The 230,686-nt window shown below is 42.2% G+C and carries 200 protein-coding genes, 1 tRNA gene and 1 pseudogene (2 of these 202 only partly in view); 120 read left to right on the top strand and 82 right to left on the bottom strand.

Going from position 1 to position 230,686, the window contains the following annotated elements:
• The 3 genes from aciT to serB all read right to left on the bottom strand — a co-directional run.
• Window positions 1-43, bottom strand: partial view of an AciT family ciprofloxacin tolerance protein gene (gene aciT / locus M0221_RS10810; RefSeq protein WP_020444294.1) — the 5' end (the start) only. Its footprint begins 347 nt before the window's first position; 43 of the gene's 390 nt are visible here — the first part of the coding sequence; it begins with the start codon at window positions 41-43; its stop codon lies beyond the left edge, outside the window.
• A gap of 372 nt (window positions 44-415) precedes the next feature.
• The gene (locus M0221_RS10805) at window positions 416-1,426 is read right to left on the bottom strand and encodes a DUF368 domain-containing protein (RefSeq protein WP_483283810.1); all 1,011 of its coding nucleotides are present in this window, start codon (window positions 1,424-1,426) and stop codon (window positions 416-418) included.
• 185 nt (window positions 1,427-1,611) lie between these two features.
• Window positions 1,612-2,814: a phosphoserine phosphatase SerB gene (serB, locus tag M0221_RS10800; RefSeq protein WP_483283809.1), complete on the bottom strand. Its 1,203-nt coding sequence runs from the start codon at window positions 2,812-2,814 to the stop codon at window positions 1,612-1,614.
• 439 nt (window positions 2,815-3,253) lie between these two features.
• Here serB and M0221_RS10795 point away from each other — a divergent pair, with 439 nt between their 5' ends.
• The 6 genes from M0221_RS10795 to M0221_RS10770 all read left to right on the top strand — a co-directional run bounded on the left by M0221_RS10795 (window position 3,254) and on the right by M0221_RS10770 (window position 8,617).
• A complete protein-coding gene (locus M0221_RS10795; RefSeq protein ID WP_483283808.1) occupies window positions 3,254-4,768 on the top strand; it encodes a hypothetical protein in 1,515 nt (504 codons plus the stop codon).
• Window positions 4,769-4,961: 193 nt separating this feature from the next.
• A complete protein-coding gene (locus M0221_RS10790; RefSeq protein WP_011281113.1) occupies window positions 4,962-5,198 on the top strand; it encodes a PA3496 family putative envelope integrity protein in 237 nt (78 codons plus the stop codon).
• A 325-nt stretch (window positions 5,199-5,523) separates the two neighbouring features.
• The gene (locus M0221_RS10785) at window positions 5,524-6,081 is read left to right on the top strand and encodes a UPF0149 family protein (protein WP_020444290.1); all 558 of its coding nucleotides are present in this window, start codon (window positions 5,524-5,526) and stop codon (window positions 6,079-6,081) included.
• A 155-nt stretch (window positions 6,082-6,236) separates the two neighbouring features.
• Window positions 6,237-6,701, top strand: coding sequence for a YbjQ family protein (locus tag M0221_RS10780; protein WP_020444289.1), 465 nt, complete (start codon window positions 6,237-6,239; stop codon window positions 6,699-6,701).
• 51 nt (window positions 6,702-6,752) lie between these two features.
• On the top strand, window positions 6,753-7,289 hold the full coding sequence (locus M0221_RS10775; RefSeq protein WP_483283807.1) for a YbjQ family protein: 537 nt from the start codon (window positions 6,753-6,755) through the stop codon (window positions 7,287-7,289).
• 404 nt (window positions 7,290-7,693) lie between these two features.
• Window positions 7,694-8,617: a bile acid:sodium symporter family protein gene (locus tag M0221_RS10770; RefSeq protein ID WP_483283806.1), complete on the top strand. Its 924-nt coding sequence runs from the start codon at window positions 7,694-7,696 to the stop codon at window positions 8,615-8,617.
• Between the two features lie 288 nt (window positions 8,618-8,905).
• Here the strand turns inward: M0221_RS10770 and M0221_RS10765 are convergent, their stop codons facing one another.
• The gene (locus M0221_RS10765) at window positions 8,906-9,985 is read right to left on the bottom strand and encodes a formate/nitrite transporter family protein (RefSeq protein WP_149409386.1); all 1,080 of its coding nucleotides are present in this window, start codon (window positions 9,983-9,985) and stop codon (window positions 8,906-8,908) included.
• A gap of 329 nt (window positions 9,986-10,314) precedes the next feature.
• Here M0221_RS10765 and M0221_RS10760 point away from each other — a divergent pair, with 329 nt between their 5' ends.
• From M0221_RS10760 to M0221_RS10735, 6 genes are all read left to right on the top strand, one after another.
• Entirely contained in the window at window positions 10,315-13,269 is a 2,955-nt protein-coding gene (locus M0221_RS10760; RefSeq protein WP_483283805.1) for a valine--tRNA ligase, read from the top strand.
• Between the two features lie 229 nt (window positions 13,270-13,498).
• Window positions 13,499-15,817 carry a tetratricopeptide repeat protein gene (locus M0221_RS10755; RefSeq protein ID WP_483283804.1) on the top strand — a complete coding sequence of 773 codons (2,319 nt, stop codon included), beginning with the start codon at window positions 13,499-13,501 and terminating at the stop codon, window positions 15,815-15,817.
• A 48-nt stretch (window positions 15,818-15,865) separates the two neighbouring features.
• Complete coding sequence (locus M0221_RS10750; RefSeq protein ID WP_483283803.1) at window positions 15,866-17,164, top strand: VWA domain-containing protein; 1,299 nt, start codon at window positions 15,866-15,868, stop codon at window positions 17,162-17,164.
• Between the two features lie 12 nt (window positions 17,165-17,176).
• A complete protein-coding gene (locus tag M0221_RS10745) occupies window positions 17,177-17,587 on the top strand; it encodes a hypothetical protein (RefSeq protein ID WP_483283802.1) in 411 nt (136 codons plus the stop codon).
• A 166-nt stretch (window positions 17,588-17,753) separates the two neighbouring features.
• The gene (locus tag M0221_RS10740; protein WP_483283801.1) at window positions 17,754-18,176 is read left to right on the top strand and encodes a YbaN family protein; all 423 of its coding nucleotides are present in this window, start codon (window positions 17,754-17,756) and stop codon (window positions 18,174-18,176) included.
• A gap of 245 nt (window positions 18,177-18,421) precedes the next feature.
• Window positions 18,422-18,631: a cold-shock protein gene (locus M0221_RS10735; RefSeq protein ID WP_010201661.1), complete on the top strand. Its 210-nt coding sequence runs from the start codon at window positions 18,422-18,424 to the stop codon at window positions 18,629-18,631.
• Between the two features lie 253 nt (window positions 18,632-18,884).
• Here M0221_RS10735 and M0221_RS10730 read toward each other — a convergent pair whose 3' ends face one another.
• Window positions 18,885-19,970, bottom strand: coding sequence for a YeiH family protein (locus M0221_RS10730; protein ID WP_483283800.1), 1,086 nt, complete (start codon window positions 19,968-19,970; stop codon window positions 18,885-18,887).
• 227 nt (window positions 19,971-20,197) lie between these two features.
• Between M0221_RS10730 and M0221_RS10725 the strand changes: the two genes are divergently transcribed.
• Window positions 20,198-21,139 (top strand): LysR substrate-binding domain-containing protein, encoded by a 942-nt coding sequence (locus M0221_RS10725; protein WP_483283799.1) that lies wholly within the window; start codon window positions 20,198-20,200, stop codon window positions 21,137-21,139.
• Between the two features lie 169 nt (window positions 21,140-21,308).
• Here M0221_RS10725 and M0221_RS10720 read toward each other — a convergent pair whose 3' ends face one another.
• Window positions 21,309-21,770, bottom strand: a complete 462-nt coding sequence (locus M0221_RS10720) for a universal stress protein (protein ID WP_011514445.1) — start codon at window positions 21,768-21,770, stop codon at window positions 21,309-21,311.
• 363 nt (window positions 21,771-22,133) lie between these two features.
• On the opposite strand from M0221_RS10720, the gene M0221_RS10715 reads away from it, so the two are divergent.
• A complete protein-coding gene (locus M0221_RS10715) occupies window positions 22,134-25,211 on the top strand; it encodes an insulinase family protein (RefSeq protein WP_181209642.1) in 3,078 nt (1,025 codons plus the stop codon).
• Between the two features lie 98 nt (window positions 25,212-25,309).
• Here the strand turns inward: M0221_RS10715 and M0221_RS10710 are convergent, their stop codons facing one another.
• From M0221_RS10710 to M0221_RS10700, 3 genes are all read right to left on the bottom strand, one after another.
• Window positions 25,310-26,629 carry a serine hydrolase domain-containing protein gene (locus M0221_RS10710; protein ID WP_483283798.1) on the bottom strand — a complete coding sequence of 440 codons (1,320 nt, stop codon included), beginning with the start codon at window positions 26,627-26,629 and terminating at the stop codon, window positions 25,310-25,312.
• Window positions 26,630-26,760: 131 nt separating this feature from the next.
• Window positions 26,761-27,324: an NUDIX hydrolase gene (locus tag M0221_RS10705; RefSeq protein WP_483283797.1), complete on the bottom strand. Its 564-nt coding sequence runs from the start codon at window positions 27,322-27,324 to the stop codon at window positions 26,761-26,763.
• A gap of 346 nt (window positions 27,325-27,670) precedes the next feature.
• A complete protein-coding gene (locus M0221_RS10700; RefSeq protein ID WP_133104776.1) occupies window positions 27,671-28,192 on the bottom strand; it encodes an HPP family protein in 522 nt (173 codons plus the stop codon).
• A gap of 159 nt (window positions 28,193-28,351) precedes the next feature.
• Between M0221_RS10700 and M0221_RS10695 the strand changes: the two genes are divergently transcribed.
• Window positions 28,352-29,089 carry an NUDIX hydrolase gene (locus M0221_RS10695; RefSeq protein WP_020444274.1) on the top strand — a complete coding sequence of 246 codons (738 nt, stop codon included), beginning with the start codon at window positions 28,352-28,354 and terminating at the stop codon, window positions 29,087-29,089.
• Between the two features lie 84 nt (window positions 29,090-29,173).
• Here the strand turns inward: M0221_RS10695 and M0221_RS10690 are convergent, their stop codons facing one another.
• Both M0221_RS10690 and nhaA read right to left on the bottom strand, forming a co-directional pair.
• A complete protein-coding gene (locus M0221_RS10690; RefSeq protein WP_483283796.1) occupies window positions 29,174-30,538 on the bottom strand; it encodes an oxygenase MpaB family protein in 1,365 nt (454 codons plus the stop codon).
• Between the two features lie 78 nt (window positions 30,539-30,616).
• Window positions 30,617-31,819, bottom strand: a complete 1,203-nt coding sequence (gene nhaA, locus M0221_RS10685; protein WP_011514438.1) for a Na+/H+ antiporter NhaA — start codon at window positions 31,817-31,819, stop codon at window positions 30,617-30,619.
• A gap of 566 nt (window positions 31,820-32,385) precedes the next feature.
• Here nhaA and M0221_RS10680 point away from each other — a divergent pair.
• Window positions 32,386-33,141 carry a TSUP family transporter gene (locus M0221_RS10680; RefSeq protein ID WP_483283795.1) on the top strand — a complete coding sequence of 252 codons (756 nt, stop codon included), beginning with the start codon at window positions 32,386-32,388 and terminating at the stop codon, window positions 33,139-33,141.
• Between the two features lie 126 nt (window positions 33,142-33,267).
• Here the strand turns inward: M0221_RS10680 and M0221_RS10675 are convergent, their stop codons facing one another.
• The 3 genes from M0221_RS10675 to radC all read right to left on the bottom strand — a co-directional run bounded on the left by M0221_RS10675 (window position 33,268) and on the right by radC (window position 38,971).
• Window positions 33,268-34,641, bottom strand: a complete 1,374-nt coding sequence (locus tag M0221_RS10675) for a dicarboxylate/amino acid:cation symporter (RefSeq protein WP_011514436.1) — start codon at window positions 34,639-34,641, stop codon at window positions 33,268-33,270.
• A 386-nt stretch (window positions 34,642-35,027) separates the two neighbouring features.
• On the bottom strand, window positions 35,028-37,967 hold the full coding sequence (locus tag M0221_RS10670) for an acyl-CoA dehydrogenase (RefSeq protein ID WP_483283794.1): 2,940 nt from the start codon (window positions 37,965-37,967) through the stop codon (window positions 35,028-35,030).
• Window positions 37,968-38,287: 320 nt separating this feature from the next.
• Complete coding sequence (gene radC / locus M0221_RS10665; protein WP_483283793.1) at window positions 38,288-38,971, bottom strand: RadC family protein; 684 nt, start codon at window positions 38,969-38,971, stop codon at window positions 38,288-38,290.
• A 118-nt stretch (window positions 38,972-39,089) separates the two neighbouring features.
• Here radC and coaBC point away from each other — a divergent pair, with 118 nt between their 5' ends.
• Window positions 39,090-40,481, top strand: a complete 1,392-nt coding sequence (gene coaBC / locus M0221_RS10660) for a bifunctional phosphopantothenoylcysteine decarboxylase/phosphopantothenate--cysteine ligase CoaBC (RefSeq protein ID WP_483283792.1) — start codon at window positions 39,090-39,092, stop codon at window positions 40,479-40,481.
• A gap of 126 nt (window positions 40,482-40,607) precedes the next feature.
• A complete protein-coding gene (locus tag M0221_RS10655) occupies window positions 40,608-41,384 on the top strand; it encodes a sulfite exporter TauE/SafE family protein (RefSeq protein WP_201532515.1) in 777 nt (258 codons plus the stop codon).
• A 30-nt stretch (window positions 41,385-41,414) separates the two neighbouring features.
• Here M0221_RS10655 and M0221_RS10650 read toward each other — a convergent pair whose 3' ends face one another.
• The 3 genes from M0221_RS10650 to M0221_RS10640 all read right to left on the bottom strand — a co-directional run bounded on the left by M0221_RS10650 (window position 41,415) and on the right by M0221_RS10640 (window position 44,442).
• A complete protein-coding gene (locus M0221_RS10650) occupies window positions 41,415-42,332 on the bottom strand; it encodes a histone deacetylase family protein (RefSeq protein ID WP_263241496.1) in 918 nt (305 codons plus the stop codon).
• A 95-nt stretch (window positions 42,333-42,427) separates the two neighbouring features.
• Window positions 42,428-43,318, bottom strand: coding sequence for a YbjN domain-containing protein (locus M0221_RS10645; RefSeq protein ID WP_483283791.1), 891 nt, complete (start codon window positions 43,316-43,318; stop codon window positions 42,428-42,430).
• Window positions 43,319-43,392: 74 nt separating this feature from the next.
• The gene (locus M0221_RS10640) at window positions 43,393-44,442 is read right to left on the bottom strand and encodes a hypothetical protein (protein WP_262498138.1); all 1,050 of its coding nucleotides are present in this window, start codon (window positions 44,440-44,442) and stop codon (window positions 43,393-43,395) included.
• Window positions 44,443-44,573: 131 nt separating this feature from the next.
• Between M0221_RS10640 and ccmA the strand changes: the two genes are divergently transcribed.
• The 5 genes from ccmA (at window position 44,574) to ccmE (ending at window position 47,989) form a co-directional block, all read left to right on the top strand.
• Window positions 44,574-45,203: a heme ABC exporter ATP-binding protein CcmA gene (gene ccmA, locus M0221_RS10635; protein ID WP_440825944.1), complete on the top strand. Its 630-nt coding sequence runs from the start codon at window positions 44,574-44,576 to the stop codon at window positions 45,201-45,203.
• A 115-nt stretch (window positions 45,204-45,318) separates the two neighbouring features.
• Window positions 45,319-45,975: a heme exporter protein CcmB gene (locus M0221_RS10630; protein WP_187289148.1), complete on the top strand. Its 657-nt coding sequence runs from the start codon at window positions 45,319-45,321 to the stop codon at window positions 45,973-45,975.
• A gap of 207 nt (window positions 45,976-46,182) precedes the next feature.
• Window positions 46,183-46,971: a heme ABC transporter permease CcmC gene (gene ccmC, locus M0221_RS10625; protein WP_011514426.1), complete on the top strand. Its 789-nt coding sequence runs from the start codon at window positions 46,183-46,185 to the stop codon at window positions 46,969-46,971.
• Window positions 46,972-47,015: 44 nt separating this feature from the next.
• Complete coding sequence (ccmD, locus tag M0221_RS10620; protein WP_011514425.1) at window positions 47,016-47,237, top strand: heme exporter protein CcmD; 222 nt, start codon at window positions 47,016-47,018, stop codon at window positions 47,235-47,237.
• A 251-nt stretch (window positions 47,238-47,488) separates the two neighbouring features.
• On the top strand, window positions 47,489-47,989 hold the full coding sequence (gene ccmE / locus M0221_RS10615) for a cytochrome c maturation protein CcmE (protein ID WP_133104766.1): 501 nt from the start codon (window positions 47,489-47,491) through the stop codon (window positions 47,987-47,989).
• A gap of 122 nt (window positions 47,990-48,111) precedes the next feature.
• Here ccmE and M0221_RS10610 read toward each other — a convergent pair whose 3' ends face one another.
• From M0221_RS10610 to M0221_RS10580, 7 genes are all read right to left on the bottom strand, one after another.
• Window positions 48,112-48,960, bottom strand: a complete 849-nt coding sequence (locus tag M0221_RS10610) for an aldo/keto reductase (protein WP_333954419.1) — start codon at window positions 48,958-48,960, stop codon at window positions 48,112-48,114.
• 343 nt (window positions 48,961-49,303) lie between these two features.
• On the bottom strand, window positions 49,304-50,254 hold the full coding sequence (locus M0221_RS10605) for a MetQ/NlpA family ABC transporter substrate-binding protein (protein WP_333954418.1): 951 nt from the start codon (window positions 50,252-50,254) through the stop codon (window positions 49,304-49,306).
• Between the two features lie 265 nt (window positions 50,255-50,519).
• Window positions 50,520-51,206 carry a methionine ABC transporter permease gene (locus M0221_RS10600; RefSeq protein ID WP_011514421.1) on the bottom strand — a complete coding sequence of 229 codons (687 nt, stop codon included), beginning with the start codon at window positions 51,204-51,206 and terminating at the stop codon, window positions 50,520-50,522.
• Between the two features lie 19 nt (window positions 51,207-51,225).
• Window positions 51,226-51,996: a methionine ABC transporter ATP-binding protein gene (locus tag M0221_RS10595; protein ID WP_188004083.1), complete on the bottom strand. Its 771-nt coding sequence runs from the start codon at window positions 51,994-51,996 to the stop codon at window positions 51,226-51,228.
• Between the two features lie 322 nt (window positions 51,997-52,318).
• The gene (locus M0221_RS10590) at window positions 52,319-54,421 is read right to left on the bottom strand and encodes an ATP-binding protein (RefSeq protein ID WP_333954417.1); all 2,103 of its coding nucleotides are present in this window, start codon (window positions 54,419-54,421) and stop codon (window positions 52,319-52,321) included.
• A gap of 137 nt (window positions 54,422-54,558) precedes the next feature.
• Entirely contained in the window at window positions 54,559-55,281 is a 723-nt protein-coding gene (locus tag M0221_RS10585) for a response regulator transcription factor (protein WP_011514418.1), read from the bottom strand.
• 273 nt (window positions 55,282-55,554) lie between these two features.
• Window positions 55,555-56,766, bottom strand: coding sequence for an efflux RND transporter periplasmic adaptor subunit (locus tag M0221_RS10580; RefSeq protein ID WP_483283790.1), 1,212 nt, complete (start codon window positions 56,764-56,766; stop codon window positions 55,555-55,557).
• 659 nt (window positions 56,767-57,425) lie between these two features.
• Here M0221_RS10580 and pilG point away from each other — a divergent pair.
• The 9 genes and pseudogenes from pilG (at window position 57,426) to M0221_RS10535 (ending at window position 70,601) form a co-directional block, all read left to right on the top strand.
• The gene (pilG, locus tag M0221_RS10575; protein ID WP_011514416.1) at window positions 57,426-57,803 is read left to right on the top strand and encodes a twitching motility response regulator PilG; all 378 of its coding nucleotides are present in this window, start codon (window positions 57,426-57,428) and stop codon (window positions 57,801-57,803) included.
• Window positions 57,804-57,966: 163 nt separating this feature from the next.
• The gene (locus tag M0221_RS10570) at window positions 57,967-58,329 is read left to right on the top strand and encodes a response regulator (protein WP_483283789.1); all 363 of its coding nucleotides are present in this window, start codon (window positions 57,967-57,969) and stop codon (window positions 58,327-58,329) included.
• 3 nt (window positions 58,330-58,332) lie between these two features.
• Window positions 58,333-58,863 (top strand): chemotaxis protein CheW, encoded by a 531-nt coding sequence (locus M0221_RS10565; protein WP_020444252.1) that lies wholly within the window; start codon window positions 58,333-58,335, stop codon window positions 58,861-58,863.
• A 526-nt stretch (window positions 58,864-59,389) separates the two neighbouring features.
• Window positions 59,390-60,394, top strand: a pseudogene (locus tag M0221_RS10560) (methyl-accepting chemotaxis protein); the annotation flags it as partial.
• Between the two features lie 189 nt (window positions 60,395-60,583).
• Entirely contained in the window at window positions 60,584-61,558 is a 975-nt protein-coding gene (locus tag M0221_RS10555) for a CheR family methyltransferase (protein WP_483283788.1), read from the top strand.
• A 30-nt stretch (window positions 61,559-61,588) separates the two neighbouring features.
• Entirely contained in the window at window positions 61,589-68,485 is a 6,897-nt protein-coding gene (locus M0221_RS10550) for a hybrid sensor histidine kinase/response regulator (protein WP_483283787.1), read from the top strand.
• Window positions 68,478-69,488 (top strand): chemotaxis protein CheB, encoded by a 1,011-nt coding sequence (locus tag M0221_RS10545; RefSeq protein ID WP_483283786.1) that lies wholly within the window; start codon window positions 68,478-68,480, stop codon window positions 69,486-69,488. Before M0221_RS10550 ends, M0221_RS10545 begins: the two co-directional genes overlap by 8 nt.
• Before the next feature lie 5 nt (window positions 69,489-69,493).
• Complete coding sequence (locus tag M0221_RS10540; protein ID WP_483283785.1) at window positions 69,494-69,988, top strand: hypothetical protein; 495 nt, start codon at window positions 69,494-69,496, stop codon at window positions 69,986-69,988.
• An 85-nt stretch (window positions 69,989-70,073) separates the two neighbouring features.
• Window positions 70,074-70,601 carry a cytochrome b gene (locus M0221_RS10535; protein ID WP_041772309.1) on the top strand — a complete coding sequence of 176 codons (528 nt, stop codon included), beginning with the start codon at window positions 70,074-70,076 and terminating at the stop codon, window positions 70,599-70,601.
• A 174-nt stretch (window positions 70,602-70,775) separates the two neighbouring features.
• Here M0221_RS10535 and minE read toward each other — a convergent pair whose 3' ends face one another.
• The 5 genes from minE to M0221_RS10510 all read right to left on the bottom strand — a co-directional run bounded on the left by minE (window position 70,776) and on the right by M0221_RS10510 (window position 75,441).
• Entirely contained in the window at window positions 70,776-71,063 is a 288-nt protein-coding gene (minE, locus tag M0221_RS10530; protein WP_011514407.1) for a cell division topological specificity factor MinE, read from the bottom strand.
• A 2-nt stretch (window positions 71,064-71,065) separates the two neighbouring features.
• On the bottom strand, window positions 71,066-71,878 hold the full coding sequence (gene minD / locus M0221_RS10525) for a septum site-determining protein MinD (protein ID WP_011514406.1): 813 nt from the start codon (window positions 71,876-71,878) through the stop codon (window positions 71,066-71,068).
• Between the two features lie 338 nt (window positions 71,879-72,216).
• The gene (gene minC / locus M0221_RS10520; protein ID WP_483283784.1) at window positions 72,217-73,089 is read right to left on the bottom strand and encodes a septum site-determining protein MinC; all 873 of its coding nucleotides are present in this window, start codon (window positions 73,087-73,089) and stop codon (window positions 72,217-72,219) included.
• 86 nt (window positions 73,090-73,175) lie between these two features.
• Window positions 73,176-74,291, bottom strand: coding sequence for a hypothetical protein (locus M0221_RS10515; protein ID WP_483283783.1), 1,116 nt, complete (start codon window positions 74,289-74,291; stop codon window positions 73,176-73,178).
• 202 nt (window positions 74,292-74,493) lie between these two features.
• Window positions 74,494-75,441, bottom strand: coding sequence for an acyltransferase (locus M0221_RS10510; protein WP_483283782.1), 948 nt, complete (start codon window positions 75,439-75,441; stop codon window positions 74,494-74,496).
• Window positions 75,442-76,047: 606 nt separating this feature from the next.
• On the opposite strand from M0221_RS10510, the gene M0221_RS10505 reads away from it, so the two are divergent.
• The 7 genes from M0221_RS10505 (at window position 76,048) to M0221_RS10475 (ending at window position 84,663) form a co-directional block, all read left to right on the top strand.
• On the top strand, window positions 76,048-76,701 hold the full coding sequence (locus tag M0221_RS10505) for a YiaD family glycine zipper/OmpA-like lipoprotein (protein WP_011514402.1): 654 nt from the start codon (window positions 76,048-76,050) through the stop codon (window positions 76,699-76,701).
• A gap of 313 nt (window positions 76,702-77,014) precedes the next feature.
• Window positions 77,015-78,463, top strand: a complete 1,449-nt coding sequence (locus M0221_RS10500; protein WP_483283781.1) for an imelysin family protein — start codon at window positions 77,015-77,017, stop codon at window positions 78,461-78,463.
• A 279-nt stretch (window positions 78,464-78,742) separates the two neighbouring features.
• Window positions 78,743-80,416, top strand: coding sequence for a di-heme oxidoreductase family protein (locus tag M0221_RS10495; RefSeq protein WP_483283780.1), 1,674 nt, complete (start codon window positions 78,743-78,745; stop codon window positions 80,414-80,416).
• A gap of 120 nt (window positions 80,417-80,536) precedes the next feature.
• Window positions 80,537-81,700 carry an imelysin family protein gene (locus M0221_RS10490; protein WP_149409353.1) on the top strand — a complete coding sequence of 388 codons (1,164 nt, stop codon included), beginning with the start codon at window positions 80,537-80,539 and terminating at the stop codon, window positions 81,698-81,700.
• 3 nt (window positions 81,701-81,703) lie between these two features.
• On the top strand, window positions 81,704-83,281 hold the full coding sequence (locus M0221_RS10485) for a DUF1513 domain-containing protein (RefSeq protein WP_483283779.1): 1,578 nt from the start codon (window positions 81,704-81,706) through the stop codon (window positions 83,279-83,281).
• Window position 83,282: 1 nt separating this feature from the next.
• On the top strand, window positions 83,283-83,951 hold the full coding sequence (locus M0221_RS10480) for a M48 family metallopeptidase (RefSeq protein WP_483283778.1): 669 nt from the start codon (window positions 83,283-83,285) through the stop codon (window positions 83,949-83,951).
• 106 nt (window positions 83,952-84,057) lie between these two features.
• Window positions 84,058-84,663: a methyltransferase domain-containing protein gene (locus M0221_RS10475; protein ID WP_483283777.1), complete on the top strand. Its 606-nt coding sequence runs from the start codon at window positions 84,058-84,060 to the stop codon at window positions 84,661-84,663.
• Here the strand turns inward: M0221_RS10475 and M0221_RS10470 are convergent.
• Both M0221_RS10470 and M0221_RS10465 read right to left on the bottom strand, forming a co-directional pair.
• Window positions 84,641-85,312: an HD domain-containing protein gene (locus tag M0221_RS10470; protein WP_483283776.1), complete on the bottom strand. Its 672-nt coding sequence runs from the start codon at window positions 85,310-85,312 to the stop codon at window positions 84,641-84,643. The two genes, M0221_RS10475 and M0221_RS10470, sit on opposite strands and share 23 nt — an antisense overlap.
• A gap of 45 nt (window positions 85,313-85,357) precedes the next feature.
• Entirely contained in the window at window positions 85,358-86,266 is a 909-nt protein-coding gene (locus M0221_RS10465; protein ID WP_440825981.1) for a hydrogen peroxide-inducible genes activator, read from the bottom strand.
• 277 nt (window positions 86,267-86,543) lie between these two features.
• Between M0221_RS10465 and ahpC the strand changes: the two genes are divergently transcribed.
• Window positions 86,544-87,110, top strand: coding sequence for an alkyl hydroperoxide reductase subunit C (gene ahpC / locus M0221_RS10460; RefSeq protein ID WP_483283775.1), 567 nt, complete (start codon window positions 86,544-86,546; stop codon window positions 87,108-87,110).
• A gap of 157 nt (window positions 87,111-87,267) precedes the next feature.
• On the opposite strand, the gene M0221_RS10455 is transcribed toward ahpC, so the two are convergent.
• The gene (locus M0221_RS10455) at window positions 87,268-87,516 is read right to left on the bottom strand and encodes an HP1242/YdcH family protein (protein ID WP_011514392.1); all 249 of its coding nucleotides are present in this window, start codon (window positions 87,514-87,516) and stop codon (window positions 87,268-87,270) included.
• Between the two features lie 524 nt (window positions 87,517-88,040).
• Here M0221_RS10455 and ahpF point away from each other — a divergent pair.
• The gene (gene ahpF, locus M0221_RS10450) at window positions 88,041-89,618 is read left to right on the top strand and encodes an alkyl hydroperoxide reductase subunit F (RefSeq protein WP_483283774.1); all 1,578 of its coding nucleotides are present in this window, start codon (window positions 88,041-88,043) and stop codon (window positions 89,616-89,618) included.
• A gap of 86 nt (window positions 89,619-89,704) precedes the next feature.
• Here ahpF and M0221_RS10445 read toward each other — a convergent pair whose 3' ends face one another.
• From M0221_RS10445 to M0221_RS10420, 6 genes are all read right to left on the bottom strand, one after another.
• Window positions 89,705-90,445 carry a glutathione S-transferase family protein gene (locus tag M0221_RS10445; protein WP_483283773.1) on the bottom strand — a complete coding sequence of 247 codons (741 nt, stop codon included), beginning with the start codon at window positions 90,443-90,445 and terminating at the stop codon, window positions 89,705-89,707.
• Between the two features lie 144 nt (window positions 90,446-90,589).
• Complete coding sequence (locus M0221_RS10440) at window positions 90,590-91,447, bottom strand: bile acid:sodium symporter family protein (protein WP_483283772.1); 858 nt, start codon at window positions 91,445-91,447, stop codon at window positions 90,590-90,592.
• A gap of 169 nt (window positions 91,448-91,616) precedes the next feature.
• Window positions 91,617-91,949 carry a protein tyrosine phosphatase family protein gene (locus M0221_RS10435; RefSeq protein WP_181209676.1) on the bottom strand — a complete coding sequence of 111 codons (333 nt, stop codon included), beginning with the start codon at window positions 91,947-91,949 and terminating at the stop codon, window positions 91,617-91,619.
• Window positions 91,950-92,072: 123 nt separating this feature from the next.
• On the bottom strand, window positions 92,073-92,399 hold the full coding sequence (locus M0221_RS10430; RefSeq protein ID WP_020444227.1) for a protein tyrosine phosphatase family protein: 327 nt from the start codon (window positions 92,397-92,399) through the stop codon (window positions 92,073-92,075).
• Window positions 92,400-92,577: 178 nt separating this feature from the next.
• Window positions 92,578-94,290 carry a SulP family inorganic anion transporter gene (locus M0221_RS10425; protein ID WP_011514386.1) on the bottom strand — a complete coding sequence of 571 codons (1,713 nt, stop codon included), beginning with the start codon at window positions 94,288-94,290 and terminating at the stop codon, window positions 92,578-92,580.
• A gap of 70 nt (window positions 94,291-94,360) precedes the next feature.
• On the bottom strand, window positions 94,361-94,651 hold the full coding sequence (locus tag M0221_RS10420) for an ArsR/SmtB family transcription factor (RefSeq protein WP_011514385.1): 291 nt from the start codon (window positions 94,649-94,651) through the stop codon (window positions 94,361-94,363).
• Window positions 94,652-95,002: 351 nt separating this feature from the next.
• Here M0221_RS10420 and M0221_RS10415 point away from each other — a divergent pair, with 351 nt between their 5' ends.
• Complete coding sequence (locus M0221_RS10415; RefSeq protein ID WP_483283771.1) at window positions 95,003-95,875, top strand: MBL fold metallo-hydrolase; 873 nt, start codon at window positions 95,003-95,005, stop codon at window positions 95,873-95,875.
• A 64-nt stretch (window positions 95,876-95,939) separates the two neighbouring features.
• On the top strand, window positions 95,940-96,374 hold the full coding sequence (gene trxA / locus M0221_RS10410; protein ID WP_483283770.1) for a thioredoxin: 435 nt from the start codon (window positions 95,940-95,942) through the stop codon (window positions 96,372-96,374).
• Between the two features lie 115 nt (window positions 96,375-96,489).
• On the opposite strand, the gene M0221_RS10405 is transcribed toward trxA, so the two are convergent.
• The 4 genes from M0221_RS10405 to M0221_RS10390 all read right to left on the bottom strand — a co-directional run bounded on the left by M0221_RS10405 (window position 96,490) and on the right by M0221_RS10390 (window position 98,824).
• A complete protein-coding gene (locus M0221_RS10405; protein ID WP_011514382.1) occupies window positions 96,490-96,891 on the bottom strand; it encodes a hypothetical protein in 402 nt (133 codons plus the stop codon).
• 133 nt (window positions 96,892-97,024) lie between these two features.
• Window positions 97,025-97,384 (bottom strand): SirB2 family protein, encoded by a 360-nt coding sequence (locus tag M0221_RS10400; RefSeq protein ID WP_149409339.1) that lies wholly within the window; start codon window positions 97,382-97,384, stop codon window positions 97,025-97,027.
• Between the two features lie 74 nt (window positions 97,385-97,458).
• Entirely contained in the window at window positions 97,459-97,803 is a 345-nt protein-coding gene (locus M0221_RS10395) for a BolA family protein (protein ID WP_149409338.1), read from the bottom strand.
• Window positions 97,804-98,011: 208 nt separating this feature from the next.
• Window positions 98,012-98,824 carry a M48 family metallopeptidase gene (locus M0221_RS10390; protein WP_011514379.1) on the bottom strand — a complete coding sequence of 271 codons (813 nt, stop codon included), beginning with the start codon at window positions 98,822-98,824 and terminating at the stop codon, window positions 98,012-98,014.
• 498 nt (window positions 98,825-99,322) lie between these two features.
• Here M0221_RS10390 and M0221_RS10385 point away from each other — a divergent pair.
• Both M0221_RS10385 and M0221_RS10380 read left to right on the top strand, forming a co-directional pair.
• Window positions 99,323-99,397 (top strand) — tRNA-Gly (locus M0221_RS10385).
• 369 nt (window positions 99,398-99,766) lie between these two features.
• Window positions 99,767-100,558 (top strand): glucose 1-dehydrogenase, encoded by a 792-nt coding sequence (locus M0221_RS10380; protein WP_483283769.1) that lies wholly within the window; start codon window positions 99,767-99,769, stop codon window positions 100,556-100,558.
• A gap of 254 nt (window positions 100,559-100,812) precedes the next feature.
• Here the strand turns inward: M0221_RS10380 and M0221_RS10375 are convergent, their stop codons facing one another.
• The 3 genes from M0221_RS10375 to nadR form a co-directional block, all read right to left on the bottom strand.
• Window positions 100,813-101,268 (bottom strand): Mpo1 family 2-hydroxy fatty acid dioxygenase, encoded by a 456-nt coding sequence (locus M0221_RS10375; RefSeq protein ID WP_483283768.1) that lies wholly within the window; start codon window positions 101,266-101,268, stop codon window positions 100,813-100,815.
• Window positions 101,269-101,471: 203 nt separating this feature from the next.
• Complete coding sequence (gene pnuC / locus M0221_RS10370; RefSeq protein ID WP_020444219.1) at window positions 101,472-102,233, bottom strand: nicotinamide riboside transporter PnuC; 762 nt, start codon at window positions 102,231-102,233, stop codon at window positions 101,472-101,474.
• 61 nt (window positions 102,234-102,294) lie between these two features.
• Window positions 102,295-103,341 (bottom strand): multifunctional transcriptional regulator/nicotinamide-nucleotide adenylyltransferase/ribosylnicotinamide kinase NadR, encoded by a 1,047-nt coding sequence (nadR, locus tag M0221_RS10365; RefSeq protein WP_483283767.1) that lies wholly within the window; start codon window positions 103,339-103,341, stop codon window positions 102,295-102,297.
• A gap of 548 nt (window positions 103,342-103,889) precedes the next feature.
• Between nadR and M0221_RS10360 the strand changes: the two genes are divergently transcribed.
• From M0221_RS10360 to M0221_RS10345, 4 genes are all read left to right on the top strand, one after another.
• Entirely contained in the window at window positions 103,890-104,102 is a 213-nt protein-coding gene (locus M0221_RS10360; protein WP_483283766.1) for a PspC domain-containing protein, read from the top strand.
• A gap of 453 nt (window positions 104,103-104,555) precedes the next feature.
• The gene (gene glyQ, locus M0221_RS10355) at window positions 104,556-105,536 is read left to right on the top strand and encodes a glycine--tRNA ligase subunit alpha (RefSeq protein WP_483284783.1); all 981 of its coding nucleotides are present in this window, start codon (window positions 104,556-104,558) and stop codon (window positions 105,534-105,536) included.
• A gap of 9 nt (window positions 105,537-105,545) precedes the next feature.
• The gene (gene glyS / locus M0221_RS10350; protein ID WP_483283765.1) at window positions 105,546-107,639 is read left to right on the top strand and encodes a glycine--tRNA ligase subunit beta; all 2,094 of its coding nucleotides are present in this window, start codon (window positions 105,546-105,548) and stop codon (window positions 107,637-107,639) included.
• A 146-nt stretch (window positions 107,640-107,785) separates the two neighbouring features.
• Window positions 107,786-108,112 carry a hypothetical protein gene (locus M0221_RS10345; RefSeq protein ID WP_413786622.1) on the top strand — a complete coding sequence of 109 codons (327 nt, stop codon included), beginning with the start codon at window positions 107,786-107,788 and terminating at the stop codon, window positions 108,110-108,112.
• 94 nt (window positions 108,113-108,206) lie between these two features.
• On the opposite strand, the gene M0221_RS10340 is transcribed toward M0221_RS10345, so the two are convergent.
• Window positions 108,207-108,665 carry a cell division protein ZapA gene (locus tag M0221_RS10340; RefSeq protein WP_483283764.1) on the bottom strand — a complete coding sequence of 153 codons (459 nt, stop codon included), beginning with the start codon at window positions 108,663-108,665 and terminating at the stop codon, window positions 108,207-108,209.
• Window positions 108,666-108,772: 107 nt separating this feature from the next.
• On the bottom strand, window positions 108,773-109,216 hold the full coding sequence (locus tag M0221_RS10335; protein ID WP_483283763.1) for a hypothetical protein: 444 nt from the start codon (window positions 109,214-109,216) through the stop codon (window positions 108,773-108,775).
• A 214-nt stretch (window positions 109,217-109,430) separates the two neighbouring features.
• Between M0221_RS10335 and M0221_RS10330 the strand changes: the two genes are divergently transcribed.
• From M0221_RS10330 to M0221_RS10315, 4 genes are all read left to right on the top strand, one after another.
• Window positions 109,431-110,096: a UPF0149 family protein gene (locus M0221_RS10330; protein WP_483283762.1), complete on the top strand. Its 666-nt coding sequence runs from the start codon at window positions 109,431-109,433 to the stop codon at window positions 110,094-110,096.
• Window positions 110,097-110,192: 96 nt separating this feature from the next.
• Window positions 110,193-110,690, top strand: a complete 498-nt coding sequence (locus M0221_RS10325) for a nucleoside deaminase (RefSeq protein ID WP_020444211.1) — start codon at window positions 110,193-110,195, stop codon at window positions 110,688-110,690.
• A 34-nt stretch (window positions 110,691-110,724) separates the two neighbouring features.
• Window positions 110,725-111,975: an acetylornithine deacetylase gene (gene argE / locus M0221_RS10320; protein WP_483283761.1), complete on the top strand. Its 1,251-nt coding sequence runs from the start codon at window positions 110,725-110,727 to the stop codon at window positions 111,973-111,975.
• Between the two features lie 102 nt (window positions 111,976-112,077).
• A complete protein-coding gene (locus tag M0221_RS10315; RefSeq protein WP_483283760.1) occupies window positions 112,078-112,827 on the top strand; it encodes a LysE family translocator in 750 nt (249 codons plus the stop codon).
• 248 nt (window positions 112,828-113,075) lie between these two features.
• Here the strand turns inward: M0221_RS10315 and miaB are convergent, their stop codons facing one another.
• Window positions 113,076-114,566 carry a tRNA (N6-isopentenyl adenosine(37)-C2)-methylthiotransferase MiaB gene (gene miaB / locus M0221_RS10310; protein ID WP_483283759.1) on the bottom strand — a complete coding sequence of 497 codons (1,491 nt, stop codon included), beginning with the start codon at window positions 114,564-114,566 and terminating at the stop codon, window positions 113,076-113,078.
• Window positions 114,567-115,029: 463 nt separating this feature from the next.
• On the opposite strand from miaB, the gene M0221_RS10305 reads away from it, so the two are divergent.
• The 4 genes from M0221_RS10305 (at window position 115,030) to M0221_RS10290 (ending at window position 120,170) form a co-directional block, all read left to right on the top strand.
• Entirely contained in the window at window positions 115,030-117,237 is a 2,208-nt protein-coding gene (locus M0221_RS10305; protein ID WP_483283758.1) for a lytic transglycosylase domain-containing protein, read from the top strand.
• Window positions 117,238-117,696: 459 nt separating this feature from the next.
• Window positions 117,697-118,356 carry a ribonuclease T2 gene (locus M0221_RS10300; RefSeq protein WP_133104726.1) on the top strand — a complete coding sequence of 220 codons (660 nt, stop codon included), beginning with the start codon at window positions 117,697-117,699 and terminating at the stop codon, window positions 118,354-118,356.
• Between the two features lie 291 nt (window positions 118,357-118,647).
• The gene (locus M0221_RS10295; RefSeq protein WP_011514361.1) at window positions 118,648-119,637 is read left to right on the top strand and encodes a malate dehydrogenase; all 990 of its coding nucleotides are present in this window, start codon (window positions 118,648-118,650) and stop codon (window positions 119,635-119,637) included.
• Between the two features lie 293 nt (window positions 119,638-119,930).
• Window positions 119,931-120,170 (top strand): DUF2789 domain-containing protein, encoded by a 240-nt coding sequence (locus tag M0221_RS10290; RefSeq protein ID WP_020444204.1) that lies wholly within the window; start codon window positions 119,931-119,933, stop codon window positions 120,168-120,170.
• Between the two features lie 114 nt (window positions 120,171-120,284).
• Here the strand turns inward: M0221_RS10290 and ribF are convergent, their stop codons facing one another.
• Complete coding sequence (ribF, locus tag M0221_RS10285) at window positions 120,285-121,328, bottom strand: bifunctional riboflavin kinase/FAD synthetase (RefSeq protein ID WP_483283757.1); 1,044 nt, start codon at window positions 121,326-121,328, stop codon at window positions 120,285-120,287.
• A gap of 255 nt (window positions 121,329-121,583) precedes the next feature.
• Here ribF and M0221_RS10280 point away from each other — a divergent pair, with 255 nt between their 5' ends.
• Entirely contained in the window at window positions 121,584-122,219 is a 636-nt protein-coding gene (locus M0221_RS10280; protein WP_020444202.1) for a GNAT family N-acetyltransferase, read from the top strand.
• 39 nt (window positions 122,220-122,258) lie between these two features.
• On the opposite strand, the gene M0221_RS10275 is transcribed toward M0221_RS10280, so the two are convergent.
• The 4 genes from M0221_RS10275 to ampD all read right to left on the bottom strand — a co-directional run bounded on the left by M0221_RS10275 (window position 122,259) and on the right by ampD (window position 125,878).
• Entirely contained in the window at window positions 122,259-122,873 is a 615-nt protein-coding gene (locus tag M0221_RS10275; protein ID WP_483283756.1) for a hypothetical protein, read from the bottom strand.
• 122 nt (window positions 122,874-122,995) lie between these two features.
• Window positions 122,996-124,546 carry a murein biosynthesis integral membrane protein MurJ gene (gene murJ, locus M0221_RS10270; protein WP_011514356.1) on the bottom strand — a complete coding sequence of 517 codons (1,551 nt, stop codon included), beginning with the start codon at window positions 124,544-124,546 and terminating at the stop codon, window positions 122,996-122,998.
• Window positions 124,547-124,726: 180 nt separating this feature from the next.
• Complete coding sequence (locus tag M0221_RS10265; protein ID WP_483283755.1) at window positions 124,727-125,245, bottom strand: hypothetical protein; 519 nt, start codon at window positions 125,243-125,245, stop codon at window positions 124,727-124,729.
• Window positions 125,246-125,290: 45 nt separating this feature from the next.
• Window positions 125,291-125,878: a 1,6-anhydro-N-acetylmuramyl-L-alanine amidase AmpD gene (ampD, locus tag M0221_RS10260; protein WP_483283754.1), complete on the bottom strand. Its 588-nt coding sequence runs from the start codon at window positions 125,876-125,878 to the stop codon at window positions 125,291-125,293.
• A 217-nt stretch (window positions 125,879-126,095) separates the two neighbouring features.
• On the opposite strand from ampD, the gene M0221_RS10255 reads away from it, so the two are divergent.
• The 12 genes from M0221_RS10255 (at window position 126,096) to lpxC (ending at window position 141,634) form a co-directional block, all read left to right on the top strand.
• Window positions 126,096-128,210 carry an Lnb N-terminal periplasmic domain-containing protein gene (locus M0221_RS10255; RefSeq protein WP_483283753.1) on the top strand — a complete coding sequence of 705 codons (2,115 nt, stop codon included), beginning with the start codon at window positions 126,096-126,098 and terminating at the stop codon, window positions 128,208-128,210.
• Window positions 128,211-128,236: 26 nt separating this feature from the next.
• On the top strand, window positions 128,237-129,079 hold the full coding sequence (locus M0221_RS10250; protein ID WP_483284782.1) for an SDR family oxidoreductase: 843 nt from the start codon (window positions 128,237-128,239) through the stop codon (window positions 129,077-129,079).
• Between the two features lie 81 nt (window positions 129,080-129,160).
• Window positions 129,161-130,156 carry a hypothetical protein gene (locus M0221_RS10245; RefSeq protein WP_263241568.1) on the top strand — a complete coding sequence of 332 codons (996 nt, stop codon included), beginning with the start codon at window positions 129,161-129,163 and terminating at the stop codon, window positions 130,154-130,156.
• A gap of 71 nt (window positions 130,157-130,227) precedes the next feature.
• Window positions 130,228-130,932: an orotate phosphoribosyltransferase gene (pyrE, locus tag M0221_RS10240; RefSeq protein WP_483283752.1), complete on the top strand. Its 705-nt coding sequence runs from the start codon at window positions 130,228-130,230 to the stop codon at window positions 130,930-130,932.
• A 102-nt stretch (window positions 130,933-131,034) separates the two neighbouring features.
• Window positions 131,035-132,006: a glutathione synthase gene (gene gshB, locus M0221_RS10235; protein WP_483283751.1), complete on the top strand. Its 972-nt coding sequence runs from the start codon at window positions 131,035-131,037 to the stop codon at window positions 132,004-132,006.
• A 338-nt stretch (window positions 132,007-132,344) separates the two neighbouring features.
• On the top strand, window positions 132,345-133,430 hold the full coding sequence (murG, locus tag M0221_RS10230; RefSeq protein ID WP_201551245.1) for an undecaprenyldiphospho-muramoylpentapeptide beta-N-acetylglucosaminyltransferase: 1,086 nt from the start codon (window positions 132,345-132,347) through the stop codon (window positions 133,428-133,430).
• Between the two features lie 69 nt (window positions 133,431-133,499).
• A complete protein-coding gene (gene murC / locus M0221_RS10225; RefSeq protein WP_011514348.1) occupies window positions 133,500-134,939 on the top strand; it encodes a UDP-N-acetylmuramate--L-alanine ligase in 1,440 nt (479 codons plus the stop codon).
• Window positions 134,940-134,989: 50 nt separating this feature from the next.
• Complete coding sequence (locus M0221_RS10220; RefSeq protein WP_483283750.1) at window positions 134,990-136,135, top strand: D-alanine--D-alanine ligase; 1,146 nt, start codon at window positions 134,990-134,992, stop codon at window positions 136,133-136,135.
• Window positions 136,136-136,643: 508 nt separating this feature from the next.
• Complete coding sequence (locus tag M0221_RS10215) at window positions 136,644-137,471, top strand: cell division protein FtsQ/DivIB (protein WP_263241576.1); 828 nt, start codon at window positions 136,644-136,646, stop codon at window positions 137,469-137,471.
• 152 nt (window positions 137,472-137,623) lie between these two features.
• Window positions 137,624-138,916: a cell division protein FtsA gene (gene ftsA / locus M0221_RS10210; protein WP_201551241.1), complete on the top strand. Its 1,293-nt coding sequence runs from the start codon at window positions 137,624-137,626 to the stop codon at window positions 138,914-138,916.
• Window positions 138,917-139,161: 245 nt separating this feature from the next.
• The gene (gene ftsZ / locus M0221_RS10205) at window positions 139,162-140,358 is read left to right on the top strand and encodes a cell division protein FtsZ (RefSeq protein ID WP_011514344.1); all 1,197 of its coding nucleotides are present in this window, start codon (window positions 139,162-139,164) and stop codon (window positions 140,356-140,358) included.
• Window positions 140,359-140,716: 358 nt separating this feature from the next.
• Complete coding sequence (gene lpxC / locus M0221_RS10200) at window positions 140,717-141,634, top strand: UDP-3-O-acyl-N-acetylglucosamine deacetylase (protein ID WP_263241580.1); 918 nt, start codon at window positions 140,717-140,719, stop codon at window positions 141,632-141,634.
• 298 nt (window positions 141,635-141,932) lie between these two features.
• On the opposite strand, the gene M0221_RS10195 is transcribed toward lpxC, so the two are convergent.
• Window positions 141,933-142,448 carry a DciA family protein gene (locus M0221_RS10195; RefSeq protein WP_149492059.1) on the bottom strand — a complete coding sequence of 172 codons (516 nt, stop codon included), beginning with the start codon at window positions 142,446-142,448 and terminating at the stop codon, window positions 141,933-141,935.
• A 267-nt stretch (window positions 142,449-142,715) separates the two neighbouring features.
• Here M0221_RS10195 and M0221_RS10190 point away from each other — a divergent pair, with 267 nt between their 5' ends.
• The gene (locus M0221_RS10190) at window positions 142,716-143,444 is read left to right on the top strand and encodes a CHAP domain-containing protein (RefSeq protein ID WP_011514341.1); all 729 of its coding nucleotides are present in this window, start codon (window positions 142,716-142,718) and stop codon (window positions 143,442-143,444) included.
• Between the two features lie 98 nt (window positions 143,445-143,542).
• Here the strand turns inward: M0221_RS10190 and M0221_RS10185 are convergent, their stop codons facing one another.
• Window positions 143,543-144,295: a DOMON-like domain-containing protein gene (locus M0221_RS10185; RefSeq protein WP_483283749.1), complete on the bottom strand. Its 753-nt coding sequence runs from the start codon at window positions 144,293-144,295 to the stop codon at window positions 143,543-143,545.
• A 222-nt stretch (window positions 144,296-144,517) separates the two neighbouring features.
• A complete protein-coding gene (locus tag M0221_RS10180; RefSeq protein ID WP_011514339.1) occupies window positions 144,518-144,826 on the bottom strand; it encodes a YhbY family RNA-binding protein in 309 nt (102 codons plus the stop codon).
• Window positions 144,827-145,196: 370 nt separating this feature from the next.
• On the opposite strand from M0221_RS10180, the gene M0221_RS10175 reads away from it, so the two are divergent.
• From M0221_RS10175 to M0221_RS10150, 6 genes are all read left to right on the top strand, one after another.
• Window positions 145,197-145,829, top strand: coding sequence for an RlmE family RNA methyltransferase (locus tag M0221_RS10175; RefSeq protein WP_020444183.1), 633 nt, complete (start codon window positions 145,197-145,199; stop codon window positions 145,827-145,829).
• A gap of 402 nt (window positions 145,830-146,231) precedes the next feature.
• Window positions 146,232-148,127 carry an ATP-dependent zinc metalloprotease FtsH gene (ftsH, locus tag M0221_RS10170; RefSeq protein ID WP_020444182.1) on the top strand — a complete coding sequence of 632 codons (1,896 nt, stop codon included), beginning with the start codon at window positions 146,232-146,234 and terminating at the stop codon, window positions 148,125-148,127.
• A 154-nt stretch (window positions 148,128-148,281) separates the two neighbouring features.
• Entirely contained in the window at window positions 148,282-149,178 is an 897-nt protein-coding gene (folP, locus tag M0221_RS10165) for a dihydropteroate synthase (RefSeq protein ID WP_263241584.1), read from the top strand.
• Window positions 149,179-149,309: 131 nt separating this feature from the next.
• Window positions 149,310-149,591 (top strand): FAD assembly factor SdhE, encoded by a 282-nt coding sequence (locus M0221_RS10160; RefSeq protein ID WP_201531096.1) that lies wholly within the window; start codon window positions 149,310-149,312, stop codon window positions 149,589-149,591.
• A gap of 87 nt (window positions 149,592-149,678) precedes the next feature.
• Window positions 149,679-150,137, top strand: a complete 459-nt coding sequence (locus M0221_RS10155; RefSeq protein WP_483283748.1) for a hypothetical protein — start codon at window positions 149,679-149,681, stop codon at window positions 150,135-150,137.
• A 223-nt stretch (window positions 150,138-150,360) separates the two neighbouring features.
• A complete protein-coding gene (locus M0221_RS10150; protein WP_483283747.1) occupies window positions 150,361-151,077 on the top strand; it encodes a YidB family protein in 717 nt (238 codons plus the stop codon).
• A gap of 118 nt (window positions 151,078-151,195) precedes the next feature.
• Here M0221_RS10150 and M0221_RS10145 read toward each other — a convergent pair whose 3' ends face one another.
• The 3 genes from M0221_RS10145 to trmB all read right to left on the bottom strand — a co-directional run bounded on the left by M0221_RS10145 (window position 151,196) and on the right by trmB (window position 155,258).
• Complete coding sequence (locus M0221_RS10145; RefSeq protein ID WP_483283746.1) at window positions 151,196-152,317, bottom strand: regulatory protein RecX; 1,122 nt, start codon at window positions 152,315-152,317, stop codon at window positions 151,196-151,198.
• 40 nt (window positions 152,318-152,357) lie between these two features.
• Window positions 152,358-153,416 carry a recombinase RecA gene (gene recA, locus M0221_RS10140; protein ID WP_020444176.1) on the bottom strand — a complete coding sequence of 353 codons (1,059 nt, stop codon included), beginning with the start codon at window positions 153,414-153,416 and terminating at the stop codon, window positions 152,358-152,360.
• A gap of 1,020 nt (window positions 153,417-154,436) precedes the next feature.
• Window positions 154,437-155,258, bottom strand: coding sequence for a tRNA (guanosine(46)-N7)-methyltransferase TrmB (gene trmB, locus M0221_RS10135; protein WP_483283745.1), 822 nt, complete (start codon window positions 155,256-155,258; stop codon window positions 154,437-154,439).
• Between the two features lie 219 nt (window positions 155,259-155,477).
• Between trmB and M0221_RS10130 the strand changes: the two genes are divergently transcribed.
• A complete protein-coding gene (locus M0221_RS10130) occupies window positions 155,478-156,407 on the top strand; it encodes a DUF2628 domain-containing protein (RefSeq protein WP_263241595.1) in 930 nt (309 codons plus the stop codon).
• A gap of 54 nt (window positions 156,408-156,461) precedes the next feature.
• Here M0221_RS10130 and M0221_RS10125 read toward each other — a convergent pair whose 3' ends face one another.
• Window positions 156,462-158,345 (bottom strand): monovalent cation:proton antiporter-2 (CPA2) family protein, encoded by a 1,884-nt coding sequence (locus tag M0221_RS10125; RefSeq protein ID WP_483283744.1) that lies wholly within the window; start codon window positions 158,343-158,345, stop codon window positions 156,462-156,464.
• Between the two features lie 74 nt (window positions 158,346-158,419).
• On the bottom strand, window positions 158,420-159,124 hold the full coding sequence (locus tag M0221_RS10120; protein WP_149492069.1) for a hypothetical protein: 705 nt from the start codon (window positions 159,122-159,124) through the stop codon (window positions 158,420-158,422).
• A 245-nt stretch (window positions 159,125-159,369) separates the two neighbouring features.
• On the opposite strand from M0221_RS10120, the gene M0221_RS10115 reads away from it, so the two are divergent.
• Window positions 159,370-159,666, top strand: a complete 297-nt coding sequence (locus tag M0221_RS10115) for a hypothetical protein (protein ID WP_149492070.1) — start codon at window positions 159,370-159,372, stop codon at window positions 159,664-159,666.
• Between the two features lie 83 nt (window positions 159,667-159,749).
• On the opposite strand, the gene M0221_RS10110 is transcribed toward M0221_RS10115, so the two are convergent.
• The 6 genes from M0221_RS10110 to gmk form a co-directional block, all read right to left on the bottom strand.
• Entirely contained in the window at window positions 159,750-160,940 is a 1,191-nt protein-coding gene (locus M0221_RS10110) for a cation diffusion facilitator family transporter (protein WP_263241597.1), read from the bottom strand.
• Window positions 160,941-161,136: 196 nt separating this feature from the next.
• Window positions 161,137-163,518 (bottom strand): primosomal protein N', encoded by a 2,382-nt coding sequence (locus M0221_RS10105; protein WP_483283743.1) that lies wholly within the window; start codon window positions 163,516-163,518, stop codon window positions 161,137-161,139.
• Between the two features lie 63 nt (window positions 163,519-163,581).
• A complete protein-coding gene (locus M0221_RS10100) occupies window positions 163,582-163,962 on the bottom strand; it encodes a RidA family protein (RefSeq protein ID WP_011514323.1) in 381 nt (126 codons plus the stop codon).
• A gap of 166 nt (window positions 163,963-164,128) precedes the next feature.
• A complete protein-coding gene (locus M0221_RS10095; protein ID WP_020444169.1) occupies window positions 164,129-166,315 on the bottom strand; it encodes a RelA/SpoT family protein in 2,187 nt (728 codons plus the stop codon).
• Window positions 166,316-166,660: 345 nt separating this feature from the next.
• Window positions 166,661-166,921, bottom strand: a complete 261-nt coding sequence (gene rpoZ, locus M0221_RS10090; protein WP_011280985.1) for a DNA-directed RNA polymerase subunit omega — start codon at window positions 166,919-166,921, stop codon at window positions 166,661-166,663.
• A gap of 186 nt (window positions 166,922-167,107) precedes the next feature.
• Window positions 167,108-167,734 carry a guanylate kinase gene (gene gmk / locus M0221_RS10085; RefSeq protein WP_020444168.1) on the bottom strand — a complete coding sequence of 209 codons (627 nt, stop codon included), beginning with the start codon at window positions 167,732-167,734 and terminating at the stop codon, window positions 167,108-167,110.
• A 254-nt stretch (window positions 167,735-167,988) separates the two neighbouring features.
• Between gmk and ispH the strand changes: the two genes are divergently transcribed.
• The 12 genes from ispH (at window position 167,989) to M0221_RS10025 (ending at window position 179,825) form a co-directional block, all read left to right on the top strand.
• Complete coding sequence (gene ispH, locus M0221_RS10080; RefSeq protein WP_181209717.1) at window positions 167,989-168,945, top strand: 4-hydroxy-3-methylbut-2-enyl diphosphate reductase; 957 nt, start codon at window positions 167,989-167,991, stop codon at window positions 168,943-168,945.
• Between the two features lie 42 nt (window positions 168,946-168,987).
• Window positions 168,988-169,233 carry a hypothetical protein gene (locus M0221_RS10075; RefSeq protein ID WP_011514319.1) on the top strand — a complete coding sequence of 82 codons (246 nt, stop codon included), beginning with the start codon at window positions 168,988-168,990 and terminating at the stop codon, window positions 169,231-169,233.
• Window positions 169,234-169,298: 65 nt separating this feature from the next.
• On the top strand, window positions 169,299-170,114 hold the full coding sequence (locus M0221_RS10070; protein ID WP_483283742.1) for a thioesterase family protein: 816 nt from the start codon (window positions 169,299-169,301) through the stop codon (window positions 170,112-170,114).
• 311 nt (window positions 170,115-170,425) lie between these two features.
• Entirely contained in the window at window positions 170,426-171,970 is a 1,545-nt protein-coding gene (locus M0221_RS10065) for a catalase (RefSeq protein WP_483283741.1), read from the top strand.
• A 258-nt stretch (window positions 171,971-172,228) separates the two neighbouring features.
• On the top strand, window positions 172,229-174,229 hold the full coding sequence (htpG, locus tag M0221_RS10060) for a molecular chaperone HtpG (RefSeq protein WP_263241609.1): 2,001 nt from the start codon (window positions 172,229-172,231) through the stop codon (window positions 174,227-174,229).
• Between the two features lie 337 nt (window positions 174,230-174,566).
• The gene (locus M0221_RS10055) at window positions 174,567-176,048 is read left to right on the top strand and encodes a C13 family peptidase (RefSeq protein WP_483283740.1); all 1,482 of its coding nucleotides are present in this window, start codon (window positions 174,567-174,569) and stop codon (window positions 176,046-176,048) included.
• Window positions 176,049-176,132: 84 nt separating this feature from the next.
• A complete protein-coding gene (fghA, locus tag M0221_RS10050; protein ID WP_483283739.1) occupies window positions 176,133-177,023 on the top strand; it encodes an S-formylglutathione hydrolase in 891 nt (296 codons plus the stop codon).
• Between the two features lie 275 nt (window positions 177,024-177,298).
• Window positions 177,299-177,559: a TIGR03643 family protein gene (locus M0221_RS10045; protein ID WP_327108135.1), complete on the top strand. Its 261-nt coding sequence runs from the start codon at window positions 177,299-177,301 to the stop codon at window positions 177,557-177,559.
• Between the two features lie 182 nt (window positions 177,560-177,741).
• Window positions 177,742-178,431 (top strand): ribulose-phosphate 3-epimerase, encoded by a 690-nt coding sequence (rpe, locus tag M0221_RS10040; RefSeq protein ID WP_011514312.1) that lies wholly within the window; start codon window positions 177,742-177,744, stop codon window positions 178,429-178,431.
• Window positions 178,432-178,534: 103 nt separating this feature from the next.
• Window positions 178,535-178,879 carry a hypothetical protein gene (locus M0221_RS10035; protein WP_483283738.1) on the top strand — a complete coding sequence of 115 codons (345 nt, stop codon included), beginning with the start codon at window positions 178,535-178,537 and terminating at the stop codon, window positions 178,877-178,879.
• Between the two features lie 121 nt (window positions 178,880-179,000).
• On the top strand, window positions 179,001-179,312 hold the full coding sequence (locus M0221_RS10030) for a hypothetical protein (protein WP_011514310.1): 312 nt from the start codon (window positions 179,001-179,003) through the stop codon (window positions 179,310-179,312).
• Window positions 179,313-179,513: 201 nt separating this feature from the next.
• Window positions 179,514-179,825 (top strand): hypothetical protein, encoded by a 312-nt coding sequence (locus M0221_RS10025; protein WP_011514309.1) that lies wholly within the window; start codon window positions 179,514-179,516, stop codon window positions 179,823-179,825.
• A gap of 122 nt (window positions 179,826-179,947) precedes the next feature.
• Here M0221_RS10025 and rpmG read toward each other — a convergent pair whose 3' ends face one another.
• Both rpmG and rpmB read right to left on the bottom strand, forming a co-directional pair.
• Window positions 179,948-180,103, bottom strand: coding sequence for a 50S ribosomal protein L33 (rpmG, locus tag M0221_RS10020; RefSeq protein ID WP_010201403.1), 156 nt, complete (start codon window positions 180,101-180,103; stop codon window positions 179,948-179,950).
• 165 nt (window positions 180,104-180,268) lie between these two features.
• Window positions 180,269-180,505 (bottom strand): 50S ribosomal protein L28, encoded by a 237-nt coding sequence (rpmB, locus tag M0221_RS10015; RefSeq protein WP_011280972.1) that lies wholly within the window; start codon window positions 180,503-180,505, stop codon window positions 180,269-180,271.
• Window positions 180,506-180,990: 485 nt separating this feature from the next.
• Between rpmB and M0221_RS10010 the strand changes: the two genes are divergently transcribed.
• Window positions 180,991-186,705 carry a hypothetical protein gene (locus M0221_RS10010; RefSeq protein WP_483283737.1) on the top strand — a complete coding sequence of 1,905 codons (5,715 nt, stop codon included), beginning with the start codon at window positions 180,991-180,993 and terminating at the stop codon, window positions 186,703-186,705.
• Between the two features lie 244 nt (window positions 186,706-186,949).
• A complete protein-coding gene (purU, locus tag M0221_RS10005; RefSeq protein ID WP_223145342.1) occupies window positions 186,950-187,828 on the top strand; it encodes a formyltetrahydrofolate deformylase in 879 nt (292 codons plus the stop codon).
• 121 nt (window positions 187,829-187,949) lie between these two features.
• Here purU and M0221_RS10000 read toward each other — a convergent pair whose 3' ends face one another.
• On the bottom strand, window positions 187,950-188,756 hold the full coding sequence (locus M0221_RS10000; protein ID WP_483283736.1) for a cytochrome C assembly family protein: 807 nt from the start codon (window positions 188,754-188,756) through the stop codon (window positions 187,950-187,952).
• A gap of 233 nt (window positions 188,757-188,989) precedes the next feature.
• On the opposite strand from M0221_RS10000, the gene ffh reads away from it, so the two are divergent.
• The 7 genes from ffh to M0221_RS09965 all read left to right on the top strand — a co-directional run bounded on the left by ffh (window position 188,990) and on the right by M0221_RS09965 (window position 195,447).
• Window positions 188,990-190,537 carry a signal recognition particle protein gene (gene ffh, locus M0221_RS09995; RefSeq protein WP_483283735.1) on the top strand — a complete coding sequence of 516 codons (1,548 nt, stop codon included), beginning with the start codon at window positions 188,990-188,992 and terminating at the stop codon, window positions 190,535-190,537.
• A gap of 198 nt (window positions 190,538-190,735) precedes the next feature.
• The gene (gene tsaB / locus M0221_RS09990; protein ID WP_483284781.1) at window positions 190,736-191,419 is read left to right on the top strand and encodes a tRNA (adenosine(37)-N6)-threonylcarbamoyltransferase complex dimerization subunit type 1 TsaB; all 684 of its coding nucleotides are present in this window, start codon (window positions 190,736-190,738) and stop codon (window positions 191,417-191,419) included.
• Between the two features lie 103 nt (window positions 191,420-191,522).
• Window positions 191,523-192,365: an undecaprenyl-diphosphate phosphatase gene (locus M0221_RS09985; protein WP_263241619.1), complete on the top strand. Its 843-nt coding sequence runs from the start codon at window positions 191,523-191,525 to the stop codon at window positions 192,363-192,365.
• 67 nt (window positions 192,366-192,432) lie between these two features.
• Window positions 192,433-193,323 carry a class I SAM-dependent methyltransferase gene (locus M0221_RS09980; protein ID WP_483283734.1) on the top strand — a complete coding sequence of 297 codons (891 nt, stop codon included), beginning with the start codon at window positions 192,433-192,435 and terminating at the stop codon, window positions 193,321-193,323.
• Between the two features lie 40 nt (window positions 193,324-193,363).
• Window positions 193,364-193,603, top strand: coding sequence for a hypothetical protein (locus M0221_RS09975; RefSeq protein ID WP_011514301.1), 240 nt, complete (start codon window positions 193,364-193,366; stop codon window positions 193,601-193,603).
• Window positions 193,604-193,856: 253 nt separating this feature from the next.
• Window positions 193,857-194,780: a 4-hydroxybenzoate octaprenyltransferase gene (gene ubiA, locus M0221_RS09970; protein ID WP_263241621.1), complete on the top strand. Its 924-nt coding sequence runs from the start codon at window positions 193,857-193,859 to the stop codon at window positions 194,778-194,780.
• Window positions 194,773-195,447, top strand: a complete 675-nt coding sequence (locus M0221_RS09965; protein ID WP_440826387.1) for a DUF4112 domain-containing protein — start codon at window positions 194,773-194,775, stop codon at window positions 195,445-195,447. The genes ubiA and M0221_RS09965 overlap by 8 nt, the downstream gene beginning before the upstream one ends.
• Window positions 195,448-195,563: 116 nt before the next feature.
• Here the strand turns inward: M0221_RS09965 and M0221_RS09960 are convergent, their stop codons facing one another.
• From M0221_RS09960 to ispZ, 5 genes are all read right to left on the bottom strand, one after another.
• A complete protein-coding gene (locus M0221_RS09960) occupies window positions 195,564-196,184 on the bottom strand; it encodes a hypothetical protein (RefSeq protein ID WP_483283733.1) in 621 nt (206 codons plus the stop codon).
• Window positions 196,185-196,243: 59 nt separating this feature from the next.
• A complete protein-coding gene (mnmC1, locus tag M0221_RS09955; RefSeq protein ID WP_483283732.1) occupies window positions 196,244-198,337 on the bottom strand; it encodes an FAD-dependent 5-carboxymethylaminomethyl-2-thiouridine(34) oxidoreductase MnmC1 in 2,094 nt (697 codons plus the stop codon).
• A gap of 99 nt (window positions 198,338-198,436) precedes the next feature.
• Entirely contained in the window at window positions 198,437-198,931 is a 495-nt protein-coding gene (locus M0221_RS09950; protein ID WP_020444145.1) for an SH3 domain-containing protein, read from the bottom strand.
• Window positions 198,928-199,257, bottom strand: a complete 330-nt coding sequence (locus M0221_RS09945; protein ID WP_011514295.1) for a YciI family protein — start codon at window positions 199,255-199,257, stop codon at window positions 198,928-198,930. Before M0221_RS09945 ends, M0221_RS09950 begins: the two co-directional genes overlap by 4 nt.
• Window positions 199,258-199,412: 155 nt before the next feature.
• Window positions 199,413-199,964 (bottom strand): septation protein IspZ, encoded by a 552-nt coding sequence (gene ispZ, locus M0221_RS09940; protein ID WP_011514294.1) that lies wholly within the window; start codon window positions 199,962-199,964, stop codon window positions 199,413-199,415.
• Window positions 199,965-200,118: 154 nt separating this feature from the next.
• Here ispZ and M0221_RS09935 point away from each other — a divergent pair, with 154 nt between their 5' ends.
• Window positions 200,119-201,000, top strand: a complete 882-nt coding sequence (locus tag M0221_RS09935) for a PHP domain-containing protein (protein ID WP_049751816.1) — start codon at window positions 200,119-200,121, stop codon at window positions 200,998-201,000.
• Between the two features lie 166 nt (window positions 201,001-201,166).
• A complete protein-coding gene (locus M0221_RS09930; protein ID WP_483283731.1) occupies window positions 201,167-202,687 on the top strand; it encodes a GGDEF domain-containing protein in 1,521 nt (506 codons plus the stop codon).
• Window positions 202,688-202,738: 51 nt separating this feature from the next.
• On the opposite strand, the gene truD is transcribed toward M0221_RS09930, so the two are convergent.
• A complete protein-coding gene (gene truD / locus M0221_RS09925; RefSeq protein WP_263241630.1) occupies window positions 202,739-203,920 on the bottom strand; it encodes a tRNA pseudouridine(13) synthase TruD in 1,182 nt (393 codons plus the stop codon).
• A 171-nt stretch (window positions 203,921-204,091) separates the two neighbouring features.
• On the opposite strand from truD, the gene M0221_RS09920 reads away from it, so the two are divergent.
• Entirely contained in the window at window positions 204,092-205,732 is a 1,641-nt protein-coding gene (locus M0221_RS09920) for an FAD-dependent oxidoreductase (protein WP_263241631.1), read from the top strand.
• A gap of 233 nt (window positions 205,733-205,965) precedes the next feature.
• On the top strand, window positions 205,966-206,619 hold the full coding sequence (locus M0221_RS09915) for a GNAT family N-acetyltransferase (RefSeq protein ID WP_483283730.1): 654 nt from the start codon (window positions 205,966-205,968) through the stop codon (window positions 206,617-206,619).
• Between the two features lie 20 nt (window positions 206,620-206,639).
• On the opposite strand, the gene M0221_RS09910 is transcribed toward M0221_RS09915, so the two are convergent.
• Window positions 206,640-206,849, bottom strand: coding sequence for a hypothetical protein (locus M0221_RS09910; RefSeq protein WP_149409416.1), 210 nt, complete (start codon window positions 206,847-206,849; stop codon window positions 206,640-206,642).
• A gap of 104 nt (window positions 206,850-206,953) precedes the next feature.
• Here M0221_RS09910 and M0221_RS09905 point away from each other — a divergent pair, with 104 nt between their 5' ends.
• Window positions 206,954-207,322 (top strand): hypothetical protein, encoded by a 369-nt coding sequence (locus M0221_RS09905; RefSeq protein WP_483283729.1) that lies wholly within the window; start codon window positions 206,954-206,956, stop codon window positions 207,320-207,322.
• Between the two features lie 150 nt (window positions 207,323-207,472).
• On the opposite strand, the gene gorA is transcribed toward M0221_RS09905, so the two are convergent.
• The 3 genes from gorA to M0221_RS09890 form a co-directional block, all read right to left on the bottom strand.
• Window positions 207,473-208,828: a glutathione-disulfide reductase gene (gene gorA, locus M0221_RS09900; protein WP_483283728.1), complete on the bottom strand. Its 1,356-nt coding sequence runs from the start codon at window positions 208,826-208,828 to the stop codon at window positions 207,473-207,475.
• An 82-nt stretch (window positions 208,829-208,910) separates the two neighbouring features.
• On the bottom strand, window positions 208,911-209,363 hold the full coding sequence (locus M0221_RS09895; RefSeq protein WP_010201359.1) for a threonine/serine exporter family protein: 453 nt from the start codon (window positions 209,361-209,363) through the stop codon (window positions 208,911-208,913).
• A gap of 1 nt (window position 209,364) precedes the next feature.
• Complete coding sequence (locus M0221_RS09890; RefSeq protein WP_483284780.1) at window positions 209,365-210,171, bottom strand: threonine/serine exporter family protein; 807 nt, start codon at window positions 210,169-210,171, stop codon at window positions 209,365-209,367.
• 139 nt (window positions 210,172-210,310) lie between these two features.
• Here M0221_RS09890 and M0221_RS09885 point away from each other — a divergent pair, with 139 nt between their 5' ends.
• The 3 genes from M0221_RS09885 to M0221_RS09875 all read left to right on the top strand — a co-directional run bounded on the left by M0221_RS09885 (window position 210,311) and on the right by M0221_RS09875 (window position 212,340).
• Window positions 210,311-210,592, top strand: coding sequence for a DUF503 domain-containing protein (locus tag M0221_RS09885; RefSeq protein ID WP_483283727.1), 282 nt, complete (start codon window positions 210,311-210,313; stop codon window positions 210,590-210,592).
• Window positions 210,593-210,887: 295 nt separating this feature from the next.
• A complete protein-coding gene (locus M0221_RS09880; protein ID WP_149409278.1) occupies window positions 210,888-211,301 on the top strand; it encodes a hypothetical protein in 414 nt (137 codons plus the stop codon).
• Between the two features lie 76 nt (window positions 211,302-211,377).
• Entirely contained in the window at window positions 211,378-212,340 is a 963-nt protein-coding gene (locus M0221_RS09875; protein WP_483283726.1) for a lysozyme inhibitor LprI family protein, read from the top strand.
• A 173-nt stretch (window positions 212,341-212,513) separates the two neighbouring features.
• On the opposite strand, the gene uvrA is transcribed toward M0221_RS09875, so the two are convergent.
• Window positions 212,514-215,420, bottom strand: a complete 2,907-nt coding sequence (uvrA, locus tag M0221_RS09870) for an excinuclease ABC subunit UvrA (protein WP_483283725.1) — start codon at window positions 215,418-215,420, stop codon at window positions 212,514-212,516.
• A 584-nt stretch (window positions 215,421-216,004) separates the two neighbouring features.
• Between uvrA and M0221_RS09865 the strand changes: the two genes are divergently transcribed.
• The 10 genes from M0221_RS09865 (at window position 216,005) to M0221_RS09820 (ending at window position 227,720) form a co-directional block, all read left to right on the top strand.
• Window positions 216,005-217,369: an MFS transporter gene (locus tag M0221_RS09865; RefSeq protein ID WP_133105127.1), complete on the top strand. Its 1,365-nt coding sequence runs from the start codon at window positions 216,005-216,007 to the stop codon at window positions 217,367-217,369.
• A 108-nt stretch (window positions 217,370-217,477) separates the two neighbouring features.
• Window positions 217,478-218,137, top strand: coding sequence for a single-stranded DNA-binding protein (gene ssb, locus M0221_RS09860; RefSeq protein WP_483283724.1), 660 nt, complete (start codon window positions 217,478-217,480; stop codon window positions 218,135-218,137).
• A 497-nt stretch (window positions 218,138-218,634) separates the two neighbouring features.
• On the top strand, window positions 218,635-218,958 hold the full coding sequence (locus tag M0221_RS09855; RefSeq protein ID WP_020444129.1) for an H-NS histone family protein: 324 nt from the start codon (window positions 218,635-218,637) through the stop codon (window positions 218,956-218,958).
• 216 nt (window positions 218,959-219,174) lie between these two features.
• Window positions 219,175-220,005 (top strand): type II secretion system protein N, encoded by an 831-nt coding sequence (gene gspN / locus M0221_RS09850; protein WP_483283723.1) that lies wholly within the window; start codon window positions 219,175-219,177, stop codon window positions 220,003-220,005.
• Entirely contained in the window at window positions 220,006-220,908 is a 903-nt protein-coding gene (locus tag M0221_RS09845; protein WP_483283722.1) for a type II secretion system protein N, read from the top strand.
• A 212-nt stretch (window positions 220,909-221,120) separates the two neighbouring features.
• Complete coding sequence (gene gspD / locus M0221_RS09840) at window positions 221,121-223,373, top strand: type II secretion system secretin GspD (RefSeq protein WP_483283721.1); 2,253 nt, start codon at window positions 221,121-221,123, stop codon at window positions 223,371-223,373.
• Between the two features lie 319 nt (window positions 223,374-223,692).
• Window positions 223,693-223,848, top strand: a complete 156-nt coding sequence (locus M0221_RS09835; RefSeq protein WP_020444125.1) for a hypothetical protein — start codon at window positions 223,693-223,695, stop codon at window positions 223,846-223,848.
• Between the two features lie 71 nt (window positions 223,849-223,919).
• Window positions 223,920-224,930 (top strand): TatD family hydrolase, encoded by a 1,011-nt coding sequence (locus tag M0221_RS09830; RefSeq protein WP_483284779.1) that lies wholly within the window; start codon window positions 223,920-223,922, stop codon window positions 224,928-224,930.
• Between the two features lie 72 nt (window positions 224,931-225,002).
• Complete coding sequence (locus M0221_RS09825) at window positions 225,003-225,899, top strand: tRNA threonylcarbamoyladenosine dehydratase (protein WP_483283720.1); 897 nt, start codon at window positions 225,003-225,005, stop codon at window positions 225,897-225,899.
• 21 nt (window positions 225,900-225,920) lie between these two features.
• The gene (locus M0221_RS09820) at window positions 225,921-227,720 is read left to right on the top strand and encodes a GAF domain-containing hybrid sensor histidine kinase/response regulator (RefSeq protein ID WP_483283719.1); all 1,800 of its coding nucleotides are present in this window, start codon (window positions 225,921-225,923) and stop codon (window positions 227,718-227,720) included.
• 127 nt (window positions 227,721-227,847) lie between these two features.
• On the opposite strand, the gene efp is transcribed toward M0221_RS09820, so the two are convergent.
• The gene (gene efp, locus M0221_RS09815; protein WP_011514270.1) at window positions 227,848-228,420 is read right to left on the bottom strand and encodes an elongation factor P; all 573 of its coding nucleotides are present in this window, start codon (window positions 228,418-228,420) and stop codon (window positions 227,848-227,850) included.
• Between the two features lie 193 nt (window positions 228,421-228,613).
• Between efp and epmB the strand changes: the two genes are divergently transcribed.
• Together epmB and M0221_RS09805 are read left to right on the top strand one after the other, a co-directional pair.
• Window positions 228,614-229,621: an EF-P beta-lysylation protein EpmB gene (epmB, locus tag M0221_RS09810; RefSeq protein ID WP_483283718.1), complete on the top strand. Its 1,008-nt coding sequence runs from the start codon at window positions 228,614-228,616 to the stop codon at window positions 229,619-229,621.
• 175 nt (window positions 229,622-229,796) lie between these two features.
• Window positions 229,797-230,686 carry the 5' portion of a hypothetical protein gene (locus M0221_RS09805; protein ID WP_483283717.1) on the top strand. Its footprint extends 817 nt past the window's final position, so only the first 890 of its 1,707 coding nucleotides appear in the window; it begins with the start codon at window positions 229,797-229,799; its stop codon lies beyond the right edge, outside the window.

Below are 230,686 nucleotides of genomic sequence, written 5' to 3'. Positions count from 1 at the left end.
TCAACGCCTCGCTACCAAATGTAGAAAATATTGTTAATAACATTGTTCATCTCGCTCTTCATAAGGTGAATTCCAACAAGGCTATTATGGAAGTTTGTAGCAGAAAGCTAAAGCCTCTGAAGGCGACTTTGCGACAACAGCTGACGTTTGATTTTTTAAAAGTATTTAGCAAAATAAATGGCAAATCTTACAGTTTTAGACAACAAAAAAACGCCTTAATCTGGGCGCTTTTTTTTAATGGTAAGATTTAATATAGTGGGTTAAATATAGAAGAGTTATGTTAAGAATAGCATTATGCTGGTATAAATTTCTCTCGCTTGCTGTGCGCTTTGCACTCCAGAGGCTTCGCAAAATTTATCCCAGCAGTACTGTATTCTTTTTAAATTGAATCGACTATAGCAAGAGTAGACAGGTATTAAGGGCGAGGGCTACGGCGACCCCAAAGCGATAAGGCAGTCACTAGAATGGCACCTAATAGCATCAAGCTCAAGGTCGTTAACCACTCTGCGCCAGTAGGGTAATGCCATGGCATGACGTTATAAATTGCTTCACTATTTAATGTCCCTAGGGCATCTGTTTTCCAAGGCCAGACTTTGACTAACGAGCCTGCGATAAAGCCGATAAGTAGCGCTAAAGTAGCTTGATAATAACGGGACAATAACCATTTAAGCATACGGGTAAAGAGCAATAATCCCGTTGCCATACCAGCCACCAATGTAAAGATAATAGCAAAGTTTAAAGTATGAACCGCTTCGAGTACCGTGTCATAAGCACCCATCAACAATAAAATAAAAGATCCTGAGATGCCTGGTAATATCATCGCGCAAATAGCGATAGCACCGGCAACAAACAAATACGGCAAACTTGGCGTCGTATTCATCAGAGGCAAGCTGCTAATGATAACGGCGCTGGCTACTCCAAGCAGGAACAAGAGCGCCCGTCCGATATTCCAGCGCTTAATCTCACTTAATAACAGAAAAACAGTTGCAATGACCAAACCAAAAAAGAAAGACCAAATCATTAAAGGCTGATTGTCTAATAAATGCTTAATAACACTGGCAAGCGTTGCAAGGCTGGTGGCAATACCCATCAACAAAAACAATAAAAAAGTGGCATCGACTTGTCGCCATACTGCGATTAAACCTTTGATACCACCCTCTTGGCGAAAGACCTGCCAAAGATTGGGACCCACACTGCTCAAAGCGTTAATTAAGCGCTCATAAATACCTGCAATCAATGCAATCGTACCACCAGAGACGCCCGGTACAATGTCAGCCGCGCCCATTGCCAACCCTCGCACATAGACACCCAGTAATTCCTTGGGGCTATTTTTATAAATCGGGCTGCTTTCGTCAGCCGCAGGTTGGTTATCTAACTGGGTGGAAGATGACTGGGCATCTGGCCGTGGTGATTGTGATGCCGTCATGGACAATCCTTTTTATTGGACAAGATAAAGTTACTGGATAAGATAAAAGTGGCAATATGAAATGACAATCGCGTATGGCAGTATAGTAGCGCCAAAAAACACTGTAAAGCAGAGAATAAACCATAAAAGCTGGACCAATTAAAATGTATCAGCCCAGCTTTTGGTTCGATATCTTTTATAATTAGCTAAACTTTGCTGCGTTCACTGCTGAGTACAAATGCAGGATAGCCTAGCGCATAGAGCACCCCTTCAAGCCCTGTGACATTCACAGCGGCATCGGCGCGAGCTTGTACGATAGGTTTGGCATTAAAAGCCACGCCCAAATCGGCCAGTGCCATCATCGGTAAATCATTGGCGCCGTCACCGACACAAACCACTTGAGACATTGTAATACCTAGGCGCTCAGCCGTATGGGCGACGATAGCCGCTTTTTTAGCACCATTAACGATAGGCAACTGTATATGACCAGTGACTTCACCTTCTTCGATATCCAATGAGTTGGCGTGTACTTCATCAATACCCAATTGCTCGGCGATATAGCGAGCGAAGTACGTAAAGCCACCGGATACAAGTACCGTATGATAGCCCAAAGCTTTTAAAGCGCTAATGGTAGCCAAGGCACCTGTCGATAATGTTAAGCGATTGCAAATTTCATCAAGCACGCTGGTTGGAATACCTTGCAATAACGCCACGCGCTGCGCGAAAGATTCATCAAAATCCATCTCGCCCCGCATGGCGGCTTCAGTGATGGCTTCTACTTGCTCGCCAATACCTGCCGTTTTTGCCAGCTCAACGATGACTTCTTGTTCAATCAACGTAGAGTCCATATCAAAGCAGGCAAGCTTATGAGTGCGCAGCATATGACCGACCGATAAGATATGACAATCGACGACATCCAAATGATCGCTTACGACGGCGTTTTGAGCGTTGTTATAAGCTTCAGTCAAGTCGCGACGCAAACGCGTGGTCAATTGGTCATCAATGATATGTGCGGCGGCAGTTTTTTTGGCAGGATGCATCAGGGTATCAGTCACTGGCACCAATAAATAACGGAATACTTGCACATCGATAAATGAACGTTTGGCAAAAGGTTGCACCGTGTCTACATCAGCAATTTCAACATCTACAAAATTGGCATCAGCATCTTCTGCAACCGTGACCAGATGCCAATTTGGCTGCTCATCAACCCATGATTGTACATACTGGTGGATATCAAGTGAAGATACATGCGTCGGCAATACCACAATCAAAGCAAAAATAGGCAAGGATTGTAGTGCATCAAAATCCTGTAAATTGGTACCCTCTGGTAATAACGAGGCCACGGAATCAACCGCCTGTTGCCATGCTTTGCTGTCTTTTGGTAACGAGTAAGAGGTATTGTTTGGCATCGCTCAATTGTCCCTTGTATGCTGATATAAGATTAGGAATAATAACAGCTTTAGTAAGCAGCGACTATAGATGAGACGCAAAGTATCAGTAGCAAATAAAACGGCGACTGTTGCAAAAAAATCTCAGTAAAATTGAAATGACTCATTACAAAAAAATTATGATACTCGCTAACGCCATAACCCTTACTATGGTGATATAGTAGATGTCAATGAGTGAGTAAGCGAGTCGTAAATACTGCTTAAATGATTGCGCCACACATAATTGCACAACATAACTACTGTATGCTGGCAGCGTTAAATAATCAGTCTTATAAAAAAAGATTATTTAGACAATGCGGTATTGAATTGAACAAATATAGCTGCATACTCTTGCAAAAATGAGCGAATGAGCAATAGCCTCGTTTTTTAACTCCATTTATCCAAAAAAGTTTCCCATATCATGACCTATTTAGCGCCGCGGCAAGGGTTGTTTGCCATCATTCTTCTGGTTAGTTTTTGTTTGCAAACCCTATTATTGGTCATCAGTACCGATCAACAGCTGAGCAACAGTCGTGCGCAAAAAGGCGAGCAAATGGTTGCTCAGCTCATTGATGAAGCGCGCCTGTCTTTAGAAAATAAAGACCGCGTCAGCTTAAGCGTTATTGCCAATCGCTATACCAGCGAACAAGACGTGACTCGCATCCTGATTAAAGACAATAATGGCGATATCTTGGTGCCTGTCGGCAATGCGCCGATGCAGCAGGGTGATACCATTAGCCAAATTGCAACCAAAGGCGATGCAGTCATCGGTAGTGTGGCATTGACTCTAAAGGATATTAGCAAGGGTGAAATCATCGCCATGCAATGGCCATTTGTGATTGGTTCGATGGTGCTGCATTTATTGCTGTGGCTGATTTACAGCTATATCGCTCGTCCAACCAGAGAGCAAATCAACGCCATCAGCCGCGATGTTCAAGACTTGCATCGTGAGCAATATACGCAGCTCGATCAGCGCGGTTATGCTCGTGAGCGAGAACGTCGTCAATCAATGTCTGCTGCTGATGGTGATAGTGGTGAGAAAGGTACTAGCCAAAGTGATGGCTTGGTCCATGATGGTCAATCTAATGGTCAAGCAGCTGCCAGTACAGCGTATAACCAGCAACCTAATACACGTAAATTAGATATTCATAGTGCTGTCAATCAGTATGTCAGAACCCAGCAGAATCAAGATTCGACGCTTGATGATAATACTAACGGTACAACTGCGGATGCTGCCAGTAATATGACAGACAGTGATGTCAATGATCATACTGCTTATAAAGCTGAAGACAGTAGCCAGCACGCTAACAATCATGTCTCTCGATTGTCTGCCACCAGAGCATTTGATAGTGTCAGCGTCCAGATTGTCTTTCATGATGAGTTTAATATGCTTGAGCGCTTGGCACCTTCTCAACGTCTGCCGTATTTGGCACTCTGTACGCAGCTACTAAACCAAGCGGTGACTGAATTACTGAAACAGCCATTGTTGTTGGGTGTAAGCGCACTCAATGAACCACACTTTGATGAAAGTGGTGCTTATGTAATGCTTAAAGCAGAAAATAGCCATGCAAAAGTTGCATTGGCAGGCGTGATGCTAGCCAAGCTATACTTGATGCTGAATAAAATTATTCATGATAAGCATATTGAGCTGTCACGATTTGCCTTGCCAGCCAAAGCTGGTGTGAGTGACAATGCCCAAGTCGATGCCATGACGCATCTGCTAGATAGCGTCGGCAAAAAAGAGCAGATGCTGATTTTATTGCCAAATGGTGGTCTTAAACAAATCAGTCATCATGTACAAGTACAAAGCGTCATGCGTCCAACGACAGTTTATGAGCGTGAGTGTGCAATATTCGATGGTGGCAATGATGCGATGATTCAGCGTTTGGCCGATGTGCGTAATGCGGTATTGATGATCGATGACTCAGAAGAGTAGGATTAGATACTCTATTTAACTTGCAGAAATTGTCTACAATTGCCTGCGCGATAATGACCAATAGTGTCTTGTTGTTGACTTGTAAATGCGTCATAGTAATAAAAAGCATTGACAAGGCTTAATAGAGACTTTATAAGGCATATATATATTGATAACTTTTCAGTAATTTTGCCAAAAAAGATAGGAGTTGGTCATGAGTGATGCTGATATTGATGACGATTTTGATGATGATTTCGTTGATGATGATGATGCAAAGATGGTTGAAGAAGCAGAGACGAGTGTACGTACACGCTTAAGTAGCCTTGAGAAGCGTCGTCTAATTGATAATCTGCTAGAAGAAAAACGTTTGGCTAAAGAGCTAAAGGATGATCTAGACGATATCGATAATTTTGATGAAGATGGCGATGATTGGGATGATGACGAACTTTAATTCGTCATCGCTATAATAAGGCTATCACGCAAATATTTTGCGAATAATTTTTAAGTGTTGATTTGCACTCTTATGGCTATTAGCTAACCATCGTTAACTAATTATCCTAAGTGTGCTGTGCTAAGCTGGTTGGGTTCTGATTTTGATAGTATCAATAGTGAACAGCAGCTATTTCTCACAGCTGTACTTTAGCAATGATTGATTTAAAAAATCTTTGGGTAGATTGACTTATTCAAGATAATCGTCATCTTTATACCTCTCGTTATTTTATATAACTCTTATTTATTGCGCATGGCGCAATCCATCTTTTAAGGACAACGACACCATGACCAACCAACTTAGTTTCGATGAACTACTCGATTATTTAGACAACGAAGAAAGCGCATTTGTACTTGATAGTGTTGCGACTCATGGTTTTTTGACTGCGACGGTTATTGGGCGTCCACTGCCTAATTGGTTAGAAGCACTGTTTGAAGATAATGTGAGCGAGATTCCAGCAAACGTGATTGATGGTATTCAGCGCTGGCGCGAGTCGATCATCGCTGAGCTAAAAAACGAGACGCCTATTGAGCTACCATTTGGTGAAGATGCGGGCAATGAAGAAGTGGCGGTCGATTTTTCTGATGATTCAGACATCGTTGCTTGGTCGATTGGCTTTGTGGATGCAATGTATGGTGATGAAGCCAGTGATTGGATGGAAAACGAAGAGACCGCAGAAGATGTGGCCGTTTTGACCTTGCCGATGATTGTGCTGAGTGGTATCGATGATGAAGATCCTGAGCTTGCTGAGATGCGTAAAGATCAAGATAAAATGGTACAAATGGTAAACAGCATCGAAGGCAACTTAACTGAGCTGTTTTTGTTGTTCCATACTAACGACTAAAGAGTTTGCTCAATATAAATTATTTGAGCAATGTGCTTTTTAATGCGTTTTAAAGTATCGTGCTTTTATCTTGAACGGGCGATACGTTTTTATCATTCTGTAAGTCACTAATTCTTTAAGTCACTAATTCTGTAGGTTACCAATAAGGCTGTACTATGACTGTCCAACTCTCCAATCTTGAGCACTTGCCCAACTATCAGATTACTGAGCGCTTGGATGTGGTATACGGCAGTACCGTGCGCTCAAAGCATGTTGGTAAAGATTTATTTGCGGGTCTAAAAAATATTGTAGGCGGTGAGCTCACTGCCTATACGGAGCTGTTAGAAGAATCGCGTCAAGAGGCGATTGATCGTATGATCGTCAAAGCTGAGGCGTTGGGCGCTGATGCAGTGGTTGGACTGCGTTTCTCGACCTCTAGTATTGCACAAGGTGCCTCTGAGCTATTTGTTTACGGTACAGCGGTCAAAGCCGTACGGATGCCACAACAGCCTGTCTATCAATCAACGAATCAGTCATCAAATCATCATTCTCAATATGAAGAGCCTGTGGCGTCAGTTGCTCAGCCTTCAACAGTAAAGTCACCTGATGATTTACCACGCTTTAATCCTTTTGGTGAATAAGACTACGCTCAAGTACTGACAGGTAGCTTTTTTGATGATAAGAGACGTTCCATGAATCAATCGTTCAGCCAAATGTTGATGAACTATGCGCCGCTGCTGGTCTTATTTATAGTTGGCTGGTTTTTTGGTGCGCGTCATGAGCGTCAGCATTTGGCAAGATTGACTATTGCCGAAGCTGAGTTGAGCCATATTATTGTCTCAAGTGAGCGTTTTTATGTATCAAAACTAGTGTCGCAGTCTGAGGGTGAGTTGGTGCTTGGTAGCGTCGTTATTGCGCAAGATTATTTTAAAATGGTAATTGCCAAAGTGCTGAGTTTCTTTGGTAAAAATCTCACAACCTATGAGACCTTGCTTGATCGTGCCCGCCGTGAAGCTCTAGTACGTATGCGCACCCAAGCGCAGGCGAAAGGCTATAATCATATTTATGGTTTGCGTCTTGAAGTCAGTAACATCAATCAATTGGGTAGTATGGTCGAAGCGATCGCTTACGGTACGGCAGTGCTTAGTACTGAAAATTCTACTAAAGCGTCCAATAACGCTTTCAGCAATACTCCTGCCAAAACCTCAATCAATACTTCCAAAATATAACTTCTTATACCGTCATAGCTATTTAACTAAAAGTATTTAACGCCAATTATCAAAATCCAAATTATCCAAAAGCTCACGTTAAACACTCTCATTTAATCTCGTTACAATCCCTTCTACTCCTACTCAATCTCTATATTCTGCATTTGACTGGCGAGTTGTTGAATAAAACAGCTAAACCTAACTTTTGCCCTATATACTCCCCTTATCAATTCTTAATTATTGTTGATAGTTAGCAATAGCATGCTATGAGATATGCTATAAAAGAATGGTTTAAAACGGGTGATGTCCGTTATCTATAAGCATTAGCAGGTAGTGACAATCGTATTAGCAAGGATTGCTAATCAGGCATCATTTAATCATTATAAATTGACCTAGTATTAGGTCTCATCTACAGGGATGTAGTTATGGAAAGTCTGGCTCTAGTCACCTTAGTAAATACCGTTGTTATTCCTATTTGCTTGTTTTTAATCATGATGGGTATGGGTTTGACCCTGATTACCAATGATTTTAAACGGGTATTAAAATACCCAAAAGCCGTTGGTATTGGCTTGACCAATCAGCTGATACTGTTGCCAATTATTGGCTTTGCCCTAGCTAATATCATGCCATTACGCCCAGAATACGCCGTCGGAGTTATGCTCCTCGTTCTGTGTCCGGGCGGCACTACCTCAAACTTATTTACCTATTTGGCTAAAGGCGATGTGGCGCTGTCGGTGACGATGACAGCGATTGCCAGCGTTATTACGGTATTTACCATTCCCATTGTACTGAGTTTTTCATTGATTTATTTTATGGGCAGCGGTAGTGAGTTTGAATTGCCGGTAGTAAAAACCGTGCTTACCTTAGTGGTGCTGACCATTGTACCTATTAGCATTGGGATGCTGATTAAACGCTACGCACCAAAAGTCGCCGATCGCTCACAAGTCTATGTGTCTCGATTTGGGGTGATATTTTTAACGTTGTTAGTGCTGTTTTTGTGTTATGTACAACGCGATATCATTGTCGACGCCTTTATCGCTACTGGCCCTGTATCGGTATTATTAAACGTCTCAACCATGGCGCTCGGTTATTATAGTAGCAAATGGTTCGGTCTTAACTTAGCGCAAAGGACTTCGGTGACGCTAGAAGTCGGTCTACAAAACAGTACCTTGTCGATATTTATGGCATTAACGCTATTATCTAACTACGATATGTCGATGATGCCAGCTATTTATACCTTGGTAATGTTCCTAACGGCAGGCATTTTGGTGCGTATATTTAGCGCTCGGCACAATAAGTTAAGAAAGTCTGAGATAGAAAGTAGTGTGTTGGCAGCGCGTATGCTGTAAATAGGGATGAGTTATTTGTATAATTACTCAGGCATAATTGCTCGATTATAATTTTTTAGTTATAAAGCTGCATAACCGCTTTCGATATAGTCAGTGCTAAATAAAATAAGTACAAATGTTATAAAAGGCTACTGTGGTAAATTTTCCTTGCTTGCTGTGTGCTTTGCACGCCAGAGGCTGCGTAAAACTTATCCCAGCAGCCTTGTACTGTTTTTCAATGGAATTATTATAGTTAAAAGCGGTTGTGGAATTTACGCGCCCGATTTAAAAATACCGTACTAATTATCTCTAGTAAGGTCCACGGATATTGTTTTGTGCTTCTAACTTATCCTTAGCTGTTTCTTCCTTTACTTTGGCTAATTCAAATAGGAAGGTACGGTTTTTAAGTATCGCGACAAATACCACGCCGCCGACGGTATTGCCGACCAACACCACGGCTAAAAACAGCAAATAACGCCCCAAGCTGACGGTATTGCCATAGAGCAAGGCTGAGAATACTTCGATATTACCCACGATACTATGATGTAAACCCAAAAAGCCGATACTGCCAGTAATAAGCGTCACCAAGACGATGCGGCTAAGGGTATCGCGCGCTGAGGTCACAAGCCACGCGGTGACGCCCATCATCCAGCCTGCCAAGATGGCACTGCCAAATATTACCCACCATCTAAACCCTAAGATATGCTCGGCGTAAATATCAATGTCGCTGACGCTAAATAGCTGCATATTTAAACCTAAACCTATCATTAATGCCGCAAATAAACAGCCACCAACGACGTTGCCAGCGATGACAATGCCCCACAGGCGTAACAGCTTATTGAGCGGTTCGATTTTATTAAGCACAGGTAGGCTTAAGAGTGAGGTTTGTTCGGTGAATAATAGCGACTGACCGATGACGACGATGATAAAACCAATCGGGTAAAGTAGGGAGGCGAGTACAACCGCATAATGGCTCGGTAGCACGCCACTCAATAGCGCAAAAGCCGCTAAAATCATAAAGAAGCTGATGCCAATCTCAAGGCCAGCGGTAAAAGCACTGGTAAATAGTGAGCCAAGTGAGCGCTCAAAAGTTTCTCTGGCATCCATCACTTGCTCAACTAAGATACTGGCATAGCTTTTTGCTTGACTTAAATTGTCATCATTAGCGACTTTTTTGATGGTTTCTTGGTCTTCTTTGCTAATATCCTCAGAGAAGTCTTCGTATTCCAAGTTTTCTTTTGCATTAGTGTCGTCTGGCGTATCCGCATCGCTAATATCTTTATTTTTAGTACTAGATAGATGATTAGCGCTCTCATCTATCAAGCGCTGATCATCTATCTTGTCAGCTTTAGAGTGGCTGTTATTGTTGTGCTCAGTATCTTGGGACACAGTTGGCTCGCTATTTATCAGGCTATCATTTTAGGATAAAAACGCCATTTATTATGCTATACGATAACTATATAAGTTCTCGCATCACCTGTATTTTATAACACGACTAGGATTTATTTTGTGGGAAGTTCAGCCGATTGGAGTTGTTTATTGGTATTTTCTGCTATTTGCTGGTGTTAGGGGCGCAATGACGCGCTGTAAGGCTGATAAATTACCTTAGCATCTAACAAAATCTGCCTATCTGCGTTAAAATCACTCTATTCATTATTTTCCTAATTTTTAACGTATTTATTTGACCACATTCATTATTCACAAAAGACCTTTTTATTATGAGCACTTCTGATATTCAAAGCAGCAAAACTAACCTGACCCAATCTATCCAAGCGGCACTTAGCCAACTTGAAAACGCCTATAATCCTGCGGAAGTCGAAGCAGGCATGTATCAGGGCTGGGAAGAAAGCGGCTATTTTCAGCCGACGTTTGACAAAGACGAGTCATTTTCTATCGCACTTCCACCGCCGAACGTCACTGGCTCGCTGCACATGGGTCATGGTTTTAACAATGCAATCATGGATGCGCTTACCCGTTATCACCGCATGGATGGTGACAATACGCTTTGGCAGCCAGGTACGGATCATGCGGGTATTGCCACCCAGATGGTCGTTGAACGTCGCCTAGAAGCACAAGGTATCAAGCGCCGTGATATGACGCGTGAAGACTTCATCGATAAAGTATGGGAATGGAAAGAAGAGTCGGGCGGCAATATCACTAGCCAAATTCGCCGTTTGGGCAGCTCGGTTGACTGGTCGCGTGAGCGCTTTACCATGGATGATGGTCTATCTAACGCGGTAAAAGAAGTGTTCGTACGCCTGTTTGATGATGGCCTTATCTATCGTGGTAAGCGTTTAGTCAACTGGGATCCTAAGTTCCAAACCGCGCTATCTGATTTAGAAGTAGAAAACCATGACGAAAAAGGCAGCTTGTGGCATTTCCGCTATCATTTCACGGATAAAGACCTAACCACTCAAGATGGTAAAAACTATCTGGTCGTCGCCACCACACGTCCTGAGACGCTACTTGGTGATACGGCTGTCGCCGTCAATCCTAGCGATGAGCGTTACGCGCATTTGGTCGGCAAAACCATTACTCTGCCAATTACTGGTCGCGTCGTGCCTATCGTTGCAGATGATTATGTCGATATCGATTTTGGTACTGGCTGTGTTAAAATCACCCCAGCGCATGATTTTAACGATTATGAATTGGGTCGTCGTCACAGCTTGCCATTGATTAACATCCTCGATGAGCGCGCCAATATCTTAGCATCGATGGAAGTTTATCCTGACTTGCAAACACGTGAGCCAGAGTTAGAAACCACGCCAAGCGAGTATGCAGGACTTGAGCGTTTTGCCGCGCGTAAGTTCCTTGTCGAGCAAGCAGGCGAGCAAGGTTGGCTAGAAGATATCGAAGACTACGCACTAAAAGCCCCGCGTGCTGAGCGTGGCGGTACAATCGTTGAGCCATGGTTGACCGATCAGTGGTATGTCGCTGTCAAAGAGCTAGCCAAGCCTGCGATTGATGCAGTAGAAGACGGTAGCATCGAGTTCGTCCCTGCGCAGTACAAAAACATGTATATGTCGTGGATGACCGATCTGCAAGACTGGTGCATCAGCCGTCAGTTGTGGTGGGGACATCGTATCCCTGCATGGTATGACGATGCGACGGGTGAAATCTATGTCGCCCGTGACGAAGCCGAAGTACGTAGCAAGTACAATCTCAGTGATGATGTCGTATTGCGCCAAGATAACGACGTGCTCGATACGTGGTTCAGCTCTGGTCTTTGGACGTTCAGTACGCTTGACTGGGCAGACGTCAACGCTGATCCACGCGTGATGGACACCTTCCACCCAACCAGCGTGCTCGTGACAGGTTTTGACATTATCTTCTTTTGGGTTGCCCGCATGATCATGATGACCATGCACTTCGTGAAAAACGAAGATGGCACGCCGCAAGTACCGTTTAAGACTGTCTATGTACATGGTCTGGTACGTGATGGCAATGGTCAGAAAATGTCAAAATCGAAAGGTAACGTCTTAGATCCGATTGACCTAATCGATGGTATTGATCTAGAAGCGTTGGTAGAAAAACGCACCAGCAATATGATGAATCCAAAAGATGCGGCCAAAATCGAAAAGCAAACGCGTAAAGAGTTCCCAGAAGGCATCCCAGCGTTTGGTACGGATGCACTGCGCTTTACCTTTACCTCTCTTGCCAGTACCGGTCGCGATATCAACTTTGATCTAAAGCGTGTCGAAGGCTATCGCAACTTCTGTAATAAAATCTGGAACGCCAGCCGTTTTGTACTCATGAACTGTGTCGATAGCGAAGGCGCTGCCAAGCCTATCGACCAAGCGGCGAATCCTGACGTTTGGGAATTGCCAGAAAAATGGATCATGAGTCGTCTGAACTCTACTATTGCCGATATTCATCATCATTTCGCCCAGTATCGTCTCGATATGGTCAGCCAAGATATCTATGAGTTTATCTGGAATGAGTACTGTGATTGGTACGTTGAGCTTGCCAAAGCCAGCCTAAATGATGACTCGGTGTCTGACGAGCGCAAAGCGCAAATCCGCTATGTATTGCTGCATGTGCTAGAGACGGCGCTACGCTTTAGCCATCCAATCATGCCGTATCTGACCGAGCAAATCTGGCAGACGGTCGCACCGCTACTGAATCGCAAAAACACTGACAGCATCGTAGTCGCTGACTATCCAAAAACGGATGATGCACAAATCAGTGAGCAGGTTGAGGCGGATATGGCGTGGCTACAGGAGCTAATCGCTAGCGTCCGTAACATCCGTGGTGAGATGAAACTGGGCAATGCCGTACGTTTGCCAGTGCTACTACAAAATATATCTGCTGATGAAGATGCGCGTCTATCACGTATCAAAAACCAGTTCAAAGCGCTTGCCAAAGTCGAGAGCTTAGAGATCGTTAAAGAAGGTGATGAAGTGCCATTGTCATCATCAAGTATGGTCGGTCAGCTACGTGTACTCGTACCGATGAAAGGGCTGATTGACCCAACAGCTGAGCTGGCTCGTTTGGGTAAGTCATATGATAAGTTGAAAGGTCAAGCCGAAGGCATCGCACGTAAGCTAGGTAATGAAGGCTTTGTCAGCAAAGCCCCTGCAGAAGTGGTCGATGCTGAGAAGGCTAAACTGGCTGAGCTAGAAGGGCAGTTGACCGCGATGACAGCGCAGATGGAGCAGTTAAAGAACCTGTAATTGTTACAACAATAGCTGTATAAATAAAAAACGCTGTCACATTTGTGATGGCGTTTTTTATTGTCTACTGGTTAGTTCTTTAATTAACTCTTATTTTTTCATATAACTGAATATTTGTGTGCTAATATTGTTTTTTATTTTTAAGATATTCCTGTTTTTACGCGAAAAGAAGTAATAATTTTAATAAATGTAGTATTTTAAATAAAATATAAATTTGGAAGGGCCGAATATGAGTTTTAATATTACTAGAATGACAGCTTATGCTTTAATTTCTGCAATAGAAACCGATTTAAGAGTCTTGATAAAAGACTATATACAAGACGAAAGTAATATAAATGAAACTATACGTAGTAAAGCAATAGAAAGAATTGAAAAGGATGTTGGGGTTTTATTTGATGATATTGTATTCCTAGAGTTGATTGATTATTTTGATTTAGGCGATACGTTTCAAACTATAAATAAAAACAAAGATATTTTTCCATCTCATGTAATATCAACCATAAAAAAGTTAAATAAAGATTTTGAAAATCTCATACCTATTAGAAATAGAGTTATGCATATACGCCCTTTGAACTTTGACGATTTACCTATAATTTCAGGTTTTTGTGATAGATTATTGAAAGAAGACAGTTCAATTGCTTGGGATAATATTTCAGAAACAATGCAAAAAATTGATAGAAATCCAAGTTTCGTTCTATCTTTGAATTTTAAAAACTATGATGAGAGTAGCGGTATTAGTCATAACTTACCAATACCTGATTTCGATGAGACAGGATTAATTGGTCGTGACTCGGAAATTAAGAAAATCAAGAAGCAATGTTTTGGTGGATATCCTGTTATATCAATTTTAGGTGAAGGAGGTGTAGGTAAGTCTGCTTTAGCATTGAAAGTTGCGTATGAATTAATAGACCATGATAGCCCATTTGATGCCGTAGTTTGGGTTACGTCAAAAACTACACAAATAACATTACATGAAATTCATGATATTAAAAATGCAATTAAAACTTCACTTGGAGTAATTGAAGAAATTGGAAATCAACTAATTGGAGATAGCTTTGATGGTAATACTTTTGATGAAGTTATCGAATATCTAGATACATTTAAAATAGCATTGTTTATTGATAATCTTGAAACTATTTTAGATGAAAATATTAGAAACTTTGTAGAAGCGCTACCGTTTGGCAGTAAAATTATCATAACTTCACGAATAGGACTAGGTGCATACGAATATCCTATAAAATTACAAGGTATTGAAGAGTCTTATGCTTCTACATTACTACGAACAGTTGCTAAAATTAGAGGGGTTGATTCGATAAGTAAATTGCCAGAGCCGATATTGAGAAAATATGTTAATCGGATGCATAGAAACCCAAGTTATATAAAATGGTTTGTTAGCTCGGTTCAAACAGGGCAAAGTATTGAGTCAGTACTACAAAATTCTGGAAATTTTTTGGATTTTTGTATGTCAAACGTATATCAGTACCTCTCAGAAGATGCCCAAAAAGTAACTACTTCTATGCAGTGCTCAAATGGATACAAAGATTTACCTGAATTAGCTCATTTGAACGATTTTGATGCGCTACAAACACAAAAAGCAATTCAAGAGCTAATGTCTACTAATATGCTTTCTCAAATTTCTGATACAAAAGCCTCTAGCGTTAAAACAATGTACCAATTATCAGAGTTAGCTTCATCATATCTCGGAAAGCACCACAAGCCATCTCAATCTTTTCAAAAAAGAATTCGTGATAAACGAAATAAACTTAATGCTTTGTTTGAAAAGCAAATGCGCGATTATATTGCTAATAAATATAATCCGATCCATGTACAATTTAGAGAGCGATCAGATAGAGTTATCGTAAAAAAACTTCAAGATGTCCAAAAAAATATAAATAATTCAGAGTATGACCAAGCTTATGAGGAGCTAAAAGAAGCTCATAGCTTAGCTCCAGATTATTTTGAAGTTGCAAGATTTAAAGCTTATTTCTATCAAAAAACAGGCAAATACTCTGATGCTAGGGAGCAATATAGACTAGCAATAGTTCTGTCACCTGATACACCCCAGTTGCATTTTTGGTATGGAAAGTTTTTACTGATTCAAGAAGAAAGTATTGAAGAAGCAGTTGAACAATTTGAGACAGCTTATAAGTTGGATGAAAGTTCAGCGGAGTTGGCAGTAGCTTTAGCGCGAGGATATTTACTTCAACAAAGGTTTGAGGAGTCTCAAAATATTTTAGACAGTATTTCCAGTACAATTGATAAAGCTGATCAGTTTCCACAAAAGATGTTTTACGATGTTAATGTTCAGATTAAGTATAGGACTGCCGATAAACTAGCGAAGAGCAATCCTATTGATTCTTTATTGGCATTAGAGCAAATGAAAGATAGGTTTGACAGCGTTCCAGACAGTTGCAAAGATAAACATATGAGAAGAAAGTTAAGTAAGTGCGACTATGTTACTAAGCGACTTGATAAGGAACTTGACTCAGAATATCAGCAAAGATTAAGGGTTTTACAAGTATGGTTAGATGAGGAATCAATTAGCTAATATCATACTATCACTATCAAAAGATTCCACTCAAGGTTAAGGAACACCATGAACCATCTCACCGTCGGACAACGCGCGCTTCTAAGTAACCTTGCTATTGATGACACCGCACCAATCACGCTTAAGTTCACTCGCCAAAGCCCGATAGAGATGGACATCAGCTGCTTTGCGTTAGATGCAGCGGGCAAGCTGATCAATGATGATTACATGGTGTTTTACAATCAGCCAACCTCACCATGCGGACAAATCAAGCTTACCCATTACGAGTCGCAGCCAACGACGAATAAAGGCATCCAAGCCGAGTTTGAAGTCAATCTATCCAAACTGGCTGCGAATATAGACAGCTTGTTTTTTGTGTTATCAGCCGACACGCCGCTCAATCAAATTCAATCGTTAGAGATTGGCATTTGGCAGCAATCACAAAAGGTGCAGGCAGCGTATCAAGCAGCAGACTTTGCTCAGCAGCAAGCCAGTATGTTGATGCAGCTGTATCGTAAGAGTGGCGTTTGGCGAGTATCCAACGTCGCGCAAGGCTTTAATGGTGGACTTGCCGCTATCGTGCAGCATTTCGGTGGTGACGTAGAAGAGAGTAGCCCGCAAGTACTCGAGCCGACCGTAACGCCAGTTCAAGCAAAACCGTCGTTAGAGAAAGTCATGCTAGACAAAGCGCCAAAGCTGGTCAATCTGGCCAAAAAAGCCACGATATCGCTTGAGAAACGCCAATTGCAGCAATTAACCGCAAAGGTAGCATTGGTGTTAGATGCCTCAGGCTCAATGAACAGACAGTACAAAAAAGGCCGCGTGCAAGAGGTAGTCAATCGCATATTACCATTGGCAGTGAGCTTCGATGACGACCAAGCGCTAGACTGCTGGGCGTTTGCCCGAGATCCGCAGTATTTGGGCGAGATTGGACTGAGCAATTATGACGGTTTTATCAGTAATGCTCATGGCGGCTGGCGCAAATGGGCACTTGGCCCACGTGTCAATAACGAAGCAGAAGTCATGAAAGCGGTGACGGAGTTTTATCAAAAAGATGGCTTGGATGTGCCTATCTACGTGCTATTTATCAGTGATGGCGGGGTGAATGACAATCGCGGTATCACGAGAGTCATGACGGAAGCGGCGAAACTACCGATATTTTGGCAGTTCGTGGGTTTGGGTGGTCGTGGTTATGGCATCCTAAAAAAATTAGACGATATGGAAGGGCGCGTGATTGATAATTGCGACTTTTTTGAACTCGATGATTTGGATGATATCAGCGAAGAAGCCTTGTATGAAAACATGCTAGAAGAGTTCCCAAGCTGGCTAAAAGAAGCGCGTAAGATTGGATTGATACATCATAACTGAGGAGTAACCGCCATGTTTACTGTGAAAACAACATTAACTACAAAAGCCCTCACTTTAAGTGCTTTGTTTTTAAGTCTAAGCGCTTGCGTCTCTTTACCTACCAATGAAAACACCTTAACAGATGCTGATCTAATTCGAGCTGCCCAGCAAAAAGAATCAGCACCAACCGAAGGCGCGCAGCAGAGAATCATTGGCGTGCATAACGGTATTGCAGTGGTCAAATCATTCCAGTGCTCAGACCTATGTCCGCAGAATACCTTGCGCGTGATTTATTATGACGTACCTACCGATGCCACTTGTGACAGTATCGGCGGTGTGACCAAATCCATATTAGTACCCATCGCCATTACTGTGATGCCAAAAGGATACTGTTTTCCAAAGGCAATCGCAGACTACTGGGAAAGCTATCCTGCCAAACCGTAGTGAATAACGACCGATATTTACCTAACTGCTAAACAAGCTACGTATCGGTAGCAAAACCGTGCAAAATCAGTCTTGAACCTAGGTTTCAATTTCTTTATCTTTGATAACTTATATAGGTAGTCCATACCTGATGACCTAATGTCTCACACTGACTGATAAAACTATCATGACTCAATTAAAAAAATCTTTTTATTACCGACCTAAGACCAATCAACATAACAATCCAACGGTGCGTTGGATGTTTTTGATATTTGGTTGGTTGTTTTTTGCCTTGGGTATCATTGGCGTATTATTACCTGTCATGCCGACCGCACCTTTTATCTTACTAGCGGCAGGGTGTTGGGCGCGTAGCTCACGACGCTTTCATTTTTGGCTGATTAATCATAAATATTTTGGTAAATTCGTCCGAGATTGGGAAGACCGCCATGCTGTACCTTTATATGGCAAGTGGCTAGCGACGATAATGATGGCAATTTCAACAACAATGTTATTTTTTAACATTCCTGCAGATATAATGTGGGTAGCTTGGCTGGTAGCCACGGTCTGTACTGGGGTAGCGGTCTATTTGTTCCGTTTGCCAAATGCCTAAAATGTGTTGATGTTAGGGCGAAAAACAGCCAAAAAGCGGCTTTGGTTACATGAAACCTAAGATAATACTTGCGAAAATGGGATCTTGCCCTTATAATACTTCCAAGCTTAAGAGCAGTTCTGCACCAAATCATTACCTCGTAGTATTAGTTATAATCCTTCGTTTTAATATTTATCGTTCAGTAGCTATTTGCAAGCGTTACCGGTCACTAGACCATTAATAAATTTAAAAGTAGGATTATCAATATGTCAGATACTCAAAAAGGTACAGTTAAGTGGTTCAACGAAGCTAAAGGCTTTGGTTTTATCGCTCCAGAAACTGGCGCAGACGTTTTTGCTCATTACAGCGAAATCACTGGTTCAGGCTTCAAAACTTTAGCTGAAGGCCAAGAAGTTGAGTTCACTGTAACTCAAGGTCAAAAAGGCCCACAAGCCCATAACATCGTTGCTATCTAATCTGTCTTTATAGACACTTAGAGCAAGATGAAAAAAAAGCGAACCTTCGGGTTCGTTTTTTTTCGTCTACACTTTAGTATAAGCTATTTGCAATTAATAGCTTAATACCTATAACGTGCGCTTTATGTTGATTGGCTTTTAAATCAGACAATGAACCAAAAATGCCGATGACTACGCTGGTCGTCGGCATTTTTGATCTATATAACTCACAGCAATAATGATAACGAGCGGCAAGGATGTTTGGTAGTTTACTTTAGCCAATCAAGCTAATACCAATATTAATCAATCCACCTCCAACGATCAGCCAAGCAAACATAATCGCCCCAAGTATTAAAGGTTTAACGCCAGCTTGTTTAATAGCGCTCAGATGCGTAGTTAAGCCCAGCGCAAACATCGCCATCGTGAGCAGCACATCGTCTAGCATGACCATACTACGCTCAAAGCTTGCGGTCATCGGCACCCAAGTGTGCAGTAAGACGATGGCAATAAATATAAAGGCAAACCAAGGGACTTTGACTTCTTTAATACGGCTCATAAATGAAGCACTTTCACCATTTTCACTACAGCCTTTGGTCAGAGAAAAAGACAATACCAGTAAGAAAGGGGCAAGCATCATTACCCGAATCATCTTGGTGACAACAGCTGTATTACCCACTTCGGGACTGACTGCGTTACCAGCGACGACGACTTGCGCCACTTCATGAATGGTTGAACCCGTATAAACTCCGTACTGCTGAGCACTTAACCAAGGTTGCAACCAACCAAGATGATAAAGAAAGGGGTAGAGCAGCATCGCAATGGTGCCAAATACTACGACCGTTGCGACTGCAATAGTGACTTTATGCGCTTCTGCTTTAACGATTGGGTCGGCGGCGATGACGGCGGCAGCACCGCAAATACTGGCACCTGAGCCTATCAATAGCACGGTTTGTTTATCGACTTTTAATAATTTGGTACCTATCCAATAGGTCAATAAAAAAGTCGATGTTAGTACCAGTGCATCCGTCATAACTGCTGGCATACCCACGCTAGCAACTTGGGTCACTGTTAGTTTAAAACCATAAAACATAATGGCGAGTCTTAAAATCTGCCCTTTAGCAAAACAAACTCCTTCATTTAAACGCTCAGCAAAATTGGTATAGACCGTATTGCCAAGTATCATCCCGATCAAAATCGCTAGCGTCAGTGATGACAGTCCTACGATGCGCCCATTTGTCCATGTGTTTACACTAGTATTGAGCCATAAACAAAATAAACTGCCAATCAGCACGACGATGAGCCCTGCTAGATGGCCGCTGCGTGGAAAATAGTTGTTCACTGATTGGGTCAAGGCGTACATGACTGACTGTCCTATTATCTATAATCGAAATAAGCATAAGCTTATGAATAGACATTATAAGATAGACCAATCTATAATAAAAACAGATTAATTAGATACAAATTATCGATTTTATAGGTTGATAGAAAGTCTTAGGGTTAAAAAGATAGTTTTTTAGATAATAGAGGGTTTTTAAAATAACAGATGGTTTTTAGATTGTATCAATAAGATAGGATGTCAGAGAAATTATGAAAAAAGCCATGCAGGGATTACCAAAGATTACCCTCAAGCAATTATCGGTGTTTGTCAGTATTTATCAAACCGGTAGTACCAGTCGTGCCAGTGAAGCGCTGCATTTATCGCAGTCGGCGGTCAGTAGTGCGTTGACAGAATTAGAAGCAAGGCTGCAAATGCCATTGTTTGAGCGCGTTGGGCGTAGGCTCAATCAGCACCCTAATGCCCATCCTATTTATATACAAGCTCAAGCTATCCTAGGGCAGTCGTTGACACTAGAGCATTATCATAAGCACCAAGCAGGGCAGATCCATATTGGTGCTAGTACCACCATTGGCAATTACGTACTGCCGCCGCTGCTTGCTAAGCTCTATGAGGCGCTGCCAGATGCAGATGTTGATATGTATATTGCCAATACTCAAGAGGTAGTAGCAGAGGTTAAGCAACTAAATATTGATATTGCTTTAGTCGAAGGTATGCCGCGCCCAGTAGATATGAAGGTGATTGAGCAGCGCGTGTGGCGCACTGATACATTGATGATTTTTGCTAAGCACAACAGCAAATGGTTGACCGATGTGGGTTATTATAACGATGCAAATAATTGCTATGAGCTGAGTATTGAGCAACTATCAACGCTACCACTATTGGTACGAGAAGCGGGGTCTGGTACGCGGCAGATCATCGATGAGCAATTATTGCAGCATTTGCCCAATGCTGAGGTAATTATGGCAATACAGCAGTCGGAGGCGATTAAGCATATGGTGAGCGCTGATATTGGACTCGGGTGCCTGTCACAGCACGTCATTGAAGCAGAGCTTGCAACAGGGAAGCTGGTACAAGTACAGGTTGCAGGAATTGATTTGTCACGTACATGGTGGCTGGTATGGCATAAAGCGCGCCATCAAAGCCCGATTTGGCAAAGCTTTATTGATATTATTCAAGAGGATCGTGTTTAAAGGTAGCTATAGTCAATTCCGTATTAAAAAATATAGCGAAACTGGAATAAATTTTTGTAGCCTCTGTCGGCGCAGCCACAGCACGCAAGAAAAATTTGTACCAGTTTTGCCCTATAATAAAGTGCATTCACCTTATTTAGTATCGACTGTATTAATTCTATGCTTATACTTATTTATTGACCGGCTTATCAAGTCTCACAACTAAGCTGTCACAAGGTACATTTGGCAAGATATTATCTGCCGTTGCGCCACTAAGCCAAGCTGCTATCCCATGACGTTCATGACGACCAATAACCAATAAATCAACGTCATTCTTATGGCAATAGTTGACGATGCCTTCACTATTTGAGATGGCAGTTGTCACTTCAGAGTTGACCACATGTAAGTCATTACGATCCAAAAACTGCGCCAGTTTTGCACGCGCTTCTTGGCAACGCTCATCATCAATCTCATCATATAAGCTTGAGGCAGGCACCAGCTCGTAGCCAAAGCCAACCATGGTATCTTTTACGATATGTAATACCGATAATTTGGAGTCAGGACGATTATCAACGATACGCTTGGCTTTTTGAGCAACCAAGTCAGCGTCGGATAGTAAGTCGGTGACCAATAAAATATGTTGGTAACTCATGAGCGGCTCCTTCCTTGTGGCAGATGATTTTAACTATAGCACTACTAATGACTGCTGTTAAGTAGGCTTTGTTAAATCGGGCGCTATCTTTATCCATTATTCTTGATGACTTAGTGTTTTTCTCCACCCACTGTCTTGACTTACTAGCGTATTAGCCCCATCTACTGTCGTTAGGCAAATTCTTTTTAGCTGATAAATGCCATTCAATTCGAAGATGACCTATGAGGCTTTGATAACTTTAATTGTTTATTCAAAGCGATCTTTTTATAAATATAAATTTTACTATTTTAATTGCTGATATCGATTTCATACCTTGGTTATTGGCTAAGATGATACTGAAGTAATTAATGCATAAGGATAACCATGACCGACACGCTATTTACCGCTGATTTAACCCTGCATCCTGCCTTTGAGCTGATTGAGCACCGCCATATCGATGCATTATCGATGGATGTGCTGATCAGTCAGCATATCAAAACCGGAGCGATGCATTATCACTTGGCGCATCCGAGTGATGAAAATGCCTTTTTGGTTGGCTTTCGTACCCAGCCGATGGATTCAAAAGGTGAGGCGCATATTCTAGAGCACGTGGCTTTATGTGGTTCTGAAAAGTTCCCCGTACGCGACCCGTTTTTCTCAATGATTAAGCGTTCGTTAAATACCTTTATGAATGCGATGACAGCGGCTGATTGGACAGCATATCCATATGCCACGCAAAATAAAAACGACTACTTTAATTTGCTTGCCGTTTATCTTGATGCGTCATTTTTCCCCAATATTCACCCGCTTGATTTTGCCCAAGAAGGCATCCGTGTTGAGTTAGACGAAAATGACAAGCCGCAATTTAAGGGTATCGTTTTTAATGAAATGAAAGGCGCAATGAGTGGCGAGATTGACCAGTTGTATCATACGGTCGCCCATCATCTGTTCCCAACAACGACCTATCACTATAATTCGGGCGGTGATCCTGCTGATATCCCAGACTTGACTCATAATGAGCTGGTTGAATTCCATCAGAGCCATTATCATCCGTCAAACAGTGTGATTATGAGCTTTGGTAATATTCCAGTCGCTGAAACGCAAGCAAAAATCCATGACGATGCTTTGATTCAGTTTGAAGCAGGTAAAAAACATGTTTCGCGTCCAGAGCAGCGTCTGTCTGCACCGATTAGTGCGGTCGATACTTATACTGCTGACGAAGCCGGTCCTGACCAAACCCATCATGTGGTTGCGTGGTTATTACCATCGATTACTGATCCGAAGCAGCGTTTAGCACTGCGTCTCTTAGAAGGCGTATTGATTGAACATGCTGGCTCGCCGTTACGTGCCTATTTAGATAGCCACCCACTAGGCAAAGCGCCAAGTCCGCTACTAGGTCTGGATGACAGTCATTATGAGATGGTCTTTTATACCGGTCTGCGCGGTTCAAACCCTGAACATGCTGAAGCAGTAGAGCAGGGTATTATTGATTTGCTTAAGGAGGTTGCTAGCAAACCGATTGATGATGAAACCATTGAAACTATCTTGCATCAAATCGAGATTGATCAGCGTCATATCGGCGGCGATAGCATGCCTTATGGTCTAAATCTGATGCTAGAAGGATTTAGTACCGCGATTCATGATGGTAATCCTATCGATGTCTGGGAAGTTGATGAGCATTTGCAGTGGCTACGTGAGCAAGTAAAAGATGCGCAGTGGCTGCCAAATTTAATCAAAATCCATTTGCTTGATAATCAGCATCGTGTGCGCGTGACCATGACGCCTGATAGTGAAAAAACAGCCCGTTTGGCAGCAGCCGAGCAAACCCGTCTTGATACGATTGCGATGGATTTGACCGCTGATGATAAAGCTATCTTAAAGCAACAGGCTTTAGATTTGGCAGCGCGCCAAGCAGCACCTGATGATTTAAGTTTATTGCCAAAAGTTGGCTTAGAAGATGTCCCGACCGATATCAGCTTTAAGCAAGGCACGCAAAAACAAGTGAATTTAAGCGGCAAAGAAAGTACGTTATTTGAATATGAAGCGGGCACTAACGGCTTGTATTATTATCAAATCATCGTACCGTTAACCGATGAGATTGGTAATCAGGATACAAGCGAGCTACCGGTTAATGAAGTGATTAATCATCCATTATTGCCTATTTATTTAAGCTTGTTATCAGAGCTAGGTACAGATTCTCTTAGTGCCCATGAAATGCAGGCCAAACAAGCGGCGCATTCATCAGGTGTGACGGCTCGTATCAGCCAACGTACCAATGTCGATGACAGCCAAGCGATTAGCAGCTACTTTGTGGTGGCAACGCGCGCGCTGAATCGTAAACCTGAAGCGATTGATTTGCTGAAAGAAGTCATGGAACATAGCGTATTCACTGAACATGACCGTATCAAAGAAATCTTGCAGCAGCGTCAAGCAGGTTGGCAATCAAACCTTGCTGGTTCAGGGCATTCTTATGCCATGCAAACGGCTAGTCGCGGCATGAGTCGTCAAGCGCAGTTAGAATATGTACGCAGTGGTCTACCAGCATTGAATGCGCTAAAAGACTTCTTAACCCATGCCAGTAGCGATGATGCACAGTGGGATAAGCTTGCGACGAGTTTGATGGACTTACATCAGCGTTTGATTAGTTTGCCTAAGCACGCGGTTATTATTTGCGAAGCCGAACAAACTGAACGCTTGAGTAATTTAATCGTTGAGAGTTGGAAAGACAGCCAAGCGCCAAAAATTGCAGCGCAGTTAAAAAATGTTGATGCGAGTATCGAAGCCAATATTCCAAGTGAGTTTGCCGAATTGCAACTTGATACAGCGTTAAATGGGGAGAAAGACGCGGTCAAAGCTCTAGAAAGTGATGTGGCGCTCGATGTTGAAGACTTGGCATGGCTGGTTCCAACCAATGTCTATCATAATGCCAGTGCTTATACCGTTCCTACGGCTGATCATCCTGATACGGTAGCCCTGATGGTATTAGCGCCTTACCTGCGCAATGGCTATCTGCATAGCGCCATTCGTGAGCGCGGCGGTGCTTATGGCGGTGGTGCGGGCTACGATGCCAATGCTTGTGCCTTTAAGTTCTTTAGCTATCGCGATCCACAGTGTGCTGAAACTTTTGCCCATTTCGATGCCAGTATCGAATGGCTGTTGAATGAACCGCAAACCGATGAGCAGTTAGAAGAAGCTATCTTAGGTATTATCTCAGGAATGGATAAGCCAGGCTCTCCAGCAGGTGAGGCAATTAAAGCCTGCTTCGCTGATTTGCATCATCGCGGTGTTGACTGGCAACGTAAAATGCGTGCAGCAATTTTGGCTGTAACAGTAGCTGACTTGCAACGTGTTGCTAAGCAATACCTGCAAGGGCAAAAGCATGTCCGCGCGGTATTAGCGCCTTATGATAAAGAAGCAGCAGTACAAGAGCTTGGCTTTAAAGTCTGTAAAATTAAAAGCTAGCTTTTAACTTGTAAAAAATCAGTATCTATATAAAAAACCGCCGCTTTCACTAAAATGAAAGCGGCGGTTTTTATCTTTAGGCATTATTTTTAAAAGGCTTACTTTTTAATTAAGTAATTAGCGACTGCTTTATAGGCAGGTAGCGAAGTTGGGTCGATTTTACCATTACTGGCTTCAGGGTATGAGGAAAAGCGAACGATGACCATATCGGCTGCTGGATCAACATAGACCGTTTGACCGTGGACGCCACGTGCTGCATAAATAGGCGTGGGATTATTAAACAGCCACCACATACTTTTATAGCTGCCATTATTGAGCTGTTTATAGCCCGCTTTTGCAAATGCGCCTTTGTCACCGCCAGCTTCGATATTATCGACTACCGCTGTTGGGAATAAACGCTCACCATTCATCTCACCTTTATTGAGCATCAAGCTGCCAATACGTGCCATATCATGCAAACCTGCACTGATGCCACCGCCAGCAAACGGCGTACCCTTAGCATCTACCGTCATATAGGCGCTTTGTTCGGCACCGATTTTCTGCCAGATACGTTCAGAGAGCAAATCATCGATTGCCTTGCCAGTGGTGCGTGAAATAATCCAGCCGAGCGCATCACTATTGATGGTTCGATAGTTAAACTCTACACCATGTTCGCCTTTTTTCTCAACCGTTTGCAGATATTCGAAATAGCCATTGGGTCCGCTATAGCCTTTGGGTTTTGGTAACGGGCTTGCCGCTTCTGAATACTTCCAGATGTCTGCGTCAGGATCGGCATAGTCTTCACTATAATCGAGCGCCGTGGTCATATCCATCACTTGGCGTACGGTGGCATCGCCAAAGCCACTTTTTGCCAGCTCAGGAATAATAGAGGCAACCAATGCCTTATCATCAAGCTTACCTTCGGTGACGAGGATTTCTGCTAGCAGTCCTGTCATCGACTTGGTCATCGACATTGCGGCGTGATTACCCAGCTCATTGAGGCAACCATTTTGACGCTCATAGACGACCTTGCCATGATGCATGATCATAATGCCGTCTGTATAGTTAGCATCAAGTGACTGCCGCCATGTCATAGGACGTTTGCTATTGGTTGGGGTAAAGGTAATGGCATCAATATTTTTATCGAGTGCATAGTTAAGTTTGGATGGTGCACCGATACCGCGACTGACTTCGGTAGTGGGCATTAGCTCTCGAATATAACAGACTGTCCAACGCAGTTTGGGAAAACTAAAAAAGTCAGACTGTGGCTGAGTGATTAGCTTGTCTTTTGGAGGCGGGAAACCTTGCATCCAGCCGAGCGTTTGCGGGTCTGATTCTTTGGCGGTTAAAGGGGTGCTTTCAGCATGACCGCTTACACTCGTCAGCCCTAGGGCCAAAGTTAGCGGTAATAGGGCAAAAGAATGTTGTAGTGTCAGCATGGTATCCTCGCGACTTAGCTTAAGCGGTTAACATTAGGCAATAAAAAACCGTTGATAAGATTTGAGCTTAATTCTTATTAACGGTCTTTACTACTTGCTTTTGTAAGTCAGCTTTTTAGCGAGCTTCGTTATTAATAGCGCTTAATGGCTTGGTCTTTGCCAATGATCTCTTGATGAATTGGGAATTGATCATAATTGTCGTAATGTTGACGGTCTGCAAAATAGCTTTTTAGGGTACGGCGTACCGCTTCAAATGCAAGCTTATCCCAAGGAATGTCTTCTTCTGTGAATAACGCACAATCAAGACTTTCAGAGCCGATACCATAAGCACCGTCTTTTAGTTCGGTGATATAGATGCTATAGATTTGACCAATATCTGGAATGTCATACAAGCAATATAAATGTGGATTGATCACGACCGCGTCAGCCTCTTCAAAGCTCTCACGCGCGGCACCTTCGGCCATGGTTTCGCCGTTTTCCATAAAGCCTGCAGGCAACGTCCATAAGCCATACTGCGGCTCGATTGCGCGTCGACAGAGCAGCACCCGATGTTTATGGACGACCAGTGAACCACAAATTATCTTTGGGTTTTCATAATGAATATAATGACAGTTTGGGCATACCAAACGCGGTATATTATCCGTAGCTGGTATTTTGCGTTCTGCTTCACAACCGCATTGTAGACAATAGCGCATATCGACTGCCTTATATAATGAAATGAGAGAGATAAGGTTACTTTAAGACGTATAGCTTTAAGACGTATAGCTTTAAGATTTATAATTGTTGTTGTATCAGGTTGTTGTATCAGATACTAGGGCTATCGAATATCAGATGATTATCTGACAATCGCCCTTTATATTAAGATAACACAAATCTTCCTCATACTGGCAATGATAATAACAGCGTATTTTGTGAGTTGAATCACCGTTGGAACTCCTTGTGTGCTAACAGAATAGACCAAGCCTATCAGTCACACAAAAGGTATGCAGTTATTATCAGATTGCGCTAGGCTATAAGGGACTCTACTTTAAATTGACTATGTTACCAATAGCGCGGGTAGTGTCTGCCACGACCAATGTTATTGTAAATCAGCGCTACCACTACTAAGGCAAGGGCACCTACTAGCGTCGGAGTGAGCAAAAAATGCCACTTTACGCCGCCGAGCATCACAATCAATGGATTGGAGCCTGCAGGTGGATGCGGTACGCGCAGCAGTAACATGAGAGCAATTGCCGTACCAACGGCAAGGGACAAGCTCCACCACTCAACCCCAAATAAAGACATAAAAGCTAAGCCAGTAAAGGTAGTAATAAGATGACCACCGACAATGTTTCTTGGCTGAGCAAAAGGGCTTTCTGGATAAGCAAAAATAAGCAGGCAGCTGGCGCCAAATGAGCCCAAAATCATCGCGATATTTTGCCAATTTCCCAGTAATGCCAATACAGCAGTGGCAAATGTCCCGCCAGCCCAAGCAATGGCAATGATGACTAATGGCAACCTTTGCGGGCAATCATCAGTTTTGCCCTGCATTTTATGTAATGAAAAAATCTTATCCACGAGCATTTCCTAAATAATATATTAATGACACCCTTGATCCATGAGGACCAATTGTAGTCGTACAATGATAAAAGACCAAGTCTGTCTGACGGTTGTCGCAATCTGCTTGCTGCAACTATTCAACGTTTTGATGGCTAATACTGATAAAAATACAGGGCAATTATAATGCTAAATCCCTCACAGTCCGTACGTTTTGATGAAATGACAGTCGCTGTACCAGATTTTATACGTTATCCCACGATCAGAAAGTTGGCTGAACGGGTGCAGCACGAGACCTTAAAGGCTATTGCTAGTCCCGCGCTTTATGACTCTCACGACCATTCGCGCAGTGCCCGTATTTTAAATAGTCTTTATCAAACCCCAATCGCCGATGCCTCTATCTTGGTCGCTATCACTCATGAGCGCCATCCTAAGCTGCTGCTGACTCGCCGCGCTGCTCATATGAACAGTCATGCTGGCGAGGTATCCTGTGCTGGTGGCAAACATGAAGTAGGCGATGGTAACAATGTCGTTACCGCCCTACGTGAGGCTTGCGAGGAAACCGCGCTACCGCCTAATAAAGTTCAGCTGCTTGGTCAACTGCCTATCCAAACCTCTAAAAGTGGTATGAGTGTACGTCCTATTGTGGCGCTGATTGCGCCAGATCTGCTTTTGGTGCCAGAGCTTGGGGAGATATCACGCATTTTTTGGGCAGATTTTGAGACTTTATTAACTCAGCCGACAGTCGAATATTCTATAGAATATACATTGCAAGATCAGGCAGCAACGCTTCTGACACCGAGCTGGCAAGTAGATGGCGAAACGGTGTGGGGTCTGACGGGACGAGTCATTGCCAGTTTATTAGAAACAGGCTTTGATCGGCAGCTAGAGTGGTATTACCGCATACAAGATACTCGATCATAGAAGTGTTAGATACTCGCTAATAATCATGTTTTTGGCGAAGGAGGATCGTTATTATAAACGTTAGTGATAATGAATGAATGCATTCTATTTATAATAATCATCATTCTTCTTTAACCACCAGTTCATATTGTCTTGGCGTTTAGCACGAAATGCTTCTAGCTTGTTGGCGACTCTGCTATTGTGTTGACGGGCAGTATCGAGGGCAAATAGAATCGGCACGGATGACAATACGCCAAAGCGTATTTTTGATTTTGGTAGGTTTAGCCCATCGCCAATATCATCACCAACCAAGGTACGGGTCACGCTGGCATTGACCATCTCAACGAAACGCCCACGGCGATTGTCCTCACCCATCAGCTGACGTGGCAAATCATGCAGGGCTTTTGCCAGTGGTCGTCCCATTTTAAAATCAAGCTGCTGAATCGACAAATAGGTATAGAGCCATTCCCAACAGGCGGCTTCATCTTTTGGCAGTCGCTGCAAATCAACTCCCATCCAATAACTGGCAAGATTCCATAAATGCAAAATGCCTTCTGCTTCCTCAGTGCTAATACGGGCGCCAAGCAATCTTAAGCCGCGCATAATCAATAGTGAAAACTGCAAATGAGTAGCAATCATATCGGTTTGATTGATAGGAATACCCCAATATGCAGTATTCCAGCTGCCATCTGGGTTGTGATGTTGGTTGGCATCTGGTATGACGCCTTTAGCAGCATTGCCTTTACCTTTGAGCAAGTTCTGTCGTACTGAGGTATGTATTTGACGTACTTTAATGGATTGCTGCCAACCTTCAGAGCCGATAGCCAATACTCGTTCAATATTAGGTTTGCTATGCTCTGAATCTAAATGCAATTGAGGGTGCTCAGAGACCGCCAAGATATAGGCGTAGGTACGCATCAATCTTGGTAAAGCGTCATGCATCAGTGCGCCAGTCTGAATCAGCGGTAGCGATAAGGCAGGGATACTATAGCCTGCCATGAGGGCCACATTACGCAACAACCAAATCAGCATCAGTGGATAACGGCGATAGGCAACCGCGCCGATTTGGGCAAGCTTAGGATCAAACCAATCGGGATGGCGACTAAATTGTTCAGTTAATGCGTTGAATGAGGAATTATTCTTGAGGTTAGAGTCCGCTTTCTCATCAATAATAAACTGCTGTAATGGCTTGGCAAAACGAATGCCATCAGAGGCTAGATCATCTGCTATTGGATCGCCAATATCGTAGCCTGCAACTATTTCCTCTAACAAATCTTGCGATATGACAAAGTCTTTTGGCAGTAGATAGCGCTTAATGCGTTTTAATACTTGCAGATCACTATGGTCATCAATGGCAGTGGTGCGTCCATGACGCTGATAAGAAACAGGCGCTTGATGACAGCCTGCACCTTGCCGAGCACTGGCGGTACTTGTTTTAGCGATTTTTTTAGAGATGTCGATGGAATCCATATTTATGAGCAACTCTGTATCAACTGCTTTTTATTAAGTTGATTGAACTACTTTGGGATAAAGTAGCTCAATCTTTTATTAAGAATGGCGCGTTAAGTCTACAGAGGTTACATTAACCTCATCTTTTAAAGTGGCTTTGAGCATCATATAACCTGCGATACCAGAGACGATTGAACCCATAATGATACCCAAACGCTCATCAAATAATGGCGTCTCACCGGCAAATGCAAGCCCACCGATAAACAAACTCATGGTAAAGCCCACACCACATAACAATGCTGCGCCGTAGATTTGCTTAAAATTCATGCCTTTTGGCATAGTAGAAATGCCCAGTTTAAAGATTAACCAGCACATCAGCATGACGCCTACTTGTTTACCGATGAACAGTCCGGCGGCAATACCAAGCGGCACAGAATGAAACAGCTCACCAAACCCTGCGCCCTTAAGCGAAATGCCCGCATTGGCAAAAGCAAACAATGGCAGGATACCGTAAGAAACGGTGTTTTGTAGGTCGTGCTCAAGCTCTTCAAGCGGGGAATGCTCAGGGTCAGTGCGATCAAATAAAGGAATAAATAGCGCCAATACAACCCCAGCTAATGTTGCATGGATACCGGATTTGAGTACGGCAACCCACATGATAACGCCAATTAGCAAATAAGGAGTTATGCTAGTAACGTTACGGCGATTAAGCAGATATAAAAACGGCAGACATAAGCCCGCGATAGCCAGTGAACCAAGCGATAAATCATTGGTATAAAATAAAGCAATGATAATAATCGCGCCGATATCATCAAAAATAGCAATCGAGACTAAGAATACTTTTAATGAGTTGGGTACGCGATTACCAAGTAAACTCAAAATACCAAGAGCAAAGGCGATATCGGTTGCGGCAGGAATCGCCCAACCTCGCCAAAACTCAGGTTCATTATAGTTAAAAAACAGATAGACGATGGCTGGCATGATCATGCCGCCAAGAGCCGCCCCTGCTGGCAAGATAATTTGCTTTACATTGGACAGCTCGCCGATTAACACTTCACGCTTAAGCTCAAGTCCCACTAAAAAGAAGAACACTGCCATCAAGCCATCATTAATCCAATGATGCGCATCTTTAGCGATTGAGAAGCTGCCAATTTGAATAGCGACAGGTGCATGAATAAAGGATTCGTACCACGTATTTAGAGAAGTATTAGCAATAATCATTGCTGCGATAGCTGCCAGCGCTAGGACGATGCCGCCCGAAGCCTCGAGATTAAAAAACGCTCTGATTTTATGTATTGCCATATTGTCCTCATTAACTAAATAAAACGTGCGAAAGTATTCAAAAGCTCAAGTATTTTTGTATGTCTGTAATGGCTCCGCCTTAAGTACGCGACCACATATGGGGACAAGTCTTTGTTAGCACTGATGTTTATAATACCAGTGTAATAGACGTATATCCCTAGTTTCTCATATTCTTATTCATATAAACAAATGAAATAGGTTACTGGGTTTACCTTTTAACTTGAAAGCTTCATGACGAAAAAAGCTGTTTTTAAAGTACCTTGTGCGATAAATCTAGCAGACTTTGCTAGGGTTATGGCTTTTTTCGCAGTTTTATCTTTATAATAAGCCGCTTTACGTAACGGTTAGCATCGAATTTGACTCTTATAGCATTAGCCGTTATCAAAATAATATACACATTATCTATCCATATTTTTTGCCTGATATTCATTCAACTATTTTTAAATGAGCGTTTTTAAAAACATACTATCAAAAAGTTTTGCTAAAAAAATGCTGCTAAAAAGTAGAATTGGTTGAATCTTTTAAGGCTTGTGTCTCTTATATCATAAATTTTGCAGGTCAGTGTCATGGACGTATCCCTTTCTATTGAAGTTATTCTAATGTTGACCGCTGTAGCCGCGTTGGCAGGTTTTATCGATGCTATTGCTGGTGGCGGTGGTTTGTTGACTATTCCTGCCATGCTACTTGCCAATATTCCGCCTGTATTGACATTGGGTACCAATAAGCTACAAGCAGCATCAGGGGCACTAGCAGCGTCTATTACCATGATTAGAAAGGGTGTGGTTAAACCCAAGAACATTAAAACAGCGATTATTGCGGCTTTTATTGGCTCTATCTTTGGCTCAATCGCGGTGCAGTTATCGCCACCTGACTTGTTAGAAAAGCTGATTCCATTTTTGATTGCAGCCATTGGTATCTATACTTTGTTTGCCCCCAAACTTGGTGAAGTGGAAGCTGCCCCTCGTATCTCAGAAGGTGCTTGGCAAAAAATTGCCGCCCCTTTAATTGGTTTTTATGACGGCTATATGGGACCTGGGACAGGTATGTTTTTTGCGCTTGGCAATGTGGCATTACGTGGTCGAAAAATTATCCAAGCAACTGGTGCGGCAAAGGTACTGAATTTATCGACCAATATTGGCTCATTAATCTTCTTTATATTGGGCGGTAATGTATTGTGGACAGTAGGGCTGGCGATGATGGTAGGGCAAACTATAGGGGCGTATTTTGGCTCGCATATGGTAGTAAAAGGCGGCAGTAGACTCATTCGTCCCATGATTGTATTGGTTTGTCTTGTGATGGTGACTAAATATGTACTTGGTTAGTGGAGGGTAGATTGATCAAGAAGAATGCAACTCTTGGTCTAAAAACGTACTTGCTGCATAAAAAAACCTCAGACCAATCGGCTGAGGTTTTTTTATGACTTATTTATAGGCAATCACTGATCACGATTAGCCGCGCTTAACATCATCATACTCGCTGCCCATAATGCCATCGCTAAAGACTTCAGAGAATTCGCGTTCGCTGTTCTCATCGATATGACCGTCAAAGACATCTTTTGAGCCAGCATCAGGATCGTTATAAATCGCTAAATCCATTTTACCTTCTGATTTTGCGACGATAGCGGTCACCGCAGCATCACCGCCGACATTGACTGCTGTACGTAACATATCAAGGATACGGTCGACCCCTAAAATAAGACCAATACCTTCAATCGGTAGACCGACTTGGGCAAATACCATTGACAGCATGATTAGACCAACACCCGGAACACCTGCCGTACCGACAGAGGCGAGCACTGACATCAAAATAACGGTCAAATACTCAGTTATACCCAAGTCAATACCATAAATATTGGCAATAAAAATGGTCGCTGTGCCTTGCATGATGGCTGTACCATCCATGTTGATCGTCGCGCCAAAAGGGATAGTGAATGAAGCAACTGAGTTATTAACACCCATGCGCTTGGTGACCGTACGCAAGGTAATTGGAATCGTTGCATTCGAGCTTGAAGTACTAAAAGCAAAAATCTGTACTTCGCGCATTTTTGCCAAAAACGTTCTGACTGACAAGCCTGAAGACAGCTTGAGGACAATCATCATGGTCACAAAGAAATGGAATGCCAGTGAACCAACCAGTACCGCAACATAACCAAGTAATGACCAAATCAGGTCTAAGCCAAGCTCTGCCATGGCTTTGGTCAATAGCGCAAAGACACCATATGGTGCAAGATTCATAATGATAGTCACCATTTTTAAGATGACTTCATTGATTAGCTCTAAACTTTGAACCAAGCCTTTAGCGGGTTTTCCTACCATCAAAATACTAATACCAATCAAAACGGCAAAGAAGATAATTGATAGCATGTCGCCATTTGCCATCGCACTGATAGGGTTAGAGGGAATAATATTGGAAAATACATCGAGTAGTGGTGGCGCTTTCTCAGCTTCAAACGCCGCCTCTGTTGCTATATTCATGCCTTTGCCGATACCAAACAGCACGCCAAGCCCAATAGCAGTTGCAATCGCCAGTGCTGTCGTCACCATATAGATGAAAAAGGTTTTGGTACCAATACGTCCTAATAGACGAATATCACCGATACCGCATACGCCGCAGATCAGTGAAATCAAGACCAGTGGCACGACGAGCATTTTTAGCGAGTTAACAAACAGCTTACCGACAATGGCAAGAAAACCGTTGGTGACATAATTATTAACAAAGCTGCCTTCCGTGTTCAAGCCAGAGTAGTTTATAAATAGACCCAGTATAATACCGAGCACCATGGCAACAATAATTTTGCCGGTCAAACCCATATTTTTCCACATAAACGCTATCCTTGGTGTCCGTTACGCACAGCAATAGACACAATAGCGCGCTCAATATGAGTGCAAGATTGCTGTCATGACTGTTACTGTGACGTCTATAAATATATGAACTGACCTTTAAGTCAGATTTTGGGGGACAATATAAAAGAATAGCTAGGGATACTGCAAGATTTTTTTATGACTTAAATAACGTGACATTACAATATTAGTATGTTCGGATTTTTCATCTGTCAAAAATTCATATGAATTTGACTGAATGAAGCGTTGTTGAAGGAGCATAAAAAAATAATATGAGCGGTAAAATAAAAAAGCGAGATGACTCTGATGAGACCATCTCACTTGCTTCAATCAATATAGATAAATGGCGATAGGTAGATCAATCTTAGTTAGACATTGTCGTTTTCGTCACGGCGCAAACCATCTTGCCATGTAGGGTCACTGGTTTCTGTTTGCTGCTCGTGATTGTCTTGCTCGCTACTTGTGCTAGCAAATTTATCTTTGTTTAATCTATGGTTATAACTCATACGTTCATTTAGATGCGATGCTGCATCACGGTGACGCGAGCCAAGGGCTTCTATTTCAGGATGTGAATCCTGAAAATCAGTCTGTGCATTAATTTCCTTGGCAGTATCTTGTTCATTGACCATTTTTACATCACCATCACTCTCATAGCCATGATCAGGGTTAGTATCTCCTGTTGGTTGGTTATTGTCTGGCATTGAATCAACTGATGCGATATTCTCAGAGGTCTGCTGCAGATTATCAGGGTTTAATGCCTCATTTAACTGAGCATTGTTTTTTAACTGAGCCTCGCTTTTTAGTTCAGCATAGTCAGTTAGCCTATGTACAGCGTTCTCTAAACTGTGTGGGTTAGCACGTTCTTGCACTTTTGATAAATGCTTATCAAATGTATCGGTCAATAAGGAATCATAGCGTATCGAATTATAGGTTATTAACTGTTCAGCTTCTTCTTCAGTAATGTCACCATTTTGACTGGCATAGACCACATGATCTTCAAAAGTTAAACCTTCAAAACTGTCTTTATGCTCTGCTTTTTTAAATTTCTGCCATAAAGGTTCGACTTCGAGCAGTATTTGATAAGCATGCTCCATACGCCCTGTGACATCATCCGGCTCAGTATTATAATAAACCATGGTTTTAAGATAGTCGCGGAAGGGATTTGCTTCAAAATCATCCATAAACGTATCACCCAGTTGGCGTTTTAATTCATCACTCACTGGGGCAAAGATACGACCACTGGGAAAAGTCACAAAGCTCACTAATTTGGCTGCAAACTGATTTGGAAAATTGGCAAATAAAGATAGGAATGCTTCTTGGATAGTATAAAGGCTATTTTTTAACGCCACTTCAGCATGCAAGCGCTCAGCGACTGATTTGCTGCCATATTCATAAAACTGCAAAATAGCTGTACAGATAAATAGATGAGAGTGGATGTCTGCTAAGCGCCCAGATAGCATCTCTTTGCGTTTTAAATCGCCAGCCAATAACCCTAAAGACATGTCAGCAGTTAAAGCAAAGCCTGCGCTTAAGCGGTTAATGTCTTTGTAATAGGGACGGGTAAAATTATCTGCAAAATTTGGCGCATCATTGCTGCCACCAACATAGCCTGCGACGAACGCTTTCGCACCGCGATTAAAAGTATAGCCCAAATGCTTAAAGAATAAATTATCGAACTGCTTGAGCGCGCCTTCTTTATCTTCGCTTTGTAGTAGTTGCAGTTCATCGAATAGATAAGGGTGACAGCGCATCGCCCCTTGACCAAAAATCATCAATGAGCGCGTCAATATGTTGGCGCCCTCAACGGTGATTGATACTGGGATCGCTTGATAAGGAATGGCTAAAAAGTTACGCGGTCCCATTTGTACTGCGCGACCACCAACGACATCCATACCATCATTAATCACTGAACGCATGGTCTCAGTGGCATAGTATTTTGCCATTGCTGTCATCACTGATGGCGTACCACCTTGGTTTAGACCACAAGTCACCAGATGCCTAAAAGCTTCTAACATATAAGTATTACTGGCAATGCGGCTGGTGGCATCTTGCACGCCTTCAAATTTTCCGACGGAGATTTTAAACTGCTCACGAACCTTTGCAAAGGCACCAACCGACAAATAACTCATTTCACTGGCAGAAGTCGATAGGGCAGGCAATGAGATCCCGCGACCGACACCCAAGCACTCCATCAGCATACGCCAGCCGCGTCCTGCATTTTCCACTCCACCAATAATATAATCTAGCGGTATAAAGACATCTTGACCATCGACTGTCCCATTCATAAATGGCGAACCGATTGGATTGTGGCGCGGACCGATAATAACCCCTTTGTGGCTGGCTGGAACCAGCGCACAAGTAATACCGTAATCGGTTTTTTCAAGATCACCAAGTAAACCTTCGGGGTCGTGCATTTTAAATGCTAAACCTACTACTGTTGCGATAGGGGCTAAAGTAATCCAACGCTTAGAGAAATTCATGCGTAGACCAAGCACTTGCTCACCTTCATGCATGCCATAACAAACTACCCCAGTATCCGGAATCGCACCGGCATCAGAGCCCGCTTCTGGACCTGTCAAGCCAAAGCACGGAACCTCTTCACCTTTCGCTAGACCCGGTAGCCAGCGCTGCTTTTGCTCATCGGTACCGTAATGCATCAATAGCTCACCAGGACCGAGTGAGTTTGGTACCATACAGGTCACTGCAGCAGTCGGCGAGCGTGAGGCAATCTTACTCATCACGCGACTTTGGGCATATGAGCTAAATTCTAATCCACCATATTCTTTGGGAATAATTAAACCCAAAAAGCCATTGGCTTTGATAAATCGCCACGCCTCTGGTGACAGCTCTTTATCTTCATGATGAATTTGCCACTCATCAAGCATTGCACAGAGCACTTCTACTTCATTATCTATAAAGCTTTGCTCTTCTTCTGACAATTCTGGATAGGGGTATTTTGCAAACGTATCCCAATCAGGCGCGCCCATAAACAGCTCTTTTTCCCACCAGCTAGTACCTGCATCAAGTGCCTCACGCTCTGTGTCACTCATACTTGGCATGGCACCGCCCAAGGCTTTATAGACAGGCTTGGTAAGCAGGCTTTGACGAATAGGGGTAATAAGCAGCACTAGGCAAAGTAGCGCAATGGGTAGACCTAGGATAAGCGACCATGGACTGATGAAAGCAGTAACGAGGACAGTGATTAAGGCAACGATACTGCCTGTGACACGCGATAATGACAACAAAAAGATGGCCAAGACCATGGCTAATTGAATGATGACTGCCAAAATAAATAAGCCAATGGCCATAACTGCCTCCTTTGCAACGCTTAATAAAAAAGCGTCAAAATATAAGTGAATAAGAAAGTTTGAAATAACTATGATTGTTGTTTTATATTCCAAGCTTCCTTCTTTATAGTGAAAAATAGTTTTAGTTGTTTGACATTAGTGATTTCAAATAGAGCTGATATAAAATAAAAACTTCGCATCGGGAATAAAGGCTCTCCCAAAAATGAAGTTAACTACCAATATGAAACAGTTGTTTATAACTATCAAGAGCGAAAACGCTACGCTGTGTCGATAATATGTATCAAGATTTGTGTATATAACCAAATGCGAGTCATTAAACGTTAGTTAAAAGGCGCTAAACCGTTTTCAGCATAAGATAAAGTCTCATTGCGCCCAACGATGACATGGTCAATCAAAGACAAATCTATTAGGTCACAAGCTTTTTTGAGCTCATAGGTTAACAAGTTATCCGCCGTTGATGGCTTGGCATCGGTATGCGGATGGTTGTGAGCAATAATGAGCTGGCTTGCAGCATGGCTTAACGCATGACGTAGCACATGCTTTATACAGACGGAGCAAGAAGAGATGCCGCCTGTAAACAATATCTCAAAATTGATTAGATTCAAGGCATTGTCCAAACATAGCACGGCGAACACTTCTCGCGGCTCACCGCGCAACTGAGTGCTGATATAGTCTTTGACCATTTGCGAGCGTCCAAGTCCTTGACCCGTTTTAAGCTGACTGTCCAAATAGCGTCTGCCCATCTCAAGTGAGGCGAGTATCTGCGCGTATTTGGCAGGACCGATGCCGTGACAAGCAAGGACAGTTTCTTGCGGCGCGGCTAACAGCTCTGCTAGGCTACCAAATTGCTCAATCAAATGACGAGCCAGCTCAATGGCTGACTGCGACTGTGTGCCCGTGCGCAGAAATATCGCCAATATCTCAGCGTCGGATAAGTGCGCGACGCCAAATTTTAATAGCTTCTCACGCGGTCTATCATCCTCATGCCAGTCTTTGATTGCCATGCTTATTCCTTAAGATGCACTTGCGACGAGATAAATTTAGAAAACTTTCCCTAACTTATCGCATAATTGCTACTATAAGCGCAATTTTATCTTTCAATTTTTTGCTGATGCCACGCTTATGTCAAATATCCTGCTTGCTATCACTGGCGGTATTGCCGCTTATAAATCTGCTGTATTTGCCCGTCTATTAATCAAGGCAGGCTTTGAGGTGCGCGTCGTTATGACGTCAGGTGCACAGGCTTTTATCACTCCACTAACCCTACAAGCTTTGACGGGTAATGAGGTGCATATCTCGTTACTCGATGAAAAAGCGGAAGCGGGCATGGGTCATATTGAGCTTGCAAGATGGGCAGACCTTATGGTCATCGCGCCGGCATCTGCCAATACGTTAGCGCGGCTGGCAATGGGTATGGCAGATGATTTACTGACCACGGTCTGTCTTGCAACGACAGCGCCAGTCATTATCGCGCCTGCGATGAATCAACAGATGTGGGCGCATCCTGCCGTTCACTTAAATGTGCAAACCCTGCGTGATATGAATTATCAAATCATTGCGCCTGCTAGTGGTGAGCAAGCTTGTGGTGATGTGGGTGCAGGACGCTTACCTGAGCCTGAACAGTTATTAGAAGAAATTTTACTGTTTCAAGCAATGCAGACGACGCCTCAGTTATTGGTAGGTAAAAGAGTCGTGATTACCGCAGGACCGACCGTTGAAGCCATTGACCCGGTGCGTTATTTGTCTAATCATTCTACGGGGAAAATGGGTTTTGCTTTGGCGCGTGCCTGTGTTGCTGCTGGTGCAGACGTTATCTTGATTGCGGGTGGCAAAGTGGCACTGCCGACACCGCTCAATGTCACGCGCATTGATGTGTTGTCGGCTAAAGAGATGCTGATAGCAGCCCAGCAGTGCGTGGATGGTACGCACAGTGCGCTACAGTATGTGCCTGAAGATGAGCACGACCATTCTCACGATCACGATCATAGCCATCAACATGAACATCATGGCGAGTGTGATTGCGGCGATGGTCATAACCACAGCCATGAGATTGATGATAAGGAGCATGCTCATAGCGAGAATCAAAATGTAATGGCGGATATCTTTATTGCCACTGCGGCGGTTGCTGATTATCGTACTGAAGAAGCGGCCCCGCAAAAAATTAAAAAAACCCAAGATGCCATGACGCTGAGTTTGGTTAAAAACCCCGACATTTTAGCCACTATCTCGCTTGCTCATCCTGAGTTGTTTGTCGTTGGCTTTGCAGCAGAAACTCAAGATGTTGAACGTTATGCTCGTGGTAAGCTGCTTTCTAAAGATTTAGATTTGATTGCTTGCAATGACGTCTCACGTGCTGATATTGGCTTTGCCAGTGATGACAATGCAATGGAAGTTTTTTTCTCAACACATTATGAGCACGATAGCATCATACTTGATAAAGCAAGTAAGGATAAAATTGCTGAGCAGCTAACGACGATCATTGGTGAGGCGATTTGGCAACGTCACAGTATTTAGTAATGTTTAGTGGTACTCAATGCTGCTCATTACAGCACGCATTGTAGTGACGATTAGTATGATTACTTGTTGCATAAGCATAATACATATCGAAGAAGATATGAAGTTTTGACTAGTAGGGCTAACATGATAGATGGCGATAGTACTCAAACGTTATTGCTTATTGCGATTTTTGCTCTGGCATCCTTACTACACGGCATTAGTGGCCTAGGTATCACCTTGGTGACTACTACCGCGCTTGCCAGTATGTATCCTTTACCACATGCTATTGTATTAGTCATTTTTCCATCGTTATTACTCAATGCGATGACTTGGCTGGCAGGTGGTGGTCGCACGATTTGGCAAAATTTCATCTATTATGGCAGGCGCTATTGGTTACTGGCATTGACCAGCTTACTCGGTAGTATTCTAGGCGCGAAGCTCTTACTATGGGTCGATAGCGCATATATTTTATTGTTATTGGCAGCCGTTATTGGCTTTTACGTCATAAGCAGCTTGCTTGGTAAGCAACTTCGTCTACCTGCGACCAAGCCTGTGTTAATCATCGTTGGCTTTAGTGCAGGCGTGATTGGCGGCGCGACCAATGCTATGTCGACCATATTGATGATGTATTTATTGTCTGCAAGCAACGATAAGCATACTATCGCTAAAGTCGGCAATATGTGCTATTTCTTGGGTAAAATTGCCCAAATCATTGTATTACGTGAGCCTATCATGGCACTAAGCAGTGGTGAATGGCAACTGATTGCTTTACTTAGTGTTATGTCAATCACCGCGCTCTTAGTCGGTATCCGCTTGCGACGTTATTTACCACAAGCACGCTTTCGTCAGCTTATCTTAGTGATCCTCACAGTACTTGGTATACGTATCGGCTGGCAGGGAATTATGTCGTTTATGGCTTAGCAGAAGCCAGAATAGAATTGATGCTAAATTTTAGTCAGTCGCCTCATCAAAGAATATCTGCTGCGCCAGTCGAAAGGTATTGCAATGCGCTTCAACCACATCATTAATATCTTCTGAATAACCGCCGCCCATGACGATAGCGATTGGAATATTGGCAGTTTTGGCTTGGCGTAGGACATATTCATCACGCGCCTTGCAGCCTTCTATGGTTAAACCTAGCTTGCCTAATTTATCCGTCGCTAGTACATCAACCGCCGACTGATAAAAGATCATATCAGGTGCAAAATCCGTTATCAGTCTGGGCAAGGTCTGCGCTAAAATCTGCAAATATTGCTCATCACCAGTATCGTTATCTAGCTCAATATCTAAGTCTGATACTTGCTTGCGAAACGGATAATTCTTTGCGCCATGCATACTAAAGATAAAAACGCGTGGCTCATCTGCCATGATACTGGCATTGCCATTGCCTTGATGGACGTCTAAATCAACGACCAATATCCTTTGTGCTTGTCCGCGATTTAATAGTAAATTGCTCGCGACACAGACATCATTAAAGACGCAAAATCCCTCACCATGATCGGCAAAGGCATGATGGGTACCACCCGCGACATTCATCGCGACGCCGTATTGCTGTGCAAAAAGTGCGCATTCATAAGTCGCGTGAGCAATATAGCGCCCACGCTCTACTAACTCAGGCGTCATCTCAAAGCCGATCGCTCGTGCTTCTTTTCTTGGTAGCGTTTGGGTCTTAAGTTGATACCAATAGTCAGCAGTATGCGTCGTTAAGATTTCATCTTCGCTTAAGCGTGTGGGCGCAAAAAAGTTATTTGCACTAATAGTCTTTTCCGCTAATAAGTGCTCAGGAATCATGGTGTATTTTTGCATCGGAAAACGATGTTTTTCGGGTACTGAATAACGAAAAATATCAGAGTAGGCAATTTTTAACATAGGATTTTTAATATCGTATTGAAGGCTTTCTGGGTAGAGTGTTTTCTAACATAGTAAGTTTGAGCTGATGGTTTCACTGGAAAAACAATCCAGTCTCACTGTACAAATTGAGTGGGCAAAAAGAAGGTTCTTGAATCGGATTGTTGACGTAGCTGCAACAGAAGGTCTGGTAATTCTTCAGCAGGGTATTGGTTATTGACCAAATCACTAAATATCTCATGAGCAACCGTCGTCATTGCAATGATACTTTGCAGTAAATGCTCAAGGATATCGTCGTCAAGTCCGACCGCTTCAACATCAATGGCGTTTTTATAGCGTATTTCACCATCATTGATATCCATCTCTAAATTGCCAATCATCATGTCATAGTTGATTTGAGTAATGAGTAGCATAGCGGCGCTTTGATGACTCTCTGGTATCAAAAATGGCAAAATACCATAGATTGCCAGCAGTTTATTTTTTTCTTGTACTCGAAACAGATAACCACAATCAAGCTGCTTATTGCGCATTCTTAAAGACAAATAATGAGATTTTTGGCTGTCTTTTGCTTTGGGCTGATAATGATTATAATGCCATCCTTTATCGTCGAAGTATTGCTTTAGATAATCGACAATGGATAAGTCGCTCTCACTTTTTTGCTCCGCACTATTTTCGAAATCTTTGCCAATATCTGTATCAATATCGATAGGTTTATTCGTAGTATCGATGTTATCGGTGACATTTGCGTCTGTACTAGGGGCATTTTTATCGCTGACAGTGCTGTCAACATTGTTAGAGTCAGTTTCTTTATGATTAGTATCAACATTATCCGTACTAACATTGTCAGTAGCTACTTGTGAAGCACTCACCTGACTATCAATCTCATCAAAGTCAGCGCTTGTCAAATCCTTCGACGATTTGATCTTCTCAATAACAGAGCGCACAGTGGATGTGGTTAGCAGCTGCTTCATTTTTTGCCATAAGCTGAGTTTATTACGTTGACTCATAAATAGTGTGCTAACCAACAAATGAAATATAAAGATTAAGAAAAAATACACATAAAAAAGCAGGCAAAAATAAATTACTGGTTGCTGAAACTCAAACTGTCTTTGATATTGGGCTGGCTATAAAACGCTTGTAGCATTTCACGCAGATGCGCGGTCAACCATTCGCTCTCAAACGCATCATTGATGATAGGCATTAGGGTAGTGGACAGCTGCATCATTGCTGCCTCATTAATATGTAAGCTTTCTGCCACCTGTGCTATGGTATCGGACTGATGGTTGCGATACCAAGTATCAACGCTCGCTGCTACAAGGCTATGTAAATAAGGGGAGATGCGTAAGCGGTTATAACTCTGCTGAATACTGGCTTCAATATGATCGATACTGCTATCATTAGGCTCATCACGTAAATAGGTTTGGAGATGGCTAATCGGCTGCGCTTTAATGCGCGCCCAACCAGTGACCAATAATCGAGCCACCTCTTCATTGGATAAATGTTCTTGAGCATTGGCTTCTGCGCGATGCGCCAAATCTTTAATATTACGATGCAGGTACGTCTGCAATTTTTCATCAAGATTTCTGTTGGTTGCCTTTTCAAATGAGCTACGCCCAAGCTTCATCAGTTTGCCAACACCGCCCGCTTTTTCTAGCGTATTTTCCATAAAGTCGTTGATGGCGTGGTATAGCGTTTGGGTCAACAAATCTGCAAATGTATCGTTGCCAACCAAGGTATGAATCAAGATATTACGCTGCTGCTCATGGCTGCCGACATAGTTCGCTAGCGTTTCAACTTGTGTATCATCGATAAGCTCTGATAACGGCACATTGTCATTGGCTGGATGATAAATAATGCTATGCAAGATATCACGGATATCGGCACGCATCATCTCGCTTAAAGGATGGTCTAGTAGCCAATCATTAAGTAGGCGCTGTAAATCATCGCTACTGATATATTTGTCCAATGGCTGCGCACCAAGCCACTGCCAAGCTTCCATGCTCAGCGGTTCAGCTTGCTTACGTAACCATTGCTGCATAAACGTAACTTGTGCATCAATTAAGCTGTTTATCGTTAGCATAGGCATGTCTGATTTTTGAGCTGGGGTTTGAATATCTTTTGAAGTCTGCATAGGTTTTGAGGTCATAGTAATCGACAATTTGTTATACTGTATGGTTATGGGGCATAAAGTATTATGCCACGAACATCGTCTTGGTTTGTGATGAATATTGACTGCGGGTCAATAAATAATAAGAGGTTGTAATGACGGCTCTGAATACCGCCTTACTTGCGCTTGATGAGCTGACCGTTCAGCGTGGTGAAATCCCTCTATGTGAAGGGGTGTCACTCAAGTTGTCTGCAGGCAGCATTTGCCATCTAATTGGTGCCAATGGTACTGGCAAGACCACGTTGCTTATGCAGCTGGCTGGATTATTGCCAGTGCTAACAGGTGAGACTTATTATCAAGGGGCTGTTAGCTTACCGATTCAGCCTTTGTATGTATCGCACCAATTGGGCATTCATCCCAATCTCACCGTTGCTCAAAACCTCACCTTTTTGCTGAATTTATATGGTATCACACCAAGCGCTGCTGATATTGATGACGCCCTCACTTGGGTAGGATTACAAGGGTTTGAAACCATCAGCTCAAGTCATTTATCCGCGGGTCAAACTCGAAGAATTACCCTTGCGCGGTTATACTTACTGACGCCTGAAGTGACGCCATTATGGTTACTTGATGAGCCATTCACCGCACTCGATGTTGATATGGTAGCGCGCATGGAAGATCGATTGCGCGATTTTGCTCATGAAGGCGGGGCGATATTAATGACCAGTCACCAAGCAGTCGGCGTTGCCAATCAAGTGCTTGATTTATCCGATTACATAGTATGAATACTATCAATATCAGTGCGATAAGCATCAGTGGAAGAGCGTATAAATGATAGAAACAGACAGTTCATTATCAATCATAAATGCTCATACAGCTGATGTGCGCAGTATCAGTTTTATGCAGCTGTGGCGTCGTGAGTGGCAAGTAAAGCAGCAGGGAGCGGTACAGTGGTTATATCCGTTAGTGCTGTTTTTGGTGATTATTACCTTGTTTCCGCTAGCAGTTGGAAGCGAGCCTGCACTATTACAACGCCTTGGGGTGTCGGCAGTGTGGATTGCCGCTTTATTGTCATTGGTGATGGGTGTTGATGGTTTGTTTAAGCCGGCGCTTGATAATGGCACACTTGCGCAATTGGTTGTCGCCAAAGCGTCGCTGCCGTTATGGGTGCTTATCCGTTTGGTGATTCACTGGATTTTTAGCAGTGGTATTGTGGCCGCATTAAGTTTGCTTGCTGTGCCTCTATTTCAGCTGAGTTGGTTTGAAGCATGGATATTGATGGCATCAATTGTTGCGGGTAGTCCGATGCTGTTAATGCTGTCAGCGGTTGCTAGTAGTTTGACGTTATCATTGAAGAATGGCGCTGTGCTAGTGCCTTTAATCGCTTTGCCGATGCAGTTGCCGGTATTGATTTTTGCCACCGGTGCGGTTGATTTATTTGCTACGGGTCTTAACGGTCTGCCTATTTTGGCGTTGTTGCTGGCAGGTAGTATTATCTCAGTGCTAGTGATGCCATGGGTGATTGCTATGACGTTAAAAATGTCGTGGTTGAATTAAAGTTTATACTGGTATGGTGTTCATTCTCTTATTAAAGCCTTTTATATTAACAACATGATGAAAACTGGCAACTTTGCTATAATAGTCTATTAAACACATACTCACGTGTAGATTCTATCCAGCGTTTAACGCCAGCAGGTTAGCGGATAATTGTATGAATCATGCGTTTAACTTGATAATCACTAGCTGCGTAATAGGTTTATTTCCATGCCCAACCTAAATAATGTCTCATCTCCTAGCCTGTGGCAACGCATTTGGCAAGTTTTCCTGACCACGGTGGGTACCAAGGAATTCTTTCGCATCTTTTCGCCTTGGGTCAAGTGGTTGGCGATACTAGCAAGTCTTTGCCTACTCATCGGTAGTATCTGGGGGCTGGCTTTTGCGCCGCCTGATTACTTACAAGGCAATAGCTATCGTATTATCTTTATCCACGTACCGGCAGCAAGCCTTGCTATTTCAATTTATTTTTCCTTAGCGGTACTTGGGGTGATTTACTTAGTCTGGAAAATCAAGACCGCCAGCCTTGTGGCGCAGGCACTTGCTCCTCTGGGGTTTTTATTGTGTGTGATTAGTTTGCTGACGGGTTCTATTTGGGCAAAACCTACGTGGGGAACCTACTGGGTTTGGGATGCGCGGCTGACATCGATGCTGATCTTGGCATTTTTATATGCCGGTGTGATGGCATTGTTTGCCGCCTTTGAACATACGGCGAATCGCGGTAAAGCTGCCGCTATTTTGTCTATCGTTGGCGCAGTGAATCTGCCGATTATTAAGTATTCAGTAGAGTGGTGGAATACGTTACACCAAGGCTCGACCTTTACCTTGACTGCGGCACCTAAGATGTCAGCAGATATGTGGCTGCCATTACTACTGATGATTATTGGTAGTTACCTGTTGGTCGCAACTTTAGCGATTTACCGTACCAACACTTTAATCTTGCATCGTGATCAAGGTAAAGCGTGGGTGAAAGAATACATCCGTGGACAAGCCAAATGACTGTAATGACTGTCGACCAACTAAATAACGGCTAGGGAAATATGATGCAGCCTTACTTTTATAGTTTTTCTGAGTTTATTGCAATGGGTAAGCATGGCGTTTTTGTCTGGTCATGCTGGGCGATTACCGTTGGCATGATGCTGGCTTTTGTATTTTATAGCCGTCGTCAAAGACAAGCCCTTATCAAGCAGCTGGCGATTCAACAAGCCCGTCAGGCACAGCGCACGACCAAAACGCCAACACCGGTGACTAAAAATACTCACTAGAAATCATTTTATCTCATACCCTTAATATCTGGATTTGATACATTGCGCTGATACATAAATGAGCAGATAAAGGATTTCTATAAAGGCGGGTAACCTTATTGAGTTATGCATAAAATGCTACCATATAGTTATTAGAAGAGTACGATTAGAAAGACATTTTTAGGACGTTTTTCTAATGGTAGTTTCTTTAATATTTTCTGTTTTATAGATGGATAATGTCTAAAACAGCGACTCATCAATGAGGTAGTAGTATGAACGCAGTTCGTCGTAAAAAACTGATGTGGGTTATGTTTACGCTTGCAGGGGCAGCCATAGCCGTAGTGTTGGTGATTTATGCTATAGGGCAACAGACCGACTACTACTTTGACGCGACCGCCATTGCGCAAGGTGAAGCGCCACAAGACAAACGTATTCGTGCTGGTGGTATGGTGGTTGCTGGTAGTGTACAGCGTGCGCCAAACGACCCATTGAGCGTTGAATTTGCCATCACAGACTTTCAATCGACCGTCCCCGTGACTTATCAAGGTATTTTGCCAGATTTGTTTGCTGAGAACTCAGGTGTTGTCGCGACGGGTAAAATGCAAGGTGATACCTTTGTCGCAGGTGAAGTGCTGGCAAAACACGATGAGAACTATATGCCGCCAGAAGTTGCTAAATCGATGAAAGAAAATAATCGCAATGGTGCAGTCCCTTCTTCTGAGCAATACAATCCTGCTGAAAAAATTCATGAGACCAAGACTTTACAGCAGTAATTGCGCTGGCAACAATAAATGATAATTATCGTAAAAAGCGTTAAACATAAAAAAAGCCAGCGATATCTTATCACTGGCTTTTTTTTGACGAAACTCATACTTAAATAAGTATGAGTTATTTATTAATCATCCCATTCTGGCGAATAATCTGGATGCTTAATTTTACGCCCGTCGCTACGCGCTAAGCTGCCGATTTTCTCAAGTTCATCCGCACTCAACTCTACTTTGATGGCATCTAAGTTGCTTTGTAAGTGCCCAGGATTAGACGTTTTTGGAATCGCAATACGGTGCTTATCGGATAGAATCCACGCCAGCGACACTTGTGCGGCGGTGATACCGTGTTTATCAGCGATGTCTTTAATGATTTTATGATCAAAAACATCTCCGCGGGCAAGCGGCGAATACGCTTCTAATAAAATATGGTGATTATTTAAAAAGGTCTGCAACGTTTTTTGCTTAATAAAAGGATGAAACTCAACCTGATTGACCGCAATCGGCACGTCAGCATATCTCTTGGCTTCGATGATATTAGCGATATTAAAGTTAGACACGCCAATATTGCGAGTCAGCCCTTGTTTTTGCAGCTCACAAAGCGCGGGGATAGTCTCAGATAAGGGCACGCGATCATCAGGCCAATGTAGTAGCAGTAAATCAACGTAATCGGTATCTAGATTTTCCAATGAGCGCTTAGCAGCGGCAACGAGTTTTTCTGGCTCAAACTTCATGTCATCAGGGAATATTTTGGTCGTTAAAAAGAACTTATCGCGAGCGACACCTGATTGCTTAATACCTTTACCAACCTCGACTTCATTGCCATATGCTTGGGCCGTATCAATGTGTTCATAGCCCATTTTTAGACCTTGGCTGACGACATCGATACAGTCTTGACCGGTTGATTGCCAAGTACCCAGTCCTAGTACCGGAATGTTTGCTTGTCCAGCGGTGCGAATATTATAAGTTTTAGCACGCATGTTATTGTCCTTGTTATTCATGTATTTATTAATAGCCCGTGTATATATTAATAGAGGGTTTAATCAGAAATATAGTGTTCTCAATCTCTATTAAGCCTCAATCTCTATCAAGCTTAACCACTATAAAAAGAAATGGCGGTAAGTGAAAGAGTAGGTGACGCTTTCCTACAAACGACAAACAGGCTGTAACGTCATTTAAATTATTTCTTGCTTATCATTACTAAAATACAGATCAAAAAAAGCCCATTATTTATCAATAATGGGCTTTTTGTTATTACTTAAAACGGAATCATTTGAATAGATGAGTCGTATTAAATCTATTAACTATTCATGACTGTTTTCACTATTTAGCAGCTTCTACAGGTGCGGTACTTGTAGTGTCAGCACCCCAAATCTTTGGATATTTATAGCCAGGGAAGCTGTCGTGAGCATATTTTTTAAAGGCATCTGAGTTATAAGCGTTAGTGACGTCTTTTACCCATTTCTTGTCTTTATCCGCAGTTTTGATAGCAGACCAGTTTACATAAGCAAAGCTTGGCTCTTGGAATAGCGCTTCAGTCAGCTTGATACCTGAATCGGTCGCGTAGTTACCGTTAATGATAGCAAAGTCTACTTCGTCACGCGCACGAGGCAACTGCGCCGCTTCTAGCTCAACGATTTTTATGTCGTATTTGCTATTATCAGCGATATCAGTTTTTGAGGCAGTCAATGGATCGATATTGTCTTTTAGCGTAATCCAGCCAAGCTCATTCATCATGACTAATGCGCGAGCAAAGTTACTCGGGTCATTAGGCGCAGAAACGCTCATACCTTTATAAACGTCTTCGATTTTGGTTTTTTTACCAGCGTAAATACCTAATGGGGCAGTAGGAACTTGGAAGACTTCTACCAAATCAAGGTTATTTTCTTTTTTGAAGGTATCTAGATAAGGCTTATGTTGAAAGATGTTGATGTCTAAATCGCCATCTGCTAACGCAACGTTTGGACGGACATAATCAGTAAAGGTTACCAGTTCAACTTCATAGCCTTGTGCTTCTAATGAACTTTTTACTTGGTTACGAACCATATCTGCAAAGTCACCTTCGGTCGTACCGATGACGATTTTGCTATGTTCAGGATCAATATCACTGGTCGCAGTGGTTTCTGTATTGGTAGTTTCGGTTGCGCCTTCAGTAACTGGCTCTTTGGTGGCTTCTGGTGCTGATGAATTATTGCAACCGACCAACACTAGGCCTGATACGCCAACAGCAGCAAATGCAGTCGCTACTTGACGGCTGATATCTGTTAATTTCATGGAACTTCCTTAATAAGGGTAGGAGTCAAAGTATAAAATCCTGAGATTAAAAATAGAATTAAAAAACCGCATTAAAAAAGCAACATTATGAATAGTAATGCTGCTAAGTTAACGAGTGTTAAGATAGTATCAAAATTAAAGGGAATCAGTTACAAAGTCAAGCATTTGCTTAGGATGAATCAACATTAGACCCTGTAAACTATTCATATCAAGCATCACTCAGTCATCAATATCTAATTTTAATGAGCCAAGTGATCACAGGTTTTTAACGTTTATCCAATCGAGTCGCGACCCAATTTCCTAAGGCTTGAATACCGATGACCATGATTGACAGCATAATGACGATGAATACCATCACCTCAGTCTGATAACGATAGTAACCATATCGAATTGCCAAATCACCTAAACCGCCGCCGCCAATCATACCAGCCGCTGCTGAAAAAGAGAGCAAGCTGATACAAAGTATGGTCACGGACAAGACCAAGCCAGAGCGTGCTTCATTAAGCAGTACTTTGATGATGGTAAAGGGACGGGCGCCCATCGATTCAGTTGCTTCAATAATACCGCGCGGCACTTCACGTAAGTTTTGCTCAACCAAGCGCGCAAAGTAAAATGAGCCAGCAATCGCAAGCACCAATGATGCGGCGATAGGACCAATACCAGTACCGACGATAGCCTTGGTAAAGGGACTCATGGCAATCATCAAAATGACGAATGGAAAGGCACGCATAAAGTTTGTGATGCCACCAAGTACAGCATAGAGCGTTTTATTTTGTAAAAACTGCCGATCACTAGATAAAAATAAGAAGACGCCAAACAGACCGCCGATAAGAATGGCAACTGTCGTTGAGATACCAAGCATAATAAAAGTATCTAAAAATGCCTGCCAAATCTCTTTACGCAGGGCGAGTAGCTTGTCTATCGAGGCGGATAATTCTGCACCGGTTATCATGTTTATTTCTCCTGCCTCATTAGTCTTCGTGGACTAAGCCTTTGCCAATTGGGGTGGTGGCCTGAATGAGACCATCGCGGATGTCTGCTACTTCGAGCAATTGTCCTTGATGTAACAAGGCTGCACGGTCACATAGTCTACGAATGACGCTCATCTCATGAGTTACAATGACGATAGTGACGCCAAGCTGCTCATTGATATCACGCAGGCAAGTCAACAAACTGCGCGTAGTGGCAGGGTCGAGCGCACTGGTTGGCTCATCAGCAAGGAGTACTTTTGGGCTTGGCGCAATCGCACGGGCGATACCAACACGCTGTTTTTGTCCGCCTGACAACTGCGCAGGATAGTGGCTAGCGCGGTCGATTAAATCAACGATTTCTAGACAATCCATGACACGCTTATGAATATCAGCGCGAGGGTAGCCTGCAACCGTTAAGTTAAAAGCAACATTGTCAAAGACGGTGCGATTAGACATCAGATTAAATTGCTGAAAAATCATACCGATATTATGACGGGCGATACGCAAGTCACTGGCAGACAAAGAAGTCAGGTCTGTACCATCGATAATTACTTGACCTGAATCAGGACGTTCAAGCAAATTAATCAGGCGTAAAAGCGTTGATTTACCCGCACCTGAATAGCCCATCAAGCCAAAAATCTCACCTTGCTGGACGGTTAGTGACGTCGGCTCGACAGCAGTAAACCAATGCGGCTTGCCGTTTTTATCTTTTATAGACCGGTCACTCAAAAAACTCTTGGTCACATCGTTTAAGACAATCATGTCACTCATGGAAGGCTCAAAATTCAATAAATGTTTTAGTGGTTATGAAGTGGTCGTCGTCTCTCTGACTGCTGAGCAGTTGAGTTAAAACCACATTCGATAACCCCATAATAAGGGGCGCTAATATAGCATATTATGGAAGGTTTTTGATACAGGCATCGATGATTGACTTTGAACTTAGCTTAGTCAATATCAAGATATATAGAATGAAGTAGGTAGGATGTCGTTATGGTATATTTTTCTGACTTATTGATCGCTATGCACGCTAAAGGCTTGTAGTTCTTATGCTATAGCACTTCTGAAAGTTTGTTTATGATATGAATGAATAAAATCAGTCACGATTGTCATGATGATGGTAATGCGGATCGAGTTTAACAGGCAACACTACCAAAAATCGCGTGTGACCATTGATAGTGTCAGTAGTGATTCTTCCTTGATGGGCGGTGACAATTTGTGATACTAAGGACAAGCCAAGACCTGAGCCTTTATTTTTTTGCTGCAAACGCACAAAGGGACTAAAAACTTCTTCACGTTTATTTTCAGGGATGCCATCACCCTCATCAATCACTGCCAATACCACATACTTCGGAAGCAGACGTGTTGGCTCCGGTTTAGATTTTTTGAGATGTTTGCTAAATAGGCTTTCTTTACGGGTGGTATTTGACGTTTCAGGACTTTCTTTATCAATTGCTTTATCACTTTCTTTTATCGCCACATCACTATTTTTATTCACTTTATTGGCATCTTCTTTATTGCTATTGATAGCATTTTTACCAGAGATGTCATCAATAGCATGGTCAGGATCTTCAGAAGACCGTTGCTTCTCAGGCACGGCACGCCACATCACTTTCTTTAGCTTATCGGTCAAATCTGATGTAAAACTATGATAATTATCAAACAATGAAGAATTACCAACCTTTTCAAGTGTCTCGCTCGTATTCGTAGGCTCTACTTGCTCTAAGATAGTACTATCGCTATCTTGATTCACAGTATTATCAGATTCATTGTCAGTACTAATATGAGCATCATTCACCAAATTTTCACCATTTTGATAAATAGCTGGTGCTGGTAATATCACTACAGACTCACTATTTGCTGCTTTTGGCTTTGGAAGCGCTGCGCTAATAGAATTATTCGGCTCTGATACTGTATCTTGCTGATGAGCAAGCGGATTTGTACTATAAGATGACTCATCAGAATAAAAGTCTGAGCTGTTATAGTCTATAAAGCTACTGCATAGGACTGTCTGCAATAAAAAATCAGGGATGTCTTCAGCTTCTTCAAGGGTCTGCACGCCATACAGTAGCACAGTGACTGGGGGTTTTCCATGCAGCATGGCATTGGTTAATAGATTGCGAATTAGATGGGTGAGCATTGATGATTGACCGTCAATTACAATGTGCTCGCCAATTAACGTTGCTTCAGGATAGTGTTGGCGTTCTTGATTCACCAAATCATATAAATCTAAATTTTCAACTTGCTGTAAGGCATGACCGGCATCCAAACGGCTCACTAATAGAATACTTTCAACCAAATCATTGAGACCTGAGAGGTCGCGATTAATGGCTTGAGCGCGCTTATCAAATTTGGCTTTGTTGTCACTTGGCAATGGACCTGTCAGCATGTCCATCATCTCAATCTGTAGGCGAATACGTGTTATGGGTGTACGCAGCTCATGAGAGGCATGTGCCAGTAATAAATTATTGGCATCAATAAGGTGTTCAATCTTTTGTGCTGCTTGATTAAATCCACGTGCCAGTGAGGCGATTTCATCATTGCCGCGTGCATTTACCCGTACCGTAAAGTCACCATCGCCAAGCTGAGCCATCTGTAGACTCATCTGATTAATACGCCAAGTAATGGTCCGGGCAATCCACCAAAGGACGCCTGCCATAATGAGTAGCAATAAGAGCGTGCCAGTAAATAAGTTAAGCGCCGCAGAGAGAACCGGCTTTTTGGGTGGCAAGCGTGACTCATATAATAGCGTATAGCCAGTACTGCTATAAACTTGAGCTTGCTTGGTTGGTGACGTTTCTGCAAAAGAGGGGAAAACACGTGAGAACAAAGAAGGCGTAGCAGGAAGTTCTAGCGGCAAATCGCTATTATCTGTTTGCATCAGCAGATGACCTTCGCTGTCATATAAGCCCATTTTTGCCTGCAATGACTCATCAAAGATATCGAAGCTTTTTTTGACTACGGCTAGCATAAAACGCGATTGTAGGCGATTTTCCTTACTAACTGCAATATTTAGCTCATGCAAAAAAGGATCGATCTGTCCTAAAATTTGCGTTGCCAATACCTCTGAGCGAATGCCCGCATCTTTATCATGTACCAGCTGTGTCAATAATACCATCGCAACAGCAAACAAGATAAGCGCCAGCATGACACTGGCAAATAGCTTGGCAAATACGGAACGAAAACCCAATTGCTGCATTAAATAATCTCTATTATCAAAAACTTAAGCCACTTTGTATGGTCAAACATAAAAGGGGTTATCATACATATGATACCCCTTTTAATGAACTATTTTAAAGCTGTTTGACTGTTTATTTACCAACAGTTTACTACTGACTACACTTGGTCAGTGGCAAATTGATAACCGACGCCGCGCACTGTAATAATACGCTTTGGTTGACGTGGATTGTCTTCAATCAACGCACGAAGACGCGAGATATGTACGTCAATGGCGCGATCAATATTGTCTGAGCTGTCATCATTTGGCATAGCTTGCCACAATTGCTCGCGGTTTAGTACTTTGCCTGAATGAGTGGCAAAATAATGCAGCAATTGAAACTGATGCGTTGTCAAACGTACAGGTAAATCATCGATAGTCACTTCATGACTGTCAGGGAACACGCTCAAACGACCAAAAGTTAAGCTATCTGACTGACTGTCCGCTTGATTTGGCTGCTCATGGCGGCGAATAACCGCACGAATACGGGCTAGCAGTTCACGCGGCTCAAACGGTTTGGCAATATAGTCATCAGCGCCCATCTCAAGACCCAATACGCGGTCTGTGGTATCACCTTTTGCCGTCAACATAATGATCGGCACTTTATTGGTCATATTGTTTTTATTGCCACGGATTTTTTGGCAAACTTGCATACCATCCATGTCGGGTAGCATGAGGTCAAGTACTACCAAGTCAATATCACGCTCTTTGGTGTCTAATAAATCCAGACCTTCTTGACCAAGACCTGCATGATGCACATCATAATAATTCATGGTCAGATAATCACTGATTAATTCTGCTAAATCTGGATCATCTTCAATTAACAAAATCTGCTTACTCATAATGTTTCCTCTAGTTGTTGTTATAATTTGTCTTAATGCACTTTTACAATTTATAAAAGTGGCGTCTGCCCTTAGTTTTCAATTATCCCAAATGCTCATATAATAAATATGTAAATCAAAAGTAGCTATCCATACAAGCCATGCTTTAATGCTATGCAATAAAAGTATGCAATCCGTACTATCCATAATACGCTATATTGCCTAAACAGGATGTTATTAAACAAGGCGTGCTTTGTTAATGTTTCTACACAATGTAACTGCATGTCTCTGTACTTATGACACCACTACTTTTTTGCCTTTAGATTCAATGGGTAAGTTCGCCAAACAAATCAAACTGTCACTACTGATACCTGCGATTAAATATTGTTTGGTCAGTGGATCGTACTCAATCACTTCAATAGGCTGGCGGGTTAAGCGTTGGTCTTGTCCTATAATCCAGATATTGGCAGTCAAAGAACGCAGCGGTTTGTAAGGCGGCACCTGTATTTGTGTCAAGTCAACATTATGTAGGGCAATTTTAGGCACAATAGTACCCACTTCTATCTGCCCGTAGTCAACCCTGCCAGTGACTTGCATATCAGGCGCTAGCTGATTGCGACTGACTTCATTGTTGATCACATTTACATAGACCAAAAGCTGCATCGGTTGTTTTACCGCCTGCACTTTACTGACCTGACCGGTAAATTTATCTACTCTATCTTCGGCAGTAAAGTTGACGGTTTGACCGACAGAAATTTGCGATTCAGCTTCAATCGGCAACGTTGAGATAAAATGCAATTCCGTTTCGTCACTGAGCTTCAATAACACTGTTTGAGCTTCTATCTTTTGTCCAGCTTGCACCGACAGATTCTCTACGCGTCCTGAAAAGCGGGCACGCAATGTGATTAAATCAGAGGACTGCTTTGCCGTTGTTCTGCCTTTGCTATTACTAGCAAGCTCGGCTCTATTATTATCATTAATAACATTAGATTTTTTATTTAAGACGAAGGTCTGGCTAGTATTGTCAGAAGTGCTAGCTCCATCAGCATTACTAGCAGTTGTATTTAATTCTGCTTCTATATTGGTTTCAGTATTATCCGAGCCTATTGCTTTGTTTAAAATTTCCTGACGTCGAACCGTGACTAGCGGCGTACCTTTTTTCACCCACTGGTTGTCACTGACTAATACTTGCTCTACCGTCAGAGGCTGTGCCGCCATAAGGTTGATTTGCTTGATAGGTTCGATACGACCTTGTAAGCCAAGGCTGGGCTGATAACGGGTGGGTTTGATGCTTAAAATATGATCAGGTGTGATGGTGACACTATCGGCACTAATGAGTGGTATATCAACTGGCTCATTATTGTCGCTACTTAATGCTTCGGTAGGAGATGTTGGCTGGCAGGCGATAAGAAATAGGGCGCTCAATATATAGACGCTCTTTTTTAACGGCGCAGTCTGTAAGCATATAAAACGCATGTAATGCAGCGAGCGCATAAAAAATATCATACCAATCACCATCATAAACGATTTTTTATTATATAGGGAATTACAAGTATGGGAAATGGTTCTACCATATTGTATTTAACTGGTTTTTTTAAGCGCTAGATGAGACGCTGTAAAATGCCGTTTTTATATAGAGGATATTCGTTAAGTGGCTAAATTTAGAACATAATTTCACTAATTACTGGATAATGGCTGGTAACTGTGCTAAAACGAACATATCAAAATATATTGATACATTTTTATCACAAAGGTAAATTATTCAGTAAGATGAATACTGGTTCTATATAATGGCTACGATTGGAAAGACGACATTTAACAACGAAGCTATTCACTTGCAACTTGGTTGATTTTTTCGGTTTTCAATATAGTAGATTTTTGATAAGACTAGATATTCAGCTATTTTTATAGCAAGCAATATTGAATAAGAGATACTCGTTTATTGACAGAGGATTCGATTACATTATTCATTAAATTTGCCTGCGATAATTAATGGTTGCAGAGTATGAGTAATCATTGAATTTATGGCTATAATAACGCTGTAAGAAATTTAGCATAACGCCCAAAATACTAAGATAATTCATTGTGAGTAAACAGTACTACGTGTAAGTAGTACTGTGAACATATCGCATAATGAATAAACAGTCGTTAATAGGACAATAAGAATGGAAAATAATTTTGATGGTTTAAAAGTAATGGTTATTGATGATTCAAAAACCATTCGCCGTACCGCAGAAACCTTGCTGCAAAAAGCGGGTTGTGAAGTTGTCACTGCCATTGATGGATTTGATGCTTTGGCTAAGATTGTCGACCACAATCCAGATATTATTTTTGTGGATATCATGATGCCACGTTTGGACGGTTATCAAACTTGTGCCTTGATTAAAAATAACCCTGACTATGCCAGTAAACCTGTGATTATGTTGTCATCTAAAGATGGTTTATTTGATAAAGCTCGTGGACGTATTGTAGGTTCTGATGAATATCTGACCAAACCGTTTAGTAAGGATGAGCTTTTTGAGGCAATTAATCAGTATCGTTAATCTGTAAAATGATCATAAAAATGGTCAAAAATTTTTCATATAACGATAAAATATTGTTGTCATAATCAGTAATGTGCATTCAGCTAGCATGAAATATTACTTCAATCGGTTTGTTTTAAAACTATATATCTAACAGATATCATCAAAAATAAAGGAAATAACTATGACTACTGTATTAGTCATTGACGATTCACCATCTGAGATGGCGAAATTTCGCGACATGCTTTCTAAAAATAACTATCAAGTATTGGAAGCGACCAATGGTGAACAAGGCTGCCAGATGGCCATTGCTCATCTACCAGACATCATTTTGATGGATGTGGTTATGCCTGAAATGAATGGTTTTCAGGCAACTCGTAAAATCACTCGTGACAAGGCAACAGCACATATTCCTATCATCATGATCAGTACCAAAAATCAAGAAACCGATCGTGTATGGGGCAAGCGTCAAGGTGCAAAAGAGTATCTTACCAAGCCTATTGATGAAAGCGGTCTGGTCCAGATTATTCGTAAAGTAATGGAGTAGCTTGTGGCATCGAGAGGATTTATTGAGCTTCTGCGTATAGCAGATATGGCACGTTCGCGTAAAAGCGGACGCCGCGGCGGACAAGAATTTGACTGGCAAGGGGTAGTATTTGAGATTGGCGGTCAACGCTTGGTTGCGCCAATGGGTCAAGTAGCAGAAGTATTATCCATGCCAGAATATACCAGCGTGCCCTTAGTAAAGCCTTGGATGCTTGGTATTGCTAATATTCGTGGGCGTTTACTGCCATTGACCGATTTGTCTCGATTTTTACAAGTGCCGAGTCGGTTAGCGCAAATGAGTCAGCGTAAAGTTATGGTTATCGACCATGATAATGTGTTTTCAGGGTTACTTGTTGACCAAGTGATTGGTATCGAGCAGTTTACTCAAGACCAATATCGTCCAGAAGCCATTGAACCGAATTCGCCATTTGCACCTTATAACCATGGCAAATTTTTCAAAGATGAACAAGATTGGTATGTGTTTATGCCAAGCTTACTGACACAGGACCTACAGTATACCGATGCTGCAATATAACTGTCTTTAATGACCCGTCATGTTTGATCATGAGGGGTTCATTAAAACGATGGCAGAAGAATCATAGCTGACATGATCCGGTGGTGTGTCAGCATTCATACAGGCTTTGTTCATCACGGTTGTTTTGATAACACTATGATTTCAGAGTCAGTCACAATAAGACTTTGATGATTGTTTGAAAGGAATAAGTGCGATGAGTGATGTTATAAATAACCCTGTAAGCGGTGTAAATAAAGCTGCGACAAATGCAAACAGTCAATGGAAACTATTACTAGGCGGTTGTGCTCTAGTGGCTATGGGTGCTCTATTGGCGCTGATCAATGCCATATCCTCGGTCAGTGAGTATTTAACCGATTTCAATCAAGCTGTCATAATACCGGTAGTTGTCTTTGTGCTCAGTGTACTGGGTATCTTTTTCGCTTTTTATAAGTTGCTACAGCAGCGCGGTGGCTCAGAACGTCTCCTTATTGAAAAAGAGACCTTACGTCGTCGTCAAGAAGCGGAAGCTGAGTCTGAACGTGCGCGCCAAATCCAAGAAGAAAACGAGCGTAACCAGATTGCTATTTTGCGCCTACTTGATGAGTTGGGTGATTTGGCAGACGGAGATTTGACGGTCAATGCAACAGTATCAGAAGACTTCACTGGTGCAATTGCCGACTCTGTCAACTTTGCTATCGACCAACTACGCCAATTGGTACTGGTTATTAACAGTACCGCAGATCGCGTTTCGCAGTCATCAGAGCAAACACAGATGAATGCAGTCGAGCTTGCGGCAGCCTCTGAGCATCAAGCACAAGAAATCGCTGGTGTATCTGCGGCTATTAATGAGATGACGGTGTCTATTGACCAAGTTTCAAATAACGCTGCAGAATCTGCAACGGTTGCTCAGCGTTCGGTTGCCATCTCTTACAATGGAGCAGAAGTAGTACAGCGCTCTATTGAAGGTATGAACGTTATCCGTGATCAGATTCAAGAAACCTCGAAACGTATTAAACGTCTTGGTGAGTCTTCGCAGGAAATTGGTGATATCGTTGGTTTGATTAACGATATTGCAGACCAAACTAACGTTTTGGCATTAAACGCAGCGATTCAGGCATCGATGGCAGGTGAAGCAGGACGAGGATTTGCGGTTGTTGCTGATGAGGTTCAGCGTCTTGCTGAGCGTTCGGCAAATGCAACCAAACAGATTGAGACGTTGGTAAAAACCATTCAAGCAGATACCAGTGAAGCGGTCATGTCGATGGAATCAACGACGTCTGAAGTCGTACGTGGTGCGCGGTTGGCAAAAGATGCGGGTGAAGCACTAGAAGAGGTGCAAACCGTTTCTAATACTTTGGCGGATCTTATTCAGAATATTTCAAATGCTGCTCTGCAACAGGCGGAGTCGGCAGGTCATATTTCTCATACTATGAACATTATTCAAGATATTACCTCTCAAACGTCTTCTGGTACGATGGCGACTGCACGTTCTATTGGTGAGCTAAGCGAAATGGCTGCAGCACTACAAGAATCAGTCACCGGCTTTAAAATATCAAATGATGATGAGCAGTTGAATCATGAAAGCATGGATCATGAATATCTCGATATGGATGAGAGAGTCTCAGCCAGTATGTAATAACTGTCGATAATAGCTATAATTTTTCCTATGGAAATGTTAACCAAATTGCTGCTCTAAATAGACATTATAAAATTTGGAGCAGCAACATTAATAGCAGGTCACATGAATCATCATATTAAAAAAGGCAGTAATAGCATTCATATAATTGAAGCTATATCAGTAGACAGCCTCATGCAAGATAATGTGAAAATGATACGGCATGACGATTATTTTGATACTAGACAGTGGCAACGCTATATAGAGTGTGAGATTGGTTTTATTTTACCTAATATTCAATGTAACTGGTTGGAAAATGCGGTGATTCACACGGCATTGTTTTATGGATTGACTACCGTCCAGTTGTGGCAGCAGTTGCCGTTTAACAATGAGCTACGCCAGCATTTGCTTGATAAAGTATTGATACATGAAAGCCGATTTTTCCGTCATCTGCCTTCTATCAATTTTGTCACAGAATGTGCAGAGCAGCATCAGCTTCGCAAGCGGATAGCTACTGATACTAGTGAGATGTTTCACATATGGAGTGTGGGCTGCGCGAGCGGACAAGAGACTTGGTCTCTGGCAATGAGTTTGGCTGCAAAGCAATTGAGCAATTACACGATCTTGGGTACAGATGTCAGTCAACAAGTACTAGCAAAGGCGCGATTGGGTCAATATGACGCTAAACAGCAATCATTAATCCCGCCATATTGTCAGCAGTTTGTGCAACCATTATCACCAGCAATCATGGCTGACGAAGCGAGTATTAGTAACACTTATCTAAATAGAACCACGGCAAGTAGTAGCTATGGCTACTGGCAGGTCGCAGCAACGTTAAAATCGCAGGTCCGTTTTGCTTTACACAATATTATGGATGAAAAACCGCCTACCGCACATCTACAACAGGTGATTGTTTGTCAAAATATGCTGCTATATTTTCGCAAGTTTGATCAGCGTGATATTTTAGCTCGATTATCAAAACAATGCGCCTTGGGTGGTTATATTATATTGGCTCCAGGTGAGGCGCTATTTTGGCGTCCTTCAAATATGCGCCGTATTGCGCACCCACATCTCAATGCGTGGCAAAAAATCAGTACCTAAATTAGCGCCTAAAAGAGTCAGGATGAATCTATGAAAAACCAGCCCAATGACATGGTAACGCTTGAGTGGTTATTGCCACTGTTTAATCAGCAATTAACACAGGTAGCTGATGGCTGGCAATTAGAGACAGCACGTACTAATGACGAGCAAATGGCACAGTACTATTATGAAATTGCTGGTGCCCTGATCATGATTAATTTGCCTGCTCTAGCAAGTTTAGCGAATAAGCTTAGCCTATTAGCAGAAGCCACTGTTTTTGATGGTTTGGATAATGGCAGCTTAGATATAAATTTGGCTGCTGAGAAACTCAGAATAGGGCAGATTGCTCATAAAGTGTTACAGCGTGAGCTGGAACATTATGTGCGCACAGGTAGATATCATAGTGTTTTAATGAATAAAACGCTGACTGATCTAGCGCAAGTCTTATCGCAGTTTGATATAGTCACAGAGCCGCTTGCAGATACCTTATCCTTGACGACAGACAGTCATTTGGCTAGCTTATCGGATTATGATGATATTGACATAACCCTACCTGTGAGTAGATCAGTGTCAGATTTAGATAGTCAACAGCATCGGCAATTGCTATTAGTGTGGCGCCAACAGACGCAAAAATTGCTCGCTGCCAATATGAATAAGCCTGCTATCCTGACTGTGCTACAAAAGGTCAGCCATTATTTATGGCAAACGGCGCAAGAAGCTGATTTGCAGCGCTTGTGGTATCTGGCTGAGCTGTGGCTACAGGATCTTGGGCAAAATGAAATACCACTACCTAAGCAGTATGCAGGAATATTAAGTCAGCTGGATCAATTGATAGACAGTCATCAAGATCAGATTGAGCCATCTATAAGCGAGATTCAAAGTCTCATTAGTCATATTTATAGCGAATTAAGTAGCCTTATTCATAACAGTGATAATGCTGAATCTTTATTGAATGGCGGTGTACAGATAGACGCTGAAGTAGGTCTCTTACCTCGTATATTGAGTGAGATTGAGACGATTATTTTTGCACTTGATAAGCCTCATACTTTGCTAAAACCTTTAGCGAAAATACATAACCAGCTTAAAAGTCGTGGCTGGACATTATTTGCCTCACAAATTGATGCTATTGCGACGAATGTAGAGCGTAGCCTCTCATCAGAGCAGGATTTTACGCAAGAACAATGGCAGATTGAACGTCAGCTACAAGAGTTGTATAGCGCTGTCTATAATACAGAACAAATGATTTCTATCAAGATTGGCGATACATCTGTTTCTACTGGCATTGATAATGACTTGCAACCAGCAAACAGTTTAGATGTTGGTTCTGTTAATGTGGATTTACGTGAGTTACGTATTACGGCTGAAGAAGTTAAGCAAGATTTTCATAACTATATACAACGCCAACAGTTAGAATTATTGCCAGAGCAGGCAAGTCTTGCGAGCATGAGCCAGACTTTTAACAGTATGGGGCTGCCAGCGATTGGTGAAGTAGTTGACAAGATAGCTGATATATTTGTACAGATACGTACTCATAATATTGCCATATTGAGCTGGGACGTTATCGAAGCGTTGGCAGAGAGCTTGAGTGCCATTGAGCTATTATTGGATTATCTTGCGCAACAGTTTGTTGATCAAACACTACTAGAAAAAGCAAATACTAATGTTGATACGGCAGCCAAGCTACTTAATGCATATATCGATGCGCCTGAAGCAGTCAACGATACTTTCCTCACCCAAAAACCAGCCGCCAATGATGTATTGCGCTATGACGACAGCGGTGAGATTGAGCCTGTCACTGAACCGTCTTTCGATACTGAGACTTTGACTGGCTTACTGTTAGACAATAAACAGTCTATAGAGACAGGGGCAAGCGAAGCTTTATTGAAAATGCGCCAACAGCTAAATCCTGATACCTTCGATATCGATGAAGACATTCGAGAAATATTCATTGAAGAAGTTGAAGAAGTGATTGGTGATCTAGAAGACTTTTTACCAATATGGCAGGAAGATGCGCAAGATTTAACACCATTAACGGAACTACGTCGCGGTTTCCACACTTTAAAGGGCTCGGGACGTATGGTTGGTGCTGTTAGCATCAGCGAGATGGCATGGTCTATCGAAAATCTACTCAACCGTTTATTGGATAAAACCTTATCCGTAACGGACGATGTAGTAACGTTGATAACAGAAACCACCAAACGCCTACCCGTTATGCTATTTGACTTTACAGCACAACAGCCACCAAGCTTTGACCCTGCTATTACTCTTTTGCAAAGTCATAACTTGATGACTCAGCAACCACTAAATGCAGGTTTACCAGTAGCTGCGCCTACGTCATTAACAGCTGATATTGAGGAATCGGACCTTGCATCAGATCGTTATGTACTTGACCATAATTTACACGTGCAAGCCATAAGCTCAGTCTCTGAGCCAGCTAACACTTTGGATGCATTGTCAGATTTAGAGCTCCCTTTGGTATTGCAGCCATTTATTTTGGAAGCAGAGTCGCTAGCGGCAGATGCAAACGATGCTGATCCTGATATTAAAGAGATATTTATAGAAGAGGCTAATGAAGTCTTAGATGAAATCATCCCTTTATATGGACATTGGCAGCTTTCACCTACTGATTTGACTGAACTGAAAGAAATACGCCGTGGCTTTCACACTCTGAAGGGCTCTGGTCGGATGGTCGGTGCTCATTACAGTGCTGAATTAGCATGGTCTATAGAAAACATGCTAAACCGCATTTTAGATAAGAGCATAACTGCCTCAGCGGATATACAGCAGCTGATTGGTGATGTATTGACCGTATATCCTGAGTTACTAAGCACTTTCGAGCGTGAAAGCCAAGATTATCCTGCTATGATGCCATTGTGGGTTGCCTGTGCTAATGCTTATAGCAAACAATTAGGTGATGAATTCAGTTACTGTGCATTATATAATCAATGGTTACAGCCTGCTAAGCAGACGCCAAGTCACATTGATTTAGACAGTCGTATTCAAGATTTGGAGAATGATGAAGCCATTGATCGCACCTTGCAGACGATTTATTCGGTCAATGAAAAAATGGCAGAAGCACCAGTTATTGTGATGCCTCAAAGTGAAGAAGAACAGGCGTTCTTTGACATCTTTATTGAAGAGGCAGAAGAGTTGTTAGAAGGCGTTAATGACTTTGTACGTCATCATAAAAATGAGCCATATGTCGAGGTAAGTGACGAGATTGTGCGCGCATTCCATACTTTGAGAGCAGCTTCTGGCTCTAGTGCATTGACTGCCATTAGCGACGTGAGTGCGACGATAGAGCAAAGCTTAGAGCTCCTACAGCAGCAGGATATACCGATGAATGCAAGCCATTTAACAGCACTGGCCCAATCTGTCACGCTTATTGATGGTTATCTCCATAACTATAAACAACATGCAAACCAGCAAGATATGTCGGCAGAGCATATGCAAAGCGAGCAGGATATCGCCTCGTTACAGGCGATGCTTGAGGAGCAAGATGACGATAGTGAGGCAAGCACTGAGGATAAACCAACGATTAATGACTTGTTAGATGGCAATATTGATGAGTTATTAGACGCCGAGTGGCAATTAGATGAAGCGCTTAACAGTGCTGATATCGAGCAAATCCAAGCCTATATCGCTGAGCAAATTTTACAAATTAAATATTTAACTGACAAAGCACAAGCCTTTCCAAAATTCGTCTCTATTCTTGATGCCTTACAAGATGCTTATCATTATTTGAGCCAGTATCCAAAAGAAGCGTCAGATATTGATATCCAAGAAATCCTACTTGCAGGTCATGCGCAGTTAGTTGGTTTATTTGATGCTTTAGCAGGCAGTACGTCATTAAAAATTGATGAGCAAGTACTAGAGAAGTTAGAGAGTATCAAGCAATACAACACCGTGCAAGCTAGTATCGTGCAAGACAATATCGTGCAAGATAAGAATGAAAGTGATGAAAATATAGCCGATGAAGAACAGGCTACTGTACAAAGTATTGCCGCACCTGAGCTAGAGCTTGAAACTATCGATACGGATATTGAGCTACTAGAAATCTTCTTAGAAGAAGCGCAAGAGCTTGATGATGCGCTGGTCGATAGTTTCAGTAAGTGGCGTGCAGACATCACCCATATCAATACCTTAAAGGTGCTCCAACGCCATCTGCATACCATCAAAGGTGGTGCGCTTATGGCGGGTATCCGCAGTATTGGCGACTTGACGCATGAAGCAGAAAGCGTTTATGAGGCGTTTGTACAATCTAAACGCGAGCCAACCGCGCAGTGGCTTGAGATTATGCAAGTGGTACAAGATACTTTATCGCTGCAGGTAGCACACATTGTACGTTATCAAAAATCTTTTTTTGCGCCTGAGCTCATGGCTCAATTACAGCAGTTCTTAAAAGCACAAGCATTGCCAGAAACGGTACAGCTTATTATTCCTATGCCAAATAACCATGTGGCAGCTGAGCCTCAAATCTTTGCCAATCAAGATACCCAACATGTAGCAAATGAGGCAGATGCGTTAAGTTTAGATAAAATCATTCAGCAATCGTGGGCGCATGGTTTACCTGATGCCGATATTTTAGAAGTGTTCTTAGAAGAGGCCACAGCGCTCACCAATCGTAATGAATATCTACAGTTGTTCTTAAATGATGCTGGTGACATGGTTGCGCTGCAAGCACTACAGCGCGACTTGCATACCTTAAAAGGTGGCGCACGTATGGTTACTGCTACTGGTATTGCTGATTTAGCTCATGAAATGGAATCAGTTTATCAAGACTTTGTTGCTCAGCGCCGCCCTGCAACCACGAAAGTGCTGGAGTTGCTGGCTGCTTGTTATGACTGGCTAGCAGATGCTGTTTTTATCCTATCGCAGCAAGTGAATCCGCCAACACCTAGTTTACTAATTGAGGCATTACAGCAATTTAGTAAAAATCCTAATAGCTTAAAGCAGATACCAACAGAAACCCTGCAAGCTCAGCGTGAAACGATTTTAATTGCCAAAGAAAATCAAGAAACAACCTATATCCAAGAAGATATCAGCGCCATGCCGCTGATGGTTAACGATGCGACTGAACAAGAGCAAAATGCCAATAATAATGAGATGATTCGTATCTCAGGCAGTCTGATTGAGCATATGATTAACCTGTCAGGTGAGTCTGCGATTAACCGTGCTCGTATCGACATGGGTATCAGTAGCTTGACCAACAGTATTGAAGAGATGGGTACTACCGTACAGCGTCTAGCTGATCAGTTGCGCCGTATGGAAATTGAGCTTGAGGCACAGATTTTATCGCAGATTGATGAAGAGCTGGTCAATCATGAAGGTTTTGACCCGCTAGAGATGGATCAATACTCTTCTTTGAATCAGCTGTCAAAATCTTTGTCAGAGTCGGCATCGGATTTGGTCGAAATTAACCATACTTTATTAGAAAAAACGCGTGATAGTGAAAGTCTATTGCTCCAGTTATCTCGGACGCAGACTGAACTACAAGATGGTTTGATGAACTCACGTATGGTTCCTTTTACGCGATTAACACCAAGGCTTGAGCGTATTGTCCGCCAAACGGCTAATGAGCTGAATAAGTCGGTTGAGCTAAAAATTATCAATGCTGATGATGAGATGGATAGAACCATTCTAGAGCGTATCACCTCACCGCTTGAGCATATGTTACGTAACGCAGTCGATCATGGTATCGAAAATGTGGCAGCAAGGCTGGCAGCAGGTAAAGAGCGCAGCGGTCAAATCACGCTAGAAGTACTACGTGAAGGAAGTGAAATTGTCATTTTGCTCAATGACGATGGACAAGGGATTGATGTAGAGGCGGTACGTGAAAAAGCCATTTCTCAAGGTTTGATCGACGCCAAAGATAGGAATCTTAGCGACCTTGATATCATGCAATATATATTTAATGCCGGTCTTAGTACCAGCAAACAGGTCACGCAAATATCAGGGCGCGGCGTCGGTATGGACGTTGTTATCAGTGAGATTCGTCAGCTAGGTGGTGCTGTATCCGTGGTATCAGAGCTTGGCAAAGGATCGAGCTTTACCATCCGTGTACCATTAACGGTAGCTGTGTCCGATGCTTTGGTAGTTCGAGCAGCTGATCGTTACTATGCCATACCTTTGGTGCAGATTGAACGCGTTGTACGTATCAATCCAGAAAAAGTTTATGACTATTATCAATCGGGTGAGGCTACCCTTAATTTTGAAGACACTGACTATCGTGTCCGCTATTTAAATGAGATTTTATCTGGTAATAAGCTCAATGAGCTGGTCGTTAATACCAATACCAGCGTGCCGCTTATTATCATCAAAAATCGCAGTGGTCAGAATATGGCCCTACAAGTCGATCAAATAGCAGGCTCACGTATTGAAGTAGTGGTAAAACCTTTGGGGCAACAGTTCTCAAATTTATCTGGTATCTCAGCGGCTACCATTATGGGCGATGGCTCAGTGATGCTCATTCTAGACTTGATAGCCTTGATGCGTAACGCGGCTTTAGTCAAAGACGTCACGCATTCTAAAGCTACTGAACAAAGAAATATGGATTCCAATACCACGATTCTGGTCGTTGATGATTCAGTCACAGTCAGAAAAGTAACATCACGATTCTTAGAGCGTCAAGGGTTCAATGTGGTACTTGCCAAAGATGGTATCGATGCGCTTGAGATACTACAAGAGATGACGCCTGACTTAATGCTGCTTGATATTGAAATGCCGCGCATGGACGGTTTTGAAGTTGCTACCCAAGTCAGACATAATGGACGCTTGCAGCATTTGCCTATTATCATGATTACCTCACGAACCGGTGAGAAGCATCGTGAACGTGCCCTTGAGATTGGGGTAAATGACTATATGGGCAAACCTTTCCAAGAAAACCAGCTGCTTGATAAAATCCAAAGTTTATTGGATGAAAAGGTCCACCTAACTCATCATGGGTAACATACGTGCCTTGGCGTTAAAAGATAAAAATGAGATTAAAGTACTGGTGGTGGCAGAAGACCATCAGCAGCGGATGGCGTTCTCTGATACAGTGCGGAGCTGTGGCTTTCATCTGGTGGATTGCGTTACACCATCGCAGTTGAAGGATAAGTTTGATGGTTATGAAAGCGCTATTGATATCTGGTTGATAGACAGTGATTACGATGAGCATCTAGCGACCATGACAGCTGCTTCCAATCCTGTAGCGATGTTGGTCGGGTTTAGTCAAGCGCCTTATCTTAATGAGGCGCAGCAGTACGCTAAATGGCAACGTAAATTCAAACGTAAGCTTGCGCAACTGCTGGATTTGCCAAATCTTATCGATAATTCTGTCTATAAGGATGATATTAGTGATTGGCGTTATGTGGTGTTCTTAGGGGCATCTATGGGTGGTCCTAGTGCGGTTAAAGCGTTCTTAGATCACCTATCGCCAACACTGCCGATAAGTATTTTACTAGCGCATCATTTTAATCAAACCATGATTAGTACCTTGCCACGTATATTAAATCGCCATAATGACTGGCACTGCCAGATGATTACTTCCTCGCAGCGCATGCGTACAGGTCAATGTCTGATCGTACCTATCGATCAACAGATTGTCTGTGACTCAACTGGTCGCATTATCTTATTAGATCAGGCTTGGGTAGGGGATTATAAACCTGCTATTGGTCAGATTCTCAAAAACACCAGCGATGTTTATGGTAGCGAGCTGATAAACATTATCTTTTCAGGTATGGGCAATGATGGCACGCAGTATTTAGATTTGATACAAGATAATGACAGTCAATTATGGGCACAAGACCCAAGTTTGAGTACTTGTCCCAGTCAGCCACAGGCTATCATTGACTCAGGATATTGTACCTTTATCGGCAGTCCTCAAGCATTGGCAGAAAAGCTGACCAACTATATTGCTAATAAAGCGACAAACGACACTCCACATTCATTTATTGTGAGCGACTTATGAGACAGATGTTAAAACATTCATTTGAGGCAGTAAGCTTATTGACCACCACTAATGGTATGCTCGATGTGACGATCATTCCAGCGCTTGATCAGCCGGATTGGCTTGTTCCTAGTGGTTTGATTTTGAGTATAGATGAGTACAGCGAATATACACAATTTTATGAGTGGCAACAGCAACAAATCGCTGTGTTCCATATGTTACCGAGCCATCAAACGCCAGATAAGATGGTTATATTGGAAGGAAATACATCAGCGCATCGTATTGCTTTGCAAACTTCAGGTGAGGTGCGTCAACTACAGGCGCGTATCTCTGATGTGAAAGATGTTGAGCTGCCTGAGCATTTTATCAAGTCAAATAGCAATATCGATACGGTTCATGAACGTGTACAAGAAGAGGTTGTGCTATCCTATCTTTTTCAGACGGTCATGATTGATAATATGCTATATTTGGTGCCAGATTTGGATAAAATTGCGCATCAATTGGTAGATTTAGACGACTAGTTTGCTCATTAGATAGTCACTGTCTATATCTATGCCTAAGCGCTTATTAAGCAATCAGTAGCGACAGAGGTAACACAGTAAATTTATGAATACTACTCATTCCAACCTAAAAAAATGGTCCTTTGCTAGTCGATTTTTTCACTGGATTAGCGCGATTTTATTGCTGATTACATGGACCATGATTTTTTTATATGACAACCTAGATAGCAATCTCTATATTGGGCTACATAAAGCCTTTGGGGTTAGCCTGTTATTTTGGATGATAGCACGAGTCATTAATCGCATCTTTACCAAAGCGCCACCAGCAGTATTGATGCCGAAATGGCAAATGCTGCTTTCCCGATTGTCGCATTTTGTACTTTATGCTCTGTTGATTGCGATGCCAATAGCAGGGTTAATGATGTCTTTGTATGGTGGCCGTCCGGTTGATATATTTGGTATATTTCAAATACCTGTACTAGTAACCCCAGATAGAGGGTTGGCTCGACTCTTTAATGACTGGCATGTAGATATCATTTGGCCAATGATTATCGCCTTTACTGTGCTTCATATCGGGGCGGCTTTGTATCATCAGTTTGTGAAAAAAGACAACCTCATAGCACGTATCAAGTAATAGACTTTTAATATCGTTACGACATATCAAAAATGCTGCTTATAGCACTTTTGTATTAAGAAATGGCATCTATTTCTTAATTTCCACAGTGTAAAATATACCCGTAAAAAAGCCCTGCGTATCATACACAGGGCTTTTTTTGATGATCAAAATAAATATGGGCTAACTATAAATTTACTTTTTATGCTCAGGTAAATTAATATTCATTTCAAGCACGTCCAAGCTATCTTCAGAACGATGATTGATATTGACATCATCAATCTGTACGCCATTGACATACTTATTGACCACTTCTAATATCTCACGTTTCATTTTTTCGATACGGTCTGCGGTCAAGCGATTGTTTAAGCGATTTTCACTTGCGACAATAACCTTTAAGCGCTCAGTTGCCATATTGGCACTGCCTGCATTGCTGTCGTCAGTACCAAATAAGCTACTCCAAAATCCTTTTTTCTTACTCATTATTAACCCCCAAACCAGCGCTGTAATAGACTCTTTTTCTTCACATCAATATGACGTAATGGACGTTCTTCTCCTAGGAAGCGAGCGACAATATCATCATAACATTGACCAGCAATAGAGTCGGTATAATGAATCACGGGCTCACCGTGGTTAGAAGCTTCCAGCACGGAATGGCTCTCAGGAACAACGCCCAGTAATGGAACTTTTAAGATGTCATTTGAGATGGTTTCAATATCCATCATCTCATTGGCTGCTGCGCGCTCTGCATTATAGCGTGTGATAATCAGATGCTCACGTACAGAACCTTGGTTTTCAGCCACTTTTTTCGTCTGGCTTTGCAAGATACCAATGATGCGATCTGAGTCACGTACTGATGAAATCTCAGGGTTGGTAACGATGATAGCTTCATCCGCATGATACATGGCGAGCTGCGCGCCGCGTTCGATACCTGCAGGTGAGTCGCAAATAATGTAATCGAATTGCTTAGAAAGCTCTTCCATAATCTCTGCCACACCGTCATCTGTTAACGCATCTTTATCGCGCGTTTGACTGGCAGGTAGAATGTAAAGATTTTCCAATTGCTTATCTTTGACAAGCGCTTGTGATAGGCGTGCATTGCCATTGATTACATCGACAAAGTCATAAACAATTCGATTTTCGCAGCCCATAATCAAGTCTAGATTACGCAAGCCTACATCAAAATCGATAACAACTGTCTTATAGCCACGTAATGCTAAACCGGCGGCAAAAGAAGCACTGGTCGTGGTTTTACCCACACCGCCTTTACCCGAAGTGATTACAACAATCTTCGCCACAATGGCACACTCCTATAAATTGATGAATTGATGAGATATATTATATATAAAGCATTATGCTTTCTGGTCGTCCATACGCTGTATATATACTCTCTGCGAGCGTAAGCCTAGCATAAATCTAGCAGAACTTATAGCAAGTCTCTATTAAAGCATACAAACGGCTAAGATATAAAATTAAGCGATTACCTAACTGATATATAAGGACGTAGGTGTGGTAAATAGTGGCAGAGCTAATAATTCATCATAGCGCAGTTTTGTTAAATAAACTTACTACAATATGAATTAAAAGGGTTTCTGACATATTTACTTTTTAACCTTAACAATATCTATATAAATGACTAGGGTTTAACGCCTTTATTAATCTGAGATTCATCAATGATCGTAAATACCAAACCTTGACCTTCTAAAAACCGCACTTCGACCGATTTATCAATCACATGCTCAGGCAGACTGTCGCGTAAGCAATAAGTACCGGCGACTGACACCAGAGAGGGGTTAAAAACTTGGCAAAAAATGCGTGCGTCTTTATCGCCCGTAGCACCTGCGACCAAGCGACCTTGAGCACGACCATAAACGTGCAAGTTATTATCAGTAATAGCTTCAGCACCACTATTGACACTGTTGGTCAAAATCAAATCGCCACCGACATGATTGAGACTTTGTCCTGAACGTAGCATTTGATCATAGATAAGACTGGTAATATGCTCAGTACTGATAAGAGTTTCTGCTGTTTCTACAGATAAATCAGCTTGCATTTCTGCGCTTGTTTGTAGCGCTTGCTGAGCACTCACGTTATCCGTCTTAGATTCACTATTATCAGTAGCAGCCGTTGTAGAATCAGCAACTTGGCTTAATTGCGTTACTGCTTTTTTACTGGGTAAAATGCGCTCAATACGCTTGCCATCTGCTGGAAATATTGCCAAGCGTAGCTCACGTGCTTGCGCGTCAAGTAGCCCCGTCACGACGCCGATAGGCTGTAAACCCCAATACCATAGCAACTCGACCAGTGCTGATAGATCTTGCTCAACCTCGCTATCAATCAACACAGGAATATGACTGCTCTTATTGCTCAATGTGGTTTCAAGTTGGCTTGCAATCGCCACAAAGTCATCGGTACTAAACTGTACCCGTGAAAAGGTCAGCATTTTGCCATAAAAGGCTAAAGCAGGTGTGGCTGACGAAGTGTCGGTATAGTTGTCGGCAATGGTCATAATCTACATCCTCAAAAGGTAATCGTAATGCTATATTCGTGGTGATATTTTTCTTATCAAATCATTATTTTAAAGCTTTAAAGATTCTATAATTTAAGCAAGTCTTGATGCTTCCACTGTTGAACTTTTATTTGCGCTTCAAATTCTGTCAGACCATCATCGATCATGCTAGCAATGAGATGGTCTAATGCCGGATTGTCTGTATCGATTTGAGCGATACCACTAGCGATAGCGACCATCAATGCGTCAAGGCGTTCGGTGTCAAGCAGACGCTCGTTGAGCGCATAAACCACATTTTCACCAATATTTTGCCCCACATGTTGTAGCTGTGATTCAATCAAGCTACCCGCAATAGGTATCATACGCAGATAGCGGCGCAATTCTGGCGTATTGGCAAGCCCATCTTGGATCGCATTGCCCACTTCACTAGCGATGATAGCGCCACCACCTGCTGACTCAGTTAGAGCTTGTAGTTTTGGTGTCATCTCTTTACGCAGTAGTGACAGTATAGCGGCTTCAATCTCATCACGATTGCGCGAGATGGTAGAGTCGATAAACGATTTTTGCATCTTCGGATCAGTAAGCTCCTGCCGAAAGGTCTGAATGGTCGTTAAAATAACTCGGTCAGACAACTCCTCTAATACTACATCGATATAGAAGTTTATTCTATTGATCCATGGCTGAGGCAATACTTGATAGCCTAGTTGATATAGGCGTCGTCCGATAATAACAACGCGAAATAATCGCAGCGCACGCAATTGCGGAAAACAGCCTAATACCTCGTACCAATGCACAAAAGGAAAAAAGAACCAGCGGTAATAGATTTTTTCTTTGATGGCAATCGCCCAGCGTAATAGCAGCTCTGCAATCAAAAACAAGGTAAAAAAGCCGCCCACGGTACGTAATGAGTCATGGATATTACTTTGATACCAGATTAATTGATTGGAAATTCCAAGCCAGTTTGCCGCGTCACTACTAAAACTACTCATCAAAATAGCATCAGTACTGATAACCAATAAATCAATACTGATGGCGATAATCATCACGATATCATAAGTAAGCTTTAAACGATTTGGTTTAGGACGATTTGGTCTTGAAGGCGGAGTCTCTGGTGACCCTGTTGGTGGCTCTGACCCTGCTAAGGACTGATTGAGCGTGGACGTTGACTCCATGGGCGGGCAAGTAGTGGAAGAGGCGGGCACAGTCAGTCCTTATAAGTAATAAATGGCAGCAGTCATGAGAAGTATTACAACAATCACAACAAAATCAACACAGCGTTCTAACGGTCATTCACATTATCAATGAATAATGCCAAAAAACAACCCATCGACCATTATAATTTGGTATTTTGCCATTTATATTCTTTCAAACAATCCTGTCATTTTAACTGCTCGAATTATCAACCTAAGGATTGGTTTCAAACTCAGCCAACATAGTGGTGATACGCTGATCTTTTTGTTGCCAAACATGCTCTACCCAATCAAACATTTGTGCTTTTATATCCTCATCGTTTTCATAGCCACCTTCTTTGATTCCAGAAAATAAATCATCAGGTATTTCAAGATAGCGCACATCAACGCCTAAGCGCTTGATATTGCCTTTCCACAAATCCCCGTAAGTTGGTACCCCATCAGGATAGACAATGGTCATATCTAAGATACCATCGATGTGTTCACCTAAAGCACTAATCGCCAGCGATAAACCGCCAGCTCTTGGTTTTAGCAGATGGGTATAAGGCGAGTTTTGCTTATTATGCTTTTCTTTGGTAAAGCGTGTGCCTTCTAAATAGTTCAGCAAGGTAAAAGGTTTGTCTTTTAATAACGCGCAAGCACGCTTTGCTTCTTCGATATCTTTACCTTTTAAAGCAGGGTTTTTGGCAACCGCTTCTTTAGAGTGACGACGCATCATCGGAAAATCTAAGAAATAAAAAGCCTGACCGACAATCGGGATATAAATCAGCTCAAATTTCGTAAAAAATCGCGTGAGGGGTAAGCGTTTTTCGCTAATGTATTGCACAATACTGGTATCAACCCAAGATTGATGGTTGCTGACGAGCAGATATTTGCCATGCACATGTACATCATCAGGTAGCATGATACGCCAATCTTTTCTTGGTAAGAGGTTTTTTATTAAGGCATTGTTACTGCTAATCCAGTGATTGGTAATTTTAATCACTGTTTGATCTGCAATAGGTGCGCCAGTGATAATCTTGCCCATACCCATCAACCATAAGGGAATACTACCACCAAAGCTATTGGCAGCAATGACACCCGTTGCCGTTGCTAGCGAAACCGCCTTGCCCAATTTAGGGGCACGCTGATGGAGTTTTTGCATGGTGGCATTTAAGCGCATGACCCATTCCTCTCTGTTAATTTTACAAATATATCAATAGTATGTTTTAAGTATTTCTAACACTGCATAGCCTCGAAGGCTTAGCTTGCAGGTAATAGGACAACACATAATAAGTCTTATTTTTACCCATTTTGACTTTGCTAGACTCTTGATAGTATAGTCATATTCACTTAGCCTACAAATACTTCTAACATTAATAGTTAACGGCAGCCTTATATAGATAAGGCTTTAATAAGTAAAGAGTCTTCTATGCAGAGTGATTTCACTTTTAGACTTTCGCACTGGCTGTTAATAAAAGAGCGTTTAAGTGATAAGACCCTTACTTTTATTCTTGTAATGTTGCTGAGTGATTTTAGCAGAAAAAAATAGAGTGTACGGCTGTAAACGTGACTTGCGATAGCAAATTATGCATTTAACAGAGTCGTATTTATCAACACTTATGCACTTCTCATACATAGATGTGACAAAATATTACACAGAATTAGAATGAGATTGCCATAATACTTTTAGTGTCGATAAACACCCAAACAATATAGTTAATGGCTAATTTGTCGTTAGCGTCTTTTATAAAAGTACGATTATTTTTTCAACTTAAGAGGACATATTATGCGTAATACATTAATGGTTGCAGCAATCGCTTCAGGTTTGGCTCTTACTGGCTGTGTCACTGATCCTAACACTGGACAACAACGTCTTAACAAGTCTGCTATCGGCGCTCTAGCTGGTGCTGCAGGTGGTGCGACTATCTCAAAAGCGACTGGTGGTGATAAAACTGGTCGTGATGCTGCTATTGGTGCTGCATTAGGTGCTGGCGTTGGTTACTATATGGAGCGTCAAGCTCGTCAGCTTGAGCAACAAATGGCTGGTACTGGCGTAACGGTTAAGCCAAACGCTAACGGTAACATTGATCTGGTTATGCCAGGTAGCATCACTTTCTCGTTTGATGATGCGACTTTGAACAACTCATTTAAGCCAACGCTTGATAAACTAGCTGCGACAATGAATGAGTATAACCAAAACACCATCACTATTGCTGGTCATACAGACAGCAAAGGTACTGATGCTTATAACATGAAGTTATCACGTGACCGTGCTTATGCAGTAGCGAACTACTTGAGTGCCCGTGGCGTAGCATCTAACCGTATCAATGTTGTTGCTTATGGTGAGTCACGTCCTGTTGCTGATAACAATAGCGAATTTGGTCGTCAACAGAACCGCCGTGTTGAGCTGACAGTTAACGCACCACAAAGCGTTCGTTAATTTTAAATGATTAGCTAATAGTTAATATCAAAAAAAGGTCAGCATAGAGCTGGCCTTTTTTTTGGCTTAAATTTTGTCTTTCATTAAGAAATTATATTTGATAATAGTTATCAATAACATTATAATTCCCATGCATTTATTTTGCGGATAGCTATTTTTTCAGTTTTCAATAGCAAACTGATCATTGCTATTATCTATAATCAAGCTGTTTCAATGCCCGATACAGTGCTGGTTTCGCCTATTTTCATTACTAGTATCGATGTGAAAGATTTATCTTATCTCTTCTTTATTTTGTAGCCCATCAAGGACATCTATGAATATCACGACAGTGACAAGCCGTAAAATCTTACCGACTACTTTAGCTGCTGCACTGACAGGGATATTGATGGTATCAGGTTGTAGCAAACAGTCTGATGAAAAAGCGACCACAGATGCACCAGTTGAAACCGCAGAGAAAACAGCTAGCAAAACTTCATCAGCTGCTGATAAAGCTCATATGGACCGCTTGCTTATCAGTTATGCGGATATGGCACGTGCTGCGTACAAAGATTCGTTAGAGATGGCAAAGCTTTTACAGGGCGCCGTCAATACTTATGTAGAAACACCAACGCAAGCAAATTTGGATGCTGCAAAAGCCGCTTATAAAGCCGCGCGCCAGCCATACTCACAGACTGAAGTATTTAGATTCGATGAAGGTTTTGTGACTGCCAACGACAATCGTAATATTGGTAGTACGGACAGCTGGGAGGGGCAGGTGAATGCTTGGCCTTTAGATGAAGCATTGATTGACTACGTAAGCGCTGACTATGAAGGCGAGTACAATAGTAAAGACAACATCATTAATAGCGATAGCATTAGCGTTGGTAGCCTCAAGCAAGATACCAGTACCATCACGCCTGAGCTACTCGCAGAGATGAATGAGATTGGCGGTAGTGAATCCAATGTGACCACAGGCTACCATGCTATTGAGTTTATGCTATGGGGTCAAGATACCAATGGCGTCGCTGAAGGTGCTGGCAACCGCCCGTTCAGTGATTATCTAACGACTGATGGTCAATGCACTAGCGGCGAGAGTGTCAATCCTGACGCTAGTATCTGTGAGCGCCGCGGACAGTATCTAAAAGCAGCAACTCAACTACTGGTTGATGATTTGACCGCGATGGAAGCGCAGTGGCAACCTGACAGTGAAAACACCTTGCGTAGCGACATGATGGCACGTAGGGATAGCAATAGTTTGCGCCAAATTATGTATCAAATGGGCAGCTTAGCACTTGGGGAGCTTGCCTCTCAGCGCATCCAAGTAGCGTTCGTCACTGGATCTACTGAAGATGAGCATGAGTGTTTTAGTGACTTGACACACTTAAGCTATGCCAATAATGCTCGCGGTATCCAGAATGTCTTTAATGGTAGCTACAAAACAGTCGCGGGCAAAACCGTAGGTGGTTATGGACTGAAAAACTATCTTATCGATACAGGAAATACCGAAGCTGCGGATAAGCTAGCGGCTGATTTTGCAAAAGTAGAAGCCGCCTTTAATGTCATTGTTGAAAAAGGTGAAAAAGAAAATATCAAGATTGATCAGATGATTGCCACTGTAGGACAGGCAAGTAAACAGGGTGTTTCTGCTGAAGAACAAAACAAGCGTCGCGGTTGGATTGAAACCAGTATCACAAGTCTGCAAGAGCTGACAGCTGGTATTGAAAATGCCGCAAAAGCCGTCGGTATTGACAATTTAGATGCAGATGCAGGTTCGCAGTTTTAATTGCTCACTAATCTACTGTTTTAACAGCAAGCATAGCAGTGATCGACATAGCATTGATCGATAATGCCTAATGAGTCGCTAACAGTGAATGAGACTTATTTTCATAAGAAAACAATATAGGTATAATAAACACGTTGTCAATTTTGCTTGGCAACGTGTTTTTTCATAGCGTATTAAAATAGCCAGATAAATCAGCGTGTCGCTGCCACTTATCGACTAGCAATAAAAAATTTTATAGCATGCGATTTTAATGGTTCTATACCAGAACTAAGGTACTCTATGCACGTCAAGAAAGGTTTTATCAGCAAACCACGCCCCATACTCCACTCTTCTCTTATATCCCAGTTTAAAACTGCATCTGTCGGCATGTGTGCGCTATTTACCTTATCACTGGTATTAGTAGGTGCCTTGTCACTCAGTGCCTGTCAGCCAGTCAAAGACACTGATGATAATGCAGTCAATAAAGACAGCTTGCAATCAGAAGTGTTGACTCCTGAACGCCTCAGAACCATCGAAACACTCGCTGGCGTACCTATGCAGCAGCTTGCAAGCTTTGATCCGCAAGAAATCAAGCAAGGCGGTGATACTGGGATTAGTATTACTAGTAGTGAGAGCTACTCTAAACCTTCATCGAACATTACCGCATCTCGCAAAGGCTCGTTCTTTATTGGTAATGCGTTTTTCCGTCAGCCGTGGGTAATTGCGCCTGCCAGTACGGATAGCCGTGATGGTCTTGGTGCGTTATTTAACGTCGCTGCCTGCCAGTCATGCCATGTCAAAGACGGTCGTGGTCATGCTCCTATGACTGCTGAGGACGATGCCGATAGTTTTCTGATTCGTTTGGCGATGCCAGCGACCACGGATAAACAGCGTCAGCAGTTAAAAGATTCACTTATTGAGAAAGTTGCTCATCCTATGTATGGTGGTCAATTGCAAGATCGCGGTATTCAAGGCGTCCCAGCAGAAGCAAGAATTGCCGTGCAGTGGACAGATAAACCAGTTACCTTTGCCGATGGACATATCGAAACCTTGCGCGCACCAACCTTTAACTTGACCAATCCGGGTTATGGTGCGTTTGATGATGATATGATGGTATCGCCACGTGTTGCTTTACCTATGATTGGGCTTGGGCTACTCGAACAAATACCCGATGCGGATATTAAAAAACAAGCGGCTAGCAATCATAAAAACAGCAATGATATTAAGGGTAAATTTAACTGGGTCATGGATCCACAAACGGGTAAAGTTGCCTTAGGTCGGTTTGGCTGGAAAGCAGGGCAAACCAAGCTGATTACTCAAAATCAAAGCGCCTTTAATGAAGACATGGGTTTAACTTCAAATATCCGCCCACATGAATCCTGCATGCCAACACAAACCGCTTGTAAGAATGCGATAACGGGCGCAGATGAGCAAGGCAATGGTAAGCCTGCGGTTGAAGTCAACGATGAAGTGGCAAAATTTGTAGAATTTTATACGCGCAATTTGGCAGTACCGCACCGCCGTAATGCAGAGGATAAGGTGGTATTAGCAGGCAAAAAACGCTTTTACGATATGGGCTGCCAAAGCTGTCATACGCCAAGATATCAGCTACCAAAAACCGCTGATGATCATCTTGAGCAGCATGGACAAGTGATTTATCCTTATACAGATCTGCTGTTACATGACATGGGTGATGAGCTTGCGGATCGCACCATCGCTGGCAAACTGCCGCCAAAAAATTGGCAAGTTGAGTTCTTAGCCAATTCTTATGAGTGGCGTACGCCCGCTTTATGGGGAGTTGGACTTGCCCAAACCGTTGATCCACAAGCGACGTTTTTACATGATGGACGTGCCCGCACACTGATGGAAGCAGTATTATGGCATGGCGGCGAAGCCAAAAAACAGCAGCAAAAAGTGCTGATGCTTGATAAACAAGGACGTACTGAATTGAGTGCGTTTTTACAGTCATTATAAGCGTCTGACTGTGTTTTTTTAATCTTTAAATGACAGATAGATAAGGTTATCCGCCTGACGGCTCTATCACTGCGATACTGATACTCGACGATAACGATTGATAATATTACTGAGAACTCTATGAAGATAAACCATGCGCTAGCAATGGCGCTCTCGGCATTAAGTGCTGGCATACTTATTAGCTGCGTCAAACCTGCTGATGACAATAAAGCGGCTGAAGTAGATAGCCAAGTTTCACAAGACAGTGCTGAGCCGAAAGCTGGCGAAAATGCTGCAGTTGATGGCAATACAGATAAGAATGTTGAAAAAATAGTCGCTGTCGATATCAATGCTGAGACTGAAAAAACCTATTTAACCCATGTAGCTAATGAGATTGTCATACCTGCTTATGCTGACGCGGCGAAACAAAGTGATTTGTTGCATGATTTGGCACAAAAACATTGTCAACAAGCGCCAGTCAGTGGTGATGAATTGCAAACGCTACGTGACCAGTGGCTAGTATTGGCACAAGCATGGGCAAGTGCTGAAATGGTCAACTTCGGTCCTGCGACCGCCAGTATGAGTAATCTTTATATCAATTATTACCCTGACGAGCGCGGTTTGGTACATAGCGGAGTGGCGGACCTTATCGCTGCCAATCCAAAACTGACCGCTGAACAACTTGCTAACGAAAGTGCCGTTGTCCAAGGTGTGCCCGGTTTAGAAGAGGTGCTTTATGCCAATGACAGCTTGGACGCTGGTCAGTGTGCGTATGTTATAAGCGCGAGTAGTGCGCTGAGCACACGCTTAAAAGCTATTGAGAAAAACTGGCAACAAAATGCGACTAAGCTATTAGCAATTGATAAAACTGCTGAAAGCGACCAAGGATTGAACCAATGGATTAATTCCCTACTGTCGTTGGTTGAGACGATGAAATCTAACGCCATTGATCAGCCATTAGGCTTGAGCGGTAAAGCCAAAGGTCATCTACCTGCAGCGACCGCAGAGCAAAGCCGCGCGATTATCAATGCAAAATTAGCGACTTTAAATAAAGCCATGACCGATCCGGTACTGACTGCTATCTTGGGCAGCAATAGTGAAAATAACGTGGCTGACAATCTATCGACTGCGCTCGCTGATACCACTACGTTATTGGCACAAATGCCAGAAGATTTAGCCACTGCTGATAAAGCCACGCAGCAAGAGCTGTATGATCATCTTACTAGCGTTACGCGCTTAATTAAGCGTCAATTGATTCCGGCACTTGGTCTCCGTGTCGGCTTTAACAGTAACGACGGTGATTAAATAATGGCTATTATCAAAGCGAGTCAAAAGGTCTCAGTGAATAAAAATCATAGGCAGTGGTATGCGCTAAAAGCAAAACCGTTTAGCCATGAGCTGCTGACAACCTCATTATTGACAGCGCTTGGTACGGCAACATTCGTCGGTATTCATCATCGTTATCGTAAGCAACGCCTAGTTGATGCTCGCCTGCAAGATTATGTGAGCGGTATTTATGCTCAATTGAATGCTGTGCAATCAGCTGCTACTGGTTCCAAGTCAACGCTTAGACGTTTGCGCTACGCCTGCAAGCAGGCAGCGTCAACGTGGCAACAAGCGTATCGTCTACTAATGGATGATAACCAGCCTAATAGCCGGGATTTGTCTGCGAATGATTTTAGGTCAATGCATACCACTACTATGCTGACTCACCCTGTATACTGGGTCAGTGGCGTGGCTTCTATGCCAAAAGACATCTCACTGCTAAGTGAGAGTGATGAAAACGATTTTGGTGTAGTCGGTATTGATGCTGATAGACAAATCGTTTGGCAAACGACCATGCCTGAACGTGTCCATGATATTGTCGTCCAACCTGCCTTTGATTCTCAAAACACCTTTGTTAATCACAACCAAAATCGTGACGTTGTGGTCATAGGTCGTCGTCCTAGTGAAAAATTCTGGGTGCTTGATACTGCGACAGGACAAGTGAAATTTGTGATCAACGCTGCAAACAACCGTCATTTTTATGGTCATGCTTGCTATAGCTCAGATGGCTCAAAGTTATACGTGACTGAAAATGACACGCTAATTTTAGACGGAAAAATCGGTGTTTATGATGTTAAAAATGGTTATCAAAAAATAGCAGAATTTGAATCGTATGGTATCGGTCCACATGAGCTCATTATGCATCCAGACGGTAAAACGTTGGTAATTGCTAATGGCGGTATTAAAACCGAGAGAGCATCGCGTGAAGAGCTTAATCTCGATACTATGTACCCATCATTGGTGTACCTAAACTGCCATAATGGTGATTTACTTGAACAAATTATGCCTGAGCATAATCAAATGAGTGTGCGTCATCTAGCCATGCACGATGATGGCACAGTGATGATAGGCATTCAGTTCCAAGGTGAAAAGCATATCAATGTGCCATTAGTATTGACGCATAAGCGCGGTGATATTGACTTTAAACCCCTTATTATGCCAAATAACCAATGGCAACGCTTCCACCAATATATCGCTAGCGTCGCGGTTGATAGTAAACGCAATTTACTATGTGTAACCACGCCAATGGGTGGCTGTGCAGCAATATTTGATTTAACGACTCGAGCTTTAATCAACTCTGTCAGTTTGCCAGATTGTGCAGGTGCTTCCGTTTATAGCCGTAATATATGCAGTGGTAACGATGTTGTTAAGACTAATATAGAGCAACAATCCGGTTTTATTGTTAGTGATGGGCAAGGTCAATTAACCAGATTAACTGTCAATGATTTAACAATATTAGACTCAGAACTAAAATCAGACGCTATCACCAAAAATCACAATATCGGCACAGATAGCAGACGCCATACAATGTCTTTTGATAATCATTTGCAAGCACTATGATATGAATGTGACACCTGAGTACCATAGTCCTTTGTTGCAAAACACTATTCAATGTTTGTCAGAGGCAAGCATTGAATTACAAATAAGCAAAAAGCGGGTTAAAAATATTAATTTTCGTTTAAAGCCACATAAGCTAATGGTGTCTGTACCATCGTTTATTAGCTCAGCACAAGTCGCACAGGCTATAGCGAAGCGTGTACCATGGGCGATAGAAAACCACCCACAAGTCTTAGAACAACATAAGCGGCAACAATTTCCTTCAAAGGAATCTTCAACGGCTGACAGCACCTTACTGTTGTGGGGTATAAAACAGTCGTTCACCTTAAACCACGATAAAAAAATTGCCTATTATCGGCAACATCTTTCTGAAGCAATGCCTGCATTATTTGCAAAATGGCAACCGATTGTCGGTGCGACAGCCAGTGAGATACGCCTAAAAAAGATGCATACGCGCTGGGGCAGTTGTAACACGCGTGCGCGCCGAATTTGGTTATCTGTGTATCTGCCTGCTTATCCTATTGAATGCACCGAATACGTCATCGTCCATGAGCTGTGTCATTTACATCATGCCAATCATAGCCGCGCCTTTTGGCAAACCGTAGCGACTGCGATGCCTGACTATCAGCATTGGCACGATATGCTAGCAGGTAAAGGTGGTCAGCTCGATTAGACATAATACTTAGGTGGTTTCAGTAATGTCGATAAGCCTGATATGATAAGACATAACGGTACGAATCGTGTCGTTTAAATAATAGATTTATCTACAGGGATGTCATATGGAAAACGTCAATCAAGCGCAGTTTTGGCAGCAGCGTTATGAAGAGGATAGTATCGGTTGGGATATGGGACAGGTGTCGCCGCCACTAAAAGCTTATATTGACCAGTTACCTGAAGCCGCTAAAAATCAGGCTGTTTTAGTGCCGGGTGCAGGTAATGCTTACGAGGTAAGTTATCTACATGAGCAAGGGTTTACCAATGTCACCTTGGTTGATTTTGCCCCTGCGCCGATTGCAGCGTTTGCTGAGCGTTATCCTGACTTTCCAGCTAAGCATCTAATCTGTGCCGACTTTTTTGAGTTATCGCCTGAGCAATATCAGTTTGATTGGGTGCTTGAGCAGACGTTTTTTTGTGCGATAAATCCATCACGCCGTGACGAGTATGTAGAGCAGATGGCAGCATTACTGAAACCGAATGGTAAGCTGATTGGTTTGCTATTTGACAAAGATTTTGGGCGAGATGAGCCGCCGTTTGGCGGTACAAAAGATGAATATCAGCAGCGTTTTGCGACTCATTTTAACATTGATATTATGGAGCCGAGTTACAATTCACACCCAGCACGGCAAGGCAGTGAGCTTTTTATCAAGATGCATGTAAAAGACTGATTTCACGCTTGATATTGTCTCGAGCTTGTACTTCGAACTGGTTATGATAATACGCTGTCAAATAAAGTACTGGGTGTGCGAGTAATTTCTGCAAGACTGTAATACGCCCAGTACGATAATCCTCGTTTGCTATATGGCGGTACTCTTGACGCACCGCTTGTGCGTAGACCTCATATTCAGACCAAGGCGTACCCAAAATACTTAAATCCATATCTAAGAGATAAGCCGCATCACTGACAGTATCTTTATCTAGACATTCATGCAGCTCATGAGTGGCTGTCATCATAATCAGTGCGTAGATATGTTGGCATTGCTCAGCACTCAGATATCCTTTTAATGCTTCTACCGCATATTCTGCACTTTTTAGTTCATTATCTGAGCGCCTTGGATCATAAATGACATCGTGATAATAGAGCGCCAAAGCAATGATATGCGGCTCATTCAAATGATGCTCAATCTGTTCGAACTGCGAAAATAATTGCTGAATATGCTGCAAGCTATGATAAGCACGCTGGGTTTCATCATAGCGCACGGCGATATCTTGCCAAAGCGCATTAACTTTCGCGGGCTTAATAGCATTATTAATAGCTATTAAATGCCACTCAAAAACCTTACCAAGCTCAGTCTCTATTTGTGACAATCCGTCCATATTCAACCTTCGTTTGATGATTGTCTATCATTTAGAAATTGTTACTTACTTCTTATTGGTAGTGTCTTCAAATGCCTGCTTAAACACTTTGCCAAGCAAATTGACATCATCGACACGGGCATAATTTAGACGGGTGACAAAGGCAATATGACGATGAGGGCCTTTTTCTGCCAGTGGCACAGCGACAGCATTTTGGTTCTGTAGATGCAGCTGGTCTAACGCCATTTCTGGCACTAACGTCGTACCCATATTAGCAAGTGCCATTTGAATAAGTGTGTTTAAGCTGGCATCTGAAAAGCTGGATTTCATCTGCGCACGGTCAAAATGGCAGACAGATAGCGTTTGGTCAGTCAAGCAATGCCCTTCGCCAAGTAACATGAGATTTGCCGTTGCCAGCTCATCAGCGTTGATCGTTTTGAGCTTGGCATGTACATCATTTTTTGGGAATACGGCAAAGAAGTCTTCGCTCCAAAACTCAAAACTATGTAAACCATCTACCGCATAAGGTAGGGCAATAATAGCGGTATCAATATGTCCATAACGCACTTGCTCAAGCAAGCGTTCTGTTTGTTGCTCAACGATGGTCATGCGAAATTCTGGATAGTGCTCACGCAGCGCAGGCAATACTTTTGGTAGCAGATAAGGTGCAATTGTTGGAATAATACCAACGGTCATAGGGTAGGCAAGGGGCGATTGATGGCTATGCGCGCGGGTGGTCAAGTCGTTGACTTCAGAAAACACCCGCTGCGCCCGTACCAAGATATCTTCACCGATAGGGGTGATCAAGACTTGTTTATTATTTCGCTCAAAAATCTGTGTATCAAGCTGTTTTTCCAACTCAGCGATACCCAAGCTCAGCGCTGATTGCGAGATATTACAATCTTCTGCTGCACGTTTAAAATGACGGTGTTTGGCGACGGCTAAGGCGAACTCAAGTTGACGTAAAGTAATCATAAAACCTCTCTATCAATGGGTTTGTAAGGCGATTTGTTTTACTTATTTATCTTGTGTACACTATCAATGTTCACTGATGTATAGATATAAAAAGTAGAGAGAATAGTTTAACAAGTTTAATAAAACAAAACATCACATTAAAAACTTTTAACTGGATTAACCATAGAATTCGCGTATAGTTTGTCAGGTAGCCCCGATAGTGTAAGGGTTAATAGATGCAAATCTATAAATAAATTTAAATTAATGAAACTTTAATCAATCAAAAAAGGAGCCACTCATGGCGTCTATCATCAATCAAGAAATCCCAGAATTTTCAACACAAGCGTTTTACAACGGTGAATTCAAAACCATCACCTCTGAAGACGTAAAAGGCAAGTGGTCGATTTTCATGTTTTACCCACACGACTTTACCTTTGTTTGCCCAACTGAACTTGAAGACATGGCAGACCATTACGAAGAGCTAAAAAAGTTAGGCGTAGAAGTGTACTCAGTATCAACGGATACGCATTTCACCCATAAAGCATGGCATGATTCTTCAGAAGCAATCTCCAAAATTCAGTACCCAATGATTGGTGATCCTACTGGTCGTATCACGCGTGGCTTTAACATTATGATTGAAGAAGAGCACCAAGCTGAGCGCGGTACATTCTTAGTAGATCCTGATGGCTTTATTCAAGTTGCTGAGATTCATGACCTCGGTATTGGCCGTAGTGCAAAAGATATGCTGCGTAAAGTAAAAGCGGCACAGTATGTTCGTGAAAACGACGGCGAAGTTTGCCCAGCCGCTTGGGAAGAGGGTCAAGAGACTTTAAAACCAAGTCTTGATCTAGTAGGTAAAATCTAAGCAACTATTGCTTGGATAGTATGACAGAAGGCAGTATCTGCTTATTCAGCATACTAAATAAAGTATAAAGAAACCCCATTAACTTATGCTAATGGGGTTTTTTCTTATCTAAATTTTATCATTTTTCATGATAGCTAATGGTCTAAATAGCTATTAGTTAGGCATGAGATCCTAATTTATTTTTATCGATTATTTTATAAATCTCATCTTTTAGATGCAGCTTGCGACGCTTCATCTGCTCGATTTCTTCTTCACGGCTAGCGTGCGTGACCATATCTTTATCAAGCTGATTGATTTGCTGGTCTAGCTGGGTATGCTCATCAAAGATAGTCGCAAAGTGACTGTCTTTTTGTTTAAGCTCAGCAATAATATCTTTGTTATCTTGCCATGTATCTGTCTTTCTCATCTTGTCATCCTTGTTATGAAGCGCAAGCTTGTATAAGCATCCGCGCATGGTCTTAAGATTGTTTTGATGGATTACTATAATTATGAGACTTAGATTTTATGGAACCGAACCGTTATTTAACTGAATAACGATGAGGCTTAATGCCAGCGAATCTACTTTTAAAAAGTATGTTTGATAAACAGATTTATCGAATACTTATAAAAGTAAATCTGCCATAACACGCATAGAATTCTTCTATCCGCTTCACTCGATTGTAGCGAAAAAAATACTTAGATACTATAGTTAGTATTGATTATCATTTAGAAGTAATTTTGAAATTAAATAAAAATATTGATTTATGATAGGTTTTATAAAACATAAGGTTTGAGTTTATCCGCTTGCTCAAAACTCTCAAACCTTTGATAATAGACGTATCAAAGGTTATATGCCGCGCATAAATAGCAGTATTGGCATATGACTCTTACTCATTTAAACGCGCAGCACTGATGCTGACGTTACATATTCGATAATAACAAGGAACAATTATGATAGACCAAAGCTTATTAGATGCAGTAAAGAGCTATAGCGTAAATATGACCCGCCCAATCAGCTTTGTCTTAGGTAATGGCGAGCATAGCAAGCGTGCTGAGTTGATTGATTTTTTGAGCAAAATCGCTGGTACGACAGATAAGATTAATTTTGACGCACAAGCTAACGATGACAGTTTGCCAAGCGCAATTAGTTTTGCTGTGCGTAGTCACATCGATGGTGCTTTGACGGATACAGGTATTGTCTTTAGTGGTATTCCAGGCGGTCATGAATTTACTTCGCTGATATTGGCAATTTTACAGGCTGGTGGTCATACCTTAAAACTTGACGAAGGCATTCAAAAGCTGATTAAACGCTTTAATAAGCCACTACAGTTTCAAACTTACGTGTCACTTTCTTGCCACAGCTGCCCAGAAGTTGTGCAAGCGCTAAACCAATTCGCGCTGCTAAACGATGACATCAGTAATGAGATGATCGATGGTGCACTATTCCAAGAGCAAGTAGAAGCGAATAATATCCAAGGCGTACCAGCAGTATTCTTAAACGGCAAGCCATTTGCTAATGGTCTGATCGACACGGCTAAATTGATTGAGAAGTTACAAGAGCAATTCCCTGATTTGTTAGCAGAAGCTGAAGATGATGCTGAACAGTTAGAGCAACAAGATGTGACGATTATTGGTGCAGGTCCTGCTGGGGTTGCTGCAGCAATTTATACCGCGCGTAAAGGCTTAAAAGTCACCATGGTGGCTGACCGTATCGGTGGGCAAGTAAAAGATACGCAAGATATTGAAAACTTAATCTCAGTACCTTTAACCACAGGTGGTGAGCTATCGGTGAATTTCGAAAAGCATTTGCGTGAATATAATATTACGCTTAAAGAGCACGTCAGTGTCAAAGAGATTAGTGAGACAGCTGATGAAAATTATCGCATTCATCTAAATACTGGTGAGACCTTTGAGACGCGCAGTATTATCTTGGCGACTGGTGCTCAGTGGCGTAAGCTTGGGGTCGCTGGCGAAGAAGAAAACATCGGTAAAGGCGTGGCTTTCTGTGCGCACTGTGATGGTCCATTCTTCAAAGGTAAAGATATTGCCGTCGTCGGTGGTGGTAACTCTGGTATCGAAGCGGCATTAGACCTTGCTGGTATCGTGAAGCATGTGACCGTGCTTGAGTTTGCTGATGATTTGAAAGCGGATCAGGTATTGATTAATAAAGCCAAAGAAAAGGCAAATATCGATATCATTACCAGTGCAGCGACCCAAGAAATTAAAGCGACTGATGGTAAAGTATCGTCTATCGTCTATCAAGATCGCAATAGCAGCGAGAATAAAGAGCTTGATGTTGCAGGGGTGTTTGTACAGATTGGCTTGATACCAAATACTGGGTTCGTTAAAGGCTTCGTCGATTTAAACCGCTTTGGTGAGATTGAAATTGATGAGCGCTGCCGTACGGATCGCAATGGTATCTTTGCTTGTGGTGATGTTACGACTGTACCCTTTAAGCAGATTAATATTGCGATGGGTGAAGGTAGTAAAGCGGCATTATCAGCGTTTGAATATTTGGTTATGCAGTAAGCCAGTCTTTAATATTTTCTAAAATAAAAAGCTCCGATATCCTAATAGGTATCGGAGCTTTGTTACTTATAGACGTTAAGTAAATGCTATTTAGCCAATATCCCTGCTACAGATAGTATCTCACCTGCCTCATCTTCTTCAATGATACGAGTTTCTTTAAGTGCTGACTTTTGCCATGCTTGGACATGGGGATTGTTTAGAAGAGTCTGGCAATATTGTTCAGTAAGCGGTGTTAAGATGATTCCTGAAGCCTTAGCATAGGTCTGCAGCCGTAAAACAACAGGAGCAAAAAATGCATCAGCGGCAGTAAAATCACCAAACAAATAGCTATCTGGTGATCTGTTTGTTAAACAATCTGCAAAGATATACTCAATACGGGCAATATCGGCTAAGCATGCTGCACTCGGACGTATTTTAGCAGTCGCTCGAATGTTCATTGGCATCTCACTACGGATACCTATTAGCCCTGAATGCATCTCAGCAATGATACTTTGACAATAAGCACTATTTATTCTGTTGCTATTATTACTCTCAGTATTAGATTTACTCAACCCTGTCCAAATATCTAAGTCTGTCAGATAATCATTGGCATGAATAGCAATCGCTAAAGTATCCCATATCGTAACTTTTTCATCACCTTGACCATAGATCAAAACCGGCACTTTTCTTGTTGGCGCATGTTCATTGAGAATGGGTGTCGCTGATGGATGAAACAGCTCAATCAGTTGCTCATCGAAGTCAATATTGAAAGCCTTGAGTAGTAGCCAAGCTCGCAATGACCATGATGAATAATTCTTATTACCGATGATGAGTAGCGGTTTTTTCATAATCATACTCTATAGTTTTTTAAAAAGTAGCACTTATATGCTACTTGAATTAAACGATTTTGTTATTTAGGTATTTCATTGTGCAAATGCCCATCCGATATAGACGGGCATAGCTTATAGTCTCATTAAGGCTTACTTATTCAATCAGTTTTTATTCCTAATCAGAAAAATAATCGGCAGTGTAATCACATACATTAGTACGCCATATAAGGCAGCAGGTAGGGCAATAACTGGCAATGTACTCACGCCCATAATAATAGGGGCTAAGGTAATCGCGGTCGTACTGTTTTGAATACTGGTTTCTATAGCGATGGTTTTGGTATCAAACCAGCTTAGCTGTAACGCCTTTGCCGTCAAAATACTGATGATAAATAAGGTGACAATAATCAGCACAAGCTCAAGTCCAATAGAAGCCAATTGCTCCTGTAATAGCTGCCAATTAGTAGCAATAGCAGCAAGGACGATTAAGACAAAAAAGACACTGGCTAAGCCATTTAAGATGCCGCTTCTACGCACCATAAAATCAGTGAATTTATAACGGGCGAGCATACCTATTGTCACTGGCAAGGTGGTCAATAAAAACATGACAACGCCGATTTTTACTGCACTGATAGAGCCTGCTTGGTCTTTCATAAAGTGATTGAAAGCCAAGGTGATTAAGATAGGCAGGGTCACCACTGATAATAGACTGACTACGCCCGTGAGCGCGACCGACAGTGCTACGTTACCCTTGGCGTAGTAGGTGAGCATATTACTGGTCACGCCGCCGGGGCAAAAGCTAATCAGCATTATACCAAAGGCGATGGCAGGTGGTGGCGACATCAGTAAGACGACTGCTAAAGCCACGAGTGGTACAAAGACAACTTGGTTAATCAACCCTATGAAGAATGCTTTGGGGTGACTTGCGATAACCTTAAAGTCACTGGGCTTAAGCCCTGTTCCTAAGGTAAACATAATATAAGCAAGGGCTAGTGGCAGCAGAGCTAATGCGGTATTACTCATGGAACATTCCTTGTAAAGTTAACGGTTATACTTGCATTATATTTATAACGCCCATTCCTTGTGGCGATATATTGCTTTACAGCATCTAAAATATAGTCTTAAATATTATAAAAGCCCATATGTTTATATGGGCTTCTTGGTTTATTGCTTTAAATTATTGATTATGATATCAGTCGTCTAGCAAATCCATACGCTTAGCCGCTTCATAGATGCCAGTTGAACGATTGCCCGTACGGCAGAATATCAACATTGGTTGCTCAGCTTGATTAAAAAAGTCAGCAAACTCTTCAACGTGGTTCTGATTGAGCTCACTACCAGCAAAGGACACTTCTTTATAAGCAAGTCCTGCTTTTTCGGCGGCAGCAGCAATCTCAGCACTGGTTGGCTGGTTCGGCTCTTCACCATCCGGACGATTATTAATAATGGTTTTAAAACCATTTTCTGCAATCATCGGTATTTGGTCGGGGGTGATTTGTCCGGTGATACTTACTTGATGGCTCATAAGAGCTCCTTTTATTTTTTATATTAAAATTAAATGGATAGTACGAGAATACAAAGCCTAAGCGCAATGGATAATTTTCTAAAGATAAAGTATGTAAGCTTTATTGCCTTTTTATATCAACACTTATAGCAGCCCTTGCATCAATGCGCTTTGGTACAACAGTTTGGCACGTGCGCCCGTACCACAAAACATCAATATGGGTTTTGGCATCGTACGATAAAAAGCAGCAAACTGCTCCACAGTCGCCATACTCAAGCGCTCATCATCAAAGGGTAAATGCTGATAATTCAAATTGGCTTTCGCCGTTGCACTACTAAAATCACAGCTATTAGGCTGCGAATCAACCTCAGCGTCAGGACGAATATTGAGCACAGAGCGGTAGCCAAGCTCTGCAATTTTGATACATTGGCTTGGGTAAATTTGCTTATAAATAGTTAAGTCATCGGTCATAAGTAATATCAATAAAAGTTATAAAAAAATTAGAGGATATAATGAGTTCAAAAAAAGCGCTACAGACTAGTAGTTTTTTTAGTAATCCTAATAATTTAGCATAACACAGCTTTTATCATATCTATATGTTATAGATAGCCATTAATTATTCTTAGTCTAATAAACAGTACAAATGACATTAATGAGTGTCTTTTAAACCATTAACTGCATCCATAGTGCTTAAATAAACGTGTCCTGATAAATCAGTAATCACCGGTGTGTGCTCAATGATGTCCATGACAGGTCCTTTAATAAAGCTAAAGCTCAAATGCTTATTTTGATTTAATAGCTCTTGGTTTAAGCTAATAAGCATCTCTTGTCCGGTCAAATCGATATGATTAACTGCCGACATAATAAGAATAATCTCGCTTGCCTCTGGATATTGACGCGTGGCTTGTACCACGTGACGATGCACTGATTCGCTATTACCAAAAAACAAGCTCTCATCAATACGCAGCATCAATAGATTGTGAAAGGTCACTACATCATGACGATTGATATTACGAAAATGACCTGTCCCTGCGAGCTGCCCAACGATAGCGACATGCGGTTTGCTTGACTGCCAAATTAAGCTAGCAAATGACACCATAAGTCCAATCACGAGCCCTGTATTTAACCCAAATATCAATACGCCGACAAACGCGGCGATAAAACTTGCTGCATCTAAGCGGTCGCGGTGCCATGCCGACTTTAGCGTCGCTATGTCAATAAGACCTATGATAGCTGCCATGATGGTTGCGCCCAAAATTGCATAGGGCAGCGGGGCAAGCAGATACCCAAATGCTATCAAGGCAGCTATCATAACTAACACTGTGACCAAGCTCGCTAAAGGCGTTTTGGCACCTGAATCGACATTGATAGCCGTACGCGAAAATCCGCCAGCGATAGGAAAGCTTTGAAAAAAGCTACCGGCAACATTAGCCAGTCCAAGCCCTGTCAGCTCGCGATTGGCATCAAATAGCTCACCGCGCAAACGCGCATAAGTGCTAGCAACAGAGCTGCTCGATACAAACGCAATCAGCGCCATCAGTCCTGCAGTCGGTAATAAATTGAGCGCTTCATGAAAGTCTGGCAGATATGGCGCTGTAAAGCTTGGCAGTCCTTTCGGTACATTACCAATCGTTGCCACACCGCTTGTCGTCCAATGTAAAACGATACTGAGAGCGATTGCAGCGGTCAGCAGTATAAGAGGAAACAGGCGCTCTGCCCATTTCGCATAAGAGGCGGATAACCAAGACTGCCAAACCCATTTTTTACCATAGCGATTAAGAAGCATGAGTGCAAAGGCGCTGATACCAATTACTAGCGTCAACGGATGCAGCTGATTGGCATACATCTGCATGCTCGATAAATAACCGATTAAGCCATCGCCTGAAATGGGTATACCAGTTAGATATTTAAGCTGGCTTATAAAGATAAGCACAGCGGCACCACTGATAAATCCAGCAGAGACGCCGCGGCTGATAAACTGCATAATCCAGCCCAATTTCAGCTGTCCTGCCAGCCACAAAATCGCACCCATCATGAGTGCTAGTAGGGCTGCCATCAGTACATACTGCTCAGCGCCCTTATCCGCATAAGGATGCAGCGCGCTTGCAGTCATAATAGCGGTCACAGCAGCAGGTCCGACGGCTTGTACATTACTAGAGCCGAGCCACGCATATACCGCCACAGGCACGATAGCCGCGTATAAGCCATAGACCGGAGGCAAGCCTGCCAAGACCGCATAGCCCAAGCTTTGCGGAATAACGAGCACACCAACGACTATCCCTGCAATGATATCGGTTGGCAAGGCAGACAGCTGATATTGACGTAACCAAACAGGTATCAGTCGAGTGGCAATAGAGGGCATGGCAGTACGTCCTCACAATAAAAAATGTTCATGAACATCAGAATTTAATCAATGAGATTTAGCCAATCATCTATGCCTCAGCAGGGGCACAAAAACGCTGATATAACAGCTCTAGTATGGCTAATGCATCATCACTAGCGATACTATAGTAAATCTGCTTGCCTTCACGGCGTGTCGTCACTAGCTCATCTTTACGCAAAATACCAAGCTGCTGCGATAAGCTTGGCTGCCCAACACCGACTAAGCTTTCAAGCTCACTGACGCAGTACTCTCCTTGAGTTAGCTGACAGAGGAGGAGCAAGCGATCAGGATGCGAGAGTGACTTAAGCAGTTGGCTGGCTTGCATTGATGCTTGCTGCATTTTTTCAGCAAGGTCTTTTGGCGCAACGCCGTCATTGCTGTCACCATTGGTATCAAATGTGCTCAGTACTGAAGTAGAAGTGATCAGAGCGAGCTCCTTAGATAAGAGATAAGAGATAAAAATATAAATGAAAAAATTGTATATAACTGTATAGGGTCAATTATCAATCATATCGCCATTTATAGCAAGTTATCATTATTTACATTATATAAATTGATATATTATAAAATAATTGCTATATTGATGCTTATAGCCAATTGATAGACTTATTTTAAATACGATAGATATCGTCCTATTATACGTAACAATTCATCGAAAATTAAAACATTCATATAAAAATGGAGAGTAGTCATGCAAGTTCATTCATTCTTACATAGCGATACAGAAACCTATACCCATGTGCTCGCCGACATTGAGCAGCAAGTGTGTGCGATTATTGATCCCGTATTGGATTTTGATGCCAAGTCAGGACGTACGCGTACAACGAGCGTCGATGAAGTAGTTGAATTTGTCAAAGAGCATGGTTGGGAGCTGATCTATATTATCGAAACTCACGCCCATGCTGATCATGTATCGGCAGCTATTCATGTCAAAGAGATACTTGGCGGGCAGTTAGTGATCGGTCAGCACATCACGGAAGTACAAAAAATATTTAAGCAGATTTTTAACTTTGATAGCAGTTTTCGCACCGATGCCGGTCAGTTTGATGTTTTGACCGATGATGGCGACACTTTAGCGCTAGGCGGCATTACTATTACTGCTATGTATGTCCCCGGTCATACGCGTGCTGACATGGCTTATCTTGCCACTGACGACGAAAAAACCGTGGTGTTTGTCGGTGATACTTTATTTGCCCCTGATGTGGGTACGGCGCGCTGTGACTTCCCAGGTGGGGATGCGAGAACTCTATACCAGTCGATTACAAAATTGCTCGAATTGCCCGAAGATACGATGATGTATCTTTGCCATGACTATCCCAGTAAGGGTCGTAAACATTGTCCAACTACGACGGTCGCTGCGCAAAAATTAGGCAATATTCATGTAAAAGAGGGTATCAATGAAGCTGAGTTCGTAGAGATGCGTGAGCGCCGTGATGCCAATCTTGAGATGCCAAGGCTTATTATTCCAGCAGTACAAGTTAATATCGATGCTGGTCATTTTCCGAAACCTGAAGACAATGGTACACGTTATCTAAAAGTACCTATCAATGTCCTTGGGGAATAAACACCGTATTAGTACAGTGTTATCTAATTCATAGATTTTTATGATAATTTAACGGAGTCTTATTATGAGTGAAAAAAATGCTCATGTAGTATGCCCACATTGCCAAGCAACGAATCGTGTACCAGATTCCAGACTCAGTGCTGCACCAAACTGCGGTAAATGTGCGAAGCCTTTACTGACTGCAACGCCGCATGAGTTGAATGCGCAAACGGTGAGTAAAGTCATTCAAAAAAATGAAGTGCTGACCATCGTGGACTTCTGGGCTAGTTGGTGTCAACCTTGTCTTATGATGGCGCCGGAGTTCAAGATAGCTGCTAGCCAGTTGCCACAAATCGTGTTTGCTAAAATACAAACCGATAAATATGAGCAAGCAGCGGCGCCTTATAATATTCGCAGCTTACCAACGATGGTAGCATTTAAAAATGGTAAAGAGATAGCACGGCAGTCGGGAGCGCTATCAAGCCATCAAATTGTGCAATGGGTACAAAGCTTAAAGTAGTTATTGCAATAAATGCTGTCTTATAAGTCTGAATTTATTGAACCCAACAAAAAGCCAATACGTGTATCGCGTATTGGCTTTTTTATTATGCTGGATGAGTTAAAGCAGTTTTAGCCTACTCACCATAAATCTTGATGCCATTAGCAAAGCTACAGCGCTGAATACGTGCTGACTGGATAATCGCATCACGTTCGCCGTATAGACGCGATAACTTGGCATCACGCGCTTTATTATTATTGCTTTGACCAACCCCAAAGCTGATATTAGGGGAGATGCCCCAGCGCCCTGCAGATATTCCAACACCCACACCTGTCGATGCTAAGGTTGATTGCTCGTTACGGGCAGCATTCACATAACTATTAACACGGATATACTCTTGATTTAATGCTTGGCAATCATAGCTCTGATAGGTGCTTGGCGGGATATATTGCGGCGTAATATTACCCGTAGAAGCACAGCCTGAGAGACCAAAAATGCCAGCGGTTGCTAGTAATGCTGTTACAGTAAGAGTTTTCATAGCGGCTCCAGTAAGCTAATATTGCGTTTTTATTTATTTAAGATAGCAAAAATAATCTCATTAAGATATTGAAAATGCATAGAATATTTCGTCATTTTCATTGCAGGAGTATTTGTGCTTATCTAAGTGCTTATCAGAATAAGTTACCCGGTTTGGTAAAGGCAAGTATCACAATACCCACATATGCCGCCCCAGCAATGAGAATACCAGTTTTTCTTTGACTCGGTGTTGCAGTATTATTGAAGGCTTTTATACTGGCGCTGATAGCAGCCACAAGCAAAATGATTTTGGCAAATACCCATTGTACAGGTGCATTGGCGCTCATCAATTGCATCAGCATACCAACGCCCGAAAGAATCATAACAGCGTAGAGGACATGCGACGATATCTTGACCACACGTGGTGCTTGCTTATTTGCGCTTAATACCAGATAGCTTTGATATAAAAACAGCACAATCAACAGCACGGCCATGAGCATATGTAAATGTTTCATTAAATATGGTTCCCTTTAAAATTATATTTTTCATCGATAGCATTTGATTATTTACTGCAAAAAATAAATAGCATTTAGCCTTTATTTTGTCCAGCACATAACGGGCTATCAGGGTTTTGACCTTGCCACTCTGTCGGTGTATAGGCATGAATCGCTAAGGCGTGGATTTGACCACCTTTTGAGGTTAATAATGCATCTGCCAAATGATAAACCATTTGGTGACGGGCAACCAAGCGCTTGCCTGTAAACGCTTCGCTGACCATAATAAGTTTAAAATGACTTTCTTTACCGTCAAAGTAACCGGCATGATTCACTGATTCGTTAACGAGTTGCATATGCAGCGGTTGTAATTCTTGCAACTGCTGACTAAGTGCGTCGGCAGTAGGGGTGCTACTGGTGGTAGAGGTAATGGTAGTCATAACAATCCTTTATTCTATTAAGCTTCATTGTCGTTAGACAATATATCGTCACCATTATAGCAGACGCTGATATCGAGTCTGCATGGTATTGATGGAATGCATTCTATGAGTAACAGGTATAAAAAAGCAGAGCGCCACATGATGATATGGGCTCTGCTTGTCATGACTTATGAGTGTCTACTTCAAAAATTCTGCTTAAAAAACACTATTAACGACGTGCTCTTTGATAGAGCGGCATTACTTTTGGCATCAGTGACTGCAACTCAGCGATACGATTGCTACTGGTTGGGTGAGTGCTTAAGAATTGTGGTGGCTCGCCTTGGCTGGCGCGCTGCATTTTTTGCCACAAGGTAATAGCGGCTTGTGGGTTGTAGCCTGCGCGTGCCATTAGCTCAAGACCGATTTGATCCGCCTCAGCTTCTTGGGTGCGACTATGCGGACGGCTCAAACCTAAGTCACCAGCGACGTTTGCAAGCTGAGCTTGTCCTTGTGATAGACCAAAAATACTGGCTGCGACACCGATACCGGTCTGAGTTGCATATTGACGCGATAGGCGCTCACGTGAATGCTCACGTAAGGCATGAGACATCTCATGCCCCATAATAGCAGCGATTTCATCATCACTTAAGTTCAGACGATCGATAATGCCTGTGTAGAACATGATTTTACCGCCCGGCAGCACAAAAGCATTCAAGTCGTTAGATTTAATCGTATGTACTTCCCATGGCCATTTTGCCGCATCAGGGCGATAGACGCCAACTTGATTGACCAAACGATTAGAAATATTTTTTAAGCGATTCAGCTGAGCGGTGTTGGTATCAAGCAAACGTTTCGATCGTGCTTCTTGTATCGTTTTATTATAACTCTGAGCGGATAGTTGCAATACTTGCTCACTTGATACGAGTAGCAACTGCTGACGATCAACGCCAACGGCACCCGTACTGGTCGTGCTAGTACAACCTGTTAATGCCAGTGCTGACAATGAAGCTGCCATAACTGTCGTGGTAAGTAGTTTTTTCATAGTAAATGTCCTCGCTATAAATAAGAAAATTAAAGTAAATAACAGCAATGTTGATGCAGTAGAGGTAAGGGAAGCTTATTATTGACGTTCTACTACCTTCTCTCAATCTACTAAAACAGTAAAATTCTACCTGAACCGTCCTTGTGCATAAGTATAATTATGTTAACTATTAAAAACCAATAGAGCAAAAGTAACAATACAAGGTAGGATTGTAAGTGGCATTCATGTATAAATTGCGGATAAATCTGCTTAAATAATCAAAAAATATGTTAAAGAGAACATTTGAGCAATTATTTATAAAAATAATTGGATATCGATGGTTAGAAAAATAAACCATAAAATCAATTGTATATGAGAATTATCGTCCTAATAAACACCTAAAAGTTGTGATATCTATAAGAAAGTTAAAAAAACCTGTTGACACGCTCAGAATATTTGCTAAAATAGCCAGCCTATCGAGACGTAGCTGTTAGCAATAACGCTATAGATTGATATTAAGCGGGAATAGCTCAGTGGTAGAGCATAACCTTGCCAAGGTTGGGGTCGAGAGTTCGAATCTCTTTTCCCGCTCCAAATATGGCTTGTAAAAGCACTAAAGCCTCACTTCTTATAAGAAGTGAGGCTTTTTTTATGTCTGAAATTTGGGTTAGCAATCAGTTAGCAGCATCCACAGCCAATGCCTATAGTGGCATGATACTCAGTCAAATATAAATCATTACAAAAACTGCGTGAACTTAGCACATTAGAACAAGCTATCCCACGCATAATTATTTCTAGTCAGCGCTTCGATCACAATCGCGTTGAAATAGTCGTACTGGCAACTGCTTATTCTTAAGATTAATGCAGGTATTAGCCGCACGCTTTCAATGGCTATGCATTTAATAGTGCTGTAAACGAGCTGAGCACATTTATATTTGAGCACATCTATATTGAGGAATCATTATGCAAGAATTTCAACATAAAGCATTTAACGAACTATTCGATTTGTCAGGTAAAGTTGCCATTGTGACGGGCGGCGCAAATGGTATTGGTAAAGCCACAGCGCTACGTTTGGCAGAAGCGGGTGCTAACATTGCTATTGCTGATTTAAAACTTGAAGATGCACAGGCAGCAGTAAAAGATATTGAGGCGCTTGGGGTAAAAGCACTTGCCGTAGAATGTAATATTCTAAAAGACGATGATTTGGTCACTATGGTCGATACAGTAGTCGCTGAGTTTGGGACTGTTAATGTCTTAATCAACAATGCGGGCGGCGGTGGTGGCGGTCGTGAAAACCCAACCACAGCATCGATCGATGACATTCGCCGTGATTTTGAGTTAAACGTCTTTAGTGGCTGGCGCTTAAGTCAACTGTGCGTGCCGCTTATGAAAAAATCAGGATATGGCTCGATTGTATTTACCACCTCGATGTCAAGTGTTAATAAAAGCCCGAATATGAGCGGCTATGCAGGCTCAAAAGCGGCTGTCAATCACATGGTAGCAAACTTGGCGCATGACTTTGGTCCTGAAGTACGCGTCAATGCGGTAGGTCCAGGGGCTACGCGTACCGATGCTTTGAAGACGGTACTAACGCCAGAGATTGAGAAGAAAATGCTAGCAAATACGCCTATTAAGCGTTTGGGTGAGGCAGATGATATCGCTGGTGCTATGTTGTACTTTGCTGCGCCAATATCGACTTGGGTCAGTGGTCAAACCATATTTGTGAATGGTGGCGGTGTACAGACTTTAGATTAATAGACAGTAGCTTTTATGATATAGGTGATCCACTTTTAAAAGAGTACAGGACTACTGGGTTTAATTATTCGCAGCCTCTGTCTGCGTAGGCACAGCAAGCAAGAAAAATTAACCCCAGTAGGGCTTTATAAAATTTGTATTTCTTTTATTTAGGATTGACTATAGGAACGGCACTTAATAAGAGATTGGGTGCCGTTTCTTTATTGTATAGTCGCTTCCATTTAAAAATAATATCGACTCATTATCTGATTTAGCTATGATTCACTAGCTCGCTTACGTCCCATTAAGCTATTTGCAACCCATGCCGGACCAATCAACAAGAATTGTAAATCTTCAAAAAAAGAAGGTTTTTTACCTTCAAGCTTATGACCGATAAACTGCCCAATCCATGCCAACACAAAGACAGCCGCCCAAACTTTAAAACCCCAAGGGAATAGAGTCATTACTGAAAGACAAATAAGAATAAAAATACCCATTGCCATAAATAGTGGCGTTGATAAGCGCATATAAAATAATAATACCAAGGCACTCATTATTAAGGTAAACCAAACGGATAGCGACATCCCCATCCCAAGTAGACTGACAAAAATAGCCGGAACACAGAGCCAATGGATTTTTTTATTGATAAGATTTTGATGACTGACTGAATACTCACTGAGCCATTGCTCAAGCGTGCGCTTGGACATTCGTTTTTTCTGAGTGACAGACATACCAACCTCCTTGTTAGTAAATGAATGACTGATTAATTAATAGATAAATAAAGTTACTTACGACTACCAGTTGTAGCACTAATCTGAGTAATTCGCCATTTTATCTGTTAGACCGTAGAGTCAAATACTCTAATCTAAAACCCCTTCATCTACTCAAGCTGAAGTGCCACACTATTTTTCATATAGAATCGGTCTATTGGTCTTTATTTTCTGATGTGTGTTGGTGTCTCGACCGATTCTTGCTCGCTGCGGTACCATTCATAGAGCCCGACAAACGAGTTTACTTGATAGACCATGGTCTGAATGGCAAATATGTAATTGCCTGACATCAAGTTTACGGTCAACCAAACGAAGTTGGATAAAATCCATAACCACCAGTTAAACGAATAGCGCAGAATCATTGCTGCCTGAGCGGTAATAGACAGTATAAAGGCAATGACATTAATCCAAAAGAAAGAGATAAGGCCTAAAAATTTACTATTATCATCTTCAACGACCGCATAACCATAGCTTGCTAGTAAATTATTTACCGTTGGGAATAAGGCAAGTCCAATCACCATAAAGCTAATGGTCAGTAGCCAAATCCATTTGCTCGCAGATTTGGGCACCATATCACCATCAGCATCAGTATGCTTTGACCAATAAAAAATACCATAGACGTGGGTAAAGAAGTTGAACAAAGGCGCAAGCATCAGACCAACAGCACCAGAGGTCGCTTGTACGACCACTTCACCGGCTGTCGCACCCATACCAAAGCCATTGCCTAAGATGTTTTTACGAAAGGATAATGAAACCACGCATACCAGTCCGATAAAAGACACGCCTAAGTAAAACCAATCGAGCGTGGTATGTTCGGTGGTGAGCCAAAACCCTGTAGATAAGGCAAGCACACCGCAAATAAACCAGATGACAATCCATTGTATGGCCCATTTCCCAGTGATATTGTCTAGTAGCTGAATACGCATGGCGTTATATTCCTAAAATAAATAATAGTGTCAGTGATGCTTTTTTAATTTGGGTTATCTTTTACGGCTTTTGACCATAAACATACTGGTCGATAAATAACAATGCTTGCTGGTAGCGCGCCTCATAATCTGGTTGATCAATCATGTGCGGCTTAATATCATGACGGGCGAAAATATCCAATAGACGCGCCTCAAAACGACCACGTGCCTCAGGCGTACCCAAAGAGCGCATACCATCATCAATCCAAGGCACATTGTTATCGAGCATAATCGTATGGTCTAAGCGAAACTCATCAATGCAAGCGGCCACAAAAGGATGGGTGCGACCCTCGTACTCTTCACAAAACGCTTGGGTCGTGACAAAATCGGTATCAATTATCGTCACTGGCGCCGTGGCTATGCTTGTTGCATCACGAATCACTTGCGCATGGTGCAAGGCAATCGGTCCATAATCGCTATATTGTAATCCAATTTCGGTGCCGCCCAAATCTGTAACGACATAAACCCGTCCCATCTCAAGCGCAAAGCTAGCACCATAATAATTGGCAAGCTTATGCACCAATGTCGTCTTACCTGAGCTTTCGCCGCCGACAATAGCAACCGTCTTAGTATAGTTACTGCGTGCTTGCGGATGTAGCGCTGACCAATATGCGACCGGATTTCGTGCAATGGCATAAGAGTCAAAGTCAGGCTGTAATGGTGTTGTGACCACCTGCATGATTAGCTGCTTACAAATATCAGACTGTGCTAAAGGGTGGTTCTCTGCGACAAATACTACGGTTTCAGTAGGCAAGTTTAACGCATCTATCAAATGTTGCAGCTTAGCGTTACTGGCAGTGATATCAATCGTCACATCTGCAAAGCTGTCATGTACTGGCAGCTCAATCTCATCAGTGGTATGAATATGAATAAAAGGTAAATCAGCACAAGCCATCTGTAACCAACGCGCTTTATCTTGCAACGTGATTTTAAAATCTGGATGCGGCGATGGATGCGTCATAATGACAAGATGTAAGTTTTTTGCTTGTCCTGCTGCGTCCAATATACTGCGCATTTGCCCCAAATGTAGCGGCTCAAAATGTCCAATCATCAATCCTGACTCGTACATAGCTGTCCTTAGTCACACTTACTGAGTGCAATTTATTTTTAGTTGTCTAGAGTTTTTATAAGCATGGTATAAAGGTTCGTGAAGACTTACCCGTAGATTATTGTAAATAGTCCCTATTTTATGATGTATTCATCAATAAAATAATGATTTATCTACTTATTACGTTTTCGTTTTACTAGATTGTGACTCTAATAAATAAGCTATTATTTTTAGGATAGAATAATAAGGTCTAAGCATTTGGTTTCATTAAAGAATATAGCATATGTAACAAAAGGTGTAATATGCGAGAAACAAAGCTACCTTTGAAACAATTTGAAATAACTATTTAAAATCAGAGGTTTACGGGTGTTAATGAGAGGTTAGAGTAAGCTTAAGTAGCATAAATTCACAAAGCACGTCTACACAGCCAACAGATAGAAGAGAAATAATTGTTATACTTATTCATAAGTTTGAAGGCAAACGTAAAACGTCTTTAATGTCTTTAAAATAAATCATAAAGCAGTTCATAAGAGTAATACTAAAATAAATAATAAAAAGAGGTATTTGATTTGGCTAAGCTAGCAAAATTACATCGTTCACAGAATAATCGCATGATAGCGGGCGTGATGGGTGGCATTGCAGAATATGTCGGTTGGTCACCAATCTGGGTGAGATTACTGTTTTTTATTGTCTCAACTTTGAGTGCCGCAGTACCTGGTATTTTGATTTATATCATATTATGGATCATTATGCCGAAGGCAAATGGTCAGTCTTATCAGTAAAGCATTGATTTATAAGAGTAGTGATAAAGTAAAATAGTTCAATAAGAAATTGCAATACCCCAAAAAACAAAAAGCCTGAACAATCAGGATGCCCAAGACATACCTTTCCTCCTGCCCAAATGCTCACGCATTTGGGTATTTTTTTATCTATACCATTGATTGCTTTTAAAATTAGAATTCACTCATAAATCTACTTATTGATGATCCATACACTGAATATTTCGGCATAGGGTGTAAATTTAGTTCAGGTAAATATAGATAAAATAGTCAATTTTTAGTAAGGTGAGCAGTCAAATAGACTCGTTGCTATATAGGCGCTACGAGCGCTATCAATATTTTATTTCATAATACTAATTCCACAGTGGCTTTATTACGATGCCCCAAACTATGACAATCCAAACTATGACATCACAAGCGACAACCTCGATGACACAAGAAAAAGACTCTCAACCGATGACATTTCAAGATTTAATCATGACCTTGCAGAATTATTGGGCGGATAAGGGCTGCGTGATCTTACAGCCTTATGATATGGAAGTCGGCGCAGGTACGTTTCATACCGCGACATTTTTGCGCTCATTAGGTCCTGAGCGCTGGAACGCGGCCTATGTGCAGCCATCACGTCGTCCAACCGATGGTCGCTACGGTGATAACCCAAATCGTTTACAACATTATTATCAGTTTCAAGTGGTGCTTAAGCCCAATCCGCCTAATATCCAAGAGCTGTATTTAGGCTCACTTGAGGCAATTGGTATTGATCCATTGGTGCATGATGTGCGTTTTGTGGAAGACAACTGGGAGTCGCCAACGCTAGGTGCATGGGGACTTGGTTGGGAGATTTGGCTCAATGGTATGGAAGTCACACAGTTTACGTACTTCCAGCAAGTGGGCGGTATTGAATGCTTCCCTGTGACCGGCGAGATTACTTATGGTCTTGAGCGCTTGGCAATGTATGTGCAAGGCGTCGATAGCGTATATGATTTGGTTTGGGCAGATGGTGAGTTTGGCCGTGTCACTTATGGTGATGTTTTCCATCAAAACGAAGTTGAGCAGTCTACCTATAACTTTGAACACGCAGATGTGCCAATGATGGGTCAGATGTTTGACTTTTATGAGCAGCAAGCGGATAAATTGGTTGCTGAAGGTTTGCCACTACCAGCCTATGAGATGGTACTAAAAGCCTCACATGCCTTTAACTTGCTTGATGCGCGCGGTGCCATTTCAGTGACTGAGCGTCAGCGTTTTATCCTACGTGTGCGTACGCTTGCTCGTAAGGTTGCTATTGGTTATGTCGAAGCACGCGCTAAGCTGGGCTTCCCGTTGGCGGATGAGGCGCATCGTCAAGCGGCGCTCGATAAGTATTTGCCAAAAGAAGACACTGACATGGCAACTGAAGAATTAAACACAAACCAATCAACTAACAATAATAAATAGGAGCATCCCATGAGTACTATTCTATTTGAACTGGGGTGTGAAGAGCTGCCTCCAAAAAGTCTAAAACCTTTACGTGACGCATTACAAGAAAGTGTTACCGAGCAATTAGCAGACGCTAATATCAGCTTCGATAGTATCAAAGCCTTTGCGGCACCGCGTCGTTTAGCAATACAGATTCAAGGCATTAGCGATAAACAGCCGGATCGTACTGAGGAAAAACGTGGACCTGCGATTAAAGCTGCCTTTGATGCTGATGGTAATCCTACCCGTGCGGCAATGGGCTTTGCAAAAGGTTTGGGTATTGAAGCCAGCAAGTTGACCACTATTAATACCGATAAAGGTGATTACGTCGGTTATGTGCAAACGATTCAGGGTCAAGCGACCACTGAGCTGCTACCTGCTATTTTTCAAACCGCACTTGATAATTTGCCGATTGCTAAACGTATGCGTTCAGGCGCGAGCCGCAATGAGTTCGTGCGTCCCGTACAGTGGGCAGTCTTGATGCAAGATCATGCTGTCATTGATGCCACTATCCAAGGTCATCAGACAGGGACGCAAACTCGTGGTCATCGCTTCCATAGCCCTGATTACCATAACATTGCGCACGCCAATGATTATGAGCAACTGCTTGATGGTTTAAAAGTAGTGGTAGATTTTGATAAGCGTCAAATGCTGATTAAAAACCAAGTCAAGGCATTGGCAGATGAGGTTAGTTCTGACGCTATCGTACCGCAGAGTTTGTTAGATGAAGTCACCGCATTGGTTGATTTCCCGATTGCCTTAAGAGCAAGCTTTGAGGCGCGCTTCTTACAAGTGCCACAAGAAGCGCTTATCTCTACCATGCAAGCGGATCAAAAGTATTTTTGCTTAACCGATAAAGCAGGCAAATTGCAGCCATACTTTATTTTTATTACCAATATTGAGTCAAAAGACCCGAACCAAATCATTGAAGGTAATGAGAAAGTCGTGCGTCCACGTTTGGCTGATGCAGAGTTTTTCTTCTTACAAGACCAAAAGCAGCCATTATTTGCGCTGACAGAAAGCCTAAAAACTCGTGTGTTCCAAGATAAGCTCGGTACGATTTGGGAGAAGTCTGAACGCATTGCTAAGCTTGCTGCCTTTATCGCTGCACTAATGCAACAGCAAGGTCAGCAGATTGATATCGATGATACAGTGCGTGCCGCAATTTTGTCCAAAGCAGATTTAGCAAGCTCATTAGTTGGAGAATATCCTGAATTGCAAGGTATCGCTGGTACTTATTATGCGCGCCTGAATAATGAGCCAGAAGTAGTCGCGGCAAGTTTAGAAGAGCAATATTTGCCTAAGTTCAGCGGTGACGTATTACCACAGACGCCAATTGGTATTTGCTTAGCATTAGCAGATCGTTTGGACACGCTCGTCGGTATTTTTGCGATTGACCAAGCACCGACAGGTTCAAAAGATCCATTCAGTTTACGTCGCTCAGCCATTGGTATTCTGCGTATTTTGATTGAGAAGCAGCTGCCAATTAATCTAGTGGCTCTCGTTGAGCAAGCCATCAAAGGCTATAGCACGGCTGACGGTAGCAAGATTGCCAAGATGGGCGATACATTTACCCAAGTGATGGCATTTTTGAACTCGCGCTATCGTGCAATGTATACGGAGCAAGGCGTCAGCGTTGATACGATTCAGGCAGTGCAAGCGATTAACCCGCATATGCCGCTTGATTTTGATCAACGTATTCGTGCCGTTCAAACGTTTAGCAACTTACCTCAAGCGTCGATGTTAGCTGATTCAAACAAGCGTGTTGCCAATATATTAGCCAAGTCAGAAGTGAGCGTTGCTGACACTGTTGATGAAGCTCTACTATCTGAACCTGCTGAGCAAAATTTATATGCGAGTGTGAAGCAAGCGCAGACAGTGGTACAACCATTACTTGAGCAAGCTGACTATACGCAAGTATTGCAAACGCTTGCTAGCTTAGATGAGCCATTGACGCAATTCTTCGATAATGTGATGGTCAACAGTGAAGATACGGCGCTTAAAGCCAACCGCTTAGCGTTGCTTAAGCAAGTACGCGCATTGTTTTTAACTGTGGCTGATATCAGTGAGCTACAGTTATAGTTTGGTCCCTGATAGCTTAGTCACTATGACGGCTAAATAATGTATTCTATAAAATAAAAACTGGCTCACTGTAGCCAGTTTTTTATATGATTATTCTGAAGCGTTGCGTTTATAATGTATTCAGCCATATTTGAAGGAGCGCTGCCGTGTTAGCTGTTATTATTATCATCATCATTATCTGGGTTTCGATGTGGGGATTTTATAAGTTCATGTACCCGCGTGCACCCAAAAGCATGATGCCCAAAAAAGGCGATGTTATTACACCGCGTCAGTGTGACTTTTGTGGCAATAGCTTGGCTGAATATCGTGGCGTGCTTGAAAGCAATATTAACGCTAAAACGATTGATATCAGCGTTGATGCTGATGCCAACATGGCGTCAGAGATTACGGATGAACCAACATCTGGTGAGCTTTTCTTTTGCAATTATGAGCACCAAGCAGATTTTCATGCAGGTAAGGTTCATCAGCCATAAGTCTAAAAACAGCATTATCTAATGACCATAAAAAACGCTTAGTTTCATAAACTAAGCGTTTGATATATTTATAAGTATCAAGAAATGCATTGGCTTATAAAATAGAATGAGCATCTTGGATAACTTTGTTTAGCAAAGCCATAGATTGCTTATCCTGTTGCCCGCGATCTTCTTCACCTCTTTCATGAGTTTGGATTTTTTCATATAAATTTAGGCAGCATAATACCAGTAAGCTTTCTTGACTAAGACTTGGTGCGTCTCTTTTTAAATTTAAAGCAAAATCGTTTATATAAGATACCGCTGAACGCAATTCTTCTTGTTCATGTACTGGGCAGTAGATAGGATAAGTAATGCCAGCAATCGCAATATCGACTTTCTTGATTTGCGGCTCAGGTGCGCTATTTACTTTAGCAGTGGGGCTGCTTTGCGTATTTGCATTAGTTGATACAGTTTTCTGTGCCTGACTATTTTTTACTTGGTTGGTTTCTACTTGAGCATTCTTTACTGAGCTGTTTTTCTGTTTTTCAATGATTTTGTTATGGTTGTCGGTCATGATAAATCCTACAATGTCTGGTCAATAAAGTGGAAGAGGGATGCTGTCATCGTGAGCGTTTGTGAGCTTCATTAACGAAAATAGTGCTAACTTTTGACTATAAGACACTACTGGCTTTCTGTTTGATCAATACGGGTTAAGCGTTGTAATACTACTTGTGTACGCTCCGCTGCCAATTCATTCTTCTTTTTTAAGTCACTGTTTTGCTGCTTAATATCGCTATACTGCTGCTTTAATTCATTATTATGCTGTTTTAGGTCATGGTTTTGTTGTGCTAGCAGCTCAATCTGCTTATGAAGTTTATCTTGCTCTTCACCGATCATATGGTGCGCTTCAGCCAAGCTTTGGTAGCGTTTATCAAGATCATTAAATTGTTTTTTGGCACCATCGCGTTCTGTATAGCTGCTATCTAACTTAATTTTTAGGGCGCTAAGCTCTTTCGGGTCGGATAATGGTTGTTGCTTGAGACTGCTAAGTTCAGCACTGACAAGCTGATACTGTTTTTTGATGTCGAGTATCATTTTTTCTAATATTCTAAGTTGGTCATACATAGTCAGTTTTTATCCTTAACAAATAAGCGTAAATGAATGTTGTTGTCTGCGTTTAATAATGCCATAGGTGACCGCATAATATCTATACCAACAAAGTAATTACCAGCATTGGGCTCGATCTCTTTATTTTTTATGAATCGCTGCCTCATCGATAACATTGTACTGATTTTATTTTATAAGCAATCATTAACCATCAATTATTAGGATATCTATTATGAATGACAATATCTCTGGCTGGAATACGTGGCTAAAGACTTTTGACGACTGGACTGATGTGTCTATCAGTGAGGTACATGGTCTAATGACCGGGCTGATGACTGCTTGTGACGCGCCTGATGAACAGGTATGGGCTAAGGTATTTGAAGAACTGAGTTTTGCGCCATTACCTAACGAAGCGTTGACCTTGCTGACTGAAGAAGCCGAAGACACCGTATTTCAGCTAAAAGATAAGGATGATGCTTATTCCTATACGCCGCTTGTGCCAGATGATGAACATGACCTATACGAGCGTGTAATGGCATTGAAACAGTGGGCAAATGGTTTTATGACCGGCTTTGGTATCACTGATTGTCGTCTGAGCAGTGAAGAAAATGAGATGCTTACTGATTTGGCAAAAATTGGTGGCATTCGTTTAGAAGACGATGAAGATTTTGAAGGCGGCGAAGAGTCTTATTTGTACATTTATGAATTTGCACGTATGGTACCAGTGAGCTTTGCCACTCGTCAGCGTAAGCCTGTGAAAGACATTGCGTTGATTGCGGGACTGGCTATCGATGCCAAAACCACTAAAGAGTTACAATCAGAAGGTAAGGCTTCTAATACTAAGCCAAAACCTATGCCGCCAGTCATTGATGTGATGAATCAAAACCATCCATCGTAAGTCAGATCCGTCATAAAGGGTTTGGTAAGATATGGAGTAATATAAAGCCTAATAAAGGACTGTAATTTGCTATAAGGTAATAAAAGGGAGATTGAGATGATAACTGGGAATGATGATAAAGCAGATGATATGATTCATTTGCGCCGCTCTATTGAGCTTGCTACCGAAGCCTTAGAGGCAGGTGATGAGCCATTTGGGAGTGTGTTGGTCGCTGGTGATGGTCAAGTGTTGCACGAAGACCGTAATCGCGCCAATAGCGTCGATGCTACTTATCACCCTGAGATTGCTGTTGCCCAATGGGCAGCAAAGCATATGACGGCTGAAGCGCGTGCGCAAGCAGTGGTTTATACTTCCGGTGAGCATTGTGCTATGTGCTCCGCCGCTCATGCGTGGTCAGGGCTTGGTCGCATTGTTTATGTTAGCTCCTCAAAACAGTTGGATGAATGGATGCAGGAGATGGGTGTAAAATCTTCATCACCAATCAATTCATTAAGTATTCAAGAGGTAGCACCAAATGTGCCAGTTGAAGGTCCGATTGCTGGATTAGATGCAGAAGTAAAAATGCTGCAACAACGTGCATTTCAAAGACGCTAAGCTCTTTTTATCTTTATCGTATTAAGGATTTTTTATGACTGTATCAACTCGTACTGATGGCTTATCTCACGCTGTAATGGATACTGATTATCCATCGAATAGCATTGACTGGCTTACAAGGCTGATTGCTTTTGATACGGTCAGTCGCCATTCAAATTTGGCATTGATTGAATACGTACAAAGCTATTGTGAGCAGTTAGGCTTAAGCGTAGATTTGACCTTTAATGATGCCAAAAATAAAGCCAATTTATTTGTCACCGTAGCAGCAGGTGGCAATGCTAATAACAGTGCTGATATCATCAATCATGGTTTGGTGCTATCAGGGCATACTGATGTGGTACCAGTTGATGGTCAAGCATGGACATCAGAGCCGTTTACTGCGACGATTCGTGGTGACAAGCTATATGGACGCGGTGCTTGCGATATGAAAGGCTTTATTGCGTGTGCGCTAACTTTATTACCAAAAGCGGTACAGTTATCGAATAGTGGTCAGCTGAGTCGTCCTCTTCATTTGGCATTGTCATTTGATGAAGAGGTTGGCTGTCTAGGTGCGCCATTAATTTTGGCAGACTTAAAAGCTCGCGGTATCACTCCTGATTATTGTATCGTCGGTGAGCCCACCAATATGGCGATGGTCGTGGCGCATAAAGGTATTGCTGTTTATCGCTGCCGCGTCCACGGCAAATCTGCGCACTCATCATTGACAGCAACAGGTGTGAACGCCATCAGTTATGCCAGTCGTTTGATTGACTATGTTGATACCTTGGCAGAAGAAATAAGCAATCGCGATGATAATGATGCACTGTTCGATGTCCCTTATTCGACATTGTCTGTGGGCACCATACAAGGTGGTACAGCGACCAATATTGTGCCCAATCTGTGTGAGTTCACCTTTGATTATCGCAACCTGCCACACATGACACAGGACGACATTCTGCTACCGATTCAAGCAAAAGTTGCAGAACTAAGCGCACAAATGCAAGCGCGCGCTGCCGATACCGGCATTGAGCTGACACAAGAAGAAAGCGTACCGGCAATGACAGATAATGATAGTGCCGAGCTACAAGCATTGATAGCAGCACTGACAGGTGACAATCAACGCCATAAAGTTGCTTATGCTACTGAAGGCGGACAGTTTACTAATAGCGGTATCCCAACGATTATCTGTGGTCCTGGCAGTATTGAGCAGGCGCATAAAGCCGATGAATATGTTAAGTTAAATGAGATTGAGCGCTGTGATAGCTTCTTACAGCGTCTATTAGAAAGTTGTACTATGGATAAATAAACCGCAAGGTTTAGGTCGTGGTTGGTATAATAAACACCGTCTTTATGGCGGTGTTTATTTTTTCGTTTAGTCAGTTTAAAATAAAAAAGTAGGGGTTGGTTGATGTCTTGGCATCTGTTTGTGGTATTTTTTGCAAGTACGTTTTTTATCTCAGCGACACCTGGTCCGAATATGCTACTGGCATTTCAGTATGGGATTAATTACGGGGTCAAGCGGACATTATGGACGCTGGCAGGTCTCAGCCTTGGGCTCTTTATCCTGTTGCTCTCGACGCTACTAGGCTTGGATGTCATTAGCCGTCAGTCGCCATGGTTATTGACGGTCATTAAGACAGTCGGTGCCATTTACCTTATTTATTTAGGTGTTGCTTCATGGCGTGATAGTGGCAGCAATAGTAGCTTAATGGATGACGCCAATGCCATGAGCGAAGAAATTAGCGCAGAGTTAACAACAAGCTCAAATCGTCCTGATAGCATTCATAAATCTGAGACACTCAAGCCGCGCTCGCTCTCTAGTGCTGCAGTCAAGAGGGCACCTAGTAATGCTATGCTATTTCGCACAGGGATGTGGGTATCACTTTCTAACCCAAAAGCAATTTTATTTTTTGCAGCCTTCTTTCCTAAATTCATTAATTTTAGTGCGCCACTATGGCCGCAATATATGGTGCTTACCTTAGGACTGTTTCTCAGTGAGACGATTTGGCAGATAATATATACATTAGGCGGTAAAAAGCTTGCAGGGTGGTTAGATGTTGGTAAGCGTTTAGCTTGGCTCAATCGTGGTTGCGGCATTATATTTATATTAATTGCTGCCGCTTTATTGGCTGATGTGTTCAATAGTTTTATGATTTAAAAGTCGCTATTAGTTATAGTCAGTCCTAAATAAAATAAGTACAAATATTATAACGCGCTACTGGTATAAATTTTTCTTGCTTGCTATGCCTGCGCAGACAGAGGCGGCGCAAAACTTATCCCAGTGGCACTGTGTTTGATTTATAGTGGCTTGACTATAGTCATATAAAGGCTAATATTTAGTTATAAAAAAGCCGTTCACTATTGAATAGTAAACGGCTTTTTTGGCTGTTTTATTTGCACCAATGATTAAGCTAAAACTGCTTCAATCTCGCCTTTTACCATGTGTGGACTCACAAAATCAGTAATGCGTACGGTCACAATTTTACCCAACATCTCATCCATTTTATCTATTGCATAAGGGAACATTACGGTACGGGTATTGTCTGCTGTACCAATTAAACAATCAGGATGACGATTGGCGACTTGCTCAACTAATACGCGAGTCGTGGTGCCGACCATCTCATGGGTTTTAGCAAGCGTTGAGTCGATAATAACTTTTTGGAATTCTGCCAAGCGCTCTTTCTTAGTTTTGAAGCTCACATCGTCCGGTAGTTCTGCTGCTGGCGTACCTGGACGCTTAGAATAGATAAAGCTATAAGAGTGATCGAAGTTTAACTCTTTTGCCAAGTTCAGCGTATCTTGGAAATCTTGATCTGTCTCACCTGGAAAGCCAATAATAAAGTCGCTTGATAAGTGAATATCAGGGCGTATGGCTTTGAGCTTATTAATTTGATTAATATAAACATCAATCGTATGATTGCGCTTCATTGCTGCCAATATCGCATTTGAGCCGCTTTGTACAGGCAGATGCAAGTGTGATACCAGCTCTGGCAGTTGCGCGTAAGCGTCAATGATATCATCAGTGAACTCTAGCGGATGGCTGGTTGTATAACGAATACGCTCAACACCATCGACGTGTGACACATAATGTAAGAGTTCTGCGAAACGGCAAATACTGCCATCGTCTTTTTCGCCGCGATAGCCATTAACGTTTTGACCGAGTAGATTGATTTCACGCACACCTTGTGCCGCTAAGCTGTCAATTTCAGCCAATACATCGTCCAGTGGACGTGACAATTCTTCACCACGTGTATAAGGCACGACGCAGAATGAGCAATACTTAGAGCAGCCTTCCATAATGGAAACAAAAGCTTTAAATCCTTCTACTCTTGGCTCTGGTAAAAAATCAAACTTTTCGATACTTGGGAAGGATACATCCACCGTACCAATACGGTTCTTAGGCGCAATCTCACGTTGCTCGTGCGATTGGTCATACAGCTCTGGCAAACGGTGCAACGTTTGCGGACCGAATACCATATCGACATAAGGCGCGCGCTTTTGAATGTTATCGCCTTCTTGCGAAGCCACGCAACCACCAACACCAATAACAAGGTCAGGGCGTTTTTCTTTCAATTTGCGCCAGCGACCCAATTCTGAAAAGACTTTTTCTTGGGCTTTTTCGCGAATGGAACAAGTATTCATCAGCAGTACATCGGCTTCGTCGATATTATGCGTCACTTCCATACCATGTGAGTCACCAAGCACATCAAGCATTTTTCCCGAGTCATAGACATTCATCTGACAGCCTTGGGTGGTGACAAATACCTTTTTGGTAGCTGATTTTACAGGAGCTTGTGCTGAACTTAGTTCATTGAGTGCAGTGATCGCAGGCGTGACAGCGGTAATGTCAGAGGCAGCAGCGTCATCGATGCGGGGATTGAATACAGTAACACTCATAAGGATAAGTCCATGATTGACCAAAAATATAGCGGGCTAGCCGATTAACAGGTGGCGTATTTTATCACAACCCCGCGCTAATGTGAAAAGTTAGTGTCTGCTCATTATTATAAGTAAATTGAATTATTTATAATAGTATCAATTGCTTATCGATGATTATTTGGTTATAACTAAGATGCATAATGATTGATGCCGATTTGTACGCAATAACACCTTCGTGTTACGCGGTGCTATCCAATTTATTAATGAAAAGTAAAGCTTATGGTTGAAAGTGCAACGAGTATAGTATGATGAATGCCATCCTATTAGCGTCATTGAATAAATCCTGATTTCTATCTGTCTAAAATATCGATTTAGGAATGTATTTTTTAAACCTGTATTTTAGAATCATTTGATTAGAGTCACTTTTTTAAAATATTATTTAAGACCCATTATATAAGACCCACTATAAAAGAGAGTCAGTATGAAAAAGCCGCAGGTTGCTCCTGATATGATTGATAAAAATATATATCAAAATGATACGCATAAGAGTTCTAAAAAAATGACGCTTAAAAAAAGTGCGCTGAGCTTGGCAGCGGCAGTCGGTGCTTTGGGCTTTTCGCAAGTAGCCTGTGCAGAATTGACATGGGGTGAGAGCGGCAGTTCTGAGCAACAAGGCAAATATCAAGTAGAGCGCTATCAGTCTGATGGCTATCAACCAAACAGTCAACAAAGTACTTTTCAACAAAACACTTCTCAACAAAACAGTGCTTATCAACCAGATAATGGCGTGGGTTCATTCACCGCAGCAGCCATTGCGGCAGAGCGCGGCGATGTCAATGCGCTTTATGATTATGAGCAAGCTATGAGCGGTGGCTTATTTGCCATGTATCCTACTTACTGGCGGATGAATGTAGATTTGAATTCGCAAAGTCCTGCAGCAGTGTCGCAGTTTGTGCGCCAATATCCAGATACGGTCATGGCAGAAAAGCTGGCTGCTGATTTTGCTGAAACCAAAGCAGGTTCAAATGATTATGCAGCAGTGCGACAAGTGGCAAATCTGATTACCAATGCTGATGACAGTGAGAAGTGCGCCGTTGCGCTTGGGTTTAATAATGGCGGCGATACCATGCGTGCTATGGCAGCGAAGTCTGATGTCTGGTTGACGACCAAAAAACAGCCAGCTCTATGTGATCAACTAGCGCTTGAGATGAATAATAACGCCTTAATTAGCAATCCAGAGAGAGTTTCCCGCCTCAAACGTATGCTGCGTAAAGGCAAAACCGGTGATATCATGGCGTTATCTTCGCGCTTAGGTATGCCCATTCCTTATGCATCACTGAGTGACATCCAGCTTAATCCATCATCGTTCTTTAGCCGTTTCGCCCGCGAACCTGCCAGCCAAACCAATCAATATTTGTATCTTTATGCGATGGGACGTGTCGCCGAAAAGTCTTATCGTGAGGCGGCGTTGCAGTTAGAGTTTGATATCAAGCAAGACAATCAGCGTTCAGCCAAACTGTTAACCGATGATACTCGCCGCGCAGCTTATCGTACTCTTGGTGTGCAACGCATGAATCACAATACCGATGATGGCTTTAACGTTGAAGCCGTCGACTGGTTCCGTAACAGCTTAGACAATGACTTTAGTTTTGAAGAAGCAGAATATTATGCCATGGCAGCGATTCGTTTTAGTCGCTGGGATGATGTGGTCGAAGCCATCTCAAGAATGGATGCCGAAACCCAAAAAGCCAATCAATGGCAGTATTGGTTGGCACGCGCTTATGAGCAGTCAAATGATGGCAGCAAGCGCAATACTGCTAAGAAAATGTATCAAAATCTCGCTAAAAGTAACGAATATTATGGTTTGATGGCAAAGGAAAAAGTTGGTCAACGTTTTGATGCCAGCCGTTTGGGTGGTAGTAATTTACCTAATGTCAGTAGCGCGGATCGTGCGCGCGTCGTGCAAAATCAACATTTTGCCCGTGCATTTGCGTTATATAACGCTGATGCCAGCCGAGCTTATGCCAATCGTGAGTGGAACTGGGCGGTCAAAAAAGCACGTGATAACCGTGATGAAAAATTAATCATTGCAGCAGCGCGTCAAGCCTATGATATGGGCTGGCTAGACCGTGCGATATATGCCATTGACAATACTGACAACGTCAATAGCCTTGCGATATCGCATCCGATGCCGCACCAAGATGCTGTAGTACGCTATAGTCAGTCGGCTGGTATCGATCCCGCTTGGGCATATGGCATTATGCGTCAAGAGAGCCGATTTGTAGCCTCTGCGCGCTCAAATGTCGGGGCAAGTGGACTGATGCAAGTCATGCCGGATACCGCAAAATATATTGCCCGTAATTTGGGCGAGACATATAGCGCAAGCCGTGCCAATAGCGGTGATACCAATATCCGTTATGGTACATGGTATATGGGTGATATCTTTGGGAAGCTAAACAGTCAGCCTGTATTAGCAACAGCAGGCTACAATGCTGGTCCAAACAATGCCAAGCGTTGGCAGCCAACCTATGGCTCACTGGCAGCGGATCAGTACGTTGAGTCTATTGCTTTTCCTGAAACACGGAATTATGTCAAACATGTGATGGAAAATGCCACCATCTATAGCAGCTTATTGGGTAATGGTCAGCCAATCACTCAGCGTATGGGTACCGTACCTGCCGCATTTTAATTTGAGTAATAGCAAAAAACCATTAACGATAAAAGGTTAATGGTTTTTTTACAGCTGTAATTTGTTAGCTTAGCAATCGTATTTTGACGACCAAATTTTTTCAATAATGACAGTGGTTAATATAGATGATTCATCTATCATGCATGTTTACGTTTTTGCTATAGATTAAAAGAGGGTTTTTGCTACCATTGCTGTCATTATGAGTAATTTTTTCATAAAGTGTTTTTGAGGTAATCAATCTTTGCTTTGAGCTTAATTAGCCAATTTGAGTAATACTATCCGAATCTAGAAGCTATTTTGCAAAAGCTGATCCTTATCATTACTCAATACTTTACCTTTAATATAATAAAAAACGCCTCAATCCGCCTATATCGTTGCACGCTAGGCATCGGTGAACTCTTTAAACCAAACTGGGCTTGATGCCAAAAAACAGTGATATCAGAGTACGTAAGTGACAATATGACAAGTAAACAGTATAACTATAGCGGTTGGACAGCTTTTAGTATTGCCACTTTGCTACTGTTGCAAGGGACAATGGCTATGTCTGCTCAAGCGGCTAACGCGAGTAAAAGTGGTCATCGCGTGCTGATGATTGAAATGACACCAGCATTATGTAATTTGCAACCAACGCGTTCGCGTATGCGTCAGTGTCTAGAAGGCTATTCCTTGACTGTGTCTGGTTTGGACATGGGTTATGGAGAACGCTGCGGACGTGGTAGTGAACCGCGTATCACACCGCTACAGCTAAAAGTCGTCAACCGTATTATGCCCGATACCACAGTGCGTACCCAAGCGTGGCAACGTTATGGCGCTTGTAGTCCATTAAGCTCCAGTAATTACTTCCGCCAAATCACTAACTATGCGGGCGCTCTAAAGCTGCCAAATGAGCTAAACACGGGCAATAGTTATACGGTATTAAAATCTCGTTTTATCGGTCAAATGACCAGCTTAAATAGTGGTATGACTCCTGCTAGTGTCGATCTGATTTGTCAGTCAGGTACGCAACGTCAAATGATATTAACGGATGTACATGTCTGTTATGAAGGCAGTGAATTTGGCAACTGTCATAATGTCGTGGACAATTGTGGCAGTAAATTCGTTATTTCAGGCGGTAAATAATCCGTCTTTATCTGGTTTGATTATCTCTTCTTTTACATCGCACATCTTACGCTTAACCTATTTCTATCCTGCTATATAAATTGCCAATATATCATCGTATAAAATGTAACAATATAGTTAGGGATAGGTTTCTTGCTTTATCTAGACGCTTAATAGACTGAAGTGCTACACTAGCTCTCGGTTTATGACTACTATATTAATCGAGTAAGCATTCAGCGAGTAAATCGCTATCTAAATCGATAATCACCAATTAGAATCGTGAATATCTAATCAATAATTAGGGAGTATTCAATGTCAATGAAACAGCCTGTACGCGTTGCCGTGACTGGTGCCGCTGGTAATATCAGCTATGCTATGTTATTTCGTATTGCTTCTGGCGAGATGCTAGGTAAAGATCAGCCAGTGATTCTGCAATTACTTGAAATCGCTCCAGCACTCGACGCCCTAAAGGGTGTGGTCATGGAATTAGAAGACTGTGCATTCCCATTATTGGCTGGTGTCGTCCAAACTGACGATGCGACCGTGGCTTTTAAAGATGTCGATTATGCGTTACTCGTAGGCTCACGCCCTCGTGGTCCTGGTATGGAACGTAAGGATTTGCTAGAAGCCAATGCTGCGATTTTCTCAGCGCAAGGTAAAGCATTGAATGATGTTGCAAGCCGTGATGTTAAAGTATTAGTAGTAGGTAATCCTGCTAACACCAACGCTGTTATCGCTCAGCGTAACGCACCAGATTTAGATCCACGTAACTTTACTGCCATGACTCGCCTAGATCATAATCGTGCAATGGCACAGTTAGCTGGCAAGACTGACAGCACGGTTAATGACGTAAAGAAAATGATCATCTGGGGCAACCATTCATCAACTCAGTATCCTGATTTGACGGCGAGCACTGTAAATGGCAAACCAGCGTTAGACTTGGTTGATCGCGCATGGTATGAAGGTACTTATATCCCAGAAGTGCAACAACGTGGCGCTGCAATCATCAAAGCACGCGGTGCATCATCTGCTGCTTCTGCTGCCAACGCGGCTATCGCACATGTACGCACGTGGGTAATGGGTACTGATGAGAATGATTGGGTATCTATGGGTGTCTATTCAAACGGTGAGTACGGTATTGCTAAAGGTTTGATTTACTCATTCCCAGTGACTTGTGCTAACGGCGATTGGTCTATCGTAGATGGCGTTGATGTGTCATCAGATTTCTCAAAAGAGAAAATGGCAGCCACTGAGCAAGAGCTGAGCGAAGAGCGTGATGCAGTAGCACACTTATTACCGTAAGCTTTTAGGCTATTGTCATATTAGGGCTGTTTATATTCAGCACTAAGTAAAAGGCCCTCATTTATCATGAGGGCTTTTTTTGTTTGAATTTTAGCGTGCTGTCAGCGTTATTTATATTTCATCGATAAATAGCCTACTTATGATGCCTATTTCCGCATAATGCTTAAAGGTTAATACAATTGATAACGTTAGATAAACGTTGATTAACAGCTATTACTATAAAGCTTGCTACAATAATCAGGTTCATTTAAATAATAAGCATAAGTAAATTTTGCCATTTAAGGAGAAAATGTATGTTAGGCGAACCTGAATATAATATGAATGATCTGTTTGCTCAGTTGGGTCTTGAGAGCTCAGACGAAGCGATTGATCGTTTTATTGAAAACAATCAATTAGCAAAAGAAGAAAAATTGACAGAAGCCAGTATCTGGAATGACAACCAACGTATGTTCCTACAAGAAGAGTGGGAAAAAGATGCAGCGTGGGTAGAAGTGATTGATGAATTGAATGTACGTTTGCACCCACAGGCGTAAGTTATCAGTTAGGCAATAAAAAATATCCTGATAATAAACCAGCCATTAAAAAACCCACAACTTCAAAAGTTGTGGGTTTTTATTTATTAATGATTTGCTTAAAAGGGTCACTACTTAACCGTCCGTTTGCTTGTCTCGCCATTCAATCAATTCTTGTACATCATGATGAATGCCTTCTTTTAGCGCATCCAAACTTTCATAATGACGTTCTCCATGCAAATAATGCAAAAAACGCACCTGCAAGGTTAAACCATATAAGTCGGCTTGCAGTTGTGGAAAGTGTACTTCCAAACGCCAATCATGGGTTTTGTTGACGGAAGGTCTAGTGCCGATATTAGCAGTACCAAACAAACTGTGTGCCTGTAAACCTGCTATGCCTTTATGACCCTCATCTGCACGTTTGACTAAACCGCTTGGTATAACATTGCCATCATTATCTAGGCTAACCACATCGACCGCAAAAATACCATGTAAGGCAGGCTTAATACGTTTTAGGTTAATATTAGCAGTCGGGAAGTCCATGGTGCGACCAATTTTATCACCGCCAACGACCGTGCCAGTAATAGCGTAATCTCGTCCAAGTAATGCATTAGCCGCATCGATATCACCTGCCAGTAAGAGATCCCGAATACGAGTGGAGCTGATGCGTGCTGCTTTATGATTATCGTCAGTAATCGTATCTAGATTGGTCACATGCAAACCATAATCGCGTAAAAACTGACTGTCACCAGTACGATCATGCCCAAATTTAAAATCATCACCCAATACCAAGGCTTGTACATTTAAACGCTGTGCTAAAATATCTGCAAATGCCTGCGCTGATAATGAGCGAAATTCGTTGTCGAAGCCTGCCACAATCAAGGTTTCAACGCCATATTCTGCTAGCAACGCTTGCTTTTCAGCAAGATTGGTTAAACGGGCTGGGGCAGCAGCAGGAGCAAAGAACTCTCTTGGCTGTGGCTCAAATATCATCACGGCAGAGCCAAGATTACGCGCCTTTGCAAGTTCGCGCACTTGAGTAAGCATCGCTTGATGTCCCAAATGCACGCCATCAAAATTGCCAATAGTGAGCACACAGGGCGCTAAAGCTACTGGGTTGGTATTGGTAGGCGAAGCGTCTGAAGACGCCAGCAGTTGCTCAAGAAAATAGGTATTCATAAATGTTCAGCTATGATAGATGAAACCAGATAAAAAATGAAAAACACATTTGGATATAAAATCGATGTGTTTAAAATCAGCCATTATAAAGTAAAATAGCCAGACTAACATCCTATAGTCTGCTGATAATGGCAGAACGGTATTGTCCGTTTTATATCACAGTTATTTTACTGACTGAAGCTTGTTTGACTACCTAGATATCGCTTTATAGGGTGATCAAACTATTAACGATGAATAACCCATTACGGAGGTGCTATGTCTGCAATAACAGCTAACCCACATTCTAAACCTATTTTTGATCGGACTAATTTGCCTATATTGACGAATAAGTTTGGCGATACATTTATGGTGCAGTATGCGACTGCAGATGATTTATCTGAAGTTTTAGCCATTTATAATCAAAGTATTGCTGGTAAGCAGGCAACAGCCAATCTAGAACCAGTGACCTATGAAGAGCGGGCAGCTTGGTTTGTAGAACATATCGAGAGTGCAACACGACCTATCTATGTCGTTAGAATGATAGATATAGCTGTGGAAGACGATATGCATAAAAAACACCCGTCAATTGTCGCATGGGGCAGCTTTAGTGATTTGTATGCGCGTCCGGCTTATCATATTAGTAGCGAGATCAGCATTTATATTCACAACAACTATCATAGTCGAGGTCTAGGCAGTTTATTGCTTCGCTGGATGTTACAGCAAGCACCAAGCCTCGGTATTCGTAATGTTGCAGCGCTTATTTTTGCCCATAACCAGCCAAGCTTGGGGTTATTTCGTAAGCTTGGCTTTGAGCAATGGGGGTTGATGCCACAAGTTTGTGATATGGATGGATTTATCGCTGATGTGGTGATGCTGGGTAAACGGGTGCTAGATAATGACAATAATATCTAAGATAACTATGGTTACATTCCTGCTTTAAATAAGCATTTTTTACCCCAAAATTTTCCATTCACCATTGATTTTTTGCAGCTCATAAGCCAAAGGCGCAGGCTCACTTTGACCTTTTAATCTTAGCTCACCTGTGACCGTGGCTTTTGTTTTATCGCTATTGTATTTGGTATCAATAATAGTGACCGCTTCAACCGTCTGCTTAAAGGCAAACTGAGTGTTTTTTAACTCTTCAGCGAAATTCTCCATATCGACTTTATAGTATGACGCCGCTTTTTTAACGTCGCCATAATATAAGGTATCAAGCGCTAGTTTCACTGTATTTTCTGGTGTACCTACTTCGGTTCGATTGGTTAGTATACTTGGCTCTTTTACAGCTGCTGCGATAGGGCTGATATCTTGACTGACGATGTCGTTATCTGTCTTAGCCGTATCACTGTTAGCTATGCTATCAGTCTTATTAACATCAGGTGTACTATCGACATCATCCGTGCTGTTAACAGTATTTACGGCAGATGAGCCGTCTGTTGTCTCGTCTGCTGGCTGGTTCTCTACCTTGTTATTGTCGCTACAACCGCTTATTAATAGTCCAGCACTGAGTAGACCGGTCGCAAAAATCATAGGTAAGCGTTGAGCTGCAAGCTGCTGAGTAATCATATAAAACCTTAATATTGAGTAATTTAACAATAAGCCATTATGGCAACTATCAGCAGTATGCACTGTCAATTCTCATATTGAGCTTGTTTTGGTTTGGTAAACCAATAATTTATCACACCCTTTTAACCATGTTTGAGCTGGCGAGGACGGAAGCCTGTTGCCAATAATACTCCGCCGTAAACCAGCGCACCGACCACACACATAATCAGCAGCGCAACCAAACGTTGCCACTGTGCCTTATCGGTTGGAAAGTACGGTAGCATGACATAAAGCACAGCGATCATAGCACTGGTAGAGATTGCAAACTGCGCAAACAGTTTTTTCCAGTGACTACCAAAACGGAAAATATCACGCTTATGCAAGAAGTAATACAGTAAGCCTGCATTCACAAATGATGCGCCAGTTGTCGCAAGTGCCAGGCCGCCATGCAATGGAATCTCAAGGAAGTAAAATATCCCAATGAAGATAACACTAAAGATCATATTAGCAAAAACGGAAATAATACCGATTCTGACGGGCGTGCGGATGTCTTGACGAGCGAAGAAAGCAGGGGCAAAGACTTTAATCAACATAAAGCCTAAGATGCCACCTGCCATGCTTTTTAGTGCAAGCGAACTCATTTGCGCATCACGTAACGTAAATTCGCCACGTAAAAATAGTGCTTGCATGAGCACGTCAGACAGAATAAACAGTGCTGCCGATGCAGGTACACCGACTAAGATAATTAAGCGAGCTGCCCAATCGATGGTCTTTTTAAAACTGACATCGTCTTTTTGGGCTTCACTTTTTGATAGGCTTGGTAAAATGACTGTACCAATTGCCACACCAATTAAACCAAGAGGTAACTCGCTCATACGCTCAGCGGCATATAGCCACGAGACTGAGCCGCCAATCATCAAAGAGGCAAAGATAGTATTTAATAGCAGATTAATTTGAGTAACCGATACCCCAAAGATAGCAGGTAGCATCAGCTTTAATATGCGTCTGACGCCTTCATGCTGGAAGTCGATTTTGGGCATCACCAGTAGTTTTTGCTGGGATAACTGTGGCAATTGCAGTAGGAGCTGTAATAAACCAGCGATAGCGACCGCATAACCGAGCGCCATAATGGGCGTCTCAAACATAGGTGCAAAAACCAGCGCGCCACCAATCATACACAGATTGAGTAATACAGGTGCAAAGGCTGGTGCCGCAAAACGTCCGTAACTTTGTAAAATGCCACTGGCAAAAGCGGTCATTGAGATAAATAATAAGTAAGGGAAGGTTAGTCGCAACAGCTCAGCGGTAATCGCAAACTTATCAGGTTGATCAGCAAAACCGGGCGCAAATAAAGTCACGACCCACGGTGCCATTAAAATAACCACTACGGTAAGCATCGATAAAATTAACATCAGCGCGCCTGACGTGCGACTGACTAATATCTGTACTTCTCGTAGACTATATTTTTCTTTATATTCAGATAAAACAGGTACAAAGGCCTGACTAAATGCGCCTTCAGCAAACAGGCGTCGCAGAAAGTTCGGTATCTTAAAGGCGACCAAGAAAGCGTCCATCAGACCGCCAGCGCCAAAGACGCCTAATAACACAATATCGCGTACCAGACCTAAAATACGCGACAGCATGGTCATGCTACTGACCACCATGGTTGAACGAAATAACCGACTTTTTGCCATGAGAACCTATTATGCCAATTTGTTTAGTGATGGTTGCTTGCTGATTTACAAGAGTCAAAAAAACTGACAGATTATAGCACTTTCATAACCTAGGTAAATGCATTGAATATGGAATATCAAGTGTTAAAAAACGTTGATAAGATGTGCGGCTATTTTTTATTGCGAAAAGTAAATTGAGGATTAAATAGTTTTATAGATTTCATTTAGGAGTCTAAATAGCTCAGAACGTTTATCAATCATAGATTTTCTATAATTGGCTGTATCATTATGGTCGAAAGGTATATCTACAGACTCGACTCTCTTTTTAAGAGCTATAACTGTTTCGCCATATTCTCTAAGCTTAATTTGAGCACTACCATAGCCAAATAGTAGTAATAAAGATTCTGCTTTCGTTAGCTCACTAAAGCTATCGAATAATTCGCTTTGTGCATCTAATAACTTATTAGTTGGGGAAATAGAGTTGTCTAATGAGCCTTTGAAACGCCAGTCAGTAGCGAGTGCCCAATACCGCAAGGCAATCTGATTAAAAATCTCGACTTTTTCTGCGACTTCTTTTAGCATCTCAAACTCGCGTTCTATTTTAGCTTTTTTAAGCTCGTTACGATGCTGTGTTGAGGATAATAGAAAAGCAATAACGCCTGCTATCAATGCGCCCAAACCTATTTTTACTGCCGAATCAACCACTTCAATCCAAGTCATAATTTTTCCAATTAGTAAATAGTCATTATTAAAATTAAAAACCCATCACTTTGATAGTACAGCTACCATTTCACGCAATCTTGTCCATTCAAAACAATCACCGGGGTCAGTCTTGCGACCGGGTGCAATGTCACTATGACCAGTCAGATGCCGACGGGTTTTGGGATACGCGTCATAGATTGCGCCGATTGCGTTTGCCAATGCCTCATACTGCGCCGCGCTAAAGGGCACAAAATCTGACCCTTCAAGCTCAATGCCAATGCTATAATCATTACATTCGGCTCGACCAAGATAGCTCGACCTGCCGGCATGCCATGCACGTTCGTTAAAATTCACAAACTGGGTGATAGTACCGTCACGCTCGATAAATAAATGTGCGGAAACTTCAGCGCCTTTTATCGTCTGAAAATAAGGATGGGCGTCCCAGTCTAATTGATTGGTGAACAAAGCTTTGACGTAGTGGTTGCCATCAGAACAGTACGTGCCAAACTCGTTAGGCGGTAGGCTGATATTGTGAATAACAATTGTATCAATGCTGATATGTTCAGGTCTTTTATTAGTGTTTGGCGATGCAAGCCACGTGGCGGCAGATAATTGACCCTCGTTGATAGTCATTGATGATGCTATAGACATAATGCTCTCTTTTATCGTGGTTATTAATCAGCAGAAGAATGCGTTTTATCGTAAATTTTGTATAAATAAATAGCAAATATATCGTCATTTCAGTATAAACAAGAGAGACGTCAATAATATTTTGCTAAAAGTCTATTGTTACTCATAAATGTTCAAATTTTTAATGAGCGTCCATCACGTGATAAGCGTATCACCTTTACAGTGCGAGATTTTACTTATGTCTATACACTCAGTTTCAAATCGTATTGCGCTAGATGGTACGCCAATACAGCTTAGCCGCCGTGCACGTTTGTCATTGGCGATAGCTGGACTGCTGCTAACTGCGCAAGCACAGGCATTTTTACCAACGCCTGCATCACTGGTTACGACTGGTGAGCTTGCACTTAATACCGATGCCAATACCAATACTAATAACAATGCTAATAACAATGCTAATAACAATGCTAAAGCCGAAACAGATGCAAATCAGCTGCTAAATCTATGGCGTGAGCAGGCTAAGACAAAAAATCTTGCCCAAGATACGACGTGGCGCCGCTTATTATATTTCTCTGATGAGAAAAAAGGCTTGTTTGGCAAAAATAAAAATATCAGTACGGTCGATGACGCTCGCTTCTTTTTGAGCTCAAATGGGCGTGAGGATGCAGGTGCTGAGCTTGATGCGATGCTTGTTGCCTTTGCTGATGAAATGGCTAATAAAACCAATAATTCTAAAACTAATAATACTGCTCAAGCTAGTAATAGCAACTCTGCGCTATGCCGTTTCCCAGCGCGAGCAAAATGGCTAAGTGATACCTTAGCTATTGATAAGTCAGCCATGCAGGTAACTTGTCCAGAGCTGACGGAATGGATGCAAAAGCTTGCCCCTGAGCAGCTGTCTATTATGTTTGCGCAAGAGTACTTAGACAATCCTCTGTCTGCTTTTGCTCATACCTTACTGCGTATCGATTCAAAAGCAAGTGTGGCTGATCCAAGCCAAATTCATCATGCTTATGCGCTAAATGATACGGTCGATGGCGATACCAAAGATAACTTTGTATTGTATGCCATCAAATCTATGACGGGTGGCTATAACAATCTGATCGAGATTGACCCTTATCCAGAAAAGCTTGCTAAATATCTGCAAGACGATGAGCGTGATGCGTGGACATATCAATTGGATTTGACCCCAGAGGAAGTACAGCAAATCATATTGCATGTTTGGGAAACCAAAGAGTTAAAATTGCCTTATTACTTTACCTCTGACAACTGCGCCTCTGAGATTTTGCGCCTGATAGATGTGGTACGTCCAGAGCAGCATTTATTAAGTCAGCTGCCTTATGCAGTTATTCCATCAGATGTGGTACAGCTGCTGAACAAAGAAGGTTTTCTTGCTAGCACCAATTATACGCCGGCTGATAGTACCTTACGCCAAGCGCAATTGAACAAAGTCAAACAGGAGCGTAAGCAGCTCGGCTACCATAACAACCCAAAACAGACGATTAATGAGATTAAGTCGGCCCAGCTCAATAAAGTTTCGAGCATGTCAGCTGATGGTCAGGCGTTACTCACTCACCAGATTGCGGTCTCAGATACCAATCCTCTCAATCGACATTCGCTGCAAATGGGCAGTATTGGCATCGGTCAGCGTGGCGATAATAATTACATCGATCTTGGCGCACGCGCAGGCTATCACGATACCCTTGATAATCCATCTGGTTTTCCGCAGTTCTTTGATTTAGAAGGTGCTTCTGCGACTGTGCGTTTGTATGACACAGATAATGATAAAGCCAATCAGCCAAAAAGTGTGGTGTTACAGAATTTGACTTTGATTAAAGGGCGTTCTTTTAACCCTGTCAATTCGGCTAAGAAGGGCAAAACCTGGGGCGCGAGTATAGAGGCCACGCGTGTAAACGATGGCTCGCAGCAAGACAGTACTGACCATTTAGTTGGTAGCTTGGGCTATGAATCAGGATGGTCATGGGCATTTGGTACGCCTAGTGCAGGGACGGGCGAGATGCCGCCGCAGCTTTGTTATACCTTTTTGGCAGGTACCGCCCAAACGGGGCGTGGTATTAATAAAGGTTTTCGTGTCGGCGCAGGCGTAAACGCTGGCTGCCGTTACCAGATTAACAATCAGTTACGTGCGCAGGCTGAATTGCAATTGCCATATTGGTATCATGGCAGCAGCGACGACTCTAATGTGCGCGGTCACTATTGGCAGCCGATATCAAGCTTAGGGTTGCAATACGATATCGATAAAAAACAAGCATTACGTATCAATGCCAATTATGAATGGCAAGATCGCATTGATGCCAATGACGATGTACAGCTGTCGTATCGACGTTATTTTTAGCAGCATCTTCAAAGGCAGGAATTATGATGAATACGCATAATATATTAATTATCGGTCAAGGTGACATTGGATTACCAGTGACCAATAAGCTTGCGCAAGATGGCTTAAATGTCACAGGGCTGGCACGTAATGAGCGACAGCATTACGCACTGGATGATAAAGCTAAATTTATGCAAGCAGATGCGTTGACGCTTAGTACTGAGCAACTGCAAGACTTTACTCATATTGCTATCATTGTCACCCCTGATGAGTACTCAACCAATGGTTATCACAATAGCTACTTAGCGATTAACCAGCATTTAGCGTTGCTTGCGGATAAACTATCCAATCTTCAGCGCATTGTTTTTATTTCTTCAACTGGGATCTATGGGCAAGATAACGGTGAATGGATCGATAAAGATACCGTGCCGATGCTGCCTAAACGCGAAGCATCACAGGTGATATTGCAAGCAGAGCAAATGCTGAAACAAGGTTTTGATGATAAAGCAATTATCATCCGCCCAAGTGGTATTTATGGGCGCGAGCGCTTAATGCGTGTGCGTAAAGCTAAAGAGTCAGAGAAAAAGCCGATAGTAGCTGGCGTGTGGACCAATCGCATTATGGACTCTGATTTGGTCAATATTATCGCCAAAGTACTGACGATAGAGGTACCAAAGCCTGTTTATATTGCAACCGATTATTTGCCAGTGACGTCCTTTACGCTGACCACTTGGCTATGTGAGCAACTGGGTGAAGCGCTGCCAGTACTTGATGATAAGAATAGCGCCATGACCGGAAAGCGCCTACATAGCAATATTCCGTTAGCGTGGCTGACGTATCCTGATTGGCAAATGGGATATGAAGATATTTTGCATCATCAAGACTCATAAGTTGCTATAGCGCTTAAATACGTTTTCAAATATATTGTTCATGGATGCTGTTTTATAATAGCACTCACTTAGGGAGATTTCATGACCCAGCCTTTTACTTCTGATGAGGGTTTATTCAGTGTTGATCTTGTGGCAGAGGGTCAGTTTGCAAATAATAATGCGGCGCAATCAGCCGTTTTATTCAGTAGTGACCAGCCTGCGATTGTCCATCCTAATTTTGATCCGACGCAAGTGCCATTAGATCCTGCAAGACCGCTAACGGATATTCCAGAACCAGCGCGACGCTTAAATGGGCAATTACGCCGATTATATGGCAATGCTGCCCGTTTTTATCAGCCTGATAAGGACAGCTTGTCAAAATGGTCGCTTATTGCGTCAGAGGCATTAGCAGAACATTTATCATTACTAAACGCTGCTAAATTGATAGCGCTGCCTGATAGTTTTTATCACAATCAGAGCGAGCAGCCATTAATGTCGTCGTTAAATGAGATGGTTTTGCTAGATATGTCAGATATTCAACAAGCAATTCGGGCGTATCCAAGATTGAATCGTTATGGATTTTCAGAGACGGAGAGCGAAGAGAGTGATAAAGATATTAATGCTAAAACCAAAGCGTCTGCTGCACTATCTCTGCGCACCCTGACCAAACGCTATAACCCTGATGAGCTTTTAAATAGTATGTATGCTGATGACTGGCACGTAATACTGCAGCCGCAGCAGTTCGAGTTAGGTGAAGGCAGCTTAGCGACTGATATTATGGCGTGTAGCGTTGCTGTTCATGCTTTAAAGCAGTGCAGCCGCCGCAAAAGTATCAACCATAGTTATAGTGCCGCGCAAATTTGCCAGCATATACGCAGCTACTTACTCAGTCAGAGTATCTGTGAGCCTGCTCAGCGGCATGCCTATCGCCAAATTCGAATTTTTGCAGGGCATGTGATCATAGCCGCTCATCATTTGGGCTGGAATATTCAAATGAGTCGTGATGGTCACTGTTATTTTGACCTCTCCTCACGTTGCGGTCTTCTGACCCGATATCCCAATATACAAGATTATGATATCAATGGTTGGTCAAGTTAAGCGCCAACGCCTATAATGCGCGTCATGATAATCATTTTTAAACCTTTCTTTTTGTTCATAGGAATTCTCTAATGCCCCATGCCCAATACGCTAACAATGCCCCATTTTCATCTCATGCCTTTATTCAACTGGCGTTAGACAACCAAGTCTTAAAGTTTGGCGAGTTTGTCTTAAAGTCTGGTCGCATTAGTCCGTATTTTTTTAATGCAGGTTTGCTTGCATCAGGTGAGATGTTGTCGCTATTAGCACGTGGTTATGCAGATGCCTTAGCTGAACAGATGGCTGCTACAAATGAGGGTAAAGGCGCACAAGAACTGGTTATCTTTGGTGCCGCTTATAAGGGTATTCCCTTTGTGGCAGCAACTGCACAGGCTTTATGGTTACATCATGGTATCAATGCCAACTGGGGCTATAACCGTAAAGAAGCCAAAACGCATGGTGAAGGCGGTAATTTGGTCGGCGCTGATGTTAATGGCAAAGCCGTTTGGGTATTGGATGATGTCATTACCGCTGGTACAGCGATGCGTGAAGTGGTTGAGATTTTAGAACAAGCAGGCGCACATGTTGCTGGTATTATTGTGGCGCTTGACCGTAAGGAAAAAGGCTTAGCAGAGCGCTCGGCGATTCAGGAACTGGCGGCAACGTTAAACGTTCCAGTGCGTGCCCTTGTCGATATTGACGACTTAATCAGCTATCTGGCAGAGGGTGGTCATTCGAATCAAAATGCAACCCAACTTGCAAAAATGCAGCATTACCGTGCTCAATATGGCGTATAGTTAAGCGTAACTATTGCTATCTATACTTGCCTATATTGGCATGCTGATATGTGATTTGTGTGTATTTTATCTATTAATAACATCCTGTAAATGAGTATTCTTATGAGCCTAGAACAGCCAAAAAAATCTTTGAACATACTTGTGATTATGGATCCCATTGAGCAAGTTAATTATAAAAAAGACACCAGTCTGGCTATGATGTGGTCGGCGCAAGATCGTGGACATCGTTTGGGTTACTGTCAGATTCATGATTTATGGCTTGATCGTGGGCAGTTGATGGTCGATACGCAGTCAGTTGCTGTCAAGCGTGATCCTGAGGATTTTTATACGTTAGGGGATAAGACGACAGGTTCGGTCAGCGATTATGATGTGATTTTGATGCGTAAAGATCCACCGTTTGATATGCGCTTTATTTATGCAACTTACATGCTTGATCATGCCAAAGCCGCAGGTGTACTGGTCGTCAATGACCCACAAGCCATTCGTGATTGTAATGAGAAATTGTTTGCTACTTGGTTCAGTGACTATATGAGCCCAACGATTGTGACCAGTAAACAGGCTCACATTCGCAAATTTATCGCTGAGCAGAAAGACGTTATTGTCAAGCCATTAGATGGTATGGGCGGTACGGGTATATTTCGTTTGACTGCTGATAGCCCAAATATTGGCGTAACGCTTGAGATGTTGACTGAGCTTGAAACGCTGCCAATTATGGCGCAGCGTTATCTACCAGAGATTAAAGAAGGCGATAAGCGTGTATTGATTGTTGATGGCGCTGTGGTTGACTATACCTTAGCTCGTATTCCAACGAAAGGTGAAACCCGTGGGAATCTTGCTGCTGGCGGTAGCGGTGTGGCTATGCCGCTGACCGATATCGAACGCCAAGTAGCAGAAGTGGTCGCGCCTATTGTCAAAGCAAAAGGTTTAATGTTCGTTGGTTTAGACTTAATTGGTGGACGCATTACGGAAATTAATGTCACCAGTCCAACCTGTGTGCGTGAGATTGATGATCAATGTGGTACAGACATTGCGACCGATTTTATCATCGCAATAGAGCGAAAACTTTTAATCTAATAGGCTGCTAAAGCTTGTTAGTTAAATAAGCTGTAAGGATAGAGTAATGTAATGCTCATCTACTGGCACAATGAGTAAAAATAGTTGTGCTAACATAGATCGTTAAAACGTCAGGGTACTAGCGTTTTGATAACGATTTCGCGGTATTTACCAAAGCCAAGTCGCGATTATTCACGGCTTGGATTTTTGTTATTGGTCGGGCAGAAATGACTATATATCAGACCACGATTTACACTATACTATGCGGGCTTTTAAACAGCTCTAATGACCCGATGAGTAAGATGGCTATAGGACAATAAGTCCTTCATATCAATACAAAAAAGATAGGCAGGCGTTTCATGAAGACACCGCACATATTAATGATGGCTGCTGGTACTGGCGGGCATGTATTTCCAGCACTTGCGGTTAGTGAAGAACTGACTAAGCGCGGTGCGGTGATTCATTGGTTAGGCACACCAAACGGTATGGAGAATGGTTTGGTGGCGCCAACCGGTTATCCTTTTCATGCGATTGAGATGCAAGGCTTACGCGGTAAAGGGATTGGGCGTTTGCTTAAAATGCCAGTTACATTGCTTTCTGCGACTATGGCAGTGATCAAAATCATTCGTGGTAATAATATTGATATAGTGGTTGGCTTTGGCGGATATGTCAGCGCACCCGGCGGTATAGCAGCCCGTTTGACCAAGACACCGCTTATTATCCATGAGCAAAATGCCATTGCTGGCATGAGTAACCGCTACTTAGCGAAGATGGCGACCAAAGTCTTGCAAGCGTTTGAAAATACCTTTGGCAATAGTCAGCTTGATGCAAAACTTGAAACAGTTGGTAATCCAGTACGTAATGCGATTACTGGTGTTGCTGAACCTATAGCGCGTTATGATATAAATGACTGCTCAGCATTAAAACTGCTAGTGGTTGGCGGCTCACTGGGTGCACAAGTGCTAAATGAGACCGTGCCAAAAGCACTGGCGTTAATAGAAAGTCCGTTTGAGGTACGTCACCAATGCGGGCGTAATAATGAGGCTGCCACACAAGCAGCTTACGATGAGCAAGATTTGAGTATGCACAAGTTTACCGTACAGCCATTTATCGATGATATGGCAGCGGCTTATAACTGGGCAGATATTATTGTTTGCCGTGCTGGTGCGTTGACCGTTACTGAAATCCAAAATGTGGGTATTGCCGCGATTTTTGTACCATTGCCAAGTGCAGTTGATGACCATCAAACGGCAAATGCGCGGACGTTGACATTACATAAAGCGGCGATTCTATTACCGCAAAATGAATTGACGCCCAAACGCTTGAGTGAAGAGCTTGCAGCCCTTGATCGACCTGCTTGCTTAGAGATGGCAAAAAAAGGTCATACGCTTGCCAATCGCCAAGCCTGCCAACACGTTGCCAATACTATCTGGCAAGCTTTATAGATAAACAAATAAATACCCGATATTTTTGCCTTATTATATTTTATCCGTCTTATAAAAAGAGAAACCCTTATGCCAACCTCTGCTAAAGCCTTAACCAAACGTTTGATTGAAATACCAGAAATGCGCCGTATTCAGCATCTACATTTTATTGGTATTGGTGGTTCAGGGATGTGCGGTATCGCTGAGGTTATGAATAATCAAGGCTATCAAGTCAGTGGTTCTGATATTACTGAGAGCTTAGTGACCAAACGTTTGGCGCAGATTGGTATTGATATTGCTATCGGTCATGATTCCAAAAACATTGCCAATGCCGATGTCATCGTTGTATCGTCTGCCATTGATCGTAGCAATCCTGAAGTAAAAGCAGCATTGGAAGCACGTCTTCCAGTAGTGCGCCGTGCGGATATGCTTGGTGAATTGATGCGTTATCGTCACGGTATTGCTATTGCTGGAGCGCATGGTAAAACCACCACGACCAGTTTGCTGACCACTATGATGGCAGAAGGCAATTTAGATCCTACTTATGTGATTGGCGGTAAGCTTAATGCTTCGGGCAAAAATGCCGCGCTTGGTAGCAGTCGTTTTCTAATTGCCGAGGCTGATGAGTCTGACGCCTCATTCTTGTCATTGCATCCGATGGCGGCGATTGTCACCAATATTGATCAAGATCATATGGAAACTTATGGCAATAGTTTTGATAAATTAAAGGCAGCTTATATTCAGTTTTTACAAAACATGCCGTTTTATGGTCTGGCAGTGGTCTGCGGTGATGATCCTGAGCTGTACGCGATGATTGATGATATTGGGCGTCCAGTATTGACCTTTGGTCTTGAGCCATTTAATGATGTACAAGCCGTTGATTTGGTCACCGAAGGTACAAAAACCCATTTTACAGTGCTACGTCGTGATCATGAGCCATTGCGTCTGACACTGAATATTCCGGGCGTGCATAATGTCTACAATGCGCTTGCAGCCATTACTATGGCGACTGATGAAGGCGTCGATGATGCTGCAATCACCCGTGCGCTACAGAAGTTTGAAGGGGTTGGTCGTCGTTTTGAGCAACATGCTTCTGTGGAGATAGATGATGGTAATGTGCTGCTGATTGATGATTATGGTCATCATCCAAAAGAAGTTGATGCCACCATCAAAGCGGCGCGTCAAAGCTTTCCTGAGCGTCGCTTAGTGATGATGTTCCAGCCTCATCGTTACAGCCGTACCCGTGACTGCTTCGATGATTTTGTCGAAGTACTCTCAAGTGTTGATGAGTTATTATTGTTGGATGTCTATTCTGCTGGTGAAAGCCCTATTGCTGGTGCGGACACCAAAGCCTTAGCACGTAGTATACGTTTGCGCGGTGCCGTCGAGCCAACGATAGTGGATAAAGATAATATTGCCCCTGTCATGCAGCGATTATTGAAAGCAGGTGATATGCTGATCACCCAAGGCGCGGGTAATGTTGGGCAAATAGCTATCGATCTCGCCGCCAATAATCTTTATATCAAATAAGCCTTAGAAGCATTAGAAGCATTGCTTTAAAAATATTAGGAGCACTAACGATGACCATGAATAATACTAAAGAAAATAATAATATTGATAAAGATGGCGTTAATGTTGAGCAAAACGCTACAGATAACAGTAAAAACAACATTAAAGGCAATGTTCAAAATAACGCTGCCCCTATTATCAATCCAGAAACAGCTTTAGCAGCTGCTGCACAAGCAGAGCAGGATAAAGTAAATAACAATAGCCAAAGCGCTAATACGTTACCCGCTATTAAAGAAAGTAAAGTAAAAGAGGCGAGTGAGTTTGGTAGAGTTGCTGTCATTTACGGTGGTAATAGTAATGAGCGTAGCGTGTCTTTAGACAGCGGTGCAGCTGTATTGCAAGCACTACAAAACCAAGGGGTTGATGCCACGCATTTTGATCCTAAGCATCAAGACATTACTGAACTACGTCAGTATGATCGTGTATTTAATGTCTTACATGGTCGTGGTGGCGAAGATGGTCTGCTGCAAGGCGTACTACAGTGGTTTGATATTCCTCAAACTGGCTCAGGTATTTTAGCGTCAGCACTTGGTATGGATAAAGTACGTACCAAACAGCTGTGGCAAGGCTGCGGATTATCGACTGCACCGTTTTCACTGCTAACCGCTGATACCGACTGGCAGCAGGTGGTTAATATGTTAGGACTACCAATGATTATCAAGCCTGTTCATGAAGGCTCAAGCATTGGTATGACTAAGGTTAATAACCTTGATGAGCTTCCTGCTGCCTATGCAACCGCCGTACAATGTGGCGATGTAGTGATGGCGGAGCGCTGGATAACTGGTCGCGAGTTTACTATCGTTATCATTGATGATGAAGCTTATCCTGTCATTCGCCTAGAGCCTGCGGATATCACCAATTTTTATGACTTCGAAGCCAAGTATAATCGTAACGATACCAGCTACTATATCCCTTGTGGTTTAAGTGCTGCGGATGAAAAGCATTTGCAAGATCTAAGTTTATCGGCGTTTCGTGCCGTTGATGCAAAAGGCTGGGGACGTATCGATGCGATGCAAGACGAAGCGGGCAACTTTTGGCTACTTGAGATTAATACCGTACCGGGCATGACCAGTCATAGTTTGGTACCCATGGCAGCCAAAGCTCGTGGCATGGATTTTGAGAGCTTGTGCTGGCATATTTTGGCGCAAACGGTGTAACACTTTATTAAATAAGTCACTGCCTACATAAAACAAGCTGTTCTTAGTAATTATACAAGAGTGATTATTTCAATAAATGAGGTATTTAAACTATTTATCATTGTTGAATAGTAGCTTCTCATTATTCGTAATGTATCGCTATAGCTGCTATACCACAGCTTCATGTAAACTTGTGTAAATTCGTTAGTAGTAGTAGGGGTTAGGCTATTGTTTGAAGGTAAAATGCGTTAATATTGTAACTATCTAGTGGTTTTGGTGATAGTTATGCAACGCTTTGGTAAGTCCTTCATTAAATAAGAGAAATGTTACATTTAAAGGCCGACAAGCACACTTTATATTGCCATTTAAAGTTACGAATTGATAGCATATCTATTGAATGGATTTTACACCTGCATAATGGTGATAAGCGCTTTTGCATAAATAAAAAAGATCATCGATTTACGTAAATATGAATCGAATGTATGAAATATACAGATTATTTTGATTAAATATAGGGACGAAGTTTAATATGGCTCAAACTGTCAATGACGTCGCTGACTTGATGAGTGATAAAACCCGTCACCCAAAATCAAACTTTCAAGTACCCACTGCGGTTAGATACTTTTTTACCGTATTGGTGCTTGGGTTATTAGTGCTGATATTGATAATGGGCGGTAAGGCTTTACGTAACGCACCTCCAGCAGCTATTCATGTCGATCATCAAGGATTGACGGTTGCCGAATATCGGGCGCTACAGCATGTTATGAATCAGCAAAGTGTGAGCAGCTTTTTCACCTCTGATTTGCAAGCGCTGAGAGATATTACCACTGGTTTGGCTTGGGTTGATCAGGTCAGTATCAGTCGTAACTGGCAAAAAGGTATTGTGGTTACTGTATTACCTAAGCAAGCAGTGGCAAATTTTGGTACTGAACGTCTAGTGGATGCAACGGGCAATGTGTTTGTCCCTGCTGATAGTAGAGATTTAACGCAAGAGAACTTTGCAACTTTGCAAGGCAATATGACTCAAGCGCCAGTCATTATGCAACAGATGCAGCAAGTCAATGACTGGTATGCTCCGCTTGGCTTACAAGTTGAAGATATTATTTTGTCGCCAAGAATGACGTGGCTGATTCGTTTTGATAATGGGTTACGTATTATCGTTGATAATGAGAATACGGCGCAAAAGCTACTGAACTTAAGCCAGCTGCTGGGTAATCAATTAAAAAACCGCCGTGATGAGATACAATCAGTAGATCTTCGTTACAAAAATGGATTTACGATTGCATGGAATATAGCAGTGCCAAAAGATAATGATACACCCGTAAAAGAAAAACCAACAACTGAAGCACCTCTATAAGTAATATATAAAGTAGCCAACACGCTAAACTTGTCTGCTTTATTTTTTATACAGAGTATACATACGCTATTATCAGCTGATAATAGACTTATTTTAATGATTTAATGGAGACATCATTTGTTCTCCTGTTTAGCGATAATTTGTCTGGTACCATGAAAAATACTGAAAATTTGGTTGTTGTCCATTTAAGTGCCACGGCAGTTTATGTCGTCATTGGTAGTGTTGTGTCTGCAAAAGACATCCGTATTATGGGTGTGGGGCAAGTTAAGAATAGCGACTTTTATCAAGGTCAAATCAAGCATCGCGAACGCTTGCAAGGCGCTATCAAACAGGCTATTCAAGAAGCGGAAGATACCGCTAATTGCCGTGTGCATAGTGTGTGGCTGACGCTGGCGACTCCTGAGCTATTGAGCAAAAATAGTGCGGGCGATGTTAGAGTAGAAGATGAATTCGTTCGTGCTAAAGATATGGTGCAAGCGCTCTCAAATGCCAAATCGCAAGATTTGTCATCTGACTATTATTTGATGCATTGTTGTCAGCAAGGTATTTATATCGATAACCAAGAGTTTATGGTTGATGATGCCATTGATATGGTGGCGCACAATATAGCTGTGATGTATCACATGATGATGATGCCAGTTGCTGGTCGTCAAAATATCCAAAAACTATTGCAAAGCTGTGATGTGGGTATTGATCATATTGTCTTCGATGCGGTAACCAGTGCCGAATATAGCTTGATGAGCGAAGAGCGCCAACAAGGCGTTTGCTTGGTAGATATAGGTGCCAGCACCACAAGTATTTGCGTTTATAAAGAAAATAAGCTGATTTTTACCCATTGTATCGCAACGGGTAGTCATGAAGTGACGATGGATATTTCAGCAGACGTTGGTATTTCAATGATAGAGGCTGAAAAGCTGAAAAAATCGCATGGTACAGTGGATGTGAACAGCGTAGATCCAAGCTCGTTTTTCCTGTTTAAACCGCAAGGGTCAGGTGATGAAATCAACATTGGTATCTATAACCTTGCGCGTATTATCGAAGCCCGTTACGTGCAGATTTTCACTGAAGTAGTACGCCAGTTACATGAAGCGGACTTATTAGGCTATATTGATAAGGGCATTGTGCTCACAGGCGGCGGTAGTGCGATTAAAGGCATGATACCGTTTGCGAAAAAATTATTAAAAATGCCAGTGGTATTAACCAATACGCATCCTGCGATTAGTGCTTATAATCATTTTGATAATGATGAATCCTTTAAGCAGCTGAATCTTCAGGTTAATGATCGGGCTTATCAAACGGCATTTGGTACACTACTATATAGCCAAAGCGAGCAGTTTCGGCGCAGTGAAAAAAGCGAGCCTGAAGCGATTCAAAAAAATCGTGTGACGGGTGTTTTTCAAAGTGCTGGTCAACGTTTTGCCAGTGTACTAAAAAAGATATTATAATTGTCCTATAATCCTGCTGACAATCTACTTACCGTAATTAGATAAGCGGTTTGTCAGCAAGACCAAGCAAGCATATTAAAAGCAATACCCTGTATAATAACGGCATATCTTGGTTAAGCATTACTATTTAAGCCATGGCCCTGTTTTAATCAAATACATTTATATATAGTAAGTCGATAGCGCGCCATATGCGTGTGTTACCACGTATCGACCATCACGCTATCTGCAACTGGAGAAACTTTTTTATGTCAAAATACACCATGCCAGATGATAATCAGCTTCAAAATAATGGCCAAGCAAGCTTCACTGTATTCGGTGTAGGCGGCGGCGGCGGTAATGCAGTTGAACATATGGTACAGCAAGGGATTAGAGGTGTAACATTCGTCTGTGCCAATACGGACAAACAGGCGCTTGATCGTTTGACCGCACCGCATAAGCTACAACTTGGTGCAAAAACCAACCGTGGTCTTGGTGCAGGAGCGAATCCAGAAGTGGGTCGTGAAGCAGCAGAAAGTGACGAAGAAGCAATTCGTGCACTGCTTGAGCATTCAGATATGGTCTTTATCACTGCTGGAATGGGTGGTGGTACGGGCACTGGTGCTGCACCAGTCGTAGCACGTATTGCTAAAGAAATGGAAGTACTGACCGTTGCTGTAGTTACCACGCCGTTCAAATTTGAAGGCGGCAAACGTATCAAAGCTGCCAAAGCGGGTATCGAGCAGCTGACTAACTTTGTAGATTCTATCATTACGATTCCAAATGATAAGTTGATGAGTGTCTACGGCAACATCTCTATGCAAGATGCGTTTAAAAAAGCAGATGATGTGCTATTGCATGCAGTCCAAGGTATTGCAGAGACCATCGCTAGCGAAGGTATGATCAACATTGACTTTAACGATATCCGTACCGCAATGACCGCTAAGGGCCATGCGATGATGGGTATCGGTCGTGCCAGCGGTGATGATCGTGCGCGTCAAGCGACTGAAAAAGCCATCAGATCGCCATTACTTGATGATTTGCGCCTAGAGAATGCCAAAGGCTTACTCGTCAACGTGATTTCATCTGAATCCTTATCTCTAGATGAGATGAGCAAGATCAGTGTGATCGTCGAAGAAATTACTGATATCGATGAAGCGCATATCTTCTATGGCTCAGTGATTGATGAAAAAATGGGCGACGACTTGCATGTGACGGTTATTGCAACTGGTTTAACCTTAGATGAAAACGCTGGTGAAGAGCCTGAAGTGGTGGAGCAACCTGTGCCTTCTGTAAATAGTACGCAACCTGTTGACCCAAACTTGCATACCAGTGCATTGAACAGTCAAAAACAGTCTCAAGCTCAGTATCAAGAAAACCCAATTCGCTCTAATACTGTGCCTGAACAGACTAAAACTAAGACCAATAGCATTCAAGATTATCTAAAGCGTCAGCAGAACAAATAGATCTCATTCGTATAAATATTGCTCTCTAAAAAAGCCAGCGTTCAAACGCTGGCTTTTTTGTGCCTATTCATAATTTCTGCTATTTACCAACTACTTATATATTGGTTATTCCTATTTATCAGAAAATGTTACCTACTCATACCAATTTAGGCGGTATTTTCAAGAGAGGAAGCCTTTCAAAGCCCGATATTTCATAGCCGTCTGTTGGTGATTGCGACTAAACAGTCACCGATAATAATGCTTCGATAAGTGTTATCAATCAAAGAGATAGGTAAATTAACGCTTTTTATCGCTAGCGAACAGGGTTCGGGTAATGATACACTATGGCAATTGTAACAAAATATGTGAGAAGACAGCCATGAATCAACGAACCATAAAAACAGCAATTGCTGTTACAGGTACTGGTCTTCATAGTGGTCAACCTGTTGATTTAGAATTTCATCCGCAACCAATCGATACTGGAATCGTCTTTGAGCGTTCTGATATTACTGGCAGCATGCCAATTCCTGCCAGTGCCTTTTTGGTACAAGATACCATGATGTCATCTAATCTGGTGTTTGGTGGTACACGTGTCGGCACGGTTGAGCACTTGCTGAGCGCGATAGCGGGACTTGGCGTTGATAATCTATTAATTCGTGTATCAGCATCAGAGATACCTATTATGGATGGCAGTGCTGCGCCTTTTGTAGGACTGTTATTGCAAGCAGGTTTTTGCGAACAGGATGCTTCAAAGAAATTTATCAGGATTGTACGTACGGTACGTGTCAAAGTTGACGATAAATGGGCAGAGCTACGTCCTTATAATGGATTTGAGCTTAATTTCGAGATTGATTTTGATCATCCTGCGATTGATAAAAACTTTCAGCATGCCCAATTGCAGTTTTCAACCCAAAACTTCATTGAGCAGCTGAGTTCAGCACGCACTTTTGGTTTTTTACGTGATATCGAAGCCATGCGTCAGAACAATCTGGCATTAGGCGGTAGCATGGATAATGCGATTGTTATCGATGAAAGTAATATTTTGAACGAAGAAGGTCTGCGTTTTAATGACGAATTTGTTCGTCATAAAATTCTAGATGCACTTGGTGATTTATATCTGATTGGATATCCCATTTTGGGTCGTTTTAATGCTTATAAATCCGGTCATGCTTTAAATAACTTATTGGTACGTGAGATTTTATCTGACCATAATAACTTTGAAATTGTAACTTTTGATGACAATGTAACATGTCCTATCGAATATTTACCTTTGAATGGTATAACTGTCGAAGGATGAATACAGGAATATACATGAAGTATCGAAACATTTACGCAATATTACATAAAATGGTTATAAGTAGAGTGAAATTATATTCATATAAGTGGATATATATTTCTTTATTTTATGATAACTTGTCTGTATAGTAGATGAGATAAAAGCTGTAGCGAATAGCAAAATCATCTGTCAGTGAGGTTCACAATGTGAATAACACTGACAGATGATTTTTTTTGTTTTTGGAATTACAAAAACCCAGCCTGAATCGTATCATTTACCGGATTAGTTTACATAACTTTACATTATCTGCAGGGGTTTTTTAAGGATTTATAAGGCGTAATAGTGCTTTTTTGAGGTTTTCATCAGTGGTGACATGCTCTGCTGCCTGTGATATAGTCCGCTTTGTGTTTTGGCTAAGAGCCTGATTTTCATGGGCTTTAACGGACATTGAGCGTAATGCTGACAAGCCTGATGATGATTTAGAATAATTATTATTGGTAGATTTATTGGCTATGACGACGCGAATTTGCTTGAGTTGTTTAAATGTAATTGACTGCTCTGTTAACACTTGCAAATACGCGCTCTGCAAATAGCGAATATGATTGGCAGCAGTGACGGACTCGACACTGAGTGTCAATTGCTCAGACGTTAAGCCTACGACCCAGCAGTTATTGAGGATTTCCTCAGGTAGACAATCTACCAAAAGCGCTTTTATTTCAGTGGTCGCTTGCACATATAAACGCATACTATCAGATAGGCTTTGAGGTAGCGCACTACCAGCAAAAGCTTGATGATCGATGAGAGTGGCAAGGCGGTTAGGGTTTTTTTTGGACATCGTAATGACTCATCTAATAGGTGAAAAATCGATACTCATAATAAACAGGCTCTAAACGCTCATTTTTAAAGCAAGGTATGACGTAGCAAACGATTTATGTAGTAGATGATTAAGCTGCTAATGATATCAGCATCAGCTACTTAAGAAGTAAAAGAGCGATTGTACTAAATATTTTATCATGTTTATTTCATGATTATATTCTCTAAACTAATTCATGCTTTGTCACGGATGACGAGCAATTCTGTTTTCACAATAGGTAGTAAATTTATGAAACAAGCTTTATTAATTTTATCAGTATTGGGAATGGGCGTAGCACAGACAAGTGGTGCTGCCGAAACAACCTTTCAATCAAATAATACCTTGAGTCATACCATCACCAATATCACTACTTCTGCGAACTATGGTTCTAGTCGTAACATCTACAGCACCAACAGCGGTGCATATGTTTCTAGCAATGATGAAATCAGCCAAGCAATCGATAATTTAAGCGCGCATGCAAAACAAAAAGAATATCAGCTTGCTTCGCTAACCAATCGTTTGTCTTATGAGCAACGTCAGCAGAAAGTAAGTTCAGTGCCAGATCGTTATTCGGCGCCTGCTATTGCAGCAGCGAATGCTTCACGAGTCGCTTTATCTAGTAGCACAGGCTATTGCGCTCGTTATGTCCGTAAAGCGTTACAATCAGCGGGCTACGAATTCACGCCTAATCCTTCAGCGTATCAATATGCGTCTCGTGGCACACTGTCACAAGCGGGTTTTACCAAAATCAGTAATAACATGGAACCACAGGTTGGTGATGTGGTTGTTTATGACCGTACCTCAAGTCGTCCTCATGGCCATATTCAAATATTTGATGGTAATGACTGGGTGTCTGACTTCCGTCAAAACAGCATCAGCCCATACAGCGGTCATTACAACTATACGACGTGGCGCGATGCTAGATACGTCGATGATGCTTCAGATCGTGGTATCTACCTTGCTATGGCTGACAAATAAGTATCAGTTAAGCGCTCTCTCCGGACTCAGTAATGCTCTTTATGACATTACTGAGTTTTTTTATGTCTTAAATAAGGCTAGCTATTAAGTTGATATTTTTACTTGGCAAGGGCGGATAGCCTATAAAATGGTGTCCAATACTGACTATTATGAAAGTCGGGTGGCGATGCATGTTTGGGCGCAAAGTATAGAATCGTAGCGCCAAAGGATAAAATAACACAAGGATGTATGTATTTGATAAGGGCATCATTACTGTAATCTGACTTGCGATTCAATGATGTCAATGAATCTAATGGCATTCTAAAGCTGCGTTGGTAGTGATAACGTTCATGTGTTGATATTGGGTAGTCTATTAGCAGTTTCAGGTTGTTACCGTCTATCCAATCGATAGCAGCACGTGTCTGTCCGTCAGCGTACATAAGAGGTCTTGGCGGTAGTGTTGTAGGAGAGCGATAGCTGTCAAACGCATAAAGCGCATACTGACCTTCAGGACTGGCATTGATTTCAATATAGGACATTGTCATATTGGTTTTGGGGGACTTATCACTATCTTCTGAACGGCTACTTATTAAAGAACCTGCTAAAAAGCACTCAAGGCAGGTTTGTTCCCACAGATAATCCTTAAAGCCTACTTTATCTGCTTGCCACTTTGGCCAAGTCAATTGAGCAGCTAAGCACTTAAGAGGTAACGTCACACGATATTCTAGCTGCAAATAAGCTTCTGGCTGCGCTACAAGCGTTGCGCTTACCTGTACGCTAATTTGCTGTAAAGCTTCTGGCGTCACGCCAAGTTGCTGCGCGTCATCTGCTAAGGTTTCAGTTGCTAGGTATAAATCAAAACTCTGGCTCATTATCTTATTATCTCAAAAAGTATTAGCATCATAAAATATGATATAGCTGCTAACGAATATTGCATGTTAAATAGTGAACTATAAATGACATAAAAGCCGCGAGCAAAGTTGCATCGCGGCTTTTATTATTCACCGTCATCATCTGTCTAAAAATAAATCAGCAGGCTATTTTAAACCACTTTATATACAACAGACGATATAGACTTAGCAAGTAATGAGGCATTACACATTACGAGCAAGATTTGAAAGCTTAGGATTGGCATTTGGATTTTTGCGTAGCAATAGCGCCATACGACCAATTGAGTGAATCAAAGTTGCCTTTGCAGTAGCAGCAAGCTCAGCACCGATGACATCACGCTCTTCCTTGGTACCAGCAGGCAATTTTACTTTAATCAGTTCATGATCTGATAAGGCGCGATCAATCTCTTCAGTAATGCTTGGCGTAACACCTTTATTGCCAATCATGACAATCGGTTTCAAATCATGACCAATGCCTTTTAAGCGTTTGATGGTTGCGTTATCAAGTTGCATAGAATTCCTAGGGGTTGGTAAAAACAAAATATAATAAAATTGAGAGCAATTGATGACCATTATAATTAATCTATGATCATCTTGCATGAGATCAGCAGGATTTTGCACGATTTTACGTGATGAAAATGTTAAACTGCCATTATGGGTACATTATAAACGCTACGCTCTTATAAAGCAGTGTTTTCACTAAGAAAAATTAACGGTTTAGTCTTTTGAAGCTAATAAATAGCTTGATAGTATTGAAAATCATAGTTAATAGTGTTTTTGATTGCATGGTTGTAGAAAGTGACATAAAGCAAAAAGTATATTAAGACATTAGTTAATAAATACATATGCGCATATAGAAAAGCACGTTATAGGAGCAGGAATTTTGGCCACACGTATTGAAAACAAAAAGTTGTCAAAGAGCAGTAGTGCTTGGATGAAAGAGCACATTGATGATCACTATGTGCAAAAGGCCCAAAAAGATGGCTACCGTGCCCGTGCTGCTTATAAATTATTAGAAATAAATGAAAAAACCAATCTGATCAAAAAAGGTATGACCGTTGTTGATTTGGGTAGTGCCCCTGGCAGCTGGTCTCAAGTGGCTGGTCAATTGGTTGGGGAAAAAGGTATCTTGATTGCCTCTGATATTTTGCCGATGGATACCTTGCCGGATGTTACCTTTATCCAAGGTGACTTTCGCGAGCCAGAAGTTTTTGACCGTATCATGGCTGAGGTTGGTGATAGACAAGTTGATGTGGTGCTGTCTGATATGGCGCCCAATACAGCAGGTAATAGTGCCATTGACCAGCCGCGTATGATGTACTTATGTGAGCTGGCGGTCGATTTCGCGCTGGCAACCTTACCAGAAGGTGGCGCGCTTATTATGAAAGTGTTTCAAGGCGAGGGTACACAAGAATTACGCAAGCAGATGCAGGCGGATTTTAGTAAAATCCGTAGTATTAAGCCTGGTGCTTCTAGACCGCGCTCAAAAGAGATATTTTGGATTGCAATCAAGTAATATGAAATGAAACTCTCACCTCAAAATTAGCCAGTTAAAATCATTGAATGAAAACGGCTACAATCGTTAACTGAATAAATGGGAATGCTGCTTGAATTATTCAGGTTAATACCACATATCATGATATATTAACTTTGTTTGAAATCAACTCTTAAGCATTTTTCTAAGTGCTTATATGATATTTTTAGCAAAGTCGTCTGACAGTAAGCGCCTTATAAACTCAGTTATTTATCGTTATTGCGCGGCTTATTTCTCTAATAAAAATATAAGGTTGTTTTATACCTTAAATTTGCAATGAGAAATGATAATTCGCCAATAGACTTTGAATAGCGAGACATACGTTTATATATAGACGTCACGTGTTTAGTAAACACACCAATAAGTATGGGATGGGAATAACTAGTGAGCGACATGGTAAAAAATACCTTATTGTGGCTGGTGGTAATCGGCGTTTTAGTGCTGGTGTTTAGTGGCTTTGATAAATCATCTGAGCCCGATAACCTTAACTACTCTGAATTTGTGACCGCTGTGTCAGAAAATCAAGTAGCCAGTGTTGAGATCGATGGCGAGCAAATCACCGGCGAGAAGAAAAATGGTTCTGAATTTGAAACCATTCGTCCAGCTGTGATGGATGACGAGCTGATGCCATTGCTGCGTGAAAATAAAGTTGAAGTCCAAGGCACTGCACCGAAGCGCCAAAGCGTATTGATGCAATTGCTGATAGCCAGTTTCCCAATTTTGCTGATTATTGGTCTGTTTTTATTCTTTATGCGTAATATGCAAGGCGGCGCGGGCGGTAAAGGCGGTGGACCGATGAGCTTTGGTAAATCAAAAGCCAAAATGCTAACCGAAGACCAAATCAAAGTAAATTTTGAAGACGTTGCTGGTTGTGAAGAAGCCAAAGAAGAAGTCGTCGAAGTCGTCGAGTTCTTACGAGACCCGGATAAATTTACCAAGCTTGGTGCGACGATTCCACGCGGTATCTTGATGGTAGGTCCTCCAGGTACGGGTAAAACGCTATTAGCAAGAGCTATTGCTGGTGAAGCTAAAGTACCTTTCTTCTCGATTTCAGGTTCTGACTTCGTTGAGATGTTCGTCGGTGTTGGTGCGTCACGTGTCCGTGATATGTTTGAACAAGCGAAGAAAAGCGCGCCATGTATTATCTTTATTGATGAGATTGATGCTGTCGGTCGTCATCGTGGTTCCGGTATGGGCGGCGGTAATGATGAGCGTGAGCAGACATTGAACCAATTGTTGGTTGAGATGGATGGATTTGAAGGCAACGAAGGTGTTATCGTCATTGCTGCCACTAACCGTGCAGATGTTCTTGATAAAGCACTATTGCGTCCGGGTCGTTTTGACCGTCAGGTACAAGTTGGCTTGCCAGATATCAAAGGTCGTGAGCAAATTCTTAAAGTGCATTTAAAGAAACTGCCTAATACTATTGGTGTTGACGCTCATGCCTTAGCCCGTGGTACGCCAGGATTCAGTGGCGCCCAGCTTGCTAACCTTGTTAATGAAGCGGCATTGTTTGCCGCGCGTCGTAACAAGCGCAGCGTCGATATGAATGATTTTGAAGATGCTAAAGACAAGCTATATATGGGTCCTGAGCGTAAATCAATGGTCATACGTGAAGAAGAGCGCCGTGCTACTGCTTACCATGAAGCAGGTCATGCGCTAGTCGCCGAGCTGCTACCGGGTACCGATCCTGTGCATAAAGTCACTATTATGCCGCGTGGATTTGCGCTTGGTGTTACGTGGCAGTTGCCTGAGCACGACCAAACCAGTATGTATAAATCAAAAATGCTGAGTGATATTGCGATTTTATTTGGTGGTCGTATCGCTGAAGAAGTCTTTATCGATCAAATGTCGACGGGTGCCTCAAATGACTTTGAACGTGCGACCAAAATGGCACGAGCAATGGTAACCAAATACGGCATGTCTGATGCGCTTGGTATCATGGTCTATGAAGATGATGACAGCTCACAAGGTTACTTTGGTGGCGGTGGTCGTACGATTTCAGAAGCAACACAGCAAAAGGTTGATGAAGAAGTACGCCGTATGCTAGAGGAGCAATATGATATCGCTCGTGAATTAATTGAAGGCAATCAAGAAAAGATGCATGCTATGGTAGATGCCTTGATGAAATGGGAAACCATTGACCGCGATCAGCTGCAAGATATCTTAGCGGGCGAACAACCTCGTCCACCAAGAGTCTATCAGCATCATGAAGTGAACTTATCAAAGAATGATGTGAAAACAACCGGAATGACTCCTCCGCCATTACCAGCGATGTAAAAGTTACTCTTAAGTTTTGAATAAAAAAAGCCCTTTTAACAAAGGGCTTTTTCTTTATTACCAATTTAGAATGACATCAGATTTACTGGTATCATAAGCATTATAAGTTAGAGCTAAAATCAATTTTACGAATTCAAATTATCATGGATAAGTTATGTCACTATTCCAACCCTTAACTGCTTATACTGTGACCAGTCGTGATAAGGTTTTAGATTTATCACAGCCTCATATTATGGGCATTTTAAATGTCACGCCAGATTCGTTCTCAGATGGTGGGCAGTTTGATGCAGTTGATAAGGCAGTAGCACGATGTAAAGAGATGATCGATGCAGGTGCTACCATCATCGATATTGGCGGCGAGTCTACCCGTCCAAATGCTGAAATGGTGGCGACTTCTGATGAACTACAGCGTGTGGTGCCAGTCGTGACAGCGATTAGGCAGCAGCTAGGCGATGACATATGGCTATCCATTGATACCAGTAGTCCTGAGGTTATGCACGCAGCGTTTGAAGCAGGCGCGGATATTTGGAATGATGTACGGGCACTCAAGCGTGAGGGCGCTGCGCTGATGGCAGCTAAGCTTAACATTCCTGTTATGCTCATGCATATGCGCGGTGAGCCAACCACGATGAATAATCTGGCACAGTATGATGATGTGGTTAAGGAAGTCATGACAGAGCTAAAAGTGCGTATTGATGAAGTGACAAGTATGGGTGTCATGCGCGAAAATATTATTATTGACCCCGGTTTTGGCTTTGCTAAAAACTATCAGCATCACTGTGCATTATTGAGTGAGCTTAAGCGCTTACAAACACTCAAACTGCCAATGATGTTTGGTATTTCACGCAAGCGATTTTTAGCAGAAGTGCTGACCAAAACAGGTCTAGAAGCGCTTGCTACCACCCAACCGCTTGAGCGTGATAACGTGGGTACTGCTGCAGGTCTTTTTGCATTGCAGCAGGGGGCAAGTATCATTCGTACTCATAATGTCGCTATGATGCAGCAAGCCATAGCGTTATGGAGCCAGCTATCTGCATATGATAAAAGCTAATAATGGTGATTATGTCTATAATTAAGAACTTATAATCAAAAATAAATTTATCGATGATAATAATTGTGAACGATAGAGTTTTGGTGCTTTATATTTATTTACATACCTTTTAAACGAATGAGAATACCTTTATGACCATTAATAACCAGCCAGAGCCCACCAATGAGCAACGCCGTATTATTTATCAAGCCCGCCGTGGTTTGAAAGAGTTGGATTTTTATTTTGAACCCTATATTAAAGAGCTTTATTTAACGGCAGAAGCTGCCGAACAAGAAAGCTTTGCGCAAATGCTGACTCATGAAGACCCAGATTTATTAGATTATTTTACCAATCAAAACCGACCAGAAGATGAGGCGATATGGGAGTTGGTTAATAAGATTAAGACGTGGCGTCACAGTAAAAGTCTGAGTTAATTGTTTAAATGGCTAGTTTTATTTTTTGATTGTTAAAGTAGTATTGAGTCTTTTCTATTAATCAGAAATATTCTTTGGTAGCTCACTATGACAGCATTAACCTCGCTACGTATCGATACTGCTATTAAACCTATAAGCTATTTATATCTGATATTTTATATTGCATTATTCAGTATCGTTATGGTATTGGGGGCGCTTGCTTCATTAGCCTTATGGCAATATGTCGTTATACTCCTCATCAGCGCTGCAGTCATTGGCTATTTAGCATTATCACGACCCATACTATTACATCTAAGCCAGCCGCCACTTGATAAAAGTGTTTATCAAGATTGGCAGTTATTAATACGTACGAGTCGTGGGGATGCCTTGTGGCAAGCAAAGATCAATACGGTCAGTCAATCTCATTGGGTTATCTGTTTTGATTTTAATATCGTAGAGCCTTATAAACGCCGATTTTCTGTAGCTATATTCCGTGATCAGGTTAATACCGAGCAATGGCGCGAGTTGACCATCTTGTCAAATATGATTGCAAACAAAACCGTTTAATTGAACTTAGTTTCAATTGTAGATGCTTAACTGCCTTATCTTACCGTACTAAATTATCTACTACATCTCATAACAAAATGCCTATCTAGAGAGGCAAATAGATTTGCTATATTGGAATTTATATTTATAGGTCGGTTTAAATAGTAGGTGATGGTAGCAGTCGTTACTTTGCTATACCAAAACCTGTATCGACGAATTTTATTATAATAAAAAGGATAAAGTTATGAGTTTGCTAGGGAATTTAGTGAGTCAAGTAGCACGTAGTGCCATGGATCCAGAGGACGCACAGCGTAATCCAGTTAATCAACGTATCAATCCGCGTCGTACTGGCGGTCTTGGTGATATATTGGGGAGTGTGCTTGGCGATGGCAATCAGTCAGCAGGCTATAATCCACAACAGTATGAGCGCCGCTCAGCAGACAATGGTTTTGGTTTAGACGATATTATCGGCGGGTTAACAGGTGGCAAACAGCGCGGTGGCATGAGTTCAGGTACTGGTGGACTTGGCGATATTCTAGGTAGCGTACTTGGTGGTCAAACGACGAGAGGCGGCTTTGGCGGTAAAGGTATGCTTATCGCTGCTCTTATGCCTATGGTACTGAGCTGGATAAAGCGCAATGGTGGATTAAGTGGTGCTCTCTCGAAAATTACCGGTATGGGCTATGAAAAACAAGCACGCTCTTGGTTGAGTACTAATGAGCTTAACGATAATCTTGATCCCAATGATATCAATCGATTGTTTGATGATAGTGAAATACAGCAAGTCGCTGCTCATACAGGCGCTAACGAGATAGAGGTGCGTCAAGGGTTGGCTGAGCTATTACCGGAAGTCATGAACCAATTGACGCCAAATGGTAATTTAGATAACGAACCTGAAGCCAATGAAGAAATTGACCAAATTATCAGTCAGCTATCAAGTCGTCTAGGGGCACTGAAATAATTAGGTTATCATTTATAGCATTTAAAACGATAAAAAAGCGCACCTGATTAGGTGCGCTTTTTTATATCTAAAATATAATAGCGAACGACAAAGGTTAAAATTTTTGCATTAAAAATTGCTAAAAACGTTCATCTAAAGTATCTAACGTATAGTTCAAGGCCCCAAAGCAAATATCACTATTAAAGCCGCGATACTGTAAAAAGCGCAGCTGCCTTGCTTTGTCTTTCTGTTCAGTGGGTATGTCATCACCGTATTTTTTGATACGTGCTGTGACTGCCAGTTTGAGCCAGTCTATGCCTTCGACTAAATTATCTGCGTTATCATCTATAAATTCACTAAACTCGTCAGACTCAGCATTGGCCATATCGATAAGTTCATCTATATTATCGGGCATCGCCATCTTTTTATGATGGAATTCTTGCTTGATACGACCTCTGCCGCGTCCTTTTCTGATATTTTCACGAATCAGCATTAGAGTAGTGCGGTAATCACTTTGATAGCCTTTTTCTTCAAACTCATCGAGTAGGGCATCAATTTTAGCCACTTCTTGCTCTTTATCTAGCAATTTTTGCTTAAGCTCAGCCTTACCGTATTCGCGGCGTGACAAATAATAAAATGCCAACCAACGTAAGCGACTTTCTGCTTTGATTGCATCCATTTCCGCTTGGCGCTGCTCAGGCGTGCGCAAATATGCCTTTAGAGCAGCTGGTAGGTTGTCGATTTGGCTGTTTTGGTCGCCTCCCTGAGTATCATGAGCAGCTACCGATTCAAATGCTGGTTCTGAGTTCATCAAAGCTGAATCAATGCCAGTCTCATTAATAGAGACACTATCTTCTTTATTGTCATGAACCGCATGTTTAACTTCAGCCAGCATCTCTTTGATACTTTGCGCAGCAGGTGGCTGATAAGTAGGTACACTATTAGGCTCAGCGTGAAAGGTAGCAGCTGGATGAAAGTGTTTTTTACGTTTTTTGGATTTGGATGAAACTTTTAAAGAGGAAGAGGCGCCAATCGAATCTGCCGTAAAGTTAGTATGGTTACCTACTGTGCACTTCTCATCTAAATCATGTGTATTTAGATGCTGAGAGCGCTTGCCAGTTTTACTGGTACTTTTAGGCTTGTCTTTATATGAGTACCTAGTAGATGAATGTTGTTCAATGGGTTTCTGGTTTTTATGCGTAGAACTCGCTGAATCAGTATCCGACTCAGCGAGTATTTCAGCTAACGTTTTAATTTTCATAAGACATCATAGTTGCTGATAACGGTTTGAAAATATACCGTTATTGTACAGGTTCAGAAGCTAGTTCTTCGTTAGTCTCAGCCACGACCGCTGCTTTGCTGTCATCTTTTACGCCGAGTTTTTCAGCACGGATTTTGGCTTCTATCTCTTCAGCAATAGCAGGGTTCTCTTTTAAGAACAGTACAGAATTGGCTTTACCTTGACCGATTTTCTCATCGCCATAGCTGTACCAAGAGCCTGCTTTACCAACTGCACCAATCTCAACACCCAAATCAATCACTTCAGCTAAGTGATTGGTGCCTTCACCGTAAGTAATCTCAAATTCAGCTTGGCGGAATGGCGGTGCCATCTTGTTTTTGATGACTTTAACGCGAGTTTGGTTACCGATGATTTCATCACCATTTTTGACTGCACCGATACGGCGAATATCCATACGTACCGAGGCATAGAACTTAAGCGCATTACCACCAGTTGTGGTTTCAGGACTACCAAACATCACGCCGATTTTCATACGAATCTGGTTAATAAATAACACCATACAGTTTGAACGTTTGGCGTTACCAGTGATTTTACGTAAAGCTTGGCTCATCAAACGGGCTTGCAGACCCATGTGTGAATCGCCCATCTCGCCTTCAATCTCGGCACGCGGCGTCAAGGCTGCGACCGAATCAATAACGATCATATCGATTGCACCTGAGCGTACTAACATATCGGTAATTTCAAGTGCTTGTTCACCATTATCAGGCTGTGAAAGTAGCAAGTCATCCGTATTCACACCAAGCTTGCGGGCATATACAGGGTCCAAGGCATGCTCAGCATCGATGAAGGCACAAACGCCGCCCTGTTTCTGGCACGCTGCAATTGCCTGCAATGTCATAGTCGTTTTACCTGAGCTTTCAGGGCCATAAATTTCAACGATACGACCTTTTGGCAAACCGCCAATCCCGAGTGCAATATCTAAACCTAATGAACCAGTCGATACCACGTCGACATCAAGCGTTGCTGAGTTGTCACCCAAATGCATGATGGTATTTTTACCAAACTGCTTTTCGATTTGAGCTAGTGCAGCTTTAAGTGCTTTGGCTTTATTGTCGTCCATGTAGGACTCCTTGTTATCAATCATTTATAAGAATAAGTTGTATTAATATCAAAAACGGCTTGTTCAATGTTATCAATGACAATGTAAGCTATCGCTGATAGCATTTTGAACTAAGCTTAGAGTAGGTAATGAGATGAGTCTTGTAGATCGCGATGTCAGTTACATCACGCTACTATACAGTAAAATTAGATGCTGATAAAAGCGAAAAAAAGTTTAGAGATTTTAATGAGGCTCGTAGGGCTTGCAACTTATATCACCAGATTATGTCTTCCTCTAACTTTATATCATTGTTTATTAGATAGGGTAATTATAACAAAATCCAAGGCATATATTGAGCATAACTGAATACTAGGCGACAATAGATGTCGTATGGGAAAACAAAAATATTTGTATATAATTCTCAAAATTGCTGTTCATATTTGAACCTGATGAGCATACTATTTGTCAATAGTTTTGGAAGTTATCCACAATAAATAAATAAAGTTTATTTAGCCAGTGTGAAACATATCATAGGATAAAATTAATATTAAAAATTTTATAAATAAATTATTTTACTTTTAAATTATCATTAACCTATTGATTTTAATAAATTTTTAAATCGTACAAAAAATGAACGATTTTACCTAAGCCTTTAAGCTATCTAGGCAAATGCTTGTCAAGTAGCGACTTATGCACAGGGTTATCCACAGCTTATGGGGAGAACTCACCAAGCCCTTACGGTATCAATGATTGCGCAGACAAGAGTTATCATTTAATTTACAAAACTTGGCTATTTCTGATTTTACAAGTTTAAATTTAGCAGGATTTTAGTATGGGCAATGCCTATGTTTCACATCTGTGCTGATAATTTTTTTTCGAATTGAAAGCTATTGATACTCATCAAACATATTTATAGTCAGTTATATCAGTCTTTAACCCTTATGAGTAAAAGGTTTGAAGACTGATAGATATAAAAAAGCGGCTAAGATACTGATAAATATCTTAGCCGCTTTAAAGGAAGCCGACGTAATGCGTTTGGTATTAGTCTTTTAAATAGATTAAATCCCAAACCCCATGTCCGCTTGCTAGACCGCGGCGCTCAAATTTTGTCATTGGACGAAAGTCAGGGCGGGAAGTGAAATTGCCTGCGCCTGCTTGATTGCTTAAGCCTGCAAAACCATCCAAAACTTCTACCATCCAAAAGGCATAATGTTCCCAGTCAGTGGCGGTATGGAACCAGCCGCCTTGCTTTAGGCTGCGGGTGACAATCGCCATACGCTCAGGGCTAACAAAGCGGCGTTTATGATGGCGCTTTTTTTGCCATGGGTCAGGAAAGTAGAGCTGAATGCGATCGATATGGTTTTCTGGTAGCTGTTTGAGTAGTTGAATGGCATCACCATTGATGATTCTGACATTACTCAAATTTTGAGTACCAGCCATATAAGCGCATTTGCCGATACCCGGCTCATGGACTTCAATGCCAACAAAATTACGACTTGGCTCGGCTGCTGCCATTTCAATGAACGAATCCCCAAGTCCAAAACCAATCTCAAGGGTCAAGGGTGCCTCACTGCCGTTTGGCAATCCAGCAAATAGCGCGCGCAAATCGTCAATACCTTCAAGATTACCATCACCAAAGCTGTTATTAACCAAGTAATGCGCAAATTCAGGCGCCGTCAATGCCAGCTCGGCATTTTTATTCATGTGCGTACGGCGTTTCATAAAGGTGTTGACGATACGAATATGCTTACTGCCGTCAGGTGCGACCTCATTGCCACTAGTAGCATTAGTGTCTAAAGATTTTTGATCATCGGTAAGGCTGGTGGCGTCGACGTTGGTATTAATATCAGGATGTTGACTCATAGGATTAACAAGGCTTAATAAATGGGTAGTGCGCTTATTATAAGTGAAATCTGTACGGCTGTGAATGAACAATACTTTTTTAATAATGTTAGCGCGTTTTGTAATTTAGGTGCACTATTTATCTAGTGTTTCTCTGGCCCATACAATGCTATTAGCGTTATCATATAATCCCAATAGTTAAGTTAAATGTCTTTTTAATCGCATGTAAGGCTTGTCACTATGTTATTTATTGAGACGGATTCGCCGCCCCCTTTTTACCAAGAAAAATTGCCTCCTGCCAGACGCACACAACTGGATAAATGGTTTATCGGGCATCGTAGCCAACGCTATTATCTAAAACGCTTTAAGCAATTTGATGAACAAGGCTATCTGTCGCCAAAATGGCATTGGGCAGCATTTTTTGTGACCTTTCCATGGTTGCTCTATCGTAAGCGTTATATGGATGCGCTCGTCTACAGCGTGGCAGGATGGTCGTTTATTCAGCTTAATATCGCGCTAGTCTTGGTAGCGGTTGAGTTCTTAGTAATGCCTTATATTGCTGATGCTTATCAGATGACGATACGCGTTAGTATTGCCGCGCTGATTTGGCTGTTTTGGTCGTTTATGGTGGCACGTTGGACGGATGCTTACTATTACCGAATGGCACGACGTGAGATTGCCGACGTGATTAATGACTATCCACAAGATGCGCGCTTGCAACAAGCCCATCTAAGCCAAGAGGGCGGGGTGAGCTTATTTGGGCTAGGATGGGGTTTTGGATTTTTTGCCTTTATATTAATGGTCATTAAAGTGCAGTTCTTACCCATTATCGCCAAACCAAAAGAAAACGAAGTGCTGTTTGATGCGTATGATACCGTTAAAACCACGCAAAATTATGTGGCGCTAGCGTATCGGCAAACAGGACAATGTCCGCTGGATCTGCCTATCGATAGCGGTACTGAGAAGGTGCATATTGAGATCGATCGTAGCGCAGCTGGTGTTGCAGAAACTGATTGTGTAGTGATTGCGACCATTCAAAATGTAAAATTTCCTATACGCTATCTCAATGATCAAACACTGGTCTTTTATCATCTGCCAAACAGTGATGATTGGGAATGCATCAGTTCATTGAATAAAAAACAAGCGCCGGAAAATTGTAGCCCTGATTAGGTGGCTACAAAGATTGAGAATTATTTTTGACAACTATTTCTATAGTTGAAAAAATTAATGCTTAGATTCAGTCGTATTATTTTCATCATCGACTGGTATGGCTTGGCTTTTTAGCGCTTCATAAAAATCGCTCAAGTCCATCTTACGCGCTTTGCCAATATCTTCATCAAATAAGCTTTCAAGCTCCGCCATCGATGATTGAGCCGACTCAATCATACTGGCCTCATCATCATAAATAGCTTGTTGACGTTCAATCAGATCATCATCATAATCACGGAAAGTTTGCACTGTCTCACGCGCTTTTTCTGGTGAGATGCCAAGCAATTGTAGCGACTCACGCGACATATCTAGCGAGGACAAATACGTCTCACGCCAGATATGACGAACCCCAACCTCACGTAATCGGTAGTAATGCTGGCGGTCACGTGCCCGTGCTAAGATAATTAAATCTGGATAGTTTTTACGTAAATATTGGGCGGTAGTGATAGAACGCTCTAAATCATCGATGGCAAGGATAAAGACACGTGCTTTTTTGATACCTGCTGCACGTAGGATTTCAGGGTTTTTTGGATCACCATAATAGACTTGGTTACCGAATTTACGGACAAAATCGACGCGGTTTGCCGAGCGCTCAATCGCGGTAAATTCAATATTGTGCATACGTAGCACACGACCGATAATCTGACCGACTCGCCCAAAGCCAGCAATAATCACCTGATGCTCATGATCTGGAATCGTGTCGTATTCGCGGCTTGGTTTGCTTTTGGCAAATAATGGCTCGCCGACTTTTTCTAATAACAAGAATGCCAAAGGAGTGAGTGCCATAGAGATGGTTACGATCAGGTTTAACGTATTGGCAAGTTCAGGTTGTAAGACGTTTTGGGCACTCGCAACACTGAACAAGACAAAAGCAAATTCACCACCTTGAGCCAGTGTAACCCCCAGTCGAATGCTGGTTGGCCAGCGATTACCTGAGATTTTTGCAATAGCTGTAATCACTCCGAACTTGATAAACATTAATGCCATCGCACAGCCGATGATAAAAATGGGTTTTGCTAATATCAATTTCACATCGGTCAACATACCGACTGACATAAAGAACAGACCTAATAACAATCCTTTAAAAGGCTCGATACTGGCTTCAAGCTCATGGCGGTATTCAGAATCCGCCAACAGTACACCAGTTAAAAATGCGCCCAACGCCATTGAGAGCCCGATTTGACCCATCAAAATCGATACACCCATTACGATAAATAGCGCGACTGCCGTTAGTAATTCTGACGCACCACTTGAGGCAACAAATTTAAAAAATGGACGAACGACGTAGCGACTGGCAAAGATAAGCCCAGCAAAAACCGCAAAAACTTTACCAAAATAAATCAAATCATAGCTTTGTTCACGCACCCCTGATAAGAAAGGAATGACCGCTAATAGAGGGATAACCGCAATGTCTTGGAATAATAAAATCGTAAAGGCTTCACGGCCATGAGTGCTCGATAGCTGCTGTTTTTCAGTCAGAATTTGTAGGACAAAGGCGGTAGATGAGAGCGCAAGCCCGAAGCCAACGATAAAAGCAGTATCGAGCTGCAAGCCAAAAATCTGATGTAACAGCCCCATCAATAAGACACCAGTCAAACCAACTTGCAAACCGCCAAGGACGAATATTGAGCGCCTGAGTGCCCAGAGCCTTGATGGCTGCAGCTCAAGCCCAATGATGAACAGCAGCATCACCACGCCAAACTCAGAGAAATGTAATAAGCTCTCAGCGTCACCTGCCACGTCCAGTACACTTGGACCTAATATCAATCCTGTGATCAGATAACCTAAAACCGTCGCAATACCAAAACGTTTACCAAGGGGTACAAAGAGCAGGGCTGCTCCCAAGAAAATTGTCGCTTGTAACATTAAATTTGGTGAGCTGGCGGCGGCAGCGAACATCTGGAATCCTTAGCAATGACGATAAATGGGCAGTACAACAGCAGTATTAGAAATAAAAAGCAATTTTATAACGATTATTTTTTACGATAAATTTTCCACACGCCATTATCTGCCAGCGGATTGTTATAAGCATCGTTACGGCGCTTGCGTGGTGTCTGTCGACTGTCTACGATTTTAAAATCGGGTAGGGCATGGACAATAAGTCCCGTTCGATAAAACCGTACCCGTTCAGGCTCTAGCATCTCACCCTTATTATCTCGGCAAAATACATAAGCACGCAAATCAATAAACTCACGGTGCGCGACCAAACGCGTCTCCTCATCCTTATCAAACGCAGCAGTCATACGTGCAATGTCATCAGCACTATAATCGCCGCATTTATCCGTAAGTGCCCCGACCGAGCCGAAACTCTTGGATTCTTTTGCATGGGTTTTGGTCAGATGTAGGCGCTGCACATGATATATAAACTGCGGTATCTCAAGGCTGGCAGGCAGTGGCAAATAGTCAGGCGGCAGATTGGCAGCAGGATAAAACGCCATGGCGCGTTCAAGCAAATTGTGCCAACGTTGCTGATAGGCTTGGACTTCTGCTAAGTTACCTTCATAGATAGGCATGTCACGAATTTGACGTAAGATATCAGGTGGAAACTGTACGTCTCGAAAGCGAGCAATGTCTTCTTGCAGCGTGGATAATAAAACTTTGGCGTGTTTTTTGCCATCCTTTGAAATCGGGTCATCGATATAGCTTGGGGCGACGAATGGCGCTGAGCGTCTAGACATAGCAGAAGGTCATCCATTGGTGGCAAATGTGGCGTTTCAATTTTCAGTATACAGAATTTATATTAAAAATATGACAGTGAGGCTAAATTTCTCATCATTTTTAACATGTGATTACATTGATAAAAGTCAGTGTGATATTGGTATATGCGGTATGGAGATATTTCATTTTGCTATATTTGATTACTATTAATCGCAAGATAGGGCATTAAATATGGCTTAAATGAAAAAATAGAAAGAGAAGACTTATGAATAATACTCTAGAAAATAAGCTTGCTATACTTAATCGCCTTAGCTTATTAAAAAATATTGGAAAGATAATATTAAGAATTATAGGTGCAGGATTGGCACTTATAATTGGACTTTGGCTAATAATGGCATCGAATATGGGACCCGCTTATTTGCCTCATATCATGAATGGTGACTTGGATTTTTGGATTCGCATGACTTTGCTAGGAGTGGGATTGGGTGTTTGGATAAGCATTGCCGTATGGTTATTGTGGCTTATACTGTGTTGTTTTTATGATTTCATTAGACGTCATTAACAATTGACGATATTTAAATAATTAATGACGTCTAGATGACTGGTAGCTTTTTTTAAACCAGACTTTTTCAATGACAAACTATTTTAATGATTGTGCCCGATATGGTTATTCTCTGCTGGTCGCTCTGAGATATTGCAGACTAGGGCATCGCTATGGGTACTCGTTTGTGGGTGTGCCGCACTTTCTACCTGAATAGTAGCGTGATGGATGCCGAGCTCAAGCAGGCTTTGTTCTAGACTGCCAATCAATATACTGGACTCATGAATACTCATTTCACCATCGACGACCACATGACAAGATAAGGCGTTTAAACCACTGGTAATACTCCAAACGTGTAGGTCATGCACTTTTTGCACCTGCGGATGAGCAAGGAGTTTTTCCTCAACATTAACTAGAGAGATGCCTTCTGGCGTCCCTTCCATTAAGATATGTACGGAATCCCGTACGACACGGTAGCCACTAAATAAAATAAGTATCGCTACAATTACGGACGCTACCGCATCTGCCCATACCCAGCCAAAACTCATCATTAATAATGCGGCGATAATGGCAGCCACTGAACCCATTAAATCACTTAATACGTGTAAATAAGCACTTTGCATATTGAGATTGACCGGCTCTTTATCATCCGATGTTTTGACCGTTGCTGTGCCTTCATTGGCTCCATGATCATGACCGTGAGTATCGCCACTACGGCTACCTCGGTGCATAAGCCATGCAACCAAAATATTGATCAGCATACCGATAGTGGCGACGATAAGCATGCCTTGGGTCGCAATTTCAGGTGGTGAATTAAAGCGTTTAATGGCCTCATAAAAAATCATTAGCGCAATAATGACAAGTGTAGCCCCATTCACAGAGGCAACTAAAATCTCAAAGCGTTTATAACCGAACGTTTTTTGATGAGTAGCTGCTTTTTCCCCAATTTTAAATGCCATTAAGGTGGCGCCAAGTGCTATCGCGTCACTCAGCATGTGACCGGCATCGGACAATAATGCCAAACTGCCAGTGAGCCAACCGCCGATTGCTTCTACAAACATGTAGCCTGTAATAATCAAAAAACTTATCAGTAAAGTGCGCTGATAGCCTTTGGTATCTCGCGTGGCGACTGTTTGCTCTAGATGTTCATCATGATCGTGGCTTTCTTGATTCTTATAAGCATTATTACTTTTTCCACTACTTTCCTCACCTTCCTTAACGTGTCCATGCGTATCAGCCGATATACTCTGATGAGCATGGTCATTTTTTTTAGAGTTTGGATGGTCTGGATTCATAACAACACTCAATTTTGCTGATAATGGATTTAATGAGCAATATCTACTCTACATAAGGTAGGATGGTTTTTGATAACAATGATCAACTTGTTATTGTAAATTTATCATAGTCAAATATTAGAAACTGTACTGACGAAGTAAAGATAAAAGAGTAATGCGACAAATAATTATGCTAGCAATAACTCGCAAATTTCCATTACCAGCCGACAGGATCAATATCTAAAGTAAGCTTAAGATATTTAGCGCTCGGTAGGGTAAGGACGGGTTGCCACCAATGATTTAAAACATGATGCAGTTGCTGCCGATCCTTGGCCAATAGCAAAAGCTGGGCATGATAGCGACTGTTCTTTTTACTCATGGGCGCATCGATAGGACCAAGAACGGCTAAATTGTGCCCTGTTGGCAGAACGGCAATGGCATCTTTGAGTGCTTGTGTGGTGGCAGCAAGGGTTTTACCTTCGCAGCGTATCAGCGCAGCATGACTATGAGGGGGCAGTCCCATCATTTTACGCTCTTGCAACAGCTCACGAGCAAAAGACAAATAACCATCTTTCACCAATTTTAATAATAACGCATTGTCCGGTTGCAGCGTTTGAATCAATACCCGTCCTGATTTATCCCCGCGTCCTGCACGCCCTGCTACTTGGATCATCAATTGGGCAGTATGCTCTGGCGAACGAAAGTCTGCAGACAAAAAGCCACGATCAGCGTTGGGTAAGCAAACGAGCGTGACATTGGGAAAATGATGACCTTTGGCAACCATTTGCGTACCGACCAATATGGCAGGATTGCCTTCATTAATACGCTGATAGATATTTTCCCAGCTGTCTTTACGCCTAGTGGTATCACGATCAATTTGAATAATGGGATAAAGCGCTTTACTGGTTTGCGGATTGGCAAAGATAGCGTGCAAATTTTCGCTTAGCCTTGTTGTTCCCATCCCTTTGGCATCTAGATTTTGACTGCCACAATCAGCGCATACAGTCGGAATATAGGCTTGCCAATCACAATGATGGCATTTTAAATAAGAGTTGCTGGAATAATTGCTACGCTGGGCTTGATTATTATAATGAACGGTTAAATGCGCGTCGCAGCGCGGACAATCTGCCTGCCAACCACACGCCTCGCATAATAAAACAGGCGCATAGCCGCGACGGTTTAAAAATATCAAAACTTGATCGCCAGCTTCTAGGGTTTGCCTTATGGCGCCGATAAGCGCATCCGTCAGTCCGGTATCATAGCGCGCGCCATCATCTTGCGTTTGCTGATGAGTACTTTGCAAGCGCGCATCAATCAGCTGCATGGGCGCAGGTTTAGCATTGCCAGGGCGCGTCGATAATTGACACTCTACTAGCTTGCCCTCATCGACTAATTTTAAATGTTCAAGAGAAGGGGTAGCCGTACCAAGGACCACCGGTATTTTAGCTTGGAATCCTCGATAAAGTGCGACATCAGCAGCATGATAGCGCAAGGTATCCTGCTGTTTATAGGAGCCATCATGCGCTTCATCAACGATAATTAAGCCTAAATCTGCAAACGGATATAGTACTGCCGAACGCGTACCAATAATGATTTGTGCGTGACCCGTACGGCAATCTTGCCAACCTTGCAATCGATGAGTGTTATTTATACCAGAATGTAGCAAGACGATATGCGCAGCGAAGCGACTGGCAAAACGCGCACGCGTCTGCGGTGTGAGTCCAATCTCAGGTACTAAAATAAGCACTTGCTTGCCAGCCTCTAATACTGCTTGCATGGCTTGTAGATAGACTTCAGTCTTGCCACTACCGGTAATGCCATTTAATAAAAAGCCCGTGTAGCATTTGGATTCATGTGCAGCAACAATCGCTGCAACGGCAAGCTGTTGCTCCTCATTAAGATCAAGGGGCATTTTTGCCAATTTGACAGGAGTAGGTGCTTGTTTTGGTTGAATATAGCGCTCAATCAAACCCTTATCTTCTAGTTTTTTTAAAAAAGCACGCTCCATACCTTCTAATAGTAGTACATCTTCACTTGCACCATGTTGACCATGTAGCTTTAGCATATCAAACTGCTGCTTTTGCTTTTTGGCGTTAGTACGAAAGTCGTCATCAGTGATATGTGGCAGAATCCGCCAATGGGTAATGAGTAAATCTAGTGGTTTACCTTGACGAACCAACGTGGGCAAGATGACCGCTAACACCTCACCAAGCGGATAATGATAATAACGAGCAAGCCAATAGGCGAGCTTTAGCATGCTGTTATCTAAAATAGACTCAGCATCTAAACACTTATTAATGGGTTTCAGCTTATTGAGTGGTACGCTGGTATCCACTTGCGCAATATGAGCAACTACGATTCCGATTAAAGTCTGACGACCAAAGGAGACCTCAACACGACTGCCAATTTGCGGCAGTTGTATTGAGCTGTTGTTTGGCGAAGCATTTGGCAAAGCACTTATATCGGACGGTAGGCTATAGTCAAATACCCGATAAAGGGGCACGGGCAGAGCAACTTGTACCAACATAAAAAGGCTTCGCAGTTTGATTAAGTCAATATGGAATAAAAATAAAGAGGGAGAGACAAATAAGCTTAGCATGAGGCTAAGCTTATGGTGATCTAATATGAAATATTGTTATTCAAGCAGTATTGAATATCTAACTTATTCAATATATAGAATAGACTCAATTTCGACCACGCCACCTTTAGGCAATGCCGCTACTTGCACCGCTGCGCGGGCAGGGTAAGGTTCAGTCAAATTAGCCATAAATACTTCGTTTAATGCTGCAAAATCATTTAAATCAGTTAACGATACATTGAATTTGACCACGTCATTTAAGCTGCCACCAGCAGCTTCACAGATGGCTTTTATGTTTTCAAATACTTGCTTCGCTTGTGCATCAAACCCTTCTTTTAATTCCATGGTGATAGGGTCAAAACCTAGCTGACCTGAAATATAAACAGTATTGCCAACTTTTACCGCTTGTGAGTAAGTGCCAACGGCTGCAGGTGCTTTATCCGTTTGGATGGTTTGACGTGTCATGATATATCCTTATCATATTTTTTGGTGTTTGATGTGCTAAAGCTATTTTCTAAAAATTAATAGAAGCGTTTAGCAGGATTAAAAGTTTTACATATTTCAAAATCATCTATGTGTTAAGAGATAATTTAAAAGGCATATATTTTAACAGTTATGATTATAAAAGTATTTATAGTTGATATAAACGCATAATATTGGGGAAACCAAGTAAGGAGCGTAGTTCACGAATACCTTGGGCTAAGTGATTGCGACTACGAACCACAATATGAATGATAGTATCATTGCTACGTACGTCGACCTTTTCAACCCCTATATTTAACTGCCGCAGATTATAAATAACTTTACTGATTTGCTCGTCGCTCAGTGCTATAGACAGTTTTAAATAAGCAGGAAAACGAATTTTATTATCGTGATCTTCTGAGTCACTTTGCTTGATCGCCTTATCGTTGCGCCAACGTAATTGGATGACTTGATAGGGATTGTCTTTACGAATATCGTCTAGTGAAAAGCACTTATGTCGATGCACGACCAGACCATGACGGGATAAATGTCCAACGATAGGATCACCATAAATCGGATGGCAACAATTGGCAAAATCAAGCTCAACGCCTGAAGCATTGACGATCAGTTGCTGTGGTTGGGTCATGTCATCGATACGTTCTTGCGATTGGATATCACAGACTTCATCGCTAAACAAACGCGTGACCACGAGTTGCGGTAATAACGTACCGGAGCTTATTTGCTCAAATAGCGCTGATTTCTCAGTCAGTCCACGCCATTCTGTTAGATTTTTCCAATCACTATCGGTCAAATCATCGAGACTTTTTTGATAGGTTTTTAGCGCGCGATCTAGTGCTTGTCTACCATGGTGCTGCTTATCAGCCGCCGATAAATCTTTGAACCAACGCAAAATCTCTACACGGGCTTTATTAGTAACCACAAACCCAAGCCATTCTGCTTTTGGCTCAGAATGGCTATTAACCTCGATTTCTACTAACTGTCCATTTTTGACTACAGTCCCAAGCTTGGCATGTTTTTTATCAATATTAGCGCCAACAGCGACATTGCCAACCATCGGACCAACAGCATAAGCAAAGTCTAGCGCTGTGGCACCTTGTGGCAACTCATAAGCGCGACCTTGCGGGCTATAACAGATGATTTTGCTAGAATGCAGGTAATCCATCAGCTCATTAATAGTCGATACCGCGGCGGCAAAATCAGGGTTGCCTTCGTTTAAACAGTCCTCATCGACCAAATCTTTCATATTGCGTAATGACGCCTGAATGACTGATTGGCTGACATCAGAGGCATGCTCTGCACCAATGACACCAAGCCTTGCCGCACTTTGCATCTGCTTAGTCAAAATCGTTACTTTAACAAAATCATTGTCGCGCTCGTAGATAAGCGTCAGCGATTGATTGCCGCCAGGTAAAGGTCTGCGGATATTGTCCGCGATATGACTGTCCGCAATTTGATATTTTTTAATGAGATAGTAGGCAAGTTTGTCACAAGCTTCGATATTATCTAGCACAATCTCAAATGCGTAATGGCGTAGCAGTGCATTAATCTCGCCGCGATTACGGAAAAATTGTCGGAAGATAACCACGCGATTGTCTAAGACTTTAACCATGCCATCAAGATCAAGATTATTGAGAACAATACTTAAATAACGATGAATGGCTTCTCTCTGAAAATTGCGCCCAAGCCCATGTTGTAGCAATTTATCAGAGATCTTGTTATACATCTCAGAGTTAAGATTGCGATAACAAAGTACCTCGATATAATCAGCAATATCGTTGAGACCCATGAGCCGTGCAAAGGGCACATAAAAGTCTAAAGTTTCTTGAGCGGTGGTACGTTGTTTTTCAGGACGTACCGCATCTAGGGTCGACATATTGTGCAAACGGTCAGCAAGCTTGATAATCAATACACGTGGGTCTGCGAGGGTAGCCGTTAGGATTTTATGAAAGGTCGCCGCTTTATTTTCTTGTTTATTATGCGTCGATGATTTTAATTTGGTCACACCATCGACCAGCCTAGAAACCACTTTGCCATAACGCTGCTCTATCTGCTCATCGCTCACTTCCGTATCTTCAACCGTATCATGCAAAATTGCCGCAATGATGGTATCTCGATCTAAGCGAAAGCCGGCTAGTATCTCAGCGACCGCAATCGGATGCGTGATATAAGGCTCTCCTGACTTGCGCTTGTCTTTAATATGCGCAACATCACCGAACTCACAGGCATCAACAATATCACGGCGTTCAGCGCCCGTGAGGTAACCTACTGAACGCAGCAGGTTATATTGAGCGTCATCAACTAACGGATGACTGAGTTTGGGCAAGTTTTGAATCATAAAGTCACGATCCTATGTTCTTTTACCTGCTTAAATGATGATTTAGCAAGGTAAAGAATGGCTGAATAAATGCTGAGCTATTGATATAGAGCTTAAGAATAAAGCTGAAAATTGGGCAGACTACCCTCTAATTAATCGTAAATCGCCGCCAATGTCAACCGCTAAGCAATAAGCTAGTGTAAAAACTGGAGAATTCTTACTTAAGGTTAGGCTTTAAGCACCAAACGGTTACTAAAACAGTAAAGCCAGTATCATTACAACCAAAAAACCACAGCCTATGCTGTGGTCTCTATCGTCAGTCAATACTCGTATGCTTGCTAAATTCATACTTTTTACGGTAATTTATTAGAAGCTATGATCGCCTGACAATGCTAAATCTAACGAGCTAGTAGCAAAGTTATGCTCTGGCTGATTTAAAATATCACGGGTAATTTTACCAGCAGCGATTTCACGTAATGCCAATACTGTTGGCTTGTCGTTATCAACATCAACCAACGGCTCTGCAATGCCTTTAGCCAACTGACGTGCGCGCTTGCTTGCGACTAGAACCAGCTCAAAGCGATTATCAACATTATCCAAACAATCTTCAATCGTCACTCGTGCCATAAATAGCTACCTCGGTTGTTTTTACTGGTTGCGAGCATGGCGCGCCACTCAATAAAAATAATATCAAAAATATAAAGGGGGATAGCTAGACATTATAGCATTTTTTGCTTGCAGGCGTAATTGCTTTTTGCTTGTCTGCTGATAACTATTTTCAAGATGAAGCATTAAGGCAAGTCAACGCCACATTTACTCGTCTACTGTATTGTTAAGTAGATTGGTAATCGTGCGCTGATAACGCTGCTGTTGACGCTTTAGCGTCTGTCTATCGGCAACGATAATTGCTTTAAGCTCAGTTAAAGCAACCTCAAAACTGTCATTAATAATGACATAGTCAAAATTGACGTACTGCGCCATCTCATTAACAGCACCAGCCAAACGCTGCTCGATCACCTCCATACTGTCCTGTCCACGCGTTGATAAGCGTTGACGTAAAGTGGCGATACTTGGCGGTAAAATAAAAATCATGATGGCATCAGTAAAGATTTTTTTGACTTGCAGCGCGCCTTGCCAATCAATCTCCAAAATGACATCGACACCAGCGTCCAGTTGCGCGCGTACACTTTGCTCTGAGGTGCCATAATAATTGCCAAACACTTCGGCATGTTCTAAAAACTGACTTTCACTGATGGCAGTCACAAACTTATCAACGTCAGTAAAATGATAATGATGACCGTCAATCTCGCCTGGGCGCGGCTCACGAGTGGTGTGTGAAACACTGACAGTCAAGTCATTGGTGGTGGCAAGTAGCTGCTTAACCAATGAGGTCTTGCCTGTGCCAGAAGCCGCAGTGATAATAAATAATGAACCTGTCATACAGTGTGTCCTAGTGAATTGTATCTTGATAAATAAATAAAAGTATTCGAATTAATATAAAAGGCTGGTAAAAATAAAAAATACCATCATGTATGCTGACAAAAGTAGTAATCGATGCCTCATTATAAACTGCTTTAAAAGCAAATTATGCTAAAGTAGGGTATCGATTTTATCCCAACTTTTGAATAAAAGTTTCGGTGGCTTAAGCTTTAAGCCTAGGCTTTTATATAAATTATCTAATGATAGGTCTTCTTATGCAAATTTATCTTGCCAATCCACGTGGATTTTGTGCTGGTGTGGATCGCGCGATTGCGATTGTCAACGAAGCACTGTTACGTTTTGAGCCACCCATTTATGTCCGTCATGAAGTGGTACATAACAAGTTCGTGGTATCCGACTTGGCCAATCGCGGTGCTGTTTTTGTGGAAGAGCTACATGAAGTGCCAGACGGCTCTATTGTTATTTTTTCAGCTCACGGGGTTTCAAAAGCTGTAGAAGATGAAGCAGAACGTCGTGATTTGACGGTGTTTGATGCTACTTGTCCTTTGGTCACTAAAGTACATATCGAAGTCGCTAAATTTGCGCAGGATGGTATGGATGCGGTATTGATTGGACATGCGGGACATCCTGAAGTAGAAGGCACTATGGGACGCTTTAACCATCGTCATGGCGGACAGATTCATCTGGTTGAAAACGAGAGCGATGTTGAAGCCTTGAGCGTACAGAATGCTGAGCGCTTAGCATTTGTGACCCAAACGACCTTATCGATGGACGATACCGCGCGCGTTATTGATGCATTGAGAGAAAAGTTCCCACATATTCAAGGTCCACGTAAAGACGATATCTGTTATGCCACCCAAAACCGTCAAGATGCGGTCAAGGATTTAGCGGGTCGCTGTGAGGTGGTTTTGGTCGTTGGCTCACCAAACTCATCAAACTCAAATCGTTTGCGTGAATTGGCAGAGCGCATGAATTGCCGCGCGTATTTGATTGATAATGCCACTGAAATGAATAAGAGCTGGTTCGATGGGATACAAAGTGTGGGCGTGACTGCGGGTGCTTCAGCGCCTGAAGTATTGATTCAAGAGGTACTACAGCAGCTGCAAGATTGGGGTGGTGACTTGCCAAGTGAGCTGTTGGGTATTGAAGAAAATGTCACCTTTAGCTTGCCAAAAGCTTTACGAATTCCAATGACGCAAGTTGGCAAATAAAATAAGCAGGCTTTGTATATAGCGCCAGATAGGTAACATAAAATGAAAAAGCAGAAAAAAAGATTTGTCTTGGCAGAAGCTAGCCTTGATGAGATCAATAAACAATTAAAAATTAATACGTTTACGATTGTTATCCTGATAGGGATGCTGATGTTAAATGCAACCCAGTTTATGAGAGATTACAGTCTGTTATATGGCGCGCTTATTGCCATTATGGCTTTCTTTCTATTTGTAATGGCTAAAAGTCGCACACTGCTGACGGTACAAAAACAAGCCCTTATGCGCTAAACAAAGAAAGCTTACCCTTCTTTTATACCTAATCAATCTATTTTAAAAAGAATTCGAGGACATTCATGTCAGCTTATTACACTTTTATAAAACGTGAGCAGCAAGCAGATGGTAGTAGTGTTGCTTGTTATCAGCCAACGAAGCATGCGCAAGGCGCTTGGAATGAGCATGAGCAACATATGGCGCCAGCCACCGGCTTGCTCACTGCCGAATTACAAAGTTTTATACCACAAGAAAATATGCGCATTGCTCGTATCAGCTTGGATATTTTAGGGCTGATACCGCTTGATGATTTTATCGTGACTACGCGATGTATCCGTCCGGGTAGGACTATTGAGCTTATCGAAGCAGTGATGAGCAGTCGTGGTCGCGATGCCATCATTGCGCGTGCATGGCGCTTGATTACTCAAGATACCAGTGCCATTGCAGGGCTTGAAGATCAAAAATCCATACATAAGCCTGAAGCGTTACCCGCTTGGGATGGTATGAAAGGCTGGCCCGGTGGTTTCATTGAAAGCGTACGTTTGGTGGCTGAACCTAATCGCCGTCCTGGTAAAGGTATGGTATGGATGACCAATGATATTGACATGGTAGAGGGTATGCCTACCCATGACATGGTGCATTTATTGGGTATGGCCGATACTGCCAATGGTGTTGTACCAAGGCTTGGACTGGGGATGGCAAAATTGGAATGGATGTTCCCCAATACTGATTTGCAAATTCATATGCACCGCGCGCCACAAGGTCGCTGGCTTGGCATTGAGGCAGTGCAGCAGTACGGTGCTGATGGCATAGGGATTAGCAGCGCGATATTACATGATACGCAAGGACCTTTTGGTCGTAGTGAGCAAATTCTGACCATTCGTCCCATGCCGCGCTAGTGCAAAGATGTATCCAATAGGTAGTCATTGTTTGAGATCGCTCTATGAATGAAAGGCATTTGGATGAGTTAGACAATATTTTGAGTAATTCTGAAAAACAAAACGAAAGCATGTAATTAATTAATTATACAAATCAATGCTAATCGGTTGTAATGGTGTCTAACAAGGCAAGATTACTGTGTTTACAGGTTACTATGAATAAAAATAGCCGTTTTTCAGAAACATTTACAATTATTCTGGATATGTTATTAGAGGCTTATTCAGAATAGGTTTTGTACTTTCATCCATTTGCTATCCAAAGGAATATGATTATGAGCGACAACAACAGTAATAATAGCAGCGATAAAAAATGTCCTTACGCCCCGACCCAATTGACTATGAGCAACGGCGCACCAGTTGCAGACAATCAAAACAGTCTCACTGCAGGCAAGCGTGGTCCATTATTAGCACAAGATATCTGGCTAAATGAAAAGCTAGGCAACTTTGCCCGTGAAGTGATTCCAGAGCGCCGCATGCACGCTAAAGGCTCAGGCGCATTTGGTACTTTTACCGTAACCAATGACATCACTAAATATACCCGTGCGGATATTTTTAGCGAAGTGGGTAAGCAAACTGAAATGTTCGCGCGCTTTAGTACCGTCGCAGGTGAGCGCGGCGCGGCTGATGCCGAGCGTGACATTCGCGGCTTTGCTTTGAAATTCTACACCGAAGAAGGTAATTGGGACATGGTGGGTAATAATACGCCTGTGTTCTTCTTACGTGATCCGCGCAAATTCCCAGACCTAAACAAAGCCGTCAAACGTGATCCACGTACCAATATGCGTTCGGCGACCAACAATTGGGACTTTTGGACTTTATTACCTGAAGCATTACATCAAGTTACCATCGTTATGAGTGATCGCGGTCTGCCAGCATCGTATAGAAATATGCATGGTTTTGGCTCGCACACGTATAGTTTTTGGAACACCGCCAATGAGCGTTTTTGGGTCAAATTCCATTTCCGCACGCAACAAGGCATCAAGAACTTAACTGATGCAGAAGCGGCGGAAGTCGTTGGTTCGGATCGTGAAAGTCATCAAAAAGACTTGTACGATGCCATCGAAAATGGTGACTTTCCAAAGTGGAAAATGTATGTGCAAATCATGCCAGAAGCTGAGTCTGATACCGTTCCTTATCATCCGTTTGACTTGACCAAAGTATGGCCAAAAGGTGATTATCCACTGATTGAAGTGGGTGAGTTTGAATTAAACAAAAACTCTGACAACTACTTTGTCGATGTGGAACAAGCAGCATTTGCCCCAAGTAATTTGGTACCGGGTATCAGCGTTTCACCGGATAAAATGCTACAAAATCGCTTGGTTAACTATGCCGATGCTCAGCGTTATCGTGTTGGGGTCAATCATCAGCAAATTCCGGTGAATAAGCCGCGTTGCCCTGTGATGAGCAATCATCGTGATGGTCAAGGACGTGTCGATGATAACTATGGCAGTCGCCCGCATTATGAGCCAAACAGCTTTAGCCAGTGGCAAGAGCAGCCTGATTATGCTGAGCCACCATTAAAAATTGACGGCTATGCGGCGCATTATGATTTCCGTGAAGACGATAGCGATTATTTCAGTCAACCGAGAGCGTTGTTTAATTTGATGAGTGCTGAGCAACAACAAGTGCTATTTGAAAATACAGCGAACAATATGGCGGGTGTGCCGGACTTTATTCAGTATCGCCACATTCGCAACTGTAACTGGTGTGATGCCGCTTATGGCGAAGGCGTTGCCAAAGCATTAGGCTTAACGGTTGAAGATGCAATGGCAGCCCGTGATTCGGATCCAGCGCTGCATTTGCCTAGCTGCTTATAGTTGATAGGTCTATCTAAAAACGTATTACTAAATATATTTGCTAAACCTATTATCGATATAACGACACCACCTCAGGAAACTAGGGCGGTGTTTTTTATTGAATCAAGTTCTTACGCTTGAAATTTTCTCCCGCGCCCCTATTAGTATAAACAGCTTAGCAGTGTTCAAAACGTAAGCTCTCTAATATTCATTGAGTAAGTTTCGTTTGAGTACTGCTATCTTATAATAAGTTTTTAACATAAATTGAAGGAGTTTTTTATGAGTGAACAGAACCCAGTTGATAACCAAAAAGTTGATAGCATCAATGTTAATAAAAGCAGCCCAGAATTAAAAAAACATACCTTTGAAGCAGAAGTAGCTCAATTATTACACTTAGTGACGCACTCGCTATATTCTAATTCCGATATTTTTGTCCGTGAGCTGGTTTCAAACGCCTCTGATGCCTGTGATAAATTGCGCTTTGAAGCGACCAATGATGACAGCCTTTATGAAGACGATGGCGAGCTAAAAATTCGCATTGCCGTCGATGAAGACGCTAAAACCATCACCTTTACTGACAACGGTATCGGGATGAACGAAGCTGATGCCATCGAAAATTTAGGCACAATTGCCAAATCTGGCACTAAAGCATTTTTAGACAAGCTGTCTGAATCACAGAAGCAAGATGGTCAGTTGATTGGTCAATTCGGGGTTGGCTTTTATTCGGGCTTTATCGTTGCCGATACGATCAGTGTTGAAACCCGCAAAGCTGGCGAACCTGCGGATAAAGGCGTACGCTGGGTATCAGATGGTACGGGTAGCTTTACCGTTGAGCCTATCACTAAAGAAACTCGTGGCACCGCCATTACTTTGCATTTAAAAGAGCAATATAGTGAGGGTGAAGACAGCTATTTAGACCGGGGAAAAATTAAGCAGTTGGTTAATAAATACTCAGACCATATCAGCTTGCCGATTCAGATGCGTAAAGAAGTTTGGCAAGAAGATGAGGTTGAAGAAGGAAGCGACACGCCTGCCAATGGTCAAATGGTCTTAACAGACGAATGGGAAACTATCAATAAAGCCAGTGCCTTATGGACACGTTCAGCCTCTGAGATTGAAGATGAAGAGTATATCGATTTTTATAAAAATATCACCTATGACATGGACGTGCCACTAGCATGGACGCATAACCGTGTCGAAGGTCGTGTTCAGTATACTCAGCTATTGTATATTCCTAAAAAAGCCCCTGTAGATTTGTACACTCGTGAGCAGCAGCATGGTCTAAAGCTTTATGTTAAGCGCGTCTTTATTATGGACGAGGCAGAGCAGCTGTTGCCAATGTACCTGCGTTTCGTTAAAGGTGTCATCGATTCAGCAGACTTGCCATTGAACGTGAGCCGCGAGCTATTACAAGAGTCGCGTGATGTGAAGTCTATCCGCGATGGTAACGCGCGTCGTATTTTGACTTTGCTTGCCAGTCTAGCCAACAGTGAAGACAGTGATAAGCAAGAAAAATTTGCGCAGTTCTACGCTGAATTTGGTGATGTTATCAAAGAAGGCGTTGGCGAAGACATGGGCAATCAAGAACGTATTGCCAAATTGTTGCGTTATGCAACCAGTACTCAGGATAGTGTGACGACCAGCTTTGAAGACTACAAAGCACGTATGAAAGACGGTCAAAAAGCCATTTATTATCTAACGGCTGACAATCTAGCGGCTGCTAAAAATAGCCCACAACTTGAGCTATTCAAAAAGAAAGGCATCGAAGTTATCTTGATGACCAGCCGTGTTGATGAGTGGGCGATGAATTTCTTGACCTCATTTGATGAGACACCGCTACAAAACATCGCTAAAGGTGCAGTTGATTTGGGCGACTTGCAAGACGAAGCTGAAAAAGCTGAAGCTGAAAAAGCGCAAGAAACCATGAAGCCAGTCGTTGATAAGCTAAAAACGGCGTTAGGCGAACGTGCCAAAGACGTTAAAGTATCGACGCGTTTGGTTGATAGTCCTGCTTGCTTAGTCGTTGGGGAAGGTGAGTTATCACCACAAATGATTCAGATGCTGAAGCAAATGGGTCAAGATGTGCCAGAAAGCAAGCCGACACTTGAGGTTAACCCTGATCATCCACTCATTAAAAAGCTTGAAAGTAGCGAGCAGTCAGCCGAAGATTTTGATAAATTGGCGCAAGTTATTTTCGACCAAGCATTACTAGCAGATGGCGGTCAGTTAGATGATCCAGCCGCTTATCTCAGACGTGTTAATGAGCTTTTGATGAGATAGTAGTGAGTCTCTGATACAGTCATTATTGAGATAAAAGGAGGTCTTAAGTTTAAGACCTCCTTTTTTGATGGGTTTTTAAGCGAATTTTACAATTCAGCCTTATGCTCTCGACCGACAATCCGTTACAATCGCGATAGATTAGCGAGCTAAAATATTAGTCAATAATATTGATGTGCGCTATCCGTCTCTTATATCCATTTCATAATGAATTAAATATAAAATTGACATTCGTGTGCCTTGCAAAAGAGTTAATTGAAAGACAGTAAATGGCATGGATATCAAAATATTTTATCATTGATTTGTTTTATTTCTCTCGACTGGCTAGAGGTCTAAGTCTTTGTCACTTGCGTCGTTAAAAACCGTCTCACTGCAGCGCTTTTCGCTTAATTTCGCTGCCAATATTATTGCAACCTTGTGGATGCTAGTAGGCTCAACACGGGCATTCTCTTGGGTTAAACCTACCTTTGTTCAGTTCGCTGTATTTGCGCTATTGGCTTTGGGTAGTAATGTCCTATTTTCTTGGTTAGCCGCTCCAGATGGCAGTATTTTTAATGAGCAAGGATTGGTCAGCTATCTCATATGGCCGATGATTATTCTGCTTGGCGGTATTATTCTGGCACGGCGCGCAGGCAATCAAGCACTGGTTTTTGTGCCTGTTGTACTGTGGTTGGTTGCTGATACTTTATCGGCTCTATTACAAAGCTTAGTACAGTTTTTAGGCAGTTATAGCTGGTTGCCCGATTGGAGTTATTCGTTTTTACCAACGCTATTTTTGGTGCTGTTTTTATGGCAGACCTTGGCATTGTTATGGATATTTTCTCGTCGCCTGCGTATACCGTGGTGGGAGCGGATCATCGTCCTCATCGGTGCCGTTGCACTATTGACGATATGGCAGCGTAACGTCGCTGACCAGCCCATATTTAAGCAGATACCGGTAGAGCCGGTGTTAGAAGAAGCGGCATTATATGAGCAGCCGCGTTTATTACAAGAGGCGCTGGCTCGTATAGATCCTAGTATACCGGGCAAAAGTGATTGGTACTTTATGGGTGTGGCGGGATTCTCTGATCAAAACGTCTTCCGCTCTGAGATTAATAAAGTACGTGAGCTGTTTGATGTGCGTTTTGGTACTAGCGGGCATTCATTGGCACTGATTAATAATAACTACACTTGGCTAGATGAGCCAATTGCCACCAAAACCAGTATTTTACGCGGCTTAAAAAGAATTGGTCAGCAGATGAACGCTGATGAAGACGTGTTATTTATGACACTATCGTCGCATGGCGATCAGGATTTTATCCATTTATCTAATCCACCGCTTGCGATGGATAATCTGGATGCAACATGGCTGCGAGAGTCGTTAGATGCCTCAGGTATTCGCTGGCGTGTTATCGTGGTATCGGCTTGTTATTCAGGTTCGTTTATTGATGAATTAGCGTCGCCGACGACAGTGGTGATTACCGCTTCGGCAACAGACAAGATGTCATTTGGCTGTACCAATAGTGCTGAAATGACCTATTTTGGGCAAGCATTTTTTGCGGAAAGCTTAAGAGAAAACACCAGTTTTTCTGCCGCGTTTAAAGACGCTGCGTATCGAGTAAAAGAGCGTGAGCTTTATATGGGTTTTGAGCCATCAGAGCCGCAAATGGTGATCGGTAGTTTGATGGAAACGGCGTTGCCAGCATTTGAGCAAGTGTTATTTGATAAAACACGACCGCCGCTTGCTAGTATTATAGATACTTCGAATGCGACAACGACTATCAATATTTCACCGGATACGGGCGCAGATACAGTTGTAGATGATAAGAACACAGCGAACTGATTTTTATCCCATTTTTAATCTGATGCTTTTTTAAATAAGCATCTGTTTTCCACTATTTTATCTTAGCTAAAAAGGATAATGCTTATGAATAATTCTTATAACCACAGTCTCTCAGCCAGCACCCAGCTTACGCAAAAAAGTGTCAATCGCTGTTTTGATGGTGAGCAGCGTTATTACAGTCATCAATCAGCGGCTACCAAGACGCCGATGACCTTTAGTATTTATCTGCCTGATGAGGCACTAGCAGGGCAGCGTTGTCCGGCGATTTTATATTTATCAGGTCTCACTTGTAATGCTGATAACGTGACCCACAAAGCGCATTTTCAACAAAAATGTAGCGAGCTTGGTATGATATTTATCGCGCCAGATACCTCTCCTAGAAGTAGTGAGGGTAATGAGGTGGCAAACGACGAGCGTTATTTTGTTGGTCAAGGCGCAAGCTACTATGTCGATGCGACGCAAGCACCTTGGGCTGAGCATTTTAATATGCAAAGTTACATCGTTGATGAGCTGTATGATTTATTACGCTCAGAGTTTCCAATTGATAGTATTGGTATCACGGGTCACTCGATGGGTGGTCATGGTGCCTTATTATTGGGTTTTAAATTCCCAGGCAAGTTTGTGAGTGTGTCAGCTTTATCACCTGTGTGCGCCGCCAGTGAGTCGGCATGGGGTCAAGCAGCTTATACAGAGTATTTTGGTGATGACAAGAGCTTGTGGGCGCAATCAGACGCTTCTCAGATGATTGAACAAGTCGGTCAGCAATACTCAAGCATCTTGGTTGATCAAGGCGAGGCTGATGAGTTTTTAGCCGATGGTCAGTTGCAAACGTCAAAATTACAACAGGCGTGTACAAAGGCCAAGCAACCATTAACATTGCGCTATCAAGCCGGTCACGACCATAGCTATTATTTTATTCAAACAGTGATCAATGAGCATATTGAACATCACTGGCGTATGGCACAGCTTAGCTAAAATTTGCTCTCATATTGTTCGTTATAGTGTTTCAGATTTAAAAGGTTAGGTCTATGGCAAGTTATCAAGATTTAAGTACCGTTACTGCCGATACCCAGTCAGCAGATGTTAATTCTGTTGCTGCTAAATCTACGCTTGCTACCATGCAAGCGGATATGGATGCCGCTTTAAAGAATAAACAGCGAGACCCTACCAGTACCAATTTAAATAATCCTCAAAATCATGCAGTAAAATCAAGCCCAGCTATCGCAGTTATCGCCGCTTCCATCAATGATATGACTACTCACGCCCTGGAAGAGTCACAAGTGTCGCGTGTGATAGAGATGGCGTGGGAGGATAGAACACCGTTTGAGGCGATAGAGCATAGCTATGGTCTCAATGAGTCTGGCGTCATTACACTGATGCGTCAGGTGCTAAAACCATCCTCGTTTCGCTTATGGCGTCAACGTGTGAGCAATCGCGCTACCAAGCATGAAGCGATACGAGGTTTTACGGTAGGTCGTGCTTATTGCAAAACCCAATATAAACCGCGCTAATTGTCTGCATATGTCTGCATATGTCTGCATATGTCTGTATCTGCTGAGTGCAGCTATAATATCGATACTCAGTACCCATTATAGACCCTGATTATCCGTTATAATAGACATACGTATTATTCGTGCTATGCACACATCTATACATTAAATCCTTAGTCAAATATCCATTAGGTAGCTCAATTATGATCAGTCCCTCTAAGCCGTATCTAATCGCCCCTTCTATATTATCTGCTGACTTTGCCAAATTAGGCGAAGAGGTAGAACGTGTATTGGCGTCTGGTGCTGATGTCATCCATTTTGATGTGATGGACAACCATTATGTACCCAATTTGACGTTTGGTAGCATGATTTGTAAGGCACTGCGTGATTATGGGATTGATGCACCAATTGACGTGCATCTAATGGTGAGCCCTGTTGATAGTATGATTGAGCAGTTCTTAGAGGCAGGTGCCAGCATCATCACATTTCATCCGGAAGCAAGCTCGCATATCGATCGTTCTTTGCAGTTGATTAAAGATGGCGGCGCTGAGTGTGGTTTGGTATTGAATCCAGCAACACCATTGCATTATTTAGACTATGTCATGGATAAAGTGGATCAGGTCCTACTGATGAGTGTCAATCCTGGCTATGGTGGTCAGTCATTTATTGAAGGGACGCTAGAAAAGGTTCGCCAAGTACGTCAGCGTATCATTACTAGCGGTCGTGATATTAGATTAGAAGTAGATGGCGGTATCAAAGCCAGTAATATCCGCGCCATTGCTGAAGCAGGTGCTGATATGTTCGTCGCCGGTTCAGCGATATTTAATCAAGAAGATTATAAAGCAGCAATCGATGCCATGCGTGCAGAGCTTGCCTTGGCAAATGGGGAGTAACGCCCCATATAGTAAGTTATATACTATTAAATAGTAAAGTTACCTATTTAATAGCCGCTGTATGACTGATTATATTAAGCGACACGTCAGCTAAAGGTAAAATATGAATATGCAAAATGCAAAACATCGAGCCGAGTCCCGGCAAGCCTCGCAATCACGTAGCTTAGTGCCAAAAGGTATTACTATTGGCTTAGCCATGTTCGCCCTTGTTCTGAGTCTAGCTGGTTATGGCTTTCGCCTGATGGTTGGTGAAGATGCCGGTGAAGTATTACGCCACGCGGCGGTGATCGTACCCGCATTTATGCTAGGCATTCCCCTTTTATTTTGGCTAGGTTCACGCCTACTTAACAAGGTTAAAGATATGCATATAGAGAGCTGGAATGCCATTAGTTTGGGGTATTTGACCTCTTGTATCTCAATGCTGTGGTTAATGGGTACTTATAGTTAAATTTTTATTAGTAAAGATAAAACTTCTTAATGAAGATAACCTTGTAATATTTTTATAAGTTGTTTTTTGATACACTTTTTCACCGTTAAGTCATGCTCTATAAGCTTGACTGGAATTCTACATGAGAATCATACCGACCAGTATTGCCAATATCATTTATCCAAAAGATTTACCAAATGGTTTATTTACCAGCTTAATTATTGCCTGCCTGCTGCTAGGACTGTCTTCACTTCGTCATGGAACTGATTTGCAAGGTTGGCTACACGTCTTTGAAAACTGGCTGCTCATGTTATTGATACTGCCAACCGCGACTGCGACAGTAGCGTTACCGTTCAAATATCGTGATCCGACATTAGAGTTAAAGCTCATGTACTATCTCGGTATGTTTGTTGCTTTCTTATTTACCCTAGCAAAACTGCGTTACTGGCGTTAAAGGCTGGTAATTTCTATAAAACTAAGACTATCGAGCCTGAGTTGTGCAAAAGACTTATAGAACAGCCCTTGAATTATAGCGCCAAAGCGTCCATTGTATGAATAAGATAGTTTTGCCCGCATGACTGTAAGACAGTAGCTTTAGTAAGTGGAATCAGCGCGTTTTTTACAGGTATAAATCGGGATAATAAGGATACAATGAATGCCATACGATATCGATAATGAGATTGAAGTAGATAATGACAGTACCGATCAGTTTGCAGGGTTTGCCAAAGAGACGACCCTTGAGCTGGTAGAAGCAGACGATGGCAAATTGCTCTTACGTGATGCTGAACAAGATGATGCGCCGCTGATGACCATTGATTTTTCTGATAAGTTAAAAGAGATATTAGGTAGTGATACCCAAGCGATTGGGCAGCATATGATTCATGCTGCAATCCAAGTTATTATGCAAAAGCAGATGAGTCAATGGCATGCGCATGTCTATGACAAAGAGCCGACGCACTATAGTTAATGATGTATAAATCAATAGCAAATAGATAAATAGTAGTCAGTCTAAATAACAACAATAAAAAAGGGTTTATCAATTGATAAACCCTTTTTTTGTTCAAATAAAACCATTTATAAAAATGGAGATTATTTGATTTTTGCTTCTTTAAAGATCACATGCTGGCGTACTTTTGGATCAAATTTTTTGATTTCCATTTTGCCAGGCATAGTGCGCTTGTTTTTGGTAGTGGTATAGTAATACCCAGTACCAGCTGTTGATACTAATTTAATTTTATCTCTCATGATGGCTTTCCTGTAAATGAGCGGTCTTCAATCGATAGGTATGGGTCTAAAGTATTAAGTGGCTGTAGATAGTATCCAGTCATAAATATATGGGCTGGTAAATATTCAGCATAGCAGCAGCCTAAATAGCGACATTCATCGATAAATTAGACTGCCAATATTTACTTAAACTTTTTGACCTTGTGCGCGTAGATCTACTAGCACTTTATCGATACCCAATTTGTCAATGATGCGCATACCTTTGGTAGACACACGTAGACGTACAAAACGATTTTCAGACTCTACCCAAAAACGATGGTTATGAAGGTTTGGTAGAAAGCGACGACGGGTTTTGTTGTTTGCGTGCGAAACATTATTACCCACCATAGGGCGCTTTCCAGTCACTTGGCAAACTCGAGACATGGCGAACTCCTAATCTATGAGGTATGAGTTTTTCTCATACCAGTCTGGGCAAGTTGCACGTTTTTGCGGCATGGACACAGCAAGCGGCAGCTTTGCACCAAACAAAACTATATGAATGTTGAGTTGATATTACTGTTATCTAAAGGCAAATAACAAGCATACCAATTCAGAAAATTTTAAAGCCGACATTTATACCATAAAAGAGATGAATACTCAAATATTTTTGTGATAACTGTTGGATTAAAGGAGGGCTATTATACCCTGAAATGAAGGCACTATGTTGTTGATTATTTAATAATAAGGATTCACTTTTTAGTTGTAAGTTATGACAAAAGTCAGTAAAGTCTCAGTTATATATTTAATACAATCTGTTAATACTACTGGCATTATTGTAAATGTATGTATCATTACCAATCCATTAGGATTCCGTGTAATGATTTTGCCTGTTTACTTATATAAATGATTGCCGTTGCGGAGTTCCAAACATGTCATACAGCTCATTACCATTCACTTTTAAGTTATTTCAGCTCACTACTTTAACTGGAGCCTTGGCATTAGCAGGTTGTGGTGGCGGTGATGGCACAGACATAATTGCGCCTGCACCTGATTTAGGTGTTAAGCCAGATACTGGTGGTGGTAATAATGGCGGTGGTAATGGCGGGGTACAGCCTCCAGTTATTGAACCGGATTTTTTTATCCAAAAACTTAGCACAGCACCTACCATTATTGAGTTATCAGATGAAGAAGCTATCTTTACAGTTACTGTCAAAGCTGCTGAAGTGGGCTCTGGTGGGGCAATGGTTGGTAAAGCAGTCAGCTTACAAGTAAAAAACTCTGAAACCAATGGTATTACGATCGAAGGTCAAAGTGTACAAACTACCGATAATGATGGTAATGCTGTTTATAAGCTTAAGTTAAATCCAAATGCAGTTACTGATAAGGCTGCCCTGATTGAAAGTGGCTTTACATTAGTAGCAAGTGCTAAGAAAGCTGATGGTACTGCTATCGCACCACAAGAACTAAAAGTTTCTGTAAATAGAAAAGGCAGCGGTGATGGCACACAGGTAATAGTGAGCAAGCTTAGTGTGAAGACTAACATCAAGACGAGCTCTGTCTCTAATGGTATTTTAAATCCTTTTGGTGATACAGGCTCATTTAGTGTTGAAGTCCAAGATGAAAAAGGTACTTTGACTCCTGATGTAACAGTAGGTTTAGGGATTATACCTTTAGAAGGCATATCTATTAGTCCTTCTAATCAAGTAACTGATAGTAAAGGTATTGTAAATTTCAATATCAAAATAGATGAGAATTTATCAGAAACTGCACGCGAAAACCTGTTAAAAGGTATTACTTATACTCTTAATATTCGAGAAAAGAGTGGGGCAAGCAAAAGCGTCACTAATAGCTTAAAAGTAGGGTTGCCTGTTTCTGACTATAATTTAAAGGTTACAGGAAATTCAAATAAACTTAGTGCTTATGGTGATAAACAAAGTCTTACGATCACGGCTGCTGCTATTAGTGCAGCTGTTCCTACCAAAATTGAAGGCGCTAAAGTCGTTTTTAAACTGAATAATGCTCCTACGGGCGTAAGCTTAGCAAGTAATCAGTTGACTCTAGATGGTAAAGGTCAAGCAGTTGTTACTTTGTCTCTAGCACCAGGATTAAGTGACGTTGTGCGAAAGGAGCTTGCAGAAAACGGCATTAGCTATACTGCTACTCTGTCAGAACCTAATCATTCTGTGACAGCCAAAACATTTGAAAGCTCAGTTGAAATACCGCTCGCACAGAATATTGTTAGTTTCGAAGGGAGTGATAAGAAACAAATCTCAAGCTCTGGTGGTAGTGCAGTTATTAGCTTTAGGGTAAATAACCAAAATGGTGGAGCAGTAGCCAATCAATTAGTTTCATCAACTCTACCAACTGCCTTGACAAGTAAAGGCTTACTAACTATTGATGGGAGTACTGAACAGACTACTAATGACAAAGGTGTTGTAAGCTATGTAGTACGTGTGCCTGCAGGACTAAGTGAAGCACAGAAAGCAGCATTAGAACAGGCTAGTAATTTTGTATTAGCTGTAAAAGCAGTTGAAGCTTCTGGTGCTAGTAGTATGGCGAGTAGCAGTCTAATTGTTATTGGTTCAGAGATTGGTCAAAGTGAGATTACGTTAACGGCCCAAAGCATTCCTACTACTGTAAATATCTTAGAAAACCAATTTAAATTGCAAATTGCAGCCAAACGTAAAAATGGTAGCGCTGCAGATGGCAGAACGGTAAAACTGGTTCTAAATGAAGATTCGAGTACTGGTGTTACTATTCAAGGTAATCAGCAAACTACTAACGGTAGTGGTATAGCAGAATTCAATATTGGTATTAGCCAAAGTCTAACCCAAGCCCAACGTGATCAACTTATCAAGACAGGCATTGGTTATACTGCTATCGTAACTGATCAAGATGGGACTCAGTCTAAAATTATTCAAACTATTAAGGTAGAGCAACCGTTAAGCGCCATCCAATTTGCATCTATTGAAACACCAACTATTAGCGAGCTTGGGGGTAAAGGCACCATTAGTGTCAAGCTATCGACCAAAGATAAGCAATTACCTGTTACAGGACAAGCAATTGCTATCCAGTTAGGTAAAGTAGCGATTGACTATGGCGTTACCATTAATGCAGTATCGGCAATAACTGATTTTAATGGTGAGACAACCTTTATAGTTAGTATTCCTAATACACTAACAGCGGAAGAGCGGGCGAAGCTTAAGCTTACTGGTATTAACTATCAGCTTTCCTATGTCGAAAAAGGCATTACCTACTCTGAAATCGGCAAAGTTAATATTTCAACTCCCAAAGTTGACTTAAATATTCTTAATGCAACTAATAACATTGACAATCAAGCTGGCTACATTCTTAACAACGTAGGTAGTAATGTTACGATACAAGCCCAGCTTAATAACCAGTCAACTGATGAGCAAATAGCCAATCAGCCAGTCAAATTAATATTTGAAAACAAATCACTAGCAAGCCTATTAATAGTAAATGAGCAAAATGGTTCGTCAAATATTATTGCTACTACAGATAAAAATGGCTTAGTTAACTTTAATGTTGTCGTCCCAAACAATTTAACCGATGCGCAAAAAGAAGCGCTTAGCAAGGAAGTCTTAACTGCTACCTTGACCGAGACGTTAACAGGTAGGCAGCAGCAAGTTAAAATCAAAGTACAGTCTATGACTGCTGCAATCTCTTTGATTGCTAAACAGACAAACCCACTGAATCTAAATGGTGGAGAAACTCAAATTGAAGTGACTGTTGCAGACAAATCAGTAGAGCCAAAAGTTGTTGCAGGCCAAAAAGTATTCTTGGCGCTGCCAGCAGCTATTGCCAGCCAAGGCGTTACACTAGTATCAGGTAATAGTCAAACTACTGATAATTCAGGTAAAGCTATTTTTACTGTCGCTGTACCTAACAACTTAACTGATGCACAGAAAGCAGAGATTGCAAAAAATGCCAACAGCTTTTCTATTGGATTATCAGCAGCTGATGCTAATGGTAATATAGTAACCCAAGCCAGTTCAGTGACTACAGTGACCCCAGATCCAAGTGGTACTAAGGAAAGCCTTAGTATTGGTGCAAATAAAGTTGTCAATACCAAAGGTGATACATTTAAGGTATTCGTTCGTTTAGAAAATAAAGATGGTGCTATTGCTAATCGTGCTGTTCGTTTAAATGTGGACGATCCAATAAAAACTGGGGTTAGCGTTTCTAATGGCACTGTTAACACTAATAGCGACGGCGTAGCAACTTTTGACCTTAAACTTGAAGCCGGTGCGAATGTTAACCAAGCGATATTAAAAGCAGGTATTCGTTTAACAGCAACCACGACGACCGTAGAAAATATCAAGTTAGAGCAAAACTATATCGTTGCTGTAGATAACGCAACAATCGATAGTTATCAGCTCATAGCATCTTCTGATAAATCTACCTTAAATACTGGTGGTGACCAAACGAATGCTATCTTCCGTGTGACTGATAGCAGTGGTGGCATACTAGTAGGGGTGCCTGTACAATTTAGTATTGAGAATCTAGAAGCAAGCGGCGCAGCTTTAACGACTCCAAGTATGGTAACGACAGATGCTAATGGTCAGATCGATGTGGGTGTTATCTTAGCGGCCAATACGGTCAATGCTCGTCTAAATCATAGTGTAGTGATTAATGCTAAAATCGTCACGCCACAGTACGATGCAGATGGTAAAGTCAGTATGCAAGTACGTGAAGAAAAATCTCTCAGCTTGTCAGCGGTAGGTACTGAAATTACCCTTGCTGCTACAGAGACTAAGCTGAAAGATGGTGGACTAACTACTATTAGTACCACTCTGGTAGATGGCGCTGGACGTGCTATTGCCAATGCTGGTATGGAATTGATAGGTGAAGACGGTAATATTATAGCCACTACTGCTACGGCGATTACCGGTGCAGATGGTAAAGTGAGCTTCAATATCAGTGAGGATACCTTATCGTTTGATAGTAATGGCAACCTACGTATGTATGCCCGTGCCTTCGGTGAAAATAAGGTAAATAATCAACGTAGCTTAAACAGTATTGATTTGGTCAAAGTCTCACAAGCAGGCATCAGTTTTATTGACGTTAAAAACGTTTATGATGTAAACACGCCACAGGTTATAAATATCCAGATACGTCGTGATACAGCGGTACAAGCGGAAGGTCTGATTGGTAAGCAAGTCGAAGTGCAAACGACGCTTGGTGAATTTGCAGATGGTAGTGCTGCTAGCAACAAAGTTATTGTTACAAAAACCATTGAAGCCGCTAATATAAATGGCAATATTATTACGATACCAGTTACTTTAACATCGCAGCTTGCTGGCATTACTGCTTTACAAGCGACCATATTGGGCGATACATTGCCAAATGGTGAACCACGTTATAGAGCTACTGTTGATACGCGATTCCGAGCTACCACCCCTGCTAGAATGCTATTCCAAGCAGTCAGATCTGTTATTACTCCAGGTGGTAGCACTGAAGTTATTGCTACGGTCAAAGATAAAAATGATGTACCGGTAGAAGGGCAAACGGTAGTATTTAGTCGCGCCTCAGACTCATCGGCAGGTCGCTTATCTGCTGCCACAGCAGTAACAAACAGTAGAGGTGAGGCACGAGTTATTTATCAGGCTAATGCTAGCTCTCCTATTGGTGGCGTGATTATTAATGCACGTTTATTAGAAGACAATGCAGGTATTGGTATCAAGACTGCTAATATCACCGTCTCAGAAGAAGCGGTATATACTACTTTGGCATTCAGTAATAAATTATTATCTGATGATATCTATTATACGATACGTGGCTCAATATCTGTCATGGATGGCTCAGGACGTGCTGTACCGAATCAGGAAGTTTCGGTTAAGTCTTATGCTACTGAATACGCACAAGGAAAATATTGTTTATTAGATAGTACCGTAACTTATCAAGCGGCTGATATTAAGGAGTTTGATGAGAATGGTAAGCTCATTAGTGTGACAACGCCTGAACCAAGATCTTTCTCTGACAAGACTCCAGTACCTCTAAAGTCTGGATGGTATCCTACAGAAGATGCAAACTATAATTATACTCTAGATAAAGATACTGACATTATCTTGAATGAAGATAAAAATGCTAATGGTACACTGGAAGCGATTAACCCAGTCGCTATTATTGGTGGAACAGTATCGGATGACAGTTATACCTTCGTTACTAACAATGAAGGTCGCGCTGATTTTGAGATTCGCTACCCATTGCGCTATTCGAACTGGATAAAAGTGCGCTTTGACGCTTCTACTGTCTTAAACGGTAGCGAGAACACCCAAAGTATCAATTATCAGTTACCAACTTCAGTAGATGATTTATCAGTAAATGGGTCAACTCTAATAACGCCTTGGATTAATAATACTAGCCCATTTGGCGATGGTGGAGCGACTTGTACCAATAGTATGAGTGTAACTATTAATGAGAATACATCGCGTACTAGAGTTGCTTTATCACCTTATTCTCCAAATTACAGTGTTTCTATTAATGGTGAGACTTCAGCCAACGCACCAACTGCAGGCTTTAATTCTTATATTATAGATTTTGGTAAAGCATTTGAATTAGGTTCAACTGTTGATGTAAGTAACAATGGATTCGGTTTTTCTAAAACCCTAAAAGTTGAATAAAAGCGCAGTAATTTTTTAATTAGCATTTTACAACCCTCCCTCAACCCTGCGTTGGGGGTTTTGGTATTTATAATCTCAATAATTAAATATAACCAACTCAATCAGCAAATTCTTGCAAAAACGATTAGAATAGTCGGTTTCCTATGCTGTTAGCTATATTCAAAGTGAGCAGCAAGTTTTATTTTTAATTGAGCGTACTATGTCAGACACCGCAACGATTGCTTCACCAAAAACGTCACTTCAAATGACACCTAGAGAGATTCCTACTATTACTGCTACAGCGACCCTATTGATTAAATGCCGTGACCAAGCCGGTATCGTACAAGCCGTATCTGAGTTTATTCATCGCTATGGCGGCAATATCATTACGTTAGATCAGTACTCAACTGCCCACGAAGGCGGTCAATACTTTATGCGTTTAGAGTTTGCCTTAGCGGGATTGAGTGAGATTATCGATAACTTTGAGGCCAGTTTTGCGCATACCGTTGCCAAACGCCACAATATGGAATGGCGCTTACATGACAATGCGATTAAGACCAAAGTTGGTATCTTGGTATCTAAATTTGATCATGCCTTATTAGACTTACTATGGCGTCATCAGCGCGGCTTGCTCGATTGCGAGATTACCTGCGTGGTGAGTAATCATATTGCTTTACGCCAATCAGTAGAAAATTTTGGTATCGCTTTTTATCACGTTCCAGTGACCAAAGATAATAAAGTAGAAGCAGAAGAGAAGATCCATACATTGATGGCGGGTAATGATTTATTGGTGCTAGCGCGCTATATGCAGATATTGTCGTCAGACTTTGTTAAGCGCTGGCCGATGCAGATTATCAATATTCATCATTCGTTCTTGCCTGCGTTCGTTGGTGCTGACCCTTATCGTCAAGCTTATGATAAAGGGGTGAAATTGATTGGCGCAACCGCCCATTATGTGACTGCTGAGCTCGATCAAGGACCTATCATTGAGCAAGACGTGCACCGTGTGACACATCGTCAAGGTGTCACAGAGCTACGTGCTATTGGTCGTGATATCGAGCGTAATGTATTGGCTCGCGCAGTCAATTGGCATGTACAAAATCGCGTGATTGTCGCAGGGAATAAGACGGTAGTATTTAATTAGGTTTTCATTAGAGTGGTTTGAAATTGAGAACAGAGTATTAAAAGATATTTAATAAAAAAGCTGCGAGTATTATTATTTAATACTCGCAGCTTTTTACTATATTACTATTGTGGAACTGGTTCTATAACAGCATCTCTAATACAAACTTGCTACCGACAAAGCCAATCGCTAATAAAATAAAAGCATAAATAGTCATATTAGCGGCACGTTTTCCGCGCCATCCAGCACGCCAATTACCGATAAGTAACGCGCCAAACAGTAGCCAAGACATCAGGCTAAAGGCTGTTTTGTGCACAAGATGCTGCGCCATCAAGTCATCTACGTAAATAAAGCCAATTCCCAGTGCAACGCTCAGCAGGACAAAGCCGACCAATAGCATATCGAATAATAGGCTCTCCATGCTTTGAAGAGAGGGCAGCTTGTTGACCCAAAAGCGGTGAATCGATTGATGCTTAAGCTCACGTATTTGTAGTCGCAAAAATAGCGCTTGTACCGCTGCCATCAGCAGCACACAATATGCGGCAAGCGACAGCAAGATATGAGACTCAAGACCAATGCTAATATCCGTAATCGGACGATAAGGCGCGCGTCCAATATAACCGATTAGCATACCTACAAGAGCGGTCGGTGCCGCGAGGATACCCAGACTGACAATAGGTCGATACAGAGAAAACATGACGTAAAAAAACAAAAAGAATAAGCTGATCAAGCTGATGATATTAAACAGATTGAAATTTAGCCCATAGAGTGTGACTATGTGTGGATAAAGTAGCCCTGCGTGTGCCAACATGCCCACAAATAATAAGCCTAAGCTTGGGCCTTTATGGACAGGTTTATCTTGAATCAGCGCCCAACCAATATAGATGCTGACTAAGAAATAAGCCATCGCAGCAAGTAAAAATGCAAGTTGCAAGATATAAAACCTCATCTCATAATGCGCGCAAAATACGCGCTTAATTTCATGCTAAAGTGGTATTATTAGAATAATTACCCAATTTATCATAAAATGGCACTCAATTGAGCACCGTCTTATGTATTCCTGATAAATGCTTAGTAATTGAGCTTGAATACCTGCGATCGCATACCCTAATAGTATTTATCAACTCTTTCATTTATGAAGAGTTAAGCTTAATCCAGAATTATTTTAACTGAGAGTTATTTATGTTTGATACCTTAACAGAACGATTGTCGTCTAGTCTGCGCAATATCGCAGGCACGGGGCAATTGACCGAAGACAATATCAAAGACACTTTACGTGAAGTACGTATGGCGCTGCTAGAAGCCGATGTGGCATTGCCAGTCACTCGTGATTTTGTGAAGCGTGTCAAAGAGCGAGCGCTTGGCGCTGAAGTGCTTAAAGAGTTAGCACCAGGACAGGCATTTGTCAAAATCGTCCATGACGAGCTGACTGAAATGATGGGCAGTGCCAATCAGCAGCTTGAGATGACAGGTAAGCCGCCGGTTATTTATCTGCTAGCAGGTCTGCAGGGTGCTGGTAAAACGACGACTGCCGGTAAATTGGCCAAGTTCTTACAAGAGCGCCATAAGAAAAAAGTCATGCTGGTATCTGCTGACGTTTACCGTCCCGCAGCGATTGCCCAGCTTGAGCAAGTAGCAGGGCAAGTAAATGCCAAGTTCGTCAACTCAAGTAGCGACGAAAACCCGATTGATATCGCCTTGCGTGCTATCGAAGAAGCTAAAATTCAATATCAAGATATCTTGATTATTGATACAGCGGGTCGTTTGGCTATTGATGAAACCATGATGGATGAAATCAAGGCGTTAACCGCTGCGGTCAATCCTTCTGAGACACTGTTTGTTGTTGATGCGATGACTGGTCAGGATGCGGCAAATACTGCCAAAGCCTTTAACGATGCGCTGCCATTAACGGGCGTTATTTTGACCAAGACTGACGGCGATGCTCGTGGCGGTGCGGCGCTTTCTGTACGCGCCATCACAGGTAAGCCGATTAAATTCTTGGGTCGCGGCGAGAAACTAGATGCGCTAGAGCTGTTCCATCCTGAACGTATTGCCCAGCGTATTCTTGGTATGGGTGACGTCTTAAGTCTGGTTGAAGAAGTTGAGCAAAAGATTGACCGTGATAAAGCCGAAAAAATGGCGAAAAAGATGCAAAAGGGCGGCGAGTTCGACCTTGAAGATCTATTGACCCAGTTTCAGCAAATGAAAAGCATGGGCGGCATGGCAGGCTTCTTAGATAAGATGCCAGGTATGGGCGGCTCTGATATGCAAAAAGCCGTCGAAGATGCCAAGCCTGAAGAAAAAGTGCGTGAGATGGAAGCACTGATCAATTCGATGACACCATTTGAGCGCAAAAATCCTGATAAAATCAATCCAAGTCGTAAGCGCCGTATTGCTGCAGGCTCAGGTCGTGAGATTCAAGACGTCAATCGTTTGCTCAAGCAACACAAGCAAATGGCAAAAATGATGAAAATGATCTCTAAGCCTGAAGGCATCAGTAAAATGATGAAATCGATGCAAGGATTGATGGGCGGTGGCGGTGGAGCAGGCGGCGGCGGTCCATTATTCGGCGGTGGCGGTCAGCAAGGTGGTGTTAAAGATGTGAACCCACAGCAAATAGCAAAGCAAATGGGACTTGACCCAAATAACATGCCAAGCACTGAAGAGATGCAAAAACAGATGCAAGAGCTACAAAACCAAGCGCCGAAGAAGTTTAAAACACGTTTTTAAATGATTTAGTGCTACTGGGAAATATTGATAATAAAAACCTCAAAGCTAAATGAGCTTTGAGGTTTTTTCATATTTTGGATATTTGAGTGAATTCTCACAAAGAATGCATGAAAAATATAGAAAGTAAGTCAATTAATCTGTCCTAAATGCTATGATAGGCGCTGTTTTACGATGTCAAGAGAATAAGCCGAGGTTATGATGTTTTTAGCAATGGATACCGTGTTCGATCAGTGTTCGATCGCCATTTTAGATGCCAGCGGTCAAGCGTTATCGAGTCATACCGAGACAGGTAAGCGCCGGCAGACCCAGCAAATCTTACCGATGATTGACGCGGCATTATCTGAGGCGCAGCTAAAACTGGCTGACATACAAGCGCTTATCTTTAATCGTGGTCCTGGTGCCTTTAGTGGTATACGAATCAATACGGCAGTGGTACAGGCGCTATCTGTCGCGCATGATATTCCTTGTGTGGGTGTTTCTAGCTTACAGGCGATTGCGCAAGCGGCGTATCAGCAACAGAGTTTAAGCTCAGTATATAGTGCCCTTGATGCGCGTATGCAGCAGGTATATTTTGGGCATTATGAGGTAATAGATAATATCATGCAGCCCGTTAATCACGACAATGCCGAAGATACTGAGCAGCTACTTGATTATGATAGCCAGACAGCGCTAGAGATTCCTATCGTTGGCAATGGTGCCGGTTTATTAACTTTGCATGACGGTCAGATTATTTATGCTGATATCCATCCTGATGCGACCGTGATAGGACAACTGGGTATGGCTCAGTTTATGGTCAATGGCGGAACAGAAGCAGCGCAAGCTTTACCCAAATACTTACGCAATCAAGCGTGGAAAACGCTCAAAGAGCAAGGTAAGGCATAGCTATCATAAGTTATTACCAACTACTATTAGCGGCAGTTAAAATATAAAAATACTTTAAAAACCATCTCAAACAGACAGTTGGTCTGTGTTTAGGAAAGCCATCGTGGATATTATTTTATTAATTCAAGCTGTCATCATGGGTATCGTTGAAGGTATCACTGAGTTTTTGCCCATCTCTAGCACAGGATATCTCATTTTATCCGCTGATTTGATGGGTTTTTGGACCAAAGAAAAAGTCGATTTGTTTGTGGTGGTGGTGCAGTTTGGCGCTATTTTAGCGGTCATATATGACTATTGGGGCAGACTCTGGCAGGCACTGATGGGTTTGCTGACGGGTAAAGCAGAAGGGATGAGTAATCCTCGTCAGCTGGGACTTAGCTTAATTGTCGCCACTATTCCGGTGATGATTGTTGGTTTTACTTTTGCTGATGAGATTAAAGCCTATTTATTCAATCCTATCGTCGTGGCGATTATGCTGATTATCGGTGGTTTGCTGATCTTTTATGTTGAAAATCGCCCGAAAGCCATTATTGCAGAAGAAGCAGAAGACGTTAGCCTAAAAACAGCTTTGATGATAGGTTTGCTGCAATGTTTGGCATTGATACCCGGTACATCGCGCTCAGGTGCGACGATTATTGGTGCGTTGTGGCTTGGCGTCTCACGTAAAGCCTCTGCTGAATTTTCATTCTTCTTGGGTATTCCGGTTATTATTGGTGCGGCTCTACTAGATTTTATTAAGCATCGTGACGTTTTAACCAGTAGTGAAGATTGGTTAGTGCTAGGCATTGGTACTGTCGTATCGTTTATCGTTGCCTTGCTTTGTATTCGCTTATTGGTCGCTTGGGTCAGTCGCCGTGACTTTAAAATTTTTGCATGGTTGCGTATTATCACTGGTGTGTTGGTTTTAATAGCCGCTTGGGGTTTTGGTTATCAGATGGCAGGCTAAACTTCATGATGGAATGGTTTTTAATAGAGATTCATGATGTTATAAGTATTAAAAAGGAATGGCAGTCATGACCAATTTGAAGCAAGTGCTGACTGCTGATATAAGCTGCCAACTACTTTATGTTAATGAAACGCAGGCAAGTCAAGTCGAAAGCTTGCAGGCACTCATAGCTGAGCATAAGCTACCCATCATCTTGAATACTGAACTGGTGACAGAGAAATTAAATCAAAAACGTCGCCAGCAGTTAAGCCAGATAGCTACCCAACCTATATTGCTGTTAGATGAAAAAGATAAACTTTCATGGTTGAGTGAGGGGTTAAGCGTTGCCCCTGAATGGGATAAACTGCAGCGGCGCGTAGTTAGTGCAGGGCGTAAGTCTGAGCTTTTATTACAAGCAGCGAAATTGACCGCAGATAGTGAGGTCATTGATGCAACTGCTGGTTTTGGTCATGATAGTCTGATACTGGCGAGTACTGGGGCTCAAGTTACCATGCTTGAGCAGCAGCCATTGATAGCGTTATTGTTACTTGTAGAGCAGCTGCGTATGAGTACGCTGCCAAATTGGCAAAAGCTGATGTCACGTTTGCAGATTATTAATACCGATGCGCTCACTTATTTTGCAAGGTTTAATAACTATCTAGGGGCTGATAACGAGCAAGCCATTGATGTGATATATCTTGACCCTATGTTTCCAGAAGACAGTTATCAAGATAGCAAGACGGGGAAGGGCGCGAAAGTCGGTAAGCATATGCAAGCGTTGCATCAATTAGCGCATCCGCCAACGTTAGATGAAGAGCAGCAATTACTACAATCTGCACAAGCCGTTGTCAGTCAAAACGGTCAAAAACAAGGTCGCGTCATCGTTAAGCGTCCACAATTTGCGCCGTTACTTGCTGATCAACAGCCAAGTGAAAGCTGGAATAATGAAGCAGTACGTTTTGACGGTTATTTCGTTTAATAATATCAAATAAGACAGCTTATAAATTTAGGAGCAGGGAATGTCTGTATTAATTATTTGGGTGATGGGTGCGGCGTTATTGTTAATCAATATTATGCTGCGTACCAGAATCTTGCGCCTTGAAGCACGTCTAAAAGAGTTAAGTAATCCTAAAGAGCAATTGGCATTTTTACGCCAGCAAGCTGCACAAAAAGAGAAAGTTGCTGCGATTAAAGCCTTACGCAAGCAGTATCCCGAGCTATCACTCATTGAAGCCAATAAGATGTGGCAACAAGTTTAGTGACATTATTAATGTCAAAAAAAGTATAGTCGATTCAATTTAAAAAGAATACAGTACTGCTGGGATAAATTTTACGAAGCCTCTGGAGTGCGAAGCGCACGACAACCGAGAGAAATTTATACCAGCATAATGCTATTCTAAACGTAACTCTTTTATATTGAACTCACTATAGCGTACGCCAAGTTCCATGTACTAAATTGCTATACACCCAAATCATTATTTACTATTTTCTATCCATGATAATTAAAACGCCATGACATTTAACGACAAGCTACAAGCTTATATTCAGCTGACACGTTTTGATAAGCCAGTAGGTATTGAACTGCTACTATGGCCAACATTATGGGGTGTATTATTCGCTGCGATGGGGCAGGCGCAGCAACAAGGCGCAGGCATTACGGCAGGACTACCCAGTTTCAGTATCTTTGTGATTTTTGCCCTTGGAGCGATATTGATGCGGGCAGCAGGCTGTGCGATTAATGATTTTGCCGACCGTAAAGTCGATGGTCACGTAAGCCGTACTAAAGGTCGTCCGTTAGCTGATGGCCGTCTGTCTGCTAAAGAGGCAATTGCAGCTTTTTCAGTATTAGTATTATTGAGTGCAAGTTTGCTTCTGTTTTTACCCATTCAAGTATTCTATTGGTCGTTTGGTGCCGTCATATTGGCGTTTATTTATCCATTTATGAAACGTTATACGCATTTGCCGCAAGTGTTTTTGGCAGCTGCTTTTGGTTGGGCGATACCGATGGCATATGTGGCGATACAAGGCGCGCCTGATATATGGTGTTGGTTGTTATTCCTTGCCTATATGTGTTGGACAGTCGCTTATGATACTCAATATGCAATGGCTGACCGAGAGGATGATATAAAAATAGGGGTCAAATCAACCGCGATATTATTTGGTCGTTATGATGTGATTATCATCTCGTTACTACAGATGTTGTTTTTAGTTATCATGGGCGCAGTCATGTGGCATTATTTTGCGCCAACCAGTTTAGGTATTACGCCAGTCTTTGGCTTGGCGTTAGTCGCGATGATGTTTGCTAAGCAAAACAGTGCGTGTGCCAGTCGTAATGCTTTGGCTTGTTTTAAAGCATTTTTAGCCAATATATGGGTAGGACGTTACGTTTTTGTTCTTATAGCCATCGCTTGTATCTGGACGACTTTTAATGGATAAAATCAATAAATTTTCGAGACTAAAGACCAAGAAATCATCTGCGCATAGTGCTTCTAAGATAGATTATGAGGCGAGACTGGCTGAGAATGGTTTGACGCGCGAGCAGGTGATTGAGACGGAGCGTAAATTGGCAAAATTTGCCAATACCATGGATTCGCTCGTACGTGTGCCTTTCACCAAGCAAGGCATGGGCGCAGATGCTGCGCTTTCGACCATTCCGCTGGCAGGAGATTTAGCAGGTCTGGCATTAACAAGTTATGCATTTATATTGGGTCGTCAGCTCGGTGTACCCGCACATAAAATGACGCCCGCTGTTAGATTGGCACTGATTGATATGGTGGTTGGTATCGTACCGGGTATCGGGACGCTGCTTGACATCTTTATTCGTCCTAGTCGTAAGACCTTGGGCATCGTGCATGAGCATCTACAAAACGAGTATGGCATCACCGAAACCATCCATATGGATCGACCGTTTTTGCATCAATCACTTGAAGATAAGCAGCAGAGTCGTTTTGGAGTTTTTTGGCGCAATCCAATAGTTGCTTGGCTGTATCTGCATATTCCTGATATGTTGGGGCTCATTGTCATTGTTATTATCGGTTGGGGTTTGTGGTCATTGATGAGCTGGCTGGTGAGTCTGTTTGGTAAAACTACTGGATTTGGTTAAATAATAGAAAAATAGGTCAGTTAGGCAATAAAAAAGGCAGCAACGATATCAACGTTTGCAGCCTTTTTTATTGCCATTTCCACTAACTTTACGACATACTTTTATACTTATAAAGCTTACTCAGTAATCACTTCTGCATCGGCACTAATGGCATCAAAGCTTGTCATTTTATTATTTTGAATAAAATCTACCGTACCACCGCCAGCATGACTAACTAGCTGAACATTGCCATCACTTGAGCGATAGGTAGGATTATTACCTTGACCCTCAGGCGCGCTCAAGGTCATTTTAGGTTTGTTCGGTAAGGTGATGATGGCATTAAGCATGCCCGCTGCTGAAGTCTCAAAAACGACTGATAATGATTCGCCCGAGGCACTTCGATATTTGACATCCGTGATTTGCGCGCCTTTAATGGCTTGCTCTGGATTGGGCGCTGGAGCAGGGTCAATGACTGAGGTATCCGTTGTGCCAAGATTATCCTCTAGCTCCGTTAAGTTCACATCTTGTTCTGGATTCGCAGCAGACGCGTTGGTTTTAATATCATCAACAACATTGGGTGCATTAATGTTGGAAGTCACAGGGGTCGTTTGAGTTGCCAGTTCTGTGGCTGTTTCATTAGCTGTCTCAGGCTCTGGTGTTTTTTTGCAGGCAATCAACAGTGTTAAGCTTAAAAAAATGGCAGATACAGCCTGAAAATATGGTTTTGATTTTATGAAGGTAAAGGGAAGAGTTTTCATAATAAGACAGCTATCCATTAGTGAGGGTCATAATTAGGCATATAGCTAAGGTATTGAACCTAAATTAATGATTGACGTGTTTTATGCTTATGTACTTTATGTAGCCGCGCCCGATTGGGCGATAGGCGCGCCAACATAGCGGCAGATAAAGGTGTAAAACAGCCTAACATCATATCTGCTAAGGCTTCGGCACATATGGGTGCAATCGCATAACCTTTTGCACCCATTGCTGACATGGTCCATAAACGCTGACTTTGCGCAAGTAATCCGACCAATGGATGATAATCCATCGTTTGAGTACGAATGCCAGCACGCGCATGCCATGTACTGATATCATTTGGCAAGACGCTGCTTAATTCAGGCATATCTTCAATCAACTTGTCATAATTTTGCTGATTTTCTTCATCTCGGACATCGATATTGGTATCGCCATCGATAAAGCTTGCACCAAGTAAAAACTGTGGCTGATTTTCGCTAATATGGTTCAGTTCCGCATCACCGCTCTGTCCAATGAATGGCGCACAGTAGCCACTGTATTTGAGCGGCAATTTAGGCAATTGAATCAGTTGCTGCGCAGTTGGCGTAAACCAAGACAGTTGCCCGCGAATCGTACGGCACTTAACGATACGTTTATCCAATTGATGGCTTTCATAAGCCGCGCAAATCACAACATGGTCAGCTGTGATAGTCAAAGAGGATTGGCTCGCATTTTTATCCTCTTTAGAACCTGTCAAAATGATACTGTTCTCGGTTTCCTTAATATTAACAATATTGAGCTGCCGATAGGTGATATTGGAGTGCGCAAGAATAACAGTTTTCAAGGCTTGTGGATTGACCAAACCGGACTGTGGCAGATACAAGTTATGAGCTAAGTCTTTATCTTTTAAACCAATGATATCTTGTGCTTTTTCGGGGCTAACAGTGGTTGCCATAGCATCTGGATAATCTAAAATCTGCTCCGTACCAATATTGGTTTTTACCAATAAGTCTAATGTGCCGGTCTGCTCAAGTATCAGCGGCGATTTTTGGATAGCAGCTTGCTGATTAAAGTATCGATATAATCGACCACTGTATAAATAGCCAATAGAATGCAGATGCTCATAAACATGATGAATAGGCGTCATATTTGGGGCGAGTAGGGCACGCGGATTACCGGATGCACCAGCCAGCGGTGCGTCTTTATCGAGCACTGTCACTCTTATACCACGATTGGCAAGTGACCATGCAGTCAGTAGTCCTGCCACACCAGCACCAATAACGACTGCATTATTAGGATAGTTGGACAAAGGCACCTTATTAGATAAGGTTGAAATAGGCTTATCTAAAGATGACATCTCGCTCATAACGGCCGTGAGCATCTCACGCTTAGACCCAAGCACTTTGCTCTTTTTAATGACAAAACCCTGCGACTGTAATCCACGTTTGATGATACCTGCACAGCTATAGGTAGCAGCAGTCGTGCCAGCACGTGATAGGCGTTGCATGTGGCTAAAGATACGCTCTGTCCATAAGATCTCATTGCAAGAAGGCGCAAGGCTATCTAGAAACCAGGCATTGATATACGGACGCTGAGTAGCTACTGCACTATCTAAACTTGCTAAGCTATCACTAGCATCACCTAGCCAGATATCAAGGGTTAAATTATCCTCAATAAAATTTAGCCGATGACAACCAGCGATAAGAGGAGGATAACTGGTTAAAAGTTGCTCAATCAACAGTGCCAGTTCAGGTGTACGTTGTCCCAGTGGGGCAAGTATCTTTGTTAAGTCATTAAAGGGGACGGGGTGTTTTTCGGTAGTAATAAAGTGCAAACGGGTGCTTGCTAAGTGCGGATGTGTTAATCGAAGCTGTCGCCACAACTGCCAAGTCGCGAGTAAATTAAGTCCTGTACCAAAACCCACTTCGAAGACCGTAAAGCATTGTTTCGCTGAAAGATTCGCTAGACGTTCTGAAAGTTGATTGTTCTCCAAAAATACATGGTGAGATTCTGCTAAACCATCTGCTTGCGAAAAATAGGCATCGCCAAACTCACCTGATACTGGCACTTCATTACCAGCGTCATCAGTTTGCCACTCAATGTTGGCTGGAGAGATAACATGTGCTGGTGTCGTGCTTTTGGTTGTATTAATAGCCATAGAAGCTGGTTTGGGCATAACTATTTATCAACCCCACAGTGGTCAAGCAAGTAGGAAGTGGCGCATCAAATCGGTAGACATCAATCCAATAGATGATTTCAATCGATAAAAATGCAACTACCAGCGTTCACGGCGGACAAACACCAGCCATGAGATGAAAATACCGACCAATAGGCTAAGCAAAACAGTAAATGCACCATATAAAAATAATTGACCTTGACTTTCATAAACCAAGACGTTTGCTTGCGTCTGCAAATCATTGACTTGGCGTTGTAGCTGGGCATTACGGCTTAGTAATTCTTGGTTGGCAGCCGATAAAGCTTTATTTGATGGTTGCAGCTGTGCCGCCAAGGTATCGTTAATATCGGTAGCAGGCTTTGCTGCGGTAGCCATTTCTATGACCGGAGCAGTTGTTTGAAGGTCGGTCGATTGAGGAGCGTTGCTAGCTGCAATTAGTGCTGGCACAATCCCTGCTGCGGGCTCGGTTTGAGTAGTCAGTGTTGGCGCTGCATGTACTGACATTGACAGGGAAGTAATGGATACTATGCCCGCAAAAGCAGTACTTGCAAGACCAGTTTTACGACTTTTTAATGAGAGTAACCGCTGAATCACGATGATGCTACCTCATTTGTTGTGCTGACATTCACTGCTGGTAGGGCTTGAATAAATGGCTTGATATCGACATGACTGTAGACACCGTCACGCAGATACGGCTCAGCGCTTGCCCAGTTCTGAGCTGCCTCAAGCGAGTCAAAGTCCGCGATAATCAGGCTGCCTGACATCTCGCTTTTCCCGTGCTCGATAGGGGTTGGACCGGCGATAATCAAGCGCTGCTCACGATTCAATACTTGTAAGCGCTCAACGTGCTCTGGGCGTGTCAGCTGACGTTGCGCGCTACTGCCTGCTACGTCATGACCAATAATGGCGAATAAAGACATGTTGCTTCCCCAATTAATAATAAAAATAGAGCGTTAGAATCAATAACTATCATGCGTCATTTTGTCTTATCAGACTTTATAAAGCATGATAGTTATCAGTGGCATTCAGAGATAACAAAATATCTACTATTAAGTTATCAGCTGCTATTTGACTTTTATTTAGCTGACTTATCCGTTAATGCAGGGTTCAGATGCTTTTTTAATAACAAAAACTGAGCAACTACGAATACCAGCATAAGCGGAATCCAGCCATAAGTTTTAAAGTTAATCCAAGCTTCATCAGACATGGTAAATGCCGTGATATAATGTAGGACCGCCATCATCGCAAAAAACAATGCCCAAGCAATGGTCAGTTTTTTCCAACCACTCATCGTGAGCGAAAAAACATCTTTCATTGCCAATTGCATCAAAGGTTTATTGATTGCGGCACTGACCAATAGCGTTAGCGCAAAAATACCGTTAATAATCGGTGATTTCCAGCGCAAGTAAATATCGTCACGCAACAGCAGGGTACCACCGCAAAAAACGATGGTTAACAATAAGACGACCCATTGCTGTTTGTCGAACTTGCCCTTTTGACGCACAAAGTGAATCGCATAGACGATGATAGTAGCAACGAGCAATGCGCCAGCTGCTGCCAAAATACCATTGTAACGAGCAGCAATAAAAAACGCGATCAAAGGAATGAAGTCTAATAAGGCTTTCATAGCAAATAAAATGTCCAACTAAAACGTATGCGCTAGTTTACACGTCTACTGCGCCAAAAAAAAGCAATCAACACTATAATCCTCTGATATGAGTTGCTTTGGCGCTTTTAACCTGATTTTACTCAAGAATACTCAAAACTCTAAGGCTTGCTTTATGAAAATCGATTTACATTGTCATAGTACCTGCTCTGATGGCACTTATGCGCCGGCAGAAGTGGTACAGCGCGCCCATACGGCTGGCATTAATGTATTGGCTTTGACCGATCATGATACTTTGCTAGGTATCGATGAAGCACGCGCCGCGGCGGAAGCTTGCAATATACAACTGATTAATGGCGTAGAAATCAGCTGTGAGCATACCTTGAGCGGCGGCTACGGTAAAAATAAATCTACCAATAAAATTATTCATGTACTTGGTCTTGATTTTACCGACCGCGAGAAAATGCACGCCACCCTACAACAGTTGCAAGACAGCCGCGCGACTCGCGGTCAACGTATTACAGAAAAACTCAGTAAACTGCTTGGTATCGATTATGATGAGCTGTGGCAAGCTGTTCTTGCTAAAGCTAGTGGCAACCCGCAAGCAGTTGGGCGCGCACATATCGGGCAAGTGTTATTTGAACGCGGTGAAGTAAAGACGGTACAAAAAGCCTTTGATAAGTATTTGGCAGACAATAAACCCGCTTATGTGGCGATCGAGGCGCTGACGATGCAGCGCGGCATTGAGCTGATACAGGAATGTGGGGGCAAAGCGGTGTTGGCACATCCAACGAGGTATCAGCTGTCAGCGACGCGCGTCCGTAAGCTTATCGAAGAATTTGCGCAGCTTGGTGGTGATGCTTGTGAGTTACCTGCCAATAGTGAGCCTGTCAGTACGCGTAAAATGGTTGACCGTAGTATTGCTGAGCACAAGCTTGCTGCATCGATAGGTAGTGACTTTCATGGGAGTAATATGCCATGGCGACGCTTGGGCGATGTCCCCAACATGCATCCCGAACAGCAAGGTATCTGGCAATCTTTTGCGGCTTTATCTTAAATAGAAAACGGCTGCACTTATTGACCGATGAATCAATTAAACGGATTGATAAATAGATCAAAAATTGCCACACTCAATGATAAGTTCAGATTTAGTATCAATCATGACACCGGATGGATTGCTCTGGTTTTAACTCAATCACTTTCATTGTTTTCGGTAGCCCATTATGGCTTTTTCGATATCTCATCTAGGCTATAGAAAACTCTCTCGAGTGATTTTCGAGTGGCAGGCTGCTGATAGAGCATTGCTGCTAGCATTGTTTGTGTTGATGGAAATTACCTTACATTGGTTCTGGTGCTTGTATGTTTGGTTTCGTAGAGAGACCTATAGCTCCTATGTTGACATGTCGCTGTTGTATCCTTTATGGATTGGCATTACGCTGCTTGGACTCTTCTTTTTATGGATGATCAGTCGCTCATCGCCTATCAAAACCGGTCACGGCTCGCTACATACGTGGCAGGCGGTATTAATCACACTTTATAGTACTTATATTGCGGTGGTTATTTTGGTAATGGGGCATAGCAGCTTGGTTGCTGGGGTGTCGCTGGTGGGCGGGGCGATGCTGGGTATGATGCTTATACGGCGGCGTTATGTATGGAAGGCTTTTTTGGCTCATAGTATGCTGATTTTTTCGGCTACATTAATTCCCTATTTCGGCTTTACGATTCCCAACCTGCAACAAATGACAGCGTCCTCTTTTCCCTTGGATAGCTATAACTATTTGACCTATAGCGAGACCACGGCTATCGAAAATGCCATCTCTGCGTCCATATTTCAAAATGGGACACTTAGCTGGGATACGTTTAATCAACTGCGTTTTTCTTCCGCTTTTTTTTGGCGCAGCACACATATTTATATGTCGCTGCCAAAAGCGATTTTTATCATCTATATGTTTCGCACGCTGCTGTTGATATTGGATAACAGTAAAGCGGAGATTATGCAGTATGCCAATCATGACGAATTGACCCAGCTGAAAAGTCGCCGTTATGGCTTAACGCAAATGCAGCAGGCGCTTTTGGCAATGGGAGATCAGCAGGACGTCAGTATTATATTATTAGACTTAGATTGGTTCAAAAACATTAATGACAATTATGGTCATGATGTTGGCGATCAAGTATTGTCAGAGGTTGCACAGACCTTATTGAATTCATTGACAGAAGAGGCGATTGTGAGTCGGTATGGTGGAGAAGAGTTTTTAATCGTGCTCCCAGATACCTCGCATGATAGCGTCATGACGATTGCTAAACAGCTGCGACGAGATATTGCTGAGCAAGTCATCAGTGGCGACAACCATACAGATTTTAATGTTACGGCAAGTTTAGGGGTTTATACCTTGACGCATGCTGAGCGTATTCATATTCAAAGTGAATATAGGGCTGATGAGGCAAAAGAAAATGTACAATCGCCAAATAATTCAAAAAAAGACCGTTTATCTATTAAAGAATTGCAAAAAAGTAGCCCAATACAAAACAGCTCGCAACGAAGAATTGCTCACAGAAGAAAACGAGTCGCCACAGAAATCGCGAAGGCACAATTGCCCATCGACATTTGCCAGCGCTTGATTTGTATCGCTGATAAAGCACTATACGAAGCCAAGGATCGCGGACGTAATCAAGTCGTTAGTGCCAACGAGATACTAGCAGCAGAAAATAGCACGGTTATCTCATTTTATACCGCTAGCAAATAAATCAGTACTTTAACCTTTTAGGTCCTTAACCGGTTATGACATAGATAATGTCTAGGTATTTAATTCTTGTACCAAACTTGCTAATACGCTGGTCGCAAAGCTACCGGTCGTCAAAGTAAAGTTTAAGATTAGTATCTGACTACCTTCTGTATCCTGCCATTCCCAGCTTAATGCTTCAATAGGTAATCGTAGTGCTCGCCTTTGCGCCTTGATATCACGCTGCTCTAGACCTGTGGCTAGCTGTGTTAACAATGCACTATGCGCTACGATATCAGTTTCCATGGCTGCCGCTTTGCCGCTGACCTTCTCATTACCTGTGCCCCACAGCACGGCGGTCGGATGGATATCGCCTGATTCAAGACGGGCTCGTAAGGTATCGTCTATCTCGTCGCTTGCAAATATCGAGCCTGAGCCATCTAGATTAAATACTTCACCTGCAAGTCCGTTGTTCCAACTACCATCACGGACACGTGCTGCCAATATCTCATTGAATATCAAACTGCGTGCCGCCGATAGCTCCATAGTGTTTTGCTCGCGTGGCACGCGTTTACGTTTGCCTTTATTAGACGGCGGACGGGCCTCAGGTACAGGACGCGCAAACAATGACAATGCTTCTCTAATATTGTTGCCACTGCGACCAAAGCGCTGCGGGCCAAAATAATTGGGCACGCCCGTTGTGCTGATATTGGCTAAATGCTGCTCGACAGCACTTTTGTCACTTTGTTTAGCCGATAAATCCTGCTCGGACGCTGTAACTTCTAAATCAGCAAACTGGATATCTCGTAAAGTAATGGTAAATTGATTGGCTCTATGCGTGCCGCGATTGAGTTTTTTATTGTGCCACTGCTGTTCAAGGATAGTGATTGACTCATTAGCACCGATATCTACGGGCGCAAACTCAGAGTCTGGTAATTGCTTCTTTGGTATGCGCAAGCTAAACCACTGCGTTGTTAGCGCATGACGGTCTTTCAGTCCTGAGAAGCCGACATCACGTAAAGGAATATCCGCCCATTCGGACAATAATTTGGCAAGATACGCCGTGTTCATCCCTGACTTTTGGATATGTAGCCAGAGATGCTCACCCTCACCGGTGAACTCTAATGGTAGCAACTCGTTAACAATAAAATCCGTGGTATGAGCCTTGTAAGTAGCATGCTTTAACAGCGGCTGTATCGGCTGCGGTAAATTGGCAGTATCAGTAGCAGCGGTAATATCATGGTCTTGAACAGTCATAAGATAGTCTTTTACGTTTTATAGAACATTAATAGGGATTAAAAAAGCAGTCATTACGTTTTGCAACGTGGTCAATATACAAAAGAACAGCATAAGTGAAGGAGGCTTGCTACTATCGATAAGTCTCGACACGCTTTAAACAGGAACCATTATAACCGTTAAGGATGACTTATGAGTAAGGCAGCTACTATAAATACAGTCACTATCAACAAAGCTGATATTGTCAGCGGCGGCATGAAATCGTATAAGCAAGATGACGATAGTATCATTTTAATTACCCGCGACGACAGCACGTTTCGTGCTTTTGATGGCAAATGTCCGCATGCTGGAGCAGATTTGGGTACAGGTTTGCGTTGTGGTAATCGCGTTATTTGTCCTTGGCATCATGCAACTTTTGACAGCAGCGACGGCGCATTACTGGAGCCAATCGCGACAACAGGCTTGACTCAATATCAAATCATAGATAATGGCGATAGCCTAACGGTTGATACCTCAGCCAAGATAGATAAGCAGGTTGAAAATGATAAGCTGACTGATACTCATACCATTATCGTTGGCGGCGGTGGTGCAGGGTTTATGACTGCCCATCAGCTGCGCAATACTGGCTACGGCGGCAAGATTACCTTGGTGAGTGCCGAGGACAAAGCCCCTTATAATCGTCCTTTATTATCCAAGGCTTTTTTGGCCGGTAATATGCCAGAAGAAAAGCTATTACTGGGCGGTACAGATTGGGCAAGCAAACACGATATTGAACTGCGCTTAAAGCAAACGGTCAGTGAAGTGTTGCTCAATGAGCGTAGTATCGTGATAACAGATGAAAAGGGTGATAGCAACAAGCTAACAGCGGAATTTTTGGTTGTGGCAACCGGCGCTGAGCCCAAGATTCCACCTATTAAAGGGGCAACGCTTGATGGTGTCTATACCTTGCGTAGTATGGATGATGCCAAATTAATCAAAGCCGCCAGTCATGATCAGCGCGTAGTCATCGTCGGGACGGGCTTTATCGGTATGGAAGTTGCGTCAGCATTGGCGCAATCGGGTACTACTGCTTCTATCACTGTTATCGGTCAAGACCATCGCGTGATGGGCAATATCGTCTCAGAAACGGTCAGTAATGCGCTGATTAAATTGCATAAAGAAAATGGTGTTGAGTTCGTGTTTGATGCCAGCGTCTCTGAAATCACTGCAGCTAAAAATACTACTGACAATAACGAAGATAACTTCTCACAAGTGTCTGGCGTCAAATTAGCCAATGGTGAGCAAATCGATGCTGATATCGTCATTTTAGGAACAGGTGTCGCACCGCGTATCGAGTTATTACAGAATACAAATCATCCAGATGGCGTACAAGTCGATGAGCATTTACAACTGCGCGATGGTGTCTATGCGTTGGGGGATATTGCCAAAGCGCCCAATCAACTGGGGCGTATGCGTATTGAGCACTGGCGGGTTGCATTGCAACATGGCATGGTGACGGCAGCTGCTATCTTAAATGACGATAACGTCAAATCGCTTCAGGAGCGTATTCCTTTCTTTTGGACGATGCAATATGGCAAAAGTTTGCGTTATAGTGGACATGCTGCGACGCCAGATCATGGCATTCTAATGGGTTCGCCAGATAGTTTTAACTACATAGAATACTACTTCGATGACGAAGATGAAAACATGCGTGCCAGTGCAGCAAGCTCGCTTGGACGTGATAAGGAGCTTGTGGCATTCTCTGAGTTATTACGCCAAGGTCATGCGCCAACACGGGCACAGATTAACGCAGGGTTTGATATCATCGAGCAAGCGCAGGCGTTATCGCGCTAGTAATGAAAACGGATAAATATTACTATTAAAGCTGAGCTATTTATTTAGGTCAGCTTTTTAATCTAGGATAGGTATCACATAAAAATCTCACGTATTTTATCAATACATAAGGCAGATAGAAATTTTCTTGCGTGCTGTGCCTCCGCCGACAGAGGCGGCAAAAATTTCTATCTGCCTCTTTATGAGCTTTTTGTAATGAACTGAACATACGGATAATAAAAGGACAAAATAATATGAATGAAAACCAGGCTAATAACGACAATATTAATAACGAAAATGCCAATAAAGAAACTGTTTTCTTACGCCAAGCAGAAGCTAGTGATATCGACGCACTTGAGCAGCTATTGAATCGTTGTTATCGGCAGACAGAAGGCTGGACCAACGAAGCAGACTTAATCGGTGGTATTCGTATCACTCAAGATGAGCTGGCTAGTACCATCACTAATCCCACCCATTATCTTTTCGTTTATCCAAAAACCATAACAGGTGAGCGTGATGGAAAAGAAACGGGTGAGCTGTTAGGATGTATCGGAGTAGATATGCAAGTTAATGCTGCTGGTGATAAAAAAGCCTATATCGGCATGTTTGCCGTCCATCCTGAGCTACAAGGGCAGGGCGTTGGCAACGTGATTTTGCAAGCAGCTGAGACATTTGCAGGTCGTCATTTGCAATCAGATAAGCAAGCCACTGATAGTCAAGCAACCAATAAAAAGCCGGCTCGTTTGACCATGTCTATTTTAAGCCATCGTCCTGAGCTATTGTCTTATTATCAGCGCCGTGGTTATCAGCTAAATGGCAATAAAATGCCGTTTCCAAATGATGGTAATAATGGCGAGCCAAAGCGTCAGGATTTGGAATTACTAGAATTAGAAAAACCAGTCAGTTAAAAAATATGTAAAGGCTAATATTATCGACCCCAAAAGTATTTGAAAGTCATAAACAGTCCTATACTCAGCAGTAAAAATGCCACCACAATTAAGCGCTTAAACCAGTTAAATGCTGGTAAGCGTGTGGCATTGTCATTAGAGGTGATATAGGCAAATAAAAATATCAGACTGACAACCAAGGTTAAAATGCCAAGCCCAATCGGTAATATAAAAAAATACGCCTGCCACATGATTATCTCGCAACCATCATTATTAAGCACATCATAGCAGCATCCCGATTGTACTGTCTGAATTATCCGCACCTTAAATTTTATAAACATATCAGGACGACGACGTGAGAAATTTCAAAAAATCGGTATTCATTATAGTATTCATGCCGTTTTTTACCGCGTGTTCTAATGCGCCTCCTGAAAATACGGTTGAAGGGCTGATCGAAGCGCAATATGAGCAAACTACCAAGATAGTAGAGGACGCAAAGGCTAACGCAGGCAATGATAAGATGGCAAAAGCCATAAGCGGCATGATGGAGACTATGATGCCAAAGCTTGAGCGCATTGAGAATATCGACTGCGATGCCATTGAGGGTGAAAACGCCTATCTCTGTAGCGCTGATGTCACCCAAACGATAGCGGGTAATAGCCAAACCAACAAGACGGGATTTAAAGTTTATCTAGTCAATGATGAGTGGGTATTGGGTAATTAGAGGCTTTGATACTTTTTAATAAATAAGAGCCAATAAATAAGGGCTAATAAATAAGCACTTCTATTGGTTGCTGATAATAAAAAAGGATACCCAAACGGTATCCTTTTTATATAATAGATAAGACTATTACTAATATTACCTAGTCCATTGCTAGCGCATCGTCACAAACTCTTCTGCGCCAGTTGGATGAATGGCAACGGTATTATCAAAGTCAGCCTTAGTCGCGCCCATTTTTATCGCTACCGCAAAGCCTTGAATCATCTCATCTACGCCAAAGCCAATGCCATGTAGACCGATGACTTTTTCATCTTCGCCTAAACAGACCAGTTTCATGCGACATTTTTGTCGATGTGTGGTCACCGCGTGATACATAGGGGTAAATGACGAGCTATAACATTTGATATTATCTTTGCCATATTGTTCGACAGCCTTTTCCTCAGACAAACCAATCGTGCCAATAGCAGGGTGAGAAAAGACAACCGTCGGTATCAAGTTATAGTTTAGATGCTCATCAGGCTTATTATTAAACAAACGCTCCGACAAGCGGCGACCTGCGGCGATAGCCACTGGCGTCAAATCAACTTTGTTCCCGGTAACATCGCCGACCGCATAAATCCCTTTAACATTGGTATTTTGGAACTTATCGACTTTAATATAGCCCTTCTCGGTCGTCTCTACACCCGTCGCTTGCAAATTGATATTATCAGTAGAAGGCGCGCGACCAATCGCCCAAATCAAACAATCTACCGTTGTTAGGCTGCCATCCTCGAAACATAAAGTCAGGCTACCGTCGTCATTTTTAACAACTTCGGTGAGCGTGGTATTAGTATGCAATTGAATACCCGACTTCTCCATCTCTATCGTCAAAGTTTCCGAGATCATGGGGTCAAATGAGCGCAGTGGCGTATGTCCACGTACGTACTGATGGACTTCAGCGCCAAGACTGTTTAACACACCAGCGATTTCAACAGCAATATATCCAGCGCCGACGATAGCGACACGTTTTGGCAACTCATTTAAAGCAAAAAAACCATCAGAATCGATACCGTATTCTGCGCCTGGGATATCTGGGCGAAGAGGGTGACCACCCGTCGCAATCAAGATATGGTCAGCGGTAATAAGTTCGCCATTGACCTCGACCGTGTGTGCATCAACAAATTTAGCAAAACCTTTTATCACCTCGACGCCGTTTTTTCCCAAGTTATTGTCATACGAGCGGTGAATGCGTTCGATATAGGCTTGGCGACTATTCACCAGTTTTTGAAAGTCAAAGCCTTTAAACTCGACGTCAAAGCCATAATCTGGCGCATATTTATGAATGGCTTCGGCAACTTGCGCGCCGTACCACATCACCTTTTTAGGTACGCAGCCCAAATTCACGCAAGTGCCGCCCAATTCGTGGGCTTCGATAATGGCGCATTTTTTGCCATAGCTTGCGGCGCGGTTGATCGAGGCAATACCGCCGCTACCGCCACCAATGGCGATATAGTCATAATGTTTTGTCATATTGAGTCTCTTTATTAAGGGGTTGTTAATGTAATTTTGAACGTTAATTGAAAACAGTGCCTAGCTAAGAACAGTCCACCATCTATACGATGGCACGACGTCTATAGAATAATAGTCCAGGAATAGATAAACCCAGTACCAATCCTGAGGTCACAAATAGGGCCTCAAATAAATACACCATCATTTGGCTAAATAACTCGTCGGAAAATCCAAAATAGCCAATCTGTACCATACTGACCATTGCTTTATAAGCAGCGATACCGGGCATCATACAGATGACACTGGGCGAAATTAATGCTTTGGGCGGTAGCGTGTACTTTTTAGAAAAGTAGACGCCCAAAAAGCTGGCAAGCATCGCCCCAAAAAAGCTGGCCACAACGAGATGGACGTGTTGATAGACAAGCGCTGTTTTTAGCCCGAATCCAAACGCGGTCATCAGCAAACAAGGCAAAATGTAACGTTTGGGAACGCTAAACATCAGCGTCCAACCAAGGGTGATGATACACGACAGCACCACGGTTTCAATGAACCACATGTCAAAACCCCCAGTGCTGTATTCTAAGTAATCCCAGCGCCATTACGATACCAACGCACGCGGACAAAGTCAGCATATAGGTAAAAACGGCACGCCCAATCCCAATATTGACATAGCCTTTTAGGATATCTGAGAAAGAATTGATCAAAGGAAAGCTTGGTACTAATAAGAGTACACTAGAGGCAACAGCAATATCGGCATTATTACCAATATCAAAATAATAGGTCGTCGACCCAATTAAAGAGGCAATAAAAGCGGTCACAATGACCGCTATAAAGGGATTGAAATGGTGTTTGGACAGATAAATACGGGTGAACATCGCTACCATACCCGCGATAAAGGTCACGGCGGTAATTGACCAACTGCCACCATTTAGATAAGCAAACGCAGCACAAGATGCGCCAACAAACACAGCCACTAGCCACGTCGGGTAAACGGTCTTATCTAATTCATCAAAGGCAAGTGTGGTGCGTTCAGTCAGCTCAGGCTTCAGTTTGTCATTATCATTATCTGTGAGGGCTTCGGTTTTATTGACGATTTGCTGGATTTGTACCAATAAATTGACATTAATACTCTGATTGATCGTGTCTCTGGTGGTGGTGATACAGCGCTCATCACAGATAGTGGTTAAGGTAATGGCATTAAAATTCAGCGAACATTCCACGCTGTTCATCCCCAAAGCAAGCCCCAAGCGTTTACATAAGTCCACCACTACGGCAGACTCAGCGCCATATTGCATAAGGAGTAAGCCGCAACGCACGCATAATCGAGTAATGTGCTGTTGCTGTACGTAGCTGGTAGAGGTCATTGAGGGTGTACGCATGTTGGCTATTGTGATATTTGTGAATGGTTATAATGTATCGATGAGGCAAGGTAACGATAGCATAACTTGCCGTGCTTATTTGCTACTATTATAAAGCGTAAACCACTGTCGCAAGGAGAATAAAATGCATATCGCTATCTTAACGCTGACTTTTGCTCTGCCCGGTTGTAGCTCATTAAAGGAGAAACGCCAACGTATGGGCGGCTTGCATGCACGCTTTGGCAATACGCCAAGCGTCGCGGTATGTGAGAGTGGTGAGCGGGATCGGCATGATGCCAGCGAATGGACGTTTGTGATCGTCGGGCTGTCTAAACGTGAGGTCGAATCGCAGTGTAGTCAGATTGAGGAAAAAGTAGAACGTACGGTAGATGCGCGGGTGATGAATGTTGAGAGGGAGTTTATTTAGTTTATGGTGTCTTCGTAGAGAGCCAATCCCACTTTTCGCTAATATCTTGGTTGCCCACTAGAGCGATGACTAATAGCCAGTAGTATTCCTGTTGTCTCGATATTGCTCCTAGCTAAGTCACCGCAATCTAGTGGTTAACCAAGGATAAACGCTACAATCGGGGCTAAAATGCTTATAAAGGTAGATATTGTAGTTAAGGTTTGATTGATATTGTTGCTGAGTGTCGCAACCTTTACCCACTGTGCTATTAACTTAAAAATTGCATTTTTTAAAGAACGTTAAATGGAAATTGTATATGATGAAAATGAACTATGACAATAGTGTGGAATTAGCATTAGCATTAAATTTTAAAAGAGTAGAGGATACTGATGCTTTTAACGGAGAGTACTTTATAAAAGAGAATAAAAAGTGGATTCACTGGATTCACAAGTTAAAAGCCAAGTTAGGAGTAGAAGATGAGGAAGAGCTCAGAGAACATGGCTACGATTTAGACAGTTATTATAAATATAGAAGTTATACAAATGCTATGGCAAGAGAGTATATAAGTATGCAGATAAAAGAGAGCATTTATAGTCAAGATTCTGTTCTGTCTGGTAAGATAGATATACTTGATAATGGACAGCTTTTACAGTCTATTGTTTCTCTTAAAGAAGAAGGTTTTGATGACGAAGTATTAGCAGATTTTCATTATCAAATGTCTAAAAGATGATCTGTAGGGTGCGTTCTACGCACCTTTAAAACCCCTATATTAAAGAGTGCGTAGAACACATCCTATGGAGGATATGATGGCTAGAGATGCTATAAAAGAAATCATGGATTTAAAATCAAGAAATGAGTTTGCGGACAGCCATCAAGTTTACTTAAGACTTTACTCATTGCAAGAATTACTTAAAAGTAATGCTGGTGACGATCATATAAGTGAAGAGGTTTTCAAATATATACCTATAGCTCTTGTTGCTTGCATGGAGGGACTTTTTCGTTCTTTATATGCAGAGATTATAGATTATGGAGAACCCTACTCAAATAATGTCGAAAAATTCAATAACTCAAATAAAAAATTTGATTATAGTATAGTTAATGCTATTCAGAGTAAAAAATTGACAATTGGAGAGTTCATTTCACATACACTATCTTGTAATAATATAAGTGATATTGATAATAATATCTCAATATTGTTAGGAATAAAATTCTTACATGAACTAAATAATTTTGAAACTCAAAGTATATTTGATGAACAGAAATTGATTAATAGTAGTTTTAAAAGTAATGCTAATGAGATTCTAAAGAGTGTTGTTACTGTATTCGAATTAAGGCATATATTTTGCCATGAGTTTGGAACAAAAGTAGAAGTCAATGAAGATTTTATTCAGGAATTGTTTTCAAACACTAAAATATTTTTAGAAAATACTACTGATTTCATTCATTCTAAATTATATCCAGATGCTCCAGAAACACAAACTGACATGAACGTTCAGGCACATAACGAGTTCGATAAACTTGATATAAAGCTTGAAAGTTATATCAGTAAATTAAGAAACAAAGATTTTACTGACATGCTGGATTTTGATAAATATTTATTTAAGGAGTCTATCCTCAAATGGAAGAAATATCGCGAAAGCGAGGCGCAATATAAGTCTAGCGTAGTTGAAGGTGGTTCTATGCAGCCTATGATTTATTCTATGAGTATGCATACTACTACATTGCGGAAAATTAAAGAGTTAGAAGAAGATTATCCTGAGTTATTCTAACTTTAACTAATTTCGTAAACGTTGCGTCGAGAAGCGAGATTAGCTACATCTTATTTATAATCAGAAAATTATAGATTTTCTCCTGCATTGGTGCAAAGTATTGCTTAACTATCACCCAACGAAAAGGCCGCCCCCTAAAGAGTAGCCTTTCATCAATAATTATCTAAACGCTATTAGCTGACTTCTTTCATCGCTTGCTTAAGCATCGGCTTCAAGAATATACCAGTGTATGATTCTTTGACTTCTGCCACTTCCTCAGGCGTGCCTTCCGCGATGATCAGTCCGCCACCTTTACCGCCTTCAGGACCAAGATCAATCACCCAATCCGCCGTTTTGATGACGTCCAAGTTATGCTCAATGACCACGATAGTATTACCTTTGTCGCGTAGTGCATGAAGGATATGGAGTAACTTATCGATATCATGGAAATGCAACCCAGTAGTTGGCTCATCCAAGATATAGAGCGTCTGTCCGGTATCACGCTTGGCAAGCTCACGTGCCAGTTTCACTCGCTGTGCTTCACCACCTGATAGCGTCGGTGCAGACTGACCAAGACGGATATAACTGAGACCAACATCCATTAAGGCTTGCAGGCGACGATAAATCGCTGGAATGGCTGAGAAGAACTCAGTGGCATCTTCAACGGTCATATCAAGCACATCAGCGATGTTTTTACCTTTATAGTGAATCTCTAAAGTCTCGCGGTTATAGCGCTTGCCTTCACAGGTATCACACGGCACATACATATCAGGTAAGAAATGCATCTCAACTTTGATAAGACCATCACCTTGACACATCTCACAGCGTCCGCCTTTGACGTTAAAGCTAAAGCGACCGGCTTTATAACCACGAGCGCGTGCTTCTTGAGTTTGTGCAAACATTTCACGAACTGGTGTAAACACGCCGGTATACGTCGCTGGGTTTGAGCGCGGCGTACGACCAATCGGGCTTTGATCGATATCGACCATTTTATCCAAATGCTCAAGACCGCTGATGCTGTCATGCTTATCCGCGATGAGCGTTGAAGCATTGTTTAACTGAGTCGCGGCAAGTGGCATTAAAGTACGGTTAATCAAGGTTGATTTGCCAGAACCTGAAACACCCGTGATACAAGTCATGATACCGATTGGTAAAGACAAATCAACATCGTGTAAGTTGTTGCCTGATGCACCTTTGAGCTCAATAGTCATCGGTACTTGTTTCGGCTTGGCTTTACCTTTGACTTCCATATCGATCGTTTTGGCTTTATGACGAATGCTTGGAATCTCGATTCTTTTCTTGCCAGACATATATTGCCCAGTCAGCGATTCTTTATTCGCCATGATGTCATCGACCGTACCCTGAGCGATGATATGACCACCATGTATGCCAGCGCCCACTCCGATATCGATAACATGATCCGCTTGACGAATCGCATCTTCATCATGCTCAACCACCAATACCGTATTACCTAAATCACGCAAGCGCGTTAAGGTTTTTAGCAAGCGGTCATTGTCACGTTGATGCAAACCAATCGATGGCTCATCGAGCACATACATCACGCCCATCAAGCCTGCACCAATTTGGCTAGCAAGACGAATACGTTGTGCTTCACCGCCCGATAGCGTTTCAGCAGAGCGGGCAAGGGATAAATAATCAAGTCCGACACTGACGAGGAAGTTGAGACGCTCATTGATCTCTTTAAAGATTTTTTCCGCAACTTCGCCTTTATGACCGCCAATTTTAATGGTCTTATAATATTCAGCCGCATCACCGATAGACAGCTTCACGATTTGAGCGATGGTTTGATCATCGACGCGGACGTTGCGTGAGATCTCATTGAGACGCGCGCCATCACAGACATTACAAGTAGTATCAGCCAAGTATTTCGCTAGCTCGTCACGGACGAGATTGCTTTGGGTTTTGGCATAACGGCGCTCTAAGTATGGAAGCACACCTTCGAATGGTACGGTCTTGTTGGTTTTACGACCGCGTTCATCAGTAAAGTTAAACGTCAGCTTCTCTTTACCAGAGCCTTGCATAATAAGGTCTTGCTGTTCTTTTGGTAAATCTTGCCACGGTGCATCCATGTCAATTTTGAAATGATTGCAAACGGTTGATAGCAGACCAAAGTAATAAGCATGACGCTTATCCCAACCATTAATCGCGCCTTGATTAAGCGATTTTTCATGATGCGTAATCAGTTTCTCAGCAGAGAAATACTGACGTTTACCGAGACCATCACAACTTGGGCAAGCACCATACGGATTATTAAAACTGAACATACGCGGTTCAAGCTCAGAGACGGCACGATCACAGACAGGGCAAGAGTGCTTGGCTGACATCACTTGGTTTTCATCGCCGCCTTCTTTTGGATTGCCATCCATAAAGTGTAGCGTAACCAAACCTTGGCCTAAACGTAGAGCCGTCTCTAAACTTTCAGCGACACGGTTACCCAAATCATCACGAACTTTAAAGCGGTCAACGACTACTTCGATAGTATGCTTTTTCTTTTTATCAAGTGTTGGTAGCTCATCAGTATCGTAGACATCACCATCGACGCGTACACGTACAAAGCCTTGACCAATCAGTTGCTCAAGTAAGACCGTATGCTCACCTTTACGCTCACGAATCACAGGCGCAAGAATCATGATTTTGGTGTCATCTGGCAATGCCATGACTTGATCGACCATCTCAGTGACCGACTGCGCGACCATTGGCTCGCCATGCTCAGGGCAAAACGGCGTACCAATACGCGCATAGAGCAGGCGCAGATAGTCATAAATTTCGGTAATCGTACCGACGGTTGAGCGCGGATTATGGTTAGTCGATTTTTGCTCGATAGCAATCGCCGGCGATAAGCCTTCGATACTATCAACGTCAGGCTTTTCCATTTGAGATAAGAACTGACGCGCATAAGCCGAAAGACTTTCAACATAACGGCGTTGCCCTTCAGCATACAGGGTATCGAATGCCAATGAAGATTTACCAGAGCCTGATAAACCCGTAATGACCACAAATTTATCTCGTGGAATGTCTAAATCGATATTTTTTAGATTATGAGTGCGTGCGCCGCGAACCTTAATATACTCGTGTGCCATCGGTGATAGGTTTCCTATTTGCTAAATGATATTTTCAAAAAAATTAAAAGGAGCAATCAATATGAGTCAAATGATTCATCAAAAACGTGGATAATTTTAAAATTGCTATTCAAATTAATACGGCTTTATAAAAATATGCAGTTTTCACAAAGCGATAGTAATGGCTGTCTATATTAGAATATGCTTTTAATACTTGAAATGGATAAAGGTAATCTAAATAAAGATTAACTAATATGAGTGGTTTGTTATAGATTTGGCAGAATAACGTCGTTTTGTAAAAAGATTATTATAAATTTTTTCAGACCACAACGTTCTCAACGTCTTACTTTATTGTCATGATAGCTGCATTATTCAAGGTGTAATGACCCATCAGATGCACTTGGTAACAAAATTATCGCGTAAAATGAATGGCTTAAGTCGGTGGCCGCTATGATGCTGAAGTGGGAGGGCAAAAGTCTCGGCAAGCAAACGGCGAATGTCTTATACTAGTGAGCTTAATTTGTAGGCTAAAGCCTTGATACGGTCGTAATAATACAAGCAGAGCTGCCGTGATAAACCAGCAATGATGAACCAGTGAGGCAAGTATGAATAGCGTAGAAAAACGGGCAATCCTCGGGGTCGGTGGCATCTTTGCCTTGCGGATGATTGGTTTGTTTATGATTGTGCCAGTATTTTCTGTGTATGGTGATAATTATGCGCATGCGACGCCGTTTCTGATTGGTTTGGCAGTCGGTATTTATGGGTTAGGACAAGCGATATTTCAGATTCCGATGAGCCTTGCCGCGGATAAGTTCCCGCGTAAGCCGATTATATTTTTAGGTCTTGTCTTGTTTGCCATCGGCGGTATTATTGCTGCCAATGCCACAGATATTTACGAGGTCATTATTGGTCGAGCACTGGCAGGTAGTGGCGCGGTCTCTGCGGTATTGATGGCGTTACTTGCCGATGTAACTCGTGAGGAGATGCGCACCAAAGCGATGGCGACGATGGGTTTGACGATTGCGACCTCTATCATGCTTGCTTTTGCCTTTGGGCCTCTATTAGTAGGCTCGCTTGGCATCTCAGGATTGTTTTGGTTGACTGCAGGCTTTGCAGTTTTGGCGATGTTATTGTTACTGTTCGTCCCGACACCGCTACGGGTACTTAAGCACAATTTAGACAATAAATCGATTGGTCAGCAGTTGGCAACAGTTCTAAAAATTGGCGATCTAAATCGCTTGCACATTGGCATATTTGCTCTGCATCTGACCATGACCGCTATCTTTGTTATTTTACCGCATCAGCTTAATGACGTACTAGGATTGTCGGTACGTCAGCAAGGCTTGGTCTATTTGCCTTTATTGTTTATCGGTTTTGCCGTCGCGATACCTTTTATTATTATCGCAGAAAAGAAACGCAAAATGCGCCAAGTATTTTTAGCCGCGATTGCACTGATGACGGTTGCCTTAGCATTATTGGCGCTCGGTGGTCAGGTTGGCGTCGGTATTATATTAGGTTTATTGCTCTACTTTATGGGCTTTAATCTACTTGAAGCAACGATTCCTTCATGGATATCCAAGCGCGCACCAGTCGCCAATAAAGCCACTGCGATGGGGTTAAATTCATCCAGTCAGTTCTTTGGTGCTTTTGTTGGTGGCGCAATGGGCGGGTTGTTATTAAGTCAGCCTAATTTGTTGGCATGGGGCATATTGGCAATTATAATGGCCGCCTCTTTACTGCTGATTATTCCTATTGCTGATCCACCATATTTGTCAAGTACGACTGTGACGATACCAAAGAATATCGATATTCAGGACTGGTCACGGCAAATGCTGGCAGTAGAGGGTGTTGATGAGCTGGTGGTCATGGCAAAAGAACAGGTTGCTTATTTAAAATTGGACAAGACGCAGCTCACAGATACTTCGCGACAGGAGCTGTCGCATTTGGCGCAAAGCCCTCTAGATATTTAACAGAAAAATGGTTAAAGTAAAAGTATATTACTGCTAAGATTGAGGCTTTATATTAAAGACTCGATTAAAGCTGGTAATAAAATTATTCATAAGTAAAAGGACGATATCATGCGCGGTGTTAATAAAGTTATCATCATCGGTAACCTCGGTGCAGACCCTGAGGCACGTCAATTCAATAACGGCGGTAGCGTGACCAATATTTCGGTTGCGACGTCAGAGCAGTGGACAGATAAGCAAAGCGGTGAAAAAAGAGAAGCAACAGAATGGCATCGTATCTCACTATTCAATCGCTTGGGTGAAATCGCTGCGCAGTATCTTCGTAAAGGCAGTAAGGTATATATCGAAGGCAGCTTACGTACCCGTAAATATCAAGATCCTAACGGACAAGACCGTTATATCACTGAAATTCGTGCTGAACAAATGCAAATGCTAGATGGCTCGACTGGTGGTAGTAATGATGCTGGTGGTGGCTTTGGTAGCAATAACCAAGGTGGTCAAAGCAACCAAGGTGGCTATGGTAATCAGGGCGGTGGATTTAGTAATCAAGGTGGCCAGAACGACTATGGTCAGCAAGGAGGCAGTCAGCCCGCTCAACAAGGCGGTTATAACCAAGGCGGCAGTGCGTCACAGGGTGGTCATCAAAATAGCTTTAACAATCAGAATGCGCCCGCTCAGCAGAATCAATTTAATAAACCGACTCAAGCACCAGCGCAGTCGAAGCCTACAGCAATGCCAGATGGCCCTGTAGACGATGACATTCCGTTTTAGGATACATGATTAAGTAAGTGTAAAGAAATAAACTTAGAGCCTTGCTAAAGCAAGGCTTTTTAGTATGTACAGATAATGAAAGTGTAAGGAGTAATTCATATAATTAAGTCATTTTAAAATCGATATGACAACAGAACCTGTGCATCAATGTGCCTTATAACAACTATACAGCCTTAATCATTACGGAGGCTATTTAAAGAGAGATTAATAAGTAATGCTATTTATTTAATATCATTGATTGTCATCGAATTAACCACCATTTATTGATATTAGTAGAAAATAACGATAAGTCATTGTTATTGTCAGTATTTTTGTTTATATTAGCGTTGCTTATAATTTTAAGCATTCACACCATATTTATCAGTAGACAATCAAATTTTTATCAATATTCGAAAGATTTGTTATTTAATAATTACTGTATTTAGTAATTCTTGATAAATCTATTTTTAGTATAAATGCTATTTATTTATACCCTTTATTTTAATGTGGAAAACACTATGAACAAAAGTAATGTTATTGATTTAAACAGCTTAAATGTTGATGAGCTACGTGCTATTACTGAAAATGCGCAGCAGCTTATTGCTCAAAAGCAACACCAGCGCTTGTATGATGCTTATACGCAGTTTGAAAAAATCGCTGAAGAAAGCAATGCCAGTATCGAGGAGATTTTACAAGCGGGCGAAAAACTAGAAAAGAAGCGTAGCATTAAATACCGTAATACCGACAATGACGAAGAAACATGGACTGGTCGCGGACGTAAACCAACATGGTTAGTAGAGGCATTAGCCGCAGGTCGTCGTCTTGAAGATTTTGCTATTTAATTTTCTAATGGATAGTTGCTGTTATATTTAGCAACGAACGCTCTGTCTATAAAATTCTGTTTGTTTAACAAGTAGATCGAACCTTTATAGGCAGATAAAAGCCAGTATCTTTTTACCAAAATAGTGGTAAAAAGATACTGGCTTTTTTGCTGTCATCTGTATGCTATTGTTTGCTATGATAATGACGTTTTTACCTGATATAAGAGTTATGCCATCGTGCCCCAAGTATCTGCCTCGTCTCATAAGCATCCCCGTAAGCTGTGGTGGTTGATTGGACTTGTCTTGTTCGCGCTATTTGCTATTTTGCAAATGCCGGCAGCATGGCTACTTGAAAAGTATGCACCAGAGACGCCTTATGTACAGCATGTGTCCGGTAACGTATGGCAGGGCGCTGCGATTTGGCAGATACCTCTGTCAGCGACGCCATTGATCGGGGCGGCTGAATGGTCATGGCAGCCGTGGCATTTATTATTGGGTAAGTTTGGTGCGAAGATTGATATTTTATCAGAGCAAACTCGCCTCAATGGGCAGGTAAAAATAGGCGCAAATTCTTGGGAAGTAAAAGACATGAGCGGTAAAATTGCGCCTGAGACTTTGACTCGGGTTGTCGATTGGCAATTACCAAATACGCCAATTCAGGTCAATAATATCTCGCTCAAACGTCAGTCTGGTTCAAACGATGGTGACTCAAACAGTGACTCTAATAGAAACACGTCGGGCTTTCGTCAAGCGTCAGGTCAGCTGACATGGATTGGCGGCGAGCTTGGCTATCCTAGCGGCGGCAAAATATTTTATCTCACCATACCTGCGCTGCGTGCTGAGCTGAGCACCGAGCAAAAAAATAATAAAAATCTGCTGCATATCAATCTTGTCAACAATCAAGACAAGCGTTTAGGCGACTTGTATCTTGATGGCGATAATATGTTGGATGTCAGCTTGACCCAGCGTCTGCTCGAGAGTATGCCTGAATACAAGGGGAAAGCGCCGCAAGATACGCCTGTGGTTAGTGTACGTCAACCACTGTTAAATGGGCTAGGGACACGCTAGATGATGACGCTCCCTACAAGCTTAAAACCTGTGCTAAATATTTTTAACCGCTTTGCCGTTTGGCTGCTATTATTGGCAATCACTTGGTTAAGCTGGACGGCAGCGCGACTCTTATGGCTACTGCTTGCGCCACCGTTAGCACCGGCATTACCACTGGTACCTTTACAGGATGACGCCTTATCCGCTCCAGATTATAGTAGTCTATTTGCTATTTTTGCCGACCCTGATCCTATCGCTGCTGTAGTGCAGCCGCCGCCTAGTATTGTGCTAAAGGGTGTATTGCTGGCCATTCCAGAGAGTTTGTCTTCGGCACTTTTAGATGTTAATGGTGAAGTCAAAAACTACCGAATTGGTGATAACTTAAAAGATAGCGATTACACGTTGGTTGCGGTTGCTTGGAACGAGATTATTATCGCTGATGCTATTGACAAGGAAACGGTGATTCGTATGCCACAAGCCATGCCACTTGATCAAAGTGCGATGATCGCAGGCGGGGTCAGTAATCAGCGCTTGCAAGATGGCAATATGCTACCTAATGCGCCTGTGCCTGACCTAAGCAATACTGGTAATCAACCAGCTGCCGAAGCACCTAGCGACAGCGCGCCCAAATCTGCAATTGACGAAGCAGTAACTGAATTACAAGAAAACCCTGCCAGTTATTTAAGTAGAATGGGTGTAATGGCAGGAGGCGATAACTATCAAGTCACAGCAGCGATGCCTGCTAATATACGCAATCGCTTGGGACTTGAATCTGGTGATCGAGTACTGAAAGTCAACGGGCAAAGCGTCGGTAGTAATCCTGCTCAGGATGCTCGCGTATTACAACAAGTGAAGCAATCAGGGGAAGCACAGATAGAAGTACAACGTGGCGATCAAGTTATTACGATTCGGCAGCAGTTTTAGCATATATAAGTGACAAAAAGGATTCTTCAAAATAAATATTTGTTGGTTGATATGATTGGCGATATGATGGCCAACATAACTTAGTATCAATTAGAACTATGACTTATCAAAAGCATTAAAGAATCAGGACTTATCAAATCCAGTAACCATTAAATTCAACATACATTGAATTCAGTACATACCAAGCGCCATCACTGTAGGTAATCATCAATATGGTCAGTTCTTATAATTTGTCAGTCACACCTTTGCATCATATTTTGCAGCGTTTGATGCGATTGTGCCGTCCTCTCTGCTTAGCCATACCACTATGGGCGGCTAGTACTGGGCTGGTGAGTGCTGAAAGCTGGAAGGTCAATTTGCAAGACGCTGATATCAAAGCCTTTATCAATGAAGTGGCGACGATTACCAATCAAAACTTCGTCCTTGATCCGCGCATCAACGGTAATGTGACTGTGATCTCCAACAAGCCTTTGTCGCGTGATGAGATTTATCAGCTGTTTTTGAGTGTGATGCAAGTCAACGGTATTGCTGCTATCGATTCAGGAACAACGATTAAACTGGTGCCAGATAACGTCGCCAAACAAACCGGTGTTGCTGTTGATTTACGTGGTGAGAGCGTCGGTGAAACCTTGGCAACGCGCGTGATTTATCTGACCAATACCCAAGCAGCAGAAGTCTTGGGCGTTATCCGTCCGCTCATGCCACCGTCTGCACATGCCGCTGCTGTGCCTGGAGTCAATGCATTAGTGCTGTCAGATCGTGCTGATAGCCTAAATCAGCTGACAGCGCTTATTCGTGATTTAGACAGTAATGTGAATGACAGCTTACAAGTCATACCACTACGTCATGTCGATGCCGAACGTATGATGGAGTTGATTAGCGCGCTGGTGGCGAGTGCTGGTAGCGGTCAAGCAACTGGCAACAATCAGCTAAAGGTTATCGCCGACACGGCGAGCGACAGACTGTTGGTTAAAGGCAGTCCTGAGATGATTGCTAAAGTTCAAGAGATGGTCAATCAGTTGGACACAACGCCTTCAAGGCGCTTAAGTGGTCTGCGTGTTTTCCGCCTAAAATATGCCAGTGCCGGTCATATTGCTGAGATGCTGCGCGGTCTCCTTGCCAGCCAATCCATTAATAGCTCTGGTGGTTCTTCAACATTAGAGTCAGCATCATTGAATGATGCCGCTGCTACAGGGTCGTCGCTAACTGGTGGCGCTAATAGTAAGGTAGGTAGCAATAGTATCGGTGGTACTGCTGCTATGCCTTTACCGAATAATAGTTCAGCGGGTACAAGTATCGGTATCGGTGGTCGACCTTTTAGTATTATCGCTGATGAAACTCAAAACGCCGTCATTGTTAATGCAGCACCTGAGCTGATGTTTGAGATCGAAGACGCTGTCAATCAGTTAGACAGCCGCCGCTCGCAAGTATTGATTCAAGCAGCTATTGTTGAAGTGTCGGGCGATGATGCAACGCAGCTTGGGGTTCAGTGGGCACTGGGTAATGCCAATAGCGGTTATGGCGTGGTGAACTTTAATAACGTGGGCGCAAGTGCAGTTTCGCTTGCTGCTGCTGCTTTATCAGGTGGTACAGGGATAAGCGCGGCAGCAGGATCCATTGCTGGTGCTTTGTTAGGTATTGGCAGTAGTAGTAAAGACAGCAAAGGCAATGCGCAGTTCTATGGTGCTATCTTGCAAGCGCTTGATTCTTCTACCAGCGCCAATCTGCTATCTATGCCATCGATTTTGACCTTGGACAATGAAAAAGCCAGTATCTTAGTGGGTCAAAACGTACCGTTTGTGACAGGCTCCTACACCACGGGTAGTGACTCTTCGACCAATCCTTTTCAAACCATTGATCGCCAAGATATTGGTATCAATCTAAACGTCATCCCGCATATTGGTGCAAACGGCACCGTACGTTTAGAGGTATCACAGGAAGTTTCTTCAGTTGTACCGGGTAGTGCTGGGAATGCCAGCGGTCTTATCACCAATAAAAGCCTGATCAATACCACCATTTTAGCAGATGATCAGCAGACCATTGCCTTAGGTGGCTTGATGCGTGACAACTCCACTACGCGCCAACAAAAAGTGCCAGGTTTGGGTAATGTACCCCTTATCGGTAGACTGTTCCGCTCGGACAATGACAATAGCCAAAAAAGCAATTTAATCATATTTTTACAGCCGACTATCCTCCGTGATGGCGGCGCAGTAGCAAGCGTGACAGAGCGTAAATACAATCAGATGCGCGTCCTTCAGCTGGTTATTGATAAAAACGGTACGATTAAACAGCTGCCATTAAGCGGTACCGAAGGTTGGAATGGTGATATTAGTGCTGATTATGAGCTTATGCCACTCAATCCTTTGATTCCTAAACGGGATCAAAAGCCAAAAACAACTTCCAAAGGTTTTACTCGTGTTGATAGTCCAAGCACAGGTATCACAACTTATCCCTTAAATCGTTAAGCGCTTTTATGGCTGTTTGCTAATAGATTATCTAAGATTTTAGCGCTTACCAAACTCTGCTTTCATATCTCTCTCAAAGTTTTACTATACTTAAAAGTACGGTGTATTACATACACCGTACTTTAGTTTGCGTATTCATATAATAGATAAACATATGCCTTGGCTATACGCGTATAATAAAAACAGATAACATGGGTATGTCACGCTTTTGCTGATAGTACGATATCTTTGTTAAGATAGATAAAGATCATCTATAAAGCCGTATTTATCAGATATCGGCTAAGTACTATTCGTCAGTTAATTTTAAAAGGTAACTATAATGGCAAGCACTAATAATAAGAAAAAGTGGCTGGCATTAAGCGTAGTGGGTATTGCATTGGTACTGATACCAAGACGCAGCAGTCAAAAGGCGCACAAACCAGTGCCTGAAAATTATGACCCTATAGAAAAAGCTAAAAGTACAGATAGTGAGTAAAATGATTATTTAGAAAGTAGTTAATGGGAAAGCTGACTTATCATAGCAATGATGAATTTTGGAGTTTCTTGATGACGGGGATTGATACATCAGCTATCAATAATAAAGTAAGAACGAAGATTTTTCCTTTAATTGATACTCATACGCATTTTGATGCTCCTGTGTTTGATAAGGATAGAGGTAAGCAGGCGCAATTTGCCTATGATAAAGGTGTGCGCCATTTAGTTTTGGTTGGTTACTTGCACCGATATTTTGTACGGCTTTATGAGAATCAGCAGCAGATAAATGATCTTTGTCAATTGGATAAAAAAAATTGTTTGAACCAAAAAAAACGTTTTCCTAAAGTACATATTGCACTAGGTTTACATCCTTTTTATATTGAGCAGCATACAGAAGCCCATTTGGAAGAAATGGCGCAAATGCTAAATGAACAGCGTCCATTGGCCATTGGTGAAATAGGTTTAGATACTTTTACCGATGCCATGAAGCAGCCTGAAACGTTTGCCAAACAACAGCGGTTTTTTATTGCGCAGTTAGATATGGCAGTGGCACATCAGCTACCTGTTATGCTGCATATTCGTAAAGCACATGCCGAAGCACTGGCTTTACTAAAAGCACATAATTATGACGCGCGTAAGCTTGGCGGCATTGCCCATAGTTTTAGTGGTGGTGTACAAGAAGCCAAAGCCTTTGCGAAATTAGGGCTTAAGCTTGGCGTGACTGGGCAAATAACCAATCCCAATGCGAAAAAACTGCGCCTTGCCATTCAAGCTGCGGTTGAGAGTTATGGTATTGACTGTTTGGTTATCGAGACAGATTGCCCCGATATGATGCCTATCCTAGGCCAGACGCTAGATAATAATTTAGAAGATGCGTCATCTAATAACGTGTCTGTGCTTGGACGAGATAAAAATAGCGAATGGGATGATACGTCTATGCATAGTAGGAATGTTCCTGCTAATTTGCTTTACGTACTACATAGCTTAAGCGAATTACTAAATGTTCCTGCGGCTATCCTCGCTCAGCAATTGTGGCTCAACAGTTGTAATGCTTTGCAAACTAAGTGGTCTTATACGCTTTGAAGTTTTTAGCGCATACTAATTAATATATAGATGGTTTAACATTAAAATTTTTAAAAGAGTTTCCACATTGTTATGAATGAAGACACACAGATGCAGTCAGATATTATCCAACCAGAGCCTATCGAAGAGCAAATGTTTGTACCTGAAATATTAGAGACACCTGATAGAGATAGAGGTGTCGAGCAGTATGAGCGCCGTTTTAAAGGTACTCAGACACTGTATGGTAATGCTGCAGTAGATACATTTTCTGCTGCGCATGTTTATGTTATTGGGGTAGGCGGTGTAGGTTCCTGGGCAGCAGAGGCTTTGGCGCGTACAGCTGTTGGTACTATTACATTAATTGATTTAGATATATTGGTAGCATCCAATGTCAATCGGCAGCTGCCCGCTTTAGATAGTACCTTTGGGCAAAGTAAAATCGAGGCGATGGCAGCACGTATTCGTGAAATCAATCCAAAAGCTACATTGCATTTGGTTGATGATTTTTTGACTACTGAAAATGTCGCAACATTGCTACCCAGTCGTGAAGAAGCAAAAACGGCGGCACAAACCGCTCCGATTGTGATTTTAGACTGTATCGATGATATGGATGCCAAGCTTGCCATTGCTTTGCATTGCCGCTTTAACAAACTAAAATTGGTTTGTGCTGGCGGGGCAGGTGGTAAAATAGACCCTAGTCAGATCAGAGTCGGCGATTTACGAGACACTTATCAAGATCCATTATTGGCCAAATTACGTAATAAATTGCGCCATGAAAAGGGCATTAATAGTGCCTTAAAAGAGAAATTTGGTATCAAGTGTGTTTATTCGACAGAACCACCGCGCGTAGACAAGAGCTGTCAAACAGGTGGTTTGCACTGTGATGGTTATGGCTCGGCGGTCGTCGTCACCTCAGTGGTTGCCATGCTTATGGTGAGTGAGGCATTACAATTATTGCTTAAGCAGGCGGCTGTTAAACCAAGCCTCTGATATGAATTTATGGAGTCCACCTTGTCTATATCCAACGTACCAGACTTTGATTACCCTATCGCAGAAGATGATGCGGAGCGTATCAATAGGCTCAAAAAATATCAGGTATTTAATACCAATCAAGAGTCTTCTTTTGCACGTTTGACTGAGCTTGCGAAACTGTTTTTTAATGTGCCGATGGTGGCGATTACTTTTATAGATGAAGAAACTCAGTACCTAAAATCTGGTATTGGTTTTGACGAGGTATGTACCACGACACGTAATGTGGCTATTTGTAATTATACTATATTGTCTGATAGTATTTTTGTGGTAGCTGATTTGGCAAACGATGAGCGCTTCAATACATATCCATTTGTCGCTCAATGGCCTAAGATACGCTTTTATGCTGGTGCACCCATCATCACGCATGAAGACGGTAAAAATTATCGTTTTGGCTCTTTATGTTTGATGGATATAGAGCCTCATCATGATTTCAGTGATGAAAAAGCCAACATACTAGCCCAATTTGCGACGATGGCAGCCGACGCTTTAAAGCTACAAGAGCAGCAGCGTAATGCCAAATATGCCAATGAGATGAAGTCAGCGTTTTTGGCCAATATGAGTCATGAGATACGCACACCGATGAATGGTATCATCGGTATGGTTGAGATGCTCAGTGACACCATGCTGAGCGTTGAACAAAGAGAATATATCGAGAATATAAAAGTATCAAATGAGCATTTGCTCGCGATTATCAATGGTATTTTAGACTTATCAAAAGTCGAAGCCGGTAAAATGACTATCGATTCTATCCCGATGAATCTATCTAGTCTCTGTAATGAGGTCGTTAGCTTATTTGCTATCAAAGCTCGCCAACGCGGCTTAGTTTTAGACTATCACTATACCGAGTCACTATCGCCTTATGTTAAAGGGGATCCCGTACGTCTTAAGCAGGTCATGGTAAATTTGGTCAATAATGCGATTAAATTTACCCGTGAAGGCGGGCGTGTAACGATTGATGTTAAACATATGCAAGACAATCCTTGTCTAGATAATAAGGATTGCGATCAGACTAAAGGCAGTAATGATAGTCGTTTAGATTTTGCCATTGATGATAAAAATAGTACAACGATTCATCAAGAAATGACTTTATGTATTGAGGTTACGGATACGGGCGTCGGTATTAAGTCTGAATCATTAGAGGCAATATTCGATGCTTATGATCAAGCAAATAAATATACCCACAGGCTTTATGGTGGTACCGGACTTGGATTGTCTGTCTGTAAGTCTCTAGTGGAGCTAATGGGTGGCTATATTGAAGTAGATAGCGTAGTCGGTATTGGCACGACCTTTAGAGTATTATTGCCGCTACCGTGTATTGCTACAGAAGATTATGAGATATGGCAAGCGGACAATGACTTTACAATAACGTTGCCGAGTGATGAGCTGGTCGGTCATATCTTGTTGGTTGAAGATGACAGTGTGAACGCGATGATTGCTAAAAAAGCCCTTAATAATGGTGGTCATACGGTCACTCACGTCAATGACGGGCAGCAAGCTATCGAGATATTTGCCTTATATCCTGAGCGTTATGATGTGATTTTGATGGATCATCACATGCCGATTATGGATGGGGTACAGGCAACCATCAAACTTCATGAGCTCTATGCTCCTCAAGACTTGCCGCCTATTATTGCGTTGACTGCCAATGCAATGGATGGCGAGCGCAAAAAATACCTTGATGTGGGTATGCAGGATTATTGTACAAAGCCTTTCAAACAAGAGCAGCTGAATGCGTTGGTGCAATATTGGTTGATGCATAAGCAATCATTAGAACAATAACTGGCAGTCTAATTCCACCCTTTATTATTCATGACTTATTTGCTAGCCATTAAAAAAGCTTAACCTCTCTCTGAGCGGTTAAGCTTTTTTGTTTTTACAGACAGACTAGAGCTATCTATTAATAGCTTTAGCTAACGCGCGTTTGATAATCGCCAGTACGAGTATCTACACGTACTACTTCACCTTGCTGCACAAATAATGGTACACGTACCACAGCGCCAGTCTCTAACGTTGCAGGCTTGCCGCCGCCGCCTGAGGTATCACCACGTACACCCGGATCGGTTTCAGTGATTTGCAATTCAACGAAGTTTGGCGGTGTTACTGAAAGAGGAGCACCGTTGAATAAAGTGATGGTACATAGTGCATTGCTGTTTTCTTTTAACCACTTTATTGAATCGCTCATCGCTGTTTTGTCCGCTTGAATCTGCTCAAAACTCTCAGGATGCATGAAATGCCAAAATTCACCATCGTTATAGAGATAGTTCATTTCAGTGTCCATGACATCAGCAGCTTCTAAGCTATCGCCTGACTTAAAGGTTTGTTCCAATACTTTACCACTACGAAGATTGCGCAATTTAACACGGTTAAAGGCCTGTCCTTTACCTGGTTTGACAAACTCGTTTTCAAGAATGGCACAAGGGTTGCCATCGAGCATGACTTTGAGACCAGATTTAAATTCATTGGTAGAAAAACTTGCCACGGAAGACTCCTAAGGGTTTAGAAAAAGGGTTTAAAAAAAGGATGGTAAATATTTTTAGTGAAAATGGAGTGCCAGATTTACCGTGCTAAAAGATATGAGCCATTCTGGTACATAAACGATAGGACGTTTGCTTTGATAGGCGACGCCCTAACAGCGTATAATATCGGCTTTTGGGCACAGGTATTAGGTTGTCATGATAAACCATTTAATCACACAAAAAAACTGGCAAACGCAATTATCCGAAGCCATTACCTCTATTGATGAGCTGCTTGAGATATTAGAGCTACAATCTCTGCGCTCAGAGGTCTACGTGCCTAAACATTTTGAGCTGCGAGTACCGCGTGCCTTTGTGGCAAAAATGACCGTTGGTGATCGTGATGATCCTTTATTAAGGCAGGTACTACCCAATCATAAAGAGCAAATGGCAGTGGCGGGCTATGTGGCTGACCCACTAGCCGAAAATGCGCATAATCCTGTCAAAGGCGTGCTGCATAAATATCAATCAAGACTGCTATTAACCATTACTGGTGCTTGCGCGATTCATTGTCGTTACTGCTTTCGTCAGCATTTTGACTATAGTGCCAATATGCCAACTGCCAGCGCAAAACAGGATATTATCGATTATATCAGCGCCCATCCTGAGATTAATGAAGTTATCTTAAGTGGCGGTGATCCATTAAATGTGACCAATAGACGTCTATTTGCTTGGCTAGATACTTTGGAGGCGATTGGGCAATTGACAACCATTCGTATACATACCCGTCTGCCGCTCGTGATTCCAGCAAGGCTTGATGATGCGCTATTAGAGCGTTTGGCACAAAGCCGCTGTCAAATCGTCATGGTCATTCATGGTAATCATGCCAATGAGATTGATGCGTTGACAGCAGAGTATTTGCAGCGCGCTCGTGCCGCAGGAATTACTTTATTAAATCAAGCGGTACTTTTAAAAGGTATCAATGACAGCGTTAGTGCGCAAACGGCTTTGAGTCAGCGTTTATTTGCAGCGGGCGTGTTGCCCTATTATCTACATGTACTAGATAAAGTAGCGGGCGCGGCTCATTTTGACAGTGATGAGAAATTTGCCATTGAGCTTTATTGGTCGCTATTGGCTAAATTACCGGGCTACCTAGTACCCAAACTGGTCAGAGAATTGCCAAACGAACCTTTCAAGGTACCAATTAATGTTTACAATAATAAGTAAATTGTGCACTATGATAGGGTTTTTATTTTGGTAAATACATAACAAGAAATAGATTTGAGAAAATTATAAATAAGCAACATATATAGAGGAATGGTTAGGTATGATAGCAATATTCTTTTTTAAGAATATATCCTTCTACATTCATGGATAACTTACGCAATTACTAAGGACGGTAATGGTAAATTTATCGACGTTTCAAGCGTATTTAGCGGCTGAACCCCCTTTGTTAGAAGCTTGCAATAAGTCTAAGAGTAGCAATGAGCCGCACTTGCATAAATGGGCGGCACTATTGCCAGCGCAAACAGAGGCCCAGCAAGTCGAACAAATAGAAAAAGTATTAACAGAATTGCGTCTGATTCCTACTGATGATAGGCAGCGTTTGAGATTGATTAAGATTGTCACTAATGCCGCCAGTCAGCTAATTGCGGCGCTACGCCAACAGTACATTTATGAGACAGGGGCGCTCAATGAAGCTCAGCTTGGCTATGTTGCTCAGGTGAAGTCGCTGTACTATTCATTGATTATGACCTATGACGGCGTGATACGCCGCGAAATTACCCTTTTAAAGGATAAGCAGCAAGCACCTTCAAGTAATCTGTTGCAGCGCTATTTTACCAGTGAAAAATCATCTCCTGTTACCTTGGCGATTGCCACTTACCAAACGCTACTGATGTATCAAAAACTGCTATTTGAAGATGGCTTTTGCTATCAAAAGTCGCCAGCCTATATATGGGCTAATGTAAATAACTTATATCTTAACGCATGCCAGCAGCGAGCCTCACATATCGTACTGAGTGCTTACATTCCAGCGCAGCAAGGTGATACTATCCATGACTTATATTGCCAAATATGCTTGCATGAGTTGCTAAATGTACGTGCACTGCGTCGACCTCATATCTTACTGCTACAGCGTCTGCTGCCAGCGTGGAGTGCACATATAGTTGCTACCATAGAGCCACGCACAGCAACGCGAGTGTTCGTCAATCTACAGAGTAAAGAGCCGCCTACTTATTTAACTGCATTATCTACTATCAACCCATATGATGCTCATCACATCTGCCTATT

Source organism: Psychrobacter sp. ANT206, from assembly GCF_056880555.1.
Note: the sequence above shows the minus strand (reverse complement) of the source record. Positions and strands in the feature narration are given on the sequence as shown.

Bases quoted from the DNA above. Each gene is read 5' to 3' on its own strand.
- M0221_RS10805 (WP_483283810.1), bottom strand. From the start codon at position 1,426: ATGACGGCATCACAATCACCACGGCCAGATGCCCAGTCATCTTCCACC.
- serB (WP_483283809.1), bottom strand. From the start codon at position 2,814: ATGCCAAACAATACCTCTTACTCGTTACCAAAAGACAGCAAAGCATGG.
- M0221_RS10795 (WP_483283808.1), top strand. From the start codon at position 3,254: ATGACCTATTTAGCGCCGCGGCAAGGGTTGTTTGCCATCATTCTTCTG.
- M0221_RS10790 (WP_011281113.1), top strand. From the start codon at position 4,962: ATGAGTGATGCTGATATTGATGACGATTTTGATGATGATTTCGTTGAT.
- M0221_RS10785 (WP_020444290.1), top strand. From the start codon at position 5,524: ATGACCAACCAACTTAGTTTCGATGAACTACTCGATTATTTAGACAAC.
- M0221_RS10780 (WP_020444289.1), top strand. From the start codon at position 6,237: ATGACTGTCCAACTCTCCAATCTTGAGCACTTGCCCAACTATCAGATT.
- M0221_RS10775 (WP_483283807.1), top strand. From the start codon at position 6,753: ATGAATCAATCGTTCAGCCAAATGTTGATGAACTATGCGCCGCTGCTG.
- M0221_RS10770 (WP_483283806.1), top strand. From the start codon at position 7,694: ATGGAAAGTCTGGCTCTAGTCACCTTAGTAAATACCGTTGTTATTCCT.
- M0221_RS10760 (WP_483283805.1), top strand. From the start codon at position 10,315: ATGAGCACTTCTGATATTCAAAGCAGCAAAACTAACCTGACCCAATCT.
- M0221_RS10755 (WP_483283804.1), top strand. From the start codon at position 13,499: ATGAGTTTTAATATTACTAGAATGACAGCTTATGCTTTAATTTCTGCA.
- M0221_RS10750 (WP_483283803.1), top strand. From the start codon at position 15,866: ATGAACCATCTCACCGTCGGACAACGCGCGCTTCTAAGTAACCTTGCT.
- M0221_RS10745 (WP_483283802.1), top strand. From the start codon at position 17,177: ATGTTTACTGTGAAAACAACATTAACTACAAAAGCCCTCACTTTAAGT.
- M0221_RS10740 (WP_483283801.1), top strand. From the start codon at position 17,754: ATGACTCAATTAAAAAAATCTTTTTATTACCGACCTAAGACCAATCAA.
- M0221_RS10735 (WP_010201661.1), top strand. From the start codon at position 18,422: ATGTCAGATACTCAAAAAGGTACAGTTAAGTGGTTCAACGAAGCTAAA.
- M0221_RS10730 (WP_483283800.1), bottom strand. From the start codon at position 19,970: ATGTACGCCTTGACCCAATCAGTGAACAACTATTTTCCACGCAGCGGC.
- M0221_RS10725 (WP_483283799.1), top strand. From the start codon at position 20,198: ATGAAAAAAGCCATGCAGGGATTACCAAAGATTACCCTCAAGCAATTA.
- M0221_RS10720 (WP_011514445.1), bottom strand. From the start codon at position 21,770: ATGAGTTACCAACATATTTTATTGGTCACCGACTTACTATCCGACGCT.
- M0221_RS10715 (WP_181209642.1), top strand. From the start codon at position 22,134: ATGACCGACACGCTATTTACCGCTGATTTAACCCTGCATCCTGCCTTT.
- M0221_RS10710 (WP_483283798.1), bottom strand. From the start codon at position 26,629: ATGCTGACACTACAACATTCTTTTGCCCTATTACCGCTAACTTTGGCC.
- M0221_RS10705 (WP_483283797.1), bottom strand. From the start codon at position 27,324: ATGCGCTATTGTCTACAATGCGGTTGTGAAGCAGAACGCAAAATACCA.
- M0221_RS10700 (WP_133104776.1), bottom strand. From the start codon at position 28,192: ATGCTCGTGGATAAGATTTTTTCATTACATAAAATGCAGGGCAAAACT.
- M0221_RS10695 (WP_020444274.1), top strand. From the start codon at position 28,352: ATGCTAAATCCCTCACAGTCCGTACGTTTTGATGAAATGACAGTCGCT.
- M0221_RS10690 (WP_483283796.1), bottom strand. From the start codon at position 30,538: ATGGATTCCATCGACATCTCTAAAAAAATCGCTAAAACAAGTACCGCC.
- nhaA (WP_011514438.1), bottom strand. From the start codon at position 31,819: ATGGCAATACATAAAATCAGAGCGTTTTTTAATCTCGAGGCTTCGGGC.
- M0221_RS10680 (WP_483283795.1), top strand. From the start codon at position 32,386: ATGGACGTATCCCTTTCTATTGAAGTTATTCTAATGTTGACCGCTGTA.
- M0221_RS10675 (WP_011514436.1), bottom strand. From the start codon at position 34,641: ATGTGGAAAAATATGGGTTTGACCGGCAAAATTATTGTTGCCATGGTG.
- M0221_RS10670 (WP_483283794.1), bottom strand. From the start codon at position 37,967: ATGGCCATTGGCTTATTTATTTTGGCAGTCATCATTCAATTAGCCATG.
- radC (WP_483283793.1), bottom strand. From the start codon at position 38,971: ATGGCAATCAAAGACTGGCATGAGGATGATAGACCGCGTGAGAAGCTA.
- coaBC (WP_483283792.1), top strand. From the start codon at position 39,090: ATGTCAAATATCCTGCTTGCTATCACTGGCGGTATTGCCGCTTATAAA.
- M0221_RS10655 (WP_201532515.1), top strand. From the start codon at position 40,608: ATGATAGATGGCGATAGTACTCAAACGTTATTGCTTATTGCGATTTTT.
- M0221_RS10650 (WP_263241496.1), bottom strand. From the start codon at position 42,332: ATGTTAAAAATTGCCTACTCTGATATTTTTCGTTATTCAGTACCCGAA.
- M0221_RS10645 (WP_483283791.1), bottom strand. From the start codon at position 43,318: ATGAGTCAACGTAATAAACTCAGCTTATGGCAAAAAATGAAGCAGCTG.
- M0221_RS10640 (WP_262498138.1), bottom strand. From the start codon at position 44,442: ATGCAGACTTCAAAAGATATTCAAACCCCAGCTCAAAAATCAGACATG.
- ccmA (WP_440825944.1), top strand. From the start codon at position 44,574: ATGACGGCTCTGAATACCGCCTTACTTGCGCTTGATGAGCTGACCGTT.
- M0221_RS10630 (WP_187289148.1), top strand. From the start codon at position 45,319: ATGCAGCTGTGGCGTCGTGAGTGGCAAGTAAAGCAGCAGGGAGCGGTA.
- ccmC (WP_011514426.1), top strand. From the start codon at position 46,183: ATGCCCAACCTAAATAATGTCTCATCTCCTAGCCTGTGGCAACGCATT.
- ccmD (WP_011514425.1), top strand. From the start codon at position 47,016: ATGCAGCCTTACTTTTATAGTTTTTCTGAGTTTATTGCAATGGGTAAG.
- ccmE (WP_133104766.1), top strand. From the start codon at position 47,489: ATGAACGCAGTTCGTCGTAAAAAACTGATGTGGGTTATGTTTACGCTT.
- M0221_RS10610 (WP_333954419.1), bottom strand. From the start codon at position 48,960: ATGCGTGCTAAAACTTATAATATTCGCACCGCTGGACAAGCAAACATT.
- M0221_RS10605 (WP_333954418.1), bottom strand. From the start codon at position 50,254: ATGAAATTAACAGATATCAGCCGTCAAGTAGCGACTGCATTTGCTGCT.
- M0221_RS10600 (WP_011514421.1), bottom strand. From the start codon at position 51,206: ATGATAACCGGTGCAGAATTATCCGCCTCGATAGACAAGCTACTCGCC.
- M0221_RS10595 (WP_188004083.1), bottom strand. From the start codon at position 51,996: ATGAGTGACATGATTGTCTTAAACGATGTGACCAAGAGTTTTTTGAGT.
- M0221_RS10590 (WP_333954417.1), bottom strand. From the start codon at position 54,421: ATGCAGCAATTGGGTTTTCGTTCCGTATTTGCCAAGCTATTTGCCAGT.
- M0221_RS10585 (WP_011514418.1), bottom strand. From the start codon at position 55,281: ATGAGTAAGCAGATTTTGTTAATTGAAGATGATCCAGATTTAGCAGAA.
- M0221_RS10580 (WP_483283790.1), bottom strand. From the start codon at position 56,766: ATGATATTTTTTATGCGCTCGCTGCATTACATGCGTTTTATATGCTTA.
- pilG (WP_011514416.1), top strand. From the start codon at position 57,426: ATGGAAAATAATTTTGATGGTTTAAAAGTAATGGTTATTGATGATTCA.
- M0221_RS10570 (WP_483283789.1), top strand. From the start codon at position 57,967: ATGACTACTGTATTAGTCATTGACGATTCACCATCTGAGATGGCGAAA.
- M0221_RS10555 (WP_483283788.1), top strand. From the start codon at position 60,584: ATGAATCATCATATTAAAAAAGGCAGTAATAGCATTCATATAATTGAA.
- M0221_RS10550 (WP_483283787.1), top strand. From the start codon at position 61,589: ATGAAAAACCAGCCCAATGACATGGTAACGCTTGAGTGGTTATTGCCA.
- M0221_RS10545 (WP_483283786.1), top strand. From the start codon at position 68,478: ATGGGTAACATACGTGCCTTGGCGTTAAAAGATAAAAATGAGATTAAA.
- M0221_RS10540 (WP_483283785.1), top strand. From the start codon at position 69,494: ATGTTAAAACATTCATTTGAGGCAGTAAGCTTATTGACCACCACTAAT.
- M0221_RS10535 (WP_041772309.1), top strand. From the start codon at position 70,074: ATGAATACTACTCATTCCAACCTAAAAAAATGGTCCTTTGCTAGTCGA.
- minE (WP_011514407.1), bottom strand. From the start codon at position 71,063: ATGAGTAAGAAAAAAGGATTTTGGAGTAGCTTATTTGGTACTGACGAC.
- minC (WP_483283784.1), bottom strand. From the start codon at position 73,089: ATGACCATTGCCGACAACTATACCGACACTTCGTCAGCCACACCTGCT.
- M0221_RS10510 (WP_483283782.1), bottom strand. From the start codon at position 75,441: ATGCGCTTAAATGCCACCATGCAAAAACTCCATCAGCGTGCCCCTAAA.
- M0221_RS10505 (WP_011514402.1), top strand. From the start codon at position 76,048: ATGCGTAATACATTAATGGTTGCAGCAATCGCTTCAGGTTTGGCTCTT.
- M0221_RS10500 (WP_483283781.1), top strand. From the start codon at position 77,015: ATGAATATCACGACAGTGACAAGCCGTAAAATCTTACCGACTACTTTA.
- M0221_RS10495 (WP_483283780.1), top strand. From the start codon at position 78,743: ATGCACGTCAAGAAAGGTTTTATCAGCAAACCACGCCCCATACTCCAC.
- M0221_RS10490 (WP_149409353.1), top strand. From the start codon at position 80,537: ATGAAGATAAACCATGCGCTAGCAATGGCGCTCTCGGCATTAAGTGCT.
- M0221_RS10485 (WP_483283779.1), top strand. From the start codon at position 81,704: ATGGCTATTATCAAAGCGAGTCAAAAGGTCTCAGTGAATAAAAATCAT.
- M0221_RS10480 (WP_483283778.1), top strand. From the start codon at position 83,283: ATGAATGTGACACCTGAGTACCATAGTCCTTTGTTGCAAAACACTATT.
- M0221_RS10475 (WP_483283777.1), top strand. From the start codon at position 84,058: ATGGAAAACGTCAATCAAGCGCAGTTTTGGCAGCAGCGTTATGAAGAG.
- M0221_RS10470 (WP_483283776.1), bottom strand. From the start codon at position 85,312: ATGGACGGATTGTCACAAATAGAGACTGAGCTTGGTAAGGTTTTTGAG.
- M0221_RS10465 (WP_440825981.1), bottom strand. From the start codon at position 86,266: ATGATTACTTTACGTCAACTTGAGTTCGCCTTAGCCGTCGCCAAACAC.
- ahpC (WP_483283775.1), top strand. From the start codon at position 86,544: ATGGCGTCTATCATCAATCAAGAAATCCCAGAATTTTCAACACAAGCG.
- M0221_RS10455 (WP_011514392.1), bottom strand. From the start codon at position 87,516: ATGAGAAAGACAGATACATGGCAAGATAACAAAGATATTATTGCTGAG.
- ahpF (WP_483283774.1), top strand. From the start codon at position 88,041: ATGATAGACCAAAGCTTATTAGATGCAGTAAAGAGCTATAGCGTAAAT.
- M0221_RS10445 (WP_483283773.1), bottom strand. From the start codon at position 90,445: ATGAAAAAACCGCTACTCATCATCGGTAATAAGAATTATTCATCATGG.
- M0221_RS10440 (WP_483283772.1), bottom strand. From the start codon at position 91,447: ATGAGTAATACCGCATTAGCTCTGCTGCCACTAGCCCTTGCTTATATT.
- M0221_RS10435 (WP_181209676.1), bottom strand. From the start codon at position 91,949: ATGAGCCATCAAGTAAGTATCACCGGACAAATCACCCCCGACCAAATA.
- M0221_RS10430 (WP_020444227.1), bottom strand. From the start codon at position 92,399: ATGACCGATGACTTAACTATTTATAAGCAAATTTACCCAAGCCAATGT.
- M0221_RS10425 (WP_011514386.1), bottom strand. From the start codon at position 94,290: ATGCCCTCTATTGCCACTCGACTGATACCTGTTTGGTTACGTCAATAT.
- M0221_RS10420 (WP_011514385.1), bottom strand. From the start codon at position 94,651: ATGCAGCAAGCATCAATGCAAGCCAGCCAACTGCTTAAGTCACTCTCG.
- M0221_RS10415 (WP_483283771.1), top strand. From the start codon at position 95,003: ATGCAAGTTCATTCATTCTTACATAGCGATACAGAAACCTATACCCAT.
- trxA (WP_483283770.1), top strand. From the start codon at position 95,940: ATGAGTGAAAAAAATGCTCATGTAGTATGCCCACATTGCCAAGCAACG.
- M0221_RS10405 (WP_011514382.1), bottom strand. From the start codon at position 96,891: ATGAAAACTCTTACTGTAACAGCATTACTAGCAACCGCTGGCATTTTT.
- M0221_RS10400 (WP_149409339.1), bottom strand. From the start codon at position 97,384: ATGAAACATTTACATATGCTCATGGCCGTGCTGTTGATTGTGCTGTTT.
- M0221_RS10395 (WP_149409338.1), bottom strand. From the start codon at position 97,803: ATGACTACCATTACCTCTACCACCAGTAGCACCCCTACTGCCGACGCA.
- M0221_RS10390 (WP_011514379.1), bottom strand. From the start codon at position 98,824: ATGAAAAAACTACTTACCACGACAGTTATGGCAGCTTCATTGTCAGCA.
- M0221_RS10380 (WP_483283769.1), top strand. From the start codon at position 99,767: ATGCAAGAATTTCAACATAAAGCATTTAACGAACTATTCGATTTGTCA.
- M0221_RS10375 (WP_483283768.1), bottom strand. From the start codon at position 101,268: ATGTCTGTCACTCAGAAAAAACGAATGTCCAAGCGCACGCTTGAGCAA.
- pnuC (WP_020444219.1), bottom strand. From the start codon at position 102,233: ATGCGTATTCAGCTACTAGACAATATCACTGGGAAATGGGCCATACAA.
- nadR (WP_483283767.1), bottom strand. From the start codon at position 103,341: ATGTACGAGTCAGGATTGATGATTGGACATTTTGAGCCGCTACATTTG.
- glyQ (WP_483284783.1), top strand. From the start codon at position 104,556: ATGACATTTCAAGATTTAATCATGACCTTGCAGAATTATTGGGCGGAT.
- glyS (WP_483283765.1), top strand. From the start codon at position 105,546: ATGAGTACTATTCTATTTGAACTGGGGTGTGAAGAGCTGCCTCCAAAA.
- M0221_RS10340 (WP_483283764.1), bottom strand. From the start codon at position 108,665: ATGACCGACAACCATAACAAAATCATTGAAAAACAGAAAAACAGCTCA.
- M0221_RS10335 (WP_483283763.1), bottom strand. From the start codon at position 109,216: ATGTATGACCAACTTAGAATATTAGAAAAAATGATACTCGACATCAAA.
- M0221_RS10330 (WP_483283762.1), top strand. From the start codon at position 109,431: ATGAATGACAATATCTCTGGCTGGAATACGTGGCTAAAGACTTTTGAC.
- M0221_RS10325 (WP_020444211.1), top strand. From the start codon at position 110,193: ATGATAACTGGGAATGATGATAAAGCAGATGATATGATTCATTTGCGC.
- argE (WP_483283761.1), top strand. From the start codon at position 110,725: ATGACTGTATCAACTCGTACTGATGGCTTATCTCACGCTGTAATGGAT.
- M0221_RS10315 (WP_483283760.1), top strand. From the start codon at position 112,078: ATGTCTTGGCATCTGTTTGTGGTATTTTTTGCAAGTACGTTTTTTATC.
- miaB (WP_483283759.1), bottom strand. From the start codon at position 114,566: ATGAGTGTTACTGTATTCAATCCCCGCATCGATGACGCTGCTGCCTCT.
- M0221_RS10305 (WP_483283758.1), top strand. From the start codon at position 115,030: ATGAAAAAGCCGCAGGTTGCTCCTGATATGATTGATAAAAATATATAT.
- M0221_RS10300 (WP_133104726.1), top strand. From the start codon at position 117,697: ATGACAAGTAAACAGTATAACTATAGCGGTTGGACAGCTTTTAGTATT.
- M0221_RS10295 (WP_011514361.1), top strand. From the start codon at position 118,648: ATGTCAATGAAACAGCCTGTACGCGTTGCCGTGACTGGTGCCGCTGGT.
- M0221_RS10290 (WP_020444204.1), top strand. From the start codon at position 119,931: ATGTTAGGCGAACCTGAATATAATATGAATGATCTGTTTGCTCAGTTG.
- ribF (WP_483283757.1), bottom strand. From the start codon at position 121,328: ATGAATACCTATTTTCTTGAGCAACTGCTGGCGTCTTCAGACGCTTCG.
- M0221_RS10280 (WP_020444202.1), top strand. From the start codon at position 121,584: ATGTCTGCAATAACAGCTAACCCACATTCTAAACCTATTTTTGATCGG.
- M0221_RS10275 (WP_483283756.1), bottom strand. From the start codon at position 122,873: ATGATTACTCAGCAGCTTGCAGCTCAACGCTTACCTATGATTTTTGCG.
- murJ (WP_011514356.1), bottom strand. From the start codon at position 124,546: ATGGCAAAAAGTCGGTTATTTCGTTCAACCATGGTGGTCAGTAGCATG.
- M0221_RS10265 (WP_483283755.1), bottom strand. From the start codon at position 125,245: ATGACTTGGATTGAAGTGGTTGATTCGGCAGTAAAAATAGGTTTGGGC.
- ampD (WP_483283754.1), bottom strand. From the start codon at position 125,878: ATGTCTATAGCATCATCAATGACTATCAACGAGGGTCAATTATCTGCC.
- M0221_RS10255 (WP_483283753.1), top strand. From the start codon at position 126,096: ATGTCTATACACTCAGTTTCAAATCGTATTGCGCTAGATGGTACGCCA.
- M0221_RS10250 (WP_483284782.1), top strand. From the start codon at position 128,237: ATGAATACGCATAATATATTAATTATCGGTCAAGGTGACATTGGATTA.
- M0221_RS10245 (WP_263241568.1), top strand. From the start codon at position 129,161: ATGACCCAGCCTTTTACTTCTGATGAGGGTTTATTCAGTGTTGATCTT.
- pyrE (WP_483283752.1), top strand. From the start codon at position 130,228: ATGCCCCATGCCCAATACGCTAACAATGCCCCATTTTCATCTCATGCC.
- gshB (WP_483283751.1), top strand. From the start codon at position 131,035: ATGAGCCTAGAACAGCCAAAAAAATCTTTGAACATACTTGTGATTATG.
- murG (WP_201551245.1), top strand. From the start codon at position 132,345: ATGAAGACACCGCACATATTAATGATGGCTGCTGGTACTGGCGGGCAT.
- murC (WP_011514348.1), top strand. From the start codon at position 133,500: ATGCCAACCTCTGCTAAAGCCTTAACCAAACGTTTGATTGAAATACCA.
- M0221_RS10220 (WP_483283750.1), top strand. From the start codon at position 134,990: ATGACCATGAATAATACTAAAGAAAATAATAATATTGATAAAGATGGC.
- M0221_RS10215 (WP_263241576.1), top strand. From the start codon at position 136,644: ATGGCTCAAACTGTCAATGACGTCGCTGACTTGATGAGTGATAAAACC.
- ftsA (WP_201551241.1), top strand. From the start codon at position 137,624: ATGAAAAATACTGAAAATTTGGTTGTTGTCCATTTAAGTGCCACGGCA.
- ftsZ (WP_011514344.1), top strand. From the start codon at position 139,162: ATGTCAAAATACACCATGCCAGATGATAATCAGCTTCAAAATAATGGC.
- lpxC (WP_263241580.1), top strand. From the start codon at position 140,717: ATGAATCAACGAACCATAAAAACAGCAATTGCTGTTACAGGTACTGGT.
- M0221_RS10195 (WP_149492059.1), bottom strand. From the start codon at position 142,448: ATGTCCAAAAAAAACCCTAACCGCCTTGCCACTCTCATCGATCATCAA.
- M0221_RS10190 (WP_011514341.1), top strand. From the start codon at position 142,716: ATGAAACAAGCTTTATTAATTTTATCAGTATTGGGAATGGGCGTAGCA.
- M0221_RS10185 (WP_483283749.1), bottom strand. From the start codon at position 144,295: ATGAGCCAGAGTTTTGATTTATACCTAGCAACTGAAACCTTAGCAGAT.
- M0221_RS10180 (WP_011514339.1), bottom strand. From the start codon at position 144,826: ATGCAACTTGATAACGCAACCATCAAACGCTTAAAAGGCATTGGTCAT.
- folP (WP_263241584.1), top strand. From the start codon at position 148,282: ATGTCACTATTCCAACCCTTAACTGCTTATACTGTGACCAGTCGTGAT.
- M0221_RS10160 (WP_201531096.1), top strand. From the start codon at position 149,310: ATGACCATTAATAACCAGCCAGAGCCCACCAATGAGCAACGCCGTATT.
- M0221_RS10155 (WP_483283748.1), top strand. From the start codon at position 149,679: ATGACAGCATTAACCTCGCTACGTATCGATACTGCTATTAAACCTATA.
- M0221_RS10150 (WP_483283747.1), top strand. From the start codon at position 150,361: ATGAGTTTGCTAGGGAATTTAGTGAGTCAAGTAGCACGTAGTGCCATG.
- M0221_RS10145 (WP_483283746.1), bottom strand. From the start codon at position 152,317: ATGAAAATTAAAACGTTAGCTGAAATACTCGCTGAGTCGGATACTGAT.
- recA (WP_020444176.1), bottom strand. From the start codon at position 153,416: ATGGACGACAATAAAGCCAAAGCACTTAAAGCTGCACTAGCTCAAATC.
- trmB (WP_483283745.1), bottom strand. From the start codon at position 155,258: ATGAGTCAACATCCTGATATTAATACCAACGTCGACGCCACCAGCCTT.
- M0221_RS10130 (WP_263241595.1), top strand. From the start codon at position 155,478: ATGTTATTTATTGAGACGGATTCGCCGCCCCCTTTTTACCAAGAAAAA.
- M0221_RS10125 (WP_483283744.1), bottom strand. From the start codon at position 158,345: ATGTTCGCTGCCGCCGCCAGCTCACCAAATTTAATGTTACAAGCGACA.
- M0221_RS10120 (WP_149492069.1), bottom strand. From the start codon at position 159,124: ATGTCTAGACGCTCAGCGCCATTCGTCGCCCCAAGCTATATCGATGAC.
- M0221_RS10115 (WP_149492070.1), top strand. From the start codon at position 159,370: ATGAATAATACTCTAGAAAATAAGCTTGCTATACTTAATCGCCTTAGC.
- M0221_RS10110 (WP_263241597.1), bottom strand. From the start codon at position 160,940: ATGAATCCAGACCATCCAAACTCTAAAAAAAATGACCATGCTCATCAG.
- M0221_RS10105 (WP_483283743.1), bottom strand. From the start codon at position 163,518: ATGCTAAGCTTATTTGTCTCTCCCTCTTTATTTTTATTCCATATTGAC.
- M0221_RS10100 (WP_011514323.1), bottom strand. From the start codon at position 163,962: ATGACACGTCAAACCATCCAAACGGATAAAGCACCTGCAGCCGTTGGC.
- M0221_RS10095 (WP_020444169.1), bottom strand. From the start codon at position 166,315: ATGATTCAAAACTTGCCCAAACTCAGTCATCCGTTAGTTGATGACGCT.
- rpoZ (WP_011280985.1), bottom strand. From the start codon at position 166,921: ATGGCACGAGTGACGATTGAAGATTGTTTGGATAATGTTGATAATCGC.
- gmk (WP_020444168.1), bottom strand. From the start codon at position 167,734: ATGACAGGTTCATTATTTATTATCACTGCGGCTTCTGGCACAGGCAAG.
- ispH (WP_181209717.1), top strand. From the start codon at position 167,989: ATGCAAATTTATCTTGCCAATCCACGTGGATTTTGTGCTGGTGTGGAT.
- M0221_RS10075 (WP_011514319.1), top strand. From the start codon at position 168,988: ATGAAAAAGCAGAAAAAAAGATTTGTCTTGGCAGAAGCTAGCCTTGAT.
- M0221_RS10070 (WP_483283742.1), top strand. From the start codon at position 169,299: ATGTCAGCTTATTACACTTTTATAAAACGTGAGCAGCAAGCAGATGGT.
- M0221_RS10065 (WP_483283741.1), top strand. From the start codon at position 170,426: ATGAGCGACAACAACAGTAATAATAGCAGCGATAAAAAATGTCCTTAC.
- htpG (WP_263241609.1), top strand. From the start codon at position 172,229: ATGAGTGAACAGAACCCAGTTGATAACCAAAAAGTTGATAGCATCAAT.
- fghA (WP_483283739.1), top strand. From the start codon at position 176,133: ATGAATAATTCTTATAACCACAGTCTCTCAGCCAGCACCCAGCTTACG.
- M0221_RS10045 (WP_327108135.1), top strand. From the start codon at position 177,299: ATGACTACTCACGCCCTGGAAGAGTCACAAGTGTCGCGTGTGATAGAG.
- rpe (WP_011514312.1), top strand. From the start codon at position 177,742: ATGATCAGTCCCTCTAAGCCGTATCTAATCGCCCCTTCTATATTATCT.
- M0221_RS10035 (WP_483283738.1), top strand. From the start codon at position 178,535: ATGAATATGCAAAATGCAAAACATCGAGCCGAGTCCCGGCAAGCCTCG.
- M0221_RS10030 (WP_011514310.1), top strand. From the start codon at position 179,001: ATGAGAATCATACCGACCAGTATTGCCAATATCATTTATCCAAAAGAT.
- M0221_RS10025 (WP_011514309.1), top strand. From the start codon at position 179,514: ATGCCATACGATATCGATAATGAGATTGAAGTAGATAATGACAGTACC.
- rpmG (WP_010201403.1), bottom strand. From the start codon at position 180,103: ATGAGAGATAAAATTAAATTAGTATCAACAGCTGGTACTGGGTATTAC.
- rpmB (WP_011280972.1), bottom strand. From the start codon at position 180,505: ATGTCTCGAGTTTGCCAAGTGACTGGAAAGCGCCCTATGGTGGGTAAT.
- M0221_RS10010 (WP_483283737.1), top strand. From the start codon at position 180,991: ATGTCATACAGCTCATTACCATTCACTTTTAAGTTATTTCAGCTCACT.
- purU (WP_223145342.1), top strand. From the start codon at position 186,950: ATGACACCTAGAGAGATTCCTACTATTACTGCTACAGCGACCCTATTG.
- M0221_RS10000 (WP_483283736.1), bottom strand. From the start codon at position 188,756: ATGAGGTTTTATATCTTGCAACTTGCATTTTTACTTGCTGCGATGGCT.
- ffh (WP_483283735.1), top strand. From the start codon at position 188,990: ATGTTTGATACCTTAACAGAACGATTGTCGTCTAGTCTGCGCAATATC.
- tsaB (WP_483284781.1), top strand. From the start codon at position 190,736: ATGTTTTTAGCAATGGATACCGTGTTCGATCAGTGTTCGATCGCCATT.
- M0221_RS09980 (WP_483283734.1), top strand. From the start codon at position 192,433: ATGACCAATTTGAAGCAAGTGCTGACTGCTGATATAAGCTGCCAACTA.
- M0221_RS09975 (WP_011514301.1), top strand. From the start codon at position 193,364: ATGTCTGTATTAATTATTTGGGTGATGGGTGCGGCGTTATTGTTAATC.
- ubiA (WP_263241621.1), top strand. From the start codon at position 193,857: ATGACATTTAACGACAAGCTACAAGCTTATATTCAGCTGACACGTTTT.
- M0221_RS09965 (WP_440826387.1), top strand. From the start codon at position 194,773: ATGGATAAAATCAATAAATTTTCGAGACTAAAGACCAAGAAATCATCT.
- M0221_RS09960 (WP_483283733.1), bottom strand. From the start codon at position 196,184: ATGAAAACTCTTCCCTTTACCTTCATAAAATCAAAACCATATTTTCAG.
- mnmC1 (WP_483283732.1), bottom strand. From the start codon at position 198,337: ATGCCCAAACCAGCTTCTATGGCTATTAATACAACCAAAAGCACGACA.
- M0221_RS09945 (WP_011514295.1), bottom strand. From the start codon at position 199,257: ATGTCTTTATTCGCCATTATTGGTCATGACGTAGCAGGCAGTAGCGCG.
- ispZ (WP_011514294.1), bottom strand. From the start codon at position 199,964: ATGAAAGCCTTATTAGACTTCATTCCTTTGATCGCGTTTTTTATTGCT.
- M0221_RS09935 (WP_049751816.1), top strand. From the start codon at position 200,119: ATGAAAATCGATTTACATTGTCATAGTACCTGCTCTGATGGCACTTAT.
- M0221_RS09930 (WP_483283731.1), top strand. From the start codon at position 201,167: ATGGCTTTTTCGATATCTCATCTAGGCTATAGAAAACTCTCTCGAGTG.
- truD (WP_263241630.1), bottom strand. From the start codon at position 203,920: ATGACTGTTCAAGACCATGATATTACCGCTGCTACTGATACTGCCAAT.
- M0221_RS09920 (WP_263241631.1), top strand. From the start codon at position 204,092: ATGAGTAAGGCAGCTACTATAAATACAGTCACTATCAACAAAGCTGAT.
- M0221_RS09915 (WP_483283730.1), top strand. From the start codon at position 205,966: ATGAATGAAAACCAGGCTAATAACGACAATATTAATAACGAAAATGCC.
- M0221_RS09910 (WP_149409416.1), bottom strand. From the start codon at position 206,849: ATGTGGCAGGCGTATTTTTTTATATTACCGATTGGGCTTGGCATTTTA.
- gorA (WP_483283728.1), bottom strand. From the start codon at position 208,828: ATGACAAAACATTATGACTATATCGCCATTGGTGGCGGTAGCGGCGGT.
- M0221_RS09895 (WP_010201359.1), bottom strand. From the start codon at position 209,363: ATGTGGTTCATTGAAACCGTGGTGCTGTCGTGTATCATCACCCTTGGT.
- M0221_RS09890 (WP_483284780.1), bottom strand. From the start codon at position 210,171: ATGACCTCTACCAGCTACGTACAGCAACAGCACATTACTCGATTATGC.
- M0221_RS09885 (WP_483283727.1), top strand. From the start codon at position 210,311: ATGCATATCGCTATCTTAACGCTGACTTTTGCTCTGCCCGGTTGTAGC.
- M0221_RS09880 (WP_149409278.1), top strand. From the start codon at position 210,888: ATGATGAAAATGAACTATGACAATAGTGTGGAATTAGCATTAGCATTA.
- M0221_RS09875 (WP_483283726.1), top strand. From the start codon at position 211,378: ATGGCTAGAGATGCTATAAAAGAAATCATGGATTTAAAATCAAGAAAT.
- uvrA (WP_483283725.1), bottom strand. From the start codon at position 215,420: ATGGCACACGAGTATATTAAGGTTCGCGGCGCACGCACTCATAATCTA.
- M0221_RS09865 (WP_133105127.1), top strand. From the start codon at position 216,005: ATGAATAGCGTAGAAAAACGGGCAATCCTCGGGGTCGGTGGCATCTTT.
- ssb (WP_483283724.1), top strand. From the start codon at position 217,478: ATGCGCGGTGTTAATAAAGTTATCATCATCGGTAACCTCGGTGCAGAC.
- M0221_RS09855 (WP_020444129.1), top strand. From the start codon at position 218,635: ATGAACAAAAGTAATGTTATTGATTTAAACAGCTTAAATGTTGATGAG.
- M0221_RS09845 (WP_483283722.1), top strand. From the start codon at position 220,006: ATGATGACGCTCCCTACAAGCTTAAAACCTGTGCTAAATATTTTTAAC.
- gspD (WP_483283721.1), top strand. From the start codon at position 221,121: ATGGTCAGTTCTTATAATTTGTCAGTCACACCTTTGCATCATATTTTG.
- M0221_RS09835 (WP_020444125.1), top strand. From the start codon at position 223,693: ATGGCAAGCACTAATAATAAGAAAAAGTGGCTGGCATTAAGCGTAGTG.
- M0221_RS09830 (WP_483284779.1), top strand. From the start codon at position 223,920: ATGACGGGGATTGATACATCAGCTATCAATAATAAAGTAAGAACGAAG.
- M0221_RS09825 (WP_483283720.1), top strand. From the start codon at position 225,003: ATGAATGAAGACACACAGATGCAGTCAGATATTATCCAACCAGAGCCT.
- epmB (WP_483283718.1), top strand. From the start codon at position 228,614: ATGATAAACCATTTAATCACACAAAAAAACTGGCAAACGCAATTATCC.